At 40.5% G+C, this 230,686-nt stretch carries 220 protein-coding genes, 3 tRNA genes and 4 pseudogenes (2 of these 227 only partly in view); 90 read left to right on the top strand and 137 right to left on the bottom strand.

What is annotated here, in order from left to right:
- A protein-coding gene (gene coq7, locus E0H77_RS00255) for a 2-polyprenyl-3-methyl-6-methoxy-1,4-benzoquinone monooxygenase (protein ID WP_116726248.1) crosses the window boundary here: on the top strand, nt 1–176 show its end. 460 nt of this gene lie to the left of the window's left edge; the window shows 176 of its 636 coding nt (coding positions 461–636); its start codon lies off the left edge, out of view; the stop codon is at nt 174–176.
- 59 nt (nt 177–235) lie between these two features.
- Here coq7 and E0H77_RS00260 read toward each other — a convergent pair whose 3' ends face one another.
- The 4 genes from E0H77_RS00260 to E0H77_RS00275 are packed head-to-tail and all read right to left on the bottom strand — an operon-like array spanning nt 236 to nt 3,188.
- Nucleotides 236–706, bottom strand: coding sequence for a 2-amino-4-hydroxy-6-hydroxymethyldihydropteridine diphosphokinase (locus E0H77_RS00260; protein WP_131374036.1), 471 nt, complete (start codon nt 704–706; stop codon nt 236–238).
- Nucleotides 663–1,043, bottom strand: a complete 381-nt coding sequence (gene folB / locus E0H77_RS00265) for a dihydroneopterin aldolase (protein WP_131374038.1) — start codon at nt 1,041–1,043, stop codon at nt 663–665. Before folB ends, E0H77_RS00260 begins: the two co-directional genes overlap by 44 nt.
- A 15-nt stretch (nt 1,044–1,058) precedes the next feature.
- Nucleotides 1,059–2,354, bottom strand: coding sequence for an ABC1 kinase family protein (locus E0H77_RS00270; protein WP_131374040.1), 1,296 nt, complete (start codon nt 2,352–2,354; stop codon nt 1,059–1,061).
- 54 nt (nt 2,355–2,408) lie between these two features.
- Nucleotides 2,409–3,188 (bottom strand): HesA/MoeB/ThiF family protein, encoded by a 780-nt coding sequence (locus E0H77_RS00275; protein WP_416240496.1) that lies wholly within the window; start codon nt 3,186–3,188, stop codon nt 2,409–2,411.
- A gap of 219 nt (nt 3,189–3,407) precedes the next feature.
- Between E0H77_RS00275 and E0H77_RS00280 the strand changes: the two genes are divergently transcribed.
- Entirely contained in the window at nt 3,408–4,034 is a 627-nt protein-coding gene (locus tag E0H77_RS00280; protein ID WP_131374045.1) for a LysE family transporter, read from the top strand.
- Nucleotides 4,035–4,055: 21 nt separating this feature from the next.
- On the top strand, nt 4,056–5,153 hold the full coding sequence (locus E0H77_RS00285) for a zinc-binding metallopeptidase family protein (protein ID WP_131374048.1): 1,098 nt from the start codon (nt 4,056–4,058) through the stop codon (nt 5,151–5,153).
- A gap of 49 nt (nt 5,154–5,202) precedes the next feature.
- On the opposite strand, the pseudogene E0H77_RS14015 reads toward E0H77_RS00285, so the two are convergent.
- A pseudogene (locus E0H77_RS14015) lies at nt 5,203–5,469 on the bottom strand (SPOR domain-containing protein); the annotation flags it as partial.
- Nucleotides 5,470–6,910: 1,441 nt separating this feature from the next.
- Here E0H77_RS14015 and E0H77_RS00295 point away from each other — a divergent pair.
- Nucleotides 6,911–9,490, top strand: a complete 2,580-nt coding sequence (locus E0H77_RS00295) for a bifunctional diguanylate cyclase/phosphodiesterase (RefSeq protein ID WP_131374053.1) — start codon at nt 6,911–6,913, stop codon at nt 9,488–9,490.
- 254 nt (nt 9,491–9,744) lie between these two features.
- Nucleotides 9,745–12,795 carry a diguanylate cyclase gene (locus E0H77_RS00300; protein WP_131374055.1) on the top strand — a complete coding sequence of 1,017 codons (3,051 nt, stop codon included), beginning with the start codon at nt 9,745–9,747 and terminating at the stop codon, nt 12,793–12,795.
- 306 nt (nt 12,796–13,101) lie between these two features.
- On the opposite strand, the gene E0H77_RS00305 is transcribed toward E0H77_RS00300, so the two are convergent.
- Nucleotides 13,102–13,443, bottom strand: coding sequence for an EamA family transporter (locus E0H77_RS00305; protein WP_458837367.1), 342 nt, complete (start codon nt 13,441–13,443; stop codon nt 13,102–13,104).
- Nucleotides 13,444–13,725: 282 nt separating this feature from the next.
- Here E0H77_RS00305 and E0H77_RS00310 point away from each other — a divergent pair, with 282 nt between their 5' ends.
- Nucleotides 13,726–14,568, top strand: coding sequence for a universal stress protein (locus E0H77_RS00310; RefSeq protein ID WP_131374057.1), 843 nt, complete (start codon nt 13,726–13,728; stop codon nt 14,566–14,568).
- 121 nt (nt 14,569–14,689) lie between these two features.
- On the opposite strand, the gene E0H77_RS00315 is transcribed toward E0H77_RS00310, so the two are convergent.
- The 5 genes from E0H77_RS00315 to E0H77_RS00335 form a co-directional block, all read right to left on the bottom strand.
- A complete protein-coding gene (locus tag E0H77_RS00315) occupies nt 14,690–15,355 on the bottom strand; it encodes an O-methyltransferase (RefSeq protein WP_131374060.1) in 666 nt (221 codons plus the stop codon).
- Nucleotides 15,356–15,469: 114 nt separating this feature from the next.
- Complete coding sequence (locus E0H77_RS00320) at nt 15,470–16,192, bottom strand: D-Ala-D-Ala carboxypeptidase family metallohydrolase (RefSeq protein ID WP_131374062.1); 723 nt, start codon at nt 16,190–16,192, stop codon at nt 15,470–15,472.
- A gap of 126 nt (nt 16,193–16,318) precedes the next feature.
- Entirely contained in the window at nt 16,319–16,642 is a 324-nt protein-coding gene (fdxA, locus tag E0H77_RS00325; protein WP_004651686.1) for a ferredoxin FdxA, read from the bottom strand.
- Between the two features lie 168 nt (nt 16,643–16,810).
- The gene (gene mutS, locus E0H77_RS00330) at nt 16,811–19,453 is read right to left on the bottom strand and encodes a DNA mismatch repair protein MutS (RefSeq protein ID WP_131374064.1); all 2,643 of its coding nucleotides are present in this window, start codon (nt 19,451–19,453) and stop codon (nt 16,811–16,813) included.
- Between the two features lie 432 nt (nt 19,454–19,885).
- A complete protein-coding gene (locus E0H77_RS00335; protein ID WP_131374067.1) occupies nt 19,886–22,486 on the bottom strand; it encodes a PepSY domain-containing protein in 2,601 nt (866 codons plus the stop codon).
- Between the two features lie 459 nt (nt 22,487–22,945).
- Between E0H77_RS00335 and E0H77_RS00340 the strand changes: the two genes are divergently transcribed.
- Together E0H77_RS00340 and E0H77_RS00345 are read left to right on the top strand one after the other, a co-directional pair.
- Entirely contained in the window at nt 22,946–24,253 is a 1,308-nt protein-coding gene (locus tag E0H77_RS00340; RefSeq protein ID WP_131374069.1) for an SIP domain-containing protein, read from the top strand.
- Between the two features lie 107 nt (nt 24,254–24,360).
- Entirely contained in the window at nt 24,361–25,560 is a 1,200-nt protein-coding gene (locus E0H77_RS00345) for a multidrug effflux MFS transporter (protein WP_131374071.1), read from the top strand.
- 51 nt (nt 25,561–25,611) lie between these two features.
- On the opposite strand, the gene E0H77_RS00350 is transcribed toward E0H77_RS00345, so the two are convergent.
- Genes E0H77_RS00350 through E0H77_RS00365 form a run of 4 tightly spaced genes read right to left on the bottom strand, consistent with a single transcriptional unit; the run spans nt 25,612 to nt 34,485 of the window.
- Nucleotides 25,612–27,012, bottom strand: coding sequence for an efflux transporter outer membrane subunit (locus E0H77_RS00350; protein ID WP_131374073.1), 1,401 nt, complete (start codon nt 27,010–27,012; stop codon nt 25,612–25,614).
- Between the two features lies 1 nt (nt 27,013).
- Complete coding sequence (locus E0H77_RS00355; RefSeq protein WP_131374076.1) at nt 27,014–30,130, bottom strand: efflux RND transporter permease subunit; 3,117 nt, start codon at nt 30,128–30,130, stop codon at nt 27,014–27,016.
- A complete protein-coding gene (locus E0H77_RS00360) occupies nt 30,127–33,294 on the bottom strand; it encodes an efflux RND transporter permease subunit (protein ID WP_131374078.1) in 3,168 nt (1,055 codons plus the stop codon). The genes E0H77_RS00355 and E0H77_RS00360 overlap by 4 nt, the downstream gene beginning before the upstream one ends.
- A gap of 3 nt (nt 33,295–33,297) precedes the next feature.
- Nucleotides 33,298–34,485 (bottom strand): efflux RND transporter periplasmic adaptor subunit, encoded by a 1,188-nt coding sequence (locus E0H77_RS00365; protein WP_131374080.1) that lies wholly within the window; start codon nt 34,483–34,485, stop codon nt 33,298–33,300.
- 676 nt (nt 34,486–35,161) lie between these two features.
- Between E0H77_RS00365 and gabP the strand changes: the two genes are divergently transcribed.
- Nucleotides 35,162–36,562 carry a GABA permease gene (gene gabP / locus E0H77_RS00370; RefSeq protein ID WP_131313549.1) on the top strand — a complete coding sequence of 467 codons (1,401 nt, stop codon included), beginning with the start codon at nt 35,162–35,164 and terminating at the stop codon, nt 36,560–36,562.
- Between the two features lie 770 nt (nt 36,563–37,332).
- Here the strand turns inward: gabP and E0H77_RS00375 are convergent.
- The gene (locus E0H77_RS00375; RefSeq protein ID WP_131374082.1) at nt 37,333–38,271 is read right to left on the bottom strand and encodes a LysR family transcriptional regulator; all 939 of its coding nucleotides are present in this window, start codon (nt 38,269–38,271) and stop codon (nt 37,333–37,335) included.
- Between the two features lie 209 nt (nt 38,272–38,480).
- Here E0H77_RS00375 and E0H77_RS00380 point away from each other — a divergent pair, with 209 nt between their 5' ends.
- The 3 genes from E0H77_RS00380 to ttdB are packed head-to-tail and all read left to right on the top strand — an operon-like array spanning nt 38,481 to nt 41,325.
- Nucleotides 38,481–39,785: an MFS transporter gene (locus E0H77_RS00380; RefSeq protein ID WP_131374085.1), complete on the top strand. Its 1,305-nt coding sequence runs from the start codon at nt 38,481–38,483 to the stop codon at nt 39,783–39,785.
- A gap of 35 nt (nt 39,786–39,820) precedes the next feature.
- A complete protein-coding gene (ttdA, locus tag E0H77_RS00385) occupies nt 39,821–40,720 on the top strand; it encodes a L(+)-tartrate dehydratase subunit alpha (protein ID WP_131374087.1) in 900 nt (299 codons plus the stop codon).
- Nucleotides 40,717–41,325: a L(+)-tartrate dehydratase subunit beta gene (gene ttdB / locus E0H77_RS00390; protein WP_131374089.1), complete on the top strand. Its 609-nt coding sequence runs from the start codon at nt 40,717–40,719 to the stop codon at nt 41,323–41,325. The genes ttdA and ttdB overlap by 4 nt, the downstream gene beginning before the upstream one ends.
- Nucleotides 41,326–41,688: 363 nt before the next feature.
- On the opposite strand, the gene E0H77_RS00395 is transcribed toward ttdB, so the two are convergent.
- Both E0H77_RS00395 and E0H77_RS00400 read right to left on the bottom strand, forming a co-directional pair.
- Nucleotides 41,689–41,982 (bottom strand): hypothetical protein, encoded by a 294-nt coding sequence (locus tag E0H77_RS00395; protein ID WP_131313548.1) that lies wholly within the window; start codon nt 41,980–41,982, stop codon nt 41,689–41,691.
- Between the two features lie 253 nt (nt 41,983–42,235).
- A complete protein-coding gene (locus tag E0H77_RS00400) occupies nt 42,236–43,168 on the bottom strand; it encodes a LysR family transcriptional regulator (protein ID WP_131374091.1) in 933 nt (310 codons plus the stop codon).
- Between the two features lie 87 nt (nt 43,169–43,255).
- Here E0H77_RS00400 and E0H77_RS00405 point away from each other — a divergent pair, with 87 nt between their 5' ends.
- Together E0H77_RS00405 and E0H77_RS00410 are read left to right on the top strand one after the other, a co-directional pair.
- Entirely contained in the window at nt 43,256–43,900 is a 645-nt protein-coding gene (locus tag E0H77_RS00405) for an alanyl-tRNA editing protein (protein WP_131374093.1), read from the top strand.
- 377 nt (nt 43,901–44,277) lie between these two features.
- Complete coding sequence (locus tag E0H77_RS00410) at nt 44,278–44,946, top strand: hypothetical protein (protein WP_131374094.1); 669 nt, start codon at nt 44,278–44,280, stop codon at nt 44,944–44,946.
- A 126-nt stretch (nt 44,947–45,072) separates the two neighbouring features.
- Here E0H77_RS00410 and E0H77_RS00415 read toward each other — a convergent pair whose 3' ends face one another.
- From E0H77_RS00415 to E0H77_RS00425, 3 genes are all read right to left on the bottom strand, one after another.
- Entirely contained in the window at nt 45,073–45,522 is a 450-nt protein-coding gene (locus E0H77_RS00415; protein WP_131374095.1) for an XRE family transcriptional regulator, read from the bottom strand.
- Entirely contained in the window at nt 45,519–45,746 is a 228-nt protein-coding gene (locus tag E0H77_RS00420) for a hypothetical protein (RefSeq protein WP_131374097.1), read from the bottom strand. The genes E0H77_RS00415 and E0H77_RS00420 overlap by 4 nt, the downstream gene beginning before the upstream one ends.
- A gap of 63 nt (nt 45,747–45,809) precedes the next feature.
- Nucleotides 45,810–46,628: a BRO-N domain-containing protein gene (locus tag E0H77_RS00425; protein ID WP_131374099.1), complete on the bottom strand. Its 819-nt coding sequence runs from the start codon at nt 46,626–46,628 to the stop codon at nt 45,810–45,812.
- Between the two features lie 168 nt (nt 46,629–46,796).
- Here E0H77_RS00425 and E0H77_RS00430 point away from each other — a divergent pair, with 168 nt between their 5' ends.
- Complete coding sequence (locus E0H77_RS00430) at nt 46,797–47,144, top strand: Arc family DNA-binding protein (protein WP_131374101.1); 348 nt, start codon at nt 46,797–46,799, stop codon at nt 47,142–47,144.
- 27 nt (nt 47,145–47,171) lie between these two features.
- On the opposite strand, the gene E0H77_RS00435 is transcribed toward E0H77_RS00430, so the two are convergent.
- From E0H77_RS00435 to E0H77_RS00445, 3 genes are all read right to left on the bottom strand, one after another.
- Entirely contained in the window at nt 47,172–47,918 is a 747-nt protein-coding gene (locus E0H77_RS00435; RefSeq protein WP_131374103.1) for a hypothetical protein, read from the bottom strand.
- A 62-nt stretch (nt 47,919–47,980) separates the two neighbouring features.
- Nucleotides 47,981–48,574 (bottom strand): hypothetical protein, encoded by a 594-nt coding sequence (locus E0H77_RS00440; RefSeq protein ID WP_131374105.1) that lies wholly within the window; start codon nt 48,572–48,574, stop codon nt 47,981–47,983.
- A 192-nt stretch (nt 48,575–48,766) separates the two neighbouring features.
- Nucleotides 48,767–49,408, bottom strand: coding sequence for a hypothetical protein (locus tag E0H77_RS00445; RefSeq protein WP_131374107.1), 642 nt, complete (start codon nt 49,406–49,408; stop codon nt 48,767–48,769).
- Nucleotides 49,409–49,710: 302 nt separating this feature from the next.
- On the opposite strand from E0H77_RS00445, the gene E0H77_RS00450 reads away from it, so the two are divergent.
- Nucleotides 49,711–50,268 carry a hypothetical protein gene (locus tag E0H77_RS00450; RefSeq protein WP_131374109.1) on the top strand — a complete coding sequence of 186 codons (558 nt, stop codon included), beginning with the start codon at nt 49,711–49,713 and terminating at the stop codon, nt 50,266–50,268.
- Between the two features lie 28 nt (nt 50,269–50,296).
- Entirely contained in the window at nt 50,297–50,545 is a 249-nt protein-coding gene (locus E0H77_RS00455; RefSeq protein WP_131374111.1) for a hypothetical protein, read from the top strand.
- Nucleotides 50,546–50,733: 188 nt separating this feature from the next.
- Here E0H77_RS00455 and E0H77_RS00460 read toward each other — a convergent pair whose 3' ends face one another.
- From E0H77_RS00460 to E0H77_RS00600, 32 genes are all read right to left on the bottom strand, one after another.
- Entirely contained in the window at nt 50,734–51,132 is a 399-nt protein-coding gene (locus E0H77_RS00460) for a pilin (RefSeq protein ID WP_131374113.1), read from the bottom strand.
- Between the two features lie 162 nt (nt 51,133–51,294).
- Nucleotides 51,295–51,885 carry a hypothetical protein gene (locus E0H77_RS00465; RefSeq protein WP_228258270.1) on the bottom strand — a complete coding sequence of 197 codons (591 nt, stop codon included), beginning with the start codon at nt 51,883–51,885 and terminating at the stop codon, nt 51,295–51,297.
- Nucleotides 51,882–52,424, bottom strand: coding sequence for a glycoside hydrolase family protein (locus E0H77_RS00470; RefSeq protein WP_131374115.1), 543 nt, complete (start codon nt 52,422–52,424; stop codon nt 51,882–51,884). Before E0H77_RS00470 ends, E0H77_RS00465 begins: the two co-directional genes overlap by 4 nt.
- A complete protein-coding gene (locus E0H77_RS00475; RefSeq protein ID WP_131374116.1) occupies nt 52,408–52,665 on the bottom strand; it encodes a holin in 258 nt (85 codons plus the stop codon). The genes E0H77_RS00470 and E0H77_RS00475 overlap by 17 nt, the downstream gene beginning before the upstream one ends.
- A 63-nt stretch (nt 52,666–52,728) precedes the next feature.
- Nucleotides 52,729–52,896 carry a hypothetical protein gene (locus tag E0H77_RS13695; protein WP_165491466.1) on the bottom strand — a complete coding sequence of 56 codons (168 nt, stop codon included), beginning with the start codon at nt 52,894–52,896 and terminating at the stop codon, nt 52,729–52,731.
- Between the two features lie 14 nt (nt 52,897–52,910).
- Complete coding sequence (locus E0H77_RS00480) at nt 52,911–55,403, bottom strand: host specificity factor TipJ family phage tail protein (protein ID WP_131374118.1); 2,493 nt, start codon at nt 55,401–55,403, stop codon at nt 52,911–52,913.
- Nucleotides 55,381–55,746, bottom strand: coding sequence for a hypothetical protein (locus tag E0H77_RS00485; protein WP_131374120.1), 366 nt, complete (start codon nt 55,744–55,746; stop codon nt 55,381–55,383). Before E0H77_RS00485 ends, E0H77_RS00480 begins: the two co-directional genes overlap by 23 nt.
- 20 nt (nt 55,747–55,766) lie before the next feature.
- Complete coding sequence (locus tag E0H77_RS00490; protein WP_131374122.1) at nt 55,767–56,261, bottom strand: DUF1833 family protein; 495 nt, start codon at nt 56,259–56,261, stop codon at nt 55,767–55,769.
- Nucleotides 56,245–57,273, bottom strand: a complete 1,029-nt coding sequence (locus tag E0H77_RS00495) for a hypothetical protein (protein ID WP_131374124.1) — start codon at nt 57,271–57,273, stop codon at nt 56,245–56,247. Before E0H77_RS00495 ends, E0H77_RS00490 begins: the two co-directional genes overlap by 17 nt.
- 5 nt (nt 57,274–57,278) lie before the next feature.
- Entirely contained in the window at nt 57,279–58,196 is a 918-nt protein-coding gene (locus E0H77_RS00500) for a hypothetical protein (RefSeq protein ID WP_131374125.1), read from the bottom strand.
- 12 nt (nt 58,197–58,208) lie between these two features.
- A complete protein-coding gene (locus tag E0H77_RS00505; protein ID WP_131374127.1) occupies nt 58,209–59,006 on the bottom strand; it encodes a hypothetical protein in 798 nt (265 codons plus the stop codon).
- Nucleotides 59,006–63,277, bottom strand: coding sequence for a transglycosylase SLT domain-containing protein (locus E0H77_RS00510; protein WP_131374130.1), 4,272 nt, complete (start codon nt 63,275–63,277; stop codon nt 59,006–59,008). Before E0H77_RS00510 ends, E0H77_RS00505 begins: the two co-directional genes overlap by 1 nt.
- A gap of 61 nt (nt 63,278–63,338) precedes the next feature.
- Entirely contained in the window at nt 63,339–63,782 is a 444-nt protein-coding gene (locus E0H77_RS00515; protein WP_131374133.1) for an Sbal_3080 family lipoprotein, read from the bottom strand.
- A gap of 233 nt (nt 63,783–64,015) precedes the next feature.
- Nucleotides 64,016–64,489 (bottom strand): phage tail assembly chaperone family protein, TAC, encoded by a 474-nt coding sequence (locus E0H77_RS00520; protein WP_131374135.1) that lies wholly within the window; start codon nt 64,487–64,489, stop codon nt 64,016–64,018.
- 51 nt (nt 64,490–64,540) lie between these two features.
- A complete protein-coding gene (locus tag E0H77_RS00525) occupies nt 64,541–65,005 on the bottom strand; it encodes a phage tail tube protein (RefSeq protein WP_131374137.1) in 465 nt (154 codons plus the stop codon).
- Between the two features lie 452 nt (nt 65,006–65,457).
- Nucleotides 65,458–66,306, bottom strand: coding sequence for an ORF6N domain-containing protein (locus E0H77_RS00530; RefSeq protein WP_131374140.1), 849 nt, complete (start codon nt 66,304–66,306; stop codon nt 65,458–65,460).
- Between the two features lie 93 nt (nt 66,307–66,399).
- Nucleotides 66,400–66,675, bottom strand: a complete 276-nt coding sequence (locus E0H77_RS00535) for a helix-turn-helix domain-containing protein (RefSeq protein ID WP_131374142.1) — start codon at nt 66,673–66,675, stop codon at nt 66,400–66,402.
- Nucleotides 66,676–66,853: 178 nt separating this feature from the next.
- A complete protein-coding gene (locus tag E0H77_RS00540) occupies nt 66,854–68,233 on the bottom strand; it encodes a HEPN domain-containing protein (protein WP_131374145.1) in 1,380 nt (459 codons plus the stop codon).
- An 83-nt stretch (nt 68,234–68,316) separates the two neighbouring features.
- Nucleotides 68,317–68,478: a hypothetical protein gene (locus E0H77_RS13700; RefSeq protein WP_165491467.1), complete on the bottom strand. Its 162-nt coding sequence runs from the start codon at nt 68,476–68,478 to the stop codon at nt 68,317–68,319.
- A 123-nt stretch (nt 68,479–68,601) separates the two neighbouring features.
- Complete coding sequence (locus E0H77_RS00545) at nt 68,602–68,973, bottom strand: DUF3168 domain-containing protein (protein WP_131374147.1); 372 nt, start codon at nt 68,971–68,973, stop codon at nt 68,602–68,604.
- Nucleotides 68,970–69,434, bottom strand: a complete 465-nt coding sequence (locus E0H77_RS00550; protein WP_131374149.1) for an HK97-gp10 family putative phage morphogenesis protein — start codon at nt 69,432–69,434, stop codon at nt 68,970–68,972. Before E0H77_RS00550 ends, E0H77_RS00545 begins: the two co-directional genes overlap by 4 nt.
- 7 nt (nt 69,435–69,441) lie before the next feature.
- Nucleotides 69,442–69,795: a phage head closure protein gene (locus E0H77_RS00555; protein WP_131374151.1), complete on the bottom strand. Its 354-nt coding sequence runs from the start codon at nt 69,793–69,795 to the stop codon at nt 69,442–69,444.
- An 8-nt stretch (nt 69,796–69,803) separates the two neighbouring features.
- The gene (locus E0H77_RS00560; RefSeq protein WP_131374153.1) at nt 69,804–70,115 is read right to left on the bottom strand and encodes a head-tail connector protein; all 312 of its coding nucleotides are present in this window, start codon (nt 70,113–70,115) and stop codon (nt 69,804–69,806) included.
- Complete coding sequence (locus E0H77_RS00565) at nt 70,115–71,551, bottom strand: phage portal protein (protein WP_131374156.1); 1,437 nt, start codon at nt 71,549–71,551, stop codon at nt 70,115–70,117. The genes E0H77_RS00560 and E0H77_RS00565 overlap by 1 nt, the downstream gene beginning before the upstream one ends.
- An 11-nt stretch (nt 71,552–71,562) precedes the next feature.
- Entirely contained in the window at nt 71,563–71,730 is a 168-nt protein-coding gene (locus E0H77_RS13705) for a hypothetical protein (protein ID WP_165491468.1), read from the bottom strand.
- An 89-nt stretch (nt 71,731–71,819) separates the two neighbouring features.
- Nucleotides 71,820–73,142 (bottom strand): phage major capsid protein, encoded by a 1,323-nt coding sequence (locus E0H77_RS00570; protein ID WP_131374158.1) that lies wholly within the window; start codon nt 73,140–73,142, stop codon nt 71,820–71,822.
- The gene (locus tag E0H77_RS00575; protein WP_131374160.1) at nt 73,139–73,726 is read right to left on the bottom strand and encodes an HK97 family phage prohead protease; all 588 of its coding nucleotides are present in this window, start codon (nt 73,724–73,726) and stop codon (nt 73,139–73,141) included. The genes E0H77_RS00570 and E0H77_RS00575 overlap by 4 nt, the downstream gene beginning before the upstream one ends.
- Before the next feature lie 55 nt (nt 73,727–73,781).
- Nucleotides 73,782–75,455 (bottom strand): terminase large subunit, encoded by a 1,674-nt coding sequence (locus tag E0H77_RS00580; protein WP_131374162.1) that lies wholly within the window; start codon nt 75,453–75,455, stop codon nt 73,782–73,784.
- Between the two features lie 3 nt (nt 75,456–75,458).
- Nucleotides 75,459–75,941 carry a terminase small subunit gene (locus E0H77_RS00585; protein WP_131374164.1) on the bottom strand — a complete coding sequence of 161 codons (483 nt, stop codon included), beginning with the start codon at nt 75,939–75,941 and terminating at the stop codon, nt 75,459–75,461.
- Between the two features lie 199 nt (nt 75,942–76,140).
- Nucleotides 76,141–76,425 (bottom strand): HNH endonuclease, encoded by a 285-nt coding sequence (locus tag E0H77_RS00590; RefSeq protein WP_131374166.1) that lies wholly within the window; start codon nt 76,423–76,425, stop codon nt 76,141–76,143.
- Nucleotides 76,426–76,436: 11 nt separating this feature from the next.
- Nucleotides 76,437–76,652 (bottom strand): hypothetical protein, encoded by a 216-nt coding sequence (locus E0H77_RS00595; protein WP_131374168.1) that lies wholly within the window; start codon nt 76,650–76,652, stop codon nt 76,437–76,439.
- Nucleotides 76,653–76,821: 169 nt separating this feature from the next.
- A complete protein-coding gene (locus E0H77_RS00600; protein ID WP_131374170.1) occupies nt 76,822–77,118 on the bottom strand; it encodes a hypothetical protein in 297 nt (98 codons plus the stop codon).
- A gap of 301 nt (nt 77,119–77,419) precedes the next feature.
- Here E0H77_RS00600 and E0H77_RS00605 point away from each other — a divergent pair, with 301 nt between their 5' ends.
- On the top strand, nt 77,420–77,611 hold the full coding sequence (locus tag E0H77_RS00605; protein ID WP_131374172.1) for a hypothetical protein: 192 nt from the start codon (nt 77,420–77,422) through the stop codon (nt 77,609–77,611).
- 4 nt (nt 77,612–77,615) lie between these two features.
- Complete coding sequence (locus tag E0H77_RS00610; protein ID WP_131374174.1) at nt 77,616–77,912, top strand: hypothetical protein; 297 nt, start codon at nt 77,616–77,618, stop codon at nt 77,910–77,912.
- A 100-nt stretch (nt 77,913–78,012) separates the two neighbouring features.
- Here E0H77_RS00610 and E0H77_RS00615 read toward each other — a convergent pair whose 3' ends face one another.
- From E0H77_RS00615 to E0H77_RS00650, 8 genes are all read right to left on the bottom strand, one after another.
- The gene (locus tag E0H77_RS00615; RefSeq protein WP_131374176.1) at nt 78,013–78,549 is read right to left on the bottom strand and encodes a hypothetical protein; all 537 of its coding nucleotides are present in this window, start codon (nt 78,547–78,549) and stop codon (nt 78,013–78,015) included.
- 11 nt (nt 78,550–78,560) lie between these two features.
- The gene (locus E0H77_RS00620; protein ID WP_131374178.1) at nt 78,561–79,043 is read right to left on the bottom strand and encodes a RusA family crossover junction endodeoxyribonuclease; all 483 of its coding nucleotides are present in this window, start codon (nt 79,041–79,043) and stop codon (nt 78,561–78,563) included.
- Nucleotides 79,036–79,488, bottom strand: coding sequence for a hypothetical protein (locus E0H77_RS00625; RefSeq protein ID WP_131374180.1), 453 nt, complete (start codon nt 79,486–79,488; stop codon nt 79,036–79,038). Before E0H77_RS00625 ends, E0H77_RS00620 begins: the two co-directional genes overlap by 8 nt.
- A gap of 97 nt (nt 79,489–79,585) precedes the next feature.
- Nucleotides 79,586–80,014, bottom strand: coding sequence for a hypothetical protein (locus E0H77_RS00630; protein WP_004901048.1), 429 nt, complete (start codon nt 80,012–80,014; stop codon nt 79,586–79,588).
- The gene (locus E0H77_RS00635; RefSeq protein WP_131374182.1) at nt 80,011–80,955 is read right to left on the bottom strand and encodes a helix-turn-helix domain-containing protein; all 945 of its coding nucleotides are present in this window, start codon (nt 80,953–80,955) and stop codon (nt 80,011–80,013) included. Before E0H77_RS00635 ends, E0H77_RS00630 begins: the two co-directional genes overlap by 4 nt.
- Nucleotides 80,952–81,257: a hypothetical protein gene (locus E0H77_RS00640; RefSeq protein WP_131374184.1), complete on the bottom strand. Its 306-nt coding sequence runs from the start codon at nt 81,255–81,257 to the stop codon at nt 80,952–80,954. Before E0H77_RS00640 ends, E0H77_RS00635 begins: the two co-directional genes overlap by 4 nt.
- Nucleotides 81,239–81,691 carry a phage regulatory CII family protein gene (locus E0H77_RS00645; protein ID WP_004901041.1) on the bottom strand — a complete coding sequence of 151 codons (453 nt, stop codon included), beginning with the start codon at nt 81,689–81,691 and terminating at the stop codon, nt 81,239–81,241. The genes E0H77_RS00640 and E0H77_RS00645 overlap by 19 nt, the downstream gene beginning before the upstream one ends.
- A 136-nt stretch (nt 81,692–81,827) precedes the next feature.
- Entirely contained in the window at nt 81,828–82,025 is a 198-nt protein-coding gene (locus tag E0H77_RS00650) for a helix-turn-helix domain-containing protein (protein ID WP_131374186.1), read from the bottom strand.
- Nucleotides 82,026–82,137: 112 nt separating this feature from the next.
- Between E0H77_RS00650 and E0H77_RS00655 the strand changes: the two genes are divergently transcribed.
- Entirely contained in the window at nt 82,138–82,794 is a 657-nt protein-coding gene (locus tag E0H77_RS00655) for a LexA family protein (protein ID WP_131374189.1), read from the top strand.
- Between the two features lie 94 nt (nt 82,795–82,888).
- Complete coding sequence (locus tag E0H77_RS00660) at nt 82,889–83,371, top strand: hypothetical protein (RefSeq protein ID WP_131374191.1); 483 nt, start codon at nt 82,889–82,891, stop codon at nt 83,369–83,371.
- A gap of 5 nt (nt 83,372–83,376) precedes the next feature.
- Here the strand turns inward: E0H77_RS00660 and E0H77_RS13710 are convergent, their stop codons facing one another.
- Entirely contained in the window at nt 83,377–83,544 is a 168-nt protein-coding gene (locus E0H77_RS13710; RefSeq protein WP_165491469.1) for a hypothetical protein, read from the bottom strand.
- A 205-nt stretch (nt 83,545–83,749) separates the two neighbouring features.
- Between E0H77_RS13710 and E0H77_RS00665 the strand changes: the two genes are divergently transcribed.
- From E0H77_RS00665 to E0H77_RS00675, 3 genes are read left to right on the top strand one after another with little or no spacing between them, the layout of a single operon-like run.
- Nucleotides 83,750–83,950 (top strand): hypothetical protein, encoded by a 201-nt coding sequence (locus E0H77_RS00665; protein WP_131374193.1) that lies wholly within the window; start codon nt 83,750–83,752, stop codon nt 83,948–83,950.
- On the top strand, nt 83,947–84,213 hold the full coding sequence (locus E0H77_RS00670) for a hypothetical protein (protein WP_131374194.1): 267 nt from the start codon (nt 83,947–83,949) through the stop codon (nt 84,211–84,213). The genes E0H77_RS00665 and E0H77_RS00670 overlap by 4 nt, the downstream gene beginning before the upstream one ends.
- Nucleotide 84,214: 1 nt before the next feature.
- Nucleotides 84,215–85,357, top strand: a complete 1,143-nt coding sequence (locus E0H77_RS00675; protein ID WP_131374196.1) for a tyrosine-type recombinase/integrase — start codon at nt 84,215–84,217, stop codon at nt 85,355–85,357.
- Between the two features lie 139 nt (nt 85,358–85,496).
- Here the strand turns inward: E0H77_RS00675 and E0H77_RS00680 are convergent.
- The 7 genes from E0H77_RS00680 to efp form a co-directional block, all read right to left on the bottom strand.
- Nucleotides 85,497–85,573 (bottom strand) — tRNA-Val (locus E0H77_RS00680).
- A 25-nt stretch (nt 85,574–85,598) separates the two neighbouring features.
- The gene (locus E0H77_RS00685; protein WP_131374197.1) at nt 85,599–87,611 is read right to left on the bottom strand and encodes a transglutaminase TgpA family protein; all 2,013 of its coding nucleotides are present in this window, start codon (nt 87,609–87,611) and stop codon (nt 85,599–85,601) included.
- 3 nt (nt 87,612–87,614) lie between these two features.
- Nucleotides 87,615–88,523, bottom strand: a complete 909-nt coding sequence (locus E0H77_RS00690; RefSeq protein ID WP_131374199.1) for a DUF58 domain-containing protein — start codon at nt 88,521–88,523, stop codon at nt 87,615–87,617.
- 24 nt (nt 88,524–88,547) lie between these two features.
- Nucleotides 88,548–89,501 carry an AAA family ATPase gene (locus E0H77_RS00695; RefSeq protein ID WP_131374201.1) on the bottom strand — a complete coding sequence of 318 codons (954 nt, stop codon included), beginning with the start codon at nt 89,499–89,501 and terminating at the stop codon, nt 88,548–88,550.
- A gap of 83 nt (nt 89,502–89,584) precedes the next feature.
- Nucleotides 89,585–89,890: a YbdD/YjiX family protein gene (locus tag E0H77_RS00700; protein ID WP_171478197.1), complete on the bottom strand. Its 306-nt coding sequence runs from the start codon at nt 89,888–89,890 to the stop codon at nt 89,585–89,587.
- Nucleotides 89,890–92,004 (bottom strand): carbon starvation CstA family protein, encoded by a 2,115-nt coding sequence (locus E0H77_RS00705; protein WP_131374203.1) that lies wholly within the window; start codon nt 92,002–92,004, stop codon nt 89,890–89,892. Before E0H77_RS00705 ends, E0H77_RS00700 begins: the two co-directional genes overlap by 1 nt.
- 159 nt (nt 92,005–92,163) lie before the next feature.
- Nucleotides 92,164–92,733 (bottom strand): elongation factor P, encoded by a 570-nt coding sequence (gene efp / locus E0H77_RS00710; RefSeq protein ID WP_004752965.1) that lies wholly within the window; start codon nt 92,731–92,733, stop codon nt 92,164–92,166.
- A gap of 70 nt (nt 92,734–92,803) precedes the next feature.
- Here efp and epmB point away from each other — a divergent pair, with 70 nt between their 5' ends.
- The 3 genes from epmB to E0H77_RS00725 are packed head-to-tail and all read left to right on the top strand — an operon-like array spanning nt 92,804 to nt 97,680.
- Nucleotides 92,804–93,820: an EF-P beta-lysylation protein EpmB gene (gene epmB, locus E0H77_RS00715; RefSeq protein ID WP_131374205.1), complete on the top strand. Its 1,017-nt coding sequence runs from the start codon at nt 92,804–92,806 to the stop codon at nt 93,818–93,820.
- Between the two features lie 9 nt (nt 93,821–93,829).
- On the top strand, nt 93,830–95,587 hold the full coding sequence (locus E0H77_RS00720) for a GTPase (RefSeq protein ID WP_131313485.1): 1,758 nt from the start codon (nt 93,830–93,832) through the stop codon (nt 95,585–95,587).
- Nucleotides 95,584–97,680, top strand: coding sequence for an EAL domain-containing protein (locus E0H77_RS00725; RefSeq protein ID WP_131374207.1), 2,097 nt, complete (start codon nt 95,584–95,586; stop codon nt 97,678–97,680). Before E0H77_RS00720 ends, E0H77_RS00725 begins: the two co-directional genes overlap by 4 nt.
- Before the next feature lie 70 nt (nt 97,681–97,750).
- Here E0H77_RS00725 and rpmE read toward each other — a convergent pair whose 3' ends face one another.
- From rpmE to E0H77_RS00740, 3 genes are all read right to left on the bottom strand, one after another.
- Nucleotides 97,751–97,978, bottom strand: coding sequence for a 50S ribosomal protein L31 (rpmE, locus tag E0H77_RS00730; RefSeq protein ID WP_004752972.1), 228 nt, complete (start codon nt 97,976–97,978; stop codon nt 97,751–97,753).
- A gap of 383 nt (nt 97,979–98,361) precedes the next feature.
- Nucleotides 98,362–98,763, bottom strand: coding sequence for a lactoylglutathione lyase (gene gloA / locus E0H77_RS00735; RefSeq protein WP_131313483.1), 402 nt, complete (start codon nt 98,761–98,763; stop codon nt 98,362–98,364).
- A gap of 4 nt (nt 98,764–98,767) precedes the next feature.
- A complete protein-coding gene (locus E0H77_RS00740) occupies nt 98,768–100,933 on the bottom strand; it encodes an AmpG family muropeptide MFS transporter (RefSeq protein ID WP_171478294.1) in 2,166 nt (721 codons plus the stop codon).
- A 181-nt stretch (nt 100,934–101,114) separates the two neighbouring features.
- Here E0H77_RS00740 and E0H77_RS00745 point away from each other — a divergent pair, with 181 nt between their 5' ends.
- Nucleotides 101,115–103,745: a Lon protease family protein gene (locus tag E0H77_RS00745; protein ID WP_131374211.1), complete on the top strand. Its 2,631-nt coding sequence runs from the start codon at nt 101,115–101,117 to the stop codon at nt 103,743–103,745.
- A gap of 65 nt (nt 103,746–103,810) precedes the next feature.
- On the opposite strand, the gene E0H77_RS00750 is transcribed toward E0H77_RS00745, so the two are convergent.
- Nucleotides 103,811–105,049 (bottom strand): dihydroorotase, encoded by a 1,239-nt coding sequence (locus tag E0H77_RS00750; RefSeq protein ID WP_131374213.1) that lies wholly within the window; start codon nt 105,047–105,049, stop codon nt 103,811–103,813.
- 11 nt (nt 105,050–105,060) lie between these two features.
- Entirely contained in the window at nt 105,061–106,077 is a 1,017-nt protein-coding gene (locus E0H77_RS00755) for an aspartate carbamoyltransferase catalytic subunit (RefSeq protein ID WP_004752983.1), read from the bottom strand.
- A 244-nt stretch (nt 106,078–106,321) separates the two neighbouring features.
- Between E0H77_RS00755 and rlmKL the strand changes: the two genes are divergently transcribed.
- Entirely contained in the window at nt 106,322–108,523 is a 2,202-nt protein-coding gene (gene rlmKL / locus E0H77_RS00760; RefSeq protein WP_213073551.1) for a bifunctional 23S rRNA (guanine(2069)-N(7))-methyltransferase RlmK/23S rRNA (guanine(2445)-N(2))-methyltransferase RlmL, read from the top strand.
- 68 nt (nt 108,524–108,591) lie between these two features.
- On the opposite strand, the gene E0H77_RS00765 is transcribed toward rlmKL, so the two are convergent.
- From E0H77_RS00765 to E0H77_RS00775, 3 genes are all read right to left on the bottom strand, one after another.
- Nucleotides 108,592–109,890: a DUF945 family protein gene (locus tag E0H77_RS00765; RefSeq protein ID WP_131374217.1), complete on the bottom strand. Its 1,299-nt coding sequence runs from the start codon at nt 109,888–109,890 to the stop codon at nt 108,592–108,594.
- A 194-nt stretch (nt 109,891–110,084) separates the two neighbouring features.
- Entirely contained in the window at nt 110,085–112,664 is a 2,580-nt protein-coding gene (gene clpB, locus E0H77_RS00770; RefSeq protein ID WP_131374219.1) for an ATP-dependent chaperone ClpB, read from the bottom strand.
- Nucleotides 112,665–112,893: 229 nt separating this feature from the next.
- On the bottom strand, nt 112,894–113,316 hold the full coding sequence (locus E0H77_RS00775; RefSeq protein ID WP_131313476.1) for an OsmC family protein: 423 nt from the start codon (nt 113,314–113,316) through the stop codon (nt 112,894–112,896).
- 137 nt (nt 113,317–113,453) lie between these two features.
- Here E0H77_RS00775 and crp point away from each other — a divergent pair, with 137 nt between their 5' ends.
- A complete protein-coding gene (gene crp / locus E0H77_RS00780) occupies nt 113,454–114,161 on the top strand; it encodes a cAMP-activated global transcriptional regulator CRP (protein ID WP_131313475.1) in 708 nt (235 codons plus the stop codon).
- A gap of 75 nt (nt 114,162–114,236) precedes the next feature.
- The gene (locus E0H77_RS00785) at nt 114,237–115,289 is read left to right on the top strand and encodes an NADP(H)-dependent aldo-keto reductase (protein WP_131374222.1); all 1,053 of its coding nucleotides are present in this window, start codon (nt 114,237–114,239) and stop codon (nt 115,287–115,289) included.
- 47 nt (nt 115,290–115,336) lie between these two features.
- Here the strand turns inward: E0H77_RS00785 and E0H77_RS00790 are convergent, their stop codons facing one another.
- The 5 genes from E0H77_RS00790 to E0H77_RS00810 form a co-directional block, all read right to left on the bottom strand.
- Complete coding sequence (locus tag E0H77_RS00790; RefSeq protein ID WP_131374224.1) at nt 115,337–116,116, bottom strand: M48 family metallopeptidase; 780 nt, start codon at nt 116,114–116,116, stop codon at nt 115,337–115,339.
- Between the two features lie 234 nt (nt 116,117–116,350).
- On the bottom strand, nt 116,351–116,662 hold the full coding sequence (locus tag E0H77_RS00795) for a hypothetical protein (RefSeq protein WP_131374226.1): 312 nt from the start codon (nt 116,660–116,662) through the stop codon (nt 116,351–116,353).
- A 145-nt stretch (nt 116,663–116,807) separates the two neighbouring features.
- Nucleotides 116,808–118,127 (bottom strand): adenylosuccinate synthase, encoded by a 1,320-nt coding sequence (locus E0H77_RS00800; RefSeq protein WP_131313471.1) that lies wholly within the window; start codon nt 118,125–118,127, stop codon nt 116,808–116,810.
- A 70-nt stretch (nt 118,128–118,197) separates the two neighbouring features.
- On the bottom strand, nt 118,198–119,364 hold the full coding sequence (locus tag E0H77_RS00805) for an ATP phosphoribosyltransferase regulatory subunit (RefSeq protein ID WP_131313470.1): 1,167 nt from the start codon (nt 119,362–119,364) through the stop codon (nt 118,198–118,200).
- Nucleotides 119,365–119,922: 558 nt separating this feature from the next.
- On the bottom strand, nt 119,923–120,378 hold the full coding sequence (locus E0H77_RS00810) for an Lrp/AsnC family transcriptional regulator (RefSeq protein ID WP_131374228.1): 456 nt from the start codon (nt 120,376–120,378) through the stop codon (nt 119,923–119,925).
- Nucleotides 120,379–120,532: 154 nt separating this feature from the next.
- On the opposite strand from E0H77_RS00810, the gene E0H77_RS00815 reads away from it, so the two are divergent.
- Together E0H77_RS00815 and E0H77_RS00820 are read left to right on the top strand one after the other, a co-directional pair.
- Nucleotides 120,533–121,276 carry an AzlC family ABC transporter permease gene (locus tag E0H77_RS00815; RefSeq protein ID WP_131374230.1) on the top strand — a complete coding sequence of 248 codons (744 nt, stop codon included), beginning with the start codon at nt 120,533–120,535 and terminating at the stop codon, nt 121,274–121,276.
- Nucleotides 121,273–121,575: an AzlD family protein gene (locus E0H77_RS00820; RefSeq protein ID WP_131374232.1), complete on the top strand. Its 303-nt coding sequence runs from the start codon at nt 121,273–121,275 to the stop codon at nt 121,573–121,575. Before E0H77_RS00815 ends, E0H77_RS00820 begins: the two co-directional genes overlap by 4 nt.
- Nucleotides 121,576–121,598: 23 nt before the next feature.
- On the opposite strand, the gene E0H77_RS00825 is transcribed toward E0H77_RS00820, so the two are convergent.
- Entirely contained in the window at nt 121,599–121,910 is a 312-nt protein-coding gene (locus E0H77_RS00825; RefSeq protein WP_131374234.1) for a hypothetical protein, read from the bottom strand.
- Nucleotides 121,911–121,934: 24 nt separating this feature from the next.
- Nucleotides 121,935–122,957: a type I glyceraldehyde-3-phosphate dehydrogenase gene (locus E0H77_RS00830; protein ID WP_131374236.1), complete on the bottom strand. Its 1,023-nt coding sequence runs from the start codon at nt 122,955–122,957 to the stop codon at nt 121,935–121,937.
- A gap of 875 nt (nt 122,958–123,832) precedes the next feature.
- Here E0H77_RS00830 and alaS point away from each other — a divergent pair.
- The 3 genes from alaS to csrA all read left to right on the top strand — a co-directional run bounded on the left by alaS (nt 123,833) and on the right by csrA (nt 128,304).
- Nucleotides 123,833–126,469, top strand: a complete 2,637-nt coding sequence (gene alaS, locus E0H77_RS00835; RefSeq protein WP_131374805.1) for an alanine--tRNA ligase — start codon at nt 123,833–123,835, stop codon at nt 126,467–126,469.
- Nucleotides 126,470–126,529: 60 nt separating this feature from the next.
- On the top strand, nt 126,530–127,810 hold the full coding sequence (locus E0H77_RS00840) for an aspartate kinase (protein WP_131374238.1): 1,281 nt from the start codon (nt 126,530–126,532) through the stop codon (nt 127,808–127,810).
- Nucleotides 127,811–128,049: 239 nt separating this feature from the next.
- Nucleotides 128,050–128,304, top strand: a complete 255-nt coding sequence (gene csrA / locus E0H77_RS00845) for a carbon storage regulator CsrA (protein WP_004753025.1) — start codon at nt 128,050–128,052, stop codon at nt 128,302–128,304.
- Between the two features lie 78 nt (nt 128,305–128,382).
- Here csrA and rnhB read toward each other — a convergent pair whose 3' ends face one another.
- Both rnhB and E0H77_RS00855 read right to left on the bottom strand, forming a co-directional pair.
- A complete protein-coding gene (gene rnhB / locus E0H77_RS00850; RefSeq protein ID WP_131374240.1) occupies nt 128,383–128,952 on the bottom strand; it encodes a ribonuclease HII in 570 nt (189 codons plus the stop codon).
- Between the two features lie 14 nt (nt 128,953–128,966).
- Nucleotides 128,967–129,350: a hypothetical protein gene (locus tag E0H77_RS00855; RefSeq protein WP_131313462.1), complete on the bottom strand. Its 384-nt coding sequence runs from the start codon at nt 129,348–129,350 to the stop codon at nt 128,967–128,969.
- Between the two features lie 218 nt (nt 129,351–129,568).
- Between E0H77_RS00855 and E0H77_RS00860 the strand changes: the two genes are divergently transcribed.
- The gene (locus E0H77_RS00860) at nt 129,569–130,126 is read left to right on the top strand and encodes a cytochrome b (protein ID WP_131374243.1); all 558 of its coding nucleotides are present in this window, start codon (nt 129,569–129,571) and stop codon (nt 130,124–130,126) included.
- Nucleotides 130,127–130,161: 35 nt separating this feature from the next.
- Here E0H77_RS00860 and E0H77_RS00865 read toward each other — a convergent pair whose 3' ends face one another.
- From E0H77_RS00865 to prfA, 4 genes are all read right to left on the bottom strand, one after another.
- Nucleotides 130,162–131,160 (bottom strand): adenosine deaminase, encoded by a 999-nt coding sequence (locus E0H77_RS00865; RefSeq protein WP_131374246.1) that lies wholly within the window; start codon nt 131,158–131,160, stop codon nt 130,162–130,164.
- A 61-nt stretch (nt 131,161–131,221) separates the two neighbouring features.
- Nucleotides 131,222–132,541: an NCS2 family permease gene (locus E0H77_RS00870; RefSeq protein ID WP_131374249.1), complete on the bottom strand. Its 1,320-nt coding sequence runs from the start codon at nt 132,539–132,541 to the stop codon at nt 131,222–131,224.
- A 270-nt stretch (nt 132,542–132,811) separates the two neighbouring features.
- Entirely contained in the window at nt 132,812–133,639 is an 828-nt protein-coding gene (prmC, locus tag E0H77_RS00875; protein ID WP_131374251.1) for a peptide chain release factor N(5)-glutamine methyltransferase, read from the bottom strand.
- A complete protein-coding gene (gene prfA / locus E0H77_RS00880; RefSeq protein ID WP_131374253.1) occupies nt 133,639–134,727 on the bottom strand; it encodes a peptide chain release factor 1 in 1,089 nt (362 codons plus the stop codon). Before prfA ends, prmC begins: the two co-directional genes overlap by 1 nt.
- Before the next feature lie 337 nt (nt 134,728–135,064).
- Here prfA and E0H77_RS00885 point away from each other — a divergent pair, with 337 nt between their 5' ends.
- The 3 genes from E0H77_RS00885 to E0H77_RS00895 all read left to right on the top strand — a co-directional run bounded on the left by E0H77_RS00885 (nt 135,065) and on the right by E0H77_RS00895 (nt 137,375).
- Nucleotides 135,065–135,511 carry a glycine zipper domain-containing protein gene (locus E0H77_RS00885; RefSeq protein ID WP_228258271.1) on the top strand — a complete coding sequence of 149 codons (447 nt, stop codon included), beginning with the start codon at nt 135,065–135,067 and terminating at the stop codon, nt 135,509–135,511.
- Nucleotides 135,512–135,579: 68 nt separating this feature from the next.
- Entirely contained in the window at nt 135,580–136,575 is a 996-nt protein-coding gene (locus E0H77_RS00890; protein ID WP_131374259.1) for an LLM class flavin-dependent oxidoreductase, read from the top strand.
- Between the two features lie 101 nt (nt 136,576–136,676).
- Nucleotides 136,677–137,375 carry a YcbK family protein gene (locus tag E0H77_RS00895; RefSeq protein WP_131374261.1) on the top strand — a complete coding sequence of 233 codons (699 nt, stop codon included), beginning with the start codon at nt 136,677–136,679 and terminating at the stop codon, nt 137,373–137,375.
- 61 nt (nt 137,376–137,436) lie between these two features.
- Here E0H77_RS00895 and cybC read toward each other — a convergent pair whose 3' ends face one another.
- Nucleotides 137,437–137,817 carry a cytochrome b562 gene (gene cybC / locus E0H77_RS00900; protein WP_228258272.1) on the bottom strand — a complete coding sequence of 127 codons (381 nt, stop codon included), beginning with the start codon at nt 137,815–137,817 and terminating at the stop codon, nt 137,437–137,439.
- Between the two features lie 196 nt (nt 137,818–138,013).
- Here cybC and E0H77_RS13865 point away from each other — a divergent pair.
- Nucleotides 138,014–138,148 (top strand): annotated as a pseudogene (locus E0H77_RS13865) (GTP-binding protein); the annotation flags it as partial.
- Between the two features lie 40 nt (nt 138,149–138,188).
- On the opposite strand, the gene E0H77_RS00905 reads toward E0H77_RS13865, so the two are convergent.
- Nucleotides 138,189–138,653, bottom strand: coding sequence for an Lrp/AsnC ligand binding domain-containing protein (locus tag E0H77_RS00905; RefSeq protein WP_131313452.1), 465 nt, complete (start codon nt 138,651–138,653; stop codon nt 138,189–138,191).
- A gap of 142 nt (nt 138,654–138,795) precedes the next feature.
- Between E0H77_RS00905 and E0H77_RS00910 the strand changes: the two genes are divergently transcribed.
- On the top strand, nt 138,796–140,049 hold the full coding sequence (locus E0H77_RS00910; protein WP_131313451.1) for a D-amino acid dehydrogenase: 1,254 nt from the start codon (nt 138,796–138,798) through the stop codon (nt 140,047–140,049).
- 64 nt (nt 140,050–140,113) lie between these two features.
- Here E0H77_RS00910 and ppsR read toward each other — a convergent pair whose 3' ends face one another.
- Nucleotides 140,114–140,950: a posphoenolpyruvate synthetase regulatory kinase/phosphorylase PpsR gene (gene ppsR, locus E0H77_RS00915; RefSeq protein WP_131313450.1), complete on the bottom strand. Its 837-nt coding sequence runs from the start codon at nt 140,948–140,950 to the stop codon at nt 140,114–140,116.
- A gap of 154 nt (nt 140,951–141,104) precedes the next feature.
- Between ppsR and ppsA the strand changes: the two genes are divergently transcribed.
- The 12 genes from ppsA (at nt 141,105) to alr (ending at nt 153,917) form a co-directional block, all read left to right on the top strand.
- Nucleotides 141,105–143,483, top strand: a complete 2,379-nt coding sequence (gene ppsA, locus E0H77_RS00920) for a phosphoenolpyruvate synthase (protein ID WP_131374266.1) — start codon at nt 141,105–141,107, stop codon at nt 143,481–143,483.
- 71 nt (nt 143,484–143,554) lie between these two features.
- Nucleotides 143,555–144,304, top strand: a complete 750-nt coding sequence (locus tag E0H77_RS00925) for an RDD family protein (RefSeq protein WP_131374268.1) — start codon at nt 143,555–143,557, stop codon at nt 144,302–144,304.
- A 265-nt stretch (nt 144,305–144,569) separates the two neighbouring features.
- Nucleotides 144,570–145,598 (top strand): ubiquinol oxidase subunit II, encoded by a 1,029-nt coding sequence (gene cyoA / locus E0H77_RS00930; RefSeq protein WP_131313447.1) that lies wholly within the window; start codon nt 144,570–144,572, stop codon nt 145,596–145,598.
- Nucleotides 145,599–145,600: 2 nt separating this feature from the next.
- Complete coding sequence (cyoB, locus tag E0H77_RS00935; RefSeq protein ID WP_131374270.1) at nt 145,601–147,592, top strand: cytochrome o ubiquinol oxidase subunit I; 1,992 nt, start codon at nt 145,601–145,603, stop codon at nt 147,590–147,592.
- A 4-nt stretch (nt 147,593–147,596) separates the two neighbouring features.
- Entirely contained in the window at nt 147,597–148,217 is a 621-nt protein-coding gene (gene cyoC / locus E0H77_RS00940) for a cytochrome o ubiquinol oxidase subunit III (protein ID WP_131374272.1), read from the top strand.
- The gene (cyoD, locus tag E0H77_RS00945; RefSeq protein ID WP_004753069.1) at nt 148,214–148,540 is read left to right on the top strand and encodes a cytochrome o ubiquinol oxidase subunit IV; all 327 of its coding nucleotides are present in this window, start codon (nt 148,214–148,216) and stop codon (nt 148,538–148,540) included. Before cyoC ends, cyoD begins: the two co-directional genes overlap by 4 nt.
- 10 nt (nt 148,541–148,550) lie before the next feature.
- Entirely contained in the window at nt 148,551–149,429 is an 879-nt protein-coding gene (gene cyoE, locus E0H77_RS00950; RefSeq protein WP_131374275.1) for a heme o synthase, read from the top strand.
- A 682-nt stretch (nt 149,430–150,111) separates the two neighbouring features.
- Entirely contained in the window at nt 150,112–150,498 is a 387-nt protein-coding gene (gene rpsF, locus E0H77_RS00955; protein ID WP_004753077.1) for a 30S ribosomal protein S6, read from the top strand.
- A gap of 11 nt (nt 150,499–150,509) precedes the next feature.
- Entirely contained in the window at nt 150,510–150,737 is a 228-nt protein-coding gene (gene rpsR, locus E0H77_RS00960) for a 30S ribosomal protein S18 (protein ID WP_004791454.1), read from the top strand.
- Nucleotides 150,738–150,745: 8 nt separating this feature from the next.
- Nucleotides 150,746–151,192, top strand: coding sequence for a 50S ribosomal protein L9 (rplI, locus tag E0H77_RS00965; RefSeq protein WP_004753079.1), 447 nt, complete (start codon nt 150,746–150,748; stop codon nt 151,190–151,192).
- 183 nt (nt 151,193–151,375) lie between these two features.
- Nucleotides 151,376–152,824, top strand: a complete 1,449-nt coding sequence (gene dnaB, locus E0H77_RS00970) for a replicative DNA helicase (RefSeq protein ID WP_131374277.1) — start codon at nt 151,376–151,378, stop codon at nt 152,822–152,824.
- 19 nt (nt 152,825–152,843) lie between these two features.
- Nucleotides 152,844–153,917, top strand: coding sequence for an alanine racemase (gene alr / locus E0H77_RS00975; RefSeq protein WP_131374279.1), 1,074 nt, complete (start codon nt 152,844–152,846; stop codon nt 153,915–153,917).
- Between the two features lie 199 nt (nt 153,918–154,116).
- On the opposite strand, the gene E0H77_RS00980 is transcribed toward alr, so the two are convergent.
- From E0H77_RS00980 to E0H77_RS00995, 4 genes are read right to left on the bottom strand one after another with little or no spacing between them, the layout of a single operon-like run.
- The gene (locus tag E0H77_RS00980) at nt 154,117–154,851 is read right to left on the bottom strand and encodes a proteasome-type protease (RefSeq protein WP_131374281.1); all 735 of its coding nucleotides are present in this window, start codon (nt 154,849–154,851) and stop codon (nt 154,117–154,119) included.
- Nucleotides 154,852–154,873: 22 nt separating this feature from the next.
- On the bottom strand, nt 154,874–155,662 hold the full coding sequence (locus tag E0H77_RS00985) for a transglutaminase family protein (RefSeq protein ID WP_131374283.1): 789 nt from the start codon (nt 155,660–155,662) through the stop codon (nt 154,874–154,876).
- Nucleotides 155,659–156,261 carry an alpha-E domain-containing protein gene (locus tag E0H77_RS00990; RefSeq protein ID WP_131374285.1) on the bottom strand — a complete coding sequence of 201 codons (603 nt, stop codon included), beginning with the start codon at nt 156,259–156,261 and terminating at the stop codon, nt 155,659–155,661. The genes E0H77_RS00985 and E0H77_RS00990 overlap by 4 nt, the downstream gene beginning before the upstream one ends.
- Nucleotides 156,262–156,271: 10 nt before the next feature.
- The gene (locus tag E0H77_RS00995; protein ID WP_131374287.1) at nt 156,272–157,819 is read right to left on the bottom strand and encodes a circularly permuted type 2 ATP-grasp protein; all 1,548 of its coding nucleotides are present in this window, start codon (nt 157,817–157,819) and stop codon (nt 156,272–156,274) included.
- Nucleotides 157,820–158,041: 222 nt separating this feature from the next.
- Between E0H77_RS00995 and E0H77_RS01000 the strand changes: the two genes are divergently transcribed.
- The gene (locus tag E0H77_RS01000) at nt 158,042–159,031 is read left to right on the top strand and encodes a helix-turn-helix transcriptional regulator (RefSeq protein WP_131313437.1); all 990 of its coding nucleotides are present in this window, start codon (nt 158,042–158,044) and stop codon (nt 159,029–159,031) included.
- Here E0H77_RS01000 and E0H77_RS01005 read toward each other — a convergent pair.
- The gene (locus tag E0H77_RS01005) at nt 159,015–159,527 is read right to left on the bottom strand and encodes a hypothetical protein (RefSeq protein WP_131374290.1); all 513 of its coding nucleotides are present in this window, start codon (nt 159,525–159,527) and stop codon (nt 159,015–159,017) included. The genes E0H77_RS01000 and E0H77_RS01005 overlap by 17 nt on opposite strands.
- Nucleotides 159,528–160,239: 712 nt before the next feature.
- Nucleotides 160,240–162,120: a tRNA uridine-5-carboxymethylaminomethyl(34) synthesis enzyme MnmG gene (gene mnmG / locus E0H77_RS01010; RefSeq protein ID WP_131374291.1), complete on the bottom strand. Its 1,881-nt coding sequence runs from the start codon at nt 162,118–162,120 to the stop codon at nt 160,240–160,242.
- 261 nt (nt 162,121–162,381) lie between these two features.
- On the opposite strand from mnmG, the gene E0H77_RS01015 reads away from it, so the two are divergent.
- The 6 genes from E0H77_RS01015 to E0H77_RS01040 all read left to right on the top strand — a co-directional run bounded on the left by E0H77_RS01015 (nt 162,382) and on the right by E0H77_RS01040 (nt 166,674).
- The gene (locus E0H77_RS01015) at nt 162,382–162,735 is read left to right on the top strand and encodes a hypothetical protein (RefSeq protein ID WP_131374294.1); all 354 of its coding nucleotides are present in this window, start codon (nt 162,382–162,384) and stop codon (nt 162,733–162,735) included.
- 602 nt (nt 162,736–163,337) lie between these two features.
- Entirely contained in the window at nt 163,338–163,529 is a 192-nt protein-coding gene (gene cydP, locus E0H77_RS01020) for a cytochrome oxidase putative small subunit CydP (protein WP_116726341.1), read from the top strand.
- Nucleotides 163,529–165,118 (top strand): cytochrome ubiquinol oxidase subunit I, encoded by a 1,590-nt coding sequence (locus E0H77_RS01025; protein ID WP_131374296.1) that lies wholly within the window; start codon nt 163,529–163,531, stop codon nt 165,116–165,118. The genes cydP and E0H77_RS01025 overlap by 1 nt, the downstream gene beginning before the upstream one ends.
- On the top strand, nt 165,115–166,260 hold the full coding sequence (gene cydB / locus E0H77_RS01030; RefSeq protein ID WP_131313432.1) for a cytochrome d ubiquinol oxidase subunit II: 1,146 nt from the start codon (nt 165,115–165,117) through the stop codon (nt 166,258–166,260). The genes E0H77_RS01025 and cydB overlap by 4 nt, the downstream gene beginning before the upstream one ends.
- Before the next feature lie 14 nt (nt 166,261–166,274).
- On the top strand, nt 166,275–166,376 hold the full coding sequence (cydX, locus tag E0H77_RS01035) for a cytochrome bd-I oxidase subunit CydX (RefSeq protein ID WP_131313431.1): 102 nt from the start codon (nt 166,275–166,277) through the stop codon (nt 166,374–166,376).
- A 4-nt stretch (nt 166,377–166,380) separates the two neighbouring features.
- Nucleotides 166,381–166,674, top strand: a complete 294-nt coding sequence (locus E0H77_RS01040) for a cyd operon YbgE family protein (protein ID WP_131374298.1) — start codon at nt 166,381–166,383, stop codon at nt 166,672–166,674.
- Nucleotides 166,675–166,735: 61 nt separating this feature from the next.
- On the opposite strand, the gene E0H77_RS01045 is transcribed toward E0H77_RS01040, so the two are convergent.
- The 4 genes from E0H77_RS01045 to E0H77_RS01060 form a co-directional block, all read right to left on the bottom strand.
- Nucleotides 166,736–167,329 (bottom strand): nitroreductase family protein, encoded by a 594-nt coding sequence (locus tag E0H77_RS01045; protein WP_131313429.1) that lies wholly within the window; start codon nt 167,327–167,329, stop codon nt 166,736–166,738.
- A gap of 425 nt (nt 167,330–167,754) precedes the next feature.
- Nucleotides 167,755–168,870, bottom strand: a complete 1,116-nt coding sequence (ftsY, locus tag E0H77_RS01050) for a signal recognition particle-docking protein FtsY (protein WP_131374300.1) — start codon at nt 168,868–168,870, stop codon at nt 167,755–167,757.
- A 77-nt stretch (nt 168,871–168,947) separates the two neighbouring features.
- A complete protein-coding gene (locus E0H77_RS01055; RefSeq protein ID WP_131374302.1) occupies nt 168,948–169,292 on the bottom strand; it encodes a hypothetical protein in 345 nt (114 codons plus the stop codon).
- Nucleotides 169,293–169,460: 168 nt separating this feature from the next.
- On the bottom strand, nt 169,461–169,826 hold the full coding sequence (locus E0H77_RS01060; protein WP_228258273.1) for a hypothetical protein: 366 nt from the start codon (nt 169,824–169,826) through the stop codon (nt 169,461–169,463).
- 214 nt (nt 169,827–170,040) lie between these two features.
- Between E0H77_RS01060 and E0H77_RS01065 the strand changes: the two genes are divergently transcribed.
- From E0H77_RS01065 to E0H77_RS01075, 3 genes and pseudogenes are all read left to right on the top strand, one after another.
- Nucleotides 170,041–170,274 (top strand): hypothetical protein, encoded by a 234-nt coding sequence (locus E0H77_RS01065; RefSeq protein ID WP_131313426.1) that lies wholly within the window; start codon nt 170,041–170,043, stop codon nt 170,272–170,274.
- 151 nt (nt 170,275–170,425) lie between these two features.
- Nucleotides 170,426–170,857: a CBS domain-containing protein gene (locus E0H77_RS01070; RefSeq protein ID WP_131374304.1), complete on the top strand. Its 432-nt coding sequence runs from the start codon at nt 170,426–170,428 to the stop codon at nt 170,855–170,857.
- A 112-nt stretch (nt 170,858–170,969) separates the two neighbouring features.
- Nucleotides 170,970–171,392 (top strand): annotated as a pseudogene (locus E0H77_RS01075) (CBS domain-containing protein); the annotation flags it as partial.
- A 145-nt stretch (nt 171,393–171,537) separates the two neighbouring features.
- Here E0H77_RS01075 and trpB read toward each other — a convergent pair.
- From trpB to E0H77_RS01120, 9 genes are all read right to left on the bottom strand, one after another.
- Nucleotides 171,538–172,740, bottom strand: a complete 1,203-nt coding sequence (trpB, locus tag E0H77_RS01080) for a tryptophan synthase subunit beta (RefSeq protein WP_416240495.1) — start codon at nt 172,738–172,740, stop codon at nt 171,538–171,540.
- Between the two features lie 24 nt (nt 172,741–172,764).
- On the bottom strand, nt 172,765–173,952 hold the full coding sequence (locus E0H77_RS01085) for a vWA domain-containing protein (RefSeq protein ID WP_131374306.1): 1,188 nt from the start codon (nt 173,950–173,952) through the stop codon (nt 172,765–172,767).
- A gap of 12 nt (nt 173,953–173,964) precedes the next feature.
- Nucleotides 173,965–174,810, bottom strand: coding sequence for an AAA family ATPase (locus E0H77_RS01090; protein ID WP_131374308.1), 846 nt, complete (start codon nt 174,808–174,810; stop codon nt 173,965–173,967).
- A gap of 14 nt (nt 174,811–174,824) precedes the next feature.
- A complete protein-coding gene (locus E0H77_RS01095; protein WP_131374310.1) occupies nt 174,825–175,214 on the bottom strand; it encodes a hypothetical protein in 390 nt (129 codons plus the stop codon).
- Between the two features lie 2 nt (nt 175,215–175,216).
- Nucleotides 175,217–175,516 carry a YcgL domain-containing protein gene (locus E0H77_RS01100; protein ID WP_131374811.1) on the bottom strand — a complete coding sequence of 100 codons (300 nt, stop codon included), beginning with the start codon at nt 175,514–175,516 and terminating at the stop codon, nt 175,217–175,219.
- Nucleotides 175,517–175,625: 109 nt separating this feature from the next.
- Nucleotides 175,626–176,768: a ribonuclease D gene (locus E0H77_RS01105; RefSeq protein WP_131374312.1), complete on the bottom strand. Its 1,143-nt coding sequence runs from the start codon at nt 176,766–176,768 to the stop codon at nt 175,626–175,628.
- Nucleotides 176,769–177,031: 263 nt separating this feature from the next.
- Nucleotides 177,032–177,628 carry a recombination mediator RecR gene (gene recR, locus E0H77_RS01110; RefSeq protein WP_131374314.1) on the bottom strand — a complete coding sequence of 199 codons (597 nt, stop codon included), beginning with the start codon at nt 177,626–177,628 and terminating at the stop codon, nt 177,032–177,034.
- A gap of 12 nt (nt 177,629–177,640) precedes the next feature.
- A complete protein-coding gene (locus E0H77_RS01115; RefSeq protein WP_319922752.1) occupies nt 177,641–177,973 on the bottom strand; it encodes a YbaB/EbfC family nucleoid-associated protein in 333 nt (110 codons plus the stop codon).
- A 13-nt stretch (nt 177,974–177,986) separates the two neighbouring features.
- Complete coding sequence (locus E0H77_RS01120) at nt 177,987–179,174, bottom strand: O-succinylhomoserine sulfhydrylase (RefSeq protein WP_131374316.1); 1,188 nt, start codon at nt 179,172–179,174, stop codon at nt 177,987–177,989.
- Between the two features lie 329 nt (nt 179,175–179,503).
- On the opposite strand from E0H77_RS01120, the pseudogene E0H77_RS01125 reads away from it, so the two are divergent.
- From E0H77_RS01125 to E0H77_RS01135, 3 genes and pseudogenes are all read left to right on the top strand, one after another.
- Nucleotides 179,504–180,382: pseudogene (locus E0H77_RS01125) on the top strand (NAD(P)-dependent oxidoreductase); the annotation flags it as partial.
- A gap of 85 nt (nt 180,383–180,467) precedes the next feature.
- The gene (locus E0H77_RS01130; RefSeq protein WP_131313415.1) at nt 180,468–180,734 is read left to right on the top strand and encodes a YARHG domain-containing protein; all 267 of its coding nucleotides are present in this window, start codon (nt 180,468–180,470) and stop codon (nt 180,732–180,734) included.
- A gap of 24 nt (nt 180,735–180,758) precedes the next feature.
- Nucleotides 180,759–181,175 (top strand): HIT family protein, encoded by a 417-nt coding sequence (locus E0H77_RS01135; RefSeq protein WP_131374320.1) that lies wholly within the window; start codon nt 180,759–180,761, stop codon nt 181,173–181,175.
- Nucleotides 181,176–181,238: 63 nt separating this feature from the next.
- Here E0H77_RS01135 and E0H77_RS01140 read toward each other — a convergent pair whose 3' ends face one another.
- Entirely contained in the window at nt 181,239–181,850 is a 612-nt protein-coding gene (locus E0H77_RS01140) for a glutathione S-transferase family protein (protein ID WP_131313413.1), read from the bottom strand.
- 245 nt (nt 181,851–182,095) lie between these two features.
- On the opposite strand from E0H77_RS01140, the gene trmB reads away from it, so the two are divergent.
- On the top strand, nt 182,096–182,812 hold the full coding sequence (gene trmB, locus E0H77_RS01145; RefSeq protein WP_131374322.1) for a tRNA (guanosine(46)-N7)-methyltransferase TrmB: 717 nt from the start codon (nt 182,096–182,098) through the stop codon (nt 182,810–182,812).
- 188 nt (nt 182,813–183,000) lie between these two features.
- On the opposite strand, the gene E0H77_RS01150 is transcribed toward trmB, so the two are convergent.
- The 3 genes from E0H77_RS01150 to grxD form a co-directional block, all read right to left on the bottom strand.
- Complete coding sequence (locus E0H77_RS01150; protein WP_131374324.1) at nt 183,001–183,666, bottom strand: class I SAM-dependent methyltransferase; 666 nt, start codon at nt 183,664–183,666, stop codon at nt 183,001–183,003.
- Between the two features lie 126 nt (nt 183,667–183,792).
- Nucleotides 183,793–184,575, bottom strand: coding sequence for a Rossmann-like and DUF2520 domain-containing protein (locus E0H77_RS01155; protein ID WP_131374326.1), 783 nt, complete (start codon nt 184,573–184,575; stop codon nt 183,793–183,795).
- A gap of 67 nt (nt 184,576–184,642) precedes the next feature.
- The gene (gene grxD / locus E0H77_RS01160; RefSeq protein ID WP_131374328.1) at nt 184,643–184,984 is read right to left on the bottom strand and encodes a Grx4 family monothiol glutaredoxin; all 342 of its coding nucleotides are present in this window, start codon (nt 184,982–184,984) and stop codon (nt 184,643–184,645) included.
- 160 nt (nt 184,985–185,144) lie between these two features.
- On the opposite strand from grxD, the gene E0H77_RS01165 reads away from it, so the two are divergent.
- Nucleotides 185,145–186,359 (top strand): aspartate aminotransferase family protein, encoded by a 1,215-nt coding sequence (locus E0H77_RS01165; protein WP_131374330.1) that lies wholly within the window; start codon nt 185,145–185,147, stop codon nt 186,357–186,359.
- A 329-nt stretch (nt 186,360–186,688) separates the two neighbouring features.
- Here E0H77_RS01165 and E0H77_RS01170 read toward each other — a convergent pair whose 3' ends face one another.
- On the bottom strand, nt 186,689–187,303 hold the full coding sequence (locus E0H77_RS01170) for a carbonic anhydrase (RefSeq protein ID WP_131313408.1): 615 nt from the start codon (nt 187,301–187,303) through the stop codon (nt 186,689–186,691).
- Between the two features lie 223 nt (nt 187,304–187,526).
- On the opposite strand from E0H77_RS01170, the gene E0H77_RS01175 reads away from it, so the two are divergent.
- Nucleotides 187,527–188,549, top strand: a complete 1,023-nt coding sequence (locus E0H77_RS01175; RefSeq protein ID WP_131374332.1) for a hypothetical protein — start codon at nt 187,527–187,529, stop codon at nt 188,547–188,549.
- A gap of 271 nt (nt 188,550–188,820) precedes the next feature.
- Here E0H77_RS01175 and nfuA read toward each other — a convergent pair whose 3' ends face one another.
- The gene (gene nfuA / locus E0H77_RS01180) at nt 188,821–189,465 is read right to left on the bottom strand and encodes a Fe-S biogenesis protein NfuA (RefSeq protein WP_131374334.1); all 645 of its coding nucleotides are present in this window, start codon (nt 189,463–189,465) and stop codon (nt 188,821–188,823) included.
- Nucleotides 189,466–189,604: 139 nt separating this feature from the next.
- Here nfuA and E0H77_RS01185 point away from each other — a divergent pair, with 139 nt between their 5' ends.
- On the top strand, nt 189,605–190,225 hold the full coding sequence (locus tag E0H77_RS01185) for a rhomboid family intramembrane serine protease (RefSeq protein WP_131374336.1): 621 nt from the start codon (nt 189,605–189,607) through the stop codon (nt 190,223–190,225).
- A gap of 106 nt (nt 190,226–190,331) precedes the next feature.
- The gene (locus E0H77_RS01190; RefSeq protein ID WP_131374338.1) at nt 190,332–191,861 is read left to right on the top strand and encodes a hypothetical protein; all 1,530 of its coding nucleotides are present in this window, start codon (nt 190,332–190,334) and stop codon (nt 191,859–191,861) included.
- Nucleotides 191,862–191,965: 104 nt separating this feature from the next.
- Here the strand turns inward: E0H77_RS01190 and E0H77_RS01195 are convergent, their stop codons facing one another.
- Nucleotides 191,966–193,585 carry an inorganic phosphate transporter gene (locus E0H77_RS01195; RefSeq protein WP_131374340.1) on the bottom strand — a complete coding sequence of 540 codons (1,620 nt, stop codon included), beginning with the start codon at nt 193,583–193,585 and terminating at the stop codon, nt 191,966–191,968.
- A 427-nt stretch (nt 193,586–194,012) separates the two neighbouring features.
- On the opposite strand from E0H77_RS01195, the gene metH reads away from it, so the two are divergent.
- Nucleotides 194,013–197,699: a methionine synthase gene (metH, locus tag E0H77_RS01200; protein WP_131374342.1), complete on the top strand. Its 3,687-nt coding sequence runs from the start codon at nt 194,013–194,015 to the stop codon at nt 197,697–197,699.
- A 208-nt stretch (nt 197,700–197,907) separates the two neighbouring features.
- Nucleotides 197,908–198,738, top strand: coding sequence for a TIGR02391 family protein (locus E0H77_RS01205; protein WP_131374344.1), 831 nt, complete (start codon nt 197,908–197,910; stop codon nt 198,736–198,738).
- Between the two features lie 91 nt (nt 198,739–198,829).
- On the opposite strand, the gene E0H77_RS01210 is transcribed toward E0H77_RS01205, so the two are convergent.
- The 7 genes from E0H77_RS01210 to pgaA form a co-directional block, all read right to left on the bottom strand.
- Nucleotides 198,830–199,210, bottom strand: a complete 381-nt coding sequence (locus tag E0H77_RS01210; RefSeq protein ID WP_131374346.1) for an endonuclease domain-containing protein — start codon at nt 199,208–199,210, stop codon at nt 198,830–198,832.
- A gap of 152 nt (nt 199,211–199,362) precedes the next feature.
- Entirely contained in the window at nt 199,363–199,893 is a 531-nt protein-coding gene (locus E0H77_RS01215) for a YaeQ family protein (RefSeq protein ID WP_131374348.1), read from the bottom strand.
- Between the two features lie 220 nt (nt 199,894–200,113).
- Entirely contained in the window at nt 200,114–200,545 is a 432-nt protein-coding gene (locus E0H77_RS01220) for a hypothetical protein (protein WP_131374350.1), read from the bottom strand.
- Between the two features lie 367 nt (nt 200,546–200,912).
- Nucleotides 200,913–201,398 carry a poly-beta-1,6-N-acetyl-D-glucosamine biosynthesis protein PgaD gene (pgaD, locus tag E0H77_RS01225; RefSeq protein WP_131374352.1) on the bottom strand — a complete coding sequence of 162 codons (486 nt, stop codon included), beginning with the start codon at nt 201,396–201,398 and terminating at the stop codon, nt 200,913–200,915.
- Nucleotides 201,395–202,642, bottom strand: a complete 1,248-nt coding sequence (pgaC, locus tag E0H77_RS01230; RefSeq protein WP_131374354.1) for a poly-beta-1,6-N-acetyl-D-glucosamine synthase — start codon at nt 202,640–202,642, stop codon at nt 201,395–201,397. Before pgaC ends, pgaD begins: the two co-directional genes overlap by 4 nt.
- On the bottom strand, nt 202,639–204,426 hold the full coding sequence (gene pgaB / locus E0H77_RS01235) for a poly-beta-1,6-N-acetyl-D-glucosamine N-deacetylase PgaB (protein WP_131374356.1): 1,788 nt from the start codon (nt 204,424–204,426) through the stop codon (nt 202,639–202,641). Before pgaB ends, pgaC begins: the two co-directional genes overlap by 4 nt.
- Nucleotides 204,426–206,894 (bottom strand): poly-beta-1,6 N-acetyl-D-glucosamine export porin PgaA, encoded by a 2,469-nt coding sequence (pgaA, locus tag E0H77_RS01240; RefSeq protein WP_165491471.1) that lies wholly within the window; start codon nt 206,892–206,894, stop codon nt 204,426–204,428. Before pgaA ends, pgaB begins: the two co-directional genes overlap by 1 nt.
- A 397-nt stretch (nt 206,895–207,291) precedes the next feature.
- Here pgaA and E0H77_RS01245 point away from each other — a divergent pair.
- The 4 genes from E0H77_RS01245 to lon all read left to right on the top strand — a co-directional run bounded on the left by E0H77_RS01245 (nt 207,292) and on the right by lon (nt 211,330).
- A tRNA-Leu gene (locus E0H77_RS01245) sits at nt 207,292–207,377 on the top strand.
- A gap of 232 nt (nt 207,378–207,609) precedes the next feature.
- Nucleotides 207,610–208,113 carry a hypothetical protein gene (locus tag E0H77_RS01250; RefSeq protein ID WP_131374362.1) on the top strand — a complete coding sequence of 168 codons (504 nt, stop codon included), beginning with the start codon at nt 207,610–207,612 and terminating at the stop codon, nt 208,111–208,113.
- A gap of 68 nt (nt 208,114–208,181) precedes the next feature.
- Nucleotides 208,182–208,772: a 5-formyltetrahydrofolate cyclo-ligase gene (locus tag E0H77_RS01255; protein ID WP_131374364.1), complete on the top strand. Its 591-nt coding sequence runs from the start codon at nt 208,182–208,184 to the stop codon at nt 208,770–208,772.
- Nucleotides 208,773–208,900: 128 nt separating this feature from the next.
- Complete coding sequence (lon, locus tag E0H77_RS01260) at nt 208,901–211,330, top strand: endopeptidase La (RefSeq protein ID WP_131374367.1); 2,430 nt, start codon at nt 208,901–208,903, stop codon at nt 211,328–211,330.
- A gap of 89 nt (nt 211,331–211,419) precedes the next feature.
- Here the strand turns inward: lon and E0H77_RS01265 are convergent, their stop codons facing one another.
- Together E0H77_RS01265 and E0H77_RS01270 are read right to left on the bottom strand one after the other, a co-directional pair.
- Nucleotides 211,420–211,809, bottom strand: coding sequence for an RcnB family protein (locus tag E0H77_RS01265; RefSeq protein ID WP_131374370.1), 390 nt, complete (start codon nt 211,807–211,809; stop codon nt 211,420–211,422).
- Nucleotides 211,810–212,109: 300 nt separating this feature from the next.
- Nucleotides 212,110–212,481: an RcnB family protein gene (locus tag E0H77_RS01270; protein WP_131374372.1), complete on the bottom strand. Its 372-nt coding sequence runs from the start codon at nt 212,479–212,481 to the stop codon at nt 212,110–212,112.
- Between the two features lie 566 nt (nt 212,482–213,047).
- Here E0H77_RS01270 and rlmH point away from each other — a divergent pair.
- Complete coding sequence (gene rlmH / locus E0H77_RS01275; RefSeq protein ID WP_131374375.1) at nt 213,048–213,527, top strand: 23S rRNA (pseudouridine(1915)-N(3))-methyltransferase RlmH; 480 nt, start codon at nt 213,048–213,050, stop codon at nt 213,525–213,527.
- A gap of 35 nt (nt 213,528–213,562) precedes the next feature.
- The gene (locus E0H77_RS01280) at nt 213,563–214,339 is read left to right on the top strand and encodes a dioxygenase family protein (RefSeq protein WP_131374378.1); all 777 of its coding nucleotides are present in this window, start codon (nt 213,563–213,565) and stop codon (nt 214,337–214,339) included.
- Nucleotides 214,340–214,404: 65 nt separating this feature from the next.
- On the opposite strand, the gene E0H77_RS01285 is transcribed toward E0H77_RS01280, so the two are convergent.
- Nucleotides 214,405–215,235 carry a DODA-type extradiol aromatic ring-opening family dioxygenase gene (locus tag E0H77_RS01285; RefSeq protein WP_131374380.1) on the bottom strand — a complete coding sequence of 277 codons (831 nt, stop codon included), beginning with the start codon at nt 215,233–215,235 and terminating at the stop codon, nt 214,405–214,407.
- Between the two features lie 333 nt (nt 215,236–215,568).
- On the opposite strand from E0H77_RS01285, the gene E0H77_RS01290 reads away from it, so the two are divergent.
- From E0H77_RS01290 to E0H77_RS01300, 3 genes are all read left to right on the top strand, one after another.
- The gene (locus E0H77_RS01290) at nt 215,569–215,895 is read left to right on the top strand and encodes a hypothetical protein (RefSeq protein WP_131374382.1); all 327 of its coding nucleotides are present in this window, start codon (nt 215,569–215,571) and stop codon (nt 215,893–215,895) included.
- 151 nt (nt 215,896–216,046) lie between these two features.
- Nucleotides 216,047–217,414, top strand: coding sequence for a prephenate-dependent tRNA uridine(34) hydroxylase TrhP (trhP, locus tag E0H77_RS01295; RefSeq protein ID WP_131374384.1), 1,368 nt, complete (start codon nt 216,047–216,049; stop codon nt 217,412–217,414).
- Between the two features lie 3 nt (nt 217,415–217,417).
- Nucleotides 217,418–217,666, top strand: a complete 249-nt coding sequence (locus E0H77_RS01300; RefSeq protein WP_131313386.1) for a YfhL family 4Fe-4S dicluster ferredoxin — start codon at nt 217,418–217,420, stop codon at nt 217,664–217,666.
- A gap of 191 nt (nt 217,667–217,857) precedes the next feature.
- Here E0H77_RS01300 and ahpF read toward each other — a convergent pair whose 3' ends face one another.
- Nucleotides 217,858–219,423 carry an alkyl hydroperoxide reductase subunit F gene (ahpF, locus tag E0H77_RS01305; protein ID WP_131374386.1) on the bottom strand — a complete coding sequence of 522 codons (1,566 nt, stop codon included), beginning with the start codon at nt 219,421–219,423 and terminating at the stop codon, nt 217,858–217,860.
- Nucleotides 219,424–219,981: 558 nt separating this feature from the next.
- Nucleotides 219,982–221,235, bottom strand: a complete 1,254-nt coding sequence (gene glyA, locus E0H77_RS01310; protein ID WP_131374388.1) for a serine hydroxymethyltransferase — start codon at nt 221,233–221,235, stop codon at nt 219,982–219,984.
- A 202-nt stretch (nt 221,236–221,437) separates the two neighbouring features.
- Here glyA and E0H77_RS01315 point away from each other — a divergent pair, with 202 nt between their 5' ends.
- Nucleotides 221,438–221,884 (top strand): hypothetical protein, encoded by a 447-nt coding sequence (locus E0H77_RS01315; protein WP_131374391.1) that lies wholly within the window; start codon nt 221,438–221,440, stop codon nt 221,882–221,884.
- Between the two features lie 54 nt (nt 221,885–221,938).
- A complete protein-coding gene (locus tag E0H77_RS01320) occupies nt 221,939–222,628 on the top strand; it encodes a 3'-5' exonuclease (RefSeq protein WP_131374393.1) in 690 nt (229 codons plus the stop codon).
- Here E0H77_RS01320 and E0H77_RS01325 read toward each other — a convergent pair.
- The gene (locus E0H77_RS01325) at nt 222,625–223,608 is read right to left on the bottom strand and encodes an acyltransferase family protein (protein WP_131374395.1); all 984 of its coding nucleotides are present in this window, start codon (nt 223,606–223,608) and stop codon (nt 222,625–222,627) included. The genes E0H77_RS01320 and E0H77_RS01325 overlap by 4 nt on opposite strands.
- Before the next feature lie 160 nt (nt 223,609–223,768).
- Here E0H77_RS01325 and E0H77_RS01330 point away from each other — a divergent pair, with 160 nt between their 5' ends.
- Nucleotides 223,769–224,869: a diguanylate cyclase gene (locus E0H77_RS01330; RefSeq protein WP_131374397.1), complete on the top strand. Its 1,101-nt coding sequence runs from the start codon at nt 223,769–223,771 to the stop codon at nt 224,867–224,869.
- A 211-nt stretch (nt 224,870–225,080) separates the two neighbouring features.
- Here E0H77_RS01330 and ilvD read toward each other — a convergent pair whose 3' ends face one another.
- Both ilvD and E0H77_RS01340 read right to left on the bottom strand, forming a co-directional pair.
- Nucleotides 225,081–226,910, bottom strand: coding sequence for a dihydroxy-acid dehydratase (gene ilvD / locus E0H77_RS01335; RefSeq protein ID WP_131374399.1), 1,830 nt, complete (start codon nt 226,908–226,910; stop codon nt 225,081–225,083).
- Nucleotides 226,911–227,427: 517 nt separating this feature from the next.
- Nucleotides 227,428–227,503, bottom strand: a tRNA-Arg gene (locus E0H77_RS01340).
- A gap of 181 nt (nt 227,504–227,684) precedes the next feature.
- Between E0H77_RS01340 and E0H77_RS01345 the strand changes: the two genes are divergently transcribed.
- The 4 genes in view from E0H77_RS01345 to E0H77_RS01360 are tightly spaced (at most 32 nt apart) and all read left to right on the top strand, a layout consistent with a single transcriptional unit that may run on beyond the window.
- Nucleotides 227,685–228,620, top strand: coding sequence for an ABC transporter ATP-binding protein (locus E0H77_RS01345; RefSeq protein WP_131374401.1), 936 nt, complete (start codon nt 227,685–227,687; stop codon nt 228,618–228,620).
- On the top strand, nt 228,617–229,390 hold the full coding sequence (locus E0H77_RS01350) for an ABC transporter permease (RefSeq protein WP_131374403.1): 774 nt from the start codon (nt 228,617–228,619) through the stop codon (nt 229,388–229,390). Before E0H77_RS01345 ends, E0H77_RS01350 begins: the two co-directional genes overlap by 4 nt.
- A complete protein-coding gene (gene queF / locus E0H77_RS01355; protein ID WP_131374405.1) occupies nt 229,387–230,202 on the top strand; it encodes an NADPH-dependent 7-cyano-7-deazaguanine reductase QueF in 816 nt (271 codons plus the stop codon). Before E0H77_RS01350 ends, queF begins: the two co-directional genes overlap by 4 nt.
- Before the next feature lie 32 nt (nt 230,203–230,234).
- On the top strand, nt 230,235–230,686 hold the 5' portion of the coding sequence (locus E0H77_RS01360) for a hypothetical protein (RefSeq protein ID WP_131374407.1). It continues 202 nt past the right edge of the window; the window shows 452 of its 654 coding nt (coding positions 1–452); the start codon lies at nt 230,235–230,237; the stop codon falls past the right edge of the window.

Genomic DNA, 230,686 nt, shown 5'->3' on the forward strand with positions numbered 1-230,686 from the left:
ATCAGTTACCACAGCAAGATGAGCGTTCACGTAAAATTTTAGAACAAATGAATGAAGATGAACTGCATCATCGCGATACTGCGTTACATGCAGGCGGCGTTGATTTGCCACTTCCTGTACGCATTACCATGACTGCAATTTCTAAGCTCATGACCAAAACCAGTTATTACATTTAATATAAAAACTGTAGTTTATAGTCAATAAAAAGCCAAGTTGTTACTTGGCTTTTTTAGCTTTAAGATGCAGCAACTGCACAGTCGATAAACTCCAGTGGCAACCTGATTTTCGGATAATTCACCGTTTCAGTATAGCTAAAATCATCACTAGCAATCAGCTCATACATTGGAATTTTCACATCGGGCGCAAATGGCATTTTGTTCTGATTGAGCTGTAATTCAGAAAGTTGCTTGCCCCATGCGATCAAATCAATATCCAATGAGATTTTATGCGAAGGTCGCACTCGCCCTGCATGCTGTTCCAAGTCCTTTAGCAAATCCTGCAGATCCTGACTCGATAAATGGCAACGTAGTACACAGGCACAATTTAAGTAGTCTTCTCCAACTCCATCTCGACATGGAATTTGGTAGACATGTGACAATTCAAGTGACCCCAAACAAGCCAATTGTTGAATTGCCCAGGTTAAATGTTGCTTGGGCTGAAAATTACTCGCTAGAGCGAGAGCAAAAATCGTGTCGTTGGCGTTCAAGACGAATTCCTACTGAATTAGCTTGCGCGATAATCGCAGGCTTACGAATAGTGAGTGTAATCGTTTGAATACCTTCAAACTCATGAAATAGGCGCTGCATCACCAACTGCGCTGCATGTTCAATCAATTTTGGCTGAGCAGCCTGAATCACTTCAGCACTCAGTTCACAAATTTTCGCATAATTAATCGTGTCATTCAGTTCATCAGACTGCGCTGCTTGTGACAAATCATGTTGAATGATTAAATCCAGCATCAATGGCTGATGAATTTGTCTTTCCCAAGCAAAGCAACCGACTACGGTATCCACTTTTAGCCCTTCAATAATGATGGCATCCATACATCTTTCCCAGCATTAATGTTTTAGCAATGGCACATCAGCTTCTTGAACCATTTTCAGGCGCTGATCGGCATAAATATCGACATATGGTGCAAGTACACGCATAAACCGATCAAAATATAGCATTTGCTTAAACAATAAAGCAAAATCTCGTGGGAAATGAATGCCGTGGCGTTCACCAATTGCAACTATATCGAGCATAATATCATTTAAGTCGGCTGGGCTACTTGAAAGGATTTTTTGTGGATCAGTCAAAATCACACCACTAAACAAACGCTCAATATCTTTGGCAAGTACGGCAGTATCGACCGAAGTTTTGGTCATCCCCATTTTTAGCATACTTTCTGCCATGGCATGATAATTGGTATGCTGCAAGGCATCCATAAATGCCATGCAGGCTGTCCAGACTTCAGGATTCAACTGACCAACGATTCCAAAATCAATAAAGCCCACACGACCATCTTCGAGCAACATCAAGTTACCCGCATGTAAGTCAGCATGAAAACTCTTACACATCATGAGGCTACCAAACCATGTATTCATGGCAGTAATCAATACTTGTGATGGATCTTTGGCATAATGTTTGACCACATCAAAATCAGTCAGTGGCACACCATACAAGCGTTGCATGGTCAGCACACGACGCGTTGAATACTGATGATAAACTTTAGGTGCAGTTGCTGCCCGATTCTGTGTTACATTTAAATATTCAACAAAATCATCAATATTTTGCGCTTCTTCAATAAAATCAACTTCTCGCACCATCCGCATTTTAATTTCTTCAACAATATCGGCTAAAGACGCGAATTTGACTTTGGGAACCACTTTTTCCAAGACTTTTGTTGCCCAGTGCAAGACATTTAAATCTGTATACAAAATGGTTTCGACACCTGGCTTCTGTACCTTAATGACCACATCTTCACCGCTGACCAGTTTGGCAGCATGGACTTGGGCAATAGATGCAGAAGCCAGTGGAATTTCTTCAATTGAAGCAAAAATATCATGCAGATTTCGATCTGCAAATTCTTGTTGCAAAACATCTTCAATATAACTAAAGGGAAGTTTTGACGTCTGATCCAAACAGCCCTGAAACTCTTCTACAAATTCACGTGGAAACAATGAAGGCGTACTGGCAATAAACTGTCCGAGTTTAATATAAGTCGAACCCAGCTCTTCAAAGGTTTCCCGCATCAGCTTGGCATTGCTTGGTTTTGCGGTGGCATACTTATAGCCCGCTTTTGCCGCCACAACTGCGGTTTCCCCCATACGCGCGACAGAACGTAAACTATCAACCAAAATATTTTTTTTCATAAGCAGTTCATGCCAATTCAAATCTAGGGCTAGTGTAGCAAAAAAAACTTTCTGTCATGCAGTTCTTGCCTGACAGTTTGGGCAATTTATATCTTTTTCAAATTTAACAATACGTTGCTGCATCGTTAAACCGTTCCAAAGGAGTAGTTTTTGTTTCAGTGGAGTTAAATTCAAACCCAAATATAACAAAGCATGATGCGCTTGCAAGCTCGCCATCACATTCGGCGTAGTTGCCAACACTCCCGAGCTAGCACAGCGTAGACTTTCGTCCTGACTCTCTGCTTTAGGGAAAATACATTCGTAGCAAGCTGAATCTGCTGTGACCATAAACAGTTGCCCTTCATAGGCAATCGCCGATGCGCTAATGAATGACACAGCCAACTGAGTACAAACCTGATTCACCAAATAACGCGTGGCAAATTGATCACAACCATCGAGCACCAAATCTTGCGATGCAATAAAATCTACTGCGTTATTTTCGGTGAGGCGGATATTGTGAGCTTCAACCTGAATATGTGGATTAATTTGTTTTAAACGCTTTGCCAGTGTTTCTGCTTTATAAAAACCAATATCTTGAGGTTGAAATGCCACTTGGCGCTGTAAATTACTGGTTTCAATCTGATCAGCATCCAGAATTGTCAGCTTACCCACTCCTGCCCGTGCAAGCAGTTCTGCAGTCAAACAGCCCAGCCCGCCAGCCCCGATCAGTAACACATTGGCAAGTTTGAGTTTTTCCTGAGCATCAATATCCCAACCGTCTAGTAAGATTTGTCGGCTATAAAAATGCATTTCATCGTCACTGAGCTGTTGCCAGATTTCGGTTTGCTGATCCATCATTAGAAATGACCCAATTTATCTTGCTGAAAACTGAGGGCTAAGTTTAGCCTGTTTAACCCCCAAAACTCACCTACCTCTCTCAAAAAAACCAAGCAGTTAATGTAATTTTCCCATCAAAATAAACCTCTATACCGTAATTTCCCTGTGTATGTTTTACTTTTATTCATGCAAGAAACAGTGTAAAACAGCAATTTAAGTCATTGGATTTCAGTGGTTATGTCGTTTCATCTCTGGTTATCTTTCTTTGCTGCATGCTGGGTGATTAGTTTATTTCCTGGCGCGGGTGCAATTGCATCTATGAGCAATGGTTTAAGTCACGGCTTTTTACGCGGACTTTGGAATATTCTGGGTTTGCAACTGGCACTACTGCTGCAGATTTTGATTGTCGCAACAGGTTTGGGTATGTTGCTTAACACCTTTCCTGTGATTTTTCTTGCAGTGAAATGGCTTGGGGTTTTATATCTAATTTACTTGGCATATATACAGTGGAAAGCACCTGTTAACCGCATTGCTATTCACAAAGATCAGCAGCAGTTTTCAGGGTCAATGGCAATATTTAAAGGATTTCTGATCAACATTAGCAATCCCAAAGCCATTGTATTCTTTTTGGCAATTTTTCCGCAGTTTATTGACCCTAAAGCACCTCAGTTCAAACAATATATGATTATGGCACTAACCATGATTCCAATTGATGTGATCGTGATGTTAGGTTATACAGGTTTAGCATCTAAGGCTTCAAGCGTGTTTCAATCTTATAAAAAGTTAAAAATCGTAAATCGTTTTTTTGCTTCCATGTATGGAGTTGCTGCCATGCTTTTAAGTTTGGTTCGACAAAAAATCTAAATCTGATGGAAATATCTCGGTATGAACGTATTTTATTGTGAGAATTGCAAACATCAGGTGTTTTTCCACAATACAGTATGCCAATACTGTTCGACAGTTTTAGGCTTTCAAGTCGAAACGAACAGCATGGGATCTTTCGCTAAAATCGATGCGCAAACATGGCGAAGCCTGAACCCAGAAGATCATCATCTTTATTATCGTCCTTGTTATAACTATTCGACCTATCAGGCGTGTAACTGGGTCATTCCTGCCGAATACGATCAACTGTACTGTGAATCCTGTCAGCTAACACATATCATTCCTGACTTATCTGTCGAAAAGAATTTACACTACTGGCGCCATATTGAATCCGCCAAACGCTATTTTTTATATCTCACCAAACAACTGGGTATATTTCCTAAGCACAAAAAACATCCTGATGATCACCTTGGTTTGCAGTTTAATTTCTTAATGCCTTACGATGGGCAACCCGTCATGACAGGTCATGCTCATGGTGTGATTACACTAGATGCCAGCGAAGCCGATACTGTGATTCGAGTGAAAACTAGGCTGGATCTGGCAGAGAATTATCGAACTTTAGTTGGGCATTTTCGTCATGAAAGTGGGCATTATTATTTTGACTTAATGCAGCATTTTTTCCCAGAGTGGCTCGAAGGGTTTCGTCAACACTTCGGTGATGAACGTCAGGATTATGCTCAAGCGCTTGAGCAATATTATGAATATGGCCCAGCCAAAAACTGGTCAGATTTTTATGTCAGTCGATATGCTTGTGCGCACCCTTGGGAAGATTGGGCAGAAACATGGGCACATTATTTACATATGATGGACACACTCGATACAGCCTACCATGCAGGTCTGAAAATGCAGGGACAACATGCGATTGACCCCGATATCCATTTCAAAGAACCACCATTATTGTCTCAGGACTTTGAACATACTTTAAGCAACTGGTTTGCATTAACTTATATTTTAAATGGCTTAAATCGCAGCATCGGACAAGAAGATGCTTACCCTTTTACGCTTTCTGGAATTGTATTGAAGAAGTTGCACTTTATTCATCGTAGTCTGCTCGATATCCATCAACGAATTTTCACCCATCAAAATACACATAAAGTATAAAAAAGCCTTGAAGTTAACCGAGCAAAAATACGTCTAAAATAAATGGCAATTATTGCAAAGATGTTCCCCAATTAAATAACCATGCAGATTTTGCACCTAAGCTATTATCACCCTGAATTTTCTTTTTTAATTCGCTGGCCGTCTGGTAATCATTTGGCCCGACCATCACTCGAACACCTTTCGATGTCATGCTTTTCTTAGTAGGGTAACCTTTAGCTTTTAATTTCGATACGATGCTGTCAGCATTGGCTTCATTGGCAGCCAGCGCAATCTGAATCATCCATGTTTTATCACCATGTTCGAGTAGATTACGAGCTTCAACACTGGTTAATCGCTTATTTTTAGCAAGCACAGGGGCTGTGGCTGCATCTAAAGCAGTGTTTAAATCTTGAACTTTTTCAATTTGCACTTTACTGTCAGTCTGAGCTGTTGCCCATTCTGACCATGGTTTACACACATAAACACCTTGTTTTTGCGGTAAGGAGAAACAGTACATATTTTCTTTTTCTACGTTTGCTGCTGCAAAACCGTTTGCAGAAAAAACCATAGCAAGCATAGAAATAAATATTTTTTTCATAAAGTGTTACTTGGTTCACGTTTTTGATTATTATATACAAAAAAGCTACATTTTAAAAACAATTCAAAATATATTAAAAAATATCAGATATATACATGTTTTTTATTAAAAATATCTAAACCATTTAGTAAAAAAACATTTCATCTTTTAACAATTCACCCGTGTTAGATCAGATTTTTATTTTCAACTGTACATTTTATACCCATATTTTCAACATGGTTTTCCTTAAACAAATAATCCCCGAAAAAATAATTTTATTAAATTCTTTAAAAATAAATAACTTATGTTAATCTTATTTAAAATAATTAAAAAAATATCTCAATTCAATCAAAATGATTCCAATCGCAAAACCGATAAAAAATACACATTTTTTATTACATTATGGTGAAATGCGTTTTTAATGAACAAGAGAATGTGCGTGCAAGAACTTTTGTCAAAAATAAGTTTAGATAACAATACAAGGTTTTATATATGCTATAGAAATTTACACCACTCCTGATGAAGAGGTATTTATCATGCCAATAGTTACCAAGCACTAATCTTACAAACTACAAATGTTCATCAATCTCACAATCATGGGCTTTAAAATAACTTATACGACACCTCAGTACCCCAACTTTTTTTAATTTTGAATTCAAAAACATAATCATTATTTGATTTAGCATTTATTGTTTTTAGACCTGCTCAATTTAACCTTCTGTTAAATAGCTGAACTTGATCCAAATAAAAATACAATCTCAATATAAAGCGTTTTTTTTGATTGAGTGCTAGCCTATTGTTATACCTATATCAAACCCATTACATCTCAATCTATCACTTGATTTTTCAGGCTTAGATAAAAATCTAATTTAATAAAAAATGATAATGAGTCATGGAATTTTTTTGCAAATTTTAGCATCTTGTATAATATAAAGAAGAGTCATGGCTTTACTCACATTTTAGCCATAAACACGAATTCATTGATTTCTTTTATAAGGCCATTTTATTTCTCTTGCACTTCATTGAAATATATTTCAATTTTGCTCAGCGAGAAAAACTAAAAGAAGCTAAAACAATCATGAAAGAAGTCTCATCCGCTGACGATTCGCATAACATTTGGAGTTTCTTAACTTATAAAAAAATAATTAAACTGTTGATAATCAATACCTAATATTAATTTCTATGCTTTGGAAAAAGTATAATGAAAGATAAAGTTAACCTTCCTTCAGTCAAGCGAACAGCAACACCGTCTTTACAACTCACAGCATTAGAAAAAACAATCGCTATTGCTGAGTTTTCTCCAGATGGGGTTTTGCAATGGGCGAATAAAAACTATCTATCTTTATTTCGTATGACTGAAAGTCAGGCAATTGGACGTATTCATCGTAGTTTTTGCCCTGCTTCTTTTGTAGAAACAGAAGATTACGATACTTTTTGGTTATCCTTATGCCAAGCTATTCCCTATTCAGGTTTTGTTGAACGGATTCGAGAAGACAATAGCAGTTGTTGGCTTGAAGCGACCTATACCCCTGTATTAGATCAAAATGGAACAGTGATTCAAATTTTAAAAATTGCAACCGATATCAGTGCTCGCTTGCAGCATGAGCGAGAGCAGCAATTGTATTTGGATCATCTCTCACTCGCAGCAGATATTAATGATACCGCGGTTCTCATTACAGATAGTTCTTCTCGAATTGTATACTGTAATAAAGGCTTTAACCGTATGTTTGGCTGGGAAAAACATGAGATTTTGGATAAAAGCCCATTCTCTTTATTTACGCACCCATCGCAGACAAGTGCGTTAAATGAAAATGATACGCTGATAGATGAACAGCTGGTTGTTGCAAAAAATCGACGTTACTGGGCAAAAATTATAAGAAAACCAATCCTTGATCCAGATAAGCATCGGAAATATACAATTATCACCTTTTCGGATATTTCCATCACCAAGTTACGTGAAACATTGCAACACAAAGTTTTAGAAGCAATGTCTAAAGAATCTTCGCTGACCAATGTTCTTGATATTATTTGTAATGAAGTTGAATTGCTTGCACCAGAAATTACAGCATCAATTGTAGAAGTCGATGCACAAGGATTGTTACATCCCGTCTCTGCACCCAATCTACCAAAGCATTATGGTCAAATCATTAATAATTTGCACATTGGCCCTAGTGCTGGTTCATGTGGTACAGCCGCTTGGCGTGGCAAACCCGTGATTGTAGATGATATTGCAACAGACCCTTTATGGGATCATTATCGTGATGCTATGCACCCTCTAGAGCATATTGCATGTTGGTCAACGCCAGTTTTTAACAATCAGCATCAGGTGATTGGTACTTTCGCTTTCTATTTTAAACAGCCACGAAATCTAGAGCTGGAAAATTTTCACCAACAGATTATCAATGCTTGTAGCAACCTTTGTTCATTGGCATTTGAACGCGAACAGACTAAACAGCGCATTCAACAATTGGCATTTTACGATGAATTGACAGGGTTACCCAATCGCAGCTTATTGCTCACCAAGGCTGATCAGCTCATTACTTCCAGCATTCGTAATAACACGCCTATAGCTATTTTATATATTGACCTTGATCGTTTCAAAATGATCAATGATTCATACGGGCATTTTGTTGGGGATGAATTATTGTGTCAGGTTGCTGAACTCTTAAAAAGAAATTTCGACAGCAACGATATTATTGGACGCATATCGAGTGATGAATTTGTCATTATTTTGCCTGAAAGTAATCATCAACAAGCACAAATTGCCGTTGAGGAGTTACAACTTCATTTAACTAAACCCATGAAGATTCATCATTCTATTACGCTGACTATCAGTGCCAGTATCGGAATTGCGATGTTTCCAGATGATGGTCATAACATTGAAGATCTACTACATCGTGCAGATATTGCAATGGATCAGGCAAAAAATAGTGGGCGGAATCAGTTCTGTTTTTTTAGCCATGAAATGAATGAATTATTACAAGGTCATCTTAAACTGGAAAGAGACCTTCGTCATGCCCTCTTTAATCATGATTTAAATTTACATTATCAACCACAAATTGATTTGGTAACAGGTGAGCTATACGGCCTTGAAGCATTGGCTCGCTGGACGCATCCTGAACTTGGTGAAATCTCACCAGGACGTTTTATTTCAATTGCAGAAGAAAGTGGTTTAATTACCGAATTTGGTTACTGGGTTATTCAAGAAGCTTGTCGCCAACTGGCAGAATGGCGTATGGAAGGTATGAATGTTCCATCTGTTTCGGTGAACCTGTCGCCAACCAGCTTTCACTGCATAAAACTTCCAAATACCCTTGCAGAAATTTTACGGCTACATGGTTTACAACCACAGGATTTAACCATAGAACTTACAGAAAATGTTTTATTAGATAATCATCCATGTACGACAAAAATCATCCATGACATTCATCACTTAGGCGTACATCTGTCTATGGACGATTTTGGTACAGGCTACTCAAGCTTAAGTTATTTACGTCGTTTACCTATTTCAGAATTTAAACTTGATCGTAGCTTCGTCGCAGACCTCGAATATGATGAAGTTGCTCAGGCTTTAAGTCAGGCTATTTTAAGTATTGCAAAAACCCTAAAATTAACAATTATCGCTGAAGGCATTGAAACACCAGAACAACATCGGATTTTATACCAACAAGGATATTCAGTTGCTCAAGGTTATTTATTTTCTCGTCCACTGTCCGCCTCTGCCTTCAAAACTTGGTTAGACGGATGGGATTTTTCTAACCAAAAGATAGATTCTCATTAGGCTTGTTTCATCATCGTTTATACACGCTTTATTTTTCACCACGAGCAAAATTGGAATATATTCCAAGGAAGTACAAGAGAAATGAAATTGACTGACGAAAGACGTCTATAAATTATCTTGCGATCGATTAAATGTTACAGTTGTTCATAGTCATGAAGATACGCTATTTCGAATCCTCTCTTGATTATTTAGAATTTAGGTAAATAAAATGCTTTGAGAATCTCTCAAATAGATATTTTAAATGTAGTGAATGTATGCCTTCTCCTCCCAAAAGCTTATGGCGTGAAAACCTGACTCCTGCCTCATTTATTATTTTGGCGAGTGCTGGTTTTGTGATTCTTGCAATTGTCATTTACTGGATCATTTTTTTTAACACGCAACGCACGCTTTATCAGCAGACTGAGCAGCAAGCTTGGGTTCGGGTACGTCAAATCTCCAATGCTGTTTCTGTTCAAGTCCAAACTTTGTTTACAGGTTTGAACTACAGCATGATTGATATGAAAAATAATTATGAATTACATAATAATACGGCATTTCAACGTGCAATTTACAATGTTAGCCATAGCTATCCGCAAGGCTCTATCACTCAAATTTCGGTTGCCGATGCCCAAGGTAAACTGATTTATTCCAATATAAAACAAATTAAAAATGATAAAAATGCGATGTATATTACAGATCGTGAATATTTTCAGGTTCATTTACATCAAAAAATTGATTTATATATTAGCTCGCCAATAAGAGAACAGCTTTCCAATCAGTGGACAATCCAGTTAACCAAGCCATTGTATCGTAATCATAAATTTATTGGCGTGATGATTCTATCGTTATCTCCAAACTACATCTCACAATACTTCCAAAATATTTTTGATAATCCTATCGATGTAATTTTGCTGGCACGTGAAGATGGAACTTATTTAGCTCGCTCACAGTACCAAGATAAAGTTCTCGGTAAAATGCTCCCTAAAGAGCGACTAAAGCTATTTCAAAACAATGCACAAAATGGGTCTTATGAAGCAAAAACAGGCCCTGACCAATTACAACGCATGTATGCATGGAAGCGAGTTGATGGTTTTCCTCTGATTATCAGTTCAGGAATTGAGAGACAGCATACCTTTGCTGCTTTAGACAATGCTTACCAGCGTAATCTAACCTATAACCTAATTGGTACAGGCTTATTATTAGTGATTGTATTGATTAGCGCGTGGCTTGCCTTACAGCGACAGCGTAACCTTGCCATGCTGGTACAACAAAGACGTCATTTTATGTATTTGGCAAATGAAGTTCCAGGTGGACTCTTTCAAGTATGCATTCATCCTGATGGTTCTTTATCATTACCTTTTACCAATCCAAGCTTCTTTGAATTACATGGTATTCAACCCTTTTCAGAGCAAAATTTTAAATTGCATTACTTGACCGAATGCATTCACCCCGAAGATATAACCCATTTGCGCGCTGTGATTGGCGACAGTTTACAGAACCAAAAAAAGTGGGATGTCAAATATCGAGTAATTTGCCCAGATGGTTCTATGCGCTGGCTGCGCAACCATGCCAAAGCACAAATCGAAGAAGATCGCAGTATTTTATGGCATGGTTATATTCTCGATATTACTCAAGATGAGATGTTGCAGGAAACATTACGACAAAAAGAAGAACATTTACGCCTGACTTTTATGGCAGTACAAGACGGTTTATGGCAATGGAATTATATTACCGATGAACTGACATGGGATAAACGCTGTTATGAAATGCTGGGATATGCACATAACGCGTTCAAACTGTCTTTTGAAGATTTTCTCAATCTTTTTTTACATCCACAAGATCGCGAAATCTTTATGCAACAGCTTTCTGAGCATTTAAAGCATGGACATGAATTTCGTATTGAAGCTCGTTTAAAAACAGCAGATGGTACATGGTTATGGGTAGAACTCCGAGGAAAAGTTACACAACGAGATGCATCATCTTCACCCACTAAAATGTTAGGAACATACACAGATATTCAAAAGCGAGTTGAACATTCACACTTGGTCAAAGCTGTACTTGACCGTAGTAACTCACTGATTATTGTCACGAGCGCCAAACATGAAATTTTGTATGCCAATGAACGAGCAGCCAAAATTTTTCATTTACCTTATGGTGAACAAAAAACGCAAATTAGCTTTAGCAAGCTGCATAAAAATGACAATACCAATGAGAAATTAACTGAATTATTCAATACCGTGCAGCAAACAGGTTACGTTCGTGACGAATGGCCTCTGTATATGTATAACAGCACGCTAAACTGGTTTGATATTCAAGGTGCTTTACTCAACCCTGACGATCATTCAGGTAATGCAATATGGACACTCAACGATGTCGATGCTCGCCATCGTGCAGAATCTGATTTAGCGAAAACTCAACAACGCCTTGAAGCACTGGTTGAACGTTTTCCTTCAGGAATTCTGGTTGTTGATACCAGTATTGGAGAACGACACCATACTGTTGCAGCGAATCAGATGCTGATTTCGACTTTACAACTTGATTTGTCATTAAATGAACTCATCGAGCTACCTACACATGAACTTGAAAAAACGCTCTACCATGTGACTGGATATCACCTGAATCTCACACACAATGATCGAGATGAGAATTTCAAAAAAACCATTATGCTAGCTGATGGCCGTTACCTGCAAATCGAAAATCTATCTTTAATCAATTCATGCCATTTCCTAGGACAGTGCTGGATTTTCCATGATATCACCCCACAAAAAGAGCGAGAGTTTCAACTTGAAACATTGGCTTCAACCGATGCACTAACAGGCATCAGCAACCGCCGCGCATTTGTCAACCGTTTAGCGATTGAACTTGAGGACATTTCAAAAGGTCTTACAGCATCCTCGGCACTCATCATGATTGATATCGATTACTTTAAAGCCGTTAATGATACGTATGGGCATGTGATTGGTGACTTAGTTCTCAAGCATTTGGTCAATGTTCTGTCAAAACAACTGGGAAAAAATGATTTGCTTGGGCGCTTGGGCGGTGAGGAATTCGTGATTTTACTCTCAAATACAAATGCAACAAAAGCCTTTGAACGTGCAGAATTTTTCAGGGAAATGATTATTTCTAACCCTGCCACTGTTGTCAATCTTGGCATGATTAAGTTTACAGTAAGTTTAGGTATTTACATGATTAAACAGCCTGAAAACTCAATTGAAAACAGCCTGGAACGCGCAGATAGTGCTTTATATTTTTCAAAACGAAATGGTCGAAACCGTTCAACTTTATGGCAAGAAAGCATGCCGAAAAATAATAAAAAATATAGCTGAGCGTATAAGGTATGTTGAAGATTAAGAGTAAAAAATATGCTTTTTTATCATTTTATCTTCACTTTAGATCAAAATATAAAGAAGCCATCTATATTAGTAAACTGGTAAAACAGCCCTACAGAAAATGAATTATCATCTTGTATTCAAAGCACAATTTATGTGTCAGTAACAAACATTTGTCTATTTAGGTCATCAAAAACCTAAATGAATTGTGAATGAAGTAATGCCAAACTCTATCGTTATTTTACATTGTAATCAATGCAATGCCTGCATACTCTTGCCCACTTGGGCGTTCCCCCCAAAATATCACGGCAAAAATCGCAACCAACACACTACACTCAGTTTATCGACTGGCGCAACTTGAGATGCCTGCCCCATTTGCAAAGCACGAAAATAGCATAGCCAAGATGCACCTGTCGCCACAGCAGAGAGGCTTAGAAACAACCACGTTTTACCACTCAGCCACAATGGATTCTGCCATTTTCCTAAAAAACTCACCCAGACCAGTAGAATCAAGACAATCAAAACCGTACGAATTAGGGTCGCAAAATCCGAATCTACGCCTTGCAGCCCGACTTTGGCAAAAATTGCGGTTAATGCAGCAAAACTTGCAGATAAAATTGCCAAAAATAACCAATTGGAGAACATAAATAGCTCCTCTCCATTGTGTTTCTATTGATTCAGCATACATCATCAAACTTAAGTCAGGCTTGGCAAAGTGTCAGGCATTGGCTTTTGGCATACTCTCAAATTTCCTTATTGTTTAAATATGATAAGAGCTAAATTATTGTTACGAAATAATAAGAATATTTTCTATAATTTTATGCAGGTGAGCTAAATTGCGATATCTGTAACTTGCAGCATGAACAACTTGTGCTACAGTAAAACCAAGAATTAGACCTAAGAGTGTCAACTCAAAGAGAGGCTATAATGAAACGTGTGATTGCTTGTATAGATTCTTCACCCTGTATCAATGCCATTGCAGATGCTGCGGCATGGGTCGCGAAGCAGACACATCGAGAATTAGTACTATTACAAATTTTGGACTACTATCCAGCCAGTTATCATTTAGGGGAAATCAGTGGTGTCATCGGGTTTGAAAGCAATGCCATGTTGCTCAAAGAACTTGCTGAACTGGAACAAAAACAAAGTGAGCTTGCCATCAACTACAGCAATAATCTCTTGACTCATATCTCTAACATGATTAAAGAAAAACATGAAATTGATGTCAGTATCATTCAGGAGAAAGGTGACTTTCTTGAGCAAAGCTTCAATATTTTAAAAGAAGATGATATTGCAATTATTGGCCGAGTTGGCGAACGCGCTGCAGAAAAAAATAAAGCGATTGGAAGTAATGTTGAGAACTTTATTCGTGGGGCAAAATGTACCGTCATGACCATTGGCGATCATTTTAAGGCACCGACCAGATTCATCTTTGCTTATGAATATTCACCAACCTGTTTAAAAATGATGCATCGCATTGCCGAGAGCGATTTACTACGCCAGCTACAATGTCACTTGCTTTATGTGGGTGATCATCCCGAAGTGCTCAAAGAACCTGAACAGTTCCTCAAAACACAAGGTTTAGATGTCGTAGTTGAAGCACGTTATGGCGATGTTGCGGAAAGTATCATGGAATATCAGCGGCAACATGGTATCCAGTTAGTCTTACTTGGTGCGTTTAGTCACAGTAAAATCCATCAATTTTTCTTGGGTAGCATTACCACTACAATTTTTAGAAATTTAAATGTGCCTCTCATTGTTGCCAAATAACTTTCCTGAAAAGTTGTCCATAGTTATCCGCATAATCTGTGGATAACCTTATGGACAGAATACTTAAGTTGTTTATTTTTATATAAAAAAATCAATTGGTGATTTTTTGTTACATTCGCTGTTATTTGACAATTGCAATTGCAAAACCATCATGTCCTTTGCTGCCTACCGTCTGTAAGGCGGTACACGATAACAAGCGTGGGTGATCTTTTAATGCACTAAAAGTTTCACGAATTCCTTCAATACTCGGTTTATGATTGTCAGGATTAATAATATCACCTGCCCGAATCACATTGTCGAGTACAATCACCGTGCCAGAGTGTGAAAACTGTAAGCTTAGTTCTAAATATTCTGGATAGCTTTGCTTGTCGGCATCAATAAAAATAAAATCAAACGGCTGAGTTTCCGTAGGTAAAGCGCGCAGGACATCCGCAGCACGTCCAACTTTAAGTTCAACTTTTACGGGATATTTGGCTTGATCAATATTGTACTGAGCCATTGCAGCGTGGGTATCTCGCCCTTCTATCGTCAACAAATAACCATCTTCAGGCAACGCTCGCGCCAACCATGCGGTACTATACGCAGCAAAAGTACCTAATTCTAAAACACGTTTGCAGTGATTCATCTGAATCAGCATTTGCAATAACATACCCTGATTCGGGGCAACCGCTAAATGGTTGGAAAGACCATGTTCAGTTGTATTTTGAATAATTTGTTGCAGTTTTGGATCTTCAGAAATTAAATGTGACTCGATGTATTCATCTAACGCTGTCCACATTTCTTGCATGATTGGCACACCTTATTTACGATCAGGTCATTGTATACATTTATGCTATGAGTTCAATTTTTCAGAAAAAAAAGAGATCAAAATGATCTCTTTTTAGCAAGATCTGTTCAGGATTTAAATGCTACACATCGAAGAACCACGACTTAAGTTAGGCCCCCAAGTCCGATAACCTTGCGTGTCAATATGAATTTGTCCCGATGCATACAACCCCAAGCCCATGTTGAGATTTTGCCCATACTGTGTCCAAAATTGGCACAATTTAAACTTGGTATTTTGAATAAATGTAAAGTCCTGAGGCTTTGGATACTTCTCACCAATTCTAAAATCAATTGCTGAATTAAATAAATGACGTGAAGAATTGGCTCCACCTGCGCAACGATTGGTTGGCATGTCACGATATACGGATGTCACTTCAAAATCGGTCAGCACTTTGGTTGCAACCAAATACTTAAACACTCGTAACGTGGCAACCTGATTTTCCCATAATCCACGATTTGGTACTGCATACTCGGAACTGCTACATTTCTGCCAGTCACGCGCACTTCGCAATAATTCAAAGGCTGGGATAATATTGCCCACATGCTGCTGATCTAAGAATTGTTCATATTCATAAGCACGCTGGCGATTATTGCCTTGTGCTAACCACAAATTATAAGATTCAGGTACAACTTTAAGTGGAACTAGCCGTTCATTGGTTACTTGTTCCTCGGGAATATGAATGCGTTTACCCGTTTGTGAATAATTGTAGCCTGTCTGTTGCGTTGTAGTGGTACAGCTCACCAGAAATAACGAAACCACACCTGTGGTGAACAGATGCTTTGATACAGATTTAATCATTGAAAATAACGAAGGAGCACAATTGCGACTATTGTAATGCAATCAGTCGCAGCAAAATTGAATTTTTTTAAACTAAATGTGATTTTTTTGTATAAAAAAAGATCAGCATTTGCTGATCTTTTGCAATTATTTTTCTAAATATTGTAATTTATCTGCTTTACCGTTCCACTCTTCACGGTCTGCTGGCTGATCACCAATTTGAGTGATATTTGGCCACTTCTGTGAAAGTTCAGTATTCAGTTCAATAAATACTTCCTGACCTTCTGGCAATTCATCTTCGGAGAAAATTGCATTGGCTGGGCATTCTGGTTCGCACAGTGCGCAGTCAATACACTCATCGGGATTAATCACAAGGAAATTTGGGCCTTCGTAGAAGCAGTCTACCGGACATACTTCAACGCAGTCTTGATATTTACATTTAATACAGTTTTCAGTGACAACAAAGGTCATGGCGACAGCTACCTAAAAAATATGGTTTCGATCAATTGCGCTATTGTAGGCAAAAAACCCCTGAACAAACAATTCCTTTTATTGATATTAATTATATAAAAGGCTGTTAATTTAAATTAAAACTGATTGATTCTCATTCACAACCAGTTTTATCTTAACCAAGTCAAATCATTCAACAGATTTTCTGACTAAAGCTTTTAATTCATACAGTTGTTCAAGTGCCTGACGCGGCGTCAGATTATCAACATCAAGCTGTTGTAAATAATCTAAAGCAGGTGAAGAAACCTCAATTTCAACCGTTTTTTCAACAATTTCTATTTCAGGTTCAACTTGCATAAACAAATCACTTTGTACTGATGTCTGTAAGTGCTGTTGTTGCTGTTTTTCCAAAATCTTGAGGCGTTTTTGAGCATCCTTAATGACACTCGCAGGAATTCCCGCCAGTTTTGCCACTTGCAAACCATGACTTTGACTCGCTGGGCCTTGTTGGACTTTATGTAGCAAAATTAACTGACCATTGAGTTCTTTTGCGGTGACATGATAATTGTCAATGCCTGCTTCTTGTGCCAGTTCAGTCAGCTCAAAATAATGCGTAGCAAACAAACATAGACATTTTACCCGCTTCGTTAGATCAAGAACACATGCCCACGCCAATGATAAGCCATCATAAGTACTGGTTCCCCGCCCAACTTCATCCATAAGTACCAATGACTGATGGGTGGCATGATGCAGAATTTGTGAGGTTTCCGTCATTTCCACCATAAAGGTCGATTTGCCTGTAGACAGGTCATCGGCTGAGCCAATACGGGTAAAAATACGGTCAATCGGCCCAAGCTGCGCCGCCTGTGCAGGCACAAAACTACCGCAATATGCCAACAGGCTAATCAATGCAGTTTGACGCATAAAAGTCGATTTCCCCCCCATGTTCGGCCCCGTCACGATCGCCATGCGGTGCTGCACATCCAAGAAAGTATCGTTTGGTGTGTATGGGGCTTTATTGAGTGCTTCCACCACAGGGTGACGACCTGCGGTAATTTTAATACCAATTTCAGGGCTAAAGCTCGGACGTGCCCAGCGATATAAACGTGCTTGCTCAGCGAAGTTACTCAAGACATCGACTTGGGCAATCGCTGCACTCATCATTTGTAAATTGGCAATATTTTGACGTAAGGTTTCAAGCAAAGCTTCAAACAACATTTTTTCACGTGCCAAAGCGCGTGACTCACTTGACAGGACTTTATCTTCAAAGCCTTTTAACTCTGGGGTGATATAACGCTCGGCATTTTTTAGGGTCTGACGGCGAATATAATCGGTAGGTGCTTGCTCGGCTTGGGCACGCGTCAGCTCAATGTAATACCCACTGACACGGTTATAGCCAATTTTTAAAGTGTTAATACCTGTACGTTCACGCTCTTTAATTTCCAGATCAATCAAAAATTGTCCAGCATGATCACGAATTTGGCGAAGTTCATCGAGTTCAGTATCGTAGCCTTCTGCAATTACATTGCCATCACGTAGTAATACAGGTGGATGTTCAACGATTGCAGCCATGAGCTGTTGATGCAGTGCTTTAAAATCGCCAAGTTGCTGATCTAAATCATTTAAAAGTATTGATTTTTTAGATTGAATCACAGGTTGCAAGGCGTGACGTAACAATGGAATCTGCGCACAGGCATGACGTAACTGCACCAGATCACGCGGGCGTGCGCTACCAAGTGCCACACGACTCAAAACCCGTTCAATATCACCAATCTCTTTCAACACCAGACGTACAGGTGTTTCATGATAGCCTTGTAACAATTGTTCAATCGCATCGAGACGCTGATCAAGCAATGCGGTATCACGAATGGGCTGCATTAAGGTACGGCTGAGCAAACGTCCACCCATTGCCGTTTGGCAATGATTAATCAGTTGAAATAATGAAGTACCATGTTCAAATAACGGCTCAATAATTTCCAAGTTACGACGTGTCACAGGGTCAAGCGCAATAAAGTCACTTGACTGTTCCAGTTGAATCGAACGGATATGTGGCAATGCGGTTTTTTGAGTTTCTTTGGCGTAGTGAATCAGCGCTGCGGCGGCGGCTTTGGCAAGCGGCAAATGGTCAATACCAAAACCCGACAATGTTGCCACTGCAAACTGGTCACATAGGGTTTTTTGGGCATTATTTAAATTAAAATCAACGTTTGGACGTTTGGTAATTGGGCAGTCCAGTTGTTTTTTAATGACTTCTAAAATGTTTTGATCAACCAGATCTTCATCAATCACGATCTCGCTTGGCATCAGACGTGCCAAATCAATCGGTAATTGTTCAGCCGTGTAAGTCTGTTGTTGGACTTTAAAAATACTGGCACTTAAATCCAGTAAGGCGATCCCGATCTGGTTTTGCTGGATACACAGTGCCACCAAGTTCGACGATTGATAACTCCCAAGCAAAGCATCATCGGTCAATGTCCCTGGCGTTAAAATACGTACCACTTTACGTTCTACAGGCCCTTTGCCTGTCACCTCACCGACCTGTTCACAGATCGCAACCGTTTCACCTGCCTTGACCAAACGCGCCAGATAGCCCTCCGCTGCATGGTATGGCACACCCGCCATTGGAATTGGTTCACCATTGGTTTTGCCACGGTGAGTTAGGGTAATCCCGAGTAATTTTGCGGCTTTACGGGCATCGTTAAAAAATAATTCGTAGAAATCCCCCATGCGGTAAAACACCAAAGCATGTGGATGCGCCATTTTGACTTTTAGGTATTGCTGCATCATTGGGGTATGGGAGGAAAGATCAGCCATGATTTTACTGTCTGTCATATCAATTCATGCCTTTAAAATTTCAAAATTAAAATGCGTAAAAATTTGGCTTACTGACCAATCTAAGTGGCGCATTTTAGCAAAAACTCATTGCCTGCCACACCGTAAAGCGAAATTATCTCAACAAATGAGTTAAAACCTCTGCTTGGTTGAGCTAATTGTTTTCAATAAAATATCTACTTTTAAGTAAAGCATTTAAAACTAATGAATAAATACAGTTTTTAGCACTACTTTATTGACGTCTAAGCACGCTGCTCATCAAAAGCAGCAATGATATGAAATAGATGATTTATCTGAAGAAAAGTGAGCAACGCAAAAACATGAATTTAAAATAAAGACAATCAATAACGACGAGTCGATGTATCTATCTGTTATTGAGTTAAATGAGATCGCCAGAAAACATCCGCTTTCTGGCAATTTACATTTTAAATCTTAGTAAACATCACGGCGGTAACGCCCTGCATCACGTAACTGCTGCAATAACTCTGTACCTAAAATGTCTTCTAAAGCATGATCAACATCTGTTGCCATACCCTGAATACTGCCGCAGACATACAGTACCGCACCGTCAGCAACCCAGTTTTTTAATAATTCAGCTTGTTCACGTAAGCGGTGATGAACATATTGTTTTTCAGCCTGATCTCTGGAAAATGCCAGATCCAAGTGTTGCAACATACCTTCAGCTTGCCAAACATCTAGCTGTTGTTGATAAAAATAATCATGCTCACGCTGACGTTCACCAAAAATCAGCCAGTTACGTCCACGATTTTGCTGGATGCGCTGCTTCAATAAACTTAATAGACCTGCAATGCCTGTCCCATTACCAATACAAATAATAGGTCGATCATCTTCAATCAAATGAAAAGACTCATTGCAGCGAATCGCAATCGCCATCTCTTGACCAATAACACTATGCTGAGTCAACCAGCCCGAACCTAAACCAAGTTGACCTTGAGCATCTGACTGTTGACGTACCACCAATTGTAGACACTGCTGCTCAGGAATACTGGCGATTGAATACTCACGTCGTGGCAAATCAGGTAATTGTTCGAGCAGTTCATCCAGCGTGGCATAAGCACAAATGGGCTGGGTTAAATCTTTGCTACGTAACACTTCAAAAATCGTCTTACCTTGACTGGTCAGGGTTTCTGCTGAAATAGATTGCTGCTGTAAAAATTGCTGGATACGTTCGGCACTGTTTTGTGATTGGGTTTCAGCGATATCTCCCGCCTGCCATGTCACATCGGCTGTGGTTTGCAATTCCAGATGAAAGGCTGGTGCACCCAAACTGTTTGGGTTCAGCAATTCACGCTTGCTGAGTGTCCATGTTTCAAATTGCTTTTTAATTTCAACTTGCTGAACATCACTTGTAGTGACTTCAGCTAAAGCTGCATACCAGCGCTGAATCTCTTTTGGGTTGGCATTATTGACTTCTATCAACTCAAATAATGGATTCGCACCTTGTCGAGCCAACCATGTATCCACTGCATGACCAAACTGGCAGAAACTTTCAGGATATTCTTTCGAGCCCAAAGCTAGCACAGCATAATTTAACTGAGCCAAATCGGCACGATGCTGCATCAACTGCTTACTAAAACCAACCGCTAAGTCTGGTGCTGAACCTGTACCATAAGTACTGACAATAAACAGTGCCTGCTGGGCTTGTTGCAAATCTTGGGCTGTTAGCTGCTGTACCGATTTGACCACAACGGCATAACCCGCTTGTTGCAAAGACTTGGCTGTTGCCAAAGCCAATTGCTCAGCCGTGCCGGTTTGGGTTGCATAGCTAATCAGCCATGTCTGCTCAGTCCATACTGCTTGTTCTGATCCCAAATCACCACGTGCTGCCTGAGTCAGACGTTTTTGTTTTCGGCGTTTTAAGTACAACATCCAGCCTGTAACGAAGAATAAAGGCATCGCCAGTGCTGCCAGCATGGCAAAGAATTGATATACAGGGCCAAAGAAACTGCCACGATGTACAGGCAACATGCTCGACATGATTTTCTCATTGAGCTTTTTATTGGCATACAAATCAACTTTTTCCAGTTGATTATTTTTAGTATTAAACACGGCGCTGTTACGTGCGCGTTCATTTTGTGGAATCGCATCAACAAATGAAATTTTTACTCGCCCATCTGCCTGCTGCGGCACAGTCAAAGTCACACTCGAATAATCGCGAGCAATCTGAGCATTAAAACCTGCCCATGCTTGATTTAATTGTTGCTGAACCAATACATTGGACAATGTTGAACCTTGCTGTTCAGCCTCTGGTACACGTTGTGGTCGCTGAGCGTCTGGACCTCGTTGCTGCATACCTTTTGCTGGACGCCCTTCAGGCTTCTCCTTTCCTCCCATACGGGTATTTTCCACACCCATGACTTTAAACATGCCTACACGCCACCAGTCATACGACCAAAACAGTCCTGTACATGCAAACGTCAGATAAAACACCATGACCCATGTGCCAACCACCGCATGCAAATCCCACAGGAAATTACGTCCTTTCAACTGCGGCTTAATGGCCAGCCATTGTTTAAAAGAATGCTTTTTTGGAAAGCGTAGATACAAGCCACTCAGCACAAAGAAAATCAAAATCAGCGTACTCGCACTCGTCAACTGCTTACCAAATTCGCCAGCGGTCAAAGTACGGTGAAACTGCTCAATAAAGCGGAAAAATGCCTGCCCCTTAATTTCAGGGAGCACTTCAGCCGTATATGGGTTCACCATCAGGTCATAACCACGACGCTCACCTTGTTTTTGGATATTGACCACCGAAGATTCTGTCGGTGACTTGGTCACACTGATACTATTGATCTCTATCTTGGGTTGCTGCTGTTTAAAATGAGAAAATAATTCAGCAGGTGTCAGTTTGGCGCGTGGCTGTTCTGTCACGTTATAGCTTTCGGGATTAATTAGTTTGGTTATTTGTGGCTGATAGGAAAAAATAGCACCACTGGCACCCATGAGTGACAAAATCAGACCTGCGGTGATACCAAAAAACCAGTGAATCTGGAACAGTGTTTTTTTCAGCATATTATTTATTGAATAGGTTCATTAAAATTGAAATAAATTATACCGAATATCTGTGTAAATAATATGGATTTACATTCTCATTTAGAAAGATAATAAAAAATTGCTTATAGCTGACAGCTCAAGCAACCTACCAGTGAGATGAGAGCTATTCATTTCGCTCTGATATCAGCCGATATTTCTCTCCTCAAAAGACCAATTTCTCCACAATAAATAGATATACAAAGATCAGTGGTAAATAACATACCCTGTATTTTTGAATATTTCTGTTCATTTTAGTTGTTAGTTTTATTGCACATGAGCAATGTGACAGCCCGGCTCCTCCAAAAGATCTAACAATATATTTGGCTAGATCTTTTCACCTTTTAAAGCCAGACTCGTGTTCAGATTCAAAAAATAAAAATAGATATATCTTTTTTATTGTGTAAAATAGATATATCTATTTTTATTTCTCATCTTCCTATGCGTGGTAAATCCAATCACAAAGGTTTTGGGCATGGCGGTTTACGTTGGGTGGTTTTACATCTGATTGCTCAAAAACCTAGACATGGCTATGAACTGATCAAAGCCATCCAAGAAATGACCAACGGCAACTACAGCCCCAGTGCAGGTATGGTCTACCCCTTACTGACTGAATTACAGGGCAAACAACTGATTCGCATGCAAGTCTGCGCGGAAGATGCGCGGAAACAAAGTTATCAGATGACTGAACTTGGTCATCAGGTGATCGATGCGTATAAAGAGCATATTCAGGAAATTTTGAACCGAATCAACATTCGTGCACAGCAACCAACATTGGTTATCGATACTTTGCATATGTTTAAAAAAGAGGTGCGTGAAGTATTGGCAGGTCGCCCACTGAACGCCGAAGAAGCAGAATTTTTTGTAAATGCACTGAAAACCGCTACAACGGCATTACAACAACTAAAACAGGACTCAACAGTGATAACCAGTACTGCAACACTCGATAAAAAACCTTACCGTGTACGCCATCACCTCAAATTTCGCATTGTGACAGTTCAAGATATTATCAATATTAGCCCAAGCCTGATTCGTATTGTATTTCAAGGTGAAGATCTCGCCGACTTTAAAAGTGACAGTTTTGATGACCACGTCAAACTGTTCTTCCCCGATGCTACAACAGGACGTTTGGTCAAGCCTGAAATGACAGAACAAGGCTTAAAATTTGCCGATGACATTAAACCGATTGTACGTGACTACACCCCGCGCCTGTTTGATCTTGACGCAAAAACACTGGCGATTGATTTTGTGATTCATGATGCAGGCCCTGCAACCAAATGGGCACAACATGCAAACATTGGCGATCAAATTGCCATCGGTGGCCCTCGCGGCTCAATGGTGATCCCAATGGTATATCAACATTATGTCTTGATCGGCGATGACACTGCCTTACCTGCAATTGCACGGCGTTTAGAGGAACTCCCTGCATCGGCTCAGGCAAGCGTGATTATCGAAGTCAACTCGACAGCCGATGAAATTGTTCTGGATTCGGCGGCTAAACTTCAGGTCACTTGGTTGCACCGTGAAGGTCAAGCCAGTGGTCAGGTGGCTTTATTTCAGCAAGTTTTAGAAAACCTGTCTTTGCCACAGCAGGATTATTTTATCTGGCTGGCCGCAGAAACTCAGGTCGCACGCCAGTTGCGTAAAATACTGGTAGAAAAGTATCAGGTGGCAAAAGATGCGATTAAAGCGGTAGGTTACTGGCAACACGGTACATCCAGCGCACATACCGTCATTGATGACGAATAAGTTTCAATAACTTGATTCCAGACTCTCAAAATACAGAGTTGCTGATATGTGATGAACGAATCCAACATCAGTAGCACCACAGCCACCTTTTATTTTTGGTATTTCTCATGCAACAAAAGCCTTTCTCCCTGTTGTGGATTGCAGTGCTTGCCGTACTCACGGCATTGGGGCCATTCTCTATTGATATGTACCTGTCTGCACTACCAACAATAGCAAAGGATTTATCGGTAAGTACTGCACAAATTGCCAATACTTTACCCGCGTACTTTATAGGGCTGGCGTTTGGACAACTCGTCTATGGTCCTGTGAGCGACCATTTTGGGCGGCGTAAACCGTTATTTTTTGGTTTGACGCTCTATGTTTTGGCAAGTGCAGTGTGCGTTTTTGCTATGCACCTTGAAGTATTGCTGATTGCGCGTATTGCCCAAGCGCTAGGTGGCTGTGTTGGTGTAGTCGTGGCCCGCTCTGCAATTCGTGACCGACTTAATGGGACAGATGCTGCACATGCCTTTTCACTATTGATGATTGTTCAAGGAGTTGCGCCAATTGTTGCCCCTCTTATCGGTAGCCTAATGCTCTGGGCGTTTAACTGGCGCTCTATTTTTGTGGTGCTGTTGATTTTAGGCATTATCAGTATGATCATTTCATATTTTAGATTTCCTGAAACATTACCCCCTGAACGTCGCAAAAAACATACTGTTGGTTCTGCGCTGAAAAGTTATATCTATTTATGCCAAGACCGCAGCTTTATTGTGCCTGCTGTCGCCAGTGGTATTTTAATGGGCATGCTGTTTACCTATATCAACAGTGCTTCAGAAATTTTTATTGATCATTTAGGCGTCAGTTCAGGCACATTTGCCCTGTTATTTGGCGTGAATGCCTGCGGGATTATTGCAGTTTCCAACCTTAATCGTTTTCTAATCAAACGCTATGATTCACTCGAACTGTTAAAGTTCGGCTCAAGCATACAGTTTTTAGGTGCAATTGTTCTGAGTGCTTTTGTGTTTAGCCAGCATATTACCCTTTGGAGCATCATGCTGGGTCTGTTTATGATTGTGGCATGTGTCGGTTTTATTGGCCCAAATGCAACTGTTTTGGCATTGTCCAAACAAGGGCAACGCGCAGGTCAAGCCAGTGCCCTACTCGGCGCATTACAATTTACCTTTGGGCTGGTTTCAGGTGCAATTTTGTATCTTCTGCCTCTAAAGCTAGAAATGTCAGTCAGCAGTGTGATGATCTTATATAGCGTGATTGGCGGCATATTAGTTCGACAAATTCAACCGATGAAATCTCATCATCTTGCTTAAAAGAGATATAAAAAAGACCTTGTTCAACAAGGTCTTTTTTATAAATCACAACTATTTTGGCAAATCAGAACTTTGCCAGCCACCACCAAGTGCCGTAATGAGTGCTACGCTGTTTTGCAATTGGGTCGACTGGAGCTGTAATAAGCTTTGTTCGCTTGATAAACGTGTGGCTTCAGTCGAAGCAACATTTGTATAGTCAATCACGCCTGCATTGTACTGGTTACGTATAATCCGCGCGGTTTCAGTGGCCGCTGCCAAAGACTGGCTGGTATGTTGCACTTCTTTGCTTAGACTTGTGCCTTCTGCCAAAGAGTCTTCAATATTTTGCATGGCTTCAAGTACCGTCTGCTTATAGTTCGCCACTGATGCATCATAAGCAGCTCGTGCTTGTTTCACTTTGGCTTTGTTTGCGCCAAAATCAAACACGGTTTGTGTCGCAGAAGCTCCCAATGACCAGAGCAAGTTTTGCGCGCTGATTAAATTGGACAAACTACTTGCTGAATAACCGCTTGAACCTGATAGCGTAATGTCAGGAAAATATCCCGTAATCGCAATACCGATGGCTTCATTTGCCGCAGCTACACTGCGCTCAGCAGATGCAATATCGGGACGGCGTTCGAGTAAGCGGCTTGGTAAAGTCAGTGGTATGCTTGGAGGTTTAGGCAATGCCACCTGACTGACTGGAAGATCAAATTCGGCAGGCATTTTCCCGATGAGTATGGCAATGGCATGTTCATACTGGGCACGTTGCCAAACCAAATCTTCACGTGCTGACTTGGCACTATACAGCGACTGCTCAGCCTGAGTCAGATCGGACTTGGCAATCACGCCTTCTTTATATTTGGCCGCCAAAACCTTACGATAACGCGTATAGGTGTCAATCGTTTTGTCATACAGGGCAATACGTTTGTCCAGAACCCGCAGCGCAAAATAATCCTTCGCTAACGTGGTTTGTGCGCTTAAAGTAGCATTGGCAAGGTCTGCTGCACTGGCTTGTGCCGAGGCTTGATTTTCACGCACGGTGCGTTTCAGTTTACCCCAGACATCCAGCTCCCAGCTCAAACTCGCCTTGGCACTATAACTGTTACTCGGCTTCGCCTGACTTTGTTCGCTACGCGTAGCACCGCCTGTCGCGCCTATACTCGGATACTGATCAGCTTTCGCCTGTGATACCAACGCCGCAGCCTGTTCATACTTGGCAACGTACTGGGCAATATTCTGGTTTGACAGTACCACTTGCTGCTGTAAGCGATTTAAAGTTGCGTCTTGATAAATTTCCCACCACGCGCCACGAGTTTGCTGATCTTGTGGCTGAGCGACTTTCCAGCCTTGCACTTCCTTATAAGTCACAGGCATTGAAATCTCAGGCTTGGTGTAATTTGGGCCTACCGTACAACCTGAGAAAATTGGCAACACACAACATAAAGCGAGGCATAATTTATTTTTTAACATATCAATGCTCATCATTCAGGGGCACTTGCGATGAATTCGGACGTTTCCAGAACGATTTCACCCATGAACCAAAACGATCTAAATACACATACACCACAGGCGTTGTATACAAGGTTAATAACTGGCTAAATACCAAACCACCACAAATGGCAATTCCCAATGGGCGATGCAGTGATGAATTTGAACCTGTCTGCAAAATCAGCGGCAATGCACCAAAAAATGCAGCCAGCGTAGTCATCAAGATAGGACGGAAACGCTTATCACAGGCTTTGATAATGGCTTGCTCGGGCGAAAGCTGCTGCTGTTTTTCTGCGGTTAAAGCAAAATCAATCATCAAGATGGCGTTTTTCTTCACAATCCCAATCAGCAGCAAAATTCCGATCAATGCAATCACTGTGAGCTGCGTGCCTGTAAGCATCATCAGAACCAGTGCACCGACTCCTGCCGATGGTAAGGTCGATAAGATTGTCACAGGATGAATCCAGCTCTCATACAGCATACCCAGCAAAATATAAATGGTTGCCAAAGCTGCCAAAATCAGCCACGGCATTTGTTTAACTAAAGTTTCAAACACCTGTGCTGTCCCTTGCAAGCTACCATGAATCGAATCAGGCATTCCGATTTTCACCATCGCTTGTTCAATCGCGGCTTTGGCTTGCTGTAAAGACACCCCATTTGCCAAGTTAAAGGCAATCGTGGTCGTTGCCATCTGATTTTGATGGGCAACCGATAATGGTGCAGTGGTATATTCCAGATGCGCAAAAGCTGAAATCGGAATCGACTGATTATTACTGGTCAGTACATACAATTGCTTTAAGACTTCAGGATTTTGAATGTAATTGTTATTTAAACCAATAATGCTGTAATACTGGTTCAGCATTTGATATTGAGTTGCAATTTGACGCTGACTAAATGCGTTATTTACAAAGGTATCAATTTCATTGACATTTAAACCATAACGCTGCGCTACAGCACGATCAATCACGACTTTGACGTCCAAACCGCCTGACTGTGCATCACTATCGACACTGGTCAGCTCAGGTAACTGTTTCAAGGTCGCATAAGCTTTCGGACTCCACTCGCGCAACGTTTGCAAATTATCACTTTGTAAACTGTACTGATAAGTGGCATTGGCACTGCGCCCGCCAACCCGCAAATCCTGAGCTGGCATTAAAAATAATGATGCCCCTGCCATATGGCGAGTTTTCATACTGATACGATTGGCAATTTGCATCGCTGTTTGTGTGCGTTGATTTTCATCTTTGAGACGAATAAAGAAATTTGCCGTATTACGAGCGCCAAAACCACCACCACCCGTTGAAGCAATCACATATTGAATGTCTTTGTCTTTTTGCAGCATACGGCTTATCGCTTTCAGCCGCGGTTCAAGCGACTGGAAACTGGTGGCTTGATCGGCACGTAATTGTCCCATCAGCATGCCATTATCCTGATCAGGAAATAAGCCTTTTTCTACAGCTTTATACAGATAGACATTACCAATCACAGTCAGCAATAACGTGAACATGGTCAGACGCTTATGCTTCATAACGACAGCAAGACTGCTGACATAACTCACATGTAATTTGTCTAAACCTTTGCCAATCCATGCCATGACACGGTTTTCTTTTTCCTCGCCTGTTTCTTTCTTTAACAAACGCGAACACAACATCGGCGTCAGCGTTAAAGAGACAAACATGGAAATAAGCAACGCCACCGACAAGGTAACGGCAAATTCACGAAACAAACGTCCCAGTACGCCACTCATCAACAGTAATGGAATAAACACCGCAATCAATGATGCCGTCATCGACAAAACGGTAAATCCAACTTCCTTGCTACCTTTTAGTGCAGCCTCCATCGGATTCATGCCATCTTCAATATGGCGACTAATATTTTCCAGCACCACAATCGCATCATCGACCACAAAGCCCGTTGCGACAATCAACGCCATCATCGACAATGCATCAAGGCTATAACCCAAAGCGTACATGGCAGCAAAAGTACTGACAATTGAAATCGGCAAGGTAATCGCGGGAATCAGCAAGGCATGGCCTTTGCGCAGGAAAACAAATACCACTGAAATCACCAATAAGATGGCAATAATCAGCGTTCGTTCAGTTTCATGCAAAGCACTACGAATATTCAGTGAACGGTCAATTGCTAAAGTAATTTGTGTGCCTTTGGGCAGCATTTCATTCAGCACAGGAATCAAAGCTTTAATCGAGTCAATTGTTTCCAGCATATTCGCACCAGCCTGACGCGTCACCGCAATCGAAACCGATGGCTGGTTGTTAAAATAACCTGCCGAATAAATATCCTGAATCGAATCCGTCACCGATGCCACATCGTGCAAACGTACAGCCGCACCATTACGATAGGTCACAATCAGATTTTGATAATCTTTGGCTTTGGTGAGCTGCCCATTGGCATCAATCCACCATGTATAGTGACTCCCACTAATTAAACCACGAGGTGAGTTTGTAGTGGCATTATCTACTGCTGCACGTACTGTATCTAAACTAATGCCATAACTGGTGAGCTGTTTGGGATCTAGGTTAATCCGCACCGCAGGCAAAGCACCACCACGAATTGACACCTGCCCGACACCCTGCACCTGTGCAATTTTCTGCTGTAACTGACTTGAAGCCAAGTCATATAACTGCCCACGGTTTAACGTATCCGAGGTCAGTGCCAACATTAAAATCGGTGCATCAGAAGGGTTTGCCTTACGATACGTCGGCAGAGTTTTCATACTGCTTGGCAACAAGCTGCGTGCTGCGTTGATTGCCGCCTGCACATCTCGCGCAGCGCCATCAATATCACGGTTTAAGTCGAACTGCACAACGACATTGGTTGAACCCTGACCACTGGTCGAGGTCAGTTCAGTAATTCCCGCAATCTGCCCCATGGCACGTTCAAGCGGAGTAGCAACAGTCGCGGCCATAGTTTCAGGGCTTGCTCCTGCTAGGCTGGCTTGCACCATAATCGTTGGTGTATCTATTTGCGGTAACGGGGCAACAGGCAACAAACGAAATGCCAAAATACCCAGCAAGGTCAGTGCCAGGCTAACCAAAATGGTCGCAATCGGTCTTAAAATAAAGACTTTAGACAAGTTCATGACACTGCCCCTGATTTTTTCCGTTGCGTTAATTTTTCAAACGCTAGATAAATCACAGGTGTAGTAAATAAGGTAAGGAATTGACTAAAGATCAGACCACCGACAATTACTAAACCAAGAGGTTGACGCAGCTCTGCTCCCGAACCCGATGCCAGCATCAACGGCACTGCACCGAGTAGCGCAGCACAGGTCGTCATCAAAATTGGACGGAAACGCAGTAAACACGCCTGATAAATCGCATCATGCGCGCTTTTCCCTTGCCGCTTCTCATCGAGCGCAAAGTCAATCAACATGATGGCATTTTTCTTCACAATCCCGATCAGCAAAATAATCCCGATCAGTGCAATCAGGCTAAATTCGGTGCCAGTTAGTTTCAGTGCCAGTAATGCACCAATTGCCGCTGAAGGTAAGGTCGACAATACCGTAATTGGATGAATCCAGCTTTCATACAAAATCCCCAGTACGATATACATGGTAATGACTGCTGCCAAAATCAGCCATAAGGTATTTTGACTCGATGAACTGAAGGCTTCGAGCGATCCCTGATATTGCAGATTGATCGTATCTGGCATCTGGATTTTTTGCTTCACATCGTCAATGGCCTGACGTGCTTGTTCAATCGAGTAACCTTCAGCAAGATTAAAGGATATGGTTGCCGCAGGCGTTTGGTCACGGCGTGCATAACTTAAATAACCGTCTTTTTCAGTTACGTTAATCAGGTTACTCAGCGGCACCATTGTGCTGCTTGCCGTACTACTTGTAGTCGTTGAACTCGTGCTACTTGTCGTCGATGTCGTGGTACTTGTGGTTGTAGATGTTGAACTGCTCGAACTGGTCGATGCCTTCAAATAAATATGTGAAAAGGCTGATAGGTCTTGTTTATATTCAGGTGGAACTTCAAGCACCACACGGTACTGATTGGCTTGGGTATAAATTGTTGAAATCAAATGCTGACCAAAAGCATTGTACAGTGCTGTATCAATATCACTGGCGGTTAGCCCATAACGACTGGCTTCATCGCGGTTAATCTGCACATACGCCACTTTTGCCCGATTTTGCAGATTGCTATTTATATCTTTAAATTCGGGGCGATCTTTAAGTGCTTCCACAAACTGCGGCGCCCAGTTTTCCAAATCACTCTGGATCGAAGTATCCAGAGTCAACTGATACTGGCTCGGCGTCACCTGATCATCAACATTTAAGTCTTGGCTTTTAATCGCATAAAGCTGAATCCCTGCAATTTTAGCAGCACGTTCTTTTAAGCGCGCAATCACCACATCGGCTTTATCGCGCTCACCAAAGTCTTTCAGGCTAATCTGCAAGCGTCCCATATTCAGTGAGGTGTTATTGGCAGCATCTACACCAACAATTGACGCAATTGAATCCACCGCAGGGTCTTTTTGCAACTCTGTTGCCATCGCCTGTTGACGTTTCACCATTTCAGAATACGAGACATCTTGCGAAGCAAGGGTAATCCCCTGAATCTTACCTGTATCCTGTGCGGGGAAAAAGCCTTTAGGAATCCATAGATATAAGGCTGCTGTCACCACAAGCGATAAAATGGCAACGCATAACGTCAACGGTTGATGATCCAGTACCCAAAGCAGGCATTTTTCATAAACCTTGAGCAGTTTGTCAAAACCACGCCCAAAACCTTGTGCCAGTTTATTGTGCTTTTCTTCAGGAATATGTTTCAGCAAATATGCACTCAGCATTGGTGTCAGGGTCAAAGATACAAACATCGACACCAAAATCGACACTGCAAGCGTAATCGAAAACTCGCGAAACAAGCGCCCAATCACATCCCCCATAAACAACAACGGAATCAGCACGGCAATCAGCGAAATGGTCAGGGAAATGATGGTAAAACCAATTTCCTGTGAGCCTTTCAGCGCAGCAATCAGCGGTTTTTCGCCATTCTCAATATGCCGCTGAATGTTCTCCACCACCACAATCGCATCATCAATGACGAAGCCCGTGGCAATCGTCAGCGCCATCAATGTCAAGTTATTGATCGAGAAACCTGACAGGTACATCACGCCAAAAGTTCCCACAATCGACAACGGCACTGCCAAACTTGGAATCAGCGTGGTTGCAAAAGTCCGTAAGAACAAAAATGACACCATGACCACCAAGGCAATCGCCAAGATCAACTCAAACTGCACATCAGAAATTGAAGCACGGATGGTATCGGTACGGTCGGACAAGGTGCTGATTTTTATAGAAGCAGGCAAACCCGCTTGAAGCTCAGGCAGCTTGGCTTTAATGGTATCGGCAATAGAGACCACATTGGTGCCAGGTTGACGCTGGATATTAATAATAATCGCGGGCTGACCATTTGCCCACGCTTGTTGATATTCGTCCTGCGGCGCTTGTTCAATGGTTGCAACATCGTGCAAATACAGTGCCTGACCATTTTCATATTTTAAAATCAGGTTGCTATATTCATCAGCCGTTTGTAACTGGTCGTTGGCATCAATCGTGACTGAACGCTCAGGGCCGTCAAATCCGCCTTTAGAGCCATTGACATTGGCAGCATTAATGACGGTATTTACATCAGCCAGAGTGAGTCCATGGCTAGCTAAAACCGTAGGGTTAGCACGAATTCGTACCGCCTGTTGCTGACCACCTGCCAGACTCACCAAGCCCACACCCGAAATTTGTGACAATTTAAGCGCAACCCGCGTATTAATCAGGTCTTGGACTTTGGTCAGCGGCAAGGTGTCTGAGGTTGCCGCCAAAGTCAAAATTGGTGTATCCGCTGGGTTAACCTTTTTATAGGTTGGTTTGTTCGGCAGATCCGATGGCAAGAGTGAGTCAGCCGTATTAATGGCAGCCTGCACTTCCTGCTCGGCAACATCGAGCGAAGTATCGAGGTTAAATTTCAGGGTAATCACCGATGCACCACCTGAACTGGTGGAATACATCTGGTTCAAGCCTGCCATTTGCCCAAGTTGCCGTTCCAGTGGGGCGGTTACCCCACTGGTCATGACTTCAGGCCCTGCACCAGGAAACTGTGTCGTCACCTGAATGACGGGATAATCAACTTCAGGCAATGCCGAAATAGAAAGGCTTCGATAAGCCAATAGACCACTTAAGATCACCGCAATCATCATAAGCATTGTGGCGATGGGTCTTTCAATAAATATGCGAGATGGATTCATAATTTATCTAGGGGAATGTCTGCCTTTGTTTGGTGCGGAATCTAAAATGCTGGTATCGACTTTCTGAGCCGTCACGATATTCACTTTAGAGCCATTGCCTAGCGAATCCACACCCGTCGTTACAACTTTCTGACCTGTTTTGACCCCAGTGAGAATCGCAGTTTTACCATCTTCGGTTTGTGGGCCAACTTTCACCATCACTTTATGTGCAACCGATTTTTGGTCAATCACAAAGACATATTGCCCTGCTGTACTGGTTTGTATCGCTGCACTTGGCACAACAATCGCGTTATTCAACTCGCCTGTTTGCAATGTGACATTCACAAACTGGTTCGGAAACAGTTTGTTATCATCATTATTAAAAGTAGCTTTGAGTTTGACTGTCCCTGTAGTCGAGTCGATTTCGTTACTAATGACTCGCACTTCGCCTTCTGCCAGCATCGTTTTGCCTTGCTGGTCATAGGCTTTCACCATGAGCTTTCCACCATTACGAATCGGTTGAACCACGTCATAGAGTTTGGTTTGCGGAATGCTAAACACCACCGCAATTGGCTTGGTTTGAGTAATGGTTGCAATTGCAGTAGTTGCATCTGTACTGACCAAGTTACCCACATCAATATTACGAATGCCGATATAGCCTGAAATTGGCGCAACGATCCGCCCATACTCGATATTAAGTTTGGCCGATGCAATTTGCCCCAAATCAGCTTTAATTGCCCCTTCATATTGCGCTGCAGTTGCAATTTGAGTGTCTAAATCCTGCTTGGCAATCGAGTCTTGTGCATACAAACGCTGATAACGTGCCAACGTCAGTTTGGCATTGTTCAACTGTGCCTGATTTTCTGCGAGCTGACCTTGATACTGCTGCAAGGTCGCTTCATAAGAACGGGTATCGACTTTTGCCAGTAACTGACCTTTTTGTACATACTGACCTTCTTTAAAATATACTTCCTGCAAATGACCCTGTATCAGACTGGTCACAGAAACCGTTTGGCTTGCAGTCACTGTACCAAGTGCCGCTAAAATCACAGGAACATCGCTTTGGCTTGCTGTAGATACTTGCACTGACGTGGTATTTTTTGGTGGACCGTTTCTTTTTTGGTTATTTTTATTTTTTACAAAAAAATAGGCGACTGCACCAATCACCAATATCAACAGGCAGACCAATATCAAGAGTTTTTTGCGTTGCATATGACACTCAGCTTGAAATTTAAAAATTAGTGACACAAAAAATTGAATCAGGTTGTACGATTTTCATAGATTTGAATTGGGACATATAAAGCTTCTTGGCTTAAGCAATATATACGGTCTGCTTCAAGGAAGCTTCAACAAACCTGAATGAGGATCATATCTCATTTGAGTGATTCAAAAACATATATAACAATTATTTACAGGGTGTGACTATGCACTAGAAATATGAACCAAGAATGTAGAATAATTTTTGATTTACAACAATATTCTGTAGGATGGTTGATACTTCCTAGCTGCTCAATATGAATTTCTACCGAAATATGGTGTATTTTTTATCAGTGATGTGAATTTAGGATATTGAGTTCTCTGATCAATTATGTTTTATTAAATGCTGCTTGATTATAGGGTCACCCCCTGTATCAGCAAACGCCAAGGACTGGTGTTGATTTAAATCAGAAAGTATTCTTTATCAGGGATTCTTTTGACAGGCAAGCCCAAATCTATCCGATTTGGTTATTATGGAATAATGTTTGCCCTCTCTCCCAACAGATGGAATTGTCTTTTCTCTTTCTAGATCAAAAACCAAACTCTTGCATGTGAATACGCCCAAGTTGGTATGCTTTATGCTTATCTACAATGGGGCTTTTATATTTTCGTTTTGCGTAGGTTTTTATTCATGGCACATAACAATCAAGCCAATCTCTCTCAAGGATTAAAAAACCGCCATGTCACCATGCTATCTATTGCAGGTGCTATTGGAGCTGGTTTATTTGTTGGTTCTGGACATGCCATTGCTTCGGCAGGTCCAGCCGTTATTCTCTCCTATTTTATGGCTGGAACACTGGTCGTTTTAGTGATGCGTATGCTTGCTGAAATGGCGGTATCACAACCTGACAGTGGTTCATTTTCTACTTATGCTGACCGTTCGATTGGTAAATGGGCTGGATTTACTATTGGCTGGTTGTACTGGTGGTTTTGGGTATTGGTCATTCCATTTGAAGCCAATGCCGCAGCTGCCATTATTAACTCTTGGATTCCAGGTGCGCCAGTTTGGTTACTCTCCTTCCTGATCACCGCAGCGCTGACTGTTACCAACCTGTTTAGTGTAAAAAATTACGGTGAATTTGAGTTCTGGCTTGCAACAATCAAAGTTGGCTCAATCATTGTCTTTATTGTGCTTGGCTGTGCAGCAATTTTTGGTTTCTCGCCAGCACCTGAAGTGAATGGTGTCAAACACTTATGGGATCAAGGCGGGTTTATGCCAAATGGTTTTGGCACAGTAATCGCGGCCTTATTAACCACCATGTTCTCTTTCATGGGTTCTGAAATTGTCACCATTGCAGCCAGTGAATCAAAAGATCCTGAGCGTCAAATTACCAAAGCAACCAACTCTGTGATTTGGCGTATTGGTCTATTCTATCTGGTATCTATTTTCATTGTCGTGAGCTTGGTTTCTTGGAATGATCCTCGCTTGGCAGAAATGGGGTCATATCAAACTGTATTACAAGTTTTGCATATTCCTCATGCCAAACTGATTGTTGATATTGTGGTGTTAACTGCGGTGACAAGCTGCCTAAACTCTGCTTTATATACGGCATCTCGTATGTTGTATTCTTTAGGCAAACGTGGTGATGCACCAGCAATTACCCGTCAAGTCAACAAAAGCCACACACCCGTGTATGCAGTATTGATGTCAACGGCGATTGCTTTCATTTGTACTTTCGCTAACTATGCTGCACCAAAAGCGGTCTTTAGCTTCCTGCTGGACAGCTCTGGTGCAATTGCACTGTTGGTGTACTTGGTGATTGCTTGCTCTCAACTCAGAATGCGTAAAAGATTAATTGCCGAGGGTAAACCTCTCAGCATGAAAATGTGGTGTTTCCCATACCTGACTTGGGCCGTAATTGTGTTTATTATTGCAGCGCTTGGTATTATGGCTTTCGATCCAAACCATGTGCATGAAATTACTTCAACGGCAATATTAAGTATTTTGGTGGTGATTTCAGGTCTGATTGTGACCAAACGTCGTCGTCAAAACAGTTTAAATGTGGGTCTTTCCTCAGCTGAAAGCAATTAACCCTTAATTCTAGATGTACTCAATGCCAGTCAATTAAGAAATTGACTGGCATTTTCTTTTTTTGGAGGTGCATATAGAAAGAATATGACATTCCTTGAATAAGCAACAATTTAGACAAACATCAAAATAAAACTTTATTTTCAATAGAATTCGTATATCAACTTGCTATACAGATTCTATACCAGAACGAATTGTATGATGTTTCATATTGACAAAGCGCTGATCATTAATCAATAAGCAATTGATAAAACATAATAAAACAAACATAAAGATGTTTATTTAAATTTTAAGAGATAGTGTATCGCTGTAACTGTCGGCATGTTGATTTACCTAAATGGCTGTGCAGCAATTCTCTTTAATTATCTCAACCCCTTCTTTTATTCTAAATTATTCAAAAAAATTAACCTCTTATTTTGATTAAAAAATGGAATAAAATTCTCTGATAAGATTTTTTATAAACTTATAAATCACCCGTTAAAAGAAGAATTCAGGACATAAAAATAGCATTGGATAACCATGCACTAAAACATTGAAATTATTTGAAAAATCAACTTAAATTAGGCTTATTTCATCAGTTCATTTTTTGAATATTGGCTAATAAGCCACGACAACTGCCATAAAGTACTTCATAAAACGAGAACGTAAATGCTCAATTAATGTAGATTTTTTACTTGATCATTCACTGTTTCTACCAAATCATGTCTCGATAGCAATTATTTTTCTATTCATTTTTTATATCGAACTCAGATTAATATAGATCAGTCTTTATTTTAAATCGAATGATTGTCCGTTCTTACATTCTCAAACAGTAATTGATCAATACATTTTTCTAAATATCCCTGTAAATAATCAATAAAGTACGCCACCCTTGGAGAATGTTGTAGCCGATCCAAGTACACAGCATACACATCTGCGGGAGCGGTATTATATTCTGTTAAAATCTGCACCAAGCGACCACTTTTCAAGTATTTAGCAACTTCCCATTCTGCACGCATTAAAATCCCATGCCCCTCAAGCGCCCAATTGAGCGCCACTGCACCATCATTCGTGCTCAACTTGCCATGTACTTTAATGGTTTCAAGCTGCTCTGCTCGATTAAAACGCCAATTCCCATATGCCGTATCATTTTGCCGCAGCACAATACACTGATGTTGGGTTAAATCATGCGGAACTTGCGGTACACCATTTTTCTTTAAATAAATCGGTGAAGCACAAAGTAAGCGCCGATGTGCAATCAGTTTCTTGGCAATGATCCGCGAGTCTGGCAATTCACCAAATCGAATCACCACATCAACTGCATCATCAGGCAAAGTAACTGGACGATCACTCAAATGTAGCTGAACTTCAACATCTTGATAAATTTTGGCAAACTGGCTAATGGCAGGTGCAATATAGGATCGACCAAACCCTAAAGGCGCATTAATTCGTAGCAAACCTTTGGGTGCAATACGACTACTGGCAACCAGCCGTTCCATATCATCAATCTCATTCAGAATCCGCAGTGCATTTTCATAATAAATTTCACCCTCGTGGGTCAGGCTAATACGGCGTGTTGTACGATTCAGCAAACGCACGCCCAAACGTTGTTCAAGCTGAGTCAAACGCCGTGAAACCGCAGGCGGGGTCAGATTCAGCTCACGCGCGGTAGCAACGAGACTGCCTTGTCTTATTAGTAAACAAAAAAAACCTAATTCAGTATCCGTACTCATGATTATTCAGTTTTTTGCAATAGTGATTTAACTTTAGCGCGATTTTTCTATTTTTCAAAGCCGCTACTATGGCTTCAGGTTACCTCTTTGTACGTATCACAACAATAACGGTCACATAAGGAATGTGACTTTGTGCAAAGAAACCATTAGCCAGATTCGATCAATGTGTATCGATTGGTAATCGTTAGGAAAAATGGAGAATGCCCCTCATGGACATGGATTTAGAGAAACGGGTGCTACGCAAAATTACGTGGCGAATTGTGCCGTTTATCATGCTGTTATATCTGATTGCCTATATTGACCGCGTCAATATTGGTTTTGCTGCACTCACCATGAAACAAGACCTCGGCTTTAGTGCCTCAGTGTTGGGTTTTGGTGCAGGTATTTTTTTCGTGGGTTATTTCTTGTTTGAAGTCCCTTCCAACATTATTTTGCATAAAGTTGGCGCTCGTCTCTGGATTGCCCGCGTGATGTTGACATGGGGGCTGATTGCAGGCGGTATGGCGTTTGTACATAGCTCGACCAGTTTTTATGTCATGCGCTTCTTGCTCGGCGTGGCTGAAGCCGGGTTTTTCCCAGGCATTATTTTGTATTTAAGCTACTGGTTTCCTGTGCGCTACCGCGCTGGTGTTATTGCCTTATTTATGGCAGCAGCCCCGATTGCAACCGCGATTGGCTCGCCGATTTCCGCAGCATTACTCGAAATGCACGGTTTTATGAATTTGGCTGGCTGGCAATGGATGTTCTTAATTGAAGCTGTCCCTGCGCTGATTCTAGGTGTAGTGGTGTTTTTCTACATGACCGATCGCCCAGAAAAAGCCACATGGTTAGCTGCTGATGAAAAAGACTGGCTGATTCAAACCATGCAGCAAGAACATCAGAAAAAACAAACTAACGAACACCACAGCATGATTCGTGGCTTAACCAACCCCAAAGTGCTTGCACTTGCCTGTGTGTATTTTGGAACTTCAGCAGGGTTATACACCCTCGGGATTTGGGCACCGCAAATTATTAAGGAATTGGGCGTATCGGCAATGACTGTCGGTTTTCTAAATGCCATTCCCCCGATTCTTTCTGTTATTGCCATGATTTTATGGTCACGTCACTCTGACCGTACAGGTGAGCGTATATGGCATGTTGCCCTTGCCTGCCTAATTGCGGTTGCAGGGTTGGTAATTGCCACACAAACCCACAACGTGCTTGGACTCATTGCTGCACTGAGTGTTGTCAATATCGGTATTAGCTGCTCAAAACCACCGCTTTGGAGTATGCCAACCATGTTCCTGTCAGGTACAGCTGCAGCAACAGGCATCGCCGCTATCAACTCGATTGGTAACCTCGGTGGCTTTGCAGGCCCCGCCATGATTGGCTGGATTAAAGACCAGACAGGCAGTTTCAATGGTGGATTGTACTTTATTGCAGGATTACTAGTGCTCTCTACCGTACTCACGCTGATTTTAAGTGTAACCCAAAAAACTAAGGTCAATGACAGCAAGGCTTCAAACAAAGCCTAGCAACCTATTTTTCAGATTTGTCAAAGGAGTATCACATGGACAAACAACTTGCCATTCAGTCCCTTACGGACACCATGGCGAAATTCACTGCCTATATTGGTAAACGCTTACCAAAAGATGTCAACAAAAAACTGATTGAGCTACGCACACTGGAAACCAATCCACTCGCCAAATCTATTTATGATTCGATGGATACCAACCAGCAAGCCGCAGACAAGCTTGATCGTCCAAGCTGCCAAGATACAGGTGTAATTCAGTATTTTATTGAAGCAGGTGCACACTTCCCTCTTCTCGGTGAATTACAGGAAATTTTACAAGAAGCCACGGCGGAAGCGACTCGCAAAGGTCCTTTACGTCACAATGCAGTCGAAACCTTCGACGAAAAAAATACAGGCACCAACACAGGCACACAAATTCCGTGGCTGGACTGGCGTATTGTGCCAGAAGCCGACACCTGTACCATTGATGTCTACATGGCAGGAGGCGGTTGTACTCTTCCAGGTGCAGCTAAAGTCCTCATGCCAGGACAAGGCTATGAAGGTGTTGCAGAATTTGTGATGGATGTGATTACCGAACGCGGTGTAAATGCCTGTCCACCACTCTTGGTTGGTGTTGGCGTATCGACTTCGGTGGAAACCGCAGCACGTTTATCTAAACTGGCAATTATGCGCCCAGTCGATTCAAAAAGTGACAATCCACGCGCCGCATTGATGGAAGACTTATTGGAACAAGGTCTCAATGAAATTGGCATTGGACCACAAGGCTTAACAGGCAACAACAGTGTCATGGGAGTCAATATTGAATCCTCTGCTCGCCATCCATCTACAATTGGGGTTGCGGTCAATACAGGCTGTTGGGCACATCGTCGTGGCAAAATCCGCATTCAACCTGACATGTCTTATGAAATCCTGTCGCACGAAGGAGTTGTTCTATGAAAAAAATCCTAACTACGCCAATTCGTGATGAAGACTTAGCAGACCTAAAAGTTGGTGATGTAGTGTATTTAACAGGTCGTTTGGTGACCTGCCGTGACGTTGCGCATCGCCGCCTGATTGAACAAGGGCGCGAGCTACCTGTGAATTTGGAAGGTGGAGCAATCTTCCATGCAGGCCCAATCGTACGTAAAAAAACCGATGGTAATTTTGAAATGGTGTCGATTGGCCCTACAACCAGTATGCGTATGGAAAAATTCGAACGCGAATTTATTGCCAAAACTGGGGTGAAACTAATTGTGGGCAAAGGCGGCATGGGGCCTGAAACTGCTGCAGGCTGTCAGGAACATAAAGCCGTGCATGCGATTTTCCCAGGGGGCTGTGCCGTACTAGCTGCCACGTTAGTGGAAGAAATTGAAGGAGCTGAATGGCAAGATTTGGGTATGCCAGAAACATTGTGGATTAACCGAGTCAAAGTCTTTGGTCCACTGATCATTTCGATTGATACACATGGCAATAACTTGATTCAAAACAATAAAACTGTATTCCAAGCCAAGAAACAGCCAATTCTGGACAGAATCTGTAAGCAACTTAGTTTTATTCAATAATTCTTCCAATACAGGTATCTGCTGAAACGATTTGGCAGATACTTCCCCTCCTCTTTCCCTGCAAGATCAAGCCAAAAATCATCCTCGCGGACGATATGCTTTCCCAAATGTTCCACCTATATTACAACCTCACAATGTATTTGAAAATTAACAATATTTTAAAAAATATTGTTAATATAAAAGGATGTCAGAGTATTTGTCATAAAAACCGGCAGTCACAGCGGTGAATTCAACGGTTTAGCGCAAATACACGTTTTTAGAGGTTAGGTGACATGGTGTGGGAACATCACAAGCTGCAAGACTGGCTGCAAGTCTAATTTCAGGAAATACCCTAATTATTGACCCAAGCTCGTACCATTTTAATCAAACATAGTTCGATTGTATTTCAATAATGCGACCTTCAGAGATAAACACCTGATAAATCATCATTTCCAGTCTAAACGTATACACAAGTGCATGATGTATACGCCCACGCCGATCTCTAAAAGTACTCTGCGTAGGATTTGCCAACGGGCGCTGCATTTTATTTAAAAATTCGTTTTGTGTATCACCAATACGAACAATCGCACCCGATGGTGCATAAAAAGAATCAGTTCCCTCAATTGCAAAAGCTGAGCTGGATACACACAATAAGACAGCAGCGCATAATTTCTGCATTCACTATTTCCCCAATAAAATATTTTTTATATCTTAAAAATAAATAGATTAGAAGTATACCAATCTTAATTCCAAGCAATAAACAGCTAAAAGTTGCCAGTTCTCCACCATGCAATAAATTGATAAAGCTTTATCAATAAAATACACATTCAGATTTATAATACTCAAAAGCAAAGAAATCGATTCTAGTATGACGTGAGAAATTTTATGGTGCTTTCTTTAAGAATTATGCATTTTTAACTCTTAATAAAACTTACTTACAGTACAAAGTCGGTTGCTGCGCCATTTTTTCTGCCAAATATTGAATCAACACACTGAGTTTGGGCGGCACATAACGCGTGGTGGAATACAATAACCATGCTGCCCCACTATAATAAGTTTTAAATTGCCATTCAGGTAAAATCTGCCGCAACTCCCCACGATCCAAAGCCTGCCGCGCTACAAAATATGGCAAACTGGCAATTCCCAAATGCTGTAAAGCAGCATCTAAACGAATGCCTGTATGATTGGCGGCATAACGCCCCTGTACCACAACGGTCACTATCTGTTGCTCACGCTGAAACTTCCATTTGGAATCGCTTGGCTGCTCACCCAAATAAATACATTGATGCTGCTTTAAATCCCGAGGATGCTCAGGCGTTCCATATTGCTGCAAATATTCAGGCGTAGCACAAATTAAATGATCAATTTCAATTAGTTTACGCCCCATTAAGCCCAACGGTGGTTGATCAGTAATTCGAATGGCTAAATCAATATCTTCATCAATCAAATCGACGTAGCGATCTTCGAGCAGCATTTCAATATTGACTTTAGGATAACGCTGCAAAAATTCAGGCATACAGGGATGCAGCAAGAAATGCCCAACGGCTTTGGGTACGCTGATTCTCACTGTACCTTGAGGTTCGGCATGAAACTGCCCTGAGCTTTGCATTACAGCTTGAGCAGCATTCAGCATTTCTTGGCAATGGCTATAAATTTGCTGGCCACTTTCACTCAAACGCAGTTTACGTGTTGTACGTTGTAACAGCCGCGTTGCCAAGGCTTTTTCTAGGCGCGAAATTGCTCGACTAATTGCCGAAGGTGTCGTGCCAAGCTGACGTGCAGTTTCTGAGAAACTTCCCGTTTCCACAACTTTGACAAAGATCGCCATTTCTTGCAGTAAATACAGATTTTGATTTGTGCTCATGAGGCAAAAGTCATTTGGTTTTAAAGCGAATTATCAACATTCATCCTCCATAATACAATGCCAGTTCGATTTTTCTTGGAGATGAAGATGACTGAAGCATTGTACTTATCTGGAGCAACTCAGGGTCGCGTTGAAGTCTTAAGTTGTGAACCCGATGCCAATGGCACTTATCAAGTACGTCTGTCTGCTACGCCTTTTCATCCTCAAGGCGGTGGGCAGCCGAGTGATGTGGGTTTCATTGATGATGTTGCTGTAACCCATGTTGCTCTGCAAGATGGCGAAATTGTGCATATCTGTACGGAAGCTATTGCATTAGGTCAGGCACAGGCAATTGTAGATGTAGAAAAACGGCAGCTCTACAGTCGACTGCATTCGGCTGGACATCTGATTGGGCATGTATTGCAACAGGCAGGTTGGCAGCCGATCAAGGCTCAACACTGGGTCGAGGATGCCAAAGTCCAGTTTGTCCCTCAAGAACAAGCGCAAACTATTGAACTGCCTGAGTTGGAAAATTGGTGTAATCAATATGTGACAGCAGGTCTTATCACTACCGTAAAACAAAATGCTGATGGTTATCGTGAAGTAAGTTTTGGTGAGTTTTCTGCATTTCCTTGTGGAGGAACGCATGTTGAAAATTTAGCTGAAATTGAACATATTCAGATTCAAAAACTTCAGTTAAAAAAAGGAAAATTGACTGTAAATTATACGATTGTGTCAAAGTCTGCGGCATAATAAAAAGCCCACTGTTTAAGGTGGGCTTTAATATGTTGATTTCTCAGCTAATTTTGGTATGAATATCCAGATTCGAACTGAAGACCTCTACGATGTCAATATTACGTCGAAAGTCCGCTAATACCATGTTAAACAACAAATTTATGGTCATTTTTTCGTGTATAAACACTGTAAAATTCGAGAATCTAATCTCAATAAAAACAGTCAGTTAGAAATCCATTCCCCGAAAGATTTTTTCAGTTATTTTCCAAATTTGTTATAGAAAAATTGTATTAAAAAAAACCATTACTACTATTGAACTTCATATGTAAAAGTTTGGCGATTTAAAAGACATGCGGACTGAATAGTTGCTAAAGTAGTAGTTGAATGGGTTTGGCATGGCGGCTGATAAAATGAAAGAAAAATTATTTAATAAGCTTGGCTGGATTTGTTTGATTATTTTTTTAGTTCTTGCCGCTATTTATATGATCGCAAGTTATGTATTTAAGTTAGATTCAGATCAGATTTCTGTACTTACCAACCTATTTCTTGCCTTTGCGACTTTTACTGCAGCTTGTACAGCAGTTCTTTTTTTTACAGATTGGAGAGAACAGCACGATAAGTCTATTTCTAATAAATTCGCATGGAAAGTTATTGATAGCTTTGATTTATTTGATATTTCTTTTATGAACTTTTTAAAATCATTAGATGATCTTGAAAAAAAAATTGAGAACCCACAGAGTTTTAGTGAAGAGCTCAAAAATTTAGATAGAGAAGCTCTGATTCTGTTAATAGAAACCAAATCAATGAAATTTAATTTATCAAATTTCAGAGAGTCTTTAAGAAAATATTCGGTTTATAGCAGTAAAGAAGACTGGTATAAGGGGCAAGAAGAAAAAATCTATGACTTATTCTTAAACCTTAATCTGGATCATTTAGAAAAAAATGACTCTAAACATATTATCTCAGGAATTAAAAGTTCTTTAGATAAAATTACACCTCAAATACACTATTTTGAACATGAAGTGATTGATAAGTTAATTAATGAATTAAAATCAAAAAATTAAAGAAATATCACTTTTAGAGCCAACTAATACCTTCTATCCCCAAAGAGATTTTTCCAGTTATTTTTCAATTTTTTTATAAAAAAAGACTCCCGAAAGAGTCTTTTTTACATCTGAAATAGCACGAAATTAAGAGGCTGTGCTCGCCACTTCATAATGTGTTTTGTCTAATTTGCCTTGTTTAAATAACCAGGTTGCGACCTCTGGCCAAGAGTACATAGCCGACTTCGATGCCAGTCCATACATCGGTCTTGGAAAGTTTCCATCACCACGTTTGTTTTGAGCATATAGCGAAAGTGCCTGTCGGCTCATGCCTGCCCGTTCTGCCATTTCAGAGAGTGTAGAAAAGCCTTGTTCTTCTACGATCAAATCTGAAAAGCCAAGTGAACGGATATTGTCTAAAGCCGATGTAATCGCTTGTGCTGCGCTTGGTGCTTCACGATCAAACTCTAGGTAGATGGTGTCGTTATAGCTACAGAGCAATGCATCGTCACAGCCTGCTTCAAAAAACTGGTCTTCGAGATTTGCTAGGTCTGAACGTGCATCACGTACCACTACGGTGAAGTGATATGTATTCATAGTTCATCTCCGTTGCATTGTTTAACTTTACGAAGGATTTGTTTTGCATGAGTTTCTGGGTCTTTTGGTGTGCTCCAGACACTCATTTGATGTTCGGCATGCCCGAGCACGCATTTTAAGCGACAGAATGCATGCCCTGATTTGCCTGTATCTGCAACATCCCAACCGTTATCTATCGCGTATTCGATGGCTTCTCGAATATGCTTATTAGGATGTTTTTTCATCTTTAATCCTTTTACTATTGTTAAATTATATGCTGTTGTTGACATTTGTCAACAAGCTAACATTTACGCAGGCGCATTAAACCAGTTTGGGTTGGTATCCATGATTTCCCCGTTGGACATGTTGACGATGCGGAAGTCTTTGCTGATGAGTGGCTGACTGTTTGAGCCACGCATGTTGTAGCGTTTGCTCACGTCTAACGCGAGTTCATTTGCTCGGACGATCAGGCTTGAGTACTTGAGATAGTCCTGCATGTTTAAAAATCTGAGCGCGTTCCAGACGTGCATCATTTTAAAGTTTTGGTTAATGACTGCCTCAACGAGTTGCTGGATCTGCTTTTGGTCTTGGCGTTGTAGTTGGTGACTTTGAGACACCACAGCCGTAAGGTTATGCACGTACTCTACGGCGTAAGGCAAGCTTTCCAGTGGAATGTCTTCAACATGTTCTACGTCAAAGCGTTGGTGCAGCATTTTGTAGACTTCTACTGTGTTTAGGCTCGACTTGCTGACCAGTAGCCCGACTGCTTCGGCAAGTGGGATACGGTCGTCAATGATGGTTTTAGCTTTGGGCTGTACTTCTTTTTCGAGTATATCAAGCGCCCATTTGCGGAATTCTTTAGCAACTGGAGTGCGGGCAAAGAATGTGATGAGATGACAACCACGTAAGTTAAATACCCGTACGCCCAAATTGGGCGTCTGAGGATTTTCAATCATCTGTGTCATATCTTGAGTAAACTCATCACTATTTCGGTTAAATACTTTTGTTACAGCATCTGCCTGCTTATAGCCTAGTGCATAAGCCAACTCTGATGATGTAATCCAAATTTGGTCATCGTTTTGTTGTACTGGATGAAATTGTATTGCATTAAATGTTAGACTATTCATGTCTTTTCTCCTGGTCGAGATTAGATAAAAAGCCCCTCTTCCGCCAAGTTGTAGGGGCTTTTTTAATGAATTCACACCAACAATGGTGTAAATTAATTTAAAATTACACCATTGTGGTTTATAAGTCAATGTGCTATTTTTCTTATACCAACGTAAGGAAATAAAGATATGACCGAAGATGCTCAGCTAAAACTTAGAGTTCCACAAGAGTTGAAAGAATTCTTAGAGAGTGAAGCAAAGTTAAATCATCGAACAATAAATGGTGAGGTTGTTTACCGTTTACAGCAAAGTAAAAATAATAATTCAGGTCGGTCACTCTATTTTAATGATCTAAATTGTGTTGAAGATTTGAAAGAAATGTCTCTTCGAGAACAACAAGAGCAAGCTACCGCAATGATCTCAAGAATCTTTTATGATCATCCTGAGTATCAGCTCATCAATATTGAAACCATTAATGATGGGAAGAAGATTCGTTATTGGTATTCTATCCCTAGAGGTGAAAGTTTTAGGGATTAATTTAATGAGTACGCGCGTGCGTACTCTTCATTTATTTTTCAAATTATATTTATTTTGATTTAGTTCTAACTCATTAGTTATATTAAATGCCGTCAATGCTTCACATAACGCTTTCATTTCAGAAGCATGTACCATTTCTACCCATTCAGGCTGAAATTCAATTCCCCTTGCCATTGCTTTAAAAGGTTCTGGTATAGCTTGTGATTGTTCAATAGATTGATAATAATTATTGATGGCAGCCTCTATATCTATATTCGTTTCAAAAATAGCTAAATCTTTCAAACAATCAAGCATCACTGGACCAATAATAGACTCACACTTTTGGATGATGTCTAATAGATATGTTCCAAAAGCAAAGAATGTCTTTGACTTATTCAAATTTTGAACTTGTCGTTCTGCTAATAGCATTGGAAAATTATCGTCAGTTATGTGCGCAGCAGATGTTAAATCTAACCCACGATGAACTACAGCATTACGAAGTTCACGAATGTAGCTATAATTAGCTTTTCCATTAGGAAATCCATTAAACGCAAAACTCGAATATAATTGTTCTTTAAAATTACTGGATTTCAACAAAGTTATTTCATCAAAAATATCTATTGCTGCCATAAGATTTAGAAAATAGCCAGAATAGTGAACTCTCATATCTATCTGATCAAGAACAGAGATAGGTGTGCGAAATGTGAGAGCTGCACGTAACGCAGTCTTTCTTGCAGACATATACCATGTTAGTGAGTTAATCCATCCTAAGTCAGCAGCACTAGATTTAGTCATTTTCTCTCTACATAAATAATATTTTAAATCAACAATATATACTAAATATATTCTTTAAAAATCTATCTATTAAGTAAATCAACCATTCTTTTAAGATCAAATAAAATCATAGTAGAAATAAATAATAAAAAAGATGTTATCAGTAAAAAAATACTTAGAATTAATAGGACAATTTTTGCAATATAATCTGGAATTAACAAATAATTTCCCAACCATAATAAGTTTGTTTTATATATAAATAATGAATAAATAAAAATGCTAGCATTAAAAATGAAAGTAATTAACATCATGCATTTTTCTTTAAAGTACTCTTTTTTATTTAATGTAATACCTATAATATTTCGATCATTATCTCGTTCAATATTTAAACTTGTATCCCAAAAAGCTAAATCCTTAGATACAGTTTCAAAATTAACAATATTTTTATTTCTTGATACAAAATCAACTAATCTGTAAGAAACCAAACGGCTACCGACCAATGCTTGTGCTAGCCCATTTCTTCTTGCATGTTTTTGATATTCTTCAATATCCAAGTTATCAATTTTCTTTATGCCATCAAAAAATTCCTCTCTACGAGTCAATCTTTCTTCTGCTTGTTTAAATTTACTTTTTCTTTCTAAAAACAGTACAAGTATTTTATGAATAAATTCCCACATAGTTTTCCGAACTTTAATTTTCAAGGATTATGGTATGTTTTCTAATTATTGCTAATTCCAACATCTGTCAACCAGTTTTTATTGCTGAATTTTAACTTTGTCAACCAAATGTCTTTTTTACGGCGTGAATTGAGGAAGAAAAAGCATCATCAGATGCTCTTTAACTTTGCCCAACACTCACCCAACAAACCTTTATGATCCACCAAGAAACTCAGATTTACTAATATGTCTATTGCTGGCTACAACAGTTTGATGACAACATTTAATACCACGATTATGAATGACGTATCCATTCGCAGTATTTTCTCTCGAAATCAAAAATTCTTGATTTGAATAATGGTAGCTAGTGAAAGTCCCCCAAAGGTTCTCTAAACCCTGCCATGTTCCACCATTTGGAAGCGCATAATTCACTGAATAATCGCCTAAAGGAACATTCAGCTCCGCTGTCCTGTCTTGTGACAACTGAATCACCGCAGCAATTTTGTTGGTAGCTTTATCTCTAACTGTAAAAACCACATCATAATTTTCAGCTTCAAATGTAATTTTTCCAACCGCAGGCTCTTGGTTGCTAAAAAAATACATCACTTTTTTTTCAAAGGGCACAGCATTATTTTTTTCTTGCAATTGCCTTTGTTGATCGAGACTTTGTATTTTAGATAAATCATTATTGGTTTCAGGGTTAGTTTGCCCAGAAATATTTGATCCTGAGTTATTACTATGTCTATTTTTTATATATCCCGAAATGTTATAAGCTAAAACAACTGTAACAACTATACCAATAATGGCCGCTGCTCCAGAGTTATTATTTTGGTTTTTTCTTGGTTTAAATGCCATGTATCCCCCTAAAATTAAAAGTTTTTATATTTTATCTTTTGGTATTTTTTCACAATAAAGAATATATGTAAATAAAATGATCTTGACTAGAGGACTTTACTCCAAACGATGGCTGACCAACACTTTAAACATAAAAAAAGCCATGTGAAGGTTCACATGGCTATAAAACGAAAAACTACAGCGTATGTTAAAAATTTAAGGTGGTACATTCCCCACTCTTCACCACCTTACATTTATAAATCTGATTGACTTATCAGCATATCCAACTATGCTTTTAGTATAGAATTATTAGACTAAAAACGATGACTTTAAATATAAAATACTTACCAAAATATCACTACCAAGAAAAGCACAGCCTAGATGTTGTGGCATCCCCTGCACAAGCTATGCACGCAATTTTAAACTACCGTACACAAGATGACCCATTTTTCCGTTGCGCAATTGCCCTTAGAGAACTGCCTAACCGCTTACTACATAAATCACAGCAACCTAAAGACTATTTCAGTCTGGACAACTTCACCTTACTTGAACAAAACGGCGATCAGGAAGTTATTTTTGGCTTAGCAGGTCAGTTTTGGAAACTGGACTATGGACAAGCTCCTATTGTAGACAGGGCATCATTTTTGGCATTTGATCAGCCTGAGTGCGCGAAACTTGCCTTATATTTCTCGGTTGAACAGCTCGATGAGACACATACCCGCGTTACAACTGAAACACGGGTATATTGTGTAGATAAAAAGGCATTATCAAAATTTAGACTATACTGGTATCTGATCCGCCCAGTCAGTGGCCTTATTCGACGTCGGGTTTTGTCACAGATTCAGAAGAGTGTTTTGAGAGAGTCAATGGATTTGACTTAGTAATAATAAAAAATAGGAGAGAAGATATATGGATGAAGATTTGTACTCATCTCTAAAAGCAGAAGTGCATAAAAGAATTTCTCACTTCATCGAAGATGGCTATTCTTTAATTGGAGATATCTTCATGACACTCAATGAAGAGACTGGGGTTGCTGAAGTTGATGTTTTTCTTATAAACAAACATAACTCTTCATTACCTTTAGAAAAATATTATCGCTATCAATTACTCATTAATGAAGTGCAGCACTTCTGGGTTTACTTAGACAATGATGATTAATGTATTCTAATTTTTCATCAAAATTATGATTGAGACTGTAAATTACTTTTTATTATTTTTAAAATTAGTGTTCTAAATTTACAGTAAACCATTCAAGAAAAATTAGATATATAACTAAAAGAATCAAAAAAGGCATGCGATGATTCCACATGCCTGACTCAATCACTCCCATAGGATCTATCAACAAATCATTTTATTGAATTGGGTAGGTATATGTTGTCTACAGTGGTATCTGAATTTAACGCAAGAGTTCCACTAGAGCCAACATCAAAACCTATTACCTTTGACTTTAGAATAGCTGTAGCATTTGTATTGTTAAATGTATAAGTAATAGTGCAATTCTGTGCTGTACCAGCAACTACGGCCACACCATATGTTCCCGTAGATGAATCATTATTACAACTATTCTGTGCTATATCTGTTACAACTTGGGGTTTCAAACCACCTGCTAGAACTATAGCTTCGGTTACCTGTGTTCTCACTATATAAGTTTGATATGCTAAAAATGCTATAGCAGCTAAAACACCTATTATCGCTACAACTGTAAGTAATTCAATTAAACTAAACCCCTTATGATGAGTATTCATAAGTATTTCTCCAAATTCAGGGTATATTAGATTTATTGTGTTTAAGTAAAATTTATGACTATATTCTTCATACTTAAAAAATATATAAAATGTTTAATTTTTAATCAATTTATTTTTTGAATTAATATGTACACTGTTATCTGTTAACAAATAAAAAAACCATCATGTAGATGGCTTCACCCCACTTTCTACTACATCCCACGCCTGACTTAATCGCTCCGCATCAATTGCGTGTCCGTCAGCTTTTTCTGCCATTGTTCGATATTCTGCTGTGCATACTTCGAGTAACTCTCCGTTGGCAATGGTGTAATCAATGATGGTTTGCTTGGAAGCTGTGGACAGATGTTGGTTGGCACGACTGATCTGCTCTGACAGCCCGCGATTAGCCAACTGAGCAGCACTAGCGGCAGCAACCGCATCTTGTATTTTTTTACCCGCATCTTGTTCTACCTTTAAAAGTTGTTCAGCCCATGTTTTTTCTTGGGTGATTGCAGCGGTTTTGGCTTTTTCATTGGCTTCTTTTTGTCTGGCTTTGTACTCATCAAAGTCAGCTTGTACTTTGTTTACTTTTGCCGTGCATTGAGCATCAGCTTTGTTCAGATCATTTGCCAGACTGTTAGCTTGCCAAGTCTGGAATAAGCCATAAAGCACAAGGACAATGATCAATGACCACCGTTTATGTGCCAGTACCCACTGAAAACAGGCACAAAAAAAACGCCATAAGGCGCGGAGGATTGCAAGGGCTGTCATCATAGGTTTGCTCCCATACACTTGTCATAGCGTTCCACTTGTCGCAGATACACGCCATAGCAGTTATTGCTACGAATAGAGCAGTCATGCCCTGCGGCATACTTGTATTTCAGTAAGGACTGACATGCCTGTGTGTATTGCCTCGCTTTTAGGTTCTTCAGCATGGATGACTTAGACCAGGTACTTTGCCCGAACTGATATGAGAAGTCGGCATACAGGTCATACTCATCTTGCGACAGCTTGATGCCATTTAATGACTTATTGAACACCGGTGCGTCTTTGGCGTAGTGTGCCTTGAGGTATTCAAGCCCCTGCTTTTTAGATACAGGCGGATCGGTCATTTTGACCTTGCGACCGTCAGGGTGGATGGTGTTGCCAAAAGCAATGGTCGGCACGCCACCGATGTCTTTATACGGTACTGAACGAAAGCCCTCTTTCGATCCCGTGTACGCTACGCCAGGATCACTAATCCCATCAATAAAAAAGCCGCCAATTGCGGCGGCTAAAGTTCCAATGACGTAGTATTTAGTCTTGTTCGACATCACATTTTTCCTTTTTTAAAGATTCGAGATAGGCTTTGTGTTCAATCGCATCACGTTTGTCTTTCTTGCGGGCAAAGTGCCAATTCATCACCAAGCCCCCTGCACCAATCAACACACTGATCCAGAAACCCAAATCCAGTGATGCCAACCACGATGACAATGCGCCAATACTTCCGCCATACATCGCAGTTTTACTGGCGAGTAACGTTGAAGCGGTGTTATCGAATGTTTGATCTGCCATAGTTCCCCCAATTTTTGGCAATAAAAAAGCACCCTATTCGGTGCAATCCAATTCAATATGCTTTTAGCTTTCTGTGATTTCCTGAACGCCTAAATCATCACTGCGAATGGCATCATCGGGCAGATCAGCCTGCTGTAATTCTTCGCCATATTTCATGGCTTCCTCTTGTGAATTGGCTTCAATTTCTCGTTCAATACGGTAAATGCGGTGGGTAATCACTTTGTATTTCATCATTTAGTCCTGTGTTATGGATTCATAAAGTCTTGATCGTTGTTGTAATACAGATCGGTATAATTAATCGCAGTGATTGTGCCCTCACTGGATTTTTCAGTGACTAGGAACAAATCCCGCTTTGCTCCCGTATCACGGGTGATGATGTACTGGGTACAACTTAGATTGCCGTCATATTCCAAAATCAGGTTGGCCGTGGGTGCGCGTGTCAGCAACACTTCATGCTGATCATCGCCCTGCGTGACTGCGATTACATCCACGGATTTATTGGGCAGTTGCAGGTGAATGACATAGTTGTGCCCTGCCTCTAGTTCACAACTTTGCGAGAGCTGAAGATATAAACCGTCCTGATCCAGTACCGCCCCTGAGCTGATCACCTGCTGTTTGGTGTCATCGGCCACCAGTAGCAGATCGTTGCGGGTGACCAGATCAGCTTCGTGGTAGGTCTGAAACTCCACTGCCCGCCGCTGATACAGCAATTTGTTATAGGCGCGATGTGCCAGCAAGTAGGCTTGCTGTCGGTTGGTCACGCCTTTGACATCAATTTTTTGAGGGTTAATCACATCATCATTGGGCAGTTTGATCTCGCTTTCAGACCAACTGTCATCTGGATCAATCCACGTCAATTGAATGCCATCATAGTCTTTATTTACTCCAAAACTACTGGTGCGCTTTTCTGACTGCGGAACTTTGTTGCGATGGTTAAACAGTAAAGTTGGAATCGCTTGCGGTCGTTCAAAGGCAAAGTACACGATGTTAGATTCACGACGCGCATCACAGAACAGTACCGATGCCATTACAGCCAGTGTTTCTTCATAGGACATCTTGGCATCGTCAAAGGTGTAGTTAAACTCGATGGCTGTGCCAAAATACTGCTTTATTTCAGCAGCCGTGGCATAGAGACTGGCAACATCTAACATGTCTATTGAACGTCTACCAATCTGAGGATCTGTTGTTAATTCACATATCATATCTGCAAAGTTGTGACTTGCTACACGTGTTGCAGATCGCTCGCCTGTCGCATAGCTGTAGAGCTTACGGGTGGCGATACAATTGATCTGACGGTCTTTTACAGATAAAGCACCATCTGTTGCAACTGTTCGGGTGCGTACAATCGTCACATTTCCAAAATGATCAATTTCAGAATCACACATTCCATAGACTGATTTAATCTTACAGGCATCTTGTGTCTTACCTGCCTGTGTTGCTGTAGTCCGACTTAGGCGAAAGCGAAAAGATCCAGCAACGGGTAAATCCACATAAACTGTTCTTCCAAACTGGGATTTGCTTTTTGCTTGAATATATTGATGAATTGATGTTACAGATCCAATTGGATCTCCTGAACTATTGATGGACTGAACTTCAATAGTTACCGTCATTCCTTCATCCCAGACGCCACCTTTGGAATCCTGATAGTACAATCCATTTGGAAAAAAGAAGTTAAAAACAGCCTGCCTTGCATTAGGCATATCAAAGTTAAACCATCCCACATACTTGGAACTTACAATATCAAATCGAATTTCTGGTGATTGCCCTTGTGTACTATGATTGGGTAATGCTTCAATTTTCTCCCAGTCCTCATTAATAGCTGCTGGGTTAGTCAGCGCAATCGTATTGGTATTTAAACTAGTAATGGTATATGTATCATCCAGTGCGATCAGCGCTCCTTGACCATCCTGATAATCTGCGCCACTTAATGAGATTCGATCTGATGCAACAAAGTATTGGGTAAAATCAACATTTGCAGATTTGATAAGATTAGGGCTTTCAAACCAGATATCACTACTTTCTAAAACTGCGGTATTGGGTTGCTCTATGGTCTGGCCATTAATTGATGCCGATTTTTTTACGTACTTAGGATATTCTAAAAAAGTATCCCCAATCTGATAAGCAGGCGTCCCTATAATTGACGTATATGGATCATAAAAACTGGCAGATGCTCCCGCAATACTCGCCACAGCAGTATCACCATCCTGTACATCAGTGATTTTATAATAACCACGCCCCAGACACATCAGGCATTCTTCAATTTCAATACCATCACTATTGTAAATAGAATAAGGTGGTGAAATGAGATCTGGAATGGCTTTCACTGTACCAAAAATATCAGCAACCCGTGCTCCCAACCGTTGTTTATTGCTACGGTTAGACAGATCATTATTACTTGAGCCTTGTTCTGCTGCTGATGGGGTTTTCATGGTTAAGGCGGTGTACAGCGAATAGGCTGCCATGATCGCAACCACCGCATAATACACATACGGTAGAATTGCCGCCCCCGCATGACAGACCACATCAAACTGATCATCAGGATCAGCATTCAGTAAAGCTACAGCGGTGGCTTTATCGTGCGGGGTGACATCATTTTCAGCACAAGGATTGCCCTTATAGATTCGGGCCTGTGGATACTGAGCTTTGATCATCAGGAAGGCACGCAGAACGTTGTCCGTATGCTCGATGGTGACTTTGGATGCATCCAGTGGATTTTCAAAGATTCTGAACATGCTCATAATATCGAAACCTGAGATAGTGAATGTTTAACGCTCTTAAACTGACGTACTGCACTCCGCTATCACTGAGATGCAGGACTTTGCCATCATAAAAAAGCCCCACATGGTTATCCCCTGTGAGGCTGGTCATCAGCACAATACAGCCGTGCTGTGGCTGCTTGAGTCGTTTGTTTTTGATCACGGTTTGCCGTGATGTGGTGATCGCCTGATTCAGTGCGCCTGTTAAGCCAATAAAGCTGCTGGAATAGTCTTGACCGAAGAGTGACTGTGCCGCATCAATCACAAAATGTACGCAGTGATAACGTAAAACGTCATAATGCTTTTCAAAGAGTGTGAGATCCATTTTTTAAGCTCCAATCAGCCTCAATAAAAGCCGATCAGCGTTGGAAAGTTGGCTTTGGTAAACAGCAAACCTGTCCCCACTGCATTGAGTTTCGGTGCTTCGGCATTAAAGGTTGTGCACTGATAATCCGAGCTTTGGTCTGTGACTTCGAGGTTATCAATCACCAGGATTGGCGTAGACAGATCCAGACTTGAATAGGCCCGATAAGTGACTTGTGGGCGTTCGGTTGAACCCGCATCCAGAATCTGATCAATCAGGTCAGGAACAATATCGCCCAAGTCTCCAATGGTAATACTCAGACTTTGATCCAGATCATCCGAGCTGCTGCCCTTGTCGATCTGAAGCGGAACGTATTCATAGTTAAAGTAACTGCTGTCATGTCCGACACTAACCCCATCCGCCATGTTGGTGACATAGCGCAGCGGGTTTTCCCACAGGCTGTGCTTGATCTCGATACATTCGATCAGGTAGGCAGGTTGAGTGGCAAACAGGTATTCTTCAAGCTGATTGCTCATTGCGTGACTCCGCGAGTGTTTGAATGGCCACGTGATCGAGCGCATTGTTTAAAATATGCATTTGAGCCGTGACCTGAAATATGCGTCCGTTTTTAGTCATGCCAATGCTGTTGGGCACAAAGTGTGCCTTGTAGCGTTGTAATACCCGTGTATCAATCACGGTATCAATGGTGAATGGCTTACGCAGATGCTGCCAAACCCGATAGAACGCGGTGAAGTAACTGTAATCATCAGCACTTAAGTTAAAGTTGGTCGTGACCACATTTTCTAACTGCTCAAAAGTAGCCCGATAATGGTTGTCGGTTAAGCCTTCTGCCTGAATCACACTATTGCCCAATGTCATGGCATAGGAAGCTTGCAACGGGCAGAGATCCAGATGATTAAAGCGTGCCCCTGCAATATTGCGCGGTTCAATGATGGCCTGGTCATAGTAGATATTGAAACGGTTCACCACGGCTTTCAGGGCAAAGGCAAAGCGGTAGTTACGGGTCATGCCGATTTGCACTAGGGCTGAGGCTGTGCCTAACTCGTACTCGGTCTGAAAGCGGCCTCGCTGTTGGCGGTAATACAAGGTGTCATTGCGAATATAGGCCAAGATCACATCAGCATTGACGGACTGCTCTGCACGATGGTCATCCAGTGCCAGTTGCGGAGTCAGGTGCTCAACATCATAGGTTGTTGTGACATAAGCGCTGATAGTGGTGTCATACCACCACAAATAGGCAATGCCATCGGCAACATAAGTCACATAGGGACGCATGGAAAAACTAAAGGCAAAGCTCAGTTGGGTGAGATGGGCCACTTCAAGCAATTGATGTGTGATTCCTGCATTGTCGGTTATACAGATCCAGCCATCCTGATAAAAACACATCCAGATTTTGACTTGCAGGCCACTGGATGCGTCCTGAATATCCGTACCACCCCACTCATAATCGATCAAGTCATTGACCCGATCAGGCACTAAAAAGCCAGCGAAGATGCTGGCTGAAGATAAAGTATGATCTGGTAGCATGAGGATTATCCTATATAGCGGCCCCAACTCATCGTGAACGCATATGTCATGATTTGAGATGAAGTTTTGGTAATCGTTGGTGAGATTTGGAATTGATAAGATTCTGGATTTGAACCATTTCCATAAGTCATTAAACCAACTGTTTGCAGAAGGAAGGATTGATGTGTTCCGTTTACATCATTTAAATTAAAAGTTCCGACAACTTGCATGGATGTAGGTGTTGGATAAGTAGCAGATATTGCAGGAGTAGTAATAGAACCTAATTGTGTAGATGGAGCAGTTGTTACACTTGTACCTTTTACTCCAGAGTATACAGAAAGCTGATATGGAGCTATTTTTGAAAAATCTGCATAAGTTCCACTAAACCAAGGGATTCCGTTATATGTGTAACTACCAATAACTGCACTATTTTTATCAAGTAAATTAAATGCTCCTGATAGGCTTTGGGTTGGATAATTACGAATTTCAGAAACAACATCCAGATACTCATCTGAAAGTACAGTAATCGTTGTTGGATTGCCGTTGGCATCTTTGATCAATGCCCGATTCCATAAATTCGCATTGCCCCAACCCAAACCGACTTCACTGACATTTCCAGCAGCAACACCCTGACCAAAACGCCAGGTCACCTTCGCCCAACGATAATAGGGTGATGTTGTTGTTTGAGTTCCTGTTGTTGTTGCTTGCCTTGTTGTTGTACTGGCTAGAAATGCATTAAGTGCTGTCTGGGTAGCCACAGGTGTGCTATTACCTGTACCAACGCAACAACGGTCTATCCATGTTCCGACTGACATACGGTTTAAACCAGTATCTAAAACAAGATTGTGAAACCAATCAGTCTCTCTTGCGATACTGTCATCACTGGCTTTACGCACAATCAATTTAAATCTAGCACCAACTTTACTATGTGCCTGTAATTGCATATTAACCTCTAATTAATTTGTAATCTGTGCACCAACGAGTGCAAATGATGTTGATACATTTTCAGGTTGCATCGTATTTATGATTAGCGCATTTCTTTGTGATGCAGACATTAATGCGAATGCCGTATTAACACTTTCAGGCGATGTGGTTGTACTGTGATATGGGTTGTAAACTTCAACTGTTGCGCCTATAAGTGCAAATGATGTACCTACCCCCTCAAGTACTGCCTGATCGCCACCACCTGTTGCACCTGAGCCACTGCTATTACCAGGATCTGGATAAAGTGCAATAGATGAACGTATTGTGGCTTGTGACAGTGCAAATGCCGTCTGAACAGCTTCAACATCAGCATCCGTGAGATTCATCACCTGACGCTGTACCCCATTTTTCAGCGCAAAATCTGTCGCCATACTTTCCACAAACTGAAACGGATACATCCGCGAAGTCAGCGCAATGACAGGACTGATCACGACAAGAACCTGAGCACTGACATTGAAGATCCGCCCATTCAGTTCAGCAAAGTTAAAGCTGTCGGGCACAAACTGGCAGATGTAATCCTTGTACTTGCTATCTTCAATAAACACCTTCATAAAAAAAGGCAGCGGGTGACGCTGCCAGTTCAAATAAAATGCCCGAAAGTACAAATAGTCCGTCTCTGTGACTTTGTAAGCGATACTGACCAGATGCTTTTTAGACTCGGTCACGGTGCTATAACGGGAAAATCCTCCTGGTAAATGATCTCGCTGCACCGAGCAACCAAACTGCACGCTATAACTGGCTTGTAACGGGCAAAGATCAAGACGATTCATTATCGGTTTCTCCTTGCCGTGGTATTGCGTGCCAGTGACTTGCTTTCGCGTGAATTGGCATTGCCCAATTGCTGCCAGGAACGCTTGATCATCTGATCCACAACATCAATCGTAATTGAACCATCACTGTTCTGCTGGGCATTGACCTGTGCACCTGAGTTGTTGTTGATGGTAATGTTTGCACCTTGATTTGCACTGGATGAATCTGTCAATGCAGATGCGATTTTGCTTTGAGATGTAGAAGCATCAAATCCAACCAGACTACCAACTACACCACCATCGGCATAACCACTGATACCGCCACGACGTGCACGTTCTACAGCACCAACACCACCGGATCGAGCAACATCTTCTTGTGACCAAACCACTTCACCTTTATGCACGATACCCGCAACATCATACTTGCCACCTGATCCCGTATAACCACCTGTCGCAAAACCAGCAGCGACTGAACTGATATTTGAAATAATGCTGGCTGTTGCAGCAGCAACAGAAGCCATTGCAGCTAAGTTTTCTGGAAATGGCTGCCCCGCAGCAAGTGCAATACCCGTCTGAATTGCAACCATAGACTGAGCAATCGCAAATGCTTTTTGAACGGCAAATGCAGCTTTATAGGCTGCACTTTGCTCACCAAATGCTCCTTTCATGGTTTCAGCCATAGAACCAGAAATTTGCTCTCCGTAACTGAGCTCCGTTTGAAGTTGTAGCTGCTTAGATACATTCTGAATATCCTGCTCACGTTGAGCAGCATCTTCACGGATCTGAGCGCGTTCATCTTCACCCTGCCGAACAATATCACTGAGTTGAGTCTGGTATTCCTGTTCAGAAATCAGACCTTGACTATATTGATCAGCTAAACCAGTGGTCAGATTATCTTGAGCATTTTGACTTTCACCCAACTGTGAATCACGTAACTCATTACTGCCATTTTGCAAGTCTTTAATGGTTTGATGATTCACATCAAACTGATTGGTTGGTAATCCCAATGCCGAGTTGTAGGCTTCTCGATATGCTTTTTGATTATCCTCGACCAATTTTTTGAGAGATTTCTGCTGTGCTAACTCTTGATATGCTAACCGTGCATCAATCTCCTCCTTACTGACTCCTGTAATGTTTTTAAGCTGCTCATGTTCAAGCTGATAACGGGCAACGACCATTGCAGATTCAGTCAATAAACCTTCTTGAGCTGTAAGTAATCGAGACTCTTTCTCTAATTCAGCATTTTTAATTTCATGCTGATAGCTCAGATCAATTGCTTGCAACCAGGCATCACGAGCAGCTTTAGTCATTTGGGTATTTTTAGCAATTTCATCACGTTCAAGCGCATAACGCTCTTTCATGATTTCAATTGTGTCATCATATCCCTGTCTAGCAGATAGTATCTGCTGGGCCTCTTGACGTTTGACTGCATCAATTTCAGCTTGCATCTGACGATCAAGTGCAGACTTGGCATCTTCACGCTCAGTTTTGCTCTTTGTTAAGTCAGCTTCAACAAGTTGTTTTTTAACATCATACTCATTTTTTAACTGAGTAATCCGATCTGTTTCAAATGCATGTAGCTGGTTATATTCCTCCTTCTCCTGGGCATGCAAGGTTTGAAGCTGACTTTTATATAATTCAGCCTGTTTTGCCAAAGCATCAGTTTGAGCTGAACCTGTCAGGGTTGAATTAATCGCTTTGATAGCATCGGCATTGTCTTTAGCAAGCTGCTGCTCTTTTGTATAGTATTTACTACGAATCTCAAGCTCTTTATCTTGCTGAGCTTTGGTTGCTTCTGCAACAGCTGCTTGTTGAGCTAGCAAATCATCTTGGCTCGGCATTAAAATGGATTGATCAATGCTCGATTTACCATTCGCACCAGCCTGATACTTTAAGACTCGGTTTGCATGATCCCGCATCTCTTTAGCTTTCGCTGGTGATACATAACCAAGACCATTGATTTTCTGATAGCCACCCGCTGCAGTAACTTGATCTGAAATTCGACCTGCTTTAAGTGCATCGACTCCACCAGTACCACCGTTATACGCCATAATCGCATCAAGCCAATTACCATATTTCTTGTAGTTCTTGGCTAAATCCTCAGCAGCTGCCGCTGCAACTTTTTCAGGATTTTTAGTATTATCTGCAACTGTTAAATGATAGGTTTTTCTAAATCCCTCCGTTGTCTGTAAGAAACCTTTTGCACCTGTTGGGCTTGTCGCATTGGTACCGCCAGACTCAGTTGCAATAAGACCTGTTAATAACCCAGATGGAAGCCCTTTATTTTTAGCAATATCTTCAAGGCTATTTTTAGCAACTAATGCGACAGCCCCAGCAATTTTTTTACGATCACTACCATCCAGCTCATATTTTTTGCTATAAAAATCTTTAACTGTTGCAGCTACCGCTTGATCGCCGACTGGCTTTTTATAAGCATTATCACCATTTATGCGTTCTTGTGTATCCGCATAAGCTTCCGCCTTATCGCGACTAAATCCATGTTTTCCTACTAAATCCTGAATATATTGTTGACGCAGTAAACTCTTCTCAACACCTCGTACATACTCCATCTGTTTCTGAGTGAGAAGCGCATAAGCCGCTGCTGCATTATTTGTTGCGTTAGCATGCTGCTGTTGTTTTTTCGCTGCTTCATCGGTTTTTTGATTGAGCTGATTTAAAACGTCTTTTTGCTGCTGATAAGCAGATTTAGCCCCATCATTGGCAGAAACCAAATCACGAATCTTGGTGATTTGTTCATCACTGACACCGTTAATCGATTTTACTGCGCTATAGAACTGGTCAGCAGATTTTTCACCCTGTAAGTATTGCCCATATAAATCTTGAATTTGCTTAGCAATACTTCCAGAAACTCGCCCAGAATCTTCCATATACCCGATATATGCGCTCAGATCCGATGATGCGGTGACATATTTAACCCGCAACTCTTCAACTTGCTTGGTCAACTGGCTAATTGCCGTATCTTTTTGAACTGCATTTAATTGCTGCCATTTTTGAACCAATTCATCGACAGATTTACCCTGAGTATCCAAAACTTGAGCCGTATCTTTGGTATTGTCTTTGAGCAATAGATAAGATGCAGCAACTGCGGCAACGGTCAGACCCAAACCAACTGGCCCACCTAAAACGCCAAGTAACCCTCGCCCAACATTAGCAGCAGTGAGTTTGGCTGCATTATTCGCTTCCTGGGCAACTGTATCTGCCTGCAATGCAGCAGCATGAGCAGCTTGTAGCGGAATCAAGGTTTGTTCAACAAAAGCTAAGCGTTGCATGCCAGATAAACGAATCAATTGTGCTTCAGCATTTGCCAACTCAATGCCAGTCAGCTGTGCAGTACGTGCAGCCCGCACTGCTTCAATCTCAGTATTCAGTAAGATTTGCTGACGTTCAGCCACTAAAGCCGAGATCTTTTCATAAACTCCTGCAACATATTTTGCGGTCGCAGGCACAGCAGCACCAACCAGATATGCTCCAAGCACTGTCGCAACGGCTTTGACCTCGTCCATGTGGGTCATGACTTCTTTCAATGCAGGTACAGCAACATTGACCAGCTCTGCCTCAAACCCTTGCCATTGCAAATCTAAAAGTTGCAGGTTTTCTTTGGCCAGTGCCAACTCTTTAACCATGTCATCTGACATGATTGAACCTGCTTGCTGAGCAGCATCCCCCCATTTTTTAAAGCCTTTACCGCCATTTTCAAGCAATGGAATCAATAACGAAGAATCTGAAATGATTGATTCCATATAGAACTTCATGTCATTGGTTGAAGCGCCTGCTTTTTGCAATGAATCATAGAAAAGCTGTAATGCTTGTGGGCCTGATAGTTTTTGGAACTGTTCAATAGTCACACCCACACGCGGGGCAATGTCATTAAAAAAATCGGCTAATGGCCCACCTCCAGTACGCTGAAAATCACCGATACGGTCTTGCATATCTTTCATTTTGTCAGCAAAGGATTCCATTGAAATGCCTGCAGTATCTGCACCGACTGCGTAATATTGGAATTGCTGAATCGAGGCATTGGATAGCTTGGCAAATTTCTGAATATCGTTGCCAGCATCTACAAATTTTTCTGCATATGCCATAACGCTGGCAACAGACAAGCCAGCCGCAACTGCACCTAACGCTTTGACAGCCAAAGATGCAACATCAAATGATTTGGCAATTTTTTTAGTCGAACCTTCTGCCTGACGTTCAGCCCGTTCTAGAGGCTCGGTAAATGAGCTGATACGGGTCACAAGATCAAGGGTTAAACGACCGAGAGATGCAGCCATATTTACTTTCCTCTAGATAATAAAAAACCCCGCTAGGCGGGGTTGGTTTATTGGTTATTTATCAATGTTTGGTATTCAGCAATTCGTCAACTAACTCATCAATTTTGGTATCAACGCTTCTCCACTTATTTAATGCCAGACCACCTTTTCCTTTTAATCTAAACTCAGCTTCAGAGGCTATTTTCCCATCTTTCTCAAGTGTAAATTTGGCATATGACATATAAGTTGTGATATCCCATGAGCGCAGCGCTGTATATTTCATTGTAGTTTCGCAAAACATTGGGATTGAGGTACTTGGATATACCGATGCCTTAATATTATGTCGGGCAAAACTTCTGACAATAGAATCATTAAATCCATTAATAGTCACTTTGGGGTTATCAATAACACAAACCTGTTTCATATTTTTAGGTTCAAAACCATTTTTGTTTTTAACCTGAATTGAGGTACATGCAGTTAAACCTAAAGTGATTGAACCCATAATAAATAGAATTATTTTTTTCATTTTTAATCTCTTACTGACAAGAGACTAGAATATACTCAATTTACTTAAAGTGATGCAAACTCACGATTAAGTCGTTTGCATCAGATATGCAGTTAAAGCATCATCATCAAATTCTGACTCGTCATTTGCAGCTCGTTTTTCAGTTCCCTCATGTAGCATGAGGTCAACAAGCTCAACATTTTTAACGCCCTTCGATGCCAAAAATGAGTGATGCAATCGTGCCAGCTCTTGCTCTATTCTTCGGCCGATGTTGAGGCTTCCGTATTTTCTGACGTAGGCTGCCCAGATTTTAATTTCTGTGTATGTAAGGTTTTGGACTTCTTCGATGCTTTTACCCGTCGCGACTGCGATTTCACAGATGAGTTCCGTTTCGGGTTCAAGTTCTGTGTCTTTCCCAACGAGTTTACTTCTACAATTTTAAACCAAAGCGCATCCGTTAAATCTTGGCTGAAATTCTGACGAACTTGGGCTTCTGTAAACTGAAGATTACCTTCTGCATCACAAATAGAAGCGGCTAAAATACCTGCCAATGCCTCTTTATTTTCACCAAAAGCACGTAGCTTTGCCACGGCGGTATCATAAGAGTACGGTTTGATAAAAGTATCAAACTCAGCATCTTCACCATTGTATTTAATTTGAACTGTGACTGCTTGTGGCTTAGCAATCAATACACCTGCGTTAATTTCTGTAATATCAAGCTTTTTCATTGTTCTATCCTAAAAAGAAAGCCCCGATTAAGGGGCTATGAAGATTTGATGTTAGGTTTTAGGAATCCATTTTGTTGCACTTTTACGTTGCATGGTCACTGTACAGTTGACCAAGGTATCGGCATCAAATTTCCATACTGGAGTGGTCAATGATGCTTCAAATTTCCACCATGTACGGTCTGCTGGAAGATCATCCAATACACCACCTGTAACAGTTGGAATAGATTGTGAATCAGTACCACCCTGAATAATAGTTAATTCCTTTTTATCAGTTGCCCACTGAACAATCTGCAAGTGGCTTGTATTTGCTGTGTCAATATCAAACCCCATTGAACCGTCACCAGGATCAGATAGACCAGGAATATAGGATTTGGTTTCTTCTTCATCTAGACAGGTTATTTCAATTTTTCCTGCTGAATCTGAACCAGGATCAAATGTTTTTAAGCAAACGAGACGAACTAAAGTTGTGCCATCAAATGCCCACCAACGAGAACCTTGTACACGTAATTTTGCCATGAGTATTACTCCTAATTTCAGGCATAAAAAAGCCTCCCGAAGGAGGCGCGATATTATTTAAGGATTTGCTATCATCGTAGGGCGGTAATGATTTGTGGTAATTGCCAAGCCAGTATTGCTGCAATGACAAACCCTGTTACTTTCCAGAACCCATATTTCTCCATGAGCTTCTCTACCTTCTCTAAAATTTCTGTTATATTGGGCACAGAGATATTTCTCCTTAACTGTCACGGTTGAGTTGATTTAAAAACCTCAGTGTTCCAAGCACTGGGGTTTTTGCTTTTGAGGTACTTTACCGACCTATGTGTTTTAAAGTTACTGGAAATGCTTCCACAATTTTTCATCGTTTTTCAGGCATAAAAAAACCACCTCGAAAGGTGGTTTAATATTATCTATTGCTTATAAAGCTGTAATCGTGAATTTTTCCAAAAATTCACATATAAAAAACATAATCAATTTTTTAATATAATGTTGCATTCCTTTAACTGTTTATAGCCCATACCGCCACCATGCCAGTTATGTTGTTTTGCCAGTTCAAAAATCGGCATATACACTTCTCGCCCAACGACCTGTCTTGCACTTTCAGCGCCAAATTTAAAATGATCGTGGATGCCATGTCCCATTGATGGACTCAGTTTAATGATGGTGCTGCCAAATTCAGACCACCAATGATTCAGCCAAAGCATGTGGCGGGCGGTTGCATCGGCATATTGGTCAGGTTGTGTTTGTTTTTCTTGGCTAAACAGCGCAATCAGTTGATGCACATACGCCACGGCGATTGGCAGCATGTCATAGGGAATTTCATCTATGCCGTTTACTGCAAAGCGTTGGTGAATCAGTTTATAGGCTTCGCTAAAGTTGAGGTGTTTGGTTTTGGCGACCAACATATTCACGGCGTCATTGAGTGCCACACGTTCTGCTTTGGAGTTGCCTTGTCTTGCTGTTTGTACGGTGAAGTAGCAGTCTTCGAGTTTTTCAAATACTTCCCATGCTTGGTCGGTGTCGAGCATTTTGGCGTGGCGGGCTGCACCACGTTCAGTCCAAAGCACTAGATGTTTAGCATTTTGACTAACCATCTTTAAGATGGTTAGTGATTTTTTGAACTCACGTAGCTCCTGACCAACTATTTTGAAGAAATGTTTTCCCTCAATAAAACGGTCAGCATTCCGTAAAAAATTATTTTGAATGTTTTTAACATCAACTTTATAGAAGTTAGCTAACATCTCAGTCGTAACAACTGGAATAGAGTTAAAATTAACAATGGATATTTCTTGGTTATTAATATTTGCAACGGTATTCATAAATCACCTAAAGGATATGAGCCGCCCCTTATGGGCATGCTTACCTATTGCAATAATGTACCTTTTTTTAGGTACATGTCAATATTTAGGCGTTTACTCTGAAATTTGATCTTTGATTGAATCATAATTCTCTTGCAATCGTTGAGCGTAATTCGCTGTATCTCGACTATTCTGTTTCAATAGCTCAATAATTTCTAACCACAGCCCAACTGGAATTGGTCTATCACCTGACAACCACTGTCTAACACGTCTAGGGTCAACATCAACAGCTCGAGCAAAGTCAGTTTGCCAACTTTGCCCAAATAGCAAAGTCCCTGCTAAACGTAACTGTTCAGGTGTCATACGTTGAGTGTCGTGTAGTTCAGGCATACAGACCAAAGTTCCAAATATAAATACATTTATAAAATTATCGCGTCTGCGATAATTTTATAAGCAAAATGATAATTTTATTTAGCAAATGCTAAATTTATAAGCAAATTATAGATAAAACTATAATTTTTATTGGTAAATATTTATATCTGTTTATAAAAAAGCACCCTAAGATGCTTTATTCATCACCATATTGCATATCTCTAAATGCTATATCATCATCTTTGCCTTTATATCTACATAGTCTATTTACTAATTCCAAAAGAACCCATCTTGCAACTTCTGCCAATCTATTTCTATCAACCCCAAATTCAAAGGATTCCAACATATTCTTTAATGTGCCATGTAATATTCTAGACCGCCCTTCTTCATAAAATCGCTTAACAAAAGAATGTACAGTTACTGGTTCAAGCCCATCTTTATCAAAAAGGATATATTCATCTTTACAATTATAGATATTACAAAGTAATTCTTTGATACCCACAGATTTACCACTAGAACTTAATGTATCTAAACAACTAGCAAGCTTTGCTACAGCAATTGCGTCATTTGATTCTCTCATTCCTTCCGCATACCAATTAAGAGCAAAGCACCATCTACTAACTAAATTTGGGCAACTCACATATGCTGGATCAACTAACCCCCTTATTACAAAGGAATATGGAAACTGCATTCGTAATATTTTTTGATCAATATCTTCATATTGCACTTCATCTAACGGTGGCAGAAATACTTTACTCAAACCAGATGATGGTAAATTTAAATAACCATTTGTTACGGTAAAATCACCATATTTTAAAGATGGCAATCTTTCCAATTGAAGTACATTGTTATAAAAAAAACGCTGACCTCCCAAAAGTAGAGAAATCATATCAAGTGCCGTTTTGCATATTTGTTTTGCTAATTTTTCAGAAAGCCTTTCTTCATAACCAATTATCTCAATTGAAATCATTGAATTTGAGTTTTTAACTGTGCGGTACACAGCTTCAGCAAGACCATCAATTTCATTTTCAGGTAATTTTTTCTGTAAACACTCAACAACATCAGTCTTCCAATTTTCATTATTTCTTGAAGATGAATACATCTTCTTAATTTCAGGGGAAAAATCTACTGTATTCAACCAATCTGTAATACTAGATATTTTGACATCACCTAAATTAATTGGTTTTTTTGTATTAAAATCTAGTGTAGATGCAGGGAAATGATAAATTCTATTTTGTAGTTGATTGAAATGTGCCTCAACTTCTGACTTAATGAGCCTAATATTTACTTTAGGATTTTCATTTGAAAAATCTTTGTCAGTTATAATATTTACTATTTTGTTAATAACAATCTGTCTAAACACGCTTGATTCAACTTTATCTTTTTTATCACAATTTTTATAGATGATTGATGAAAAATCAGTAAAAAGCTGAGATGCTCTTTTACCATAAACAAGATGATGACCATTATCTGAACTAGTCATACCCATAAAATTATTTTGAAAGTCAAAACCCTCATTTGAGTTATCTTTTTCTAATTCTTCTATAAGTTCATTAAACATCTCTTTCAATTTCATATAAATTATACACTTGGAGCTAAAATCAAATTTATAGCATATTTAAATTACCAATTCACATATCAAAGTTTCATTTGACCACCCTACCGAATCACTTCAACCAACTTTGCAACTGAAGCGATAATCGGAGCTAAGGCAAACAACGCCACAACAAATAAAACCCAGTAGCAAAATACCCTTACAGATTTATGGACTTGCAGAAGTTCGAGTGCTTTCACTATCCATTCTCCAATGTTAAAATTCACTTATGGTTTTCCTCTTAATTGTGCTAAGTGGTGAACACAAAAAAGCCAAGAACTGCAATTCTTGGCTTTTTGCTTTTGATATAAAAAAACCTCGCCATTGCGAGGTCTGTCTTTCTTCTAAACTTACCGATTCACATGCCAACTGACATCAAAACTGTAATGCGGCATGCCCGTCACAGGGTCTTTATCTTGGTTGCCATAGCGAGTGACATAACACTCTGTCTCAATCGCATTTCGCACCGCCTTGGCAACGCCACTCACCACATCATCATCTGTGGCATACACATCAATCTGCACATCCACACGGTCACAACTTGGGACATCATCAAGCTCATTGTATGAATCACCACCCACAATTTGCCATGTCACATACGGCGGTTGCGGATTGTCAGGGGCAAGTCCGAAACTGTATGCACGCAAAATTCCATTACTCTCAAGCAAGGAAACTACGGCAGTATTGGCTTTGAGTACCGAAAAAATAGGCAAATCAATCATGATAAGCCTCCTAAAATGATATTAATTTCTGCAGAGAATACAGAAACAAACTTGTCGGTAATCTGCCCCACATTTTTAGACAATGCAGGACGCATAAAGGGTTGCGCTGCAATTTCACTGGTCCCAAACTCGATATAACGCCAATACGTGGTAATGCCACCTGGTAAACCTGATAAAGCAGTTTTATCCGTATATTTATTCTGTGCAGCCCCACCACGTACACCGACTCGCATACGGATTTCATTGGAATTACCGGTTTTACCTGTCTGAGTGACAATGTTCTTCCAGATTTTCTCTTTGGTAATCGGGTCATCCAGCGCCTTGGCATTGGCACGTGCAGCATCACGGGCAATGTTCATGGCTTGCCGTGCCGCCTTTCGCGTAATCCGTTTAATGGTACTTTTCTTGCCAATGGCACGAAGTTTCTGCTGTAACTGCTCTAAACCTTGGATACGTGCCATAAGCACCTCACGGATTCCACACTTTTTCCCCTGTTGCAAGGTTCAAGGTCAAATATTCACGGCGACTATCAGAGTCTGCCATCGGGTTACCATCAATACGATAGTAATAGCCCTCAAACTTCACCCGCATCGAGGAGGTAATTTTCTTGGCGGTTTGGCTATAACGAATCTTTGCCCGCGCCTGAATCGTACTTTGAGCTGCCTTGGCTGCAATCTGATCTTTGGTAGAAAGATCGGTGACCTCTGCCCAAAGCGTTGCAAGGTCTTTCCACTGACTGATTTGCTTGCCTGTTCTAGGGTCTTGCCCTGCCACTTCTTCATATTGGATGGTGATGCGGTGTTTTAAGTTCGATGCTTTCATCAATCACCTCACACCACAGTCGGACTACGAAATGGATAGAGCAAAGCCCTCACAGGTGGCGGCAAGTAGTTACCATCACTAGGCATTTCCCCCTCAATATTGCGGTAATTGTCGTAATAACCACACAATAACAAGACTGCCTGTGTGAATTGCGCTGGGTATGTCATCATCCCCGTGTTTGCATCTGCGGAAAATGTATCTGTAACATAAGAAAAAACCGCAGATTCTGCGGCTTGTCGGTAGACATCTAAAAGTTCATCTTGATCATCCGAGTCATAACGTAAATGCTGTTTAACCAGTTCTAAGGTTGTAATTGCCATTATTTCGCCCCTTTTACACACAACTTGAATGATTCATGACTAAATTCTCCCTGATGGTCCTTTTCACAGTGCCAAAGTGAGCCTTTAAAGGTCACAAATATGCCTTTTTTATAGCTTTCCTCATCCGAAAATACGCCTTGATATAAGGTTTCAAAGGACTTATTTGCATCAGTTTGTGGTGCTGGTATATTGGATGAACTTGTACTAAAAGGATCATCTTTCGCATCACGTTTGGCCAAAGCTTCCAGTGAGTAGTTTTGCTGCTGAATTAGTGGAGAATCCCCACCTTTGACAGGCAAATAACCCAGTTTCTGACGTGCTTCATTGGGTGAGAAGATCCCTGCGCCAATCCCTTCTTTGTAATAGGCAATCTTGCTCGATGAATCCATGCGAATCAGTACATCAAGATCAAGAAAAGCTTCCACGCCTAAATCAACCAAACCCAATCCATCATCTAGCAGGTTTTCACGGGCTTCGATGTAAGACTGCAAACAATCTGAATAATAGATTTCGTTCAGATCGGAAACCTTAGTTGCTCCCTGAACTTCAGTAATCCCAATTTTAAATGGTGGAACATTAAAAGCCGTACAGACGATACGCGCCGTGTTTAACTGCTCAACCAGCTGGCTGTCGGTAGCTTTCATCCCAATGCTGGTATATTTCGCCCCATCCGATAATAAGCCTGTCTTACCAACATTCGCCCCACCATAATTGGCATCCCATTTGGTTTTAATATCCTTTGCTTTATCCGCATCTACTGCACCAGGTACTTCAATAACACCGCCTGGTCTCGATCCATTCGCAAAGAAATTTTTGGAATTTCGTAAAATCGAAATGCCCTGCTCCGAAGCCAAAGCACATGCCATGATTGGGGTTAAGCCCACTAGTGGATGATAAAGGGCATTAATACGGTCATGGATAATTTCAGACGCTGGGATAATCACATTTTCAGTTTGAGTCAGCCGATCATTACTCAACTGGTAAAACACATTGCCGTTATCGTCTACCAAAGTTGTGACCAAATCAGGATTTAGAATCACAAGTCGATAGATTTCACCAAAAGCATCCTTCACCTTGAACACATAAGTATTACCCCGTAACAGCAGGCTTTGTGTCCATTGCTCATTGAATTGCTGCCAGTTCTGGTAATGGTTTGGCTTTTTAAAGACCCGAATCAGTTGTTTTGGGGTCAATGCATCCACCAAAACACCCTGCTGTTTCTTCTTCAGCATAATCGGCATCTTGCCAATATCTTTAGAAATTAGACCAACACAGGCAAATACTGCATAAAATGCGGTCATATCCTCACGGGTAATTTCTTTATTTTGCTGCCAAGCCCCTGAAAATGGCTCTTGCACAAAAAAACTATTCCAAGTTCCTGCATTTCGGGCAGTTTGGTAGCTTTTTCGTTTGAATAACTGATCAAAAATGCCCATTTTTACCGCCTTTATTTACTTGGGTTCTCTTCTTTTTTGGCTTTAGAAGATGCTTTTTTAGGTTCATCACATGGCTTTGCAACCCCTGTTTTAATCAAAACATTGGCAGCAAAATCCTCAACATCTTTGACATCACCCACATTGGCATCATGCATCACTTTTAAGTATTCAATTTTCATCATTGCTCCCATAGCTCAACAATCAATTTTCATTGCTCAGATATGAAAACAGCCCCAATTAAGGAGCTGTTTTGATCTACTTACGTGGCTTAGTACTGAATATAAGCACTGGCAATCGCACGGCGTTTTGCCCATGTAATGAACTTTTCAACACGGATGGCAAACTCATTGTTCTGCCATAAGTTGTATGTGGTTGTGCCATCTACCAAGGTGGCTTGGTCGCTATATGACACATCAACCCCACCATCTTGAGCAACCAAGATTTCGCTCATTTTCACCAATTCAATTTTGGAACCGACTGCTTGAGAGGTAATTACAGGAATACCCAACAAGCTACGTGCTGCACCTGCAAATGACATCCCTGTGAAGTAGGTGTTGCCCAAAGCATCACGAAGTAAAGCCAATTGCATGGCACGAGTTTCAGACATGAGGAAATATGCGTTGTCTGTCGATAGATTAGCTTCCACAAAAATTGTGATCAGGCTCATTAAGTCCTTTTCATAGTCTGCTGCCGTTGTTCCAGAGCTTGGCACAGCAGTTACACCATTTAAAATGCCTGCTGGAACAACATCCGTACCCGCACCTGCACCCAAGAATGTGTTATCGACCAGTTCAGCCGATGCTGCGATCAAATCATCCAAAACCAATTTATCAATTGCAGGGTCTGCACGGCGCAATAGCTCTTGTGTATAGACCGTAATCGCAGCAAGTTTATGCTCTTTGATTTCAACACTTTCAAATGTCGGATTGGTTAACGGTTTAGGCTGAGACTCACCCACCCATGCAGCCGTGCCACCTGTTGCCTGACCTTTGATTTTTACGTTAAATGGTACTGAGCGATAGCCTTTTAACTTGTCAAACACTGTGGCATTACGCAGCAGTTCGATAAAGTCCCCTGTATAAGTACTGGTTTCAACCAATGGTGCACCAAAGCCTGCATCTGTTGTAGTACCCAGTGTTGCCTTTTCCACAAACTGAATCACACTTTCCCCATAACCCAAGTTTTTAGCAGCTTGCACAGGAGTAACCATATTGCCTTTTTTAGCTTCATGGGCAGCCAGCATTTTTGCACGCACAAACTGAGCAAATCCGATCCCTTTAGGCAATGTTTCAATCACAGTGGCAGGTGCAGCAGGATTTGGATCGCCTTCAGCAGATTTTTTTGCCTGCTGAGGATTTTCACCTGCAGCAGGCGTGGCTGTTTTGGCTGCTTTTTCAATTTCAACAATTTGCGTTTGTACACGAGCAATGTTCTTTTGAATGGCATCAATTTCAGCTTCAAGCTGTTTGATTTCTGCTTCGGTTGCTTCATCAGGGGTTGTGCCTGCTTCTGCCGATTTGGATAGCGCTGCTTGCATTGCTTGGTTCTTTTCTGACAATGCTTTGAGCAACTTCGCTAAATATTCTTTCATAGTTTCACTCCGCCCTTCGTTGGGCTTCCTAATTTGACAACAACATGTTTTTGTTCAGATGCATCGCCATCTGGAACGGTCTGAGGTTTTTTGCCCAACGCGGCTTGGTGTTCCTCAAATGCTTTGGAGAAGTCTGCTTCGGATTCACGGTTACAAGGAATAGTGACAAGACTCAGTTCGTACCATTCCCAACGGTTAAACTGCACGCCACCGCCTTTAATCATCTCGGCTTCATCCCAATTCGGGATAAAACCGACCGATAACCCTTTAACCAGTTTGTATTTCAGTGATTGAAAGGCTTTGTCGACTTCTCGTTTTAAGTCACCATCTTCCTGAATCTCTGGAATATGAATTTCTACTTCAATCCCTGCATCAGTGACTTTGGCACTGGTGACATGCCCAATCGATTTGGTGGGGTCATGATGAAAAAGTAATGGCATCGGCAAGGAAAATGACGCACCTGTTGAGACCATAATGTCCTTTACACGGTCCTGATTTGGGGTGCTGGCAATTCCACTAAATGTGCGCTTGGCTTCATCGAAATTCTTCATTTCAAAGTCAAAGGCTTTATATAGAGCAGTCATCGCTCCTCCAAAAATAAAAAAGCCCGCATAAAGCGAGCTGTAAAATGAAATAAATTTAGAAAAAATAAATGTTGTAGTCTTTCTTGGCAGGCTCAGGGTTCATGCTCATTAATGCTGTGGCATTCAGTGAAGCAATCAATGGGTCAATCTTGGCAACACCACTTTCCTGTTTGCTGACCATAATTCCATTGCCTTTCATCACGATTCGGGCATTGCCAGCAACCCATGTCATCAATGCCAAACCTTGGTGCCAGAGTTCACGACCAGCCAATTTACGTTCTAAGGTCTGTAAATACCCCGCGAGCTTATAACCTTGAGGGATGCCAATGATTTGCTCCTGTGGAATCCCCACATCGAGCAACCCATCCAGTAACCCGCCAAGCATCAACGGATCTAGCCCGACTTTATCTAGCTTTCCACTGTCATAAACTTTCTTGGCAATTACGGATAGCTCAGTAATGTCATCCCCAACATTTTCATAAATTGTCAAACTACCTTCTTTAACAAAGTCTAGTAGCTTGGGAGCTTCTGATTTACGACGCTCAAGCACGATTTGGTGACACCAGGCACGATTGTAGAGCAACCATTCCCGTGTCGTTTTATGCCGACCTAGAACAGCAAAACCAAGTAAGTCATCCAAACCACCACCATCACCGCCAATTTCAAGCACGTCTGATTGTTCAATGATGTCATCCAGTGTGATCTTTCGTGCTTGTTGCAACCAAAACTCTGCACCTGCCCAGCGATTGGCACGTAGATTCAAGCCAATTTCGATGTTCAAGTGTTTGGCCAGAAAATCTCGTAATGATTCCTCACCTGCATCTTTGACCTTGTTGAACTCTGAAATCAGATATTCAAGATCAACCGATGCGCCTAAGTTTGGATTAGTAATATAGAAATTTTCAGGCTTTAAATGTTCACCGTCTTCAATGAGCTGTTTTGGAAATTCATAGATCAGCGGAAGAAATGCCTTGTCTTCTTTAATGCCATCCTGAACATCACGGGCATAGTCCACAAGCTGCTTGAATACCCCACATGGCATTTCATCTGACATGGTAGACAGATAAATTACACAGCCTTCTGGGCGGCTGGCCAAACCACCTTTGGCTTCACGAAACATAGATTCAGCATTGGCACGTTTACCAAACAGCCAAACCTCATCAATCAAGATGATGGATGCTTTCTTACCTGCAGCTGCATTACTTTCCGCAGCAATCACCTTAAGCGTTGCACCAGTACCGAGGTGAGTCACTGTCTTGGTATGTTCAGAAATATTAATCATCGCGCTGAGTTCTTCATCAGCACGAATAAAGTCACGAATCGGATTAAAACTGTTGTCTGCAACTTCCTTCGTCGGTGCGAGGATGATCAGCTCCGCTGAAAGTCTATCATTCAAAAGCAGGGCAACCAGCATCACACCAGCAGCAATCGTGGATTTGGTATTTTTCTTAGAAATTAAAAGAAAAAACTCACGAATCAAACGGCGTTTTGTGCTCGGGTTATATGCTCCAAAGATCGCCCGTACAAACTCAATTACCCATGGCAATGTGACATCGCCCATTTTTGGGCTATCCATAACATCCACAAGAATCAGTTCTTTAAAAATCCGCTCTGCAACGTCTGCCACCTGAGGAAAGAGTGGCTCACATGGCATTAAAGATTCTTTATTGACGATACGTGTCGCCCAATCTGGGCAAGCCGTCGTCCAGACTGGTGACATTGAAGACATGGTTTAACTCGGTAGCTGACTATTCAAAGTGCCAAATTTCCCAGAATTACTGGCTTTCTTGGCTTCCTCTTCTTTGGTTTGTTTCTTGCCTTTTTCTGCAACCTTGCCATGGATGTATGGAAGTGCTGCTTTTGCAGCATTGAAACGCAAAAACATATCATTGCCAGCGTTGTTCATAACATCAATCAAAAACTCCAAAGGGTCATCCTGCGAATACGGATCATCAGGTGGGGCATCCAAATCCTGTTCCGTATTACTCGAGTTAACTTCTTTAACTTTTTTAACTTCAGTTTTAGTTAAAGAGCGACCTTCTTTATCAGCCTTTAACTTTTCAATCAGGACAATAATTTCGTGATGTTTTTTTAATTTTGAACCTTGTTGCGCTGCTGTTTTTTCTGGGTAACCTGCTGAAATTGCAGCGTCTTTATTACTCGCACCATCAACAATGGCATGAGCAAATTTTTTCATTTTCTCATTGATAGCCATTGCTCGACCTTTAACTAAATTAACTGTTTTTAACTTTTTAACTCCAACGAGTTAACTGCAAAAAGTTAACTCCGCTGAAATGGGAAATTTTTTTATGAATGGGATAGGGTGCGGTGTCCGATGGATTTTAAATTTTTAAATTTCTCCTCCCCCCACCATCGACGGCGATAAGCATCTTCTTTCATTGATTTACCGTCATTTACAGCCTACTTTCCTTGAATGTCTTCTGCTTATGACATTCAATACACAGTGACCAAAGATTACTTGGGTCATCTGTCCCACCTTGCGCCGTGTTGACCTTGTGGTCACATTCCAACTCATGTGTGACTCGACCACAGATTTGACAGGCATAACCATCACGCGCATGAATGCTTTCTTTGAGTCTGCGCCATGGTCTGCCACCTCGACCTTTGCCCCAATTCTTTTTAGGCTCACTCTGCATACGGCGCGGCTGTAGTCTTGGATTCAGTGTTTGTAACTTCATTAGCTAAAACCCTAGTCATCATCCAAGTTACGGCACTGTGGTTCATCATCATCACCAGTGATCTCATCGAGCAGCATGCGAAGCTGTGCAGTTTGATCACTATTGATTTGAATGAGTTGGTTGTTCTGCTGAATCAGTTGATTAGTCTGTTCCGTCAACAGGTTGTTCTGCTGTAACAGTTGCAAGACAATCGATTGCAAGTTGCAGTCATTGTTTGCTGTACTCATACATTGCCTTTAGTTTTTGACGGCGTTCGTCACAGCCTTTGCAGGACATAAACACCTCAGAATAAAAAAGAAAAACCGCACTAACTTTTTCAAGTTAAGTGCGGTCTTATGTGCCGTAATCCGTTCGGCTAAGGAGAATTAAAAAACCACCCGAAGGTGGTTAAAACATTTAAATTCGTTTTACTGGAGTATTTGGAAAGGCTGTTTGCATATCTGCTATTTTTATAACTTCTTCTGCACCCTCACATTCAATTTCAATTAATGGGCCTAAATTATTGAAATGGTGCTTTAAATTATTATGAATTCGTTGAACTTCCCCCAAAACTGCATTCAATTGAACAGTAGATTTAAGCGAATACCAATCAACCTCAGCACATATATCTAAGTTTTGATTTTCACGCTCTTCTATAGTGATTTCAATTTCATCTTCTTCATGTTTGAAGATTAGTTTTTCTATTTTCAACATACATTTTTCTACAATTTTTATTATTAACCAATAAACTTTAATGTTTACTATTTTGCCAACTGTATCACATTTTTGTTAAAAAATACTTAAAAATCCATATCAGACGCTTTCCAAAAATAGTGAGATAAAAAAGAAAAACCGCACCAACTCTCTCAAGCAGCGCGGTCTTAAGTGCCGTAATCCGTTCAGCGAATGAGAATAAAAAAACTAAATAAGGAGATCGTTAATTACAATATAGCTTTGCCTACGTAACCATACTAAGATTTAACAGAACAATAACTCTCCACTATGAGGCTACTCGATGGGATTAAAAAACATTTTTATTAACTTGATGAATAAATTATTTCAGTTTTGGGAAAAACTTCCTGATGAAACAAAACAAGTCATTATTCAAATGATTATGGAAGCTTATGAAAAGATAGTTAGAGCATATTATCAAGCACATCAAAAAAATCAAAATCCAGATCAACAAACTAAACAAAATAAGGCTTAAAACTATGTCTAACAAATTTACTTTCCTCGACTTTATGAATCAAAGTAATTCATCAACTGCATTAGTACCGATAAGTGCAGAAGCAGAAAAACAATTAGTGGAATTAGAGGGATTCAAAGGTAGACCAAAAGAAATTAAAGAATTTAAAGATAGTGTTAACAGTGATCTAACATCACCTCAAACTTTAGGTGAGATTAGTAATCTTATTGGCGAACCAAAACCAAACGAAACAGAGGATGAGTTTGTTAAACGCTCCATGGCTAAATTGACTGATTACGTCACGACGAAGTTCTGCAAATAATTTGTAAAAAAATGGTCGTGTTTTAATTGCCTTAACAACCAAAATACGACCATCTTATAAATACTATAGCTGTATTCCCAAAATAATGGAATAGCAGATTTCAAGCGACCTCTTTCAGATCCTTACGATATTGAGCCACGGCGCTTTCAACTTCCCATCGTGCATTTGTAATTGCCACTTCCATAAGCCTTTCAAAATCACGCCATGTTTTTCGGTAAGCATCGTATGTCATTTGATGTGCAGAAATACCCGCATAATAAAGTCGCCCTTTACTCGTATAAAACTCGCCAAGCTGTGGCTCTAGCTCAAAATCAATCACAAGACGCGCAACCAAATAAGCAAAGCGTTCAAGTTCAATATACTTTGGTTCTAATCCAATTTTATTAGCTTGCCGAATCATAATATTTGCCAAATAGCTCTGAACAAATAAATAAGCCTCTTTTTCCTTATGTCCCCAAACCAATATACATGCTAGAGCTTTGGCCAGTTTTGTTTCTATTTTGGCAAAGCAAGCGCAACGCAACTCCCATGCAGGGATCTCTTTCTCGCCACCACCAAAATTCTGCTGTTCATAATTTACTGACTTTGCACCATGTAAGTGTTGGCTGAGCCATTCTATATTTGTAATTTTACTCATTCATCACCCTCTCAAATCTTCATCACACAAATATCAAGTAACCCGCCTTTCACAACTGGACGGGCATTCACTGTTAAACTTTTCACCTGCGAATCATCTGCAATCAAACCGCATTTGGTTAAGGCATCGAGGCAAGGTTTTAGAATGTTGTCGATGTCACGGATCTTGTTGTCTGGCATGTGGTAGTTGATCTCAACCCGAACATGTCCGCCATAGTTCACTGGCTGCACAAAGCGTTTGACCACTTCCACAAAATGAATGGCACGTTTGCTGAGTCGTTTACATGCCTTACCCGAGTCTAGCCAATAGTTGTTGATCGACGGCGGTATAATCTCAATGCTGCAATTCAGCAATTCCCCTGCACTGCATTCATAGGTTTTGCCTTTGACCAAATACGATGGCAGTTTTGGTACTGGGTCTTTGTTGATTGTTTTTTTATCAGTTTGCGGTTTGTCGAATGCACGGCGATAATTGCCCCAGTTCGGTTTATTCATGCGTTGTCACCCATTCTTCAGTCGTTTTGTGATCGCAGAAAATGCACTCGAAAGAACGCTCTAAATCACCAAATTGTGTTTTTTCAACCATGATGTGGTCACAGGCTTGAGGTTCTTCTTTAGGCTCATCACATTTAAGTGCTTGCTCTATTCTTCTATAGCTATGCAAAACTGCACCTTTGATAAAATCAATATCATCAGTGGTGTCTTCCTCAACAAAACGAATTGCTCCACCTAACTCTCGTAGAGCTGCATCAATCTTGGCTTTATGTTGTTGCTCTCGACTCAACCAAGCCCACCAAGCGAATGTTCTTTCATATTGCCCACCGCCAGCACGATGATATTGCCCTTCATCCTCCCACCAGTGGTCAAACTCTTCTGCCCATACAGCCTGTTGATCTAGTTCAGCTTGGGTATATGCTCTTAAGTATTCAAACTGACTCATAAAAACCCCAACGCATGATTTGTGCTGTAACTTGATGCCCCTGTAATCAAACAAAAAATGATCAGAATAATCATACAAATCAGAAAATCACGCGGAGTCATAAGCAGGACTCCTCATCAGCGATGGCTTGTTTGAGTTGTTTCAGATTGATAAAACCGTAAGCGCTGTCCAGTTGGTAATTTAAATACGAGCTATCAATCCACGCCCCATCGTCACAAAGCATCAAAGCCTTATCGTCAGGGTCTCCAGATGATTTTTTGTATTCAACCCCTAATCGGTTTATGTATTCAGATTCGTCACTGTCCACCGATAAAAATACGTCTTTGCAAGCATCCAAACCCTGACCTTTTTCGATGATCTCATGCGACTGAACCAGGCGTTTTAAATCACTCAGCAAGACATCGTGTTCCGAATCTACATGCGAGTAGTAGGATCCATCGCTATAGGCGTTGTCCCAGTGTGCATTTTTCACAACCTCCTGTGCTTCACTCCAGCCGTATTTTTTTACAAACGTATTTGCCTTCATACCACTACCCCCTCAAATCCCACCTGTGCCAGATACGGCGCAAGTTTTTTGCGTTGTTCAGGATGATTCAGTTTTACAGCGATGCGCGCCGTAAGCTGCTCGTAGCTTTCCCCTGCTTCGGCAAACTTGCTCGATACTTCGGGATGGTGTGCAAGTTTTTGGGCGAACAGGTTGATTTGTTTGTCAGAGAGCTTTTTCGGTTTTGCTGTCTGCGCTGTTTGGTTTTGTGCTGCAGGTTGTTGCCCTCTGCTTTGGTATTTTAAACGAGCATTCAGCAACCAGTCAGCAAAGTGATAATGCATCAGGTCATCACACAGGTTCTTGTCGCTATTGTAGCGCTCAAATGCATTTTGCTCTCGTTTGAACCACTTGGCGGTTTTGATCTGCTCGATGGTTTCTGCATCGGTGATCAAACCAAGTTCTTCTCCAAGTTTTTTCAAACTCAACCACGTTTTTTTATTTTTAGATTCTACTGATAGATTCTTTGGTAGATTCTGTGTCCCATTGTTGGGACTATTCAAAGTACCACTGTTGGGACTATTCAACATCCCATTGTTGGAATCATTCCGTTGTTGGGACTGTTCCATTGATGGGACTGTTTCAGGCGGTTTTTTGCTGTTAAATGGTTCCGTTGTTGGTACTGTTTCCCGACCTGTAACGCCAAGCAATTTGTAGACTTTAACGCGTTTGGTCACGCCTTTACGTTCGCCTGTATCCTGTATCAGGTTATCCGCCAGTAGCTCCGAAATAATTTTCAAAATGGTTTTGCGGTCTAGCCCTGTGTCCTGTTCCAGTCGTTGCATGCTTGGGTAGCAAGTATGGTCTTCACCTGCCCGATCTGCCAGTGAAAGCAGTACCAGTTTTTTCAGGGGTTTGAGGCTGCCGCCTTTACGGTCGGGAAATTTGATCCGCCATGCCCAGTTGGTTGCATCTAGACTCATTGCTCACCTGCCTTGGGCTTGATGTAACTGCCCATCATTTCGATTTTGTCTGCATTGAGCAGGCTTTTTTCGATGTCATTAATCAGCGCCCACTGAATGCGAAAACGGCGCTGGAGTTGTTCTTTAAATTTTTGGCGTGGTACGGCGGCATTGGCTTCGTTGTAGCACCGTTGGCGTAGGTTCTGTTGTGCTTCTGCCAGTAATTCGTTCAACACGCGCAATGCGGGTTCGTACCATGTCTGGATGGCCTGACGTTGTTTTTGCGCGGTCAGGCTGTGTGGGTTTAGTTTTTCTCTATACATGCCTGCACCTGTGTAGCGAGTGTGCCGAGTAGCACATGGAGTTCATGGATAACTTTGCTCATGTCGAGGGCTTCGCCGTGGGTGATGCGTCCGTCTGCCATCATGTCGTGGAAGGTTTGTGCGACATTGCCCTTTTGGATGGCGATGCGTACAAAGGTGTCCATGAGGCTATGGTCACGCTGACTTTCGGGAATGTCGGGCAGATCTATGGCGGCTTTGCCGTGTTCGGCACAAAGGGTTTGCAATATGCGGTAGTCCCCTGTCAGTGCCATGAGTTTTGAAGCCTCGAGCAATGTCAGGTGGTGGGTTTCCGTATTTGGGTTGACCTTGCTGTTGAGTACGGCGGGGCTTTTGATGCCTAGGCGTGGAGCTAAGGCAGATGCGCCGCCGTGGTGGTCGTGTACGGTTGCGTATGCGGCATCTAGGATGTTCATGGTGGTGTCCTTTGAACGTGTTTTTTAGACACCTGTTGAACTACTATTTTTAGTAGATCGGATTTGCTTTATTTCTCTCATATGTGAATCCTGAAATTATGGTGTTTACTTATGAGTTGCATTAGATCGACATGAATTAGGCAACTTTAGAATCGGAATGCTTTTTCTGTAGTGCTTCGAGTTTTTGTCCAAAATCATGAGAAAGACGTTTACCGCATAAACCGTTTTCCAAATTACTGATGTAGTTTTGAGAACAGCCAATTTCACTAGCAATTTGCGTTTGAGTCATACCTTTTGCTCTCAATTGCAAAATTATGGTTTGCCACTTGGTCATTTGGATCTCCGATATTTTTAACTAAATATATAGGTTTTCCGATATTTAAACAATAGCCAAACCGATTGGATTATGTATCACAATTCCGATAGAAGTAATGAAGGGAAAACTCATGACGACTTTGGGTGAGAATTTAAAGAAAATTCGTAAAGCTAAAAAAATGACTCAGAAGGAATTAGCTCAAAAGTCTGGAGTTAAACAATCTGTTATTTCAGATTTAGAGACAGGCAATGCCAAGTCGACTGGCTCAATTTTAGAGCTAGCTAATGCTTTAGGTATTACTGCTGAAGAATTAAAGAAAGGTATTTTTGATGAGAATGAATCATCAAATGTGATTTCTATTAAAGCACATATGGCTCCTGTTCTTTCTTGGGTGCAAGCTGGAACATTCACCAATGTTGCCTCAGTTGACATATCGCAAGTAGAAGAATGGCTACCACTTCCTGAAGAGTGCACAAATTGTTTTTACTTAAAAGTCCAAGGTATTAGCAATCAACCTGAATTTCTGGAAGGTGACTATATTCTTGTAGACCCTGATGTTTACTATAACGATATGTTATCTGGTGACATGATTGTTGTACGGCGTGGCGAAGATGCTACATTCAAGAAATTAGTCATTGAAACCGATGGTACTAAATACTTACAAGCACTTAATCCTGAGTTCAAACCTAATATTATTCCAATTGATGAGCAATGTAGTTTTGTTGGGCAGGTTGTTGATTGCATTAGATATATTTACAAAGCAAAAAGAAGATCTAAAAAGGTTTAATGCTTTAAGCCAACATTAGTCAGATAAAATTATTAAGCTAGCCGAAGGTTGTCGTTTTGTTGGTAAAGTTGTTGGTTTATATAGGAAAATATAAATGAGTAATGAGAAAAACAATCCCAAAGAAGTTAATAACCTTGGGCGTTTAACACTGGACTTAGTTCAAAAACTTAAAATTCAAGAAGATGAAAATAAAACTGATAAAACAAAAGCAGGAACAGATTCAGAGAAACTTAATGATTCAATAGAACCCAGACAAAAAATTTCACCATATGTATTAGCTGAACCTGTAAAAAAGAAAGCTATAGGGACTATCGACTTTAATTTTTTAGAATTAAGTATTTCGCAAATTCAAGAAATGAGTAGCGATGATCTACTTAAGTTGTTAAGTGGCGAAGGGCACAAAGGCGCTATAAGGGAATCTACCATTCATCTTATTAGCAATGAACTGTTAATTAGACAAATAAAAGAAGCATCAAAGCCTCATTGGACTACTAATCCTATGTTTTATCTAACCTGTATGGCTGTTTTATTTGGGTTTGTTGCCGCCGCAGCTAGTATAGTTGCGATACTAAAATAACAACTCTACATTAATTTTTTGGCCTGCTGAATTTCCTTAACAGCAACACCAAATAGAATAGATGCAACCCAAAGAGAAAACACAGAAATATAGGTTACTACATCAAAAATGAAAATATATGAAATAATGGCTATCAATTGAAATATAAAAGATATTCCTAAAGCTATTTTCATTTAACAAACCCCAAACAACCCGACCCAGTGTCGGGTTTTATTTCATCTATTAAAGCATAGCTAAAATAATAATATCGGTTTTTCTATATTTAAATCAGGTTTTCTATTGACCTATTATATCGGAAATGCGATATTTATCTCACTACCAATAAAAAAGCCCCTTCACTTTGGACGGAGACGGGGCTTTGCATATAGCGAGATAAGTATGAAACAAAAATACATTCCGAGTCAAATGCCCGCAACCTCCGCACGACTCTACCAACACCCCACCGCACAAGAACAACGCCCAAACCGCCTAAAAGTGGTACTGGCCAACACCAAAGACCTTGCACTGTTTGCCAGTATCGGTACGCTGTGCTATGCAGTCATTACAGGAGTGGTGTATATGCTTGGAGGTGCGGTATGAGCTCCAACATTCAACGCCTCAAACTCACCGTATTTGCACAGCGCTACTGGCAAGACGAAGAATCCCGCCCCTGCCGTGACACCCTCATCAGCCATATAAAACGTGGCTGGTTAAGCGGCAAGAAAATCGGGACTCAGTGGTATGTCGAGTGTACCTCTTGGGGCGCGCCGCTGTTTTACTCAACCGAAGTGCCAAAAATCGAACTAAAATCCCCACCCAAAACAGGCAACAGCATTGCAGACCGAATTTTAGCGGAGATTTAACATGACACCTCGTGGTCGTGGCGTGGGGTATCAGGACTTACCGCCCCACGTTGAAATTGATAAAAAAGCAAATGGAACGGTGTATTACCGCTACCTACTGCCAAACGGACAACGTAAATCTTTAGGCAAAGACAAAGCCGAAGCCAGTCAGGCAGCACAGGCACTAAACGCCGTACTGGAGCGTAACCCAGACATCGTGTCTAAAATCTTGTCATCCGTGGAAAAAGCACAAAAACAATCCACCATGCCAACCTTTGGTCAGGCACTTACCGAATACGAAAATATTCACCTCCCCAAAAAGAAATACGCCAAAAACACACTGGAAATTATCACGGCGAATATTGGCAAATATCATGACCTGTGGGATCAGCACTACTGCAGTGACATTACCCTGCTCATGGTGTCTGAATTTTTAAAACGACAAACCGACTTTCAGGCAGAAAAACACCGTTCTCAGCTTATCGACATCTGGAAGTATTTTGTGGCAAATGGCTGGGCTGCAGACAATATTGCCGAGAAAACTTTAAAACCGATTCGCCCAGAAAAAAACCGTACCCGACATTCCAACGAATCTGTCGAAGCCATTAAAGCAATCTGCCCTCCGTGGTTAAAACTCGCGATTGATTTGGCAATGCATTCGATTCAACGGCGCGCCGATCTGGTGGTGATGGAACGCTCAAGCATTAACATCAAAGACAACACCATGACCGTGTTGCAGCATAAATCGCTCAATTACGACAAGCCTGTGTTTATTGAAGTGGACATGCACCCTGAACTGCGGGATGTGGTTTTAGAATGTATCGAACATGCCATGAAGCTGCGCTGCCCGTTTCTGATTGCCACCCGACCCGAGCGCATTACCGAACATAATCGAAACGTCAAACTACATGCCTTTGCCGTCACCGAAGACCACCTGACAAAACAGTTTAAAAAGTACCGTGACCTGTCGGGTGCATACGATCATCTTGAACCGAATCAGCGTCCATCGCTGCATGATTTACGTGCTTTAGGGATTTATAACATTACACAGAAGTATGGCAAAAAGTACGCGCAAGCACTGGCTGGACACGCCACAGTGAAAATGACAGATCATTATCTGGAAGGTCATGAAGCGCCAAAACCTGAGAAAATCAGCTACCGTTAATGATTGTTTTTAAATTTAAATACGGCAGTTTTCCACATGAGGACTCTATATAATTCCCCGAAAAGTCCCCGAAAATACCCCTAATAAAAAAGCCCACTGTTTAAGGTGGGCTTTAATATGTTGATTTCTCAACTAATTTTGGTAGGCATATCCAGACTCGAACTGGAGACCTCTACGATGTCAACGTAGCGCTCTAACCAACTGAGCTATACGCCTAAAGTGCCTGTATCATATTCAGATTTTATTCACTTGACAAGATTTTTCTACGCTTCTTTAAAACAATCGAACACTCTTTAAGCAAATCAGCAAATTCTTTCCAAATTTCAGCTTTATGCTGCTGTTTTTCTTGAAAAATTAGCCGATGTTGCAGATTAATTAATTGGCTAAAAATCTGCTGCTGTTCAGGTAAAGTTAGTAAACTCAACCGTAACATCCATTTTTGAAAAGTTTCCTCTGGCATTTTCTGTAAATCTTTATCAAGCTTCTGATTAAATTTATAAATTAACTTTTCATATTGGGTTCGATATGGACGATTTCTCCATACGATCACTGCAATATACAGCAATAAAATACTTAAGGTGGTTGCAATCAGTACCCACAATGATTTCGTCTGTGAATTAACTCCCCATGACTTTAACCAACTGCGTTGCTGCTCGACATCATAACCTACAACTTTGCTTTGCCATTGATAACTCGCATAGTCATTCCATACACGTAACTGATTCATCCATGAAATACGCTGTGTGCTCAGCAAGGCTGAGGTATTTTGCTGGCGGCCTTCAGTCAGATAATTTTGCATCCCATCACGAATCCGCTGTGGAGCGATTAACGCAGTCGGGTCAATACGTTGCCAATGCTGATTCATCCAGACTTCTGTCCATGCATGAGCATCAAGTTGACGAACTTCCCAACTCTGATCATCTGGTGCTGGCTGTCCCCCCTGATAACCCACCACTACGCGTGCAGGAATACCTGCGGCGCGCATGAGTACCACAAAACTTGATGCGAAATGTTCACAAAACCCGACTCGCGTCTGAAACAAAAATTGATCGACCCGATTACCCTGCAATGTTCCTGGGCTTAAGCTATAACTAAATTTATTCTGACGATACCAGTTCAGTACATTCTGTATATAACGTTCAGGTTGCTGCTCACTTTCCTGATACAACTGCTGTGCCAATGCCTTACTGCGAGGATCTGTTTCAGGTAATTGTAGATTAATTTGACGTACATATTCTGGCAACGGCGTGTCAGGCAACGATGCAGAAACCCAAGTCAATGCAATCGGCTGGGTAGATTGCACAGGTCGGCGTGACACAATACTGCCATCTTGACGCAGGACATAACGCTGAGTTGCTGGAACCGAATGCTCCAACCCCATCACCCAACGCTGTTCAGGATCTGCCTGCAAATAGGTGTAATTCAGATGTTTTATTTGAGTCAATTGCTGCTGTTCAGCCACTTGCCATTGTTGATTAATTTCACTACTCTGCCATTTTTGTCCATCAAAATGATCGAGCACCATCGCTCGCCAATACAACTCAGAACGTGGTGGCAAACTTGCAACAGGCAAGACTATACGAAATGCCAAAGCATTCGATTGAGAAAGTTCAGCAATATCTCCAAGTGATAAAGTATCACTCACACCTGTAACTGCTTTATTTTGATCAGGTAGCGGAATATACCAAAGTGGTGGCAGGCGCGGGAAAAACAAAAATAAAATGATAAAAAACGGAACCGCAAATAAAATTGCCTTAAAAATATGTAGGGTATCTGTCCAAAGTTCTTTTTTATTGGGTAAAGCATATTCGGTGAAGTCAGCTTTTTGTATGGCATACAGCCCCAGCAATGACACAACCACACCTAGAAAAACCAGAATTGCCATATAAAAGGCTTGGGTATATAAAAACAAACTGGCAAATACAAAAAGTGCGAAGTTGAAACTGATCAAAGCATCACGCTTGTTTTTACTTTCTAACGCCTTGCCATACAAACACAAACTCAAGAAAGCAACGCCAGCTTCAACACCCAAAAATGTCCGGTATTGCAAATAAATACATGCCAGCCCAACAACAATAAAACCACTACGAAATACCACAGGCAATACAAGAGATTGTTTACGCAAAAACATGTGCAATGTAACAAACCACACAACAGCATATGCAACTAGCAAACTGACAGGAGCAAACGCAATCTGAGCAAGCAGAATCATTAACAGCATACCCAATAGCAAAAACTGGATTTGTTTATTCATGCTTTATGCCTGCGCTAAAATTTTTTTGGCTTGCTGATATTGGCGAATCCCAGAACCAACCATTAGCTCTGCTTTAGGCAACAACATGCTATAAGGGCGTTTTTCTTGTTCACATTGCTCGACCAGTGCCATCATCATCGAAAGGCGGACTTCATGCATCGCACTAGGCATTTTGGCATATTCAATCATCTGAATTTGAGCATTGGGTTCTTGTTCAAAACGTTTCACAAACCAGCCTTGATCACGCGCCACATGTTTCCATGACACACGTTGTAAAGTATCACCATCGACATAATTACGCAGATCATGAAATTCATCCAAATTTTGTTGTTGATGCTGATGGCTCAATTTACTCTCACGCTGTATCTGCACAGCTTGCGGTGCAATCCAGACCTGTTGTTGAAAATACAAATAAGTCCATGCCCGAACCAGACCAAATGGATACGTCGCCATCATACGACAACGTGGCAAAATATAACGCCCACGTTCTTCAGGATGCAAACTAATCTGAATATCCTGAGTGACGTCTTTCATCAGAATATATAAGGTTTGTTCCTCAATTTCGATACGCAAGAATCGAGGGCTGGCTTTTGCCTGATGCAAACGTAATCTTAAAATAAACGGTTGATTAACCTGCCCGACATCATCATCGCTGAGCAGTTCGATTTTTAAACCATGTAGTTGTTTAAATGCCAAATAAAAACTCATGGCTAAAAGTGCGCTGACTAAAAAACACAAACTCAGTATAAGGTTATTGGCATAGTTAATGCCTGCAATAAAAGTTAAAACAATCAACACACCATATAAAATGCCATCCCGATGCAAAAACACCAAAATATCACGCTGTTTAAGTTGTTTTTCTGCCTGCATTTGAAAGCGCTGACTCATCCACGCTAAAATTTTCTGACGCATGCGCTATCTCATTCTCAGTCAAAATTAATAACTCACGGGTACTCGCTGCATCAATTGTTGTGCTTCTAGCTCGCTTAAACCAATACGATGTGCGACTACAGCCACAAAAACTGCCTGAACATCATCCGTAGTTGTAAACGTTCTTAGCTGCACCATCGCATAGGCTTGTGCTGCATTTTTCAAGGCAATCACACCACGAGTGGATAAACCCTGTAGACCTGTGCGGGTTTTTTCAGCTAAATCTAAAATATAGTCCAAAACCGCATCACTGACTTCAACCTGTTGACGTAACTGCTGCAATGTCAGCACATCCTGTACAGAAAAAATTTCGGGCAATTCTGACAATAAACTCTGTCGACTTGGATCGGTCAATAATGCACGTTCAGCAGACCGTGATGGATAGCCTAGTGACAAGCGCATTAAAAAGCGGTCTAATTGGGATTCTGGCAACGCATACGTCCCACTTTGAAATAACGGGTTTTGAGTCGCCACCACCCAAAATGGCTGAGGCAAGCGGTAATGCACTGCATCCAAAGTCACACTTCCCTCTTCCATGGCTTCAAGCAAAGCACTCTGAGTTTTCGGGCTACTGCGGTTAATCTCATCTGCCAGTAAAATCTGGGTAAAAATCGGGCCTTGCTTAAACTCAAATTGCTGAATTTTCTGATTAAATAAATTAATCCCAATCACGTCACTTGCCAGCATATCATTGGTAAATTGGATTCGATTAAAACTTAGACCTGTCAATTTTGCCAAGGCATGGGACAAGGTTGTTTTTCCCAAACCAGGCAAATCCTCAAACAAAACATGCCCTCCAGCCAATAAGGCAGTTAATGCCAATTCGGTTTGTTGTGACTTATCTAAAATAATTTGATTAATTTCGAGTAAAAACTGTTTAATTTTTGGGAAAAATACTGCGAGCTGACGTTCAAAATCTGTTCCATTTACAATTTGTTGTTTTTTATAAACTTCCCACATAAATACTGCCTAAAAATAGAAAACGGTGCATGTTTTAACATACACCGTTTGGTTTAGCCATTCAAAGAATTAAACTGAACCGATTAACATGGACATTTTTTCATGCCTGATTTAGCCGATGGATAACGCATATCCACACAATACCGATAAAACGTTTTCACATCCATTGGCGTTAAGTCAGGATGATGCTGACGCATATGCTCCAAATAGGTTGCATAATCGGGCACACCCACCATCAGGCGAAAGCTTTGCTGTAACCGCTGCCAAAGTATCGCAATTTTAGACCAGTTTTTAGGTGACAGTAGCAGATGCTTTTGCGACAAAATCGTCATCTTGATGATTTTTGCCACAACCGTTGTTCCCTGTTTAGCAAATTTCAAGTTCATCATCATTCTCCCGAAGCTCTGGCAGTTGCTGCTGCAGGTACCTCATCAGCATATTCTGCTGGCGCTTCATGCACAGTTGGTTTGTTACTTGCTAGCGCACGGCGCACAACTCCAATTGAAGCAAAAATCATGACCACAAGCACAATCATAAAGAACGCACACAATGCCGCATTGATTTGATTGGATAACACAATTGTCTGCATTTCAGCCAAAGATTTCGCAGGTTTTAAGATTTCACCACGAGCAATGGCATCAGAAAATTTATTGGCCTGTGCCAAAAAGCCGATTTTTGGATTGGTGTGAAAAATCTTTTGCCAACCCGCGATCATGGAAGTCACCACCAAGAAAACTGTCGGCAAAATGGTCACCCAGACGTATTTCTCTTTTTTCATTTTAAAGAGGATCACGGTACCAAGGGTTAATGCCATTGCTGCTAGCATTTGGTTACCAATCCCGAACAATGGCCAGAGTGAATTCACCCCACCTAAAGGGTCAACAACACCTTGATAGACAAAGTATCCCCAGCCTGCCACCGCAATAGAGGTTCCAATCATATTACCAAAAAACGAGTGTGATGCTTTGACTGAAGGAATGACAATCCCTACTGTATCTTGAACCATGAAGCGACAAGCGCGCGTTCCAGCATCTACAGCAGTTAAAATAAACAGAGCTTCAAACAAAATGGCAAAGTGATACCAAAATGCCATCATTGAACGGTTATTAAAAATATCAGACAAGATATGTGCCATACCAATTGCAAAAGTTGGCGCTCCACCTGCACGAGATAGAACTGATTTCTCTCCAACTTCATGTGCCAGCAAGGTTAAAGACTCTGGAGTCACCACAAAACCTAGATGACGAACTGCTTCTGAGGCACTTTGTACATCAATCCCTAACAAAGCCGCTGGCGAGTTAATGGCAAAATATACGCCAGGATCAATTACCGTTGCACAAATCAGTGCCATAATCCCAACGAAAGACTCTGTCAACATACCGCCATAACCGATCATGCGAATATGACTTTCATTTTCGATCAGTTTCGGAGTTGTACCACTTGCAACTAAAGCATGAAACCCAGAAATTGCACCACAGGCAATGGTAATAAATAGAAATGGAAACAAACTACCTGCAAAGACTGGACCTGTACCATCAATAAAATGGGTAATTGCTGGCATTTTTAAATCAGGCATTGCAATCACAATACCCACAGCCAAACCTGCGATCACCCCAATTTTCAAAAATGTGGATAAATAATCACGTGGCGCGAGCAACAACCAAACAGGTAAAACTGAAGCAATAAAACCATAAGTGATCAAACACCAAGTCAATTGTGTTCCAGTCAAGGTAAAAACTGGTCCCCAATATGGATGCTGAGCAACATCACCGCCATAGACAATTGCCATCATCATCAAAACAAAACCGATGACAGATACTTCGGCAATTTTCCCAGGACGTATAAAACGCATATAAATGCCCATGAACAAGGCAATCGGGATGGTCATGGCAATACTGAACAGCCCCCACGGACTATTGGTTAAGGCTTTTACAACAACCAGTGCCAAGACTGCCAAAATGATAATCATGACACCCAATGTACCCAACATCACAACGATACCCGCAAATGAGCCAAGCTCTTGTTTTGCCATCTCACCAAGTGATTTTCCATCACGGCGCACTGAAATAAACAATACAAGAAAATCCTGAACACCGCCTGCAAACACAACACCAGCCAACAACCAGATTGTGCCTGGCAAATAGCCCATTTGTGCAGCTAGAATTGGCCCGACCAAAGGACCCGCACCTGCAATAGCAGCAAAATGATGCCCGTACAATACATACTTATTGGTTGGAACATAATCCAGACCGTCAGAAAGACGATAAGCAGGTGTTACCCGCTTAGGATCAAGTTCAAAAATATTCTTTGCGATATAAAGGCTATAAAAACGATAAGCAATGCTATACACACACAGGGCTGCCAAAACCAGCCATACAGCATTGATATGTTCACCACGGTGAAGAGCTAACATTCCAAAAGATACAGCGCCGATGATCGCCACCAGTATCCACATGATTTTTGAAGTAAAAGAACTTTTACTTTGATGTTGATAACTGTCCATGCTTTTCCTCGCCTGCTTAAAAACAGTGCTTGTCTTTATTGTAAATTGTTACAATTCCTTGTGAATGTACACCCCACATTATTATTTTGATCTAATACTTTGGCATAAAAAAAGGGGTGAACATTTTCACCCCTTTAATAATAGCGGATTTATTCGCCATTATGCACGTTCTAAATATTCACCTGTACGGGTGTCTACACGAACGCTTTCTTCTTGCTGAACAAACAGTGGTACACGAACAACTGCGCCAGTTTCAAGTTTTGCAGGCTTACCACCACCGCCAGAAGTATCACCACGGACACCTGGATCGGTTTCAACGATTTTCAAGACCACAAAGTTTGGTGCACTTACGTTTAATGGAACGCCATTAAATAACATAATCGTACATTTTTCATTTGAATCGTCTTTTAACCATTTTGCAGCATCACCCATTGCAGTTTTATCTGCAGCGATTTGCTCAAATGTTACAGGATCCATAAAGTTCCAAAGCTCGCCATCATTGTAAAGGTAGTCCATTTCTACTTCTACAATATCAGCCGCTTCTAGAGAGTCACCTGATTTAAAGGTTTTTTCTAATACTTTGCCTGTTCTAAGGTTACGTAATTTCACACGGTTAAAGGCTTGACCCTTACCTGGTTTTACGTATTCATTTTCCATGATCGAACATGGATTGCTATCAAGCATGACTTTTAAGCCTTGCTTAAACTCATTTGTAGAATAATTGGCCATGACTGGCTCACTCCAAACTTACTAACTTAAATCAATTAATGCTAGACTAGCATTATTTTTAACGTGTGGCATGATAAACTATTTGTACCAAGAGCAAAACTGGAAAACTCAACTCAGTGATCTAATTACTGACCCAAAAGAGTTACTTCAGCAGCTACAGCTCTCAACAGATCAATTATTATCAGGGGCAATCCTCGCTTCTGAACAGTTTAAATTGCGTGTTCCTCGTGCGTTCGTTGAAAAAATGAACGTTGCCGACCCTTTTGATCCACTTTTACTACAAGTTTTACCTCATCACTTAGAATTAGAAGAACATGAAGGCTTTGTTACCGACCCACTTGGAGAAGAACAAGCCAACCAACTCCCTGGTGTTTTACATAAATATCAGTCACGGTTCTTACTGACTTTAACAGGTGCGTGTGCAGTTCACTGTCGTTACTGTTTCCGCCGCCACTTTCCTTATCAGGAAAACTTACCTAAGAATGAAGACTGGATCAACATTCGGCAATATCTGCTTGACCATCCCGATATTAATGAAGTCATTTTAAGTGGTGGAGACCCACTGACACTGACCAATCAAAAACTGGCATCATGGGTAGAACGCCTCGAAAGTTTACCTCAATTAAAAATTCTACGAATTCACTCACGAGTACCGATTGTCATTCCAAGCCGGATAGATGAAGAGCTAGTTTCCTTATTAAAAAACAGTAGGCTACATACTATACTGGTGGTACACTCTAACCATGAGTCAGAAATTGATGATTATACAGCGCGGCAGTTACATAGATTAACTGAAAAACAAGTCACAGTTCTCAATCAAGCGGTATTATTAAAAGGAGTTAATGATTCTGCCGAACAACTTGCAGCATTAAGCTATCGCCTATTAGATGCTCGAGTTATGCCTTATTACTTACATGTTTTAGATAAAGTAAAAGGTGCTCATCATTTTGATTTGGCAACTGACTCGATTACTCAAATTTATACAGAACTACTCGCGAGACTACCTGGATATCTAGTCCCCAAATTGGTTAGGGAAATTGCGGGAGAAAACAATAAAACGCCTTTATATGGAACGCCTATTTTTTAGTGGTGACGTATGACAACAATCAATCAAAGTGACTTTTTTACAGCGCCGATTGAACAATATCGGACTGAATTAAGTTTTTGTGCAGCGAGTGTAAAAGGCATCCAAGAATGGCTTTTGCATTTGCCATCCGTGCATTTAGGTGATTCATCAAAATCTCTGTTGAATGCTGTCATTGAAATTTTAGAGCTTAAATGTGAAGAATCTTTGCGTTTTGATTTAATTCAAAGCCTACATTTGTCTTTAGAGCAAGTTCTTGGAACATTAGAGAAATATTTTCTCAGCGATGTTTCATCGGTTATGAATCACAATGAATCGATTGTAGAGCTTGCTCAACAATTCCGCTGTTATATTGCGCGTACTTATATTCATATTGCCTTTCAATCTCACACCGAACTCACTTCCAAGCAGTTTTCTTTATTTGCCTTTCGACAAAAAAAACAATTACAAGATGTTCGTAGTCTGAGCACCTATTATGCTTTACAACAATTAAGCCTACTAAAATTTCAACAACAAGTTCTTTATAAAAGCAGTTTAGTGGGTCAATGGCGAATCGGACATCAGCTTTTTATACTGGCTGAATATCATGATTTTCACCTTGAAGATATTAATTATCTGCATGGTTCTATTCATCAACTCAGTAATATTTACCAACTCTATAATCAGATCAATTTACTGGATATTTTAAATACTCATCAGATTCGTCCAATAGAAATTCAAGCCTTATTTCAATGTTCGTATCAATGGGTACAACTAATTCAAATTACGGATAAAGAATCCCCAACCTCTCGCTATATTATTGACCCCAATAAAGACTTCCCTCCCGTGTTGAATAATACACAGTTAAAAAAAGGGAATGACTGCTACTTTATTGAAACGCAAGCATTACTTGAGCATATTAATCTTGCCAATTTACCGCAAAATAAACATATTTCACCCACAGAGAAGCATTATTTAAGCGCATCACTTATCTTCCACGTTCAAAATGTCCTGAACAACATCCCTGAACGTCGTTATGAGCGCTATGATTATGTTGCAACCATTCAGCTGGCTTTTGGTTTACAAAGTGCTCATTATTATTTGTCACATGCAACTCATTTTGAGAATACTTTACAGTTAGTCAGCAAAGTTCATCTACAGCAAAACAACTCTAAATTCCTATCGGGCTGGAACGATGAACCTGTAACATCGAACAACAAATCATTGTATGCAGTACTTGATCCAGAAGCGAAGCAAATTCATACCTGTACTATTATGGATATCAGCATTAATGGATATCGCATTCGTTGGACAGGCGATGTTCCAAAACAGCTCCGTGCAGGTGAATTTATTCTAGTACAGGAAAATGCTCAAACTCCTTGGCGTGGTGGGGTCATTCGCTGGTTAAAACAAGCATCTCCCAAACACCTCGAATTTGGTATAGAGATTCTGTCTCAAGACTTAACTCCCTGTGCAGTACAGCTGAGTGCTGACCGCAACACTGTACTTTACCACCCCGCTATTTTACTCAGTAATCAAGTACTCAACAAAACTCATCTTTCACTTGTTGTACCTGGGCATCAAACCTTTAAATCGCAACAAGGGATTAACCTCCGATTAGGCAATAAACAGCTTAAAATTTATCTCAATGAGATAAAATTGATTAGCCAAAGCTTTTCACAATTTGATTTTGAGTTATTAAATGACAATGAACAGGTTATACTTGAACAACATATACAGCAGCATGCTGAAACCATTAAAAAACAAGACGTGTGGGAAAGTCTAAAATGAGAAATGCTTTTTTATCCAACAAGCTTAAACAAACTAAGACTCGTTTACTCATTATCGATGACAACCAAATCCGTTATAATCAAATTGTTGATCTCTTGACATCTAAAGGTCATCAGGTCGATGCTTTTTTACTCGATGATATTAAAAGTTTTGAGAAGCAGTTACACACGCATTGGGATGTTGTTTTGTTTGGACGTGCTTATGACTTAAAGTTTGAACAGGCTTTGGCGCTGATTCACGCTTCTAATCAGCCACAACTTCCCTTATTGCTGTTAAACCCTGAAGATTATCAGCCCTCACAATACTTAAACTATATTAACAAAGGCGTATACGACTTATTTAACCTCGATTATCCAGATCGTTTTTATATTGGTCTTGTTCGTACTTTGTCTTATAGTCGCTCTTTACAAGCGCAGCAACATTTACTCAAAGAACTAGAAATTGCTGAAACTCATATTCAAACACACGCTCACGATACCCATAAAGCTGTTGCTGTGATTCAAGAAGGAATTCACATTAAAGCCAATCCTGAGTACCTCACTTTGTTTGGCTTTAAAAAAGAAGAAGAAATTTTCGGATTACCTCTGCTTGATGTGCTACAACCCGAACAACTCCAAGAATTTAAACAGCGTTTTAAACGCATTACGCAGCGTAATTTCGATCAGGCACGTTTTGAAATTAAATCTCTCAATCCGAATGCACAATCAAAAGACAATGCACTTCGAGTTGAGTTTTTACCAGATAACTCACAGGATGCTGTACAAATTTCAATTGAAACGGACAGCCCTCAAACAAATTCTAGTAAAACAAGTATTGAAACAGGTAGTAACCCTGTTCGCCTTTATGATCAGTTCAACAGAAAAATGCTCAATGAACCTGCCAATAAAAATGCAGTTGTTATATTTTTATTGACTGACTTTCATGAGCAAATTGCGAAACTGAACCAAGTACAAACAGGCGAATATCTTAAAGCAGTACAAGGATTTATTCAGGAACATGCCCATAATACTGTCATTAAAGTGACCCCTGCTCTCTTTATCGGTTTATGTCAGGCAGCTAGCGAAGATCTGCTTCACTCAAAACTTCAAGGTTTAACTCCACTTTTAAAACCGCAATTGCTCGAATTCGATTCAGAAAATTATTCGGTACAGTTTACGGTTGGCTATAGTGAGATTGAAGGTGCAATACAAAGTCAGGAGCAATTTGATTTTCTCATTACTCAAGGCTTATCACACCCATTACAGCATGAAAAAGCCAAAGCTCATGAAATTAAGTTCTCTGGTTTTGACAGTGAAGAAGCACCAGCTACGTTGATGTTAGGTGCTCAGTTGGATCGTGAGCATATGTTGCTGACCGAATTACACCGCGCAATTGAGCAAAATACCATACATCTTAAATATCAGCAGCTTTATGACAAACAAGATACTGAACCTTATATTTATGAAGTCACCAGTGGTGTGATTTTTGACAAACAATGGTTAGCTCTTGAAGATTTAACTGAATTAAATAGCGATGTAGAACTTGCGGTAAAACTAGATCGCTGGATTTTGGTTGAAGCGTCCAAACAACTCTATAATTTCATTACACAATACCCAAATAGCAAGCTGATCATCAACTTGAACATTCATGTATTGTTGCATGATCAACAGATTGTTAATTTGATTGAAAAACTGTTCTCAATTATTCGTAACACGCGAAACCACCCGTTAATCCTACAATTTTCAGCCCTAGATATTATCCAGCATGCAGAGCGAGTTACACCTGTATTGCAACAGCTTCGTATTCAAGGTGCATTGATTTCTGTACGTCACTTTGGTGTAGATAATACCAGCACAAGCCTGCTATCACGCGATGACATCGACCTATATCGTTTAGATTCAAAACTAACCGATAGTTTAAATGATGATAAAGAACTGACAGAGTTGCAATTGCAGGTTCAAAAATACAAAGAAATTGCTGAAGCCGATATGATTCTACCTATGCTCAACAATATGAATAGCTTTGCAAATGCGTGGAATATTGATGTGCGCTACCTGCAAGGTGATTATTTCCAGAAGAAACTTGATCACTTAATTGATGGACAAGACCACTAAGGTCTTGTCTTTTTAAGAATAAAAGGCACAAAAAAACGGGCGAATCGCCCGTTTTTTACATCCTGTCGGATTAGTCGCGTTTGATAGAACGAGACATACCAGCAAAACGTTGTTTGAATTTGTCGATACGACCACCAGTGTCTACATTCTTTTGTTTACCAGTGTAGAATGGGTGGCAAGCTGAACATACGTCAAGATAAAGAGTTTCTTTACCAACAGCTGAACGTGTTTCGATTACGTTACCGCAAGAGCAAGTTGCAACTAATTTTTCGTATTTTGGGTGAATATCGGCGCGCATGGTCGATTCTCCTAAGTTAAGAAAGGTTATGCTGTCATCGCAATTGACCACTCTCATAACAACTATGAGGAATGCAAAAAGCAGGTCAACACCATTACAGACCATTCTTTTGGCTCACCGAAACTCTAGGTTAGGGCTAAGCTCAACAAGTCGGCATATTATACAGGAAAAAACTAACAGATACGAATGCTTTATTCGTATCTACTAGGGTCTGTTGACATTTTATCTATGACCTGCCTTATCTATGAAATAACTTAAACAAAGCATAAAGCGAAGACCGTAGCCGCTCCCTTGTCGAATTTCATAACAAAATTTAAGGAAGTTAACCATAAGTCTTCGGAACTCGACTCACATCGCAAGCATTTGTGAAATATCAACAAGCTTTAATTATTGCGTGCGTTTTGATCTTGCTGAATCAACTCGATTTTATAGCCATCTGGATCTTCAACAAATGCAATTACGGTAACACCGCCTTTCATTGGTCCAGCTTCACGTACGACCTTGCCGCCACGTGCTTTGATCTCTTCACAGGCTTGATACGCATCATCAACGGCAATCGCAATATGTCCATAAGCATTGCCTAACTCGTAACTTTCAGTATCCCAGTTATGGGTGAGTTCCAATACAGTATGATGCTCTTCATCACCATAGCCAACGAAAGCCAACGTAAAACGACCTTCTTCATAATCACGGCGACGGAGCAAGGTCATACCCAGCACTTCAGTATAGAATGCCAATGAGCGTTCTAAATTGCCTACACGTAACATGGTATGTAACATGCGCATAAAATTAGTCCTCTTGCGAAGTTTTTACGGATTGATGATCTTTTAATAATTTTGCGACCCAAACCACCAAGAATAAAATTGGAATACCAATTAAGGTGGTCATGAGGAAAAATTTCGGATAACCGATATGGGTCACAATAGTTCCCGAATATCCACCCATAATTTTAGGCGTTAAAGTCATCAGTGAACTGAAAATCGCATATTGTACGGCAGTAAAAGATACACTGGTCAGGCTCGATAAAAATGCGATAAACGCAGCTCCTGCCAAACCTGAAGCCAAATTATCGACCACAATCGCAAAATATAACCATAATTTACTATAAGGTTTAATCACCTTACCTTTAATTTCTGTCACTGTTTGATCTTGCTGCACCGCATTCAACGGCTGCAAATCAACATCCAACTGTTGTGCAGCAATAGAGCCACCCAGTGTATAGCGCTGCTGTGCCTGTACAGTTTGTGCTGGAGCATGAATAAAATTAAGCTGCGCTGTCAATTGTTTAGAGGTCGATTTTGCTAGTACAGCACCATCAATCGCTGTGCTAAATACGCCAGTATCATCAAGTTTGGCAGGGTAACTCTGTCCATCAAGCTGAATCGTGACAGGCGCATCAGCTTGTAATTGATCTTTTTTCACACCAGCAAGTTGCCCTTTGACTGCAATACTTTGCTGTTGCTCTTGCGTAGAAATTTGATTGTCACTGGTTACTGGTAAAAACTGGATTTGTGGCTGTGCCTTTGTTTTTAAATACGGCAAACTAAATTTAGCTTTAGAATTTGCCTGATCGGTATATTGTGCTTGTACCTGAATATGTTGAGCCTGCATAAGAACCTGATTTGGTACTTTAACCGACCAGTACCCGACATCATCAGGCTGAACACGGTAATGCTGCTGCCCCACGGTGAGTTCAACCTGCCCAAGTGGTTGCCCTGATTTGACCAAGCCGATGAAAATAAGGTTTGTGGTACTCGCAAATACGGCGCCCACAAACATCAGTTTCATAATATTCATGCGCTGTGCCAGCAAACCACCACAGAAACCGCCAAATAAAGAGAAAATTACGCCATAAACTTTCACAGCTTCGGCAATTTGCTGCTTACTAAAGTTCAGATCTTGATAAAACACATTAGAAATTACGCCAGCAATAATGTCTGAAATACGGTAAAAACCAATCAACAGCAATAAAAATAAGGCTAATTTCACCCCGTAGCGCTGAAAAAAGTCCTGAATCGGGCTGACCCAAGTATCCATTGCCATCTGGCGGTTGACTACACCAGCTTTGACAAGCACCGTACCAATCAATAAAGCGATAGCACCTGAGCCTAAAAAGCGAACGGCTTCAAAGCAAAATAACAAAAAGCTGTCTTGAATTTTCCAGCTTTTCTCAAGTGCCACAATCAGATCATTTGAAAAAACATAGCTCACAACAAAACTGATCACAGCCAAAAAGAAAACACAAACCAGACGAAAATAATCCTGACGCTGATAATTTTTGGAGACTCGCTTTACTTTCGGCTCACGAATCATCAATGTCGTGATAATACCGACCAACATGACGGCTGCCATTGCCAAATAAGTATATTTCCATGCTGTATAAATATAATTACCTTTCGATGTACCTAACGACGCTGCTAAAAACAAGGCACCAGCCCCTGCAACAATCATCCCAATGCGATAACCTGCATTGTAAGTTGCAGCCAAAACGGTTTGCATTTCAGTGTCAGCCAGTTCAATTCGATACGCATCTATGACAATATCTTGTGTTGCAGCAGAAAAGCCGAGAAGAACCGCTCCAACTGCCATCTGAATTAAATAGCTTTGACCCAGAGATGGATCAGAAAATGCCATAATGCTAATCGCACAGATAATCAGACATTGAGCAACCAGCAACCAGCCTCGGCGATGCCCCAAGGCTTTGGTTAATACAGGCACAGGTAACTCATCAATGAGTGGTGCCCAAACAAATTTAAAGGAGTAGCCTAATGCTGCCCAGCTAAAAAATGTCACGGCACTTTTATCAATACCAGCCTCACCCAACCATAAAGATAAGCTAGAAAAAATAAGTAAAATCGGAATTCCCGCAGAAAATCCCAGAAACAGCATAATCAAGGCACGGCGATCTAAAAAAGCACGAAAGGCGTGTGTCCAGTCTTGGCTTTGTGAGGTCATTGCGCTGCGGTTTTCCATAAGATTTAAAACTGCTATTTGAAACCTTTCGGTCAAATGTTGCAACCTGAAAGCATGAGAATATTGCTTTTTTCATGTTAATTTATCTATGCTGCTTGATCTTTATAGGCAAACCTGTATACCTTTAAATTGCCAATCAACATTTGTTGTGGATTTAAAAACCGTGACCCAAAGACTCGATCAAATGAATTCTGTACTTTCTGCAAATCAACTCACTAGAAGCAAACAACTCCACAAGGACGCTCCCATCTCTGCATTTGATCAACCCGAAATACAACAAACACTAAAACAAACCGAGTTAAAACCAGAACAACTGACCCACATTCCCGACTGGGAAAAAATTCCCGCATCGACCAAACGTATCAAACCGCTCAATAACTTTTTAGGGCAAGACCGTGCCCGCGCTTCTGTTGAAGCAGGAATTGCTTTACCTTACGCTGGCTATAATATTTTTGCGGTGGGTACGGCAGGTTTAGGTAAACGCACTATGATCAAGCGTTTACTCAAACAACACGCTAAAACCATGCCCACACCAAATGACTGGGTCTATGTCAATAATTTTCAAACCCCACGTCAACCAATTGCTTTATGTTTTCCTGCTGGACAAGGTAATAAATTTCAAAATGCGTTGCATCAAGCATGGCAAACCATTTTAAAGCAACTTGAACGACGTTTTAGTGCAGAAACCTACCACAACCGTATTGAACAGATTCGTCAGGAAACTGGGGAAGAACAGCAACTTGCACTGGTCGAATTGACCAAAGAAGCTCAAGATTTCGACCTAAAACTCATTTCTCGCAACGAACAGCACACTTTTGTTCCTGTCCATCTAAAAGATGATGTATTGCAAGAAATGTCACCAGATGATCTTGATGCATTAAGTAGCAAAGAACGCGCTGAAATTGCAACCAACATGCGCTACATGAACAAAAAACTGGAGCGTTTAGGGCTACACTTGGGTGATCTGGAAGATGATGCTCGCGATCAAGTATCTGACCTAAACCGTGATATTGCCAAACAAGTGGTCATGCCTCGCATTGATTTGATTTTGAATAAATTCCAAAATATTCAAGGTTTAGAGCAATTCCTTAAATCATACGCTAACGATATTATTAATAATGTTGAAATGATTCTGGATCAGGATGAGGAAGACTTCTCTCCTGCTCTGTTTAGTCGTATTCCTGCACGTTACCAAGCCAATGTGCTTGTGAGCAACACGCCAAACAGTGGCGCACCCGTCATTTTTGAAGATTTTCCAACCCACTACAACCTGTTGGGTCATGTAGAACAACTCACCCAAAATGGCACCATTACCACCGATTTTACTTTAATCCGTGCAGGTGCATTGCACCGTGCCAATGGCGGCTTTTTAATGCTTGAAGCGGAGCAACTGCTTGAGCAACCGTATGCATGGCAAGGTCTGAAACGTGCCTTGAAATCGGGGCAACTTAAACTGTCATCTTTGGAGCACATGCTGACTTTAACAGGTAGCATTTCGATTGAACCTGCATCTATTCCACTACAGCTGAAAGTCGTCTTACTGGCTGAACCTGAAATTTATTATGAAATTTTAGAACTCGAGCCAGAGCTTGGAAGTGTGTTTAAGATTCGCGCTGACTTTACCGACACACTACAGCGCAATGAAAGCAATGAACAAGCCTATATGCACCTGATTGCAGACTATGTTCAGGCAGATAAACTGTTACCGTTTGACCGTAGTGCGCTTGCAGCACTTTTGACAGATTCAAGTCGCCAAGCTGAAGATCAAAGCTCATTGTCTTTGCATGCTTCGACTTTGGGAGATTTAATTCGAGAATCTCATCATCACGCTTTTCAAGCGGGTGATAAAATGGTGACAGATAAGCATATCAATACAGCTTTGCAACATCGCCAGTATCGCTTAGGCTATTTAAGAGAATTATATTGGCAAGACCTTTCTCGTGGCACACAACTGATTGAAACCCAGAGTTATCGCTTAGGACAAATTAATGCACTTTCGGTGATTCATTATGCCGATGTTGAATTTGGCTTACCTTCTCGCTTGACTGCTTCAGTTTATCAAGGCGGTGGTGACATTCTCGATATTGAACGCAGTGTCGAACTCGGTGGTTCTTTGCATGCTAAAGGCGTGCTGTTGATGTCGAGTTTCTTAAAAGCACACTTTGGTCGTGAACAGATTCTGCATTTCTCAGCTGCGCTGGCATTTGAACAAAGTTATGGGCAGGTTGATGGTGACAGTGCTACGGTTGCAGAGCTGTCTGCCCTTATTTCTGCGATTAGCCAGTTACCGATTGATCAATCTTGGGCAATTACGGGTTCTATGAACCAGTTAGGTCAAGTACAGCCGATTGGCGGCGTAAATGCCAAAATTGAAGGCTTCTATGATGCGTGTAAATTGCAAGGCTTGACAGGCAAACAAGGTGTGATTATTCCACGTCAAAACATGCAGCATTTAATGTTGCGTCAAGATGTGATTGATGCCGTACATGAAGGTCAATTCCATATTCATGCAATTGACACTATTGATCAAGCCTTAGAAATTCTCATGGCGCGCCCTGTTGGCAAATTGGATAAAAAAGGCAATTACAGCAAACATTCAATTTATGCAGCAGTGATGGAACAGCTTGAGTACTGGCAAGCCATCGAAGATGGCACGATTGAGGAAGAGGAAGAAAAAGCCAAGAAAAAGAAAAAAAAGAAACCTAAAAAAGACGAGAAAAAAGTCAAATCGGCCGATGTAGAAACTACCGTTGAGGAAACTCAGGAAGTCGAAATGGCTTTAAAAAACAAATAGTCTTTAAAGCGAATACCATAAAGCCAGTCATTTGACTGGCTTTATATTTTTCAGATCCGACTGGATTACTTCACATAGAAAGTTTCAATCACTTTGCCTTGTAAAGTCTGCCCGATTAATGGCGTATTTTTACCTTGAGAAACAATGCTGTCTTTAGACACTTGCCATTCTAGCTCAGGATCGACCAGCACCCAACCCGCTTCTGTCTGCCAGCGTTCAAGTATTTTTGCGACACGAGCAGGTGTAACTGTGACTTTCTCAACCCATTCAAGCGGAGTGAACAAGCCCTCACGAACCAGTTGTGTTCCCAAAGCCACATAGGTATCGAAAGCACTGATGCCTGGCTCAGTTTCAGCAAATGGTAACATTTTCGCTGAGCTGCTCAGAGGCTCATGATGCGTACAGATTGCATCAATCACGCCAGATTTTACCGCTTCACGAAGTTGCTGTTTATCTTGTTCTGCACGTAATGGTGGACGCACGTGAGCAAGCGAGTTAAAGCCATCAATCAACGTATCGGTTAAATGAAGCTGATGCATCGCAACGTCAGCCGTGACAGGTAACCCTTTGGCTTTAGCTGCAGCAATCAACGCTACTGAAGCTCCACTTGACAGTAAGCTGAAGTGAGCGCGAACACCCGTAACTTCAATCATTAACAAATATTTGGCAATCGCAACAGTTTCTGCAATGGTTGGAATCATTGGCAAGCCTTGACGCGATGCCACAAAACCTTCATGCACACAGCCATCTTTCGCCAACTGATGCTCTTCTGGGTAAAACACCACAGTTAAGCCCAAACCTGCGGCGTATTCTAAAGTGCGAATCACCACATCATCATCTTGAAATGCGGCATTGGCGTTGGTGACTGCACTACAACCACCCTTTTTCAAGCCAGCCATATTGGCAGGTTGTTTACCATTTAAACCTTGCGTTTGTGCGCCAATAATATGCAAATGGATTTTGCCATCTTGCCAAGCTTTTTCGACCAAGCCCTGTATCAAGGCACCATTGTCCTGCACAATTGGCTTTGAATCTGGTGGAGTAATCACATGCAGAATACCGTTTTCACGTGCTGCTTTACCTTCAGATTTTAGAGTGCCATGTTGTTGCTGACCTGGTTCACGAACTCGCGCACACAAATCCACCATACTTGGCATGAGCCATTTGCCCTGACCGTTAATCACTTGATCAACTTCTGTCAATTCTGCAACGCGTTTGCCCTGATCTAAATAAATGGTTTCGATGCGGTCTATTTGTTGAACTGGATCTAACACACGTACATTTTCAATTTTTACACGACTCATGTGTCTCGCCCTTATGCCGAAATTGCTTCAATTAAACCCTTGTCTTGCAACTGACCTTGCATTGCCAGTGCCAACACCGCCATACGCACGGCAATTCCGTTGGTCACCTGATGCAAAATCACCGACTGTGAACCATCGGCAATGCTTGATGCAATTTCAACACCACGGTTCATTGGTCCTGGGTGCATCACGATGCAATCAGGCTTGGCTAACGCCAGACGTGTTTCATTCAGGCCGTACATTTTGTGAAATTCAGATTGCGATGCCAGTGCAGGCGAATCAATCCGTTCATTCTGAATACGCAAAGTAATAATCACGTCACAGTCTTTGACGCCTTCATCCATATTGTTAAACAAACGAACTTCACTGCCGTATTCTTCAAAACCAATTGGTAATAAGGTATTTGGCCCAATTACACGGATATCTTTACAACCCAATGTCTGTAAAGCCGCAACATCGGAACGCGCTACACGTGAATGTTTAATATCGCCAATAATCGCCACGCTTAATGCTTCAAAAGGCTTTTTGGTTTCGCGGCGGATGGTCAACATATCCAGCATCGCTTGTGTCGGATGCGCATGACGACCATCACCAGCATTAATAATGGCGACATTTGGACAAACATCTTTAGCAATAAAATGCGCTGCACCTGAAGAAGAATGGCGCACGACAAAAATATCAGCCGCCATTGCTTCAAGATTCCACAATGTATCTCGCAGGGTTTCACCTTTTGAGGTACTTGAACGTGCAATATCAATATTCAGTACATTCGCAGAAAGACGTTTTGCCGCCGCTTCAAAAGTGGTACGGGTACGAGTCGAATTCTCGAAAAAAAGATTCATTACCGTGCGCCCTTCAAGGAGTGGCGAGGTAATCAGTTGATTATTTTCGTTGATAAAGGTTTGCGCTGTATCAAGAATTTTGGTGAGGGTCTGTTTGGAAAGACCTTCGATGGTCAAGAAATGCTTAAGATTGCCATGTTCATTGAGTTGAATCTGACTCGGAGTATGCAATGCAGCCAAATGCATGAGAGATTCCTTGTACATTAAGTTAACGCATTATACAGATAATTTTATTAATCTCGCAGTTGAAGTTTTCAGCAATTGGAATTTTTCTCTACCAGAAAAAATGCGTCTGGAATAAATAAATCCTGTCATATAGCCAATTTAGATACTGCATTTTAAAAAATCTGAGCTTGCATTTTAATCCACAAGTTTTCCTGTAAAAAATACGCTAAAATAGTCGTTTGCTTTACTGCTTTTGGAAATTTACATGACTTCGACACCTCGTCTTTCTACATATTGGGTTACCTGTGCAGATGGACTTGAAACCTTACTCCAAGAAGAATTACAAGAGTTAGGGGTTCAGCACATTGAGCGTCTGGCTGGACGCTTAATTTTCAAAGGCACACTAGAACACGCCTACCGTATTTGCATGTGGTCACGCCTGGCTTCACGTGTACTCATGCCGATTCATACTTACGAACTTGAACACAGCCACGATGCGCGTGATGTTGCCGAAGAACTCTATGAAGGTGCCATCAGTTTTGACTGGTCTCTGATTTTTGCACCACAAAGCACCTTTGCCATCCGTTTGCATGCTGAACGTGAAATTAAGGTTAATACTCAGTTTGCCACGTTGCGCGCCAAAGATGGCGTTGTTGACAGCTTTATGGAAGCTGTGGGCCGCCGCCCAAGTATTGATACTAAGCAACCTGAAATTACCCTTTACATTTTGGCAGGTAAAACTGAGCATACTTACTGCCTCGACTTATCTGGTGACTCACTGCATAAACGTGGCTACCGCCACCATATGACTGACGCGCCAATTAAAGAAAACTTGGCAGCAGCGATCTTAAATAAAGCGAAGTTAGCGCAGCGCCGCCCTGAAATTTTCCTTGACCCAATGTGTGGTTCAGGTACGTTCATTATTGAAGCGCTGATGATTTTGACCGACCGCGCCCCTGGCTTAGTGCGTCGTTTTGGCTTCAACGGGTGGCATGGACATGATAGTGAATTGTGGATGGGCATTAAAGCAGAAGCAGCACAACGCCATGAAACCGCATTAGAGCACCCATTACCGATGTTTTATGCTTTCGATGCAGACTGGGAAGCGGTTAAAGCGACTCGTCAAAACATCATGGCAGCAGGTTTTGAAAAACTACTGGATGCCATTCAAATTGAAGAACGTACTCTTGCTGATTGGCCAGAGTTTGACCGCACAAAGTCTGCTTTTATTGTCACCAACCCACCATACGGTGAGCGTTTAGGTGAGAAAGCTTCTAACCGTGCTTTATATCTCGGTTTATCGGCAAAATTACAGGAAAACTTCCCAAATCAGTTCGCAGCTGTTATTGCCTCTCAAATCGAACAAGCCGATGTATTGGCATTCAGTGAACCTGAAACATTGCGTTTAATGAATGGTAAATTACCAATTTACATTCGTTTGGGACAAATTAAACCGCAAGTCCATACACAGCCGTTTCTTGCCACTTGGCAGCCACAACCATTTGAAGAAATTGAAGGCGCGCAGGATTTTGCCAATCGTTTGCAAAAAAATATGCAAGCATTGAAAAAATGGGCAACTAGCGAAAATATCTATTGCTTACGTCTTTACGATGCCGACTTGCCTGATTTTAATGTGGCGATTGATGTTTATGGTGATCGCCTGCATGTGCAGGAATATGCACCACCGAAAAAAATTGATCCTGAAAAAGCCAAAAAACGCTTTAACCTTGCCCTTGCTGCCATTCGTGCTGTAACAGGTTTAAGCCGCGATGCGATTTTCATTAAAACTCGTGCGCGTCAGGAAGGTAAAACCCAGTACTCCAAACAAAGCACCGCATCAAAACGTTTTATTGTGCAAGAAGGTAAAGCCAAAATTTTGGTCAACCTGACGGATTATCTAGATACGGGCTTGTTTCTCGATCACCGTCAAATGCGTTTACGTATTGCCCGAGAAGCCAAAGGCAAGCACTTCTTAAATCTGTACAGCTATACCTCTACAGCGAGTTTGCATGCAGCACTTGGCGGTGCAGCTAGCACCACCAGTGTCGATTTGTCCAATACGTACATTAACTGGTCAAAAGAAAACTTCGTATTAAATGGTTTAACTGTTGACCATGCAGATGAACAACATATGTTCTACACCAGCGACTGTTTCGAGTGGCTCAAAGAAGGTCATGAGCAATATGACATGATTTTCATTGACCCACCAACCTTCTCCAACTCGAAAAAGTTTTATGGCACATTTGATGTACAACGTGACCATGTGTCTTTAATCAAACGCGCCATGAACCGCTTAAGCACTGAAGGAACTTTGTATTTCTCAAACAACTTCCGTGGTTTTGAATTTGATGAAGAAATCGAAGCCATGTTTGCTGTAGAAGAAATTACTCAAGATACAATTGGGCCTGACTTTAAGCGCAATCAGAAAATTCACCGCGCTTGGAAAATTCAGTATCTTCCAAACTAAGCCTTTTTTTCAGCAAAAATGCCAAGCAATTGCTTGGCATTTTTTATTTATATTTAGATGCGTTTGAGTTAAGGGTAACTGACCTGACCATTTTCATATTTCACAGCAAAATCAATTTTACCACCATTGATCTTGCCATGCGCCATTTGTACCATTTGCGGTAAAGCGCGATCATAATCTTGATCTGACACTCCTGAAGGCATTTTCCCTGACAAGTTCATCATATTGCGTAAGAATTGTTTATCCATACTGGCATTGGCTTGGAACTGTGTAGACAGAGGTGCTTTGGTACGAAACTCTTGCATATCTGCATACTGGTTGGCTATCAGTTTACCTTGTAAATCCGCCGTGAGTTTTGACTGACCCAACTCAATTTGGTTAGCTTTGGACTCATAACTAAAACCATGTGCAGCAATTTTGAGCATCTGATGATTTAACTGTTGCTGTTGAGCTTGGCGTGCTTCAAAACTACAGGCTTTATTGTTGCTGTTAGCTAACCGAATAAATTCCTGTAATGCCAGCGTATCAAGCCCTGCCAGATTAAAATTCAGTTTAATATTCTTCAGTTTTTTATCATCTATTTGCATCTGCTCAATTGACCAGTTCGCTTTAACTGAGGTTTCTTTTTCTTGAACATCTGCCTCTGTCGTCAATTGCAATTTGTCCAATTCAACATTCTTTTTAAGTCGTGAGGTCTGATCCAATAAAATCATTTTCTGGATGGAAAATTCAGTTTTTCCAGAATTCAACTCCTGCCCCAGAAAACCCTGATCTGCCTTGAATCGCATGCTTTGCAAACTCATATAATTATTGCCATTTCGCATAGTAAAACCAGGCATTTTTAAATCGGCTTGCGTTAGACGATATTTTCCATTTTCTTTTTTGAGTTTCAGTGTTCCATTGATGCCATTCCAAACAATCTGGAAATCTTCTTTTTGCTGATCAACTGATGGACTCGTCACTTTCACATTGACTGTACCAAACCAATTCAGATGAGAATCCAGCTTCATAAAAGATTGATTTTTAAGTAACCACTGATATGTCGCAGCATCTTTTCCTTTTAAGTCAAAGTTGACATCCGACTGGATATGGTAGCCATTCCAAGAGCGCTTAATATGGTCAACACCTTTAATCACGACAAAATCTTCAGGCTTACATGGGTCTGGAACAATTTTATAAGACCAGTTCGCATCACCTGACCATAAACCCATTTTTACTTGGGAATCCTGCTTTTGAATGAGTAGATGTTCTGCAACCTGTTTCTGGTTATAGTAGTCATTTAAACGATGATCCGCATAAAAATTTGCACCGACAACGCTACTCGCAAAAATGCCGCCGACAGCGACAGCAATAATTTTCTTTTGCATAAAATAATTTCTCTAAAATGAGTTTAAGTTTTATTTGATTATGTTTGTGTGCACAGCATACGATATTTTTATAAAAATACAATTATTATCATTAAAATGCTTATTTCATTCATATTTTATTAAAAACCATAAAAAACCTCATACCCAAATTTTGAGTATGAGGTAATTTTATATCAGATCAATAGATGCAAATATTAACTGAGTTTCATTTTAGCAAACTGCAATTGCCCATTTTCAGCACTAATCACAATGTTATCGCCTGGCAAAAATTCTCCAGATAGAATTTTTTGTGCCAGATTATTTTCAACTTGTTGCTGAATCGCACGTTTCAATGGACGAGCACCATAAATTGGGTCAAAACCAGCGTCAATCAATGAATCAAAAGCACTGTCTTCAACAGTCAAACTCAAGTCTCTCTCTGCCAAGCGGCTACGCAAACGACTCAACTGAATATCTGCAATACCACGAATTTGCACTTTTTTGAGTGAATGGAAAATCACCAACTCATCAATACGGTTAATGAACTCTGGGCGGAAGTGCTGACTTACTGCATTCATCACGACAGCTCGAATCTCATCGTCTTGAACATGTTCACCAAGTTCACGAACATCTTGTGAACCTAAGTTAGAAGTCATGACAATTACGGTGTTTTTAAAATCCACCACTCGACCTTGTGAATCAGTCAAACGTCCATCATCCAATACCTGCAACAAGATGTTAAAGACATCAGGATGGGCTTTTTCAACCTCATCAAACAGCACTACACTATAAGGTTTGCGACGTACTGCTTCGGTTAATACACCGCCTTCTTCATAACCAACATAACCCGGAGGAGCACCGACCAAACGACTCACCGAATGTTTCTCCATGAATTCACTCATATCAATTCGAATCATGGCGTCATCACTGTCAAACAGGAAATTGGCCAAAGCTTTGGTCAACTCGGTTTTACCGACACCTGTTGGCCCCAAGAACAAGAATGAACCATTTGGACGATTCGGATCAGACAACCCGGCACGCGAACGGCGCACTGCATTAGAAACTGCAACGACAGCTTCATCTTGTCCAACCACGCGGTTATGTAAAAAATCTTCCATATTTAACAGTTTTTCACGTTCACCTTGCAGCATTTTCGAGACAGGAATCCCTGTTGCAGCGCTGACAACTTCCGCAATTTCATTTTCAGTGACTTTGTTACGCAACAGTTTTGGCTCTTCCGATTCCTCAACCACTTCATCTTGCGCCAACTGTTTTTGTAACTCAGGAATCACGCCATATTGCAAGCGACTGGCTTCAGCCAAATCACCATCACGAATGGCTTTTTCCAAAGCAACGCGAGCCTTATCCAGCTCAACCTGTGCTTTTTTATCACCTTCTGCCAAGGTTTTTTCAGCTTTCCAGACTTCTTCCAGATCATTGTACTCTTTCTGGGCTTCAATAATCTGTTTCTCTAAATGTGCAACTTCCGCTTTACTGCCCACATCTTGATCTTTTTTTACGGCTTCAAGCTGCATTTTCAACTGAATCAGGCGACGCTCTAATTTATCTAATGCTTCAGGCTTAGAATCCAGTTCCATTTTTATACGAGATGCCGCTTCATCAATCAAATCAATGGCTTTATCAGGTAACTGGCGATCCGTAATATAACGATGTGACATTTTCGCTGCCGCAATAATTGCAGAGTCAAGAATTTTCACACCATGATGCACTTCATAACGCTCTTTTAAACCGCGTAAAATAGCAATCGTATCTTCCACACTTGGCTCATCCACCAAGACTTTTTGGAAACGACGCTCTAAAGCAGCATCTTTTTCAATGTATTGGCGGTACTCATCCAGTGTAGTTGCACCCACACAGCGTAACTCACCACGCGCCAATGCAGGTTTGAGCATATTGCCTGCATCCATTGCACCATCGGTTTTACCTGCACCAACCAAGGTATGTAATTCATCAATAAATAAGATGACCCGACCTTCTTGTTTTGCCAAATCGTTCAGAACAGCTTTGAGACGCTCCTCAAATTCACCACGGTATTTGGCCCCTGCCAGTAACGAACCTAAATCCAAAGATAAAACTCTTTTATCTTTAAGGCTTTCAGGAACTTCACCATTAATAATTCGCTGTGCCAAACCTTCAACAATCGCGGTTTTACCTACACCTGGTTCACCAATCAGCACTGGGTTATTTTTAGTACGGCGTGACAAGACCTGAATAGTACGACGAATCTCATCATCACGCCCAATCACAGGGTCCAGCTTGCCTGATGCGGCACGCTCTGTCAGGTCAATGGTATATTTATTTAAAGAGTCACGCTGATCTTCGTGAGTATTGCTCATGACTTTTTCATTGCCTCGAATTGATTCGATTACTTTGCGCAATCCTTCAACGGTTACGCCCGTATTATTTAATATGTTTTTTGTTGCGCCAACTTCTGCTAACGCCAACAGCACCCAATCTGTTGATAAAAACTCATCCCCTGCTTTTTGCGCATAGCGATCTGCCAAGTTCAGCATTTTGACCGCATCGGGATTAAGATTAATTTCTCCTGTTGGATTGGTTAAAGTTGCAGCATCACTTAATGCCTGCTCCAACTTTTGCTTTAACTCTGGTATTCGTGCTCCTGCCTGCTGCAACAAGCTAAGATTCGAAGCTTCTTTTAACAGCGCGACCAGAATATGAATGTTATCAATTGCAGTGTGATCTTTTCCCATTGCTAAAGACTGTGCATCGGATAAAGTCTGTTGCAATCGATTGGTGAATTTTTCAAATTGCATTATTGTTATACCTCATCATCAATTTGCTACTTAACTAATACATGGGAACACTTATTTAAATTTCAAATATTTTTCTATGATTTTTCAAATATTTATAAAAAATCATTATTTATAATTCAGTAATAATATGTGGTTCATTTTGATTTTTTTCAAGTCAAAAAATAAAAATTTCTGAACAAAAACAAAAAAGCCAGTTCATATAAACTGGCTTTTCTTTACAAGGCATATTTTATGCTACTTCGACAATTTCAAAGTCATGGGTAATTTCTACTCCACCACTAGAAAGCATCTTACTTGCAGAACAGTATTTTTCTGCTGATAATTCAACCGCTTTTGCGACCTGCTTTTCTTTCAATGCAGTACCCGTGACTACAAAGTGTAAATGAATTTTGGTAAAGACTGCAGGAACTTCGTCAGCGCGCTCTGCTTGTAACTGACATTCGACGTTACTAATTTCCTGACGGGCTTTTTTTAAAATGGTTACAATATCAAATGATGCGCAGCCACCAAGTCCCATCAGAATCAATTCCATAGGGCGTGGGCCTCGGTTTTCACCGCCATATGCAGGTGATCCATCCATTATCACACTATGACCACTCTCAGACTTTGCTTCAAATGCAACATTCTCGAGCCATTGAACCGTTGATCGCATTGCAACTACCTAAAAAAAAATATAGATTACTGTGTGCTAGTACACTAACACAATTTATTTCAAGAAGGAATTTAACCGCATATATTAACAGAAACCCCAAAGCTATCTTTTTACTTCATTTTGTGGAACAAGAAAACATGTCGGCTAATCTCTTTCCATTCGCGAACGATGCATTATCTCCCAACCATTTACCAGAATCGGTCAAGGCTTTATTAAAACGCGCATATATTAATCGCTATCCTAAACGCACAAGTATCATCGAAGTGGGTAGCGAATCAAAATCTCTATATTTAATACTAAAAGGTTCTGTTTCTATTTTACTCAAAGAAGATGATGACCGCGAAGATGACCGCGAAATTGTCGTGGCTTATTTAAATGCAGGTGATTTTTTTGGTGAAATGGGACTATTTGAAGCTGAGCCGCTACGCACAGCTGAAGTCCGTACTCGCGAAGTATGTGAAATTGCAGAAATCTCTTATGAAAACTTTATTGAACTCAGCAAGCAATATCCTGACTTAAACTATACCATTTTTGCCCAGTTGGCACGCCGCCTCAAAAACACCACCCGCAAAATGACTGACCTTGCATTTATTGATGTGACAGGCCGTATTGCACGCTGTTTGATCGAACTTGCTAATCAGCCAGAAGCTATGCTGTTACCAAATGGTCGCCAGATTCGCATTACCCGCCAGGAAATCGGGCGTATTGTGGGTTGCTCACGCGAAATGGTTGGGCGCGTCCTTAAATCGCTTGAAGATCAAGGTATGATTGAAACAGAAGGCAAGGCAATCCTCATTTACGATAGTGCACTAGAAAACTCTGAAGATTCCAACCATTCTGTATAAAGAATTGATCAGTCAAAGCAAATCTTCGGATTTGCTTTTTTATTGAGCCAAATAATCACAACTAGAGGTGCTTTCATGAAATTCAATCCGCTTGCCCATACAGGTATCCAGCTGCCTGAAATTTGTTTAGGTACAATGACCTTTGGTGAACAAAATACACAGGCAGAAGCTTTTGACCAGCTTAACTATGCGCTGGATCAGGGGTTGTATTTTTGGGACACTGCAGAAATGTATCCGGTCCCTCCCAAAGCAGAAACACAGGGTGCAACTGAGCAAATTATTGGCAACTGGATTCAACAACATGGACAGCGTAATCAACTATTTCTTGCATCTAAAATTGCTGGACCAAGTTTTGGTGGTAGTGCAATCCGCCAAGGCTTAACTCGTTTTAATCATCAGCATATTCAACAAGCACTTGATGGTTCACTTCAACGCCTGCAAACCGATTATATTGATTTATATCAGCTACACTGGCCAGAACGTCATACCAATTTCTTTGGCCACTTAGGCTTTGGCAATCAGCTCGCTGCCAAACATGAGCATGACCTAACCGCTTTGGAAGAAACGCTGGATGCTCTGCACCAGGAAATTCAAAAAGGTCGGATCCGTTTTATTGGTCTATCCAATGAAACGCCTTGGGGAACTATGAAGTTTTTGCATCTGGCAGAAAAAATGAACCTGAGCAAATTTGTGACTGTGCAAAACCCTTACAGTTTATTAAACCGTAGCTATGAAGTCGGTATGTCTGAAATTGCTAAATATGAAGGTATTGGTTTACTGGCGTATTCCCCTCTCGCGTTTGGTATGCTGACAGGTAAGTATCGTCATGGCTCACAACCTGCCAACGGACGAATTACCTTATTTTCACGGTTTAGCCGTTACACCAACCCTGAATGTGAATGGGCAACAGAACAATATGCACAGCTTGCTGAAAAACATAGTTTAACACTAACGCAACTTGCTCTTGCCTTTATAAAACAGCAATTTTTTGTGACCAGTACCATTATAGGTGCAACTTCAATGTCACAGCTCAAAGAAAATATTGCTGCATTTGATATTGAATTGAATGAAGAAATTTTACAAGAAATCGAAGCCATACATAAACAGCAACCCAACCCTGCCCCATAAACAAAAAAGGATGCAACAGCATCCTTTTTTAATGTCAGGACTGACGTTTATTTACGGCTATTATATATTGCCATGGCTGCTGGCAAGTTCCTACGCATTGCATCAATACGCTGTGAATTTGAAGGGTGTGTTGACAAAAATGCTGGGCCGCCCGCACCTTCAAGTTTATTCATTTTTTCCCACAGGCTAAGTGCCGCTTGCGGATTATAACCCGCTTTTGCCATTAACATTAAACCACCATAGTCAGCACGACTTTCCAGACTACGCGAGTATGGCAAACCGACACCAACCTGACTACCCAAGTCTAAAGCTGCTGAGCCTAAGCCACCTGCCGCATCACCAACATAAGACTTGCCTACACTGACCGCCAAATTGGTCAATGCTTGTGCACCTAATTTGTTTTTTGAATGTTCTTCCAAGGCATGCGTCATTTCATGCCCCATCACCGCAGCAATTTCAGCATCAGTTAAATTAAGCTTGTTGACAATTCCTGTATAAAATACCACTTTGCCACCTGGGGCAACATAAGCATTGACTTCATCTGATTTTAAAACTGCAAGTTGCCATTGGAATGCTTGCCCAGTCTGGTTTGCCTGATCCGCATAAGGCTGCATCCGTGACAGCACGGCATTAATACGTCTGTAGGTACTCGATGATGTATCAAGCTGTCCTTTTTGCTGTGCATCTTGCTTCATCTTTGTAAAGCTGCTTGCTGCACTGGCATTTAAAGTTGCGGAGTCCGCACCAGCCATATCTGCAATTGTTGTACATCCTGTCATACTGACAGCAGTGGCCAATCCTAAGCTCAAAATGAGTTTTTTGTTCATTATTTCAGAAACTCCAAATTTAAATGTATATTCAAATAATTAAACCTCTTTCTAATACTTTAAGCCTGTTTATTTTTCTCAATCGGCAAAATTGAAATATATTTCAATACAGCGCAAGAGGAATAAAATGGAGTGATGAAAGAGGTTAATTGAATATTTTTTATTATAAAATATAAAATTAGAATCAAACGCTGAATTTAAACAATAAAATATTATATTTATGTAATGCTGATATTATTTAAACATGAACAATAACCAGAAAATAAGACAGCCTACATTTAAAGCAAAATAAATATTTGATACAGGTTTGATCTTTTCTTCAAGCTCTAGACTATGCCGCTTAATTAATAGAAATGTGTTTTGAATCAGCACAATAGGCACAAAGACACAGACCAGTACCACGCTCAGCCCAACAAATGCAGACATTAACACATGCGGATCTTGAGTTTGTTGAGATGCGACCAGCATGGCAAGCGTTGGCGCACCACCTAAGGCAAAGAGAAAAGAATAGAAAATTACTTTTGAAATATTGGGCTGTAACTGCATTGGCTTCCCTATCCAATTAATATCATTTTATTGGAGTTGTAATCATAAATATTTAAACAATAAAGTGAACTTTAGTCGAACCAAAGATGCACCGTATAAAAAACCGCGATACAAAATCGCGGTTTTTTAAATTTATAACATCTTATTACGCAGAAAACGGATGACGTAATACAATAGTTTCCGCACGGTCTGGACCAGTAGAAATGATGTCAATTGGACATTCAATCAACTGCTCAATACGTTTGATGTAAGCAATAGCATTGTCAGGAAGTTGTTCCATGCTGGTTGCACCAACAGTTGACTCAGACCAACCAGGAAGTGTTTCATAGATTGGTTTTAAAGTTTCGTATGCAAGCGCATCAGAAGAACCAACACAACCCGAATCTGTTGACTCATAACCTACACAGATTTTTACTTCTTCCAAACCATCTAAAACATCAAGTTTGGTTAAGCAAATACCTGAAAGTGAGTTTACATCCACTGAACGACGCAAAATTTCTGCATCAAACCAACCACAACGGCGTTGACGACCAGTTGACGCACCAAACTCATGACCTACAGTACCCAAGTGTTTACCGATAGCATCACCTTGGTCAGCCGCTGCATCATACACAAGCTCTGTTGGGAATGGTCCTGCACCTACACGTGTTGTATACGCTTTGGTAATCCCCAATACATAGTCAAGGTGTAATGGACCAAGACCTGAACCTGAGCTTACGCCGCCCGCAGTTGTGTTTGAAGACGTAACATACGGATATGTACCGTGGTCAACATCAAGAAGAGAGCCTTGTGCCCCTTCAAACATAATGTTTTGACCTTCTTTACGGTAGTTATGCAACTCAGTTGTTACATCAATCACTAATGGAGCAACCACTTCACGCCATTGATCACAAAGTGCAAGCACATCTTCCAGTTTCACCGCTTCTACACCGTAGAATTGAGTTAACTGGAAATTATGGTATTCAAGCAACTCTGTTAACTGTGCTTTAAGATGCTCGCCGCCACGAACCAAGTCAGCAACGCGAATTGCTCGGCGTGCCACTTTGTCTTCGTATGCAGGGCCAATACCACGACCTGTAGTACCAATTTTGGCATTACCACGCTTTTTCTCACGCGCTTGGTCTAATGCAATATGGTTTGGAAGAATCAATGGGCAGTTTGGAGAAATACGTAGACGCTCTTTTACAGGCACGCCTTCTTTTTCCAAAATATTCATTTCTTCAATCAGTGCAGCAGGAGAAAGTACAACACCATTGCCAATTAAGCACAGTACGTTGTCACGTAAAATACCTGATGGAATGAGGTGCAATACTGTTTTTTTACCACCAACGACAAGTGTATGCCCTGCATTGTGTCCGCCTTGATAACGAACGACCGCAGCCGCTTGATCTGTGAGCAGGTCAACGATTTTACCTTTACCTTCGTCGCCCCATTGGGTACCGAGTACCACAACATTCTTGCCCATAATAGCCTCATTACATCATGCTGTTAAAATTGAAAACTTAATCAAGTGACATGAACACCTGATTCAGCGCTTAAATTTTCTCGATTGTCCACTCGCCTGCAACTTGCACCAACTGATGTGTTGCGTATGGCACAGAGTTTAAATCATCATTACCCAACAATTGAATTACACTTAAACCTTGCGCTCGTGCCTGTTCAATTGCTTTCATCAGATCTGCATCAATCCCTTTAGGTGCAACCACAGTGCTGACTTGTTTGAACTGACCCGCACATAGTGCATATAAGTCACAGCTAAAGCCTGTTGCAGGACGGGCGCGCCCGAAATGCTCACCAATACCATCATAACGCCCACCTTGTGCCAGTGGTGCTGCACGGTTTGGCGCATAAACTGCATACATCAAACCTGTGTGATAGTGATAAGAGCGTAATTCAACGACATCTATACCAATATCTAAATTTTTCCAACGTGCACGAATTTGTGCATGCGTGGTAATAACAGCTTCTAAAGCTTGTCTAAATGCTGCATCCGTCAAAACTGCAGGGCTTAGATTGGCTTGCAGAGCATCTAAATCACTTGAATAACGTCCAAGTGCATAGAAATCTGAACCTAAATTTATTGACTGGGTAAACTCAGCCAGTTCAGGCAAGGCTTTGCGCTGATAAAGATCAGAAAGCTGGTGTTCTGTTTCTTTATTTAAACCTGCCAGCTTGACGAGACTACGGAATAATCCGACATGCCCTAAATCTAGATGGACACCGTCAATCAGATCTGCTGTTGCCAATAGATTCAACATGACATCGACCATTTCTACATCAGCATCGATACTGTCATGTCCAAATAATTCCGCACCAATCTGCAATGGTGCACGTGAGGTATTAAACCCTTGTGGTTTCGTATGTAATACCGTACCCGCATAACAATAACGTGCTATGCCTTGAACAGGACGTACATGCGCATCGATACGTGCCACTTGCGGTGTCATATCGGCACGAACACCGAGTAATCGACCTGAAAGTTGGTCAATTACTTTAAACGTGGCTAGGTCTAAATCTTGATTCGATTCGGAAAGAGAAGATAAAGATTCGATGTATTCGATAAATGGCGTGTACACCAACTGATAACCTCGCGATGCAAGGAAATCTAACGCTTTGCGGCGCAATGTTTCTACGACTTGCGCTTGTTCCGGTAATACATCAGCTACACCATCAGGTAATAACCATGTCTCTGAAATGGGCATGTTGTAAACCTAAATTTTTGCCTGCGCGGAAGTAATCCGCATAAAAAAATCGGGAACACACCCGATTTCTCATAGTTTAGCACGTAAGATTAGGACATGCACTGAGATTTTCATATTTTATTAGACCCCTTTCATGAGAGTTTATACCCTCTTTATTTTTTCCCCTGAGCAAAATTGAAATATATTTCAATGTAGTGCAAGAGAAATGAAATGGAATTATGAAAGAAGTGTTTGCATCATATCGCATCATTCAGATAGTTCTCTATGCTTTCAATTTTTACAAAAATTTGAAAAATCGATCAATTATGCATGCCATTTATATATCTTGAATCGTAACAACACGCCCAAAATAGTGTTGTAATAGCAGCGGCTACTATCAGGTCGTCATATTCGGCAGCTACACGCATGGATTGCATAAACACACATGCGTCATCATCAGCTATTTGACACCAAGTTTTCGCCATTTGATTCCGCAACTATAACGATGAAACACTCAACAATTGTCTGGCTGTGGACGATATACCTTCGACAGTGTGGTCAACTCCATAGAAAAATAAACTAATACAGCGGCAACTCTGTAGTTTGCTTAATTTTTTGCAATGGAATTTCAGTTTTGACATTTTGAATACCCGTAATTTTATTCAACCGCTGAATTTGAAATTGTCGGTAAGCCTCCAAGTCAGACACCACAATTCTTAAGAAAAAATCACAATCTCCCGCCATGAGCTGACACTCAACCACTTCTGGTAAATCAGTAATTGCCTCAACAAACTGATTTACCGTTTTGGCATCTTGCTCCTTGAGCCAGATACGAGCAAAAACGGTCAGCCCCAAATTGACTTTGGCAGGGTCAACCAATGCAACATACTTTTCAATCACGCCTTCATCTTCAAGCTGTTTCACCCTACGCAAGCATGGAGAAGCAGATAAGCCAACCCACTGAGCCAACTCATTGTTTTGCAATTTTCCATCATGCTGTAACGCTTGCAAAATACGCCTATCAATCTGATCCATAATTCACCACAAGCACTTAAATACCAATATTTAGTATTTTATTAGCATAAAATATCAAAATAACAAAGTTTAAAGCTAAATTTAGCGCCAAATGCTTTAACAATTGCCATAAACTATTTTTTGTTTTTGTTATACTCCAGTTAGGTTTATAGACATGTTGACGCTTAAAAATACGGCGCAAAGCCTGAATGATTCGAGTGATTTTGTTGAATTCAAACGTGGATTAAAAATGTCTATTCCTATGCTGCTGGGGATTATTCCTTTTGCGCTAGTTCTGGGTACACAAGCCACTCAAAAAGGTTTTAGCCTGCTAGAAATTCCGTTATTGACAGGTTTAAATTTTGCAGGTGGTTCAGAATTTGCCATTTTAGAAGTTTGGACAAATCCGCCCCAAATTTTTGTCTTGATGTTTATTACCTTTTTAGTTAATAGTCGACACTTGCTCATGGGTGCGAGCCTTGTGCCCTATTTAAAGCATTTACCCAACAAGAAAGTTTTGCCCGCACTATTCTTTATGTGTGACGAAAGCTGGGCAATGGGACTTGCCAATGCACAGCAAAACTCACATTACAAATTGAGCCAACAGTTCAACATGGCTTTTTATTCAGGTGTATGTTTTGCCTTATACAGCATGTGGGTGGTCTTTACGGCGCTCGGTGGTGCAATTGGCCCAATACTTGGCGATGTCACCCGCTGGGGCTTTGATATGGCATTTCCTGCGGTATTTTTAGTGTTATTACGTGGCATGTGGCAAGGTTTTTCCGCAGCACGCCCTTGGTTAGTCAGTTTAATTGCTGCGATATTGGCATACCTGTATTTGCCTCAAGGCTGGTATGTGCCTGTAGGTGCAATTTGCGGAATTGCTTCAGCATTCTTTTTAACTGGAGATGAAGCATGATTCATTCCATGACTTTAATTGCCATTATTTGTATCGCACTAACCACCTACGCTACACGGGTATTGGGCTATCTTTTACTCAAAAATAGAATCTTGTCTGTACGACAAAAACGTATTCTTGAAGTTGTACCAGGTTGCGTGCTTATCTCTGTAATCGCCCCGTATTTTGTACGGGACAATCCAGCAGACTTTATTGCGATGGCAATTACTTTATTGGCAGCATCACGTTTTTCTTTATTACCCACTGTTGTACTGAGCATGCTTTCCGCAGCTGCTCTACGCTTAATCTGGCTACATTAACTCAAACTCAAACGACAGCCCATTTACTTATCGGTGGGCTGTACCAGTTTCGCTAGCACATGCAGCATTTCAAGCTGTTGTTTTTCAAGCTGTTGTAATTTACCCGATGTCCTATCTAATACTTCTTGTTGTATATGCATTTTCTTAGCAAGATCCTGCATAATTTCCAAAGTCTTTTTAAGATGATCTTCTAGATGTGCAACCTGCTGTTTCAATTGATGATTTTCAGATAAATCACTTAAATCTTGGCGCTGATTTTTAACCTGCATCCATACCACGACCATAACGACTACAATGAGTAGACTGGTTAATCCCCAAAGCCAAATCAGCATCATTTAGTTACCCTATTTTATTCATTTTTAAGTAAAAGATTCACACAAATCCAGTAAGCGATTTGCATAGCCCCATTCATTATCATACCATGCAAATACTTTTGCCTGGCGCCCCACCAACATAGTTTGTGTAAAATCAACAATTAAAGACTCAGGTGAATGGTTAAAATCACTCGACACGAGCACTTCATCTGTCACCGACATAATTTCGGCATAATAAGTATCGGCAGCTTGTTTTAAGACTGTATGTAATGCCTCAATACTCAGCGTTTTTTGTGCAACAAAACTTAAATCAATCGCAGCAACATTAATCGTTGGCACACGAATCGAATACCCATCAATTCGATCTGCCATTTTCGGCATGACCCGTTTTAATGCCCCCAAAGCGCTCGATGTTGTTGGAATAATATTGTGTCCTGCTGCACGTGCACGACGTAAGTCACGATGTGCATGATCAAGCACTGACTGATCGGCAGTCACCGCATGAATTTCAGTCATCAATGCAGTTTCAATACCAAAATGATCATCTAAAATTTTCACCAATGGCACTAAGGCTTGTGTAGTACACGACACACTGGAAATAATCTGATCACTGGCTTTAACATCTAAATGATTAACCCCATACACCACCGCAATATCGACACTGTCAAACGGCGCAGCACCAATAATCACGCGCTTTGCCCCTGCGATTAAATGCCGTGTTGCTGCCCCACGCGAGCGAAACAACCCTGTACATTCAAGCACAACATCAATATTGAGTTGATCCCACGGTAACTGTTCTGGCTGTGAACCACGGAATACCTGAATTTTGAGGGATTGCCCTGCACTTTGAACCGACAAAAATGTATCGCCCTGCTCAGTGACAATCTGTGCCTGACCTTTAAAACGACCGTGCGTAGAATCATACTTAAATAGGTGTAACAAAGTTTCGACATCAGCAATATCATTAATAGCCACAATATCGAAATGAAACTGTTTTGGATTTTCAAACCATGCACGAATTACATTGCGTCCAATCCGCCCAAACCCATTAATTGCGATTCGCTGCATGATCATCATTTCCTAATAACGAAAAATTGAGTGAGTTATCTTAAAACATTCAAGATAGTGATGATAGTTGAATTGCTCATATTTCAAATATATTTTAAAAACAATTATCTGCACGTTCATTAAAATATAATCAAGAATATTTTTTGTTTTGACCAAGTACCCGTTCAACTTAAATCATCGCCAATCAAGCTATTCTCAATAGAGGGATTATTTCAACCCAATCATCATCTCTACAATATATTTTTAAGCCAATAATGCTAAATTCTAAGCAATATTTTAAGTAAAGACACTGTGCGATTAAAGTATCTGAAATCATAAAAAATACAGATCAAATATTAGACTTTTTTTATCACGATCTATAACACCGCTCTATTTTTAGCTTAGAAAGAAATATTATGAATTGAAAGAAATCCATGTGTAAATTTGAAATTTAATGAGTATCACAATAATAGATCCTCAATTTTCTGCTCAACATTCTAAAATTCAAAATGATCATATAAACAATTCACTTTTTATATTTTTGCACCACAACAATAAATTTATTAAATATTTTTAAAATCAAAATCTTAATTAAAAAATAAGCCCACCTCTTAGCATCTCTTACACAGTTTCTTAAGGTTATTGGCTATATTGCTGAAATTTAAAGAAAACCCCCACATTTCATCTCCTGAAAGCATATATCAAACATAGACTTATTTCATAGATTTGTCGTGATTTAGGCCTAAAATCATTGGTCATACCCTGATTTTTCGTTATAATTTGGCGTTTTTAAATTATCAGCCTCGTATTAATCGGTTTTACTATTTTAAAAGATTTGATTTAATGCGTTTAGCCAAAATGATTAGATGGAGTGACTTGTTGTGAGTACACGTTTTATGACGTCCGCTGAAATTCGTGAAGCCTTTTTACATTTCTTTGAAACTAAAGGTCATACACGTGTTGCATCGAGTTCTCTCGTTCCCGCGAATGACCCGACTTTACTTTTTACCAATGCGGGTATGAACCAGTTCAAGGACTGCTTCCTAGGTTTAGAAAAACGTGATTATGTCCGTGCGACAACTTCACAAAAATGTGTACGTGCTGGTGGTAAGCATAACGACCTTGATAATGTCGGCTATACCGCACGTCACCATACCTTTTTTGAAATGTTGGGCAACTTCTCTTTTGGTGATTATTTCAAACGCGATGCGATTACCTACGCATGGGAATTTTTAACTTCAGAGGAATGGCTCGGTTTAAATAAAGATAATCTTTATGTCACCGTTTACCATACCGACGATGAAGCCTATAACATCTGGAACAAAGAAGTTGGTCTAGCAGCGGAACGTATTATCCGCATTGGCGATAATAAAGGCGAAAAATACGCATCTGACAACTTCTGGGCAATGGGTGACACAGGTCCTTGTGGTCCTTGTTCTGAAATTTTCTATGATCACGGCGATCATATCTGGGGTGGTTTACCAGGCTCTGCCAAAGAAGATGGCGACCGCTATATCGAAATCTGGAACAACGTCTTCATGCAGTTCAACCGTACTGCGGATGGCGTGTTACATGCACTGCCTGCGCCTTCTGTTGATACAGGTATGGGCTTAGAGCGTATTTCTGCTGTTTTACAACATGTCAATTCAAACTACGACATCGACTTGTTCCAACATTTAATTAAAGCTGCGGCTGAGATTGTTGGCACTGAAGACCAGGGACAACCTTCTTTACGCGTGGTTGCTGACCATGCGCGTTCTTGCTGCTTCCTGATTGCTGATGGCGTAAATCCATCCAATGAAGGTCGTGGTTATGTGTTACGTCGTATTATTCGCCGCGCAATTCGTCACGGCAATAAACTCGGTGCAACAGGCACATTCTTCTACAAAATGTTGCAACCTTTGATTGATGTCATGAGCGAAGCTTATCCTCAGCTCATTGAAAACCGTGATCGTATCGAAGCGGCGCTAATCAAAGAAGAAGAACAGTTTGCCAAAACCCTTGAACAAGGTTTAAAAGTCCTTGAAAGTGAATTGAGCCAGTTAAAAGGTAATGTTATTCTGGGCGAAGTGGTATTCAAACTGTATGACACTTATGGCTTCCCTGCTGACTTAACTGCCGATATCGCTCGTGAACGTGAACTGACGATTGACGAAGCTGGTTTTGAAACTGAAATGGCTGCGCAGCGCCAACGCGCACGTGATGCAGGCAAATTCAATGTTGACTATAACAGCATTGTAAAAGTTGACAGCGAAACTCAGTTCGAGGGCTACACAGCAACTCAAGGTCAAGGTCAGATTGTTGCGATCTATAAAGATGGCGAACAAGTTGACGAAGTCGTTGAAGGTGATGAAGCACTAATCGTACTCAACCAAACGCCTTTCTATGCAGAAAGCGGTGGTCAGATTGGTGATACAGGTATCTTCAAAAACGAAACTGGTATTTTTGAAGTCCAAGACACCAAAAAATCAGGTGCGGCATTTGTTCATCAAGGTATCGTGACTATGGGTAGCTTAAAAGCTGCTCAAAACGTGGAAGCAACTGTAAAAGCTGACCTACGTGAAGCCACTGCACGTAACCACTCTGCAACGCACTTGTTGCATGCTGCACTACGTCAAGTTTTAGGCTCTCACGTTCAGCAAAAAGGTTCTTTGGTTGCGTCTGATATTTTACGTTTTGACTTTGCCAATGACCAACCTGTCAGCTTCGAGCAATTACAGCAAGTTGAGCGTCTAGTGAATCGTGAAGTTATTGCCAACACGGCTGTAACCACCGAAGTGCTTGATATAGAATCTGCCAAAGCCAAAGGCGCAATGATGCTATTTGGTGAAAAATATGGCGATGAAGTTCGTGTATTATCAATGGGTTCTATCATTGATGAGAAAAACTTCTCGATCGAGCTTTGTGGTGGTATTCACGTTAAACGCACAGGCGACATTGGTCTGTTTAAAATCACTTCTGAAGGTGGCGTCGCAGCAGGCGTTCGTCGTATTGAAGCTGTGACTGGCACTAAAGCTATTGAAACCGTACAAAAACTTGATACAACTATTCAACAGATCAATAGCCTGTTAAAAGCTCAAAAAGATCAAACTCTAGAAAAAGTTCAAGCAACTGCTGAGCATGCATCAAGCTTGCAAAAACAGATTGAACAGTTGAATCAAAAACTTGCAAATTTCCAAGCAAGTGAATTGGTCAACCAAATGCAAACGATTGCTGGTCGAAAAACTTTGATCAGTACAGTTCAAAATGTTGACGCAAAAGCATTGCGTCATTTACACGACAGTATCAAATCTAAATTCAATGATGCCGTGATTGTGTTGGCTGGTGTAGAAGCTGATAAAGTGAGCTTACTTGCATCGGTTGCACAGAAATTCACAGCAACATTGAAAGCGGGCGATATCATCAAGCACTTAAGCCAAGAGCTTGGTGGCAAAGGCGGTGGGAAACCAGATCTAGCACAAGGCGGGGCACCACTCAATGACAAGTTTGATCAGGTTATGGCAGCACTCCCTGCTTGGCTTGAGCAAAAATAATCTCACTTTTTGTGTAACTGACCCTGTTTCAAACAGGGTCATGGCTTGTATGGAAAAATTATGGCATTAATCGTACAAAAATATGGTGGTACCTCAATGGGAACACCCGAGCGCATTTTAAATGTAGCTCGTCGCGTGAAGCGCTGGCATGATCATGGTCACAAAGTGGTTGTGGTGGTGTCTGCAATGAGTGGTGAAACCAACCGCTTATTGTCTCTCGCGAAAGCCATTACCGAGACACCTGATCCTCGTGAACTTGACCAAATGGTATCTACGGGTGAACAGGTTACTATTTCCATGTTAGCGATGGCACTCAATTCTATTGGTGTCGAAGCTAAATCTTACACAGGTCGTCAAGTGGGTATTAAGACCGACAGCGCCTTTACCAAAGCTCGTATTGAGGCAATTGACACTGATGTCATGACTGCCGATTTAGATGCTGATCGTGTCATTGTGGTTGCTGGCTTCCAAGGTGTAGATGCGTTTGGCAATACAACAACACTTGGTCGTGGTGGTTCAGATACGACAGGTGTTGCACTTGCTGCTGCACTCCGTGCAGATGAATGCCAAATCTATACAGATGTCGATGGTGTATATACAACCGATCCACGTGTTGCGCCAAAAGCCAAGAAAATTGATCGTATCTCTTTTGAAGAAATGCTTGAAATGGCATCTTTAGGCTCAAAAGTTTTACAAATTCGTTCAGTTGAATTCGCAGGAAAATATCAAGTGCCACTGCGTGTATTGTCAAGTTTTGACAATGACAATGACGGCGTATTTAATGATGAATTCAAACAAAACGTAGGTACACTCATTACAACTGAAGCGGAAGACACTATGGAACAGCCTATTATCTCTGGCATCGCATTCAACCGCGATGAAGCTAAATTGACTATTTTAGGTGTGCCTGATGAACCAGGTATCGCTTCAAAAATCCTATCGCCTATCGGTGCTGCCAACATCGAAGTCGATATGATCGTACAAAATATTGAAGAAGATGGAACAACCGACTTTACCTTCACTGTAAACCGTACTGACTTTGCTAAAGCCAAAGCAATTTTGGACAACATTGCAAAAGAAATTAAAGCACGTGAAGTCACTGCACGTGATGATATTGTGAAAGTCTCTATCGTGGGTGTTGGTATGCGCTCTCATGCAGGTGTTGCAAGTAAAATGTTTACTGCACTTGCAGAAGAAAACATCAACATTTTGATGATTTCAACTTCAGAAATCAAAATTTCAGTATTAATTGAAGAAAACTATTTAGAGCTTGCTGTTCGCAGTCTGCACACAGCGTTTGGTTTAGACCGTGAACACGGTGAAAGCAGCGCACGTGCTTAAAGCTTATTCACTATCTTCAGTTTTTAGGAAGATGAGTGAGAAAAAAGCAGAGCCGCTCTATGGAAACTAGGGCGGCTCTGTTATATTAGCAAAGAATATTTAGAAAATATTTAACAATCACGGTATCATACTGCTTCTTATTAGTAGTTACCGCATGCTGTTAAAATATTTTTTCTGAGGTTGTGGTTTAATTTTTGCATAACAGCAATGCAGGTTTAGCGATTAGCAAGGAGACAAACATGCTGATTCTGACTCGTCGTGTCGGAGAAACTTTAATGATTGGGGATCAAGTCAGTGTGACGGTACTTGGTGTTAAAGGCAACCAAGTTCGCATTGGTGTAAATGCTCCCAAAGAAGTATCAGTGCATCGTGAAGAAATTTATCAACGCATTCAACATGAACGCGCTATGCACGAGCACCTTCAAAACATTGATCAAGATTATCAACCATCATTTTACGATGATGAATTTAATCAAAATAAATTTAACCGCTAATGACAGATGGTATATCGTTATATGGTCTGTAAAAATATTAAAAGCGATCAAACAGATCGCTTTTAATATTTTAAGTGCTTATTCTAAGCCCAAAGCCTTTCTCACGGGCTTATAGCTGCGACGATGCTGCTCAATAACACCAAATTCAGCAATTGCATCAAAATGTGCTTTCGTTGGATACCCTTTATGCTTAGCAAATGCATATTGTGGATATTGCTGATCCAGCAGGAACATTTGCCGATCACGCGCCACCTTTGCCAAAATACTGGCGGCACTAATTTCAGCGTGAGTTGCATCGCCTCCAACTATTGCTTCACAAGCGATAGTTAAGCCTTTCGGGATTTGGTTACCATCAACCAAAACTTTATCAGGTTGTATAGATAATCCAGCAACTGCTCGACGCATTGCCAAAAAAGTCGCTTGCAAAATATTCAATTGATCAATTTCTTCATGCGTTGCTTCGGCAATTGACCATGCCAAGGCTTTTTCCTGAATTTCCACAAACAGTTTTTCACGTTTCTTTTCAGTCAGTTTCTTGGAATCATTTAACCCATCAATTGGGTTGTTTGGATCCAAAATCACCGCAGCAGCCACTACCGAACCGACTAAAGGTCCACGACCTGCTTCATCTACACCTGCAATTTTCATGCTGCTACCCTTATTTAAGGTTTTAAGGCTTCGGCAACACACTGGTTCAAGGTACGTGTAACCGCATTACTAACAATAGTAGTTCGTGCAGCTGGGTCAATAGCAGCGGTTGCCAAATCAACTGCTGTAATATTTTCAGGGGCTTTGTCACTTACACAACCACAAATATTGGTTTGTACAGTTTGTTGCTGCTCTGTGGTCATGGCACGGCTCATCATTTTCCATGCTGGTTGGTTATCGAGCTCTGTTGTACATTTAGCGTTAATCGCAATTTTGATGGCAGTCATACCTAGCTGTTGTGCTGTTGTTTGATTTGCACCTGTTGCTAGAGTTCCATCTGTTGCACATCCACTAGATAAGATTGCGATTGCACAAAGTGCCCCAAAAGTTTTTTTCATTTGCTACTTACCTTACAGTTAATCAAAATAGTTTGCCCAAAATAACCAGAACACCATGATCTTTTTCTAGTGCCCACCTGCTATTTGTATAAAATTACAGCACAATCATAGGATTGTTCTATATTTCACACAGCACTGTTACGCAGATTGCATTTTAAGCCAAGATACTCGATTTTTATAATACAAAATCATTAAACTGCTTCTGATCAAAAAGCTTTATGAATACAAAATCTGCTTATTACACACGTACTGCTCAGTTTTTACACTGGCTGATGGCAATCATTTTTATTAGCGCATGGATCATCGGTTTTTATAGTGGCAACTTCCTCAGCTATGAAACCGATGGTGCATTTAAAGGTGATGTCATTACCCTGCATAAAAACATTGCAACAACGATTTTATTTTTAGTGGTGATTCGCATTTTCTGGCGCTATACCCATCCTGCCCCACAACTTCCTGATAGCATGTCAGCAGGCATGAAAACCTTGGCTCACTTCGGGCATTTGGCGCTATATTTTATGTTACTGGCACTGCCGATCACAGGCTGTTTATTCAGCTGGACTGCTGGACATCCTGCACCTGTACTGTATTTGTTTAATATCCCACGATTACTCGATACCAATCCTGAAATTATGGCAATTGTAAAACCCATCCATATTTATCTATCTTGGACAGTGGGCTTATTGTTAGTTGGTCATATTCTGGCAGCACTAAAACATCATTTTGTTGATAAAGATACAGTCTTGCTTAGCATGACACGCCAACCTAAACCATAAATAAAAGGAACGCAATTGCGTTCCTTTTATTTCAGCTATAGCACGTGAATTTGATTAATCCATTTCTCTTTTTCAGCATCTTCCAAGAAAGAGGCTTCAAATGAATTAATCGCCAATTTCTTCAATTCATCTTCACTCAAATCCAAAGCTTCTGCAACTGCAATAAAATTGTCATTCATATAACCGCCAAAATAAGCGGGGTCATCTGAATTCACAGTCACACATAAACCTTGTTCAAGTAAGCGTTGAATATTGTGCTCACGCATATCTTTTACAACACAGAGCTTTAAATTACTTAACGGGCAAACGGTCAATGGCATGCGTTCTTGTGCTAAACGCTGCATGAGTACAGGGTCTTCTTCTGAGCGCACACCATGGTCGATACGATTCACTTTTAGTAAATCTAGTGCTTCCCAGATGTATTCTGCTGGGCCTTCTTCACCTGCATGTGCAACAATCAGGAACCCTGCTTCACGCGCCTTGGCAAAAACGCGTTCAAATTTTTCTGGTGGATGCCCGACTTCACTTGAATCAAGCCCCACGCCAATAATTTTGTCTTTAAATGGCAAAGCTTGCTCAAGCGTTTCAATCGCATCTGCTTCGCTTAAATGACGCAAGAAGCACATAATCAGCTCCGAGCTAATGCCGAGCTTACTTTTTGCATCTTCACAAGCGCGCAGCAAACCATTCAGTACCGTTGCAAAGGCAATCCCACGTACTGTATGCGTTTGTGGGTCAAAGAACATTTCGGTATGTACCACATTGTCCTGTTGGCATTTTTCAAAGTATGCCCAAGCCAGATCATAAAAATCTTGCTCATGAATCAGAACATTGGCACCTGCATAGTAAATATCTAAAAAAGATTGCAGATTATGGAAATTATAGGCTTGCTTGACGTCCTCAATCGTTTCATAAGGAATAATAACTTGGTTGCGTTTTGCAATCGCAAACATGAGCTCAGGCTCAAATGTACCTTCAATATGTACATGCAGCTCTGCTTTTGGCAAAGCACGAATGAGATCAAGTTGACTCATGTTATCTCCTAAAAACAAAAAGGGTGCAAACCAAGTTTACACCCCAACTTTCAATAAAAAACTAACCACCAAAGGCAATAAACTTAATCACCCAAAGCACTGCCACAATCCATACCATATAAGGCACGCTGCTTGCTTTACCTGTAAACAGTTTAATCAAGGCATAGCTAATAAAGCCCATGGCAATACCATCAGCAATTGAGTAGGAAAATGGCATAAACACCAAGGTTAGGAATGCAGGAACAGCTTCAGTAATATCATCCCATTCAATATGAGTGATACCCTGAATCATCAACACGCCAATAAAGAGCAAGGCTGGTGCTGTTGCAAAACCAGGAACTGATTGAGCCAGTGGTGCGAAGAACAAGCATCCCAAAAACAGAATTGCAACCACAACGGCTGTTAAACCTGTACGTCCACCTGCAGCAACACCCGATGCAGATTCAATATAAGGCGTCGTTGAAGATGTCCCAAGTGCAGCACCTGCAATAATTGCGCTTGAGTCAGCAAACAAAGCTTTTTTCAAGCGCGGTAATTTACCTTCTTTTAATAGCCCTGCACGATGTGCAACCCCAACCAATGTACCCGTTGAGTCAAACAAATCGACTAAGAAAAATACAAAAATCACCCCGACCATACTCGCAGTAAACAAACCTTTAAAGTCCATCTGCAAGAAGGTTGGTGCTAGTGATGGCACTTCGCCCACAACACCTTGGAACTTGTTTAAGCCCATTACGGTCGAGATCGCTGTAATTGCCAAAATACTAATAATAATTGCACCGCGTACACGGAAGTGATGCAGCACGACAATCATCAAAAAGCCAAGTAAGGTCAACAAAACTGTCGGCTGCTTAATGTCACCCAAGCCCACTAAAGTGGCGTCATTATGAATAATAATGCCTGCATTTTTTAACGCGATCAGTGCCAGAAACAGACCAATCCCGCCACCGATTGCAAATTTGAGTGACATTGGAATAGCATTGACAATTGCTTCACGAATTTTCAAAAAGCTAATCAGAACAAATACACAGCCTGAAATAAACACCGCAGCCAGTGCAGTTTGCCAATGCACATGCATCCCCAAACATACAGAATAAGTAAAGTACGCATTCAGACCCATGCCTGGTGCAAGTGCAATTGGATAATTGGCAATCAGCCCCATCACCAAACAGCCAATTGCCGCAGCCAAACAGGTTGCTACAAATACAGCGCCATGATCCATTCCTGTCGTGGAAAGAATCATCGGGTTGACAATAATGATGTAACACATGGTGATAAATGTAGTTACACCAGCAAGCACTTCGGTTCTAAACGTTGTCTTGTTTTCACTTAACTTAAATAAACGCTCAAGTACACCTGATGAAGATTGAGGAGTCGCCATATACAGCCCTTGAAAAAAATGCTGATTGCACACCGCTGCGCATCAGCATTCACGAAAATGCGTAAAACAACATATATTGAGTCTATACCAAAGCTTATGGACAACCCATATATGCATGTAAGTCACTTTAACCATTGCGAAATGAAATTAAAAAAGCCGCATTTCCGATGCAGCTCATTTTAATTTTTGGCAATCAGTCAGTGTTCAGCCAAAAAACTATGCTTTAGTATAACATAAGTCAGTAAAATGTTATATTTTGTGATGATATTGTCAGTTCTTTTTATTACCCCATTGTGCCAAGGTTACACGATCATTTTTTCCATAATCCTGTACTGTGCGAATCTGACTAAATCCTGCTTGTACAAATAAATCCCGAACTGCAGCACCCTGATCATAACCATGTTCAAGCACCACCCAACCTTGTGGGTTTAACCAGCTCACAGCCTGATTAATAATAATTTTCAAGTCCGCCAGGCCTTTCTGCTGAGCAATCAAAGCCCGCTCAGGTTCAGCACTAAGCTGCTGTAAATGTACATCTTCTGGGTCAATATATGGTGGATTTGACACAATCAGATCAAATTTCTGGGCTGGAATCGCATCAAACCATGGGCCACATATAAACTGTACTTGTTGTAACTGATGGCGCTGGGCATTTTCTTGTGCCACCTGTAAGGTCGGCAAATAGATATCGGTTGCCAACACTTGCCAATGAGGGCGCTCACTCGCGAGTGACAGTGCAATCGCTCCCGTACCCGTGCCTAAATCCACCATCGAACATTGCTCAGGTAATTCCAGATTCAGTACAGTGTCCACCAAAATTTCGGTGTCGGGGCGCGGCACAAGCGTATCGGAAGTGACTTTCAGATCAAGCGTCCAAAAAGGTTGTGAACCTGTGACATAAGCCAAAGGTTCTCCCTGTTCCAGACGTTGCAACCCTGCCAGATATTGCTGAGTTTGTGCTTCAGTCAAACTTTGCTCTAAACGAAATTTGAGCTCTAGCGCTCCAACTTGCACAATATGTTCAAGCAGCCACATGGCTTCCTGACGTTCGTAACTGTCAGGATCTCCTCGTAAATTCAGCGCTTCGGCAATCTTCATTAGCCGCCATTTTCCTGTGCAAGAGATGCCAACTGATCTGCCTGATACTCACGGTGCAAGCTATCAAGCAACTCAGTCAAATCACCTTCCATAATCGCATCTAGCTTATATAAAGTCAGGTTAATACGATGGTCTGTCATGCGTCCTTGCGGATAGTTATACGTACGGATACGTTCTGAACGATCACCTGAACCTACCAAGTCACGGCGCATTTCAGAAGTTGCTGACTCTTGAGCTGCACGTTTGGCATTTTCCAGACGAGAAACCAACAACGCCATGGCTTTGGCTTTGTTTTTATGCTGTGAACGCTCGTCCTGACACTCTACCACGACGCCTGTTGGAATGTGGGTAATCCGCACCGCTGAGTCTGTTTTGTTAATATGCTGACCACCTGCACCTGATGCACGGTAAGTATCAATCCGTAAATCGGCAGAGTTAATTTCAACAGTGGTGTCAACATCAACTTCAGGTAAAATCGCTACGGTACACGCTGAGGTGTGTACGCGACCTTGTGATTCGGTTGCTGGTACACGTTGTACACGATGCGCGCCACTTTCAAATTTTAAACGACCATAAACGCCATCGCCATTGACCAAGCAAATGACCTCTTTATAGCCACCGTGTTCGCCTTCATTTTCTGACAAAATCTCAATACGCCAACCTTTTGTTTCAGCGTATTTACTATACATACGAAACAAATCACCTGAGAAAATCGCAGCTTCGTCACCACCTGTTCCTGCGCGAATCTCCAAATAAGCTGAGTTGGCATCATTTGGGTCTTTTGGAATCATTAAAATATTCAAATCAGCTTCAAGCTGTTCGATTAAAGCTTTATTGTCTTTGATTTCTTCTTGTGCCATATCCTTAAAATCAGGATCACTGAGCATGGCTTCAGCAGTTTCAATATCTTCTTCTGCCTGACGATACTTTTGCCAAACTTCAGTAATTTCAGACAAATCGCTATGTTCACGGGATAATTTGCGAAATCGCTTATTATCAGAAATCACTTCTGCATCCGCCAATAATGCGGTTAACTCTTCATGGCGGTCAGAGAGCTGGTCTAATCGTAAACGCAACGATTCTTTCATTGTAAAAATATCTCAATAATAACAGTGCTAAAACTAGCAGAATTTGAACTGCGCATAGTTTAACGTATTCTTCTCAGAAATAAACCTCAGCATTTTAATACAGAAATTCGATCACTCCTCCGCAATAAATATTCAGCAATTCCACAACATGGTAACAAAACTGCCTGAGAGATATTCAAACCGAACGATTGATCATTTAATGAATTATTTTAATATAAAGCATACAAACATTAACTAAAGCATTGCAAGGTTGAGGAAATTCTTCATGATTACTCTGTAGTCTCTTGTTACCTTTGTCAGCAGTCAAGAATGTCTGATGACATGGAGCAATGAAACAATGAAAAAATTTGCAATGATCTTAATGAGTGCCACGTTGGCAACATCCGCTATGTCAGGTATTGCACATGCAGGCGACACAGCCAATGTCGCAATTACTAGTGCGCTTGGTAGTGTAGTCGGTACTTCAGTTGGTCGTCATATTGGTGGTAACGGTGGTGCTTTAGTTGGTTCAGCGATTGGTGGTGGTGCAGGTGCTGCGGTTTCAAGTAACCGTCATAACCGTACTTCTGCTGCCATCGGTGGTGCAGTAGGTGGTGCAGCAGGTTACTCCGTGGGTAAAGATGTGGGTGGTTCTAGAGGCGGTCTGGTTGGTGCAGGTCTTGGTGCAGCAGGCGGCTCAGTAGTAGGTAACAATATTGCCAAAGAAAGACGTGCTGATCGTAACTATTACTATGGTCAACAGCGCCATCACCACAAACGCCATCATCATGACTACTATCGTTAATTGATATTTTAATCATTCTAAAATGGAGTATATTAAGTTTTGACTATTATAATAACTCCATTTTAACTATGGCAAATCTCAGCGATATTCACTTTTCGATTATAGAACTGGCTTCAATACGTGAAGGTCAAAGCGTTCAAGCGACCTTGGCGCATACTCTGCAGCTGGCCCAATATGCCGAACAACTTGGCTATCATCGTATGCTGTTAGCAGAGCATCACAATATGAGTGGGATTGCCAGTTCTGCAACTTCAGTTTTACTGACCTATTTACTTGCCAACACCAAACATCTGATTTTAGGTTCAGGTGGCGTGATGTTACCCAACCATGCTCCTTTAGTTGTTGCAGAACAGTTTGGGACTCTAGCCACACTGTTTCCTGAGCGTGTTGTGTTGGGCTTAGGACGCGCACCTGGTACAGACCCAATCACCATGCGGGCGTTACGCCGCGGCAATCAAGCATCTGAAGATCAGTTTCCACAAGATGTTTTAGAAATTCTGCAATATTTTAAACAACCACGTCCCAATCAACAGATTATTGCTACGCCTGGGCAAAATACCCATGTACCTGTTTTACTATTAGGTTCAAGTTTATTTAGTGCTCAGTTAGCAGCTCAGCTCGGTTTACCTTACGCTTTCGCTTCACATTTCGCGCCACGTTTTTTAGAAGAAGCTATAAAAATTTATCGGGAAAATTTTCAACCTTCAGAATATCTAGATAAACCTTACATCTCGATTGGCGTTCCTACAGTCGTGGCAGAAACCGATGAAGAAGCACAGTTTTTAGCTACAACTGCCTATCAACGTATTTTGGCTCTCTTGCGCGGACAAAGCTTAAAACTCAAGCCACCTGTATCATCCATGCAAAATTTATGGTCTGCGAGTGAACTAGAGGCTGTAAAAAATTTCTATGGCCTTGCCCAAATTGGCTCAGTAAAAACCGTACAACACGGGCTACAACAGTTAGCTGAACGACTGGCTGTAGACGAATTCATTTTCACCTGTGACATTTACGATATGCAAAAACGCCTAGATAATTTTCAGTACCTCATGCAGATAAAATAAACTAACTCAACAGGTCACCATGTTTTTGTTAAAGTAGCAATACATCGTGGCCTTACTATTATGTTATAATATAACAAATTAGTTCTTTTGAGTTGTTGGTCATGTTGTTGAAACGGATTGGTGTAATTCTAACAATTTCTTGTGGTTTTACTGGTTGCACCCAGACACCTCCGATTTCAAAAACAACATCTACACGTCCTATCCAACCAACGACATTCTCTCCTCAAAGTAACTTACTACCACCTGCATCTTATCAAGCATGGCTTTTGCAAAGCGATCATCAATTTAAAGTACAAGCATATAAAAATTTTCTCACACAGCAACGTGTTGAATTTGTTGTACCAGACTTTCAAATGTTTCGTTCTGCCCGTGATTGGCAACAATGTCATTATGATGAATACGATGTGCCAGATCCATCCGTATGGGGAAATGCTGCAGCAACTTTACGGCTACTCAAACATTTACATGATGAAGGAATTGTCAGCAATATTGAGGTGACATCAAGTTATCGTTCTCCCTACTTAAATCGCTGTGCTGGGGGCGCGAAATCATCGAGCCATTTGCTTAACTCAGCAATTGATTTTCGAATTGGTTCTCCTCAACCATCGGAGCAAGAACAACTTGAGATTCAGGCAAGTAAACTAAAACTCTGTAAATTTTGGCAGCAACAAGGTCAAAATTGGCGTATGGGACTAGGTATTTACAATACAGGGCAAATTCATATAGATACACAAGGTTTCAGAACATGGGGGCCCGATCATACGTGGCACAGCTCCCTATGTGGCGAAATTATTTCTTAAAATTCCCCATAAAAATATCCGCCAAATTGACGGATATTTTTATGTCCAGCTAGGTGCTGAATTAACGAAATTTCTTATGATTGGTATCACGAATATCCAGTAATTTTTTACCTTCTTGCTTTGCTTGTGCCAACTGTCCAGCTTTTACTAATGCATTGGTTTTATCAATTTCACCAACCAACTGATCAACCCCTGCATGATAAGCTTTTAACTGCTTTGGGTCTTTTTGTACTTTAGCAGGAGCCAGTTTTTTTGAATCAAGCGCAGCAGCGCGCATTTTAGTTAAAGCAGCAGTTGCTTGTTGGGCATTATCGCTACCTGCAAATGTTTTATAACCAATTGCCAAAGTACGCATGTCATCTTCTAAGGTTGCTGCCATTCCCCACTGGCTTGCTAACATACTCGAAACTGCTAAAACACCAGCGACTACAAATTTTTTCATCATCACGTCCCTATAAAATATTGGGTAAGTTTTATTGATTTGGCAAGCATGCCATAACCACACAACAAAATAGAAGATAAAGCGCTATTATCACATTGAATTTGAGTAAATTAATGTTAAGCACTTGTGTATATATAAAACAATATCAATACTTTCTTTCCACTGAAAAGATACTGCAACATGCTAATTCTAAAAAAAACTTCCTGTTTCTACACTCTCAGGATTTTTAGGTGCAGGCGAAGCTAAATAACCAAACCATATTTTAAATAACCGCAAAGGTCGCCAAGTTACGGTGATTGTCAATCACATACCCAAGTTAGATATTCATGCAATCCACACTGCTATTAGTGATCAGCATTCCAATCTCTAGGCTAACTCACATCCAGATATAAGGTTTCCTTGACTTCTTCCATCACCACATAGCTATGCGATGACGCTGAAGCAGGCAATTTTTTCAGTAAATCACCAAGCAAACGACGGTATGCACTCATCTCTTTCAGGCGAGCTTTCACCAAATAATCGAACTCACCTGATATGAGATGACATTCCAACACTTCTGGAATTTGTGCCAAGTCATTCGCAACACGATCAAACACATCTCCCGACTTTGCCGAGAGTTTAATCTCAAGAAAAACCAGCAAATTTTTGTCTACTAATGCTGGATTAACGCGCGCATAATATCCTGTAATAATACCATCGCGTTCGAGACGTTTGACTCGCTCAGAACAAGGCGTTGTTGATAAATTTACCCGTGTTGCAAGCTCACTGATGGCAATACGCCCATCTCTTTGCAAAATATCCAAAATGAGACGATCTGTACGGTCTAATGCACGCATAGATTTTTTCCTTCCTTAGTCGCTATTTTTCAGTAAAAACTCATAAAATTCACTATATTTTAGCCTTTAAAATAGTGAAAAAAACTGATTATCTAACTCTATACTAGCAAAATCAACTAAGGATTTACACAGAGGGTTTGTGATGCATGTCATCATTCTAGGCAGTGGCGTAATTGGAGTAACCAGTGCTTATTATCTCGCAAAACAAGGGGCAAAAGTGACGGTGCTTGACCGCCAGCCAAACCCTGCTGAAGAAACAAGTTTCGGCAACGCGGGACAAATTTCTCCTGGATATTCAACACCATGGGCAGCCCCTGGTATTCCATTAAAAGCCATTAAATGGATGTTCCAGCGTCATGCACCATTGGCAATTCGTTTAGATGGTACTTTGTGGCAACTTAAATGGATGTCACAAATGCTCGCAAACTGTAATGCCGAGCGTTATGCCATCAACAAAGAACGCATGACACGTGTGGCTGAATATAGTCGTGACTGTTTACGTGAACTCCGTAAAGACACAGGCATTAACTATGAAAACCGTTCAGGTGGCACATTACAATTGTTCCGTAATGAAGCACAAATTGAAGCGGTACAACGCGACATTAAAGTCCTTGAAGAATGTGGTGTACCTCATCAACTTCTAACAGCAGAACAATTGCCGAGTGTCGAACCTGCTTTAGCACATGCTAAAGACCATTTGACTGGTGGTTTACGTTTACCGAATGATGAAACAGGTGACTGTTACTTGTTTACCAACCGTCTTGCCAAAATTGCTGAAGATTTAGGTGTTGAATTCCGCTTTAACCAAAATGTGGAATCTCTAGTCTGGGAAGGCGATAAAATTACAGGCGTTAAAGTTGGTAATGAAATCCTAAAAGCTGACCAGTTCGTCTTAGCATTTGGTAGTTATAGCCGTGATTTTATTGCACCACTAGGTCTAGACGTTCCTGTTTACCCTGTAAAAGGTTATTCAATCACTGTACCGATTGTAGATGAATCTTTAGCACCACAATCAACAGTCCTTGATGAAACCTACAAAATTGCGGTCACACGTTTTGACAACCGTATCCGTGTTGGTGGTATGGCAGAACTTGGTGGTTTCGATTTACGCCTAAACCCAAATCGTCGTGCGACTTTGGAAATGGTGGTAAATGACTTGTTCCCAGGTGGCGATGTTTCCCAAGCAACTTTCTGGACAGGCTTACGCCCGATGACACCAGACAGTACACCAATCATTGGAGCAACCAAATATAAAAACCTATTCTTGAATACAGGTCACGGTACGTTAGGCTGGACCATGTCTTGTGGTTCAGGAAAATTACTCAGCGACATTATTTTTAATAATAAAACAGAAATTAGTACAGAAGGTTTGGCAATTAGCCGTTACGGACATTAAGTTTCCTGCTCTCTCCCAACTAAAAGAGCTGACCTCGGTCAGCTCTTTTTTTAATTTAAAATTTTTATCCAATACGACGTTTAAGACCTGTCATTTGTAAAATACGGGTTGAGATTTCTTCAATCGACATTTCTGAAACATCTAAATATGGAATTCCCTCAGAAATATAAATACCTTCAACAGCGCGTAGCTCCATCTGGCATTGATTAAAGCTAGCATAGCGACTACCTGCCTTACGTTCTGTACGAATCGCAACAAGACGCTCAGCATCAATCATTAGCCCAAACAGTTTATTTTTGTGATGCTTCAATACTGCTGGCAAACGGTTGTCATCTAAGTCTTCTTCGGTCAGTGGATAGTTTGCTACCCGAATACCAAATTGCAAAGAGAGATAAATTGATGTTGGTGTTTTTCCTGAACGAGAAACACCAATCAAAATAATATCCGCTTTGTCATAATGACGGGTACGTGCGCCATCGTCATTGTCCAGTGCGAAATGTACCGCATCAATACGCGCTTTATAGTATTCAGTATCAGTGACCGCATGGGTTTGACCAATTAATGTGGTTGGTGGGGTTCCCAACTCCTGCTCCAGCTTGCTAATCAAACCTTCAAACACATCTAGATTGACCGCATTGGCAGTATTAATAATATCACGCACATTTCGATCGACTAAAGTATCAAACACTAAAGGTAATTTACCCTCATCATGCTTGCAGTTATTGATTTCCTCAACCACCTTCACGGCAGCTTCTTCTGTCGTGATATATGGGATGATATGAATATCAAAATTGACGTTCGGAAACTGCGCCAATAAAGAATGCCCTAAGGTTTCAGCAGTAATAGCAGTTCCATCAGAAATGAAAAATACCGTTCTTTTAATTTGTTTACCTTCAGGCATTAAAAATCTCCTCAAATGTTTGTCTTAGTGGCGTATATTCTTTATAGTAATCCCATCTTACAGAACTGTCGCTTAGTTAACATCAAAAAAACTAGGTGTTTGTGTTTTTGACATGATCGAATAAATCACATTTTGCAAAAGTGGAGAAACTACTTTGGAAGCGCGCGTAATAGGTCTAGAAAAATTAGGGAAACATGACGTTGAACTTGTTGGTGGGAAAAACTCATCTTTAGGAGAAATGATCAGCCATCTTTCTAATGCAGGAGTCTCCGTTCCTGGTGGTTTTGCAACAACAGCCGCCGCTTACCGTGAATTTCTTGAGCAAAGTGGTCTTAATGCAAAAATTCAATCTGAACTTGAGCAACTTAATGTTGATGATGTCAATGCTTTAGCAATCACAGGCGCAAAAATTCGCCAATGGATTGTTGAAACACCACTGACCAAAGAATTAGAAAAAGAAGTTCGTGAAGCATTCGCAGAACTTTCAAACGGCAATCCTGACATCGCGGTTGCCGTTCGTTCTTCTGCAACAGCAGAAGACCTTCCAGATGCATCTTTTGCGGGTCAACAAGAAACTTTCTTAAACATTCGCGGGATTGAGAATGTCCTCATCGCGATTAAAGAAGTATTTGCTTCTTTATTTAATGACCGTGCAATTGCTTACCGCGTACACCAAGGTTTTGACCACAAATTGGTTGCACTTTCTGCTGGTATCCAACGTATGGTTCGTTCAGAAACTGGTGCTGCGGGCGTTATGTTCACGCTTGACACCGAGTCTGGCTTCCGTGATGTTGTGTTTATTACTGCATCTTATGGCTTAGGTGAAATGGTCGTACAAGGGGCTGTAAACCCTGATGAATTTTACTTGTCTAAACCATTATTAAACAATGGTAAACATGCTGTAATTCGCCGCAACCTTGGTGCTAAACACCAAAAAATGATTTACGGTGAAGAAGGCGCTGCAGGTAAATCTGTCGTTGTTGTTGATGTTGAAAAACAAGATCGCCAACAATTTGCACTCAATGACCATGAATTGCATGAACTTGCTAAACAAGCGCTTATCATTGAACAACATTACGGTGCTCCAATGGACATCGAATGGGCAAAAGATGGTGATGACGAACAGATCTACATTGTTCAAGCACGTCCCGAAACAGTGAAAAGTCGCCAAAATGTCGGCACAATGGAACGTTACCTACTCAAACAAAAAGGCACTGTTCTCGCTGAAGGTCGTTCAATTGGTCAACGTATCGGTTCTGGTAAAGTCCGTATCGTGACTTCAATCAAAGAAATGGACAAAGTTCAAGATGGTGATGTGCTTGTTTCAGACATGACTGATCCAGATTGGGAACCAGTAATGAAGCGCGCTGCTGCAATTATCACAAACCGTGGTGGTCGTACTTGTCACGCAGCAATTATTGCTCGTGAGCTAGGTGTTCCTGCTATCGTAGGTTGTGGCAATGCAACTGAAGTATTAACTGACGGACAAGATGTTACTGTTTCTTGTGCTGAAGGTGATACAGGTTTCATTTACGAAGGTGCGTTGGATTTTGAAGTACAACGTAACTCAATCGAGTCTATGCCAAAACTTCCGTTCAAAATCATGATGAACGTGGGTAACCCTGACCGTGCATTTGACTTTGCCCAAATTCCAAATGAAGGCATTGGCTTAGCACGCCTTGAGTTCATCATTAACCGTATGATCGGTGTGCATCCAAAAGCTTTGTTAAATATTGATAGCCTACCACGTGAAACACGTGCAGCAGTAATGACACGTACCGCAGGTTATGCATCTCCTGTTGAGTTCTATGTTGAGAAACTGGTTGAAGGTATTACAACACTTGCTGCTGCATTTGCAGACAAACCAGTGATTGTGCGTATGTCTGACTTCAAATCAAACGAATACGCAAACTTGATTGGCGGTAAGCTGTACGAACCTGAAGAAGAAAACCCAATGCTTGGCTTCCGTGGTGCAAGCCGTTACGTATCTGAAAACTTCCGTGACTGCTTCGAGCTCGAATGCCGTGCCTTGAAAAAAGCACGTGATGAAATGGGTCTAACCAACATCCAAATCATGATTCCATTTGTGCGTACAGTTGCTGAGGCGAAACGTGTCATTGAACTGCTTGCACAAAATGGCTTAAAACGTGGCGAAAACGGACTTAAAGTCATCATGATGTGTGAATTACCAACCAATGCTTTATTGGCTGAACAATTCCTAGAGCATTTTGACGGCTTCTCAATTGGTTCAAATGACTTGACTCAGTTAACACTTGGTTTAGACCGTGACTCTGGCATCGTATCGCATTTGTTTGACGAACGTGACCCAGCTGTGAAAGCGCTCCTTTCTATGGCAATCCATGCATGCCGTAAAGCAGGCAAATATGTAGGTATTTGTGGTCAAGGACCTTCAGACCATCCTGACCTTGCAAAATGGCTCATGGAGCAAGGCATTGAATCTGTGTCATTAAACCCAGACTCGGTACTTGATACATGGTTCTTCTTGGCTGAAGAAAAAATTAAACAACTTTAAGTCATCGTAAAAACATGATAAAAAAGACCCCTTGATGGGTCTTTTTTATTGAATATTGAGATAATGGTTTTATGCAAATATATTTAGCGCGAAATAATCAACAAGCAGGACCTTATACCTTAGAACAACTCAATCAAATGCTTGTGAATCAGCAAGTCTTACTCACTGATCTTGCTTGGCACCAAGGTATGACCGAATGGAAGCCATTAGGGGAACTCACCCATGGCCAACTTTTCTATCGTCCTCAAAATTATTCAGAACAACCTCAGCCCCAGTTTTCATCGATTAATCTATCTAAAAAAACACAGCAGCCAGCAGTCAGCCTTGCCTCAATTGAAAAGCGAGTATTAGCAAAACTGATAGATCTGCTGCTTTGGTTACCTGCATTTGCACTTCCATCTTTCTATATGGATGATGCAACAAGAACGCAAATGGTTAAGTTGCAAGAGCAAGGAATCAACGCTAACTCTCAAGCTGAGATCTTTAATCTTGTTCCCACAGATGCTTGGCATAGCATGCTGATTTATATTGTTATTATGCTGATCATTCAAGCATTTTTACTCGCCAAATCAGGACAAAGTATCGGCAAGTATATTGCCAAGATTCAAATCGTGGATGCAGAAAACGAAAGCGCTGTAGGCTTAACACGAGTATTTTTATTACGTAGTATGGTCTTCATCATTTTGAATTTACTTTTTATGCCTTTTATCACAATACTAGATTTTGCTTTCATTTTTAGTGAAAAAAAGCAGACTTTGCATGATCGTATTGCTAAAACTAAAGTTATAAATAGAATAAAAATCACAAATAAAGTGGAATAACTGAAAATATTTTCATGTTATTAACATTATGATTTTAGGTATTTTTTTTATTTTTTCTTCTTAAATCCAACTTAATTTGTTGGATTTAAATAACTTATTTTTGCTGATTGTAAATATAGCTTAGTTAATCAATATAGGGCATAATGCCCTACAAAGTAGCGGTGCCCTATGTTTTTGAGAGAAATTTCTTTCTAAAACATCCGACACTATAATCGCTATCCCATATTCCAAGTATGTAAATGGGACTCTTCACCGAGGTTGTAAAATGAGACAAACGATATTAGCTGTATTGTCTTTATCTACGATTTCTGCACTCTTGACTGGGTGTGGTGGTGATTTAGTACTTCTAAACTCAAAAGGTCCTGTCGCTCATGGTCTTAGCGGACTCATGATGACTGCGATCTATCTTATGCTATTGGTAGTAATTCCATCTATCATTATGGCATTGTGGTTTGGTTGGAAATATCGCGCGTCGAATAAAGATGCAGACTATAAACCTACATGGGCGCATTCAACTGCAATCGAAATCGCAGTTTGGGGCATCCCAATCATTATTATTGCAATTTTAGCGTATATCGCTTGGTGGGGTTCTCACCAATACGATCCATATCGCCCTCTTGACGCAGAATCAACTAAAAAGCCTGTTGATATTCAAGTTATTGCAGAGCCATATAAATGGGTATTTGTTTACCCAGAGCAACAAATTGCAACTGTTAATGAACTGCGTTTCCCAGAGCAAACACCTGTACACTTCCATATTACCTCTGACTTCACAATGAACTCATTCTTCATTCCACAGTTAGCAGGTCAAATTTATGCAATGGCAGGCATGCAAACCCACCTACATGTTTTAGCAAATGAAGCAGGCGTATATCGTGGTTTCTCTGCAAACTATAGCGGTTATGGTTTCTCCCAAATGCATTTCAAAGCGCACAGCGTAAGCCAAGCAGACTTTGATAAATGGGTTGCTGATGTAAAAGCAGGTAATGGTACTCGCTATGCAGCTGTTCAAAAACAATCTTTGGACTTTGCAAGCTTACAAGCACTACGTGATGGTGAACGCTCTAAACACCAGATTGAAGGTATGCTAGCGGACGCTCAAACACCTGAACAGAAAGCTGCTGCTGAAGCACTTGAAAAGCAAGGGACTTATCCGCACCACCCTCATCCAGTAACTTATTATTCTTCAGTTGAGCCTCAACTATTTAAGAAAGTTATTGCGAAATATATGAGCAATTACCATGGTGCAGAACAAGCTCATGCTGACGCTTCTCACGCTGCTGCAGGGGAATAAACATGGATATGCTATTAGGTAAACTTGGATGGGGCGCCATCCCAAAAGAACCAATTGTTATTGTGACTTCGATCATTATGGCACTTGGCGCAATCGCTGTTCTAGCAGGTATTACTTACTTTAAGAAGTGGGGCTACCTCTGGAAAGAATGGGCTATGTCTGTAGACCATAAAAAAATCGGTATCATGTATATCTTGGTATCTGTGATCATGCTAGTACGTGGTTTCGCAGATGCATTCATGATGCGTCTTCAACTATTCCTTGCGAGTGGTGGTGGTGAAGGTTACTTGCACCCTGACCACTATGACCAGATCTTCACTGCCCACGGCGTGATCATGATCTTCTTTGTAGCGATGGGTCTAGTTGTTGGTTTATTCAACATCGTTGTACCACTACAAATTGGTGCACGTGACGTTGCATTCCCTTTGCTTAACCAGTTCAGTTTCTGGGCATTTGCTGGTGCTGCTGGTCTAGTTATGGCTTCACTTGTTCTAGGTGAATTTGCCGCAACTGGATGGATGGCATATCCTCCTCTTTCAGGCATTCAATACTCGCCAGGTGTTGGTGTAGACTACTGGATTTGGGCGCTACAGGTTTCTGGTTTAGGTACACTTTTAACAGGTGTTAACTTCTTTGTTACCATCATTAAAATGCGTGCACCTGGCATGAAACTTATGGACATGCCGATTTTCACTTGGACTGCATTTTTTACTTGTGTTCTGATTATTGCGACTTTCCCTGTGTTAACTGCAACTATTGCCATGTTGACACTTGACCGTTACTTCGATTTCCACTTCTTCACCAATGAGCTTGGCGGTAGTCCAATGCTTTATGTGAACTTAATTTGGACTTGGGGTCACCCTGAAGTTTATATTTTGGTATTGCCTGCATTTGGTGTGTACTCAGAAGTTGTACCTGTGTTTTCTCGTAAAGCACTATTTGGTTACAAAACCATGGTATACGCAACTGGCGCAATTGCTGTTCTTTCTCTTATCGTTTGGTTACACCACTTCTTCGCCATGGGCGCAGGAGCGAACGTTAACGCGTTCTTTGGTATTATGACCATGATTATCGCGATCCCAACAGGTGTGAAAATCTTCTCTTGGTTATTCACAATGTATAAGGGTCGTATTACTTTCACATCTCCAATGCTTTGGACACTAGGTTTCCTTGTGACTTTCGGTATTGGTGGTTTGACTGGTGTACTTATGGCGGTTCCACCTGCGGACTTCCTTGTGCACAACTCTTTATTCCTTATCGCCCACTTCCATAACGTAATTATTGGTGGTGTTGTCTTTGCGATGTTTGCTGCAATTACCTTCTGGTGGCCAAAAATGTTTGGCTGGAAGTTAAATGAAGCATGGGGTAAAGCATCTTTCTGGTTCTGGTTCATTGGTTTCTATTTTGCATTCATGCCACTTTATGTCCTTGGTTTCATGGGTATGACTCGTCGTTTGAATACATATGACAACCCAGAATGGACACCTTACCTATCTGTCGCAATGATTGGTGCGGTATTGGTTGCAATCGGCATCTTCTGTTTCGTTATGCAAGTTGTTGTTGGTTTCTTACAGCGCAACAAAACTATCGACTACACAGGCGATGTATGGGATGGCCGCACATTTGAATGGGCGACATCTTCACCTGCTCCATTTTATAACTTTGCTTATTTACCACAAGGCGAGCATATCGACCGCTTCTGGTTAGACAAAGAAAATGGTGTTGCGTACGTTAAACCGACTAAGTATGAAGATATCCATATGCCAACAGACCGTGTTGCTGGTTTTGCTTTGGCAATCCTTATCACAGTTATGGCATTTGGGTTAATCTGGCATATCTGGTGGTTGGTCGTTGTTTCTTTCGTTTCGATCATCATTACCTTCATCAAAAGTTCGAACACTGAAAAAGTGGACTACTACGTACCAGCAGCTGAAGTTGAGCGTATTGAAAACGAACGCTTTGCGATTCTTGAAAAACACTTGAAGAAGGACTAAGACAATGGCTGACGTACTTCACGATAGCCACGGGCATGACGATCATCATCACCACGATGACACTGATCTGACAACCTTTGGCTTCTGGACTTACTTGATGAGTGACTTGGTTCTATTCGGGACACTCTTCATTGCCTATGCAGTTTTACATACCCATGTTCCTGCTGGCACGCCAAGTCCAAAAGAATTATTCAGTGAATCTTTAGGTTACGTTTTAATTGAAACCTTTGCGCTTTTGATTTCTTCAGTAACTTTCGGTTTTGCTGTACTTGCACGTTACAAAAATAACGTGAATGGGGTAATTACCTGGTTAATTATCACATGGTTATTTGGTGCAACCTTCATCGGTATGGAAATCAATGAATTCCATCACCTTGTAGTTGAAGGTCACGGTCCAAGTCACAGTGCATTCTTATCTGCATTCTTTACTTTGGTTGGTACACACGGTATCCACGTGACTTCTGGTCTGGTTTGGATGATCGTTTTGATGTTCCAAATCAAAAAGAATGGTTTAACTTTACCGAATACACGTCGCCTTGCTTGCCTAAGCTTGTTCTGGCACTTCCTTGATATCGTTTGGATCTGTGTATTTAGTGTTGTTTACTTGATGGGAGTTATCTCATGAGTCATGATCATCATTCATCCGATGCGTCTCATGGCAACATGAAGCAATATACCATTGGCTTTATTTTGTCTATCATTCTCACCATCATCCCATTCGGGATGGTGATGACTGGTGGCTTTGGTCGTGGCTTGTTGCTTGCAGTTGTTGGCATTACTGCGATTGTTCAGGTTCTTGTACAGTTGATGTTCTTCTTGCATATGAACTCATCTGAAGAACAACGCTGGAACGTGATTGCTTTTATTTATACCATCCTAACCATCGCAATCTTGTTGATCGGTTCTGTTTGGGTAATGAACTATCTACATTTCAACATGATGATCTAAACTGGTTGTCATGCTGAAAAAATATATATTCCTGACCAAGCCAGGGATACTCTTCGGTAACTTCGTTACTACCTTGGGCGGCTTTTTCTTAGCCGCCCAAGGCTCTGTAGATATCCTATTACTTCTCCTCACACTTTTAGGTACAACGCTGGTTGTTGCCTCAGGTTGTGTTGTCAATAACTTCATTGACCAAGATATCGATGACAAAATGGAGCGCACACAAAACCGTGCTCTAGTCAAAAAAACTATCGAACCACAAGCAGCTCTAATTTTTGCAACAATTTTAGGCATTTCTGGTTTGAGTCTTTTATGGTTTTTTGTCAATGCGTATGCAACGGGCTTTGCAGTTCTTGGCTTTATCGTTTATGTGTGTTTATACAGTTTATGGTCAAAACGAGCTTCCATTCACCAGACTGTGATTGGCAGTATTTCGGGTGCCTGCCCTCCAGTGATTGGTTACACAGCAGTTGCACACGAGTTTGATGTTGCCGCTTTACTGGTGTTCTTAGCGTATGCAATTTGGCAAATGCCTCATTCTTGGGGAATTGCAATTTATCGCTTTGATGACTATAAACGTGCAGGAATTCCAATTTTGCCTGTTGCCCGCTCAGTTTTCAGAACCAAAGTTGAATCTTTGATTTATGTGGTTTTATTTGCAGCGGTACTCAATGGCTTATATTGTTTTGGCTATACCAATATCTTTTTCCTCATCACCTTTAATGCGTTATGTGCCTATTGGTTGTACTTATCGATTATTGGTTTTAAAGCTGAAAATGATCAAGTTTGGGCAAAACGTTATTTCCTGTATTCGGTGATTTTAATTACCGCACTCAGCATTAGCTTTAGTTTTAGCTACCAATCTCCTGCTCCACATTTGCCACTTTTTTGATATGAGTTAGAGTGGGTTTCCACTCTATCCCCTATCAATCCACATTAACATAATTGGTTTCATCAGAACTTCTATACCCCAACATTCGCATAATGACTCAAATATGGAGTTGTATGAGTACTTTGTCTTTTACATTATTCAGTTTAAGTATCAATTTAGTCCTTCAGCACCCAACCTAATACAGTAATACAAACCACACCAACCATCTGAACCCATTCCAATATTTTAACAACCAACTTACATTAAAACCCGCCAATAAAAATAGAATCAATATATCTGATATGCTCATTGAAAATTTTTTTGCTTAAATCAAGGCAATCACGAACAACGAAAAACATCTAAAATTTCACGAAACTCAAGCAGTTCCACTTGCTTATAAACAGCCAACAACCATGACAACACAATGTTCAAATACAACATGGTAGACAACATTGGTTATGGGGCAATATTCAAATTCCCCCTATGGACCTGATAGCGCTAAATTAAACACAAATCTCTAATTTTCCCAGTTATGTGTTTTCTATTACCGAAAAAGTTTGATAAATAATGACGTTTTTTCTTGAGTTCAATGGGCTGATCTTATAAAATTCACCCTTCGCAATTTGCGACTCAACTTTTGAAGTTGAGACTCCTTGCTTCTAAAAATTTATTTAGGGGCTGTCTAAACCGTAAGGAGCTGACAATGCGTCATTACGAAATCGTACTTTTAGTACACCCTGATCAAAGCGATCAAGTGGTTGGTATGGTAGAACGCTATATCTCTCACATCAAAGATGCTGAAGGTCAAATTCACCGCTTAGAAGATTGGGGCCGCCGTCAATTGGCTTACCCGATTAACAAAATTCACAAAGCACACTACATTTTAATGAATGTTGAATGTGGTCAAACGACTCTTGATGAATTAGAAGAATTGTTCCGTTATAACGATGCAATCATTCGTAACTTGATCATCCGTCGTGAACACGCAATTACTGAAGAGTCTTTGCTTGCTAAAAGTGCTGAAGAAAAACGTGCGCGTAAAGCTCAACGTGAAGAAGCACAGCAAGTTTCTCAAGAAGCTGCTGAATAAGGAGAACATCAATGGCACGTTTTTACCGTCGTCGCAAGTTCTGCCGCTTTACAGCTGAGAATGTTGTGTACATCGATTACAAAGATATCGACACTTTGAAACAGTACATCACTGAAAACGGCAAGATTGTTCCTAGCCGTATCACTGGTACTAAAGCTCGTTATCAACGTCAGTTAGCGCTAGCAATTAAACAAGCTCGCTATTTGTCTTTGATTCCGTACACTGACAACCATAAGTGAGGTGATCTGTGGACGTTATCTTATTACAACGCATTAAAAACCTTGGTAAATTAGGCGATAAAGTTTCTGTGAAAGCTGGTTACGGCCGTAACTTCCTTATCCCTCAAGGTAAAGCAGTTGCTGCGACTGAAGCAAACACAACTGCTTTTGAAGCTCGTCGTGCTGAACTTGAAAAACAAGAAGCTGAAGTACTAGGCGCAGCTCAAGCACGTGCTGACCAATTGAACGAAGTAAATATCGTTATCACTGCGAAAGCAGGCGATGAAGGTAAACTATTCGGTTCAATCGGTACTCGTGACATTGCAGACGCATTAACAAATGCAGGTCTTGTAGTGGATCGTGCTGAAGTTCGCTTACCAAATGGTGCGCTTCGTCATACTGGTGAATTCAACATCGCAATCCAATTGCATCATGATGTTGCTGCTGAAGTACTTGTTACTATTGTTTCTGAGTAATTTCAGTACCATTCCCAAAAAAAAGAGCATGCTTCTGCATGCTCTTTTTTTTCATCATAGTTTTTTCTGATTCATCTGTTCATTTATATTGTTATTAAGATTATGTAGTTTGTCACTTTTGTTTTAAGATAGATTCGCTAATCTTTTTGTTTTTCCCCTGCTTTATTCAATTTAAGGTTATCTATGTCTCAGGCGAATGCCACAGTTGCACAACACTCTGTTTCTTCTGAAAATAAAAATACGGAGTCGTCAGGTCAACTCAAAGAATTTCGTACACCTCCACATAACTTGGCGATTGAACAGGCTGTTTTAGCCGCATTAATGACAGTTGCCGAATCTTTCGAACAAGTCAGCGATGTACTCAATGAAAATGATTTTTATGCAACTCGGCATAAGTATATTTTTCGTGCCATTGAAAAACTGGCACAGGAAAACTCACCTTACGATGCTGTTTTAGTCAATGACTGGTTATTGAAACAAAATCTGATTGATGCAATTGGTGGCGAAGACTACCTGATGCAACTCATGTCAGATTCGCCTGCAAGTTTCTATAATCTAGAAACCTATGCCATTAAAATTCGTGAATTTGCTACTCTGCGCAATATGATTAAAGCCAGCAATGAAATTTTGCTGAATGCGTATAACACCAACGGGCGCAGTGTCTCTGAAATTCTTGATTTGGCAGAAACAAATATTTTTTCGATTGCTGAACAACACAATAACAATAAGAAAAATGCAGGCCCTCAACCGATTACGGCTGTGGTCTCTAACGTATTCAATAAACTTAGTGAATTATCGCAACTCGAGGGTAATATCACAGGTTTGACGACAGGATTTGTTGAATTAGACAATAAGACCTCAGGGATGCAGGGCGGTGACATGATTATTGTTGCAGCACGTCCATCAATGGGGAAAACAACTTTTGCCATGAATCTGGTAGAAAGTGTGCTGTTTAACTGTGATCTTCCTGCTCTAGTTTTTTCAATGGAAATGCCCGCTGATTCGATTGCAATGCGTCTAATTTCATCGTTTGGTAAAGTCCATCAAGGGCATTTACGTTCAGGCAAACTTGATAGCGACGAATGGTCTAAAGTTACAGGCACAATTTTACAACTTCAAGAAAAGCATCTTTATATTGATGATTCCTCTGCACTTCCACCCACAGAATTACGCGCCCGTGCTCGTCGTGTTGCCAAGCAACATGGGGGCAAACTCGGTTGTATCATGGTCGACTATTTACAATTGATGAAAGTGCCAGGTATGGGTGATAACCGTGTGGGTGAGATTGGTGAGATTTCCCGAAGCCTAAAAGCTTTAGCAAAAGAAATGAACTGCCCTGTTATTGCACTATCACAGCTTAACCGAAGTTTGGAAAACCGACCAAATAAACGCCCTGTGATGTCAGACTTGCGTGAATCTGGTGCAATTGAACAAGATGCCGACTTAATCATGTTTATTTATCGTGATGAAGTTTACAACAAAGAATCTAAAGAAGCTGGAACGGCCGAAATTATTATCGGTAAGCAACGTAATGGTCCAATTGGAACAGTACGACTGGCTTTTGAAGGACAATACACTCGTTTTAGTAATCTCTCTCCCGAGTACTATAACCAATTTGATGACGAAGAATAATCTCTTAAGGAGTCCAAAAGTGCGTCAAGCTACAGTTACTATCAACCGCGAAGCACTACAGCATAACTTGAACCAAGTGAAACAGCTCGCGCCAAATTCCAAGGTCGTCAGTATGGTCAAAGCCAATGCCTATGGTCATGGATTAGAAAACTGTTTGTCTGCACTTACACAGTCAGATGCTTTTGGGGTTGCTTGCTTAGATGAAGCCATTGAAATTCGCCAATTGGGCTTTAACCAGTTAGTTACCTTAATTGAAGGTGTCTTTAGCGAAGATGAAATGCAAATTTCCATCGATAATAAATTTGAATGTATGCTGCACCATCAGCAACAACTCGACTGGATTCGTAAATATAAAAATCAATATCAAGCCAAAGGCTTAAAAGTTTGGGTCAAACTCAATAGCGGTATGAACCGTTTAGGCTTTAAAGTTCCTGAAATTATTGACATTATCAATACATTGAAAGCTGAAGGTTTTGAATGCGTTTTGGCAATGCACTTCGCTAATGCCGATGCCGATGACCACCCAATGAACGAACAGCAAAAACAACAATTCTTGCAAGTGCGTGAAGCCTGTGCGCCTGTCTTAAGTTCTTGCTGTAACTCAGCTGCCATCATGAAATGGCCAGAGCTGCACTTTGATTATGTCCGTCCAGGCATCATGTTATACGGTGCAACCCCATTTGATCACCGCCCTGTCGCGGAACTTGATCTTCAGCCTGTCATGACTTTTAGTTCAGGCATTATGGCTTTAAATAAAATTCATGCAGGCGAAAAAGTAGGGTACGGCTCAACTTTTGTTGCACAAAAAGATATGGAAATTGCCATTGTATCAATTGGTTATGGTGATGGTTATCCACGTGCATACATTGAGCAAAATTATGTAGTTGTAAATGGTCAGACTGTTCCTTTAGTTGGTCGTGTCAGCATGGACATGATGGCAATTGATGTGACGGGTTTAAATGCCACAATTGATACTCCTGTTGAACTTTGGGGTACACAACGCCTAGTCGATGATGTTGCCAAAGCAAATGGAACGATTGGTTATGAATTACTTTGCCGTTTAAGCAAACGTCCTACACGTCAAGTGATTTAATCAAAAAATAGAAAGCCAAGTCCAACTTGGCTTTCTATTTTTTGTATTGGTTTTAGTATCAATCATACTCAGCGCATTTAAATTACTGGCACAGCATTCCTATCCATTCATCACTTAAATTCTTCAACACTTCCCACACAGAACCAATTAGTGTGACGTCAGATCTCAAAAACCAGCTTATTATTCAGATAAATAAATACTAAAGTAAATAATCGTCACTTGGTTTTGGTATCTCATGCAAGCCGCGACGTAAGGTTTCCGACCATTGTGTGCTAATTTGGTGAAAATAAGCATCTTCGCTAGTAATGCGTTTACCCTGCGGGATTTTCAGGCTATCCACCTGATAGACCAATAAATCGAGCGGCATGCCAACCGAAACATTGGAACGTAAGGTTGAATCAAAAGAAATTAGACTACAACGTATGGCTTCATCCAGTGGCATGTCATAAGTCAATGCCCGATCTAAAATCGGCTTACCATATTTACTTTCACCAATTTGAAAAAACGGCGTATCTTTGGTGGCGCAAATAAAATTACCTTGAGGGTAAATATTGTAAAGTTGCAGTTCATCATCCCCTATTTGCCCTCCCACGAGTAAACTACAGTAATAATTACTTTGCTCTTGTGTGTCTTCAGTCACATCCTGAATGACTTTACGTAAGGTACGCCCAACCAACTGCGCAACTTCAAACATCGTATTAAGGGTATATAAATTGGGCTCTTGTTTTAAAGCAATCTGGTTGCGTAAATATCCAATGACAGCCTGAGTAGTCGCAAGATTACCTGCTGTTTGGATTGCAATAAAACGCTCTTGCTGCACGCCAAACGTATATAACTTACGGAACACTGAAATCTGATCAACGCCAGCATTGGTACGAGTATCACTAATAAATACTAACCCATCCTTTAAACGTAAAGCACAACAATAGGTCATTAACACTTCCCTTCGTTTTAAACTAGCATGACAAAACCTGTACGATCGAACGCATTGTTTCTACGCCGCCACGCTCACGCACCCCTCGTATAGGAGCAACATCATAATAATCTCGACCAATTGCAACATAAATATGCGAATGTGGGGTAAAAATTTGATTACTGATATCAAAACAATACCATGTTTGATCTAAATAAACCTCAGCCCAAGCATGACTTGCCAAGTGCATCATATCTGGCGCATATAAATAACCCGAAACATAGCGCGCAGGTATACCTAAAGCGCGACACATGGCAATAAATACATGGCTATGATCCTGACAAACGCCACCTTGCTGATGTGCGTTAAAAACCTCTGTTGCAGGCGTATGGACTTCTGTTACCTGAGAACAATATGGAATGTGCTGCAAAATTGCAGCTGCCAACAACTGCAATTCCTCACGCGTTTTGTATTTTATATACTCATGAGCAAATGCCAGCATTTCACGATTGCACTCGGTCATACTGGTTGACTGCAAAAAAATACTCGGATGAATGGCGCAGTTTTGTGCTGCAACTTCACATTTAGAATCAATTTCTACAATGCCCTGCGCCATAATGATGAGTTGCTGGTAAGCATAACGCTGAGTACTCGTCACCCACAGATTACTAAAAGCATCCTTTTGAGTACTATATTGCCCAGGAATGCTTACATCCCATGAATGTACCTGCTGATGTACGCCGCTTTGTGGCATCATTTTAATATATTGAATACTATTACTTACTGCCTCTGAATACTGATAATGCGTTTGATGATTCACCATTAATCTCATGTGACAACTCCAAACATCTGCTGTAAGTGCGCATTTAATCGATTAAATGTACTCAAATCAGGCTGAAATTTAAATTTCTGCCAGACTTGAACATAGTCTTCCCAGTCATAATTACTCAAGGCATTTGCAAGAATATCCAGCTTTTCGAGGGTGTCATTACTCTCCTGCTGTGTACGCAACGCCTGATCGAGTTTCTCAATATATTTGCCTAGGCTAAAAAACAAGAAAATATCTTGAGATTCAGCTTCCAGAACTGCCTCAACATCACTGATAACCTGACAAATTGCAACTGCATTACTCTTAGCAGATTTAAACATCGCATTGAGTTCAGCGTAGCTTTGCACTGATAAAATACCTCTCAGTGCCTGCACATTGTCATAGGCAATACTGAACTGCTGGCTAAATGAATAAGTCTGTTCAGAATCAAATAACAATGCTGTTAATGATGCAGCATCATAGGCGGGTAAGTACAAAGCAGAAATTAACTGTTTGGCATGTTCATCATCTTGTAAAGGCAAATGCTGACACAGAAAATGAATCCGCGTCAGATAACGACCTAGCCAAAAAATATTGTATGCATTTGAAGTCAGCAATAACATATGTCTCTCCTTATGCATGCAATGTTTCAATAACCCAAGTATCTTTAATACCGCCACCTTGTGAAGAATTCACCACCAGTGAGCCCTCTTTCATAGCAACACGGGTTAAGCCTCCTGGCACAATTTCAGTGCGCTGTGGTGAACTCAAAATGAACGGGCGCAAGTCAATATGACGCTCAGCAATACCACTGTCAGTTAATGTTGGCGCAACTGATAAATCTAGAGTCGGTTGAGCAATATACAAATGCGGATATGCAATCACTTTTTGTTTAAACTCAGCAATTTGCTTTTCTGTTGCCTGTGGGCCAATCAACATGCCATAACCACCCGAGCCTTGCGCTTCTTTCACTACAAGGTTATGCATATTTTCAATCACATAGTCCAAATCATGACGATCACGGCATTGATAAGTTGGTACATTTTTTAAGATAGGTTGTTCATTTAAATAATATTCAATCATTTTATCAACATACGGATAAATTGATTTGTCATCAGCAACGCCTGTACCTGGTGCATTGGCAATAATCACATTCTGTTTTAAATATGCTGACATCAACCCTGCAACACCTAAACAACTGTCTGGGCGGAAACTCAAGGGATCTAAAAAAGCATCATCCAGACGGCGATAAATCACATCAACTCGTTGCTTTCCACGAATGGTTTTGGCATAGACCATATCATTTTCAACAAACAAATCTTGCCCAGTGACCAATGGCACATCCATTTCACGAGCCAAAAATGCATGCTCATAATAAGCACTATTAAAACGTCCTGGTGTAAGAACCACGACGGTTGGTCGATCAACTAAAGCATTTTCTTCTAAAATAGCGCGCAAAAGCTGTGGGTATTGCTCAATTTCATACAATTTACTTTTCTGGCACAAATCAGGCATAAGTTCTTTACTGATTTTGCGACTTTCTAGCATGTAAGACACACCCGATGGTGTACGTAAATTATCTTCTAAAACAAAAAATTCGCCCGAACGATCCCGAATAATATCGATCCCACTAATTTGTGAATAGATCTTCCCTTTGAGTTTAAAATTCATCATTTGTGGCTGAAATGCTTCATGACTCAAGATCTGAGTCTCAGGAATAATGCCATTTTTTAGAATTTCCTGACGGTTGTAAATATCATCAAGAAAATGATTTAAAGCATTAACGCGCTGCAAGCAGCCTGTAGAAATTTTGTCCCATTGTTTTTTTGCAATTACTCGCGGAATCAAATCGTAGGGAATTGTACGCTCAGTCCCTTCTGCCTCACCATATACGGTAAAAGTAATCCCATGATAAAGAAAAAATTCTTTTGCTTCCTGATTTAAAATTTTCAAATCCGCAAGGCTACGTTCAAACAACCATTTTTCAATATTCTGACAGGCTTCTGCTGACATGTGACGGTCATCAAGCATTTCATTAAAGAACTTCGAATGAAGCTGCTGAAACAAATTTTTACCCTGCTGGCTTCTTGGCTGAACATGCTGTGGTTCTAAGTGACTATAGCCTACACCTGTAACAACATTTTCTATCATATTTAAAGGCTCTTTATTATCTTTTAGCATATCAACCTCTCATCTTTATAAGGCTTATATTTAAACTAGCAAAATTAGTGCCATATCAACATAACGGCTTTTTACTTCAATTTTTTGTATCGTTTAAGATTTATTATTGATATCTCACCGACAAAAAGCTAGTGTATAGTAAGTTTTCGTTTCGAGTTGTTTTTTAAATTATTTACAACTTAAAACCACCTCATTCATTTAATCATTCAGTTTAAATCATCCATGTCCGCACAAGAAAAAGAAACTTCAAATAGCCTGCATCGACAATGGCAAATTTTATCGTGCCTGACCACAGGGAAATGGACGGGTACACGTCAACTACAAGAAATTTTGCAGCGTGAAGGGATTGACATTAGTTTGCGTACCATTCAACGCGACCTCAACCAGTTAGCACAACGCTTTCCTATCGAAAGTAATAAAGAAGTGCCTCAAGGCTGGCGCTGGCGTTCCGATGCGCCGATTCAAAGCTTGCCACACATGACCAGCTCACAAGCTGTGACATTTATGATGGTTGAAGAGCACTTAAAGCATCTTCTCCCACCCAGTTTAATCAATGAAATGATGCCATGGTTTGATCTGGCTCGGCGGAGTCTATCCAGTCAAAATAATGTCCGACAGTGGATTAATCGGGTGCGGATTGTGCCTGCAAGCCAACCACTGATTCCACCTTTGATTGATCAGCAAGCCCAGCAGGTTATTTATGAAGGCTTATTGCAAGACAAACAAATTGAATGTGTATATCAGGGACGTGAACGCGAGGAAAAAAGCTATTTGCTCAATCCATTAGGTCTGGTACAAAAAGGTGCGATTATTTATCTGATTTGTACTCGACATGACCGACAGGATATACAGACCTTTGCTTTGCACCGTTTTAAGTCAGCCAGCTTATCGAACCACCGTGCAATGCATCCTGTCGATTTTAATATTGATCAATATATTGAATCTGGCGCTTTGGGATTCCGGATTGATCTAAATAAACCAACCGAGTTGGTGCAATTGCAGCTCACCATGCATGAAACCGATGCCAAAACATTCTATGAATCACAACTCAGTAAAGATCAGAGCATTCAGCATTTAGATCATCAACTGGTCTTGATTCAGGCAACCGTTCCATTAACTTCACAACTCATCTGGTGGTTACGCAGCTTTGGGCAAAAAATTCGGCATATTGAACCTGCTCAAGTTTCAGCTTATGTCAATGAGGTAATTTAGCTGTTACATCAATATCATCATCTTGTTCTATAAATGCATAGCGCTGAAACTCTAGTTGAGTTAACTGTTTGGCAATCGGTGCTTGTAAAAAATCATCAAGTCGTTGTTTCACAATAACTTCAACATCATCGCCTTCTTGCAAAATACCTGTGCCTTCGTCTTCATGTACTTCACCATTTACAGTCATATAACGGCGCTGCAATTTTCCTTCATGATATTGCTCAAAAAAATAGCTATTTGCCAGAGAAAATAAAACAAACTGAATAATATCTTCTTTCACATCTGAAACATCATAAGACTGACCTGCATGATAAATAATCAGGCAGCCCACGGCATTACAATAAACGTCTATCGTGTTTTGATCACGTTCTAAATCACAAGCTTCAGTAAAACTAATATCCCCCTGAAATTCCAGTTCAGTTCCAAATAATTCTTCTAAATCATCTTGAGAAGTAATCACTTTTTTTACAATACATCCTGCAATATTCATTCCCATAAAATCACCTTAAAAATTTTATAAATTAATATATTGAGCATACTTTATTTTTGAAAAGATCACTATTTTTGTCTCATGATAATAACTGAATTATCAATAAAATAGGCTGCTTTCATCATCATGTACACCTTCTTTATATCCCTGAGCAAAATTGAAATATATTTCAATGAAGCCTAGCAGAAAAAATGGGCCGATGAAAATAAGTCTAATATGTTACACAATATAGGGATCAGACAACAATTGGAATCTTGCTACATCATCTAAAAATACCTGTTTGCTCAATCGAAATAGGCATCAAATATTGGATCTGACTTAAAAAAACGCTCAATACCATAAAAAATAAATGGGTTATTTAAAATAAATTCAAAAAAATAAGCCTATTTCTCATTTCTAAGAATAGGCTCGTCTGATCTGTTGTATCTTATTGTTATTTTTCTTTATTTTTATTTTGATTTAGGAAGGACAACACTCACTACATAAACTTAAGCATGCTAATTCACCACGGTTGTATCGGATATGTTTGAAGGTCATGGCTTACTCTCATTGTTAACTTCATGTACTCACTATAAGAAGATTTATACAATATGAGAAATAAATAGATTGCATGAGCTTCTAAGAGAAAATGCTTAATTCTTTTTACGCTAAGCTTTTTATTCGACATAAAAAAGCCCAATAGCTTTTGATGACTATTGGGCTTTAGATTTTTGTTCGGTTAAGCTGATTTACGCATCGCATTATTTTTACGGATGGTAATCATAATTAACTGAACAGCAGCAGGTGTAACACCTGGAATACGAGTCGCTTGTGCCAAAGTATCTGGGCGAACAGTTTTCAGTTTTTGGGTAATTTCGCGCGACAAACCAGACACTACGTCATAGTCAAAATCAGCTGGAATTTTGGTTTCTTCCAAACGCTTTAACTGAGCAACATCTTCATGCTGACGGTTAATATAACCCTCATATTTCACTGCAATCTCGATTTGCTCACCGACTTGAGCTGAAACTTCAGAACCTGTCAATTCAGCAATTTGCTCAAAGTTAATATTCGGGCGTTTTAACAGGTCAATCGCACTACATTCTTTGCTTAAATCTGCACCCGTCATTTCCACGAATTTTTTACCCATCGGGTTGTTTGGCGCAGCCCACAAATGTTGTAACCGTGAGGTTTCTTGCTCAACCGCTTCCATTTTTTCACAGTAAGCGGCCCAACGTGTGTCATCCACCAAGCCAAGCTCACGGCCAACTACTGTTAAACGCTGGTCGGCATTGTCTTCACGTAACATCAAGCGATATTCGGCACGAGAAGTAAACATACGGTAAGGTTCTTTAGTTCCTAACGTAATTAAATCGTCAACCAATACGCCCATATACGCTTGATCTCGTTTTGGTGTCCATTCTTCCTGTTCCCATGCACGGCGAGCAGCATTTAAACCTGCAAGTAAACCTTGAGCACCTGCTTCTTCATAACCCGTTGTGCCGTTAATTTGCCCTGCGAAATACAAACCATTGATTGCTTTGGTTTCAAGGGTAAATTTCAAACCTTGCGGATTGAAGTAATCATATTCAATCGCATAACCAGGGCGCAAAATGTGCGCATTTTCCATACCACGAATAGAACGTACTAAAGCAAACTGCACATCAAATGGTAGAGAAGTCGAAATTCCGTTTGGATACAGCTCATGGGTATCCAAGCCTTCAGGCTCTAAAAAGACCTGATGCGAATCTTTATCGGCAAAGCGATGAATCTTATCTTCAATAGATGGGCAATAACGTGGACCTACGCCTTCAATCACACCTGTATACATAGGTGAACGGTCTAGACCACCCCGAATAATGTCATGGGTTTTTTCATTGGTATGCGTGATATAACAATTCACTTGCTCTGGGTGCATAGAAGCATCACCCATAAATGACATCACTGGCGATGGAAAATCGCCTGGCTGTGGCGTCATCACAGAGAAATCGACACTGCGCGCATCAATACGAGGCGGTGTGCCCGTTTTTAAACGTCCAACAGGTAATTTTAATTCACGTAAACGATGTGCCAATGCAATAGATGGTGGATCACCTGCACGACCACCACTCGATTTTTCTAACCCAACGTGAATCACACCACCCAAGAATGTACCTGTAGTTAATACAACGGTTTTTGCATCAAAGCGAATACCCATTTGGGTCACAACGCCTTTAACCGTATCACCTTCTACAATCAGGTCATCGGCAGCTTGTTGAAAAATATCTAAATTGGCTTGATTTTCCAAAGTTTCACGAATCGCAGCTTTATAACGAACACGGTCAGCTTGCGCACGGGTAGCACGAACAGCAGCCCCTTTACGTGAATTCAAGATACGAAATTGAATACCGCCTTTATCGGCAGCCAGTGCCATTGCACCACCAAGTGCATCAATTTCGCGCACTAAATGCGACTTACCGATCCCACCAATTGCAGGATTACAGCTCATCTGCCCTAAAGTCTCAATATTATGAGTTAATAGTAATGTCTGTCTCCCCATACGCGCAGCAGCAAGTGCCGCCTCTGTACCAGCATGACCACCACCAATAACGATGACATCGTAAACTTTAGGATAATGCATAATCTTTGTGTCAGAACTAAAAAAAAGACAGAACATTATAGCAAAAAACAGGAAAAAAATACCAAAAACTTATGCTTTCACCCACGATCACAATGCTATATAGCAATAGGCATACACAAGGATTGTAATGCTTGTACATTTATCAGAAATGTTCACAAACTTATGCGTCTTGTTACGAAACAAACAAAGACAAAAATTGATTATTTTTTATACTAATAGTCAGCTTTAAAACAATATCAATTATCCAAGGAAGATCAACATATGAATAAAAACGTCTTCGCAACCGCAGTATGTTTAGGTTTGTCATTTGGTTATATGCCTCTCGCTCAAGCCAATGACAAAGTTCAAAAAATCTATAACACACAAACCATACAACACGTCTGTAAAGGTAAACATGCAGGTGATGCTGTTTCATTTGCAGCAAGAGGAATTTTATGGAATGGGACTTGTGAGACCCAATTTATTCCCATGCACAGCAAGATGATTCAGGGCAATGAAAATGAGCTGTATGACGCTTGTCAAAGTGATCCACATACCAAAATGGTGACAATCAATGGCCACGAAATGAAAGGAAAATGTGCGCTAGCTTTCACCCCACCTCGACCTAAACAGTAATTCAATTTTTGAAGCTATCGATACCACACGGTCTAGGAAAATTTATCGCGATTCAGGTTAGGCTTCTTTTTATCATTATTTATATCTTTGTTGAATTTCTCATATATACAGAGAAATTCAACATTGAAGTAATCTCAATGTAACGTAAAAGAAATACAATAAACTGATAAAAGAAGCCTATTATTTAAATAAAACTTTAAAATAACCACTACTATGTAGTGTAGTGAATTTTTTATGCCAACAAATAATGAGCATATTATTAAGTTAGATTAATATCGAGTTATCTTAAAATTAATAAATTTGGCAAGTTTTATGCATATAAATACACAGAAATTAATTTTAAAAACCTCAATTCCAATTAAAACAATCAGATTTACACTTTATTTCCGACTATTTTACTCATATTTGAGTTGTAAAATTACGAGCGATTTAGTCAGATTTTATTAGTTTAAAAAATAAACTGATTTATACCATAACAACATTTTAAGTTTATGATTTTAAACAATTAAATAAAAACAAATCAATATTTGTTTTTTATTGTTTATTTTTTATTTTTTTTATTCAATAATAATCAATATAGATATTTTAATAGGCTTATTAACATGAGCTTAGAAACGAATAAATTCGATAAACGACTAGTAAAAGAAATCATCATTATTTTGGTGATTAAATTTGCTCTTCTTATGCTAATCAAAAATATTTGGTTTGATTCCCCAACTATTCCCAAAAACTTTGACAATCAAGTTGCCGAGCGTATTGCTGGCAGTCCACCCCCAATTAAGGAGACACGTTGATGATTTCTGAAAGCGTGGTCGATCTTTCGCGGTTACAATTTGCAATGACCGCGTTATATCACTTTTTATTTGTTCCATTGACTCTAGGTATGGCCTTTATTCTTGCCATTATGGAAACGACTTATGTTGTTTCTGGTAAAGAAGTTTATAAAGACATGACCAAGTTCTGGGGCAAACTCTTCGGTATTAACTTTGCATTGGGCGTAACCACAGGTTTGACCATGGAGTTCCAGTTTGGTACAAACTGGGCGTATTACTCGCACTATGTAGGTGACATTTTTGGTGCACCACTCGCAATCGAAGGCTTAATGGCGTTCTTTCTTGAATCAACATTTATTGGTTTATTCTTCTTCGGATGGGAACGACTTTCACGAGTTCAGCACCTTGGTGTAACGTGGCTTGTGGCTATTGGTTCAAACATGTCAGCACTTTGGATTCTGATCGCCAATGGCTGGATGCAGCACCCTGTTGGTGCAGCATTTAACTTTGAAACCATGCGTATGGAATTGACTGATTTTGGTGCATTACTTTTCAATCCTGTCGCTCAAGTTAAATTTGTACATACAGTATCTTCTGGTTATGTGACTGGTTCTATTTTTGTACTTGCCATTTCAAGCTACTACTTGTTGAATAAACGTGACCTACCTTTTGCACGTCGCTCTTTCGCAATCGCTGCAATCTTTGGTTTAGCATCATCATTTTGCGTTATCTTGCTTGGTGATGAATCAGGTTATGAAATTGGTGATGTACAGAAAACTAAATTAGCTGCAATCGAAGCAGAATGGAACACAGAACCTGCTCCAGCAAGTTTCACTCTGTTTGGTATTCCAAATCAGCAAGAAATGCGTACCGACTATGCCATCAAAATCCCATATGTATTGGGTCTGATTGCAACACGTTCTACGACAGGACAGGTCACAGGGATTAAAGATCTCATGACTGAACATGAAGCTCGTATTCGTAATGGTATGGTCGCATACGGTCAGCTTGAAAAACTTCGTGCTGGTGATCGTACACCTGCGTTACTTAGCGCATTTAAAGACAGCCAAAAAGATTTGGGCTATGGCTTACTTCTTAAAAAATATACACCAAATGTTACTAATGCGACTGATGACCAAATCAAGTCAGCAGTTAAAGACAGTATTCCAAATGTAAAAGCTTTATTCTTTACTTTCCGTGCCATGGTTGTATCAGGCGCATTAATGCTACTGTTATTCCTTCTTTCAGCATGGTCTGTAGCACAACGCAACTTTGAACAAAAATCATGGTTACTTAAATTCGCTTTATATTCATTGCCATTACCTTGGGTTGCTACTCAAACTGGCTGGTATGTTGCTGAAGGTGGTCGTCAACCATGGACAATTGGTGAAGTCCTACCAACACACTTGTCTGCTTCTAGTTTAAGTACAGGAGATCTAGCAGGTTCTATCTTTGCATTGGTTGCTTTCTATACTGTTCTATTAATTATAGAAATGTACCTGATGATCAAATTCGCTCGCCTTGGTCCAAGTTCTTTACATACAGGCAAATACCATTTTGAAAAATCAGTAGCACATAACCAAAAAACTGTTGGGGAGACTCAATCATGATTGAATATGAATTACTCAAAATCATTTGGTGGGTTCTCGTTGGTGTATTGCTGATTGGCTTTGCTTTAACCGACGGTTTTGACATGGGTTCCATGGCAATCATGCCTTTTGTTGGTAAAACCGATAACGAACGCCGCGCTGCAATCAATACGATTGCACCGCACTGGGACGGTAACCAAGTTTGGTTTATCACTGCAGGTGGTGCTCTATTTGCAGCATGGCCAATGGTGTATGCCGTTGCCTTCTCTGGAATGTACTGGGCGCTATTACTGGTTCTATTTGCCCTCTTCCTTCGCCCTGTTGGCTTTGACTATCGCTCTAAGTTAGACAATACCAAATGGCGTACTTCATGGGACTGGGGTCTATGTATCGGTGGTGCTGTTCCTGCATTGGTGTTTGGCGTTGCATTTGGTAACTTATTCCAAGGCGTACCATTTCACTTCGATGACACACTTCGCTCTGAATACACAGGTAGCTTCTTTGCCCTACTCAACCCATTTGCGTTAGTGTGTGGTATTGTCAGCCTGTCAATGCTTTCAGCGCATGGTGGTGCATGGCTAATGCTTCGTACCGATGGCGTATTACGTCAACGCTCTGCAAAAGCAACTCAAATCATGGGTATCGTATTCTTGGTATGCTTCTTGGCTGCAGGTGCTTGGTTGTATTTCGGTCACATGCCTGGTTATAGCTTAGCAACTCCACTTAACACCAATGCTGCAATTAACCCTCTAACCAAACATGTTGTAACCAATACGAATCCTGGCTGGATGAATAACTATTCAACTTATCCAATCACTATGGTTGCGCCAGTTCTTGCAATTTTGGGTGGTCTATTAACAATAGTTGGTGGTGGTTCAAATAAAGCAGGCCTAAGCTTTACAGGTACAAGTTTAAGCATTGTCGGTGCAATCTTAACTGCAGGTTTTGCCTTGTTCCCATTCTTGCTTCCATCTAGTATTGACCCAACTTCAAGCCTAACTATGTGGGATGCAGTTTCAAGTCATAAAACACTAGGTGTAATGACCGTTGCAGCGTGTATTTTCGTCCCGATCATTCTGATTTATACCACATGGTGTTATTACAAAATGTGGGGCGTGATTACCAATAAACACATTGAAACTCATTCACATAGTCTGTACTAATAGGAGAATAGAATATGTGGTATTTTGCTTGGATTCTCGGAATTTTAATGGCATGTTTTGCAAGTGTACTCAGTGCACTATATACCGAACATCATCAAAATATGGACGAGGAATAAGACAATGGCTGAAGCAATGACAGTACCGAAGAAAAGTGCAGCACAGATTTTCATGATGATTGTTTCTTTTATGCTGGCATTGCCTTTGGCTGCAATCTTACTGGTCTACCCCTCTTTAATGCTTGATGAAAATGGGCACTATAATCACAGTGTACTTATGTTAGTCATGTTAGGCATTTCAGGTGGATTTATTTATGGTGTGGGTTTTATACCGCGTTGGTGGTTATGGAAATGGTTATTTAACCCTGTAGTCTCATGGCCACTTATGGCTGTTGGCTATTACCTCTGGCTTGGTTAAAAAAATCTGCACCAATAAAAAAACCAGCAAATGCTGGTTTTTTTATTGGCTAGATTAAAACTTAGTTAAAAGCTTTAAAACGCACTGTATCATCCATAAAGGTTTTGTCACCAGCAGGTGCTTCAATTGAGCCAAATACCAACTGAGCACGGAGTTTCCAGTTTGCTGGTACAGCAAAAGTTTCTGCTGTTTCAGCATCAATAATTGGGTTGTAATGCTGTAGTGATGCACCAACACCTTGTTCAGCCAATGCAGTCCATACTGCAAATTGTGCAATACCAGAAGAATGTTCAGACCAAACTGGGAAGTTATCTGCATAAGCAGCAAACTGTTCTTGTAGGCCTTTCACCACATCCTGATCTTCATAAAACAAAACCGTACCTTTACCTGCTGCAAAGCTATTGATTTTATTGTTTGTTGCTTCAAATGCTGCTTCAGGCACCATTTTACGTAGAGTTTCGCGCACAATTTCCCAGAATTTAACATGTGATGCATCAAACAAAATTACTGCACGAGATGTTTGAGAATTAAATGCAGATGGGCTAAGACGAATCGCTTTTTTAATTAATGCTTCAAGTTCAGTATTTGATAAAGCAACTTGGTTACCAATTGCATAAATTGTACGGCGTTTTTCAATTTGATCGATAAAAGACATGTTGCAACTCCTGATTGTCACAATTCTAGTAAAATGTAATGACTGTAATTTTAATGTTTTATATCCACGGAAAAAGCAGGCTTATCTAAACACTGTGTCCTATTTTTAGAATAAAATGGATAATATTTCAAGATATTAGTATTTATTAATATTTCATAGATAGATGCAACCTGAGTCGTATATTGTACGACACAAGATTTTTTAAGTTATTCAAGACAATACAAGATATTGAGTGATTTTAAATACATCTTTGTTCACGAAGAAATATAAGAATAGCCGAGTTCAAAAAGATTATGGCTAAACTTACTGAAACTTTGTTATGAAACTCGATAATGGGTTCGCCATTATCGAGTTTCATGTCTTGTTTTCGCTAGTAGCACAGGTCATAGATGAAGTATCAACAGACCCGCCTATCCATCTAGATTTTATTTTTCTGTTTCAAAGAGTGCGGCAACAAACGATTTAGCTGAAAATGGACGTAAATCATCAATCTTTTCGCCAACACCAATAAATCGAATTGGAACATGAGTACGGCTTGCAATATTAAATAGCACCCCACCTTTGGCTGTACCATCAAGCTTTGTAATGGTAATACCTGTTAACCCAACTGCTTGATCAAATTCTTGCACTTGATTAATGGCATTTTGTCCAGTACCCGCATCGACAACTAGCATAATTTCATGAGGTGCAGTGGCATCAATTTTTTGCATGACACGTTTGACTTTTTTCAACTCTTCCATCAGGTTGCTTTTATTGTGTAAGCGCCCTGCTGTATCTGCGATCAACACATCAATGCCTTTAGCACGCGCACTTTCAAAAGCATCAAAAATAACCGATGCACTATCTGCACCATGCCCTTGAGCAACTACAGGGATATTGTTACGCTCACCCCAAATTTGCAATTGTTCAGTTGCGGCAGCACGGAATGTATCGCCCGCAGCCAACATAACTTTTTTACCTTCACCTTGTAAACGTTTGGCTAATTTACCAATCGTGGTGGTTTTACCTACACCATTTACGCCGACCATTAAAATCACGTATGGGCATTTATTTGTATCAATATGCAAGGGTTTTACACGCGGTGCTAAAAGTGCAACCAATTCTTCCTGAAGTGCTTTATATAAAGCATGAGAATAAATAAGGTCACCACGTGCAGTACGTTCAGTTAAATTCGTAATAATGGTTTTGGTTGCTTCAACGCCAATATCCGCAATCAACAATTGCTCTTCAACTTCTTCTAAAAGTTCATCATCAATTTCTTTTCCACCAATCAGAATATTCACCATACCATCGGTAAAATTTTTCCGAGTTTTGGTTAAACCTTCTTTCATACGACTAAAGAAACCACCTGTTTTAGGCTTCTCTTGTGTATCGGTTTCAATCGTATCTACTGTTGAACTTTCTGTTAAATCTATAACTTGCTCTGCTTTTTTTTCTACAATTGGGACTTCAACAGCAGGTAAACTTGGCAAAGTGACATCATCATCACCAATCTCTGCATCAATCAAAAATTTGTTTTGCCCATGTGTTTGTTCTTGCATGCTGATCCCTTGAAAAACATTGCATTAAAAAGAGCAAGTTTAACATAAGTTATTACTATTCTGCCGCTCAAGCCCGCTTAAAATCTCGGCAGAGTATCATTTGTATTGAGTGCAGGATAACGCGTTGTCATGGTTTTCTCATATTGATAAGCACGTATTGCCTGAAAGTACTGCCATTGAGTTAAATGGGGCTGTTGCAACAAATGAATCGCAAAATGCTGAGTTTTGGGATACTGTGCTGACCGAGCCAATTTTTCAACTACATCATACTGATGACTCTGAATTGGGCAAATTGAAAGGAAATATACAAAAACAATCACCAACAGTGCGATGCAACCGAGCAAAAAATGCGAAAAATATTGAACAGATACTTTAACTCTGGTTCTAAATAATATTGCGATAGTGTCTATAGATTTAAGCATGACCAACCTCTATGGATTGTTAGTTTAAGTTGATCATACTCAGAGTACAATAGACTTCTTTCATTAATCCATTTTCTTTATCTCTACGGAAAAAATATAAAGGGATATAAATCATGATGAAAGAAGCCTAATCGTTTAGTTTATATTAAAGGCTAAACGGACTACGTATTATCCTGTTACATGGCGCACAAAAGCAAAATATAAAATCACTGCAATCATCAACATAATCACAATTAATAAAAATACATTAACCCCTTCTTCAGCGTGTGGAGGATGTAATGGGTCATCAACCGCCAAACGACGCAATTCATGATTATATATTTTATAAAATTCAAGGCGTTGTTCAACGGGCAATTGATGAGTAAAGTCCGCTATTTTGACACGATGCGCAATTCCCAACTCACCAATATGCTGATCTTTGTGATAAATAGCCTCGCCTAGCTGGTCATGATGTAGTTGAGCAAGTGCTTTAATTCGCGTATGGTCTAAAGGCACATCAAAGTCTAAACCATCTATTGTTGTTAGGGTCATCATTTACTCTCCTTGTTATACTTTTATATTTCTATATTAATAAAAAATATTTCTGTTTAATGTTTAATCATGTAACCTTGAAAGAATAGGAATTGCCCTTATATCGAGATTGACTTAATATATAAACTGTAATATTAGTTAAATCTAGATATGTTAATTTAAATCAGACTTCAGTAAATAAGTCGATTGTAATCATAATTAAAATAAGGAGCTGTATATGATTAAACAATTCTCTCAACAAGACCTAGAGCATGTGTACGCAAATGCGGTCAACACAATTCAATCACAAATGAATTTTTGTGATGCTGTGAAAGATTTAGAAAATGTCGCACATGCAGGTCATGGCAAAGCTGCATTATTCTTGGCAGAACTTTACACTCAAGGATTCCGCGTAGAGCGAGACAGTTTAAAAGCCTTGTACTGGCAAAAACTGGCAACCATGAAAGCATAAAAAGACGTCACTTAGGTGGCGTTTTTTTATGCCTGCTATTTATAACTTATACATTTTTATATACATTTATTCATTTTTATACTCTTGCAAAACCTCATAATTTATTTCATCTTAAGTTACAACTAAAAAAACTGTGCAGGACAACCATAATATGACGAATGTAGCCCACGTAATTCAAAAAAAACAGAATTCATCGATTTATACTATTGCTCCAGATGCCTCAATTACTGAAGCAGTCACGTTAATGGCAAACAAAGATATTGGTGCACTGGTTGTCACCGAAGGTAATCAAGTCGTTGGTATTTTATCGGAGCGTGACTGTGCCCGAAAAATTATCATGCGTGATTTATCCGCAGATAGTACACAAGTTTGTGAACTCATGACCTCAGCCGTCATTAGTGTACGTTTAAATAATACCGTTGAAGAATGCTTAAAGTTAATGACTGATCGACATTTACGGCACTTACCCGTCTTGGAAAATGACTCACTGGTTGGTCTTGTGGCAATTGGTGATTTAGTCAAGGCAACCATTGAAGATCAACATGATTTGATTCAACAGTTACAGCACTATATTTCGCACTAAATAAATTTTAAATGTAATTATTCCTTACATTTTATATGGATTTAATTGTTGATAAAACGCTCGATTTATTTCATTTTAGTCAGACTAGAACAACGAAAAATCTAGGAAAATCATGACTAATATTCAATATGTGATACAAAATAAAGTTGATCCTTCTGTTCATACAATTTCACCAGATGCTTCCATTCATGAAGCAATTTCTTTAATGACCAACAAAGATATAGGGGCTTTGATTGTCACTCAAGAACAGCGTGTGGTTGGAATTTTATCGGAGCGGGATTGTACTCGTAAGATGCTCAAACGCCAGTTTCTTACCGAAGAAACTCAAGTCCATGAGCTCATGACTGCAAAAGTGATTACCATTTCACTCGAGCATAATGTAAAAGATAGCTTAAAATTAATGACAGACCACCATCTGCGACACTTGCCCGTTATCGAACAGGAGCGTCTCGTGGGAATGGTTGCTGTAGGAGATTTAGTCAAAGCGATTATTGAAGATCAGCACGACCTGATTCAGCAGTTGGAGAATTATATTGAGAATTTTGGGGACTTGGCTGATGCCACCATCCAAGATCAGCAAAAGTTAATTCAACAATTACAATCTTATGATCAACAATAGCTTTTCGTCTTTAAGCAAAAAGAGCTACCTATAAGGTAGCTCTTTTTATATTTATATAGGCTTATAAACCTAGCTTTGTCGCAACATAATCAGCATCTTTATCGCCACGACCAGACAGGTTCACGACAATTTTAGTTTCTTTTGGCAAGTGAGGTGCTTCACGCAGTGCCCATGCAACTGCATGTGAGCTTTCTAGTGCAGGAACGATCCCTTCCACACGAGACAATGTCATAAATGCATCCAGACACTCCTGATCGGTTGCAGTCGTATATTCCACCCGACCCAAATCTTTTAAGAAACTGTGCTGTGGGCCTACCCCAGGATAATCCAGACCTGATGCAATGGAATGGACAGGCAAAGGTTGCCCCTGCTCATCTTCCAAAACATAACATGCCATACCATGAATCTGACTCGGTTTGCCTAATGTTAGGGTCGCAGAATGCTGCATCGTATCAAGACCATGACCTGCAGGCTCAACCCCCACTAACTTAACCTCATCTTCATTTAAAAATGCAGTAAACGCACCAATGGCATTCGACCCGCCACCGACACAAGCAACAATATAATCTGGGAATTTCTGAAATTGTGCCTGGCTTTGTTGTTTAATTTCATCGCCAATAATTGCTTGAAAGTCACGCACCATTTTTGGAAATGGATGAGGCCCAACCACTGAACCAATCGCATAGATGTAGTTTTCAGGGTCTTTCAAATATTCTTCAAAGGCACTATCAACAGCATCTTTTAGAGTCGCTGTTCCGCGAGTCACCGAAATTAGCGTTGCCCCTAAAATTTTCATTTTTACGACATTAGGATGTTCTTTTTCAATATCCACCTGCCCCATATGAATCTCACACGGAATGCCTACCAAAGCACAGGCTGTTGCCAGTGCAACGCCATGCTGCCCCGCTCCTGTTTCCGCAATCACTTTGGTTTTACCCATGTATTTTGCAAGTAAGGCTTCACCTAAACAGTGATTGATCTTGTGCGCACCAGTGTGATTTAAATCTTCACGTTTTAAATAAATTTGTGCGCCACCGAGTTGTTCAGATAACCGTTTTGCATAAAACAATGGACTTGGGCGACCAACATAATGCTGAAATAAATCACTCAGTTCTTGCTGGAATTCGGCTGTATGGCGAATCTGTTCGTATGCAGTATTGATTTCATCCATCGCCGCTTTTAAGTGCGGTTGAATAAACTGACCGCCATATTCCCCAAAAAAACCATCTTGAGTTGGTAGAGCAAAACCTTGTAATTGCTGCATTATATTATCCCACTTCATTTATTGTTAACGTGATAAATACTTCGTCATTTCCTCAATGCCTTTTAAGGTCATTGGGTACATCTGCTGTTCAAAAATCTGCTGAATCAGACCAATGGTTTTGGTATATGTCCAATAACGCTGGTCTTCTGGGTTCAACCATGCCGTTTTCTGAAAATGCTGTCGGATGCATTGTAACCAGATTTGCCCTGACTCATCGTTCATGTATTCAACTGAACCACCGACACTCTGTAACTCATAGGGTGCCATACTGGCATCACCAACGAAAATTACCCGATAGTCTGAGCTATATGTATGCAGTAAATCCCAAGTGGATAATCGAGTTGTATTACGACGAGTATTGTCTTTCCAGACATAGTCATACAGACAGTTATGAAAATAAAAATAATCTAGATGTTTAAACTCATTTTTTGCCGCACTAAATAAGGCTTCACACTGCTGGACATAACCATCCATAGATCCACCGACATCAAACAACATCAGGACTTTGACGCCATTACGGCGTTCAGGTACAAGCTGCACATCCAAAATGCCTTGCTTGGCAGTTGCCTGAATGGTGGCGTGAATATCGAGTTCTTGTGCCACGCCCTGACGGGCAAAACGGCGTAAATAACGCAGTGCCAGTTGCATCTGGCGCGAACTCAGCACTTGTTCATCATCTAAGTTTTTATATTGACGCTGCTCCCAGACCTTGACTGCCGAACGTTTTCGGCTCGGCCCACCAATTCGGATCCCTTCAGGATGATCACCATAAGCACCAAACGGTGATGTTCCGCCTGTGCCAATCATTTTATTACCACCCTGATGCTTCTTCTGCTGCTCGTGTAATCGCTGTTCAAGCTGTTGCAATAACTCGGCTAAAGAATTGGCGTTTTGCAGTTCTGCTCGCTGCTGTTCAGTCAGGCTTTTTTCAATAAGTTCTAGATCAAACCATGCTTTGGGTAAGTGTTGTAGTTGATTTAAAATTTCTTCTTGGGTGAGATGTTCAACCCCATCCATATACGCTTTAAATGCACGATCAAATTTATCGAAATAGCGCTCGTCTTTTACCATGAGCATACGCACAAGCCAATAAAACTGCTCAATATCAGCAAATACCAAATTTTTTTCAATCGCCTGATTTAGGTCTAATAGTTCTTGGGTCGTAACAGGAACGCCATATTTTCTTAAAATGTAAAATAGACGTATAAACATGAGTGTTGTCCGTTAACGCCGAGACATCTGGGCAAGGCGTTCAAGCAATTGTAAATCTTGCTCATTTTTTATCAGTGCACCATACAGAGGCGGCAAGGCTGATTGTTGTTGTAAAATCTTCTCAGACAGATCATCCGCTAAAATGAGCGCTAACCAGTCAATCAGTTCAGAGGTTGATGGTGCTTTTTTTAAGTTTGGAATATCTCTTAGCTTATAAAAAATTTGTAAAGCCTGACTGAGCAAACTTTGCGAGATCTGAGGAAAATGTACTGCAACAATTTTCCGCATCATGGCTTCATCTGGAAATTCAATATAATGAAAAAAGCAACGACGTAAGAAAGCAGTCGGCAATTCTTTTTCATTATTAGAGGTAATAATCACGATGGGGCGTTGCTTGGCATGAATGGTTTGGTTAGTTTCATAGACATAAAATGACATTTTGTCTAATTCATGTAGCAGATCATTTGGAAACTCAATATCTGCTTTATCAATTTCATCGATCAGCAATACACAGCGTTCAGTACTGGTAAAAGCCTCCCATAACTTGCCAGGCTTAATATAATGCTGAATATCATAAACGCGACTGTCACCGAGCTGGCTATCACGTAAGCGCGACACCGCATCATACTCATATAACCCTTGCTGAGCTTTAGTGGTCGACTTGATATGCCATGTAATCAGTTTCAAATCCAAACTTGCAGCGACTTGCTCGGCAAGTAAAGTTTTCCCTGTTCCTGGCTCACCTTTAACCAATAATGGTTTTTCCAAAGTACAGGCAGCATTCACTGCGAGTTTGAGTCCATCTGCTGCAATATACTGCGATGTCCCTTGAAACTGCGCTGTCGCTTTGGCAACCATAACTCTTCCTTTTGCTAAAGTGGAGCAGTATTCTTCGCTTGTTGAGATTTATATTGTAAAAATTTTAACCAGAAGAAACCCACCACACAACCTAAACCAATCACAAATAAAATTGTACCCAGATTTACCCACATCAAATTATGATCATGTGTAAAGATACCAAACATGAGTCCAAATACAGCGGGAGCAATTGCAGCATTACTTCCATCTGAAATGCTCGGTGTCACCATAAATGCAAACACAATCCACGTCGACATTGCACAAAATTTTGGATACGGCTTAGTCATTAAATACCACAGCAGCAACACAAGAATTGCACCCGCAACATACACACCCACTGCAATAATATTTTCAGGAACCACAGTGAAAAATGTCGTCGTTTGATGCAAGATGCTTGTATTCATAATTAAGCGCCTCGCAATCCTTCAGGTTCTACCGCATTCGCATTGATTAAACCTTCTGGCGGAACTTGAATAAAGAAACCCTTGGTTTGCAAAGAATCAATCACATGCAATACATTGACACGCGCCAACTTACGCGTTTCGGTTAATTCAAGATGCATGACAAATGTTGCTCGCCCAAAAGCACCACTTAACATTTCAGGAACATTCGCAAATGGATCTTCATGCGCTTGCTCTGCATTTTGCCGTGCAACATACAAATACATTTCATCTTTTTTGCTAGAGCGATAAATATCACAATGCACAACCATAACCACAGCACTCTTATAATACAGAAATAACGATATAGAACATGACTAAATCTAGCATCATCATTGACGCTAGAGTCAGGAATATTCTATAGGATTTTTTGAGTTATTGGCGAACTTTCATCTGCTCTGCCAGATTTTCCTGATCTTGCTGCAAGATTTCAAGCAATGGCTGGGTCAGCAATTCATAACGCCAACCCATGAGATAACTGGACAATTTTTGTGTTTTTTGCGGCATGACAATATATTGATAGAGCTCATTGAGCCACTTCTTACGCATAAGTACTGCATGAGGAATACTGGTCTGCTCAACCACCCCATCAATCATGCTATCTATCTGTTCTGCCACTGGCTTAGAAATATGCTTGACTGGACGTGGAATGCTGGCAGGCCAGAACTCTTTCTCTGGTAAATATTTTAATAAGTCCAGAATAAGCTTACCGTACTCGCGAATGACATTTTGACGAATATGCTTAATGTGAGAGAGCTGGAAATGATTGCGCGGATTTTTTTCAACCAAGTCAATCATGGTCGAATTTTTTAACAAAAAGCTCCGCGGGATATTTAAGCTTTTTGCAAATTGCTCTCGCCAGATACTCAACTGCTGTAATTGCATGAGCTGACGACGTGAGTGGCGATAATTCCCAATATCTGTATATAACAACTCCATTGGCGTTTGCTGTGCAATTTCTTGAGTCAAGTGTTGACAATCTTCTAACACAAACTCAAGCAAACCTTTCTCTTGCAGTTGCGATTTTAATCGCTGCGCCAAATGATTCAGATAAATAACATCATTGGCAGCATAACAGAGCTGTTTATCTGACAATGGGCGAGCCAACCAATCTGAACGAGTTTGATCTTTTTCAATATCAATGTCGATCATCTGTTTTAAGGCATTTTGATAACTAACCTGTAAACCATGCCCTAAAAATGACATCGCAACTTGCGTATCAAATACATTATTCAACTGACGTACTTGGGCATAGTGATAGATAAGATCAATATCTTCACCACAGGCATGAAAAATATTTTGCCGAGCTGTTGCCAATTTTTTCCAGAACTCAGTCAAGTCTAAATTCACACCATCCAACAAATAGGTTTGCTCAGAGACATTGATCTGGAATACGCCTAATTTTGGCCACAGCGTATCAACCTTGATAAATTCACTATCGAGTGCGTAAATGGCACTTTGGTCCATGGCAGCTAAGACCATATCGAGTTCGGGTTGATGCTGAATAAAATGATACATGTTATTGAAAAATGCGTGATGCATTACCTCAAAGGTGAGAAAAATAACGCTAAAGCTTTTGATATATTAACCGATGAAGCAGAAACCTGTCGATTGCGATAATTGTCAACAATTTAAAAAAAATCACTCATATTGTTATATTTTTGATCAAGCAATAAAGGCAATTTTATTGTTTTTTGTAGATTTCATGCTTTTAAGATAAGAAAATTTAATTTAAAGCTAAAAAACCACTCAAATGATAGATTTTTGAATGGCGAATTGAATTATTTTAATTGCATACGATGATGCAGAGCTTGGCTTAAAGTATGACTATCTACATACTCAAGTTCACCACCTTGTGGTACACCTTGAGCGATTCGCGTCATTGTTACGGGTAAAGCCTTACACGCTTCTAAAATATAATGCGCTGTTGCCTGACCTTCAATCGTAGCGTTGGTTGCCAAAATGACTTCCTGAACCTGCCCCTGCTTTAAACGTTGAATTAATGCAGGAATACCAATTTCTTCAGGTCCAATACCATCTAAGGGTGATAAATGCCCACCCAATACATAGTATTTCCCATAAAACCCAGCACTTTGCTCAATTGCCATGACATCGGCAGGTGATTCAACGACACACAGCGCCGTATCGTCTCGGCGTAGTGACGCACAAATCTCGCAAATTTCATCTTCACTTAGTGAATGACAAACATGGCAGCTTTGAATATATGTTGCCGCTTCATGCAAAGCATGTGCAAGCTGAAAAGCACCTTCACGATTTTTCATGATCAAATGTAATGCCATACGCTGAGCCGACTTCGGCCCAACGCTTGGCAAGGTGCGCAATGCTTGAACAAGCTGTTCAAAACGAGGACTAAACACCTAGTAGCTACCTTAGAACAAACCAGATAAACCAGGTGGTAAGCCTGTACCAGCATTTGCAGCTTTCATTTTTTCTTCTGAAATTACTTCAGCTTGACGTGCTGCATCGTTCATTGCTGCTGCAATCAAGTCTTCAATCATGTCTGCTTCGTCTTGTAGCAAATCTGGGCTAATTTCAATACGTTTTACCACATGACGGCAAGTCATAGTGACTTTTACCAGACCACCGCCAGCTTCCGCATGCACTTCTGTTTGTGCAAGCTCTTCTTTGGCTTTTTTCAGATTAACTTCCATATCTTTTTGCATGCGCTGGGCTTGCTGCATCAGCATATTAATATTCATCAGATTGACTCCAAAATTAAATCAGATCGAGACCACGAGAAAGGTCGGCAATAATATCATGAATATCTTCCAAACCAACCGATACGCGAATCAAACCTTCGCGAATGCCCGCCGCAGCTTTAGCCGCATCGGATAATTTACCATGTGTCGTGGTTGCTGGGTGAGTAATGGTTGATTTTACATCGCCCAAGTTACCCGTAATTGAAATGAACTGGGTATGATCAATCACTTTCCAAGCTGCTTCACGACCACCTTTGACTTCGAACGATACAATGCCGCCAAAACCAGATTGCTGTTTCGCTGCAAGTTCGTGCCCTACATGCTCAGGTAAACCCGCATAGTAAACTTTTTCAACTTTATCGTGTTGATTGAGCCATTCAGCCAGTTTTTGTGCACCTTCACAGTGTGCGTTCATACGCAAACGCAAAGTTTCCAAGCCCTTTAAAAATACCCATGCATTAAATGGGCTCATTGATGGACCAAGGGTACGTACCACACCAAAAACTTCTTCAAGTAATTGATGTTTACCAACTACAGCGCCGCCTAAAGCACGCCCCTGACCATCGATATATTTGGTTGCTGAATAAATCACAAGGTCAGCACCAAACTTGACAGGCTGTTGTAAAGCTGGCGTACAGAAGCTGTTATCGATTGCCAATAATGCACCATGAGCATGCGCTAAATCAGACAATGCTTGAATATCTGCAATTTCTGCCAATGGGTTCGATGGTGATTCGACAAAGAACAGTTTAGTTTCTGGGCGAATCGCATCTTGCCAAGCTTGCAAGTTGGTCAAATCTACAAAATCAACTGCAACGCCAAATTTACCAATATATTTTTCAAACAGGCTGACCGTTGAACCAAAGACAGCACGTGAACAAATCACATGATCGCCCGCTTTTAAGTACGCCATCGCAATCGCCAAGATCGCACCCATACCCGAACCTGTTGCCACTGCACGCTCTGCACCATCTAAGGCTGCGAGGCGTTTTTCGAACATGGCAACGGTTGGGTTGGTAAAACGTGAATAAATGTTGCCTGGCTCTTTGCCTGAGAATTTTGCTGCGGCTTCGGCAGCGTTAGCATAGACAAAAGACGAAGTCAGAAAAATCGGTTCACTATGTTCACCCTCAAAACTGCGAGTGTGCCCTGTACGGATGGCTAAAGTATCTAGTTGATATTGGGAATCGTCGTGCTGGCTCATGAGCTCTACTCTTTATATAACGCTATGCATAGAATCAAAACTGCCAACATTTTGAGCGCCTTATAGCCAATCGGTCAAGGTAAAATATTTCATGATTACGATGTAGGTATGCATTTTTTGAGCTATAACTGTTTTTCACGACAAAGTTTCACTACTCAAATTTCCCATTTGAATAAATTTCCAGCAACCATTTAAATTTATAACGCCATTTTACATTGCCGATCTTATCAAAATTGGTTATATCAATAGCTGAAGATTGCCATTTCAGTATGCAGTGATTTTGGCATAGTGATTGCTTTAAAGCTCCCAATCCATATTATCAAGGACTTACCATGACCATCTCATCTGTTGCATTCCTCGGTTTAGGTGCTATGGGCTACCATATGGCAGCACATTTACCTAAACACTTTGAGCAAGTTTTCGTTTGGAATCGCACAGAAGAAAAAGCTAAACAACATGCTCAAACGTATGCAACACAAGCAGTTTCTTTAGAACAAGCCGTACAAGCCGATATCATTTTTTCTTGCTTACCGACCAGCCAAGATGTTGAAAACCTGATTAACAGTGTCAAAATCAAATCAGGCGCAATCTGGGTCGACTGTACCAGTGGTGTCCCTGCGAGTGCACAACAACTTGCAGCGCAACTCAAACAGCAAGGTGTTGATTATCTTGATGCACCTGTGAGTGGACAAACTGTTGGAGCTGAAAATGCCACTTTAACCGTTATGGTCGGTGGCGATGCAGCAGCCTTTGAACGCGCTTTACCTGCCATGCAAGCAGTTGGCAGACTGATAAAACATGTTGGGGAGTCTGGTGCAGGTTTTGCGGTAAAGGCGGTGAATAACATGCTCATGGCAGTGCATTTATGTGCAGCTTGTGAAGGTGCAACAACACTAAAAGCACACGGCGTAAACCTGATAGAAGCATTTGAATGTATTAATGCGTCAAGTGGGCAAAGCACCGTGACCAGTAATATTCTACCCAACCGTATTTTTAACCGTAGTTTCCCACTGACTTTTGCTTTGCCACTTCTGGCAAAAGATACAGGCATTGCGGTTGATCTGGTACGTGAAGCCAAGCTTGCTGCACCTGTGATTGGTTTGTCACAAAGCCTGATTCAAGCTTCAAATGCTTTAGCTGAAGAAAACAGCGATTTCTCTACTGTGGCAAAAATGTACGAATCATGGAGTAAGATTACAATTGAGTAATCTTTAAACATTGCAATTTGGTGCAACTGTATCCATATTAAACCTTGTGTATAAACACATATCGTTACAAATAAAGGAACAGCTCATGAAGAACTTTTCAGTTGCGCTTATTGCGATGTTGACAGGATTGTTCAGCATCAATGCGCTTGCAGCCTCTGAGCAAGAATGCCAAAAACTCAAAGACGACTATAATCTGATTTATGCATCAAAAGGCTATTGTTTTAGCGATCCTGAAGCCAAAGCCAAATACGGCAATGATAACTGCCACACCACCAAACCTAAATTTTCTGATAAAGAGCAACAAAAGCTTGACCAAATCAAGGCTCGTCAGAAAGAATTAAGCTGTAAATAATTCAGCAATTTAAGGAAATACGTTATGGCATATAATGACCAAAATATTTTTGCAAAAATTTTACGTGGCGAAATTCCAGCAATTAAAGTCTATGAAGATGACCGCGTACTTGCATTTATGGACATTATGCCTCAAGCCGATGGTCATACTTTGGTGATTCCAAAAGCGCAAGCCGAGACTTTACTGGATTTACCCGCAGAAGATGCTGCTTATACCATTCAAATTGTGCAAAAAGTAGCACGTGCCATTGAAACTGCACTGAATGCATCAGGCATTGTACTTATGCAACTTTCAGGTGAAGCCGCAGGACAAACTGTACCGCATGTGCATTTCCACCTGATTCCAAGCTCGATTCACGAGCTACGCCGCCATGCCGCAGAAATGGGGAATCAGGATAAAATCAAAGGTTTCGCAGAAAAAATTAAAGCTGCACTAGCATAAAAAAAGGAGCAATTGCTCCTTTTTTCTTATTTAATTTTAAAATAGCTCGATAAAAACCAATAATTAACTAATTAAACCTTCATCACGCATTGCTATCTGTACAGACTGGCGCACAGCTACTTTGTTACGTAATGCAATAATGTGCTTATATGGGTTAAGCTCATGCTTAATTAACGGTGACCAGTTGGTCAGCACAAACAGATAAGCGTCAGCGGGACCAAAATTATCACCAACCAAGTATTCGGTATCCGAATTGGCAATTGCCTGATCAATATAATCTAGCAACCGATCAATCTCCTGATAGGCTCTAGATTTTTCGTCATCTGTCAGTGGTTTACCAAAAAATACGGCATATGCATCATGCAGTTCCGAGTTTAAGTAACCCAACCATTCCAACACTTTAGCACGCCCCAGACCTGAGGGTGGAATCAAGTCCTGATGTGGGTCATGCTGTGCCAAGAAAGGTAAAATCGCAACCATTTCAGTTAAAATCAAGCCTGGGTTAATCTCTAAAGCAGGCACATAGCCTTTTGGATTAATTTGATAATAATCACTCCCTTTTTCTGTGGTATGGGTTTTTAAGTTGACTTTTTCCAAGTCAAAATCAACATTAATTTCATTTAATATAATATGGGCTGCAAGTGAGCAAGCCCCTGGCGAATAATACAGCTTCATAGCTCGTCTCTCGTCCTTTTTCTATGTTTTTTACTCTGACTTAAGTGTTTTAAAACGCCGCAATACAAGTTGCAAGCACTGAATCACGAAAATTGCAAAAAAGTACATTACTTGCAAAAAAACAATAAAACTCATTTCCTGCTGCCTAAAGCTATAGCGCCATCGCATGGATGAGAGATTTTTTATTTGACTTGCTTAAATCGCGACTTAAAATATCGGTTTTTAAATCATTGAATTCCATTCTTATGAGTAACGAGCAACTTGAACCACAAATTGTTGAGTTAGACAATTTGCACGAGCACCGTGAAATTGTGACATTTATGCGTCGCTCAGCTCCGCTAAATACTTCACAACGTACCGCGCTGGAACAACATCGTCACTTTATTTTGGAATATCCAGTCGGTGATTTACGTCAGCATTTTTCACATCCTGAGCGTCCACTCACTGTTGAAATTGGTTTTGGAATGGGACGTTCACTCGTACTCATGGCACAAGCCAATCCTGAACGTAACTATGTCGGGATTGAAGTACATATTCCTGGTATTGCCCAATGTGTTTATGAAGCAGGCAAAGTAGATGTAGACAATCTGAAAGTGCTAGATGCCGATGCGATTCAGGTTTTGCGTGAAATGCCAGATGCCAGTATTAACTGTGTACAATTGTACTTCCCAGACCCGTGGCAGAAAAAACGTCATTTCAAACGCCGTTTTGTGATCGATGAACGCATGGCTCTGGTGGAACAAAAACTGGAACTTGGCGGTACATTCCATGCCGCAACCGACTGGGAACCATACGCAGAATGGATGCTTGATGTTTTAGACAATCGGGAAAACCTAGAAAATCTGGCAGGCAAAGGCAACAGCTACCCTCGCCCAGAATGGCGCCCTCTGACCAAATTTGAACGTCGTGGTTTAGAGTCAGGTCACAAGATTAATGATTTTATTTTTAAGAAAATCAAATAATTGATTTTTAGCGTAATGCCAAGGTGACTTGGCATTATGCTTTCCCCAAGAAAACCAACAATAAAACTTTAATAATTCAATTAATTATATACACCAATGCTTAATCAAAATCATGCCACTGGACAGCCTCACAGTAGAATAATTTATTTTCATATATAAAATGCCAAGTCGGTTAATAATAAGTCTGCTTAAACAGGAAATGCCATCACGCCATGATATTGCAGCATTTGCCAAAAACTTGTGACTCGAGCAAACCCTGCACGATGCAAGAGTTGAATATTCTGTTCACGACTGAATAAATGAAAATCTTGCTGTAACCGCTGACGCATTTTCTGGCTTTGCTCAGGTGTTAAACCAGTTTGCTCACACACCTGTTGCAAAATGGCAAGATCACTCTCCTGCTCAGGTTGAGTCAAATCTACACTCAACAGTAAGCCAGTGGGTTTTAAATGCCGACAAATCGACTGGAAAAAACCGAGTTTTTCTGAGGGTTCAATAAAATGAGCAACCAGTATGCTTAAGACAGCATCATACTGCATCGTTGAATCCAGACAGTTCAAATCCCCTTCAATCCACTCAATTTGATTCACCCCAGCCAAACGCTGTTGTGCAGTTTCCAGCATGGCGGCAGACAAGTCTAATCCTGTCAATTGCCAGTCAGGATGCTGTTGACTCAAATAAGCCAACTCATAACCTGTGCCGCAGCCCACCACCAAAACTCGTGCAGACTCTGGTAAATAGTGCTGTAAAATTGCCGCGATCTGCTGATGGATCAGCTCATAACCAGGTATGAGCTTGGTGATATGCTGATCATAATTGGCAACCACTTGTGGATCATGAAAATTCTTTGCCATTCTATCCTCTTGATTTTGTTATTTTCGATTATGAATATAAATTCTCATTTTCAATACTAAAGCAATCCCCCAGATGGCTCTAGCGTATTGGTAATTCATCATGGAATAGGAATAACTGCTATTGCTTTATTTTTCTATGTGTCTGCACTGGATTGCATGACTCAATTGTTGATAAATCTCAGCTAAATCAGCTCGTTGTTGATGCTGCAAGATATCTTGATGCATCTTCAAAATCTGTTGATCTTGACGTACCGCGGGGCCCGTTTGCACATCTTTCGGATTAAACTCTGTGGCTTTTTGCGCAGTTTCTAAAATTAAAGGATAGAGCAAGCTAAAATCAACTGCGGCACCATCTACTACCTGTTTTGCCATATCGTAACAATAATTGCTAAAGTTACAGGCAAACACCGCAGCCAAATGCAAACTCAAACGCTGCACGGATGAATATACATACACCCGCGAGCTTAACTGCTGTGCTAAATCTTGTAATAAGGTCAAATCTTGTGGTTGACTGGTTTCCAGTAGTAGTGGCACTTGCTGCCAATCCACTGATTTTTCAAAACTAAAAGTTTGTAATGGATATAACACGCCACAGCGCTCATGTTGCTGTTGTAAAACTTGAAGGTCGGTACTACCTGAAGTATGCAGCAGTAATGTATGAGATAAATGTTCCGGTAATTGCTGAACCACCTGAGCAATCGCCTGATCCTTCACTGCGATAATTAACAGATCAATCTGATGATCTAATTGCTGTAACTGATCCACTGCACCAGCATGAACCAGTATCGCAAGCTGCTGAGCATGAGTCAAATTCGGGCTATAGACCTGCTGAATCTGATGTCCCGATTGTTGTAAGGCGATTGCCAAATGGGTAGCTACACGCCCAGAACCAATAAAACTAATTTTCATGATGATTTTCTCGAACTCGCCACAATAAAAAAGCGCCAGATATGGCGCTTTTCAGATCGGCAACAGATTATGCTTCTGGTACTGGGCTGTATTGTTCAACTAAAGGCTGTAATTCACCTTTTTGGAACATGTCTAACATGATGTCGCTACCGCCAATTAGCTCGCCATTAATCCAAAGCTGTGGAAATGTTGGCCAGTTTGCAATTTTTGGTAAAGTTGCACGAATATCAGGGTTTTCCAGAATATTCACATACGCGAACGGACGACCAATCTGACTGAGTGCTTCTACTGCACGTGCAGAAAAACCACATTGTGGGAATTGTGGTGTGCCTTTCATATATAGAAGTACAGCATGTTTAGCAATTTGATCACGAATTAACGCTTCAGTATCGCGTGCTTGTTCAGTCATAGATAAATCCTCAACTATTCTAGGCGGTATTATACCTAAAACTTAAGAATAAGGTGGGTATGTCGAGAATTTTTCTGTTTTTCTCTTATTATGACTTTCCATCTGTGGCAGATTTTGTTTATATAAACCTTTTTTAATCTAAAACCAATACGAGATTAACATGAGTAATATTACCCTTGCTCCGGTACAAACTGATCAGCCTTCTCATTTAATGGCAACTTATGGTCGCCAACCGATCAGTTTTGTACGAGGACAAGGTTCATATTTATATACTGAAGATGGCACAGCTTACCTCGATGCACTAACAGGGATCGCAGTTTGTGGTTTGGGGCATGCACATCCTGTTATCGCACAAGCCATTGCAGAACAGGCACAAACCCTTGTTCATACCAGCAACCTGTTTGAGATTCCTTGGCAAACTGCTGCGGCACAAAAACTGGCAGAAGTGTCTGGTATGGAAGAAATCTTCTTTTCTAACAGTGGTGCAGAATCCAATGAAGGTGCAATCAAAATTGCACGTAAATATGGCCATCAGCAAGGCATCCAATTGCCAAAAATTATTGTCGCTGAACATTCTTTCCATGGGCGTACTTTGGCAACACTTTCGGCAACAGGTAACACTAAAGTTCAAGAAGGTTTTGCGCCTTTAGTTGAAGGTTTTCTACGTGTTCCATTTGGCGATATTGAAGCAATCCAAGAGCTTGCTTTAGCCCATCCTGATATTGTGGCAATACTGGTTGAGCCAATTCAAGGTGAAGGTGGCGTCAATACTGCACCTCAAGGGTTTAGTTATTTAGAAGAAATTCGCCAAATCTGTAACCAGCACCAATGGCTGATGATGCTTGATGAAGTACAGACAGGTAATGGTCGTACAGGTAAATTCTTTGCTTACCAACACACCAATATTATTCCTGATGTATTAACCACGGCGAAAGGTTTAGGAAATGGCTTCCCGATTGGCGCTGTAATGACTCAAGGTCGTGCTGTAGGCGTGTTACAAGCAGGTAACCATGGTTCAACTTATGGTGGTACAGCTTTGGGTTCGCGTGTGGTATATACCGTGCTTGATATACTTCAAAAAGAAAATATTGTTGAGAATGCTGGAAAAATTGGTCAATACATTGTTGATCAGTTACGTAGCCAACTGGGTGAATTGAATGTCACTGTGCGTGGTTTTGGTATGATGATCGGGATTGAATTACCGAAAGCCTGTGGTGCATTGGTCAATATTGCTCGTGAACAAAAGCAATTAATCATTAATGTGACTGCGGGTAATGTTGTACGTTTATTGCCAGCACTAAACATGACTCAAGAACAGGCTGATGACCTGATTCAACGTCTTGTGCCGCTGATTAAAGACTTCTTGCGCAACTAATCTGTATCGTCATAGTTTACCCTTTCGTTGCATTTATTGCATAGGGAAAAATGCAACGGATTAGGGAAAGAAGCCCAGGATGTATTTGATTCAAAACCGAGTTAAGTCATTAGCTCGGTTTTTTTATGTGTTGGGTTGGGTGTAAGCAGATTTACGCTCATATGTAGTCAGTAACAGTGATTCGTCAAGATTGTTCGGTAATCAGGCAGTACAGTTCCAACACCAACGAGATTTATCTTTAAAAATACAAAACGCCCAATGAAAATTCATCAGGCGTTTGTTTAAAACAAAATATCATTCTATTTCAGAATAAAACTGTTTTTTAATGCTTAGAAATCAAAAAAGTCGACTTTACCCGTTTGGAGTGAGTATTCAGCTCCGACAACAATCATTTTACCTTTAGCAATCAGACTTTCTAATACTGCTGAGCCATGACGTAACTGATTGACTGATGCAAAGACGTTTGAACGTACTGCATGTTCTGAAAGTTTGCAAAGATCGTGTTTGAGTTCAGTCTGCATCAAAATCTCAACCGATGGACGCACACGATTGACAATTGACATCAAGTTGCTTGATGGTGGGCTTTCAGGATTCATTAAAGTATCGATAGTTGCCTGAATCGCGCCACAGTGACTATGACCTAAAACAACCACAACAGCACAATCATAGCGTTCTGCTGCAAATTCCACACTTCCCACTTGAGAAGGCGCAACAATATTACCTGCAACACGAATTACAAACAAATCACCCAAGCCCTGATCAAATACAATTTCAGCAGGAACTCGAGAATCCGAACAACCCAAAATAATTGCAAACGGATTTTGGTCTGTCGTGAGTAGTTCACGGTGTTCTTGTGAAACGAGGTCAGGAATTGAGGATTTCCCATTTACAAAACGCTCGTTACCTTGTTTTAAACGCTCTAGGGCTTCTTGTGCCGTTAACATGTTATTTCCCATTCGCTTTAAATTGAAAAATCAACAACATTCTAAAACTGCATAGCACGCTTGTCACTGACTAAAACATCCTCTTTGTAGAACTTATTGGTCTGCATTTCACAATTCAATCCGCTTTTTCCCAAGTTTTTTTAATCTGCATAAAATCTATCTCTAGCATCTGTTTTTTTAGACAAGGTATACTGAAAGTTTTCCATGTTGATTTTGATTGTCTATGACTGCCACTGCTGCACATCCTCGTATAGAGCAATTAATTGAAGCTCATCTCGATTTTTTAGAGCAGGAATTTTCTCAACCTAAAAATTTACAGGATGAAGTTCAGGCGTTTTTTCATTGGTTTACAACACAAAACTTGCAGGATTTGTGGGACTTTCAAAGTCTGTTTAATTTGTTGGAACAACAAGTCTTAAAAAACCAGTTAAGCGCATTTTTTATTGAACAATGTGTTGAGCATATCCGTTTTGCTTTGGTACATGACCTCAATGATCATACAAAAATTGCAGATATCTTCGATGTCATGACCATTGACAAAATTGCTCAATATGTTGCGAGCAAAACTGAACATCGTCACAAATTAATTCATCGGGTTGTGAATCATCCAGCTTTTTCTGCCATGATTTCCCAACTGATTCAACAATCCTTAGAAGATTATTTCGAACATAGCATGGGAAAACGCGTCCCAACTGTTGGGCGTTTTATGAAAATGGGAAAATCGGTGTTTGAAAGTGTCACAGACTCTCGCTTTGAACAGACAGTGGCACATTATCTACAAAAAAATATCGTAAAATTGAGTCAACTGAGCGAACAAGTGCTGAATCAGCATTTTGACAATGAAAAGCTCTATTATTTTCAGGCGAATCTTTGGCACAAAATCAAAGCCTCGCCACTCAGCGTGTTTAAAAATTATATCGTCCTAGAAGACTTGCCATATACCGTTGAGCTTGCACATGAGGTTTGGAATCATCTGCGTCAAACGGACTATTTAAAACAGCAGCTACATGATGGTTTATATACGTGGTATGTACGCAATCAGGAACGTAACTTCCAACAGTTACTGCGTGATTTAAATATAGATGAAGGCTTACTCATGCAGCAGTTACAGCCATTATTTACAGCTGTTATGCAACAAGTAACTGACTCAGGTTATTTAAGACAACGCGCACGTATTTTTTTAGAACGTTTTTATTATGCTGAAACAACACGGCAAATTTTGGCATTCGACAACAGCAAATCATAGGTTTGATTACATCTGAGATCTATTTCATTTAGACCCAGATTGTTTAGCCAAGTAACTCTCCAGTGCCATCCCCTTGTTGGGCGTGGCAACTGGTTATCTCATCATTGATCAGCGATACATCAAGCGGTAGAAAAAGGAATCACCTAGCCAAATAAATACAGTCAAAACTTTACTCAATCTTTTGGCTATCGTGTATAAGCTAGATTTTTTCAGATCATAAAAAAACCTCCATCATTTATGGAGGTTTTGGCTTTACTTCAAAAGCTTTTTATTATTTAAAATAAGCGCCTTCAGCCTGACTATGGTCGGTTTGATCAACCACACGTTGCAGCTCAGGAATATGTTCACGCAAAGTCGTTTCAACACCCTGCTTCAAGGTCACATCGATTGCTGAACAGCCCTGACAACCACCACCAAATTTTAGTACTGCGGTTAAACCATTCTCAGCGTCATCTTGGACTTCAACCAACGAACAACTACCGCCATGTCCTGCAAGACCTGGATTAATTTCAGCTTGTAACACATAGATGATGCGTTCTTCAATCGAAGCATCTGGACCAACACGCGGCACTTTCGAGTTTGGCGCACGGAAAGTCAGCTGACCACCAAAGCGATCTTTGTTATAGTCGATTACAGCATCACGCAAATACGGAATTGATGGGCGATCAACAAAGGCAGGAAAATCTGGGTAATCTTGCTTATAGTCTGTTGGAATTACTTCATCTGGCGCACTATAGGCCATGCAGCATTCAGCACGCGGCGTTCCTGCGTTTTCTACAAAAACACGAACACCAATGCCTGAAGTATTTTGTTTTTCCAATAAATCACTTAAATACTCTTGTGCAGAGGGAGTAATCAATAAATTTGGAATTTCCTCTGCGTCTGTCACTTTAGTGCTGATGTTCTCAGTCGACATAACGTTTTTCCTCAATATGAAGATTGTATTTTAACTGAAGATATGGGGGAATTGAGAAAAATCAACTAAAATTGTCGGAATTCTTTTATCGCCTGCATCTCGCCTCTATAAAACCTGATCGGAATTAAGCGAAAATCTTATGTTACATTTACCTTTTAACCACACCATTACCTTAATTATTATCACTGTTGCAATCTCGTTGCTGGCGTTTTCCAAGCAGCAAGTCATGAACCGACTAATTTTTTGGCCACCTGCCGTTCAACAAGGTCAATATGACCGTTTCTTTGCGCATGGCTTTGTTCATGCCGATGGCACTCATTTATTGTTTAACATGATTACCCTATTTTTCTTTGGTAGCGTGATTGAACAGTTTTATCGCCAATACTTAGACAATATGGGTTTTGTGCTGTTTTATTTTGGTGCATTAATTTTTAGTATCTTGCCAAGTTATCTAAAACATAAAAATGATTATCAGTGGGCAAGTTTAGGGGCTTCAGGTGCGGTTTCTGCCGTACTATTTTCTTATATTTTGTTTAAACCCTGGAGTCTAATTCTGGTCTTTTTCATTCCCATGCCTGCCATTGTTTTTGCAATTTTATATGTAGGCTACAGTATTTGGTCAAGTAAACGTCAAGGTGGCCATATTAATCACAGTGCGCATCTCTGGGGAGCAGTCTATGGTGTCGTTGTCACGATTGTAGTCAACCCTGCCGTTATTGGTTACTTCTTTAATCAAATTCAACATGTGCCATTCTTCTAATAAAAGCTACATTTTTTAGCAAATTTGATCATTTATGTTAAGCCTTTTCCTGTATTGGGATACATAATGAATCATGATCGCAGTAAATGAAAATAAGGATAGATCAATGTCTGCTCCTGAAGGATTACAATTTCCAATTGACCCGCAAACCCATCGTGCCAGCACCTCACGTACAGGCAAACAGATTATTTCTGAAGCACTGGCTTTGGTTGACAACAAATTGTCGCAACAAGTGCTGAAGGAAAAGAACTGGCGCAAGCGTTATCCGCATTATTTTAAGGCAATGGTGCATCACGGTATTTTATATCAGGATAACCCTTTCAAGATTGCCAGTCAGGGTTTACATAAGGCGCATCAATTATTTGAATTTTACCGCGATAATCAGCACCACTCGCTTAAAGATTTTATGCGAGTACCACATATTCAGAATTTACATAGCATCACAATCAAAGGGAAAGGTCAGCACATACCAGAGTGGTATATTCCCTACCACGGCCAGGAACTTAGAGGACAAGCCCTACTTGATCAGATTGTAGCTTGGGAAGAGCAAGGTATTATTGAACCTAGCCATGTGGATGCCTTACGTGAGGTTCAGGCACATCCAGAATGGCTCGATTTGTCAAATTACCACATGGTGCTGTTTGGCGCAGGTTCAGAAGCAGGCCCTCTGACTTGGCTTTGCAAATGGAAAGCCAACATTGTCGCGATTGATCTGCCTAATGAAAAAGTTTGGTCACGTATTTTAAATACGATAGAACAAGGCAATGCAACACTGATCGCACCTAGTCAGGAACCTCTTGCAAATGACTCTTCGATCAGTGAGTTAAGTCATAAACTGGGTGCAAATTTGCTGACCCAAACGCCTGAAATTGCAGGTTGGCTCGCTCAAATGCCTCAGCGCCTGCATATGGCAGCCATTGCTTATCTGGATGGCGAAAAACATGTCCGCGTTGCGATGGCAATGGATGCAATCATGCAGTATGTCAGCGAACAGAAACCTGACTCCAGCCTGATGTTTATGTGTACTCCTACCGACGTCTACGCGGTTCCTAAACATGTGGTTGAGCATTGCAAGCAAAAATCCAGAGAACGCTCTACCATTGAAAAATTGCTCGCCAAAGGCGTTTCAAATCTTAGTATTCGTCATTTCCTAAAACCACATTCTCGCGAGCTCTATCATTCGAACAATGGTAAAGATTATGCGATTGCGGATTGTCTGGTTATTGAACAAGGCCCTAACTATGCTCTTGCTAAGCGAATTCAGCAGTGGCGAGCCATTATGGCACGAGAACAAGGTCAGCATGTCTGTATCAATATCGCACCATCGACCACCACACACTCTGTGACTAAAAACCCACTACTTAAAGCTGCATTTAATGGTGCACATTTGTTTAATGTAGAAGCCTTTCAACCAGAAACTACTAATGCGCTCATGGCAGCGATGTGGATTCATGACCTACGCAACCCTAAAGCGCTTGCCAATCCGAATAATCAGCTGGATCATCCACTGGAATTGCTCATGGATGGTGCCAATCATGGCGGTATGTGGAACGCAGCTTATTTGGTTCGAAGTGCATTACCATTTGCTGCAATTTATGGGTTAGTGGCCGATAAATTCCCATTAAATAAAAAATAAGCCGTTGTCTTTAAGCTACTCAACAGAATCATTAAATAACAAGACATAAAAAAAGCTTTGCCGAGGCAAAGCTTTTTTTATTTGAATCTGTCTTTGGAACTTTCTTAAACAAAGCGTAAAAACAGCCAGTATAAACCACCAGATAAACAGATCGTTGCGGGTAAAGTCAGTACCCAAGCCGAAATAATATTACGGATAGTGATCCACTGTAAACCAGACTTATTGGCAACCATGGTTCCAGCAACCGCACTATTTAAAACATGTGTGGTTGACACAGGTAACCCAAAACTATCTGCCGCAGCAATCGTACTCATCGCAACCAGTTCAGCCGACATACCTTGAGCATAAGTCATATGGTTTTTACCAATACGCTCGCCCACTGTAACCACAATACGTTTCCAGCCAACCATAGTTCCCAAGCCTAACGCTAGAGCAACTGCCACTTTCACCCATGTTGGAATGTATTGTAAGAAACCATCCAAACTCTTTTGATAAGCTTTCACGGTTTTTTGCTGCGTAGCATCCCACTTTGGTAAAGCTTCTGCTTTGTCCAAAGTTTTCAAAGCACTGCTACTTAAATACATTTCATTGCGAATTTGGCTGACTTGCTGTTCAGGAATATCTTTTAATGATGCGTATTGTGACAATTCATGACCTAAATGATGCGTTGTACTTGCCAAAGCTGGCAGTACATCAGGCGTAACCTTTTTATTTTGAATGTACTGAGTCAAAATAACGCGGGCTTTATCATCTTCAATATGGGCATAATCTGTCGAAATCGCAGGCGCTGTTTGCTGCGATAACGTAATAAACTGACTAACCTGATTAGTGTCCAGATTTTTGTTGAGTGAATATGCTAATGGCACTAATCCAACCAAAATCAGCATAATCAAGCCCATGCCTTTTTGACCATCGTTTGAGCCATGCGCAAAACTGACACCCGTACAGGTGAAAATCAATAAAGCACGGACAATCGGTGGCGGTGGTGTATGACCATTTGGCGCATCAAACAGACTGAGCTGGCGTTTAAAAACAAACTTCACCAAGACAAAAACAATCGCTGCAAATGCAAAACCGATCAATGGTGAAAATAGCAATGCCTTCCCGACTTTGAGAAGTTGTGTCATGTCAATGCCGCTGGTTCCTGTAGAGGCATTCAACAAATGATTCATTAACCCCACACCGAGAATGGAGCCAATCAGGGAATGTGAACTTGAAGCAGGAACCCCCAAAAACCACGTACCCAAGTTCCAGATAATCGCAGCGATGAGCAAAGCAAATACCATGGCAAAACCTGCGCCACTGTTGACATTGACAATCAACTCAACTGGCAGCAATGCAATAATACCGTAGGCAACTGCACCACTTGCTAACATCACACCAAGGAAATTACAGAATCCTGACCACATCACTGCAACAGGTGCAGGCAATGCATTGGTATAGATGACTGTCGCGACAGCATTGGCGGTATCGTGGAAACCATTGACAAATTCAAACCCCAATGCAATGAGCAAAGCGGTTGAAAGTAAAATTACTGAATATAAATTTAATGGCGGAACATGTGCCAGATCAGCACTGACTTGAAAACCAATGTAAATTAAGGTCGCAATAATGACCGTTAAAAATACAGGCACAAAAAACTTAGGAGTTGGTGCATGTACATTTTTTGATTTCGTTGAATCAAATTGCACTGACTTTGGCGCAGAGGGAATATTCGAATTCATGCAGTCATGTAAAGAGGATCAAAAAGTCCCCTTATTCTTCATTTAAATTATGACAATTATATGACATTCCCTTTCACAGAAAAATGAATTTTTTATTTTTTAGCATATTTTGAACGAGTTGGTAAAAATCTGATCTATTTTGATTCAATTACACCTTAACTTTGCACGAACACATCACTTCACTGCTGACTAAATTGCCATACAAATATTGCAAATTAATGAAACTTTTAGTTTGTATGAAGTTTTTTTGGAAAAAAATGAGCAATGAGCAACTCAGTTAACGCTTTTTGCAGAGTATAAAAGCGTAATCAATAAAGCTTATAAGAAACCAGCATGATTAAAATCGCTATTTTTGCTCAAAAAACATCAATCACGAGTATAATAAGCGCATTTTCTCGCTGTTGCCCTTGGCTATATAAGGCTGTGTATGTCGACACTCAACACTTTAAAACAAATCCTTTCTCAACGTATTATGATGCTCGATGGTGCAATGGGTACCATGATCCAGCAACATCAATTACAGGAACAAGATTATCGAGGTGAGCGCTTTGCCGACTGGGCACATGACTTAAAGGGTAACAATGACTTACTGGTCTTGACCCAACCTGACATTATTCAGGGTATTCATGAAGCCTACCTCGAAGCTGGCGCTGATATTATTGAAACCAACAGTTTCAACGGAACACGGGTTTCAATGTCAGATTATCACATGGAAGATCTGGTTCCTGAAATTAACCGTGAAGCAGCACGTCTGGCTAAAGCTGCATGTGAAAAATACTCTACTCCAGATAAGCCGCGTTTTGTGGCAGGTGTGCTTGGACCAACATCGCGTACCTGTTCAATCTCTCCTGATGTGAACAACCCTGCTTTTCGTAACATTACTTTCGATGCGCTTAAAGACAACTATATTGAATCTACACTTGCCTTAATTGAAGGTGGTGCAGACATTATCCTGATTGAAACCGTATTTGATACACTGAACTGTAAAGCGGCCATTTTTGCGGTGGAAGAAGCTTTCCAGCAGTTAGGTCGTAGCTTACCGATTATGATTTCGGGTACGATTACCGATGCTTCTGGTCGTACTTTAACAGGTCAAACTGCTGAGGCATTCTGGAACTCGGTTCGTCACGCCAACGTCTTGTCGGTAGGTTTTAACTGTGCGCTGGGTGCAGATGCCATGCGTCCACACGTTAAAACCATTAGTGATGTTGCTGATGTGTATATTTCTGCGCATCCAAACGCTGGCTTGCCAAATGCTTTTGGTTCTTATGATGAAACTGCTGATCAAACCGCAGCCTTTATTCGCGAGTTTGCAGAAAGTGGCATTATCAACATTGCAGGTGGTTGCTGTGGTACAACACCTGCACATATTCGTGCCATTTACGAAGCCGTTAAAGAATTACCACCACGCCAAGTCCCTGAAACCATTCCAGCTTGCCGTTTAAGTGGCTTAGAACCGTTTAACATTTATAACGACTCGTTATTTGTCAACGTTGGTGAACGTACCAACGTGACAGGTTCAAAAAAATTCCTGCGCCTCATTCGTGAAGAAAAATTTGCCGAAGCTTTAGAAGTTGCTCAGCAACAAGTTGAAGCTGGCGCGCAGATCATCGACATCAACATGGACGAGGGAATGCTTGATTCAGAAAATGCCATGGTGCACTTCTTGAATCTGGTCGCGTCTGAACCTGATATTTCACGTGTGCCAATCATGATTGACTCCTCTAAATGGGAAATCATTGAAGCAGGCTTAAAATGTGTACAAGGTAAATCTGTCGTTAACTCCATCTCCTTAAAAGAAGGTTATGACGAGTTCGTGCATAAAGCACGTCTGTGCCGTCAATATGGTGCTGCCATTATTGTCATGGCATTTGACGAAGATGGGCAAGCAGATACCGCAGCACGTAAACGTGAAATCTGTAAACGCTCTTATGACATTTTAGTCAATGAACTCGGCTACCCATCTGAAGATATTATCTTCGACCCGAACGTGTTTGCCGTGGCAACAGGGATTGAAGAACATAACAACTACGCTGTGGACTTTATTGAAGCGACGGGTTGGATTAAGAAGAACTTACCAAATGCCATGATTTCAGGTGGTGTCTCTAACGTTTCGTTCTCATTCCGTGGTAATGAACCTGTACGTGAAGCGATTCACTCGGTGTTTTTATACTATGCTATCAAGCAAGGCATGACCATGGGGATTGTCAACGCCGGTCAAATGGCGATTTATGACGATATTCCTAAAGAACTCAAAGATGCTGTTGAAGATGTTGTTCTGAATCAGAATCAAGGCGAATCTGGTCAAAATGCAACAGAAAGACTACTTGAAATAGCTGAGAAATATCGTGGTCATAGCGGTGCACAGCGTGAAGCTGAAAATCTTGAATGGCGTAATCAATCAGTTGAAAAACGTCTTGAATATGCTTTAGTCAAAGGGATCACCACTTATATTGACCAAGATACCGAAGAAGCCCGCTTAAAAGCGAAACGCCCTCTTGATGTGATTGAAGGCGCATTGATGGATGGTATGAACGTGGTTGGTGACTTGTTCGGTTCAGGTAAAATGTTCTTGCCACAAGTCGTCAAATCAGCCCGCGTCATGAAACAAGCTGTGGCTTGGCTTAACCCGTACATCGAAGCAGAAAAAACAGGCAGCCAATCTAAAGGTAAAATCCTGATGGCAACCGTAAAAGGTGACGTACATGATATTGGTAAAAATATTGTAGGCGTGGTCTTGGGTTGTAATGGTTACGATATTGTTGACCTTGGCGTGATGGTTCCTGCTGAGAAAATTTTACAAACCGCCATTGATGAGAAATGTGACATCATCGGTTTATCAGGTTTGATTACCCCTAGTCTGGATGAAATGGTGTTTGTTGCCAAAGAAATGCAGCGCAAAGGTTTTAATATTCCATTGATGATTGGTGGTGCAACCACATCTAAAGCACATACAGCCGTCAAAATTGAACCCCAATACCAAAATGATGCAGTGATTTATGTCGCCGATGCTTCGCGTGCTGTGGGTGTTGCCACGACACTTTTATCTCAAGATATGCGTGGTGCATTTATTGCCGATCAACGTGCGGAATATGACAAAATCCGTGAACGTTTAGCCAATAAACAACCCAAGGCTGCGAAACTTAGCTATACAGAATCAGTTAAAAACGGCCTAAAACTTGACTGGAAAAGTTATGTACCACCTGTACCAAACTTTATTGGGACACAGGTCATCAAGAACTACCCTCTCGATGTACTGGTAGAATACTTTGACTGGACACCATTCTTTATTTCTTGGAGTTTAGCAGGTAAATTCCCGAAAATTTTAGAAGATGAAGTGGTTGGTGAAGCAGCAACCGATCTGTACAACCAAGCACAAGCCATGCTCAAAGATATTATTGAAAATAAACGCTTTGACGCCCGTGCGGTGTTTAGTTTATATCCTGCCAAGCGTACAGGTGCAGATACCGTGACTGCTTATGATGAGTCTGGCAATGCCACCCATCACTTTGAACATATTCGTCAGCAGTCTGATAAAGTCACAGGCAAGCCGAACCTGTCCTTGGCTGACTTTATTGCACCAACCGATGACCATCAGGACTATTTGGGTGGCTTTACGGTTTCGATTTTTGGCGCAGAAGAAATTGCCAATGACTATAAAGCCAAAGGTGATGATTACTCAGCGATCTTAATTCAGTCTTTGGCAGACCGTTTTGCTGAAGCATTTGCTGAGCACTTGCATGAGCGTATCCGCAAAGAGTTCTGGGGTTATCAAGCCAATGAAACTTTAAGCAATGAAGAATTGATTAAAGAAAAATATGTCGGGATTCGTCCTGCACCTGGCTACCCTGCCTGTCCTGAACACTCAGAAAAAGCAACCTTGTTTAACTGGCTTGGTTCAACCGAGAAAATCGGCACACAGCTCACCAGCAGTTTTGCGATGTGGCCACCTTCATCTGTGAGTGGTTTCTACTATAGCTTGCCACAAAGTGAATACTTTAATGTCGGCAAGATTTCGCAAGATCAGTTAGAAGATTATGCTAAACGTAAAGGTTGGACGCTAGATGAAGCCAAGCGTTGGTTAGCACCGAATTTAGATGATTCGATTGCTTAAATCCCCCTCGATCCCCCTTTGATAAAGGGGGAGGATTTTATTTCAATCCAACCTTACCCTAACTCCCCTTAAAAAGATGGGATGTCATGTGAATAAATGGATTACTTGACAGCCCCTCCCTTTTTTAAAGGGAGGTTGGGAGGGATTGAATTGATCTTTAAATAAAAAATATATAATTTATCAATTAAATATTTTAGAAAACTATCAAATGGCAATAATTAAAAAATTTGACTTAGCAAGTTTAGAATCTATTTGTAAAATTTTAGGTGAGACTACTGATGGACTTACTGGAACAGAAATTAGTAAATATCTATCAGAATGTAATATTAAAGACCCTCAAATAAATTCAACTAAGTGGAAACGTTTATATGATTCATTAACCCTTAAACAAAAAGAAGATCAATGTGCAAATAATATTGTTGCTTTTATTCAGCACGTGATTAGACCGTCTCGCCATGTAGATAATCAAAACTGGTTTGAGCACATAAGGACAAAATTAAATTACGTTCTTTCATTTGAAGGTTATGAAATTACTGAAAGCGGTTCTATTAAATATGTAAGTACAGTAAAAACATTTTCAGAAGCAGAAGAACGTGCATCCCAACTTAAAAAGATTCTTATAGACAGAAATATACACCCTGATGTGCTCTCATTTTGTAAAGCTGAATTATTAGTCGACAATTATTTCCACGCAGTTTTTGAAGCAACTAAAAGCATTGCTGAAAAGATCAGAGTCAAAACTAATTTAACTAGTGATGGTTCTGAATTAGTCAATCAAGCATTTTCATACAAAGGGAAAGTTCCCTTTTTAGCTTTAAATAATCTAACTACAGAAAGTTATCAAAGTGAACAAAAAGGCTTTATGAATTTATTGAAAGGAATATTTGGAACGTTTAGAAATACAACAGCTCATGCACCTAAAATCACTTGGAAAATTAATAAACAAGATGCTTTAGACATTTTATCAATGATTTCACTTATCCATAGAAAATTAGATAACGCCATTGAAGCTAAAAAGATATATGAAGGAAGTGTTTAATCCCCAACCCTCCTTTAAAAAGGAGGGAGCTACGCAAATCCATTACCATCATCAAATTCACGTAAAGTCCTCCTTTACCAAAGATGAGAAACTAAGTTTCGCAAGAGGGGGATTCCAGTCTATGTTTCGCAATACCATAAATCTGCTCTACCACCCTATCAGTTTCAGTCAAAACCTGTCGATTACTGAACCTCAAAACCATAAGCCCCAACTCGCTTAAAGCCTGATCTCTGACTTGATCTGCTAGAAGTCCATCTTCAGTGTAATGTTGTCCACCATCACACTCAATGACCAAATTCACTGCGGCACAGTAAAAATCCACGATAAAATTGAGAATGGGCTTTTGACGGTAAAACTGTAATCCTAAAATTTGCTTACGACGTAATCTTTGCCATAGCAATTGCTCTGCATCAGTCATGTTGCTACGCAAATCGCGTGATGGAAGTTTTAAATTTTTGTTATATGACTGCATTGACACACTCTTGGTTTTTATCTGTTCTTTTAGACATCTTCGCATAATATCTGCCAGATAAAAACAGTACTAAGTTGCTTGTTTTAATTCTTTTTTTATAAATAAAAAAGCCCCTTAATAGGAGCTTCTTTTCAAATTAAGCGACTCAGAGATTACTGCAACTTAATCCACTCAACTACAGCTTGACCAGCATCACTCATCAGCGTCCATTCACCATCCATAATGTTGAGCTGCAACTGCATGGTACGCTCACATAACGCTTGGATTGCTGTGGTGGTTTCTTCACTCAGTTGCCAAACTTCAACATTTTTTAAAGTTTTTAATTTACTGCTACGCTTATACCATTCTGTCACCGAGCTACCATAGGCAATAACAGCCACTTGTTGACAACGCGCACTGGCTTTTTTTACTTTATCTTCATCAGGGCAACCCACTTCAATCCATTTTTCGAGTAGACCTGTTAAATCTTTCTGCCACAATGCAGGCTCATTCACTTCAAATAAATCTTTGGTAAATTCAAGTTGCTCATCGGCATAACGAGCAAAAGCCAAAACACGCACCATTAAACGCTCGATGGTTTCTGATGGATGTAATGCCATCGTCAATTGATAATCACCATAATTGTGATGATCCATATCCGCAATATTGAGGTCTGCTTTATAAATCGTTGCTTTAAGTGCCATGTGCTACAAATTACCTAAAAAATCCGCGCCTAGCATAACCAATTTTAAATGCCCGTGTAGAAATTTTTCAGACCAACATCAAATTGGGATTGTGATGTTTCAAGCTCTGTAATGATCACATGAAATAAAACCGCCCACTGAATTTAGTTTTATAACAACAAGAGAAACCTTGGATACTTAATTATTTAAGTCGTTTTCCCTTCTTTCATAATCATTCATATTATTTTATCAAAATTTCTTGAATATTAAGGTGATGCATCATTTCACGAATCATCACAAAATAAACAAAAGCCTGTTGCTGATCCTCTGCAACTTGTCGCAAGTAATAGCCGATATGCTCAATAAAATCATTAAAGGCATGCTCAAGCTGGACTCGATCAATTGAGCCTGATGTCTTAAAAAATAATTGATTCAATAGCTTCATCATTGGATCAGAGGTGATTGCTCTACCCTGTACATGTCTTAGCTGTGGTTCTGACTCTAGCAATTCTTCAATCAAATAAATCATTTTCTCAATGGCAAACTCAGACCATACGCCTTGCACTAAACTCTGTTGTTGAATAGCATCTAATCCTTGAGGAAGGATAAACTGCTGCGAATTCCACAGAATCTCAATTTGGTTGGCTTTAAGAGAAAATTGGAGAGGTTGCATATAGGTTTCTTTATTTCAATAAATGCTGACAGTACAGTATGTATGTTCTTGGATAAAATGTTAAAAACATTATTATAGTGCATTCATAACTCCGTTTTTACTTCTTATGTTATGAGTAAAAAATAAAGTTGATGCAGATCATTAGAAAAGAAGCCAACTAATAGATTTCGCTAAAATTAGATTTAATCTAGAATAACACTATGGATCAACCATTTTATATTTAAATTAATAAAAGATTAATGATAAAAAAGTGATTAACTATCTTTTTATACTCCGAGAAATATTTAAAAGCCAATCACTTTATTATTTCATTCATACTTTCAAAAGCAAACAACTGATTGAAAACCCATTATTTAAAGCCATTCATCTATTTCACAACATCGTAATATTCTAGTAGCCCATCTTCATCATAGTGCAAAACAATATTAGATCCTTGTCGCAATTTAACCAAATCATTTCCAGTCAGTAAGAAATCTTTAGCAAATTCATCAATTGGCGTATTTTGAGATTTTTTTCTTCGCTCTTTATTATTAAATCTAACCCAATTATAGGATGCCCATAAAATTAATAATAAGCTAAAAATTAAAATCCCAATTCCTATGTGCATTAAACTCGTTAATTGAGCATACATTGCATCATTAAAAATATATTTTTTGACTAGCTTAAACTCAAAATACCACAAGAATAGCGTGATTAATGGAAAGATAATCAGAATAAATAACACCCAACCTATCAACTGTAAAAGATAGCCTGCTGTTTTATTTTTAACATAGTGGGGATTATCAATATATTCAGGTAAATCAAGCTTTGATTCATCCTCTATAATTTGATAATCGATGACTGGATTGCTCATAATTTATCTCCTTTAAAACCACGATCTGGACTGACCCATCGTGCACGTTTTTTAGGTAAAAATAATGCTCTAGGTACTGCAACAACTGTTGTTAATGTTGTAATTAACCAAAAGAAAAGTGGATACCAGATTACCCAAAAATAATTTCGAAAAAAGCGATTGCTGCCATCATAGCGTTTATCGATCCATAAGCTTATTGTAAATTGAATCAAGCAAGTAAAGCCGAGTATCGTTCCATACCATTCAGGTAAGAGCGTTTTAATAAACAATTCATTTGGAATATGGAAAAATACGCCAAGAAAATACAGGATAAAAATAAGCAGCATGATATAAGACCATGTGACGCTCATAATTGTTTCTAAAACAATAATCCACATACGGCGTAGTCGCCATTTAAAAATGTGTTTGATGTGGTCACGTAAGACTTCCATCCCACCCTGCGCCCAACGCAAGCGTTGTTTGAATAAACCAACAAAAGTTTCAGGCATATAGATATAACAAAGTGCTTGCGGAATATACTGTATATCCCATTGATTAAATTGTAGCTTCCATGAAATATCAATATCTTCTGTTAATTTATCATCAGACCAAAACCCGACTTGCTTAAGCGCAGTTTTACGAAAACCAGCGATTACACCAGAAACCGTAAAAAGACGACCATAGGTTCGTTGAGCGCGTTTAATTAAGCCGATAATTGAAGAAAATTCGCCGACTTGCAATTTCCCCAAGATACTCGAACGGTTAATAATACGAGGATTCCCTGTTACCGCGCCAACGCGTGGTAAGTTAACCATTGGATCTAGCATCCATAGCACCGCATGAGGATGAAGCAATGCATCACCATCAATACAAACCAAGTATTCATACTGGCTCACCAAAACACCTGAGCGTAAAGCAAATGCTTTTCCCTGATTTTTTGCCAAATGTACTACTCTGAGGTTTGCATATTGACCCTGCAATTCATCTAAAATTTGCCCTGTGCGATCTGTACTTCCGTCATTAACCGCAATGATCTCAAATTTTGGATATTGTGTCTGTGCTGCATAACGAATGGTATCTCGTACATGCTCCTCCTCATTAAAACAGGGGATAATAATACTGCACCCTTCATCTGTAGGTTTTGGAACATGACGCTTTGGATATTCACGTTTAAAGAAAAACCATATACCACCGACAATCCAAATCCATGCCATAAATAGAGGGTATAAAAAAGCAAAATCAAATAAATATTTTAGCCAGCTCATGGGACTTTCTCCAAATTCATATCATTTTTAAATGGATTTTTATAATTCAATGGACTGTCATTTTGGCTGAGTGGTGTATAAAGGTACTTGTGAAAAAACATCCCATTTTCTAGGTTATATTGATTTGCACCAATATTTTGAATACCTAATCCCTGTAAATCGATTAATGTTTTTTGAGCTGCTTTCCAGTCAGACTCAGATTTTAAATTTTTTGTATCAATACTGAAAGATATTCGGCTTTTTGTAGATAATGGCAAGCTACCAAATACCTTTTTCAACATTTTAGTTTGTTGTTTATCTGCTGGTTTATCTAAGATAAAATTAACAAATCCAAAATGATTCATCAGATTAGGCAAAACATTATCCATGGAACTTTCAAGATCTGGAGTAAGTGGCACTCGAAGCCCAAATCGAAATGTTTTACTGACATTTGAATAATATTCTGCTGTTTGTTTAACTTTATCAAACCATTTCATTTTTTCTGGCGTTGTAATCGCCGCTAAGTCACCATCAAACTCTAAAAATATTCCAGATAAACTGGTGTTATTTTTCATTAAATCCATAACAAACGGATTTAATTTTTGTGGTTGATTTTTAAAAGAACTCAATGGGATATTTGCATAAACATCAGCAGATACACGTGATTGAACCTGCCAGGTAAAACGATTCATTGCATCTTGTGACATCGGAAAAATAGTATTTGGAAAAAATACTTTTTCATTACTTTGGTCAAAAACATCTACGAAGACTTTATTTACAGCTAAAGCCTGTAGGCGATCCAGCATTAAACCAAGGCGATTATCATCATATTGACCCGATTGCCCAATTAAATCATCAAGTTTAATACTCAGACTATGCCGTATGTTTATTTTCGAATCTTCATGATAATTCACAACATTTAATAATTCTTGCTGCAAACCTTCTGAATTAGGATTGCCCAGCATCAAGATTCTTTTGTAGATTCGATCATTAATTTGATTAATTCCAGATCGACCTAAACTAAATGAAATCGGCAAACCCGCTTTTTTGGCAATATCCTCGGTTTCTGGCGTTACAGCACCATAAGGCCAAATTACTGCTTTGACTTGAATTCCTAGCTGTTTTCCCAAGATCTGTTTTGACTTCAATAAATCATTATAAACTCGCTGTTGGTATTCTTGATCGGTTTCATAGCGTTGTTGGTTTTTCAAATATTGCCGAGTAATTGCAGCAGGCTCTTCATTTCCTTGTGGATTTGCCAAAATCCCAACATGTAAACTGTCTGTATGACTGACAAAATCAACCAATCCTGACTTTTGCATCTCCCTCATTTCATCCCAAGTCATAAAATTTTCAGGATTCTTGTAAGTGATTTCATCATCAAATTTGGTCGTTTTGTTTGTCCAACCCGTCATAATCCCAAAGACAACAGGAAACTTATACTCTTTCAACAATGGAAAAACTTGTGTATAGCCGCTAACTAATCCATCATCAAAACTTAAGACAATTGCATTTGGAGGAAGTGGTTTTTTCCCTTCACGAGCATCAATGATTTGTTGCAGTGAAACAGGATGCCATTTTGAATGGCTTAACCAGTCAAAAAATTCAGCGAGACTTCGAGAATTAACCGCATATAGATCCGCATCATCTTTTTTCAGAACGTCTTCTCTTACATTGTGAAAATTCAATGCAATTGCTTGGTTTTGTCCTAATATGCTGTCAGGTGCTGCAGCATATGTTTGCACTGACAAAAGACTTGATAGCACAAAAGCATATGGCAATATTGTTTGACTAAACTTTATCATTAAAAAATACCCCTAAATCCTACTAGACCATAAGTGCGATCTTCTTGTTTTCCATCATAAGGGTGTCTTGTAATGCCAATTCCATACTCAAGCTGCCATGTGCGAGACAATGACCAGCGATGCAAATATTGCGCATTCCAAGTGACTTTGGTTCCATAATTTTTTTGATTGTAGAACCCTGTTCCTAGTTCAAAATGTTGCGTAAAGCTTTGGTTATATTTTCTCCATGTTACCCAATCATGCTGGAGAGTGATATTCATTGCATAGTATTGGTCAGGACTAAAATAAAGAGTCTCTTGTTTACTATTGGTGCCATAGCCTGCACTCACAAGCATATCGGTAATATGATGTGGAGATGCTTGTAATCGCTGAGTAAAATCAAAAGTCCAGTCTTGTTGTTTATTGCCATCAGAAATATCTGTATAGGCATAAGTCAATCCAGCTGAACGTGATTCATTCTGACGCCAGAGAATGCTTGTTGAATATAGTTTTCCATCTTGCTTATTACGTAGTGCTTGTAACGGAATCGGCACCTGACTGTTATATTGCAGACGGTACTGCCAATTATCATTGAGCCATTGCGACCAGTTGATATCGACACCTGTTTTTTCTTGATGCGAGTTTTGCGATAACGCCAAAGTTAAGTCTTTACGATTAGATGCCCACTCCAACCCTAGACCATAGCGATCATCTCCAATATTACCGACATCAAAATGACCACTACGATTTTGAGAAAAGGCAAAAACACGATAATTGTCATGCATCCATGGTGAATTCAACCATGTATAACTATCTAGATCTCGGGTTCCTCTTAAGCTTTGATTCACTTGATCCGAATTGCTATGCCCCCAATTGGTTTCATGAGTAATGCTAAAGTGATCCCGATCAGCCATTTCCTTACGGCTTTCCATCACACCACTATCATCTGGATACAATTCGAGTAGATGAGACAAATCCTTTTTCCAAGTTTGGATATTGCCCAAGTCTTGTTCATTCTTCATCTGATTAATTAATGTGTTTTTATCAGGCTCTCTACCTGTTAATCTTGCTAGAGTTTTCTGCGAATGAAGAGGCTGTTCCCTCCAGCGCTGTATCATTGCCAAATTATTGAGATAAAGTGGATTATTCGGTGTTTTAGCAACGATATCTTGATAGTATTTTTCCGATGTGTTTAATTCATTCCGATACGCGAAATTTAAACCTTTTAAGCTAATATACTCATAACGATCATCGGCAGTCGTTTTATCCTCACCCTTGGCATTGCCATAATGATACGTTGGAATGAGGTGATCGACATCCTTGATTAACTGATCGGCTTGTTGGAACTTTTCTTGCTCAATATAGGAATAGTAAAGACCAGAATAAACTTCCATATCTGGATAGTTTTTCTCTTGTAATAAACTGAGATATAAAGTTTCAGCTTGTTGAGGTTGTTTGATTCGGAGGTAAGCATTTGCCAGTGCATGTCTGACATACGCAGGCATATCTGCATAAGGGCGATTTAACTGCTGTGCATACTCAATGGCTTCGTTAGATCTACCGCGAAAGCTGAGAGCATAAATATAATTGTAATAGAAATTAAAATATCCAGGTTTTTCTCTTGATACTTGTTTCTGCAAATCTGTTGCTTTGGCTAAGCATTTATCCAAATCTGCATAGCTGGCTTTATCTCCTTCGCCATGATTCGATAAATACTTATAATGCGCTATCGCATTTTTAATATCTTGACTAAATTGCAAAAGTTGCAGGCTCAAAGATAAAGCTGATTTTTTGTCATTTAAGCCGCTATGGTTCTGTAGAAACAGCTCTGCTTCTGAAAGGCTTCCTGAGTCAATCAGTGCATAAAAATACTCTTCTTGTACACTCTCAACCTTCGGTGCTTTTTCATAAGCAAGGCTCGCTGCATTCAAACTTTCAATCGGCTTCCCAGACATGCGATATGCATAAGAAACTTGTACAAGTTGATCTGCATTTAAAGCATTCAAAGGAATACCTTTTAAAGTGGCAACTGCATCCTGTGGCTGATTTAATTCAGCATACAGTACTGCTTTCATCACTTGTAATTGAATATTTTTATTGTATGGTTCAAATTTTTTTAGCCACTCTAAAGCGAGACTAAATTGCTGTAGATCTCTTACCCCCTGAATGACGGGAATCTGAGCATATTCTGGAAATTGCTTCGGCTGAATTCGCTGGAGTAAAGAAATATCATCCTGATTAAATTTTTGTGTTTGAAAATGTAGAGTGAAATAATCCGCGAGTACAATTTGGTCATCGGGGTATTGAGATATTAATGAATGAAATAAAGACATACCTTGTTGAATCTGACCCTGTCTGACAAGAACAACCGCTTTCTCACGAGATGATTTTAACTCTACTGACTCCTCAGCAGCATGAGCTACCGATATCGGTAGGATCAATAGAGAGGTAATGCAACTCATTGCACTACGATAATTAAATATAGACAATTTTGGCATCCTTTTTTTAAGTTTTTGATATTAGTTTTTTGATAACCACATCACATTTTTATAAGAAAAGTATATTGTTTATATTTTAAACAAGCAATCAGTTTTTATTCTTTACTAAGAGTATATTTTCTATTTTTTACAATATAAATCATATATATAAGTAATTAAATTTGCATAATTTTATTTTTACTCGTCATATTGTGTTACAGTCCAGAAATATTTTAGCCTCATAAAACAAATTTTATGGACGGAAACCATGCCTCTTTCAAACCATCAACGTCCATATTTTTATATTTTCTTATTTTTATGCAAAAAAACAGTTATTTGAGTAATTTTAAAGCAAATACCACAAGATAGTGTTGCCAACAAAAATAACTTGTTTTATGATTGCGGCCATGCCCGGGTGGTGAAATAGGTAGACACAGGGGATTTAAAATCCCCCGCCCACAAAGCGTGCCGGTTCGAGTCCGGCCCCGGGCACCATTTTATTAAAACTGTTAAAATGGTGCCAACAAAACCCAGCGAAAGCTGGTTTTTTTACGTCTATAGATTTTCTGCACTTCCTATGTAATTACAAAGATGTAACAAAATTTTCAATTTTCATGTGTTTTTACAGCATAGTTCATACCTAGACTTTATACTTTCCCCTGCATGATTAGACTCCTTCTATAAATGCATTATATTTATTTTATTCACAGCAAATTCGGGGCATGTTATGAAACCAATGTTGATTGTCTGTTTATGCCTTTCTTCATGCACACTATTTGCCTGTAAACCCAATCATGTAAACTCACAACACATCAGTTTCAGCCATAATCAAACCATTGATATTAAAACAGACCTTGGAATACTACAAAATTTAGCGCAACGCCAAAATCAGGAAAGTTCTGTTTTTCAGCAAGAAGCCTTACATGTCATTCGTTCTGGTAATACTGCCCAGATTGAACAAATTATTCAAAGCATGCAGCAACATGTAGGAAAATTTAATCAGGAATTACGAGACTTGTTATTAAGTAGTGCTGAAGTTGATGTAATTCGTCAAAAAATGATGCATAACAATCAACTTAGCCTTGAACTTGCACAACAAGGCGCAGCCCAACGTCCAAATACTTCCAAAATCCTACCATTGCAAAAAAAGCTTGAACAGAATCAGCAAGAAATTATCGAGTTAACCCATTATGCCCAAGCAAAAATCAGTAAAATGACCAGTGCATCATAGGCGGGACTTTACTCGTTTGATTTTTATGGTAATACTTTAATCATAAGCCGAACCCAAATGATCAGATCATGAATAATGCTTTAGACCTCCAACAGTTACGTCGAGAGCTACGCCGTAAGCGTCGTCGACTCACCTGTTTTCAGCAACGTCAAGCTGCTCAGGCTGTATTAAGTCATTTTCGACGCGCCCCCGCGATTCAAAAGGCAAAAAAAATCGGATTATATTTAGATGCTTTTGGTGAGATTGTGACAAAAGGGCTGATTGAATATTGCTTTAAACTCAATAAGGAAGTTTATTTACCCAAAATCTGCAATATGAACCAACATTTACGTTGGGTCAAAATTTCTAGACAACAATTTTATACACGGCGTTTTGCACCACACCGTTTGGGTATGCTGGAACCCCAGCAACGCGGGATTGCCGTGCAGCATTTAGATCTATTGTGTATGCCTTTACTGGCTTGTGATATAAAAGGTATGCGTTTGGGCATGGGAGGTGGTTTTTATGATCGTACATTGTCTCAGGCTCAACATCATCCCTTTCGTTTAGGGTTAGCGCACGACTTTCAACGCCTTGATATTGTGCTTCCCCATCAGCCTTGGGATCAGCCGCTACATGCACTTTGTACACCACAATCTTATCGGCATTTTAACCGATAATAGACTGTTGTAAATTTAAGCAAAATCATGGTTTTTTATTTTTTTCACAAGACTTCCCCTTGTAATTTAAAAAAAACACATCACTATAAAAATCATGGCAACACTGTTGTCACTCATTAGGAGTGCTCATGACTGAACAAATTTTGAATCTTGAAAGTTCGCAAGAACTGACAATTCCAAACATATTACCATTATTAGCGTTACGTGATGTAGTGGTTTATCCGCACATGCAAATCGCGCTTTTTGTTGGTCGTGAAAAATCAATAAAAGCTGTTGATGTGGCGCGTAACAGTGACAATTTAGTCTTTGTGGTTGCACAAAAAGATTCTCTCACTGAAGATATTGATCAGGACAATCTGTACCAATACGGAACTGTGGCGAAAATCGTGCAAGTTGTGAACCACGAAAACGATGAAAACTGCATCAAAGTACTGATTGAAGGTTTACATCGTGCAAAACTAGAACAGATCATTGATCAAACTGAGTATTTCACAGCTGAACATACACTAAGCCCGATGAGTGTAGCATTAGACCAAGACACTCAGGATGAGCGCTTACAAGAATTGAAAGCATTGTTTGCCCAATATGCTGAAGCAAAATTGCGCAATGCACGCGAGTTAATTACTGCTGCAAATAAAATTGATGATTTGCAACAATTGTTATTCTTCGTCGCAACACGTGTTCCTCTGAATATTGAAGTGAAACAGAATTTCTTGGAACATGATGAATTCGAAGCACACTTAAAAGAGTTAATGACTTATTTGTTGCAACAATCTGAAGAGCAGCAAATTGAGCAGACATTACATGACAGTGTCAAACGCCAAATGGAAAAGAACCAACGCGAATACTTTCTCAATGAAAAAATGAAAGTCATTCAGCGCGAACTTTCTGACATGAATGGCGGCGCTGAAGATGACGTTGCCGAACTTGAAAACCGTCTTGCTGAAGCAGATTTGCCTGAGCATGTCCGCAAAAAAGCAGAAGCAGAATTTCGCAAACTTAAAGCCATGCAACCTGCGTCAAGCGAAGCAGCTGTTGTACGTAACTATCTAGATGTCATCTTAGATACACCATGGAATAAAGCCAGCAAAGTTAGCATTAACTTGCCAAAAGCACAGGAAATTTTGGATGCAGACCACTATGGTTTGGACGAAGTTAAAGCCCGCATTGTCGAGTATTTGGCGGTTCAATCTCGTGTGAAAAAACTGCGTGGTCCAATCCTATGCTTAGTTGGTCCTCCTGGGGTAGGTAAAACTTCTCTCGGCGAATCAATTGCCAAAGCAACTGGGCGTGAGTTTGTGCGCATGGCTTTGGGTGGTGTGCGTGATGAAGCTGAAATTCGTGGTCACCGTCGTACCTATATTGGTGCGATGCCAGGTAAAATCGTGCAGTCATTAACTAAAGTCGGCGTGAAAAACCCGCTATTTTTACTCGATGAAATCGACAAAATGGCTCAGGACTACCGTGGCGACCCTGCATCAGCATTGCTTGAAGTTCTTGACCCATCACAAAATAGTAAGTTTAACGACCACTATTTAGATTTGGATCTTGACCTATCTGAAGTCATGTTTATCTGTACAGCCAACAGTATGAATATTCCTGAAGCATTGCTTGACCGTATGGAAGTCATTCGTCTACCGGGTTATACCGAAGATGAAAAAGTCAATATTGCTTCACGCTATTTAGTGCCAAAAGCAATTAAAGACAACGGCTTACGCAACAAAGAACTCACCGTTCATGAAGAAGCAATTCGTGACATTGTGCGCCGTTATACCCGTGAAGCAGGTGTTCGTAGCCTTGAACGAGAAATTTCTAAAATTGCTCGTAAAGTCGTGAAAGAAGCGGTAAGCAAGAAAGCGAAAAGCTTGCATATTAATGTGACTGAGCAGAACTTGCCAGATTACTTAGGTGTGCATAAATTCGATTACGGCATGGCTGAGTCTGAAGCACAAGTTGGTCGTGTCAATGGCCTAGCGTGGACATCTGTGGGTGGTGAATTACTCACGATTGAAGTTGCTGCGGTGAAAGGTAAAGGTAAATTCATTACCACAGGTTCACTCGGTGATGTCATGAAAGAGTCGATCACGACAGCAATGACTGTGGTTCGTACTCGTGCTGATGAACTCGGCATCGAAGCATCTCGCTTTGATGAAACTGATATTCACGTGCATTTACCTGAAGGTGCAACACCGAAAGATGGTCCATCAGCAGGTTTGGCACTAACTACGGCATTGGTATCTGCCTTTACAGGTATTCCAATCCGTGCAGATATCGCGATGACAGGCGAAACTACGCTTGCTGGTCGTGCACTGCGAATTGGTGGTTTGAAAGAAAAACTATTGGCAGCCCATCGTGGTGGTGTCAAATTGGTTTTCATTCCACAGGACAACGTGCGTGATTTGGCGGAAATTCCAGACAATGTAAAAGAAGGTCTAGAAATCAAAGCCGTAAAAAGCATTGACGAGATTTTGCCATTGGCATTGACTCAACAACCAACGCCTTTACCTAAAACGCCACTTGTCGCAACAGTGACTGAAAACCAGACTGCTCGCCACTAATCCAATCAGAAAGCCATAAAAAACCACTTCTTCGGAAGTGGTTTTTTATTGTCTAAAATATTCAATTTTTCATCAATGGATTGAATGTTTTAATGAAAATGTGACCCGAGTAAAATTTGAGTAATCACACTCGATGCCACAGCAACCAACACAAAATCTCCATCAATCTGCATCCAACGATGACCATATGGAGGCGGTGGCAAACGCCGCTCATGCCAGTCTACATAATAGCGGCCATCCATATAATCACGTGGAATATATTGCCCTTCATGCCAATAACGTGGTTGTGGCTCATCCCAATGATGATAATGATGATGCTCGTAATATTCTGATGGTCGATCATCCCAATGACGATAATGATCATGCCCATAATATTCTGACGGTCGATCATCATGATCCCACGGATCCGCCAAAGTTAGACCCGATGCAAGACTGGTGCTGAATGCCAAGACGACCGCAATCCATTTTGACTTACGCATTTCTTTCTCCTGTCATTTTGCATCCAGATACCACTAGAGCAAAATATTGATACTTTCACGCATACATTTAAACTGATGTACGGCGTTACGCTTTTCGCTACTGTACGTCAATATTTAAGAGAAACCGTGTAGGTCTGTGCAGCTTTGTGCAATGCTTTGTCTGATTTTCCATGCTTAATTACTACAATTTTAGCGATTTAAGCAAATTTTAATTTTTTGATTTTATGCGTAATTTTCGGTAAATCCGCATAAAAAAACTGCTTCGAAGGAAGCAGTTTTGAGTCAAATACAGAAAGGTTATTAACGTGAGAAAATCGCCTGAGCTATGACACCTGTGGCAATTGCAATCAATAAGTAATCGCCATTCACACGTACCCAACGATGCCCACGTGGTGGATATGGCAAGTGATGCTCACGCCAGTCTACATAATCGCCACGGTAACGAGGGGGTAAGCGGTCTCCACGTGACCAGCGACCTCGGTGATCATCCCAATCTTCATGATGATGCTCCCAACCTGGTCCGCCACGGTAATCTCGGTGATCTCGATAATCCCCTCGATGATCATAACCATGACGATCTCCATCACGATCATGCCAAGGTTCTGCCATTGCTAAGCTACTGGTGGCTACTGTCGAAACCACTAACATAGTGGTTATAATTTTCTTCAACATCGCTATTTACCTCTTTTTTCATCATCAAGCCAAGACCTGACCGAAGATATTAAGGATTTACACCGACTCAATTTTATCATAAGACTTTGAAGAAGATGCATCCTGCTTAAGAAATAAGTTAGCCCGTAAATATAGTTTGATGATGTAGGAAGTCATTTTTTTATGTAATAAGTTTTACATATTCTATTTCAGATTAATCTATTTTTTTAAAAGATTCACTTTATTGTGTGACTTCTGTAATTTGCAGGATGATTTTGAACAGAGACACTGTGATTTTGGTCGATTGAAACTGCCCCCTCCTATTCCATAAAGCACACATAGCCTGAATATCGCTTTTAGAATATTTCAACTGTTTCAATGTTTGTTGCAAGGCAAAACTTTACTTTGTTTACCACTCAAGCATAGCTTTCGCCTTCTTGCGAAGCTTTAATCGCTTCTCAAGACAAAGCCTTGCTTTGTTTATCTTCTTACCACTCAAGCACAGCTTTCGCCTTGCACTCAGACAAAGCCTTGCTTTGTTTATCTTCGCTCAGGTTATAATTGTTTTTTTCTCAAAGATTGTCACGATGAAGATTCGCATTTTAACCATTGGACAGAAAATGCCTGCTTGGGTATTGACTGGTGTAGATGACTATTTAAAGCGGATTCAGCCGTTTGTCCAAACCCAATTTGTTGAATTACCAATGGCAAAACGTGGGAAAAATGACTCAGATGCCGATATCTTGAAATACTGCCAAACTGAAGGTGAAAGTATTTTAAATGCGCTCAAACCCAATGAAACCTTGATTGCACTGGAAGTCGGTGGTCGGGAACTGAGTACCGAGAAGCTGGCAGAGACTATGCAGCAATGGATGCTAGAGGGTCAGGATATTGCTTTAGCCATTGGTGGGCCAGATGGTTTAAGTGATGCTGTGCGTCAGGTAGCCAAGTGGCACTGGTCTTTGTCTAAACTGACACTGCCGCATCCTCTGGTTCGGGTCATGTTGATTGAGCAACTTTACCGTGCTATGAGCATTAACCATAATCATCCGTATCATCGTGCTTAAAGCATGATGCAACAGTTCAAATTCAGGTGAACCTTATGCATCTTCAAACTTTACCTGGGTTATTTATTTCTCATGGTTCTCCCCTGCTGGCACTCGATCCTGAACAGGTTGGCCCAGCATTACAGCGTTTAGGTCTAAATCTGCCTCGCCCCAAAGCGATTGTGGTGATGTCCGCACACTGGGAAAGTCAGGCACTTGAAGTCAGTAGTGCTGTGCGCCCTGAAACATGGCATGACTTTCGTGGCTTTCCTCAAGCCTTATATCAGATTCGTTATCCTGCGCCCGGACAACCAGAACTTGCCGAACAAATTCTGCATTTATTGGCAGAAGCAGATTTACACGCCCATGCCAATAGTACCCGCCCTCGTGATCATGGAGTTTGGATGCCGTTATTGCATTTATATCCTGAAGCAGATATTCCTGTAATCGAAATTTCTTTACCGATGGGTTATAGCGTCGAAGAGATTTTTAAGATTGGGCAAACTTTAAAAGAACTGCGTCAGCAACAAATTTTACTGATCGGCTCAGGCAGCATTACTCATAACTTGGCGGAATTGTCTTGGCATAATACACAGGCAGAAATTCCTGTATGGGCATCAGAATTTCGCAACTATGTCGTGCAAAAGCTCAGCCATCAAAACTATGAAGCAGTTCTAGATTGGCAAACTATTCCTTATATCCAGCAAAACCACCCAAGCCTTGAACATCTTGCACCACTATTTTTTGCCATGGGTTTGGGGCATCGCTTTACCATTGTGCATAGTAGTTTTTCAATGGGTGCTTTGGGAATGGATATTTACCGTTTCGACTAAGACTAAAAACTCATGAGCACATAAAAAACCGAGGCGCATAACCTCGGTCTTTAGCCATCGTAAACTTATGAATGCTTTAACTCGCCAAAGGCAAAATTCGACACCCACAGCCCACCCACAAACTGGGTTTCATGATAGGTTCGAACGGCACTCTCTTGCTGTGCTGCACCGACACTGACCATTAACGGCAATAAATGTTCTTCTCGTGGATGGGCAATACGTGCTGCAGGAGCTTGTTCCCACTGGGTCAACAACTGATTACGCTCTGTTCCTGTATGCTCAACAACAGTTGAATATAACCATTGATCAAAAGCTTTTGAAGGCTCACTTGCGTGTACATTAAACATACGCAAGTTATGGTAGCTCAAGCCACTGCCAATAATCAGCACATTTTCATCACGTAACGGTGCTAACGCCTGCCCCATTTGAATATGTGTTGCAGGGTCTAGCCCCTTTTTCAAGGATAACTGCACCACGGGAATATCTGCGGCGGGATTAATCACTTGCATTGGTGAAAACATACCATGATCATAGCCGCGAGTTGTGGTTTGCTGTACAGGAATATCCGCTTGTACCAGCAACTCACTGACACGCTGTGCCAGTTCAGGGCAACCTGCAGAACGATAGTGAATATGATAAGTATGCTCAGGAAACCCACCATAGTCATAAATCATGCCTGGCTCAGGCGTTGCCTGTACGGTAAAGTCTCGCTCTTCCCAATGTGCCGAAACCATTAAAATGGCTTTGGGCTTTTGCGGCAGGCTCGACAGTAACGCGCCTAATGACTGCGCGAGATTGGCATAAATAGTTTCCAGATGATCTGGCATCCACGGCCAAGGCCCACCGCCATGAGAAACAAAAAATACAGGCTGCCGAGTTTGAATTGTTGTAGACATGTGAATTACCTAAATTCGAATAACACAATATTATGATGCCACTTTACGATTTGCCTGAAACATAAACAATAAAGAAAATAGGACACTGTCATAAGTTCATGCAACGCTGTAAGCTTTACAATTTTTATCGTTGCAATATTATGGCTTGATGAAGAAAATGTGACAGCATTTCTTAAAATTTGCTTTAATGATAAAAGAATTAACCATTTTCCTGCCATATATCATATTTCTCCATACATCATAGCAACTTAGCTCCATACAATATCCACAACTCTTAGAGATAATGTCAGTGTGAAATCCACCACCTAATGAAAAAACAAGGTTGATCCCGAAATGAAAAATTTAACTGCTGCTTTAATCTTTGGCTTCGCTGCAACTGCATTTACAGGTACTGCAATGGCTGAACCTGTGCAACAGCACCCTCAAAAATCTGAATCAACAACACATAAAGTTGTACAAAAAACTGAACATGCAGCACATACCGTTGGGCATGAAACCAAACATGTTGCCCGTGAAGTTGGACATGGAACTAAAAACGTCGCGCGCAAAATAGGTCATGGCACCAAACACGTTGTGCATAAAGTTGGGCATGGTACTAAAAACGTCGTACATAAAGTCACTCACCACGACAACAAAAAACCAGCGCCAAAACACGACTAATTCATCTGCAGATTGCAAAAAACCACATCTTTTGATGTGGTTTTTTTATGTCTGATTGCTTCATAATTCCGACTAAAATACTGGGTTGAGCGCTACTCAGAGAATCACTAAACTATTCCCCTATTTTTTCTAAGCTTTTACTGTGTTTACCATGAAAACAGAACTTCTCTCACCTGCTGGTTCGCTCAAAAACATGCGCTATGCATTTGCCTATGGTGCAGATGCAGTTTATGCCGGTCAACCGCGTTATAGCTTACGTGTACGTAACAATGCCTTTGATCATGACAACTTACAAATCGGCATTAATGAAGCTCATGCATTGGGTAAAAAATTCTATGTGGTCGTGAATATTCAGCCACACAACAGCAAACTGAAAAACTTTATTCGCGATCTTGAGCCTGTAGTAGCGATGCAACCCGATGCCCTGATCATGTCTGACCCAGGTCTAATCATGATGGTCCGTGAGCATTTTCCACATATGCCGATACATTTGTCTGTACAGGCCAATGCCATTAACTGGGCAACCGTTAAATTCTGGAAAGACTATGGTTTGACCCGAGTGATTTTATCGCGCGAACTATCAGTTGACGAAATTGAAGAAATTCAACAGCATGTTCCAGAAATCGAACTGGAAGTTTTCGTACATGGTGCATTGTGTATGGCCTACTCAGGGCGTTGTTTGCTGTCTGGCTATATGAATAAACGTGATGCCAATCAAGGCGCATGCACCAATGCTTGTCGTTGGGAATATAAAATCCACGAAACACAAGAAGATGCCACTGGCGACGTGATTCCTGTCACTCAAGTTGAAGAGAAAAAAGCCTGCTGTTCGAGTGAAAATGATCAACATCAATTTGCTGAACCTGTGCTGATTCAGCGTAATGATGAAGACATGTTTGCTGCAGAAGAAGATGAGCATGGCACTTACTTCATGAACTCAAAAGATTTACGCGCCGTGCAGCATGTTGATCGTTTGACACACATGGGCATTGCTTCATTAAAAATTGAAGGTCGTACCAAGTCTTATTTTTACTGTGCACGAACTGCTCAAATTTACCGTAAAGCCATTGATGATGCTTTGGCGGGTCGCCCATTTGACCCAAGCCTGATGACACAACTCGAAGGCTTAGCAAATCGTGGTTATACAGAAGGTTTCTTGCGCCGTCATGTGCATAGCGAATACCAAAACTATGAAGATGGTTCATCACACTTTGATTATCAACAGTTCTGTGGCGAAGTGCTTGAACGCAATGGTGACTATATTCGTATTGAAGTGAAAAATCGTTTCCTTGTCGGTGATTCACTTGAGCTTATGACACCGAAAGGCAATATCACTTTTACACTAACTGAAATGCGTGACCTAAAAGGCAATGCCATTGATAATGCCAAAGGTTCGGGGCATGTGGTGGAAATTCCATTTGATGCCAGCATTGATGTTGAATTTGCCTTGCTGGTTCGCAACTTGCCAGATGCCACAGGCAATATTCAGGCAGCTTCTCTAGCCTATTCAGCAGGTTAAACTATGGCATTGTTGATTACCAACGAATGTATTAACTGTGATATGTGCTTGCCCGAATGCCCAAATACCGCAATTTTTGAAGGCAAGAAGGTTTATGAAATTGACCCACAGCGTTGTACGGAATGTGTCGGTTTTTATGAAGCTCCGACTTGTATGGCAGTTTGCCCAATCAATTGTATTGAGCCTGACCCTGCCCATGTTGAAGATCAAGCACAATTGATGCAGAAGTTTAAAACACTCAATATTGTGTAAAACAACCAAAAAAGAGCGACAATCTTGTCACTCTTTTTTTGACCTAATTAACAGGCTGCTTTCATCATTACATACACTTTCTTTATTTTCCTCCCTGAGCAAAATTGAAATATATTTCAATGCAGCGCAAGAGAAATAAAAGTAACTTATGAAAGAAGCCTCGCTAGATCAACCTTAGTTTTCAATCCAACTTATTGTCCTGAACGGATAATATAGTCAAATGCTGAGAGTGATGCTTTCGCGCCTTCACCTGTGGCAATGATGATCTGTTTGTATGGCACTGTAGTACAGTCGCCTGCTGCAAATACCCCTTTGACGTTGGTTTCATTGCGATCATTCACCACAATTTCCCCACGGTTCGACAACTCAACTGCACTTTCTTTTAAGAAGTCGGTATTTGGCAATAAGCCAATTTGTACAAAGATCCCTGCAAGTTCCACCACATGTTCTTCACCTGTAGAGCGGTCTTGATATTTCAAACCAGTGACTTGAGAACCATCACCCAATACTTCAGTGGTTTGCGCACTTTTAATCACAACCGTATTATTTAAGCTGTTCAATTTGTTTTGCAAGACTTGGTCTGCACGTAAAGTGTCACCAAACTCAATCAAAGTCACATGCTCAACAATCCCTGCCAAGTCAATCGCAGCTTCAACACCTGAGTTCCCTCCACCAATCACCGCAACACGTTTACCTTTAAACAAAGGGCCATCACAGTGCGGACAGTACGCAACGCCACGGGTACGGTATTCAGCTTCACCTGGAACATTCATTTCTCTCCAGCGTGCACCTGTAGATAGAATTACAGTTTTAGACTCAAGTTTCGCGCCATTTTCCAGTTCAACTGCGACTAAACCATTACTCGTTTGATCTGCACCTGTAATGTGTTTCACACGCTGTAAATTCATGATGTCGACATTGTACTCACGCACATGTGCTTCCATATCGGCTGCGAATTTTGGTCCTTGGGTTTTTTGTACTGAGGTAAAGTTTTCAATGTCCATAGTGTCCATCACCTGTCCACCAAAACGCTCTGCGACAATCCCAGTTTTAATGCCTTTACGCGCAGCATAAATCGCAGAGGTTGCCCCTGCAGGTCCACCACCAATCACCAAGACATCAAAAGCATCTTTGGCATTGATCGCTGCGGCATCCTTTTCTGCCGAGTTTTGATCAAGTTGTGCCACAATTTCTTCAAGCGTCATGCGACCTTGACCAATATGTTGCTCATCTTGGAACACCATCGGTACAGCCATGATTTTACGTTGTTCCACTTCATCTTGGAAAAAACCGCCATCAATCATGGTGGTTGTGGCATTTGGATTATAAATCGCAATCAGATTCAGTGCTTGAACGACATCTGGGCAGTTATGGCAGCTTAGAGAAACAAATACGTCAAAATTTGCTTTTAAATTTAAGCCTTTAATTTGCGCCAATAACTCATCTGAAATTTTTGGTGCATAACCTGAAACTTGTAACAATGCCAAGATCAATGACGTAAACTCATGCCCCATTGGTAAACCTGCAAAAAATACGCGAGGTTGTTCACCTGCTTTGGCAATACCAAAACTTGGACGGCGCGCATTTTCACCATCAAAACGTGCAGTGACTTGATCAGACAATTCTGCAATTTCAGTCACCAGTTCTTTTACTTGTTCAGCTTTTTCTGAGTCATCAAGTGCAGCAACCAATTCAATCGGACTTTCCAAGCGTTCTAAGTATGCTTTCAATTGTGCTTTAATATTTTGATCTAACATCGTATTTCTCCAAATAGAGCGAATTTTTTAACTTGGAGTTATAGTAACTCAAGTTTATTAATTGGCAAAATAGTATATTTTTATTCATACGATCGTTTTTATAGATTAAATAATTAAAAACTTGTTCTGCACTCAATCACTCAATTGCTTTGAATCATAAGTCTCAGTCAACTTTTCCAACATACAATTTGCAATCAGATAAAGTAACGATAGTCGTAGTTCATATAGCCATATTGAACAATCGACAGATTTACATAAAAACTCAAACTCACTAGCATTGTCACCGAAAATAGTAATAAACAGAGAGTCACACCATAATTGCGATTGCGGACGAGTAAGATACTAAAAATTTTACCCAAGATCTGAAAGCCTCATCAGATATCCCCTGCAATTGATAGAGAGTATTAAAATGATACGGCAACACCACAGCAATCAAGAAAAGAAAACTTATTTATAAATACATATTGTATTTAATTCAATTTTTATCGTTTTAAGCTTTCTTAAAATAAAAAAGCCTCCCAATAATTCAGGAGGCTTTTTTTCAGTTATACAAAAGGATTATTTTGCGTAAACTGGGAATTTTGCACAAACTTCTGCAACTTTGTCTTTAACAGCAGCGATCACACTTTCGTCACCTTTGCTGTCCAAGATGTCTGCGATCCAGTTTGCAAGATCACGTACTTCAGCTTCACCGAAACCACGTGTTGTTACCGCAGGTGTACCAATACGGATACCTGAAGTTACAAACGGAGAACGTGGATCGTTTGGCACAGAGTTTTTGTTCACAGTGATGTGCGCTGCACCTAACCATGCATCAGCTTCTTTACCAGTCACGTCTTGTTTAATCAGTGACAATAAGAACAAGTGGTTGTTTGTGCCGCCAGAAACGATATCATAACCGCGAGCAATCAGTACTTCAGCCATTGCTTGAGCATTAATCACAACCTGTTGCTGATAAGCTTTAAACTCGTCAGACATTGCTTCTTTGAAGCAGATTGCTTTTGCTGCAACAGCATGCATCAATGGACCACCTTGGTTACCAGGGAATACAGCTGATTGTAGTTTTTTCTCGATTTCTTCGTTTGCTTTCGCAAGAATCAAACCAGAACGTGGACCACGAAGTGTTTTGTGAGTCGTTGTAGTGGTTACATCCGCGATTTGTACTGGGCTTGGATAAACACCAGCAGCAACTAGACCTGCAACGTGTGCCATGTCAACAAATAGGTAAGCACCTACTTTGTCTGCGATGTCACGGAAACGCTGCCAATCTACGATACGGCTGTATGCAGAGAAACCTGCAACGATCATACGTGGTTTATGTTCTACAGCTAGACGTTCAACTTCTTCATAGTCAATTTCGCCAGTTTCAGTATTTAAACCATACTGAACTGCGTTATAAGTTTTACCAGAGAAGCTAACTTTTGCACCGTGAGTCAAGTGACCACCGTGAGCCAAGCTCATACCCAAAACTGTATCGCCTGGGTTAAGTAATGCTAAATAAACTGCAGAGTTTGCTTGAGAACCAGCATGTGGCTGTACGTTTGCGTAGTCAGCACCAAATAATTCTTTAGCACGGTCAATCGCCATTTGCTCAATGACATCAACATATTCACAACCGCCGTAGTAGCGTTTGCCTGGATAGCCTTCTGCATATTTATTGGTTAACTTACTTCCTTGAGCTTCCATAACCGCTGGAGAACAGTAGTTTTCAGAGGCAATCAACTCAATGTGAGCTTCTTGGCGCTCACCTTCAGAAGCAATTGCTTTTGCTAAATCTGGATCAAATTCAGAAATAGAGATGTTGGCAAACATTAGCGAGGGTCCTATCAATTAGGGCTTTTAAGCCGTGCTAAAATCGAAGCCTATTCTAGCACGAAGTTTCATGTTTTTCGGCATGAAGTTTACTCAGCTTGCAATAAAAATCGCTCAATTTAAGCCTTGATTTTAAATCGCTTGAATTCGGTTGTAGAATTTTAGAACATAACAAACTTTAGATTTTTAAAATAATTTTAAAATGTTGATATTGATTTGTTTTATTATAGGTTTTTGCTTAGGCTATTATATTCGTGGACAAAAACAATCTACACCACAACAACCAGCCATTCAAAACCAATCACCTCAGCGCAGTCACGTACAGCGCCTATATTCTAAAAGTCAGCATCGCTCTGACAGTGACCGCATTCGTGATCTCAATCAGCTCTCAACGCATCAGGCAGCTTTTTTACGTTTATTGAAACAGACTTTTTTCAATTATGAAGTTTCAATTAAACAGCAGCGCTTTTTTATTTTGGATCAGGACAAAATGCCACTTGCCATTTTTGAATACCGAGATGGTACACAAAGCTTTAAAGCCATGGATTATGAAGATGGTATTCCCGTGTATACCTATAAAGCCCTGATCTCAAGTGAAGCTTTACAGCAAGACCTAGAAATGCTGTTACAGCAACGACCATCACACTAATTTGTAGTTACTCTCAAGCAATGTTACATTGCACAAAAAACTCCTGTGATGGCTATGCATACTATTATTCTTGATACTGAAACCCATACGCTCAACGGCTTACCGATTGAAATTGCTTATGCACCGATTGAAATCCAGCAAGGTAAACTCAGCTTAGATAAAAGCAAGATTTTCGATCAATTGTATTCGGTTGGCGAACCCATTTCTTATGCGGCTATGGCGGTACATCATATTTTAGAATCGGATATTGCCGATCAGCCAATCTACACGACTTTTCAGTTGCCAAGCGAAACAACTTATATTATTGGGCATAATATCGATTATGACGTACAAGCCATCGCCCGTTGTGGCATCGATGTATCGCATTTAAAACCGATTTGCACACTAGCACTGGCACGCCAAGTCTGGGCAGATGCGGAAGCACACAACATTTCTGCACTCATTTACCAAATCAGTCGTGGTAGTGAAAAAGCCCGTGAACTGCTTAAAGGCGCGCACCGTGCCGATGCAGATATTATTTTGACTGCCAATATTTTGATGCATATTATTGCCAGTCTTGGCATACAAACTGTTGAAGAACTCTATCTCGCTTCTGAAGATGCCCGTATTCCTAAAATGATTAATTTTGGCAAGCATAAAGGCACGGCAATCAAAGATTTACCTTCAGACTATGCCAACTGGCTACTCAAACAAGATGAACTTGACCCTTATTTGCGAACTGCGCTTGAAAAATCAGGTTTTTAAATTTCCGTTTTTTTCGGAATAATCTTGGTAAATAACCATAAAAAAGCATTCGATAACATCTGTATGCTGCGCTGAAAAATGGGCAGCATACAAACCCAACAAGTCAAAATACTAGCGCAAAATGCAACGAGTAGTTGAATAGACGGCGTCACGGCAACATGCCATATATGACTCAACCACAGCACAATCAACCCATGCCACAAATAAATAGGTAATGATGCCTGCCCAAGCTGAGATAAAAATTGGGGAAATTTTCGCACGAGCATTGCCCAAGCAAACACTGCACAGCATGACATGATTAAATATTGACTGCGTATCAGCATTCCCTGTAACGGCGCAATATGCATTTGTGCGTAACTTAGACTGCCATATAACCAGTAAGATTTAAGCGGATGCAATTGCGTTAAACCTAGTAATCCCACAATGGTGATTACCGCAATCCCGTAAGTAAATGGTAAGCGGCGTAAAATATCTAGCCACGCTTTACCATAAATATGTCCCAACATAAAAAAAGGCAAAAAATTAAAGATCCGACCAATTGAAAATAGATAGTTATTGATTGGAGATAAACCGACCAGTAATGCCAAAATCAGACTGCATAACACAGGATAACCTGTTGCCTTGAGCCAACGTGTCAGTAGCACCCAAACCAGCATTGCCCAGAGATACCACAACAACCAATATGGCTGCCATAGCCATTTGCTGCTGATTTGCCCCGAATAATATCCATCGGCAAGCACATAAAGAAACTGAAATGGAATTAGTAATGACAAGAAATATTGCAATTTTTGGGAAATTTTCTGATCTTTAAACAAATAACCCGAAATAAATACAAAGGCAGGCATGTGTAATACATAAATGTTTTGTAAAAAGATTTTCGTCAGGGTATCTTGCCAGCCTAACAACCGTTCCAGAAAGTGCCCAAAGACCACCAAAAAAATCAGCAATCCTTTATAGATATCAATACTCTGATCTCGCATATACTCATCACACATTGACTGGGAAAAGTCATAAGCTTTACAAACGCATAGAAGCTCAAACAATTATAGGATTTTATTTTTATAAATTTACTTTTCTTTCGCTATAACCGATTAAAATTTGCTATATTAATCCAATAATAATCATTCCTAGGCATTGATTATGTCTTATATCATTCCTGATGAAGCAGCATTAAAAGCTCGCAGTCAAAGATTTGTCTGGCGAATTTTTATGATGCGCCAACTCGGTACAAGCCTGTGCTTTATGGCGATTGCTTCTGTGATGTGGGACATGCATTACCATCTGTTTTATTTCGCTTTGCTGACAATCAATGCTTTTGTCTGGCCAACAGTTGCTTGTCTGTTTAGCATGCAAGCGTATGATCCCGTCAAAGCAGAAAGCAATTGTTTAATTATTGACAGCGCCCTTGGAGGTGTCTGGATTGCGATTATGGGAATTAGCCCACTTCCCTCTTTGCTGATTTTTTCGGTACTGATTGCTGACCGTTATGCTGCTGGTGGTTGGAAACTTTTAAAATCGGCTTTAATCGCCCTCTTTCTTGCTTTTTTTGTGATTTGGGCTTTACTCGGTTATCGCATACATTTTGAGTTTAGCCAACGAACAGTATGGCTCAGTCTACCGTTGGCAACTATTTATATGGTGAGTCTAAGTGTCATCTCCAGGCATTTATCGGTACGTTTAAGCCAACGCAATCGTGAATTTGAACGTATCGCCATGATGGACCCTCGCTTGTATATCCCCAATCGACGACTGTTTGAACAACGTCTTGCCAGTACTTTTGTTCAAACCCAGCGTGAACAATCTTCCGCCTATTTAATGCTACTGGATGTTGATCATTTTAAACAAATTAATGACAACTACGGGCATGAAATTGGCGATTATATTTTACTTGAAATTTCCAATATATTACGGCAAACCTTACAAACATCGGACACCCCTGCTCGTTTTGGAGGAGATGAACTTGCAATCATTTCGATCAATTATAGAGAAGATGATGTACTCGAATTAGCTCAACAAATTTTAGAAAAAATCACAGCTTTGCGACTCACCAATCATGACTTATGTCGTGTCAGCATCAGCATCGGGATTGCTTCAGTTAAAGATGCGTATTCAACCACTGACTGGTTACGTAAAGCAGATCAAGCTTTATATAAAGTCAAAAATTCAGGAAGAAATGGTATTTTCTTGTATCAAAAATCTCAAAATGAGCAACAGACCATTAAAAAATCTTTCATAAAATAATATTGATTAGTGAAAGTGTTTTAAATATGAGTCAAAACTTTCACTACACTCAATTTAAATTATCAAAACAGCGCTTTTTCACAGTATTTCTCTTCAACCAATGACAAGTGACGTTTCACGCCACCATACATTCATCTTAAATAAAAAAATGCCAGTCAATCCATTGACTGACTGGCATGACTTCATCAAGAAGTTTTTTTACTTACATAAGTTATAGAACGCGAACTGCGCCTTTTGCAGCACTGGTTGTATGCTGAGCATAGACTTTAAGTGCTTTAGACACTTTACGTTTACGCTCTTCTTTTGGATGCCAGCCTTTTGCTTCTTGCGCAGTATGACGATGTGCCAAAGTTGCGTCATCTACATTCAAATGAATCGTACGATTTGGAATATCGATCTGAATAGTATCACCATCTTCAACCAAACCAATCGCACCACCTTCAGCAGCTTCTGGTGAAACATGACCAATCGATAAACCTGAAGAACCACCAGAGAAACGACCATCGGTAATCAAGGCACAGTCTTTACCCAAGCCTTTCGATTTTAAGTAACTGGTTGGATACAACATTTCTTGCATACCTGGACCACCACGCGGGCCTTCGTAGCGAATCACAACCACATCACCCGCTTTGATATTACCACCCAAAATTGCCTCAACCGCAGCATCTTGGCTTTCAAATACGCGTGCCGTACCTGTGAATTTCAAGATCGACTCATCTACACCTGCAGTTTTGACGATACAGCCATCCAATGCGATGTTGCCGTAAAGAACTGCCAAGCCGCCATCTTTAGAGAACGCATGTTCCAGATTACGAATCACACCTGTTTCACGGTTGCCATCTAAAGTTGCATAATAACGGTTTTGTGAGAATGCCACCTGAGTTGGTACGCCACCTGGTGATGAACGATAGAATTCGTAAACTTCTGGGTTTTCAGTGCGGATAATGTCCCACTTGTCCAGCGCATCTTTTAACGTTGGTTCATGTACAGTACTTACCGATGTCGTTAACAAACCCGCACGATCAAGCTCACCTAAAATTGCCATAATGCCACCCGCACGGTGCACATCTTCCATGTGAACATCCTGTTTCGCTGGCGCAACTTTACAAAGTACAGGCACTTTACGAGACAGACGGTCAATATCATCCATGGTGAAATCAACTTCTGCTTCATTTGCAGCAGCCAATAAGTGCAATACTGTATTGGTTGAACCACCCATAGCAATATCTAAAGTCATGGCATTTTCAAATGCTGCCTTGGTTGCAATTGAGCGAGGTAAAATGCTGTAGTCATCTTGTTCATAGTGGCGTTTTGCCAATTCAACAATCAATTTTCCTGCGCGTTCAAACAGTTTTTTACGGTTTGCATGTGTTGCAACAATTGAACCATTACCAGGTAAAGACAAACCTAAAGCCTCAGTCAAACAGTTCATTGAGTTGGCGGTAAACATACCTGAACATGAACCACATGTTGGACATGCTGAACGTTCAAATGCTTGTACTTCCTCATCGGTATAACTATCGTCAGCGGCAACAATCATGGCATCGACAAGGTCAATGGCTTTTTCATTACCACGGAATTTGACTTTACCCGCTTCCATTGGCCCACCAGACACAAATACAACTGGAATGTTCAAACGCATTGATGCCATCAACATTCCTGGGGTAATTTTGTCGCAGTTTGAAATACAAACCATCGCATCGGCACAGTGCGCATTGACCATGTATTCCACTGAGTCAGCAATCAGGTCACGTGATGGCAATGAATACAACATTCCATCATGTCCCATCGCAATCCCGTCATCGACCGCAATGGTGTTAAACTCTTTAGCCACGCCACCTGATGCCTGAATTTGTTCAGCAACCAGTTGACCAAGGTCTTTCAGATGTACATGACCTGGCACGAATTGGGTGAAAGAGTTGACCACGGCAATAATAGGTTTTCCAAAATCTTCATCTTTCATTCCTGTTGCACGCCATAAACCGCGTGCGCCAGCCATATTTCTTCCATGTGTCGATGTTTTTGAACGATAGTCAGGCATGTTATTGTTTCCAATGAAATTGTGCTTGAAATGAATCATCTCAGGATTCATTCTGGCGAAAGAATACTCACCTATAGAGTACTTGATCAGTAAAGCTACCGATATATCATACTAGGGTCTGTTGATATTTCACAGATACTTGCAACTGTGGTGTTTTAAGCTGATACAAAGTATGTTTTGCAGAGCTCAGTTTTTCTAAATGAACAGAATATCACCAAGTTACGGCAAAAATGCCCTGTCATTGAGTCTTGCGCGGAATGATGGCTAAAACTAAAAAACTCAACAGATCCTTAGAATTCCCAGTTTGTGGGCAATTTGGATGATATTGATATTTATACACGAGTCATGAGAAAAATTTTTATCAAAATTTACTGATTTATTACACAATTTATGAAAAATTTATTATCAAAAAATGGTTTTTATGAAAAATAAATGCAAATACTGTGTTCAGATAGAAAATAATCAGCGTAAAAACAAGAAAAGGAAATAAAAAAGTAGAAAGAGATAAACAAGAAGATGGTGCGCTCAGCGGGACTCGAACCCACGCCACAGGCTTCGGAGACCTGTACTCTATCCAGTTGAGCTATGAGCGCTTTTAAGTCGCCCATCATAACAAAAAAAATCATAAGGTAAAGCAAAGAATGGTCGTCTGGTTTATTTACTGCTTATCCTTTAAACAGTTTTATCTATGCAACGAAGAATTGCATTTAGATTACTTGGTTTATCCAACTAGATCGCTCACAATATACTCGTCTATTAATATGTGAGAAATTCATGACTGATGCATTAATGCTGAAAGAGTTATCGAAAACCTATAAAAATGGCTTCCAGGCCTTAAAAGGCATCAATTTAGTTGTCCCTGAGGGCGAATTTTATGCGCTGCTCGGACCAAATGGTGCAGGAAAGTCGACAACTATTAGCATTATTAGCTCGCTAACCCGTAAAACATCGGGACAAGTCGAAATTTTCGGACATAACCTCGATACGGATGCCTCTAAAGCCAAGCAGTGTCTAGGTGTCGTTCCACAAGAATTTAACTTCGGTCAATTCGAGAAAACCTTTGATATTTTAGTCACTCAGGCAGGTTATTACGGTATTCCCAAGAAAATCGCCGAAGAACGTGCTGAGCTTTATTTAGAAAAACTCGGGCTTTGGGAAAAACGAAATTTGCAAGGCCGCATGCTGTCTGGTGGTATGAAACGCCGTTTAATGATCGCCCGCGCCATGATGCATGAACCCAAACTCCTGATTTTAGATGAACCAACCGCAGGGGTCGATATTGAACTGCGCCGTTCAATGTGGGATTTTCTCACTGAAATGAATGAACAAGGCACATCCATTATTCTGACCACACATTATTTAGAAGAAGCTGAAATGCTGTGTCGTCGCATTGCGATTATTGATCATGGTGTCATTAAAGAAGATACCAGCATGAAAGCGTTCTTAAGCCAGCTCAATGAAGAAACCTTCATTTTTGATCTGGCAGCGCCAATTGAACCGATTAAACTCGACTTTATTGGCATCCGCTTCCATCTAGTTGATAGTCTGACTTTAGAAGTCACGATGGACAAATCACATGCTTTAAATGAAATTTTTCAGTTATTTGAAAATTTGGGCGTTCAGGTACGCAGCATGCGTAACAAAACGAACCGCCTTGAAGAGTTATTTGTCAAAATGGTCGAGAAAAACTTACAGGAGGCATCTGAATGAACTTCACTCAACTGCAAGTTGCCTTATGGACACTGGTTCGTAAAGAAATTCGCCGCTTTATGCGCATTTGGGCGCAAACCCTACTTCCACCTGCCATTACCATGAGTCTGTATTTTGTGATTTTTGGTAATTTGGTCGGCTCTCGTATCGGACACATGGGTGGTTTCACCTACATGCAGTTTATTGTGCCTGGCCTAATCATGATGGCAGTGATTACCAACAGCTATGCCAATGTCTGCTCAAGCTTCTTTAGTGCCAAATTCCAAAAAAGTATTGAAGAGTTAATCATGAGCCCTGTACCACTTTATTTAGTCCTATGGGGTTATGTAATTGGTGGTGTGTGCCGTGGCGTTTTGGTGGGCTTAATTGTCACTGTGGTCAGCCTGTTTTTTACAGACTTACACATTCATAACTTATTTATTACGATTTACACCGTTGTGGTGACCAGCTTGCTGTTTTCGATCGCAGGCTTCATTAATGCAATTTATGCCCGTTCATTTGATGATATTTCGATTGTTCCAACCTTTGTGCTGACTCCACTGACTTATTTAGGTGGTGTATTCTATGCGATTAGCGCATTAAGCCCATTTTGGCAAACGCTTTCATTGATTAACCCCATTGTCTATATGGTCAATGCTTTCCGTTATGGCATTTTGGGGCATAGTGATGTCAGTGTCAGTATTTCGCTTGCAGCAATTAGTGGATTCTGTCTAGCTTTTTATGCAATTGCCTATTATTTATTAGCCCGCGGTTCAGGAATTCGTGAATGAGTGTAGAAAAATCTTTATTGGGTAAAGACACCCTTTACCCAACCACATATCAACCTGAGATTTTATTTCCAATTTCTCGAAGTCTCTCTCGCGAGAGCTATGCAAATGTCGCAGGCATTCAGCAAGGCTGCGACTGGTGGCATGTATTTGAACTGTCTTGGCTAAATGCACAAGACATTCCTCAAGTTGCAATTGGACGATTACGCCTGCCTGCGACATCACCAAACTTAATTGAATCAAAATCGCTGAAGTTGTATTTTAACAGTCTCAACTTTATGCGTTTTTCATCGAAAGAACAGCTCATTACAACGGTACAGCAAGACTTGTCAAAAGCGGCTGAAGCACCTGTGCAACTCACATTGATTGATGCAAATCACTTGGCAGTGTCACAACCTGAAGGTCAATGTTTGGATCAGCTTGTACCTGAGCGTTTATCTGGACAACCTGATGCCAGTTTATTGGAACATACAGGTTCTGGCCTAATGATTGAAGAACAGTATTATTCCAATTTGCTGCGCAGCAACTGCCCTGTGACAGGTCAACCTGACTGGGGCACTATTTTTATTCGTTATCGCGGTGAACAAATCTGTCCAAAGAGTTTACTTGCGTATATTCTTTCTTATCGCCAACACAATGGTTTTCATGAACAATGTGTCGAGCAAATTTATGCTGATATCTGGAAAACACTCAAACCAGGACAACTCATGGTCTACGCTGCCTATACTCGTCGTGGTGGACTAGATATCAACCCGTGCCGTGTTTCTACTGAAGCATGGTTACCACAAGCACCAGTCCGTCTTGCTAGACAATAGATAGACAGTTATTTGAGTTTCGAGGTTTAACCATGGCTTTTTTTGGTTTTATTCCATCTGAAAGTTTATTGAACAAAATTCAAACGGCAATTGCACAAAAAGATTCTAAAGAGCCGCTATATCCGTTGCGTGATGAAATTGCCTTACAGGTCAATGATGAAATTATTGATGCGATTGTTACAAATCTAATTCACCATTTCCCTGAAACAGATAAACGTGAAACAACTGAAAAACTGGCACATTTTGTCAAATCCAGTGTGCACTTTTTATTGTCAAAACAGTTGCTTAACAAAGCACCAAATGATGTTGTTCGTCAATCTATTGCTTTTTCAGAGCAGAGCTTGTTTAAAGACCCGCAAGGACAATGGCGTTTAGGTGAAGCACTTGATGATAGCTTGGTGACCACACTAAAGCATCAGTTTGCACAAATTCAGGCAGGTGAAAAAATTAATTTGCATGCATTCGCAGAAAGCTACAAAATGTT

The organism is Acinetobacter brisouioides (assembly GCF_004331075.1).
Lineage (GTDB): Bacteria > Pseudomonadota > Gammaproteobacteria > Pseudomonadales > Moraxellaceae > Acinetobacter.

What these genes read in the sequence shown, in the direction of transcription:
- folB (WP_131374038.1), bottom strand. Translation starts at nt 1,043, where the DNA reads ATGGATGCCATCATTATTGAAGGGCTAAAAGTGGATACCGTAGTCGGT.
- E0H77_RS00270 (WP_131374040.1), bottom strand. Translation starts at nt 2,354, where the DNA reads ATGAAAAAAAATATTTTGGTTGATAGTTTACGTTCTGTCGCGCGTATG.
- E0H77_RS00275 (WP_416240496.1), bottom strand. Translation starts at nt 3,188, where the DNA reads ATGGATCAGCAAACCGAAATCTGGCAACAGCTCAGTGACGATGAAATG.
- E0H77_RS00280 (WP_131374045.1), top strand. Translation starts at nt 3,408, where the DNA reads ATGTCGTTTCATCTCTGGTTATCTTTCTTTGCTGCATGCTGGGTGATT.
- E0H77_RS00285 (WP_131374048.1), top strand. Translation starts at nt 4,056, where the DNA reads ATGAACGTATTTTATTGTGAGAATTGCAAACATCAGGTGTTTTTCCAC.
- E0H77_RS00295 (WP_131374053.1), top strand. Translation starts at nt 6,911, where the DNA reads ATGAAAGATAAAGTTAACCTTCCTTCAGTCAAGCGAACAGCAACACCG.
- E0H77_RS00300 (WP_131374055.1), top strand. Translation starts at nt 9,745, where the DNA reads ATGCCTTCTCCTCCCAAAAGCTTATGGCGTGAAAACCTGACTCCTGCC.
- E0H77_RS00305 (WP_458837367.1), bottom strand. Translation starts at nt 13,443, where the DNA reads ATGTTCTCCAATTGGTTATTTTTGGCAATTTTATCTGCAAGTTTTGCT.
- E0H77_RS00310 (WP_131374057.1), top strand. Translation starts at nt 13,726, where the DNA reads ATGAAACGTGTGATTGCTTGTATAGATTCTTCACCCTGTATCAATGCC.
- E0H77_RS00315 (WP_131374060.1), bottom strand. Translation starts at nt 15,355, where the DNA reads ATGCAAGAAATGTGGACAGCGTTAGATGAATACATCGAGTCACATTTA.
- E0H77_RS00320 (WP_131374062.1), bottom strand. Translation starts at nt 16,192, where the DNA reads ATGATTAAATCTGTATCAAAGCATCTGTTCACCACAGGTGTGGTTTCG.
- fdxA (WP_004651686.1), bottom strand. Translation starts at nt 16,642, where the DNA reads ATGACCTTTGTTGTCACTGAAAACTGTATTAAATGTAAATATCAAGAC.
- mutS (WP_131374064.1), bottom strand. Translation starts at nt 19,453, where the DNA reads ATGACAGACAGTAAAATCATGGCTGATCTTTCCTCCCATACCCCAATG.
- E0H77_RS00335 (WP_131374067.1), bottom strand. Translation starts at nt 22,486, where the DNA reads ATGCTGAAAAAAACACTGTTCCAGATTCACTGGTTTTTTGGTATCACC.
- E0H77_RS00340 (WP_131374069.1), top strand. Translation starts at nt 22,946, where the DNA reads ATGCGTGGTAAATCCAATCACAAAGGTTTTGGGCATGGCGGTTTACGT.
- E0H77_RS00345 (WP_131374071.1), top strand. Translation starts at nt 24,361, where the DNA reads ATGCAACAAAAGCCTTTCTCCCTGTTGTGGATTGCAGTGCTTGCCGTA.
- E0H77_RS00350 (WP_131374073.1), bottom strand. Translation starts at nt 27,012, where the DNA reads ATGTTAAAAAATAAATTATGCCTCGCTTTATGTTGTGTGTTGCCAATT.
- E0H77_RS00355 (WP_131374076.1), bottom strand. Translation starts at nt 30,130, where the DNA reads ATGAACTTGTCTAAAGTCTTTATTTTAAGACCGATTGCGACCATTTTG.
- E0H77_RS00360 (WP_131374078.1), bottom strand. Translation starts at nt 33,294, where the DNA reads ATGAATCCATCTCGCATATTTATTGAAAGACCCATCGCCACAATGCTT.
- E0H77_RS00365 (WP_131374080.1), bottom strand. Translation starts at nt 34,485, where the DNA reads ATGCAACGCAAAAAACTCTTGATATTGGTCTGCCTGTTGATATTGGTG.
- gabP (WP_131313549.1), top strand. Translation starts at nt 35,162, where the DNA reads ATGGCACATAACAATCAAGCCAATCTCTCTCAAGGATTAAAAAACCGC.
- E0H77_RS00375 (WP_131374082.1), bottom strand. Translation starts at nt 38,271, where the DNA reads ATGAGTACGGATACTGAATTAGGTTTTTTTTGTTTACTAATAAGACAA.
- E0H77_RS00380 (WP_131374085.1), top strand. Translation starts at nt 38,481, where the DNA reads ATGGACATGGATTTAGAGAAACGGGTGCTACGCAAAATTACGTGGCGA.
- ttdA (WP_131374087.1), top strand. Translation starts at nt 39,821, where the DNA reads ATGGACAAACAACTTGCCATTCAGTCCCTTACGGACACCATGGCGAAA.
- ttdB (WP_131374089.1), top strand. Translation starts at nt 40,717, where the DNA reads ATGAAAAAAATCCTAACTACGCCAATTCGTGATGAAGACTTAGCAGAC.
- E0H77_RS00395 (WP_131313548.1), bottom strand. Translation starts at nt 41,982, where the DNA reads ATGCAGAAATTATGCGCTGCTGTCTTATTGTGTGTATCCAGCTCAGCT.
- E0H77_RS00400 (WP_131374091.1), bottom strand. Translation starts at nt 43,168, where the DNA reads ATGAGCACAAATCAAAATCTGTATTTACTGCAAGAAATGGCGATCTTT.
- E0H77_RS00405 (WP_131374093.1), top strand. Translation starts at nt 43,256, where the DNA reads ATGACTGAAGCATTGTACTTATCTGGAGCAACTCAGGGTCGCGTTGAA.
- E0H77_RS00410 (WP_131374094.1), top strand. Translation starts at nt 44,278, where the DNA reads ATGGCGGCTGATAAAATGAAAGAAAAATTATTTAATAAGCTTGGCTGG.
- E0H77_RS00415 (WP_131374095.1), bottom strand. Translation starts at nt 45,522, where the DNA reads ATGAATACATATCACTTCACCGTAGTGGTACGTGATGCACGTTCAGAC.
- E0H77_RS00420 (WP_131374097.1), bottom strand. Translation starts at nt 45,746, where the DNA reads ATGAAAAAACATCCTAATAAGCATATTCGAGAAGCCATCGAATACGCG.
- E0H77_RS00425 (WP_131374099.1), bottom strand. Translation starts at nt 46,628, where the DNA reads ATGAATAGTCTAACATTTAATGCAATACAATTTCATCCAGTACAACAA.
- E0H77_RS00430 (WP_131374101.1), top strand. Translation starts at nt 46,797, where the DNA reads ATGACCGAAGATGCTCAGCTAAAACTTAGAGTTCCACAAGAGTTGAAA.
- E0H77_RS00435 (WP_131374103.1), bottom strand. Translation starts at nt 47,918, where the DNA reads ATGACTAAATCTAGTGCTGCTGACTTAGGATGGATTAACTCACTAACA.
- E0H77_RS00440 (WP_131374105.1), bottom strand. Translation starts at nt 48,574, where the DNA reads ATGTGGGAATTTATTCATAAAATACTTGTACTGTTTTTAGAAAGAAAA.
- E0H77_RS00445 (WP_131374107.1), bottom strand. Translation starts at nt 49,408, where the DNA reads ATGGCATTTAAACCAAGAAAAAACCAAAATAATAACTCTGGAGCAGCG.
- E0H77_RS00450 (WP_131374109.1), top strand. Translation starts at nt 49,711, where the DNA reads ATGACTTTAAATATAAAATACTTACCAAAATATCACTACCAAGAAAAG.
- E0H77_RS00455 (WP_131374111.1), top strand. Translation starts at nt 50,297, where the DNA reads ATGGATGAAGATTTGTACTCATCTCTAAAAGCAGAAGTGCATAAAAGA.
- E0H77_RS00460 (WP_131374113.1), bottom strand. Translation starts at nt 51,132, where the DNA reads ATGAATACTCATCATAAGGGGTTTAGTTTAATTGAATTACTTACAGTT.
- E0H77_RS00465 (WP_228258270.1), bottom strand. Translation starts at nt 51,885, where the DNA reads ATGATGACAGCCCTTGCAATCCTCCGCGCCTTATGGCGTTTTTTTTGT.
- E0H77_RS00470 (WP_131374115.1), bottom strand. Translation starts at nt 52,424, where the DNA reads ATGTCGAACAAGACTAAATACTACGTCATTGGAACTTTAGCCGCCGCA.
- E0H77_RS00475 (WP_131374116.1), bottom strand. Translation starts at nt 52,665, where the DNA reads ATGGCAGATCAAACATTCGATAACACCGCTTCAACGTTACTCGCCAGT.
- E0H77_RS13695 (WP_165491466.1), bottom strand. Translation starts at nt 52,896, where the DNA reads ATGAAATACAAAGTGATTACCCACCGCATTTACCGTATTGAACGAGAA.
- E0H77_RS00480 (WP_131374118.1), bottom strand. Translation starts at nt 55,403, where the DNA reads ATGAGCATGTTCAGAATCTTTGAAAATCCACTGGATGCATCCAAAGTC.
- E0H77_RS00485 (WP_131374120.1), bottom strand. Translation starts at nt 55,746, where the DNA reads ATGGATCTCACACTCTTTGAAAAGCATTATGACGTTTTACGTTATCAC.
- E0H77_RS00490 (WP_131374122.1), bottom strand. Translation starts at nt 56,261, where the DNA reads ATGAGCAATCAGCTTGAAGAATACCTGTTTGCCACTCAACCTGCCTAC.
- E0H77_RS00495 (WP_131374124.1), bottom strand. Translation starts at nt 57,273, where the DNA reads ATGCTACCAGATCATACTTTATCTTCAGCCAGCATCTTCGCTGGCTTT.
- E0H77_RS00500 (WP_131374125.1), bottom strand. Translation starts at nt 58,196, where the DNA reads ATGCAATTACAGGCACATAGTAAAGTTGGTGCTAGATTTAAATTGATT.
- E0H77_RS00505 (WP_131374127.1), bottom strand. Translation starts at nt 59,006, where the DNA reads ATGAATCGTCTTGATCTTTGCCCGTTACAAGCCAGTTATAGCGTGCAG.
- E0H77_RS00510 (WP_131374130.1), bottom strand. Translation starts at nt 63,277, where the DNA reads ATGGCTGCATCTCTCGGTCGTTTAACCCTTGATCTTGTGACCCGTATC.
- E0H77_RS00515 (WP_131374133.1), bottom strand. Translation starts at nt 63,782, where the DNA reads ATGAAAAAAATAATTCTATTTATTATGGGTTCAATCACTTTAGGTTTA.
- E0H77_RS00520 (WP_131374135.1), bottom strand. Translation starts at nt 64,489, where the DNA reads ATGAAAAAGCTTGATATTACAGAAATTAACGCAGGTGTATTGATTGCT.
- E0H77_RS00525 (WP_131374137.1), bottom strand. Translation starts at nt 65,005, where the DNA reads ATGGCAAAATTACGTGTACAAGGTTCTCGTTGGTGGGCATTTGATGGC.
- E0H77_RS00530 (WP_131374140.1), bottom strand. Translation starts at nt 66,306, where the DNA reads ATGAATACCGTTGCAAATATTAATAACCAAGAAATATCCATTGTTAAT.
- E0H77_RS00535 (WP_131374142.1), bottom strand. Translation starts at nt 66,675, where the DNA reads ATGCCTGAACTACACGACACTCAACGTATGACACCTGAACAGTTACGT.
- E0H77_RS00540 (WP_131374145.1), bottom strand. Translation starts at nt 68,233, where the DNA reads ATGAAATTGAAAGAGATGTTTAATGAACTTATAGAAGAATTAGAAAAA.
- E0H77_RS00545 (WP_131374147.1), bottom strand. Translation starts at nt 68,973, where the DNA reads ATGATTGATTTGCCTATTTTTTCGGTACTCAAAGCCAATACTGCCGTA.
- E0H77_RS00550 (WP_131374149.1), bottom strand. Translation starts at nt 69,434, where the DNA reads ATGGCACGTATCCAAGGTTTAGAGCAGTTACAGCAGAAACTTCGTGCC.
- E0H77_RS00555 (WP_131374151.1), bottom strand. Translation starts at nt 69,795, where the DNA reads ATGAAAGCATCGAACTTAAAACACCGCATCACCATCCAATATGAAGAA.
- E0H77_RS00560 (WP_131374153.1), bottom strand. Translation starts at nt 70,115, where the DNA reads ATGGCAATTACAACCTTAGAACTGGTTAAACAGCATTTACGTTATGAC.
- E0H77_RS00565 (WP_131374156.1), bottom strand. Translation starts at nt 71,551, where the DNA reads ATGGGCATTTTTGATCAGTTATTCAAACGAAAAAGCTACCAAACTGCC.
- E0H77_RS13705 (WP_165491468.1), bottom strand. Translation starts at nt 71,730, where the DNA reads ATGAAAATTGAATACTTAAAAGTGATGCATGATGCCAATGTGGGTGAT.
- E0H77_RS00570 (WP_131374158.1), bottom strand. Translation starts at nt 73,142, where the DNA reads ATGAAAGAATATTTAGCGAAGTTGCTCAAAGCATTGTCAGAAAAGAAC.
- E0H77_RS00575 (WP_131374160.1), bottom strand. Translation starts at nt 73,726, where the DNA reads ATGACTGCTCTATATAAAGCCTTTGACTTTGAAATGAAGAATTTCGAT.
- E0H77_RS00580 (WP_131374162.1), bottom strand. Translation starts at nt 75,455, where the DNA reads ATGTCTTCAATGTCACCAGTCTGGACGACGGCTTGCCCAGATTGGGCG.
- E0H77_RS00585 (WP_131374164.1), bottom strand. Translation starts at nt 75,941, where the DNA reads ATGGCTATCAATGAGAAAATGAAAAAATTTGCTCATGCCATTGTTGAT.
- E0H77_RS00590 (WP_131374166.1), bottom strand. Translation starts at nt 76,425, where the DNA reads ATGAAGTTACAAACACTGAATCCAAGACTACAGCCGCGCCGTATGCAG.
- E0H77_RS00595 (WP_131374168.1), bottom strand. Translation starts at nt 76,652, where the DNA reads ATGAGTACAGCAAACAATGACTGCAACTTGCAATCGATTGTCTTGCAA.
- E0H77_RS00600 (WP_131374170.1), bottom strand. Translation starts at nt 77,118, where the DNA reads ATGTTGAAAATAGAAAAACTAATCTTCAAACATGAAGAAGATGAAATT.
- E0H77_RS00605 (WP_131374172.1), top strand. Translation starts at nt 77,420, where the DNA reads ATGGGATTAAAAAACATTTTTATTAACTTGATGAATAAATTATTTCAG.
- E0H77_RS00610 (WP_131374174.1), top strand. Translation starts at nt 77,616, where the DNA reads ATGTCTAACAAATTTACTTTCCTCGACTTTATGAATCAAAGTAATTCA.
- E0H77_RS00615 (WP_131374176.1), bottom strand. Translation starts at nt 78,549, where the DNA reads ATGAGTAAAATTACAAATATAGAATGGCTCAGCCAACACTTACATGGT.
- E0H77_RS00620 (WP_131374178.1), bottom strand. Translation starts at nt 79,043, where the DNA reads ATGAATAAACCGAACTGGGGCAATTATCGCCGTGCATTCGACAAACCG.
- E0H77_RS00625 (WP_131374180.1), bottom strand. Translation starts at nt 79,488, where the DNA reads ATGAGTCAGTTTGAATACTTAAGAGCATATACCCAAGCTGAACTAGAT.
- E0H77_RS00630 (WP_004901048.1), bottom strand. Translation starts at nt 80,014, where the DNA reads ATGAAGGCAAATACGTTTGTAAAAAAATACGGCTGGAGTGAAGCACAG.
- E0H77_RS00635 (WP_131374182.1), bottom strand. Translation starts at nt 80,955, where the DNA reads ATGAGTCTAGATGCAACCAACTGGGCATGGCGGATCAAATTTCCCGAC.
- E0H77_RS00640 (WP_131374184.1), bottom strand. Translation starts at nt 81,257, where the DNA reads ATGTATAGAGAAAAACTAAACCCACACAGCCTGACCGCGCAAAAACAA.
- E0H77_RS00645 (WP_004901041.1), bottom strand. Translation starts at nt 81,691, where the DNA reads ATGAACATCCTAGATGCCGCATACGCAACCGTACACGACCACCACGGC.
- E0H77_RS00650 (WP_131374186.1), bottom strand. Translation starts at nt 82,025, where the DNA reads ATGACCAAGTGGCAAACCATAATTTTGCAATTGAGAGCAAAAGGTATG.
- E0H77_RS00655 (WP_131374189.1), top strand. Translation starts at nt 82,138, where the DNA reads ATGACGACTTTGGGTGAGAATTTAAAGAAAATTCGTAAAGCTAAAAAA.
- E0H77_RS00660 (WP_131374191.1), top strand. Translation starts at nt 82,889, where the DNA reads ATGAGTAATGAGAAAAACAATCCCAAAGAAGTTAATAACCTTGGGCGT.
- E0H77_RS13710 (WP_165491469.1), bottom strand. Translation starts at nt 83,544, where the DNA reads ATGAAAATAGCTTTAGGAATATCTTTTATATTTCAATTGATAGCCATT.
- E0H77_RS00665 (WP_131374193.1), top strand. Translation starts at nt 83,750, where the DNA reads ATGAAACAAAAATACATTCCGAGTCAAATGCCCGCAACCTCCGCACGA.
- E0H77_RS00670 (WP_131374194.1), top strand. Translation starts at nt 83,947, where the DNA reads ATGAGCTCCAACATTCAACGCCTCAAACTCACCGTATTTGCACAGCGC.
- E0H77_RS00675 (WP_131374196.1), top strand. Translation starts at nt 84,215, where the DNA reads ATGACACCTCGTGGTCGTGGCGTGGGGTATCAGGACTTACCGCCCCAC.
- E0H77_RS00685 (WP_131374197.1), bottom strand. Translation starts at nt 87,611, where the DNA reads ATGAATAAACAAATCCAGTTTTTGCTATTGGGTATGCTGTTAATGATT.
- E0H77_RS00690 (WP_131374199.1), bottom strand. Translation starts at nt 88,523, where the DNA reads ATGCGTCAGAAAATTTTAGCGTGGATGAGTCAGCGCTTTCAAATGCAG.
- E0H77_RS00695 (WP_131374201.1), bottom strand. Translation starts at nt 89,501, where the DNA reads ATGTGGGAAGTTTATAAAAAACAACAAATTGTAAATGGAACAGATTTT.
- E0H77_RS00700 (WP_171478197.1), bottom strand. Translation starts at nt 89,890, where the DNA reads ATGATGAACTTGAAATTTGCTAAACAGGGAACAACGGTTGTGGCAAAA.
- E0H77_RS00705 (WP_131374203.1), bottom strand. Translation starts at nt 92,004, where the DNA reads ATGGACAGTTATCAACATCAAAGTAAAAGTTCTTTTACTTCAAAAATC.
- efp (WP_004752965.1), bottom strand. Translation starts at nt 92,733, where the DNA reads ATGGCCAATTATTCTACAAATGAGTTTAAGCAAGGCTTAAAAGTCATG.
- epmB (WP_131374205.1), top strand. Translation starts at nt 92,804, where the DNA reads ATGATAAACTATTTGTACCAAGAGCAAAACTGGAAAACTCAACTCAGT.
- E0H77_RS00720 (WP_131313485.1), top strand. Translation starts at nt 93,830, where the DNA reads ATGACAACAATCAATCAAAGTGACTTTTTTACAGCGCCGATTGAACAA.
- E0H77_RS00725 (WP_131374207.1), top strand. Translation starts at nt 95,584, where the DNA reads ATGAGAAATGCTTTTTTATCCAACAAGCTTAAACAAACTAAGACTCGT.
- rpmE (WP_004752972.1), bottom strand. Translation starts at nt 97,978, where the DNA reads ATGCGCGCCGATATTCACCCAAAATACGAAAAATTAGTTGCAACTTGC.
- gloA (WP_131313483.1), bottom strand. Translation starts at nt 98,763, where the DNA reads ATGCGCATGTTACATACCATGTTACGTGTAGGCAATTTAGAACGCTCA.
- E0H77_RS00740 (WP_171478294.1), bottom strand. Translation starts at nt 100,933, where the DNA reads ATGACCTCACAAAGCCAAGACTGGACACACGCCTTTCGTGCTTTTTTA.
- E0H77_RS00750 (WP_131374213.1), bottom strand. Translation starts at nt 105,049, where the DNA reads ATGAGTCGTGTAAAAATTGAAAATGTACGTGTGTTAGATCCAGTTCAA.
- E0H77_RS00755 (WP_004752983.1), bottom strand. Translation starts at nt 106,077, where the DNA reads ATGCATTTGGCTGCATTGCATACTCCGAGTCAGATTCAACTCAATGAA.
- rlmKL (WP_213073551.1), top strand. Translation starts at nt 106,322, where the DNA reads ATGACTTCGACACCTCGTCTTTCTACATATTGGGTTACCTGTGCAGAT.
- E0H77_RS00765 (WP_131374217.1), bottom strand. Translation starts at nt 109,890, where the DNA reads ATGCAAAAGAAAATTATTGCTGTCGCTGTCGGCGGCATTTTTGCGAGT.
- clpB (WP_131374219.1), bottom strand. Translation starts at nt 112,664, where the DNA reads ATGCAATTTGAAAAATTCACCAATCGATTGCAACAGACTTTATCCGAT.
- E0H77_RS00775 (WP_131313476.1), bottom strand. Translation starts at nt 113,316, where the DNA reads ATGCGATCAACGGTTCAATGGCTCGAGAATGTTGCATTTGAAGCAAAG.
- crp (WP_131313475.1), top strand. Translation starts at nt 113,454, where the DNA reads ATGTCGGCTAATCTCTTTCCATTCGCGAACGATGCATTATCTCCCAAC.
- E0H77_RS00785 (WP_131374222.1), top strand. Translation starts at nt 114,237, where the DNA reads ATGAAATTCAATCCGCTTGCCCATACAGGTATCCAGCTGCCTGAAATT.
- E0H77_RS00790 (WP_131374224.1), bottom strand. Translation starts at nt 116,116, where the DNA reads ATGAACAAAAAACTCATTTTGAGCTTAGGATTGGCCACTGCTGTCAGT.
- E0H77_RS00795 (WP_131374226.1), bottom strand. Translation starts at nt 116,662, where the DNA reads ATGCAGTTACAGCCCAATATTTCAAAAGTAATTTTCTATTCTTTTCTC.
- E0H77_RS00800 (WP_131313471.1), bottom strand. Translation starts at nt 118,127, where the DNA reads ATGGGCAAGAATGTTGTGGTACTCGGTACCCAATGGGGCGACGAAGGT.
- E0H77_RS00805 (WP_131313470.1), bottom strand. Translation starts at nt 119,364, where the DNA reads ATGCCCATTTCAGAGACATGGTTATTACCTGATGGTGTAGCTGATGTA.
- E0H77_RS00810 (WP_131374228.1), bottom strand. Translation starts at nt 120,378, where the DNA reads ATGGATCAGATTGATAGGCGTATTTTGCAAGCGTTACAGCATGATGGA.
- E0H77_RS00815 (WP_131374230.1), top strand. Translation starts at nt 120,533, where the DNA reads ATGTTGACGCTTAAAAATACGGCGCAAAGCCTGAATGATTCGAGTGAT.
- E0H77_RS00820 (WP_131374232.1), top strand. Translation starts at nt 121,273, where the DNA reads ATGATTCATTCCATGACTTTAATTGCCATTATTTGTATCGCACTAACC.
- E0H77_RS00825 (WP_131374234.1), bottom strand. Translation starts at nt 121,910, where the DNA reads ATGATGCTGATTTGGCTTTGGGGATTAACCAGTCTACTCATTGTAGTC.
- E0H77_RS00830 (WP_131374236.1), bottom strand. Translation starts at nt 122,957, where the DNA reads ATGCAGCGAATCGCAATTAATGGGTTTGGGCGGATTGGACGCAATGTA.
- alaS (WP_131374805.1), top strand. Translation starts at nt 123,833, where the DNA reads ATGACGTCCGCTGAAATTCGTGAAGCCTTTTTACATTTCTTTGAAACT.
- E0H77_RS00840 (WP_131374238.1), top strand. Translation starts at nt 126,530, where the DNA reads ATGGCATTAATCGTACAAAAATATGGTGGTACCTCAATGGGAACACCC.
- csrA (WP_004753025.1), top strand. Translation starts at nt 128,050, where the DNA reads ATGCTGATTCTGACTCGTCGTGTCGGAGAAACTTTAATGATTGGGGAT.
- rnhB (WP_131374240.1), bottom strand. Translation starts at nt 128,952, where the DNA reads ATGAAAATTGCAGGTGTAGATGAAGCAGGTCGTGGACCTTTAGTCGGT.
- E0H77_RS00855 (WP_131313462.1), bottom strand. Translation starts at nt 129,350, where the DNA reads ATGAAAAAAACTTTTGGGGCACTTTGTGCAATCGCAATCTTATCTAGT.
- E0H77_RS00860 (WP_131374243.1), top strand. Translation starts at nt 129,569, where the DNA reads ATGAATACAAAATCTGCTTATTACACACGTACTGCTCAGTTTTTACAC.
- E0H77_RS00865 (WP_131374246.1), bottom strand. Translation starts at nt 131,160, where the DNA reads ATGAGTCAACTTGATCTCATTCGTGCTTTGCCAAAAGCAGAGCTGCAT.
- E0H77_RS00870 (WP_131374249.1), bottom strand. Translation starts at nt 132,541, where the DNA reads ATGGCGACTCCTCAATCTTCATCAGGTGTACTTGAGCGTTTATTTAAG.
- prmC (WP_131374251.1), bottom strand. Translation starts at nt 133,639, where the DNA reads ATGAAGATTGCCGAAGCGCTGAATTTACGAGGAGATCCTGACAGTTAC.
- prfA (WP_131374253.1), bottom strand. Translation starts at nt 134,727, where the DNA reads ATGAAAGAATCGTTGCGTTTACGATTAGACCAGCTCTCTGACCGCCAT.
- E0H77_RS00885 (WP_228258271.1), top strand. Translation starts at nt 135,065, where the DNA reads ATGAAAAAATTTGCAATGATCTTAATGAGTGCCACGTTGGCAACATCC.
- E0H77_RS00890 (WP_131374259.1), top strand. Translation starts at nt 135,580, where the DNA reads ATGGCAAATCTCAGCGATATTCACTTTTCGATTATAGAACTGGCTTCA.
- E0H77_RS00895 (WP_131374261.1), top strand. Translation starts at nt 136,677, where the DNA reads ATGTTGTTGAAACGGATTGGTGTAATTCTAACAATTTCTTGTGGTTTT.
- cybC (WP_228258272.1), bottom strand. Translation starts at nt 137,817, where the DNA reads ATGAAAAAATTTGTAGTCGCTGGTGTTTTAGCAGTTTCGAGTATGTTA.
- E0H77_RS00905 (WP_131313452.1), bottom strand. Translation starts at nt 138,653, where the DNA reads ATGCGTGCATTAGACCGTACAGATCGTCTCATTTTGGATATTTTGCAA.
- E0H77_RS00910 (WP_131313451.1), top strand. Translation starts at nt 138,796, where the DNA reads ATGCATGTCATCATTCTAGGCAGTGGCGTAATTGGAGTAACCAGTGCT.
- ppsR (WP_131313450.1), bottom strand. Translation starts at nt 140,950, where the DNA reads ATGCCTGAAGGTAAACAAATTAAAAGAACGGTATTTTTCATTTCTGAT.
- E0H77_RS00925 (WP_131374268.1), top strand. Translation starts at nt 143,555, where the DNA reads ATGCAAATATATTTAGCGCGAAATAATCAACAAGCAGGACCTTATACC.
- cyoA (WP_131313447.1), top strand. Translation starts at nt 144,570, where the DNA reads ATGAGACAAACGATATTAGCTGTATTGTCTTTATCTACGATTTCTGCA.
- cyoB (WP_131374270.1), top strand. Translation starts at nt 145,601, where the DNA reads ATGGATATGCTATTAGGTAAACTTGGATGGGGCGCCATCCCAAAAGAA.
- cyoC (WP_131374272.1), top strand. Translation starts at nt 147,597, where the DNA reads ATGGCTGACGTACTTCACGATAGCCACGGGCATGACGATCATCATCAC.
- cyoD (WP_004753069.1), top strand. Translation starts at nt 148,214, where the DNA reads ATGAGTCATGATCATCATTCATCCGATGCGTCTCATGGCAACATGAAG.
- cyoE (WP_131374275.1), top strand. Translation starts at nt 148,551, where the DNA reads ATGCTGAAAAAATATATATTCCTGACCAAGCCAGGGATACTCTTCGGT.
- rpsF (WP_004753077.1), top strand. Translation starts at nt 150,112, where the DNA reads ATGCGTCATTACGAAATCGTACTTTTAGTACACCCTGATCAAAGCGAT.
- rpsR (WP_004791454.1), top strand. Translation starts at nt 150,510, where the DNA reads ATGGCACGTTTTTACCGTCGTCGCAAGTTCTGCCGCTTTACAGCTGAG.
- dnaB (WP_131374277.1), top strand. Translation starts at nt 151,376, where the DNA reads ATGTCTCAGGCGAATGCCACAGTTGCACAACACTCTGTTTCTTCTGAA.
- E0H77_RS00980 (WP_131374281.1), bottom strand. Translation starts at nt 154,851, where the DNA reads ATGACCTATTGTTGTGCTTTACGTTTAAAGGATGGGTTAGTATTTATT.
- E0H77_RS00985 (WP_131374283.1), bottom strand. Translation starts at nt 155,662, where the DNA reads ATGAGATTAATGGTGAATCATCAAACGCATTATCAGTATTCAGAGGCA.
- E0H77_RS00990 (WP_131374285.1), bottom strand. Translation starts at nt 156,261, where the DNA reads ATGTTATTGCTGACTTCAAATGCATACAATATTTTTTGGCTAGGTCGT.
- E0H77_RS00995 (WP_131374287.1), bottom strand. Translation starts at nt 157,819, where the DNA reads ATGCTAAAAGATAATAAAGAGCCTTTAAATATGATAGAAAATGTTGTT.
- E0H77_RS01000 (WP_131313437.1), top strand. Translation starts at nt 158,042, where the DNA reads ATGTCCGCACAAGAAAAAGAAACTTCAAATAGCCTGCATCGACAATGG.
- E0H77_RS01005 (WP_131374290.1), bottom strand. Translation starts at nt 159,527, where the DNA reads ATGGGAATGAATATTGCAGGATGTATTGTAAAAAAAGTGATTACTTCT.
- mnmG (WP_131374291.1), bottom strand. Translation starts at nt 162,120, where the DNA reads ATGCATTATCCTAAAGTTTACGATGTCATCGTTATTGGTGGTGGTCAT.
- E0H77_RS01015 (WP_131374294.1), top strand. Translation starts at nt 162,382, where the DNA reads ATGAATAAAAACGTCTTCGCAACCGCAGTATGTTTAGGTTTGTCATTT.
- cydP (WP_116726341.1), top strand. Translation starts at nt 163,338, where the DNA reads ATGAGCTTAGAAACGAATAAATTCGATAAACGACTAGTAAAAGAAATC.
- E0H77_RS01025 (WP_131374296.1), top strand. Translation starts at nt 163,529, where the DNA reads ATGATTTCTGAAAGCGTGGTCGATCTTTCGCGGTTACAATTTGCAATG.
- cydB (WP_131313432.1), top strand. Translation starts at nt 165,115, where the DNA reads ATGATTGAATATGAATTACTCAAAATCATTTGGTGGGTTCTCGTTGGT.
- cydX (WP_131313431.1), top strand. Translation starts at nt 166,275, where the DNA reads ATGTGGTATTTTGCTTGGATTCTCGGAATTTTAATGGCATGTTTTGCA.
- E0H77_RS01040 (WP_131374298.1), top strand. Translation starts at nt 166,381, where the DNA reads ATGGCTGAAGCAATGACAGTACCGAAGAAAAGTGCAGCACAGATTTTC.
- E0H77_RS01045 (WP_131313429.1), bottom strand. Translation starts at nt 167,329, where the DNA reads ATGTCTTTTATCGATCAAATTGAAAAACGCCGTACAATTTATGCAATT.
- ftsY (WP_131374300.1), bottom strand. Translation starts at nt 168,870, where the DNA reads ATGCAAGAACAAACACATGGGCAAAACAAATTTTTGATTGATGCAGAG.
- E0H77_RS01055 (WP_131374302.1), bottom strand. Translation starts at nt 169,292, where the DNA reads ATGCTTAAATCTATAGACACTATCGCAATATTATTTAGAACCAGAGTT.
- E0H77_RS01060 (WP_228258273.1), bottom strand. Translation starts at nt 169,826, where the DNA reads ATGATGACCCTAACAACAATAGATGGTTTAGACTTTGATGTGCCTTTA.
- E0H77_RS01065 (WP_131313426.1), top strand. Translation starts at nt 170,041, where the DNA reads ATGATTAAACAATTCTCTCAACAAGACCTAGAGCATGTGTACGCAAAT.
- E0H77_RS01070 (WP_131374304.1), top strand. Translation starts at nt 170,426, where the DNA reads ATGACGAATGTAGCCCACGTAATTCAAAAAAAACAGAATTCATCGATT.
- trpB (WP_416240495.1), bottom strand. Translation starts at nt 172,740, where the DNA reads ATGCAGCAATTACAAGGTTTTGCTCTACCAACTCAAGATGGTTTTTTT.
- E0H77_RS01085 (WP_131374306.1), bottom strand. Translation starts at nt 173,952, where the DNA reads ATGTTTATACGTCTATTTTACATTTTAAGAAAATATGGCGTTCCTGTT.
- E0H77_RS01090 (WP_131374308.1), bottom strand. Translation starts at nt 174,810, where the DNA reads ATGGTTGCCAAAGCGACAGCGCAGTTTCAAGGGACATCGCAGTATATT.
- E0H77_RS01095 (WP_131374310.1), bottom strand. Translation starts at nt 175,214, where the DNA reads ATGAATACAAGCATCTTGCATCAAACGACGACATTTTTCACTGTGGTT.
- E0H77_RS01105 (WP_131374312.1), bottom strand. Translation starts at nt 176,768, where the DNA reads ATGTATCATTTTATTCAGCATCAACCCGAACTCGATATGGTCTTAGCT.
- E0H77_RS01120 (WP_131374316.1), bottom strand. Translation starts at nt 179,174, where the DNA reads ATGAGCCAGCACGACGATTCCCAATATCAACTAGATACTTTAGCCATC.
- E0H77_RS01130 (WP_131313415.1), top strand. Translation starts at nt 180,468, where the DNA reads ATGAAGAACTTTTCAGTTGCGCTTATTGCGATGTTGACAGGATTGTTC.
- E0H77_RS01135 (WP_131374320.1), top strand. Translation starts at nt 180,759, where the DNA reads ATGGCATATAATGACCAAAATATTTTTGCAAAAATTTTACGTGGCGAA.
- E0H77_RS01140 (WP_131313413.1), bottom strand. Translation starts at nt 181,850, where the DNA reads ATGAAGCTGTATTATTCGCCAGGGGCTTGCTCACTTGCAGCCCATATT.
- trmB (WP_131374322.1), top strand. Translation starts at nt 182,096, where the DNA reads ATGAGTAACGAGCAACTTGAACCACAAATTGTTGAGTTAGACAATTTG.
- E0H77_RS01150 (WP_131374324.1), bottom strand. Translation starts at nt 183,666, where the DNA reads ATGGCAAAGAATTTTCATGATCCACAAGTGGTTGCCAATTATGATCAG.
- E0H77_RS01155 (WP_131374326.1), bottom strand. Translation starts at nt 184,575, where the DNA reads ATGAAAATTAGTTTTATTGGTTCTGGGCGTGTAGCTACCCATTTGGCA.
- grxD (WP_131374328.1), bottom strand. Translation starts at nt 184,984, where the DNA reads ATGACTGAACAAGCACGCGATACTGAAGCGTTAATTCGTGATCAAATT.
- E0H77_RS01165 (WP_131374330.1), top strand. Translation starts at nt 185,145, where the DNA reads ATGAGTAATATTACCCTTGCTCCGGTACAAACTGATCAGCCTTCTCAT.
- E0H77_RS01170 (WP_131313408.1), bottom strand. Translation starts at nt 187,303, where the DNA reads ATGTTAACGGCACAAGAAGCCCTAGAGCGTTTAAAACAAGGTAACGAG.
- E0H77_RS01175 (WP_131374332.1), top strand. Translation starts at nt 187,527, where the DNA reads ATGACTGCCACTGCTGCACATCCTCGTATAGAGCAATTAATTGAAGCT.
- nfuA (WP_131374334.1), bottom strand. Translation starts at nt 189,465, where the DNA reads ATGTCGACTGAGAACATCAGCACTAAAGTGACAGACGCAGAGGAAATT.
- E0H77_RS01185 (WP_131374336.1), top strand. Translation starts at nt 189,605, where the DNA reads ATGTTACATTTACCTTTTAACCACACCATTACCTTAATTATTATCACT.
- E0H77_RS01190 (WP_131374338.1), top strand. Translation starts at nt 190,332, where the DNA reads ATGTCTGCTCCTGAAGGATTACAATTTCCAATTGACCCGCAAACCCAT.
- E0H77_RS01195 (WP_131374340.1), bottom strand. Translation starts at nt 193,585, where the DNA reads ATGAATTCGAATATTCCCTCTGCGCCAAAGTCAGTGCAATTTGATTCA.
- metH (WP_131374342.1), top strand. Translation starts at nt 194,013, where the DNA reads ATGTCGACACTCAACACTTTAAAACAAATCCTTTCTCAACGTATTATG.
- E0H77_RS01205 (WP_131374344.1), top strand. Translation starts at nt 197,908, where the DNA reads ATGGCAATAATTAAAAAATTTGACTTAGCAAGTTTAGAATCTATTTGT.
- E0H77_RS01210 (WP_131374346.1), bottom strand. Translation starts at nt 199,210, where the DNA reads ATGCAGTCATATAACAAAAATTTAAAACTTCCATCACGCGATTTGCGT.
- E0H77_RS01215 (WP_131374348.1), bottom strand. Translation starts at nt 199,893, where the DNA reads ATGGCACTTAAAGCAACGATTTATAAAGCAGACCTCAATATTGCGGAT.
- E0H77_RS01220 (WP_131374350.1), bottom strand. Translation starts at nt 200,545, where the DNA reads ATGCAACCTCTCCAATTTTCTCTTAAAGCCAACCAAATTGAGATTCTG.
- pgaD (WP_131374352.1), bottom strand. Translation starts at nt 201,398, where the DNA reads ATGAGCAATCCAGTCATCGATTATCAAATTATAGAGGATGAATCAAAG.
- pgaC (WP_131374354.1), bottom strand. Translation starts at nt 202,642, where the DNA reads ATGAGCTGGCTAAAATATTTATTTGATTTTGCTTTTTTATACCCTCTA.
- pgaB (WP_131374356.1), bottom strand. Translation starts at nt 204,426, where the DNA reads ATGATAAAGTTTAGTCAAACAATATTGCCATATGCTTTTGTGCTATCA.
- E0H77_RS01250 (WP_131374362.1), top strand. Translation starts at nt 207,610, where the DNA reads ATGAAACCAATGTTGATTGTCTGTTTATGCCTTTCTTCATGCACACTA.
- E0H77_RS01255 (WP_131374364.1), top strand. Translation starts at nt 208,182, where the DNA reads ATGAATAATGCTTTAGACCTCCAACAGTTACGTCGAGAGCTACGCCGT.
- lon (WP_131374367.1), top strand. Translation starts at nt 208,901, where the DNA reads ATGACTGAACAAATTTTGAATCTTGAAAGTTCGCAAGAACTGACAATT.
- E0H77_RS01265 (WP_131374370.1), bottom strand. Translation starts at nt 211,809, where the DNA reads ATGCGTAAGTCAAAATGGATTGCGGTCGTCTTGGCATTCAGCACCAGT.
- E0H77_RS01270 (WP_131374372.1), bottom strand. Translation starts at nt 212,481, where the DNA reads ATGTTGAAGAAAATTATAACCACTATGTTAGTGGTTTCGACAGTAGCC.
- rlmH (WP_131374375.1), top strand. Translation starts at nt 213,048, where the DNA reads ATGAAGATTCGCATTTTAACCATTGGACAGAAAATGCCTGCTTGGGTA.
- E0H77_RS01280 (WP_131374378.1), top strand. Translation starts at nt 213,563, where the DNA reads ATGCATCTTCAAACTTTACCTGGGTTATTTATTTCTCATGGTTCTCCC.
- E0H77_RS01285 (WP_131374380.1), bottom strand. Translation starts at nt 215,235, where the DNA reads ATGTCTACAACAATTCAAACTCGGCAGCCTGTATTTTTTGTTTCTCAT.
- E0H77_RS01290 (WP_131374382.1), top strand. Translation starts at nt 215,569, where the DNA reads ATGAAAAATTTAACTGCTGCTTTAATCTTTGGCTTCGCTGCAACTGCA.
- trhP (WP_131374384.1), top strand. Translation starts at nt 216,047, where the DNA reads ATGAAAACAGAACTTCTCTCACCTGCTGGTTCGCTCAAAAACATGCGC.
- E0H77_RS01300 (WP_131313386.1), top strand. Translation starts at nt 217,418, where the DNA reads ATGGCATTGTTGATTACCAACGAATGTATTAACTGTGATATGTGCTTG.
- ahpF (WP_131374386.1), bottom strand. Translation starts at nt 219,423, where the DNA reads ATGTTAGATCAAAATATTAAAGCACAATTGAAAGCATACTTAGAACGC.
- glyA (WP_131374388.1), bottom strand. Translation starts at nt 221,235, where the DNA reads ATGTTTGCCAACATCTCTATTTCTGAATTTGATCCAGATTTAGCAAAA.
- E0H77_RS01315 (WP_131374391.1), top strand. Translation starts at nt 221,438, where the DNA reads ATGTTGATATTGATTTGTTTTATTATAGGTTTTTGCTTAGGCTATTAT.
- E0H77_RS01320 (WP_131374393.1), top strand. Translation starts at nt 221,939, where the DNA reads ATGCATACTATTATTCTTGATACTGAAACCCATACGCTCAACGGCTTA.
- E0H77_RS01325 (WP_131374395.1), bottom strand. Translation starts at nt 223,608, where the DNA reads ATGCGAGATCAGAGTATTGATATCTATAAAGGATTGCTGATTTTTTTG.
- E0H77_RS01330 (WP_131374397.1), top strand. Translation starts at nt 223,769, where the DNA reads ATGTCTTATATCATTCCTGATGAAGCAGCATTAAAAGCTCGCAGTCAA.
- ilvD (WP_131374399.1), bottom strand. Translation starts at nt 226,910, where the DNA reads ATGCCTGACTATCGTTCAAAAACATCGACACATGGAAGAAATATGGCT.
- E0H77_RS01345 (WP_131374401.1), top strand. Translation starts at nt 227,685, where the DNA reads ATGACTGATGCATTAATGCTGAAAGAGTTATCGAAAACCTATAAAAAT.
- E0H77_RS01350 (WP_131374403.1), top strand. Translation starts at nt 228,617, where the DNA reads ATGAACTTCACTCAACTGCAAGTTGCCTTATGGACACTGGTTCGTAAA.
- queF (WP_131374405.1), top strand. Translation starts at nt 229,387, where the DNA reads ATGAGTGTAGAAAAATCTTTATTGGGTAAAGACACCCTTTACCCAACC.